Source organism: Rhizobium sp. Root1334, assembly GCF_001426665.1.
Lineage (GTDB): Bacteria > Pseudomonadota > Alphaproteobacteria > Rhizobiales > Rhizobiaceae > Pararhizobium.
Map to the genome: position 1 here is coordinate 340086 of NZ_LMEY01000001.1, position 225982 is coordinate 566067.

Genomic DNA, 225982 nt, shown 5'->3' on the forward strand with positions numbered 1-225982 from the left:
ACGTAATCCCAGTTGATCAGGCTGTCGACGAAGGCTTCGAGGTACTTCGGACGGGCGTTGCGGTAGTCGATGTAGTAGGAATGTTCCCAGACATCGACGCCGAGGATCGGCGATGCGCCGTGAACCAGCGGGTTTTCGCCGTTCGGGGTTTTCGAGATTTCCAGCTTGCCGCCCTTGACGGAGAGCCATGCCCAGCCCGAGCCGAACTGGCCGGCGCCGGCGGCGATGAAATCGGCGCGGAACTTGTCGTAGCCACCGAGATCGGACTTGATGGCCGCATCGAGCTTGGCCGGCAACTGCGTGCCGCCGCCGCCCTTTTTCATCCACTTCCAGAAATGCAGGTGGTTGTAATGCTGGCCGGCATTGTTGAACAGCGGCTGGTTGGTGCCGTAGGACTTCTTGACGATTTCTTCCAGCGACAGAGCGGAAAGACCGGCTTCTTCAGCCAGCTTGTTGCCGTTGGTCACGTAAGCCAGATGATGCTTGTCGTGGTGATACTCCAGCGTCTCGCGCGACATGTAAGGGGCGAGCGCGTCGTAGTCGTAAGGCAGGTTCGGCAATTCGAAAGCCATGATGGTATCTCCTCTTCTTGGCGGGATCCATGAAAGCCGGGTTGGAATTCATGAAAGAAATCTGTGAGGCGGAACATAGGGACCACTGCTGCAACAGGCAACCGCCGCCATGCCAAATTTCGCACCAGCAATGGAAAATACTTTCATCGCCAGAATGTTCCACAGCGAGGAAACGGGCACAGAATGGACATGATCCTTCGACAGGGTGGCCGCGAACCAGCCGATCCATAAGCCAAGGAAATCAGATGTCTTTTCACCGCCGCTCTGCCCTGATCGCCGCTTTCGCCAGCCTGCTGCCATCAATCGCTGCCGCATCCTCGGATGACGCATGGGCCGCGATGCGGACAGACGTCTCGGCGAAATGCCTGAAGGCGGCGGCGGGATCGATCGAAAAGCCGAAGGCGGTCGTTGATCCCTTCGGTTCCGAGAGCTTCGGCCTTGCGCTGGTCAGCGGCAAGCCAAAGGGCGCCAAGGGCAAGATCACCCAGATCTGCGTCTACAACAAACAGACCAAGACCGTCGAACTGGGCGGTGAACTGACCGAACAGATGCTGAAGACGCCTGCAAAATGACACCGGGACAATCCCGCCATTGACCTCTCACGGCAGGACGGTCACAGCTTGCGGGACTGCTTTCTCCAGCACAGAGACCCTATATGCTGTTTCATGGCCTGTCTGCCTTTCCGATCACCCCTTGCGACGCGGCTGGCCGCGTCGATACCGGTGCGTTGAGCAACCTTCTCAAGCGCATCGATGCGGCGGGGGCTGATTCCATCGGCCTGTTGGGAAGCACCGGGTCCTACATGTACCTCAGCCGGGCGGAAAAACGCCGCGCCATCGACACTGCCACGGAATGCCTTGGCGGCCGCACGCCCGTTATCGTCGGCGTCGGGGCATTGAGGACCGATGAGGCGGTGGCACTGGCCCACGATGCGCAGGATGCCGGCGCACAGGGGCTGCTTCTGGCGCCGGCCTCCTATACGCCGCTTGGCGATGATGAAGTATTCGAGCATTTTTCGGCGGTCGCGACAGCCACGTCCTTGCCGCTCTGCATCTACAACAATCCCGGCACGACGCATTTTTCGATCAGCCAGACGCTGCTGTCGCGTCTCTCGGCCATTCCCAACATCGCTGCCGTCAAAAATCCGGCGCTTGCCGCTGCCGACATTACGGCAGCCCATCAGGCAACAGTGTCTGCCGTTCCCGCCGGCTTCGCCGTTGGCTACAGCGGCGACTGGCTGGTGGCCGATGCCATCCTTGCGGGCGGTGCCGCCTGGTACAGCGTGGTCGCCGGGACACTGCCGGAACCCGCCGTCAAGCTGATGCGGGCAGCGCAAGCCGGCAATCGTCCCGAGGTCGCGCGCATCAATGGGCTGTTTGAACCGCTCTGGGCGCTGTTTCGAGAACTCAGCAGCTACCGCGTGGTCCATGCGATCGCCAACGTCCTGGAACTCAGCAAGTTTGATCCGCCACGGCCAATCCTGTCGCTGTCGCAGCAAGACCGGCTGAGGGTGAAGGCTGCGCTCGAGGTTTTGGCGGCGGTATAACCAGCCGCTGCGGCCGGCCCGCCTGCCATTCAAGCCCTATTGGGCAAATGTAAGGACGGCAGCGGTGGCGCTGATCGCCAGGAGCGCCACGACGCACAACCGCAAAAGCATGGCGACGTCTTGCCGCCCCGTTGTTTCCGCCGTGACAAGGTGATCGGCGGCGGTGGTTTCGCGCGACCGTTGATACTGATGTGAAAGAACCGCGCCACGACCATAGAGCATTGAAAACTTCCTTCTGGTTGACCGTTTGCGTCGCCGCTTCGCATCAGAGGCAAAAGCTGCGGGCGCAGCACCGTTTTAGGTCGAAGCAGCATAGGATTTCGATTGCGCCCGCCCGGCGAACATATCAAAATCCCATAGGACCGCGGCCACCCGGTGCACTCAGCCCGGCGGCACCTGACGGCAGGCCGGCTGATTTTTCTGCGCATCGATCATTATCATTCAGGGGGATTTCCATGGCCAATCCATTGTCCACGCTCGGCATCGTTCACACCGTCATCAGCGTCGTGCCGATCATCGCGGGGCTCTATTCCTTTTCGAAATATGCCGCCATCCTGCCGAAATCGAATTCCGGGCGGATATACATCATTACGCTGTTCCTGTCGGCGATCACCTCGTTCGGCCTGTCGAGCACCGGCGGGTTCAATGCCGGCCATGCGATCGGCATCATCGCCATGCTGGCAGTGATCTTTTCCATCGTCATCGCGCAACTCGGCTGGTTCGGCCGCCTCAACCGCTACCTGCAGGCGCTGTCGATGTCGTTCACCTTCTTCCTCTTGATGATCCCCGGCATCAACGAGACCCTGTCGCGCCTGCCGCCCTCAAGCCCGATCGGCAACGGTCCGGATTCGCCGCCGGTCCAGACGATCACCGCCATCTGGGCCGTGATCTTCCTGCTCGGCATCTGTCTTCAGGCCTTTATCATGCACCGCCGCTCAGGCTCCGGCGCCCTGCCCGCCTGACGGCAGCGAGAGGCGCTGCCGACGGGTCTTCCCGCGTCATCGAGACTGATGACGCTGGCAGTGTCTCTTACTCAGCCGCCTGCACTTGAGAAGGGCCGGTGGCGATCGCCTCCTTGACCGCAAGCTCCGCCATGGCCAGCGCTGCCTCGCGGGTCTTGGCTGCGGCAACGAAGCGGCCGTTGTGGCAGAAGCTTGCACCTTTCACCCCGGAAGCAGCTTCCAGGTCGCCATTGGTGAGGCCAGCCCAGGCGGCCGGCAGGTCGGCGCGGACTTCAAAACCTTCGTCGGCCCGGCGGATGGTGGTCAGGCACCAGTCCTTGTCGCGCGGGTGGACGACGAACAGCAGGTGATCGGCGCCCGCCTTGATGATGGCCGGACGGAACGGCATGCCCATCGGCAGTTCCAGAATACGCCCCTCGCCGGCATCGACGATCGCCTGATGCACCAGCGCCTCGGCCCGCAATTTGGCAGCGCTCTTCCCGATCCGGGCCTCGACGAACGCGCGGGCGATAACAAGAGCGCCATCAAAGGCCTGATCGTCGGCGTCCGGATCGGTCTCGTCGAAAACGGGCTTGAGGGTTTCCAGCAGCACGGGCAGGCTCAGCCCACCCAGCAACCCGGCAACCGACGGGCTGAGCGCGCCATTGTCGACCAGATCGATTGGGAGCACGAAGCCGGCATCGAACGAGGCATGCACGGTTTCGACATGGGCTTCTGGAACACCGAAGGCTGCGAGATAATCGCGGCCAAAATGCTTCCAGATTAGGCCGAATGAACTATAGGGCTGGCCATCCTCGCGCATCGGCGCGCCGCGCTGATGGTGATCAAAGATGCGCGTCCCGGCATCATAGGCGCCACCGACATCATAGATGACCCGGTCTGCAGCCGGTGTGATCCATTCCGGCGCCCGGCTGCGCACGATGCGCGCCTGCGGGAAAAGCCGGGTGAGGATGACACTCGACAAAAGCTCATCAGCATGGAAGCCACCGGAATGGGTGACGAGGAATTCTGGGGTCATGCCGGGATACGCCTTGTTGTTTGCGGAAATTTGCTTGGGAGTTTGCACCAGATAGCCATTGCCGCGTGTCATCTCAACCCGTCACTTATGTGTTTGACGTGCGGATCGCAGGCACTTCAGGCAAGCAGATGCGTGTTGGCAGCGATTGAGGGCCTTAGCCAGCAGAGCCGGTTTGTTGCTGTAGCTCTGGAGGGCGCCGGACGGGAACAGGGACATCCGCCGGGTTCTCGCTGGCCTTCGTGCTGATGGCGTGGACCTGGCCGGGTATTTCGTCGCGCAAATAGCTCGGATTGCCCGGCAATCCCATCGGGTACAGTGCGTTCCGGCTCGCCTCGTAGGCCGCACTCTTGTCGGTGCAGAGGCGGACACGCATATCCTGAGGCGCCACATCGGTCCGGTTTTGCAGATTGCCGACTAGCCCCGCATTGGCCGGCAGGCCGCCTTCAAAAGCTTGTGTCAGATATTGCGCCGAACGCTCGTTGCGTTCCCGCTCCGTCGTTGCGCCCAAAATCACCACCGCCACGCGTTTTCCATTGCGCGTGGCCAGCCCGACGAAATTCCGCCCGGATGCGCAGAGAAAACCGGTCTTCATGCCGATCGTGCCGTCAAAGCGGGTGAGCAGCAGATTGTTGGATTTGATCTCCTTGCCGTCGATCGTGACGGCCGACGCCAGGAAGAAACGCCGGTATTGCGGAAACAGCCGGTCCACTTCCATGCCAAGGATCGCGAGATCGCGGGCGGTGGTATAGTTGGTCTTGTCAAACAGGCCGTTTGGATTGGAAAAATGGGTGCCGGTCAGCCCGAGGCGGGCCGCCGCTTCGTTCATTTTCCGGACAAAGGCCGTTTCGTCGGGAGCCACTGCTTCAGCCAGGGCCGTCGCGACATCATTTGCCGACGCGGTGATGGTGGCAAACAGCGCATCTTCCAGCGTCATCGTCCGCCCGAAAGTGAGGCCGGATTCGAGAAAGGCCTGTTTCGTTGCATTGCGGGTCATTGTGACAGGTGTGGACAGGCTCACCTCGCCGGAGCGCAAGGCTTCAAACACGACAAATGCCGTCATCAGCTTGGTCGTCGAGGCCGGATACCAGGGCACGCCTGCATCCTCCTGATACAGCACCTGCTGACTGTCGGCATCGACAACGAGCACAGGCGTCGCATGTGCCGGCGCGCACAGGAAAAGCGACGCCATAAACGCCAATTTTTTCCAGGGCCGTCTGGCCAATATGTTTTCGGTCATGTGCCGGTCTCCGGAGAAAGGCATCGTAATGACATGATGCACCACGAAAGGACAAGCGTTTGCTGCGGTAGTATGGCGAAAGGGTGGCTGGGAAGAACCGGCTTTGCCCAATCGCTGGGAAAGAGCCATCCGCTTGCCGCGGATGGCCGGTTTATAACGTTCTTACAAATCCGACGCCGATGAATGCGCCCAGTCCATATACAGGTCCTTGGCCTTGGCGGCGATTGGGCCTGGCTGGAGGTCGCGGTCTTCGAGTTTGGTGACAGGGACGACCTTGGAGTAATTGCCGGAGGTGAAGATCTCGTCGGCGGTCTCGAAATCGGCGAGCGTCAGCGTCGTTTCGACGACGTCGAAACCGGCGTCACGCAGAAGGCCGATGACGCGGAAGCGGGTGATGCCGGCGAGGAAGGTCTTGTTGGAGGCGGGCGTGAAGACGACGCCGTCTTTCACCATGAAGACGTTGGACGAGCCGGTCTCGGCGATATTGCCAAGCATGTCGCGCACCAGCGCATTGGAGAAGCCGCGCTTGCGGGCCTCGATCAGGATACGGCCATTATTGGGATAGAGGCAACCTGCCTTGGCGTCGGTCGGCATGCATTCGATCGTCGGGCGACGGAAGGGGGAAACAGTCAGCGACTGGCCGCCCGGGCCTTCGCCCATCGGCGCTTCAAACAGGCAGAGTGCAAACCGGGTCGAATCGGGATCAACGGCCACGACGCTGCCGGGCATGCCATGTTCGCCCCAATACATCGGCTTGATATAGATGGCGGTCTGGCCGTCGAATTTCTTCACACCTTCCCAGGCCAATGCCTCGATATCCTCTGCGGTCACCACCGGCTTCAGGCCGAGCGCCAAGGCCGAACGGTTGACGCGCTGGCAATGCAGGTCGAGATCCGGCGCGATGCCGTCGAACCAGCGGGCGCCGTCAAACACGGTCGAGCCCAGCCACATGGCATGCGAGGTCGGACCGATCAGCGGCGGATTGCCGGAAAGCCATTCGCCATCGACATAGGTCCAGGTGGCGCTGCGCGGGGATGTATCGACGGCCATAGTGATCTCCTTTTGGTCTCTTGATTTTGCCCGGCATAGCCGGAAAATCGACAAGTGGGGTAAATAGGTACATCAAAAAAAGTCATGCCGTCCAATCTGGATCGCAAAGTTCCGCTCGCCTAGTCTGTTGCCAGAAGCAAAAGGACCCATCCGATGAAAGCCATGTATTACGACGCCTTCGGCAAGACGCCGGATATTCGCGTGCTGCCGGACCCGACACCGAGCGCCGATGGCGTCGTCATCAAGGTCGAGGCGACCGGGCTCTGCCGCAGCGACTGGCACGGCTGGATGGGGCATGATCCGGATATCAACCTGCCGCATGTGCCCGGCCATGAACTGGCAGGCACCGTTGCTGCCACCGGCAAGGGCGTGCTGCGCTACAAAGTGGGCGACCGCGTAACAGTTCCCTTTGTCTCCGGCTGTGGCCGCTGCGGCGAGTGTCATTCGGGCAATCAACAGGTCTGCGCCAACCAGTTCCAGCCGGGCTTTACCCATTGGGGCTCGTTTGCCGAATATGTCGCCATCGATTTTGCCGACCAGAACCTCGTGCATCTGCCCGACAATCTCGACTATGCGACTGCCGCCAGCCTCGGCTGCCGGTTTGCCACCTCGTTCCGCGCCATTGTCGACCAGGGCCGGGTGCGTGGCGGCGAATGGGTGGCGGTACATGGCTGCGGCGGCGTTGGCCTGTCGGCGATCATGATCGCGACCGCGCTTGGCGCCAACGTCATCGCGATTGATATTTCCGAGACGAAACTCTCCTTCGCCCGCGAGATCGGCGCCGTCGCCACCATCGACGGCAGCGTCACCGGCGATGTGGCCGAAGCCGTGCGCGACATCACCAAGGGCGGCGCGCATGTGTCGATCGATGCGCTCGGCTCGCCCGTCACCTGTTTCAATTCAATCAAGAACCTGCGCCGCCGCGGCCGCCATGTGCAGGTCGGCCTGATGCTCGGCGACCATGCGACTCCACAGATCCCGATGTCACAGGTGATCGGTCACGAACTGGAAATCTACGGCAGCCACGGCATGCAGGCGTGGCGCTATCAGGAGATGATAGCGATGCTGGAGACCGGCAAGCTCAACCCGCAAAAGTTGATCGGCCGCCATATCAGCCTGGAGGAAGCTGTGCCGGCGTTGATGACGATGGACACGGCCCAGGACCTCGGCATCAGCGTCATCACGCGGTTTTAGCAGCCAATCCCGGGGTCTTCCGCAGACCCGGCCAAAGCCCGGCACGGCATTGGCCGGGGACACCCGGCCGTTTCTGCCTGCGGTCTAAAACCACCCTTTGCCAGCATATTCTGTAAAACACAGCTTCCCTTCAGACGAGAACGCCCTAATTCAACCACAGGCGCACGCTGCGCCCGTTTTTTTAGGAGTGGGATAAATGGCATCATCCGTGCTGATCAGTATTCTGATTACATTTCTCGTTATCGTACTTGTTCTCTATCTGGTCGCGCGCCTGCCGATCGATGGCCGCGCCAAGCAGATTGTTCAGATCATCGTGCTGATCATCGGTATTATTTCACTTCTGAAATATCTCGCTGTCTTCTAGCGCTGCGAGAGAGAATACTCTCTCGTCACCCGCCCTTCGGATAGCCCGTTTCGACATGCCCAGTTTCGGCCAGCAAAGTGAGTGCACAGATTGACCAGCAAAAACGCCACCAAGACCGCCGCCAAACCAACCGCACGGCGAAGCCCGGACGAAACCTCGGCGGCCGCCCAGCACATCATCAACGCGGAACTGGTGGCGCGCAACAAGAAGACGGCCATGCTGAAAGCCTTGCGGCTTGCCCAGGAACAGGCGGAAGAAAAACCTGTGAAGGTTGCGGCCAAGAAGAAGAAATAGCGGCCAAGCCGCGGCAGTTTCCCGTCGCAACGCCTGAAAATCCTTTCATTTTTCCGGCTTCACAGCAACCAAGTGGGCGTGTGAAATGGGGCGATAGCCGCACAGCGTTGCAGCGCTCAATCCGTCCCTTTCAAAAACCCTCTTCCCCCGCCCCCATTCCAACTGGTATTTTCCCGTCTCACGGCAACGGAATCACGAGGCGATCCATGGCACTGGCAGCGGAAAGGCAGGACAAGCAGACGGATATGCTCTATGCGCCCTTGCTGGCGGCCAATGCAGGCCATCCGAATGGCTGGCCTGCCTGCCTGATCGTCGCGTCTCAAACGGAGGCACGGCACAACAAGGCGGTCTGGGCGCCGAGCCACCTGATCTCGATCCGGGCGCCGGGAACGAAACTTCTGTCGATGATCGACCTGCCGGCGGAACGGCATCTGGAATTACTGTTCGGCGATGTCACCGATCCCGACGAAACGGATGCGGCCAAGTCCGCCCATATCGAGCAGGCCTTCGCCTTTATCGACGGCCTGCCTGAGGATGCGCATCTCCTTGTTCACTGCCTGCGCGGCATCGGCCGTTCGACGGCACTGACGCTCGGAATCCTCGCCCGTTACATGGATCCGGAAGATGCGGCGGCGGCACTGCATGGATTGAGACCGGAGGCCAAACCGAACCGGCACGTGACCGGGCTTTGCGACACCGTTCTCGGCCTCAAGGGGCGGCTGGCCAAGCAGGCGCTGCGGTTTCCGGCCAAAGTCTGGAAACCCGCGAAGAGTTGATGCGGATTGCGCCGAGAAACATTGTGCGGCGCACAAATCTTTGACATGATCCCGGTAGAGAACCGTATCCAAGCGGCAATCGCAGGATGCTCTCGCCTTGACATTGGCGAGTGGCGGAATAATGCGATCAATCAAGGCGCTGCCATCTCTGTTTGATGTATTGACAGAGAGCAGCGTCCGGGAAATGACGGGAGAGTGTGATGTCTCATGCGGCCTATGTGTTCGATGCCTACGGCACGCTGTTCGACGTGCATGCGGCCGTGCGCAGGCATTCAGCCGCGATGGGGCCGGACGGCCAGGCCTTTTCCGACCTCTGGCGAGCCAAGCAGCTGGAATATTCCTGGATCCGCACCCTTATGGGCACCTACACCGATTTCTGGACGCTGACCGAGCAATCGCTGGATTATGCCTTTGCGCGGTTTCCCTCCGCCGACAAGAAACTCAAGGCAGCGTTGCTGGACGCCTATTGGCATCTCGACTGCTATCCGGAAGTTCCAAGTGTCCTCAAGCACCTGAAGGACCGTGGCGCCCGCATCGCCATCCTGTCGAACGGCACACCGCAGATGCTGCAATCGGCGGTGAAGAAGGCCGGGCTTGATCTGATCATCGACGATATTTTCTCGGTCGAGACGGTCAAGGCCTTCAAGACCGCGCCTGCGGTCTACGACATGGTGACGACGACCTACCGGCTCTATCCCGATGCCGTTTCCTTCCAGTCGTCGAACCGCTGGGACATTGCCGGCGCCACCAAGTTCGGTTTCCGTACCGTCTGGATCAACCGCGCCAACATGCCCGACGAATATGCAGATTTCGGCCCGAAGCTGATCCTGCCGTCGCTGGAAAGTCTCTAGGGTATTTTTGCTTTTCCTCGAAATCGCGAAATACCCTCTCTTTCTGTTCTTACGCATTTCCGGACGCAAAATCGCTCCCATTTTTGCCGGAACTGCTCCAACACCTGAAGGACATCCAATGTCTTGGTCTGCCGAACAATATATGAAATTCGAGGACGAGCGTACGCGGCCGGCCCGCGACCTGCTCGACCAGATTCCCAACCTGCCGGATGGTGCGCTCTACGATCTCGGCTGCGGTCCCGGCAATTCGACCGAACTGATCCACGACCGCTTCCCGGCCTATATGCTCACCGGCATCGACAGCGATGAAAACATGCTGGTGGCGGCGCGCAAGCGCATGACCCATACGCGCTTCGAAAAGGGCGACCTGACGCAATGGGCGCCGCCAAAGCCGGCCGTGCTGTTCTTCGCCAACGCCGTGTTCCAATGGCTGCCGGATCATCTGAGCACGATAGAGCGCTTGATGGGCGAACTGATCCCCGGCGGCACGATCGCCGTGCAGATGCCTGATAATCTCGACGAACCGTCGCATGCCTCGATGCGGGAACTGGCGGAAGACCCGCGCTTCTCGCAATATTATCCAAATGGCGGCCAGCGCCGCGCCGCCCTGCCCGCTCCGTCCGCCTATCTCGACCGGCTGGAGGCGAAATGCATCAAGATCGATGTCTGGCACACGATCTATTATCATCGTCTGGCAAATGCCGAAGCGATCGTTGAATGGGTCAAGGGCACCGGCCTTCGCCCCTATCTCGACGCACTTCCGGCTGATGTGCGCGAAGCCTATCTGGCTGCCTATCTCCGGCGCATCCGCGAAGCCTATCCGCCGCTAGCGGACGGGCGCGTTATGCTTAAGTTTCCGCGCCTTTTCGTGGTGGCGGTCAAGCGGTAATGTCCGGGCAACCGTCGAGGCCTGCGCTTTTCCCATAAAAGACTGACGGCCTTGTCTTCGGCGGTGTACTGTAGCGTGCAATCTGTGACGAAGCCCGCTATTGTCTGCGGCGGATTTAAATTCAGGCGTCGCGCAACCAAAATACCGAACGGGAAGTGCGTTGGAAAAAGCCGTTCTAACCGTGTTTCAGGGACGCGCGGGCGACCATAATGATCTCGCAATACCGGGAGCCGCTATCCTGGCGGCTGCCCTTTCCGGTTTGCTTGGCCAAAACCTTCAGGCGATCGGCACACCTGAGCCAGCACTGAATATTCAATGGCAGCCGGAGTTGGAGGCGGCAATGCCTGCATTGCAGGCCATGTCGAGACACTATCAGACCATTTTCGAAGACAGGGTACGCCCTCTTACTGTGCTGACCCGATGCGCGGTCGCCTTGGCGACATTACCAATTATCGCCAGATATCGACCCGATGCCTGCATCATATGGCTCGATGCCCATGCAGACCTGAACACTCCAGAAACCTCGACGTCCGGCTATCTTGGCGGAATGGCAATTTCCGGTGCGGCCAGCCTGTGGGATTCAGGACTGGGCGGCGGTCTTGAGCTGAACAATCTGATCCTGGTCGGAACGCGCGACATCGACCCCGCCGAGCGCGACTTGATCGACGCGGCAGGCGTTCAGATCCTGCAACCACAAGCGGGACTTGGCACAGCAATGATCGATGCGATTGCCGGGCGACCGGTCTACGTGCACCTCGATTGCGACGTACTCAACCCCGGCATCGTGCCGACGGATTATCAAGTCGACGGTGGCCTCTCGCTCTTCGACCTAAGGGAAATCGCCGAGGTACTTGCAAGAACCGAGATCATCGGCGTCGAGATCGCAGAATTTCAAGGCGCATGGGAGATCGGCGGCCCTCCGGCCTCGCCTGAAGCATTTCTAAACGCGATCGAACCACTTCTCGGGAGCTTTAGAGCGGCTAAGATCATCTAACGCCTCACACCGTATTGTCACTGTGGCCTTGTGGGAAAAATCACCCTCTGGCGCACGGCCCCGGTTCAGGGCATCCTGTGAGCACAGAGAATTGAGCTTATGGCTGTTGGAGGACCGCCCATGCGCTGCTTTACTGTACTTGGACCGTCGCAGACCGGAAAATCGACGATCGTGGAAAAGCTTGGATCGCTGGAGAGGCCTCCGAGAAAATCCATCTCTCCCTACGGACTGAACCTTACGGAATTCACCTTCGGCAACGAAGCTTGGTGTGCGCTCGACACGCCAGGATTGAATGAGGCGCTCGCCCATGCGCAGCACGCCCTGCTCGCCAGCGATGCCTGCATTCTCTGCGTTTCGCCCGCGCCGGAAGAAGCCGTGCTGGCGGCACCCTATCTCAAGATGATCGAGGCGTCGGGCACGCCCTGCATCCTTTTCGTCAACCGGATGGACGAGCCAAAGGGAAGGCTGCGCGACATCATCGCCGCCCTTCAGGATTATGCCAGCCACACGCTGCTGCTGCGCCAGATCCCGATCCGCGAGGGCGACAAGATCATCGGCAGCTGCGACCTGATTTCCGAACGGGCCTGGCGTTACCGCGAAGGCCAGACCTCGTCGCTGATCGCCATCCCCGAAAGTGCTTCCCAGCGGGAACATGAGGCGCGCACCGAACTGCTGGAACATCTGTCCGAATTCGACGACTGGCTACTGGAAGAACTGATCGAAGACCGCGAGCCGCCCAGCGATGCGCTCTATGCGGTCTCCACCCGTGTACTGCGCGAAAACAAGATCATTCCGGTGCTGATCGGGGCTGCCAGCCATGGCAACGGCATGATGCGGCTGATGAAGGCTTTGCGTCACGAGGCGCCGCCGGTGGATGCGCTGCGTGAGCGTCTTGCCGCGGCCGCCAAGGCCGACAAGAGCAAGCTGAAGGCCGTCAGCTTTCACGCCTATCACCGCCAGAATATCGGCAAAACAATTTTGGCACGCGCACTGAATGACGGGCTGAAACAGGGAACGCCTCTTGCTGGCTCAGGGCTGGGTGCCGTGCAGGATCCCGCCAACGGCAAGGGCAATGTGGCGTTTGCCCCCGTCGCCGGTGACCTCTTCGCGACGGTGAAATCCGATCACCTGACCGTGCCGGCGCTTTTGACCGCAGATGCCGCCCTTGCTGCACCTGAATGGGCCAAGGTTCCGACGCCGATGATGGAGAGAATTCTTGTTCCCGGCAGTGAGCGCGACGAGAACAAGCTTTCAGAAACACTGGCCAAATTGGCCGAGACCGATCGCGGCCTGATCATCCTGCAGGAAGAAGGGACCGGCGCACAGATGGTTTGCGCTCAGGGGCCGGTGCATCTGCGCGATCTCCTGCGCACTCTGTCCGATGTCTTTCATGTGACGGCGACCGAGCGTGCACCAACGCCGGTCTACCGCGAGACGATCTCGAAACCGGCCGATGTCCACTATCGCCACCGAAAGCAGACAGGCGGCGCCGGGCAGTTTGCCGATGTGAAGATGACCATCCATCCCAATGGCCGCGGCCAGGGATTTTCCTTCGGCGAGACCGTCAAGGGTGGCGTCGTTCCGCGCAACTACATTCCGGCCGTGGAAGCGGGAGCGCGCGAGGCGATGGAGAAAGGGCCGCTCGGTTTTGCGGTGATCGATGTCGGCGTGACATTGACCGATGGCCAGCACCACGCGGTCGACAGTTCCGAACATGCGTTCCGCTCCGCCTCGAAAATGGGCGTACGGCAAGCGCTGTCGGAAGGAGCAGCCGTACTGATGCAGCCGGTATTCCGCAGTGAAATCCACATTCCCTCGGTCTATTCGGGCAATCTGGTGCAGATCGTCTCGTCATTGAAAGGACAGGTACTCGGCTTCGACCGGGACGAGACCGCCAAGGGCTGGGATATTTTTCGTGCCCTTGTTCCAGGCGGGGCGCTTGACGAACTGGCCCGCGCATTGCGGTCGGCCACGCAGGGGATCGGCTATTTCTCCAAGACATTCGATCACTTCGAGGAATTATATGGCAAGGAGGCGGACGCGATCGTGCGGGCACATGGGAGCGAGCGCGCCGAGCATTGACGCCGGGATGATGGACATCGGCCCCGCGCTTTCCTAGAACTGGATCGGCAGCGGCACAGGCGGGCAATCGATGGTTCGGGAAAACGAAATACGCGAGAACGAGGTTGCCGTTGATGCACCGCAGGACGCGGATGCGTCGCTTGTGTTCATCGGCCGGATTTCGACGCCCTGGACATCGCGGATGGAATGCCCGCGGCAGGGACGCCATGACGGCCCGCTTTGCCGGATCGAGATTTTTGAACCTTGGGTGCAGGCGCTTCAGGGTGTCGAGGCCTATGAGCGGCTGGAAATTCTCTACTGGCTCGACCGGTCGCGCCGCGATCTGGTGTTGCAGAGCCCGGCCAACAGCGGCAAGGTGCACGGCACGTTTTCGCTGCGCTCTTCCGTGCGGCCCAATCCGATCGGCACATCGATCGTCAAACTGGAAGCGGTCGAGGGTAATATCCTGCTTGTCCGCGGCCTCGACTGCCTCGATGGAACGCCGCTGATCGATCTCAAGCCGGACCGCACGCTGTTCAAGCCAATCGCCCCACCACAGCGGGGCGATTTCGAGACGGGCGATGCCACGGAGGCCCGCCATTGCGAAAAGCTGTAGGGCTGGTCAGTCGACCGCGACCATCACGTCGGATGCCTTGACGACGGCATAGGCCGATCCCCCGACCGTCAGCTCAAGTTCATCGACCGCCTGATTGGTGATCGACGCCGTAACGATGGCGCCATTGCCGATATCGATGCGGACATGGGCCGTGGTCGCGCCCTTGGTGATCTCGACGACTTTGCCCTTCAGGCGGTTGCGCGCGCTGATTTTCATGTGATTTCTCCCTTTTCTCGCTGCGCCCCTATCGCACAGGGACGCTGTTTCGCACGATATATCGCGGCAACAGCAGGATGCAACCGAGCGGGCGCGGACACTGCGCCGGACATGAAAGCTGGGATTCAGGACGTGCTGCGGCGCGGATGGATGGTTTCGCCGCGGGCCAGCATGGCGACCAGCTTTTCGATCATGCGGGCGCGGGTCTCCGGTTTCTTGGCGGTGTGAACGCTATAGAGAACCGCATAGCGGTTGGCGCTGTCGAGCACCTCGAACAGGGTTTTGGCGGCTTCGTTTTCGCCGAGCGCCTGCTGAAAGTCTGACGGCACGGTGATCGTGCTTTGCGACTGATAGGCAAGATCCCAGCGCCCGTCTGCCTTTGCCCGTTCGATTTCAGCAAGACCGGCCGGGCGCATGCGACCCGTCGCAATAAGGGCCTCTGCCCGCCTGCAATTGATCGCCGACCATTTGCTTTTGGGCCGCCGCGGCGTGAACCGGATCAGCCAGTGATTATCGTCGAACGGTTTCAGCTGACCATCAATCCAGCCATGACACAGGGCTGCATCGATCGCCTCAGGCTTTGACACCGTCGGCACACCCGCCGCCTTCCTGGCGAATTTTATCCAGAGACCGTTTGCCGGCAACGGCTGGCTGGCGAGCCAGTTTTCCCATTCAGCCGCATCTGCAAAGGCCAGGACAGGCAGTGGGGTTTGATCCTTGGCCATCATCCTCTCCCTGCCCCGTCAGAGGCTCTGCGGTTCTGTAACCTGGGAATGGATCGACCTGATCTCATCGGCAACCAGCTGCTGCAGCCGCCAAAGGTTGCGGTCGTGAATGCCGAAATCCTCCAGATGCGAGACCGTGTTGTAGAGATATTCGGCGCCTGATCCGAAATGTCCGCACGCCCGGGCGAGGACACCTGCGACCTCATCCAGCGGCAGGCGGGAACGGATGCGCTCGCCGGTCGCCCCCACCCAGAACCCCAAGGCCCGGCATGGGCCGCTTTCGGATTTGACCGATATCCAACGGACGGCATCGATGTTTTCGACGGCGCTGACCTCGCGGCGCAGCATGCGTTCGATCTGCACCGCCCGGTCATGATCCGGCAGCCGGTAAATGACGCCATCGCAGCGGCCGCCGCGCTCCAGCGCCATCATTAATCCGGGCTGATCATGCGAGCCGCGCCAGCGGTTGATGTGCAGGCAGAAGGAGCGGTGCCAGCCGAAGGCCGTTGCCCGCTGCCGGTCGATCGCCTCGAATTCCGGCTTCCAGATCAGCGATCCATAGGCAAACACCCAGAGCGGTTCGCCATGGCTTTCGCGCTCCAGCGCCACGGCGAGATCGCGATATTGCGCGTCGCTGATCGCGGTCCAGCGTCCATCCGGGCCGGGATCGGTGATGTCGCGATGGCAGAGCGCCACCATATCCGGTGTCAGGGACATTTTTCGCGGTTGGGGCATCGATATCTCGTCTCGGCAGGCAGTGTCGGAAGAAGCATGTGGGGCCTGCTTGCCCAAACTGCCAGAGCCAACTCATCAGTCAAGCGATTCGACCGCCACCCGATATCTGCCTTTTCCCGGGACGCCGTCGCCGTTAGAGCCTCCAGAGTTCGTATGCCGGCTTGACCGCTTGCGAGACGCGCGCATTTCCGGACGTGGTTACGCCGGCCGGTAAATCTGCGCCACCGAGCCTCCCGGAAAGGCTGTTGAACTGATCAGCTTGAGGCGCCTTGACGGAGAGACTCCGGAGAAGATCGGCATGCCGTTGCCCAGCACGACCGGATGCACCAGCAAGACGTATTGATCGATCAGATCCTCGGCGATGAGGCTGCGCGCAAAGCTGGCGCCACCATGGGCGATAATCGGCAGGCCATCTCCCGCCTTCAGACCGGCGATTTCGCCGGCCAGATCGCCGCTGGCGACATAGGTCTCACTCCAGCTTTCAGCGCCGGGCTGAAGCGCTCCGGATGGCGCGTGTCCGGCATTGCTTTCGTCTAGAATTGCGAGCCTTCGTTTCGAAAACACGGCTTTGGGGATCTGGTTCATCGGCGACGCAAACACGCCGGTGGCGGTCGGCCAATAGGCGGCCATATCGTGAAAAGTACGGCTGCCCATGATGTGCAGGCTGGCTTTCGACACAGCCGCCACACTCCAAGCAACGGCCTCCGGGTCGCCGCTGAACATCCATTCGACTTCGCCCGCAGGCCCGGCGACAAATCCATCAAGCGACATGGACATTTTCAGGATCAATTCTCTCATTGCTTCGTCCTCGCATTCGCCAGCAAGGCAGTTCCCTTAATCCATCTTTGCGGCAAGAAAATCGATGAAGGCGCGGATACGGGCGGCCAGATGCTCGTGGCCTGCAAAAACCGCATGGACCTGCTCCGGTTCATGCGGATTGTAGTCCGTCAGCACCTCGACCAGCCTGCCGCCGTCGATATCCGGGTCGACATCGAATTTGCCGATGCGGGCGATACCAAGGCCGGTCAGGCACAGATTGCGGGCGATCGAACCGCTCGACGCCTGGACATTGCCGGGCGCCGGCCGGGTGTAAAGCGTTTTACTTTCGGGATCGCGAAACAGCCATTCGCCCGGATTGCGGCCAAAGGTGAAGGTGATGCAATTGTGGGTGACGAGATCATCCGGCCGTTGCGGCGTGCCATGCCGGGCCAGATAATCCGGCGTCGCCACCGTAATCCGGCGACTGTCGAGGAGTTTTCGCGCTTTCAGGCTGGAGTCGCGCATCGGCCCGACCCGGATGGCAATATCGGTGCGCTCCTCGATCAGGTCGATGACGCCATCCGTGAAGGACAATTCGAGACGGACTTCCGGATAGAGCGCCAGGAACTCACCGGCCAAGGGGATGATGTAGCGCTCGCCAAAACCGACCGTGGCGTTGACGCGCAAAAGTCCGCGCGGCGTTGCCAATCCGCCGCCCGCGACGATCTGTTCCGTCTCGGCAATATCAGCGAGGATACGCTGCGCCCGGGCGAGATAAATCTCGCCCTCCGGTGTCAAAAGCAGCGATCGGGTGGTCCGCACCAGAAGGCGGGTGCCAAGCCGGTCCTCGATGCGGGTCACCAGCTTGCTGACGGCCGAGGGGGACAGCTTCAGCCGCCGTCCGGCTGCCGAAAAACTCTTCAGCTCCGCCGCCGTAACGAACACTTCCATTTCGCCTGCCCGGTTGTCCATGGCCGTATCCTGTGAATTAAATTCACAGGCATTTATCTATTCCCCTGGATTATCGCGCAAGTGGCTTTGGCCCATATTCCGCCCAACGAAACCCATGACGGCCCGGATATCCGGTGCGCCGCCACCAACACGTCCGGTCTCCCACCGGCAATAAAGGTGTTCCCATGCCTCTTGCCCTGTTTGCGCTGACGATCGCGGCCTATGCGATCGGAACCACGGAATTCGTCATTGTCGGCCTGTTGCCGACGGTTGCCACCGACCTCGGCATCACTCTGCCGCTGGCTGGCCTGATCGTCTCGATCTACGCGCTCGGCGTCACGTTTGGCGCCCCGATCCTCACTGCGTTGACCGGCCGCATCGAACGCAAGCCGCTGCTGCTCGGCCTGATGGCGCTGTTCGTTGCCGGCAATGCCATGGCGGCGCTCAGCCCGTCTTACGAAACACTGCTCGTCGCCCGCGTTCTCTCGGCCTTTGCGCATGGCGTGTTCTTCTCCGTCGGCGCCACTATTGCCGCCGATCTCGTACCGGAAAACCGCCGCGCCTCGGCCATTGCGCTGATGTTCATGGGGCTCACCGTCGCCATCGTCACCGGCGTACCGCTCGGCACCCTCATCGGCCAGACATTCGGCTGGCGCGCCACCTTCTGGGCCGTGGCCGGTCTCGGTGTCATTGCGTTTGCGGCCATCGCCGTACTTCTGCCCTCCACCCTGTCGAAGGCGGCGCCCGCCAGCCTCCTCGATCAGGTCCGCGTACTCGGATCGGGCCGCCTGCTGCTGGTGTTCGGCATGACGGCGCTCGGTTATGGCGGTACGTTCGTCACCTTCACCTTCCTGGCGCCGATGCTGCAGGACGTCACTGGTTTTGCCGCCTCCTCCGTCAGCCTTGTGCTGGTGCTCTATGGCCTGGCAATTGCCGCCGGCAACATCATCGGCGGCCGTGTCGCCGACCGCAATCCGGTGAAGGCGCTGGTCTGGCTGTTTGCCGCCCAGACGGCGGTGCTGGTGATCTTCACCTTCACCTCCATCTCGACCGTGCCTGCCCTGATCACGCTGGCCGCGCTCGGCTTCCTGTCGTTCGCCAATGTACCCGGCCTGCAGCTCTATGTCGTGCAACTGGCCAAGCAGCACCGTCCCGGCGCCGTCGATGTCGCCTCGGCGCTGAACATCGCCGCCTTCAACCTCGGCATCGCGGCCGGTGCCTGGATCGGCGGACTGGTGGTCGCCTCACCGCTCGGGCTTCAGGCAACGCCATGGGTCGGCGCGATCCTGGTCGCCGGCGCCCTGGTGCTGACCATCATCAGCGGCATGCTCGACCGCAAGCCGGAGCCGATTGCCCAGGCTGCTTGACGCAGGCAGCTTGACCAACACGGCGCACGCCACATCTATTAAGACATCATTCCAGACCCGGCCGTTCGCCGGGTCTCCTCCCTGAAAGGACATTCCCCATGCAGATAGTCAGCGCCAACGGTGCCAATATTCCCGCTCTCGGCTTCGGCACCTTCCGCATGCCCGGCCCCGATGTGCTGCGCATCGTGCCGCAGGCGATCAAGCTCGGCTTCCGCCATATCGATACGGCGCAGATCTATCGCAACGAAGCCGAAGTCGGCGAAGCAATCGAGGCATCCGGCGTTTCCCGCAGCGATATCTTCCTCACCACCAAGGTCTGGGTCGATCATTACAAGCACGCCGATTTTCTCGCCTCGGTCGATGAAAGCCTGAAGAAGCTGCGCACCGATTATGTTGATCTCCTGCTCCTGCATTGGCCCAGCAGCGGAGTGCCGCTGGCCGAACAGATCGGCGCGCTGAATGCCGTGAAGAAGGCCGGCAAGGTGAAGAATATCGGCGTCAGCAATTTCAATACCACGCTGATGGCAAAATCGGTGGAATTGAGTGAAGCGCCGCTCGCCACCAACCAGATCGAATATCATCCCTACCTCGACCAGACCAAAGTTCTGGAGGCTGCCCGCTCCACCGGCATGTCGATCACCGCCTATTATGCGATGGCCGATGGCAAGGTGCCGAACGAACCGCTTTTGAAAGACATCGGCGCAAGGCACGGCAAGACGGCGGCCCAGGTGGTGCTGCGCTGGCTTACCCAGCAGAAGGATGTAATCACGCTTTCGAAAACGGCAACGGAAAGCCGCCTGAAGGAAAATTTCGCTATTTTCGACTTCGACCTTTCCAGCGACGAGATGGCCGCGATCCACAAACTCGCCCGCCCGAACGGCCGCATCGTCAGCCCCGGTGGCCTCGCACCCGACTGGGACCGGGCGGACTGATCCAGGACGACAGCCTCCACGCACTGCGCCGGCAGCCTTGAAAAGCTGGCGCAGTGACAATCGGCTCCTCGGGCAGGCCATCTATTTCAACCCCGCTCATGTTCCGATAAGAGAGGCCAGGCCACAGCTGAGATGGCCGCGAGGGTTTCATGCAGTCATCACACGCCACCGCCGATTTCATGCCCGATTGGGCGGCCATCGTTGCCGTCATTCTTGGTGCATCGGCGTTTTCGGTGGCGCAGGGCATTACCTACCCACTGATTTCGCTGACGCTCGAAAGCCGCGGCGTGACCCCGGCGATGATCGGCTTCAATGCCGTCGGTTTTGCACTCGGCCTTGCCACATCGACGCTGATGATCGGCCAGTTGACGGCACGGCTCCGGACCGACAAGCTGATCATCATCAGCCTTGCGGGATGCTCGATGTGCCTTGCGACCTTTGCCGCGACTACCGCGCTGCCTGTCTGGTTTCTCGCCCGCTTTCTCCTCGGTTTCTTTGCCAGCCTGATCTTCATGCTGAGCGAGGCGTGGATGAACTCGGCCTGCCCCGACCGGCTGCGTGGCCGGGTTTCGGGCCTTTACGGCGCGGGTATCTGCGGCGGGTTCGCCGCCGGTCCGCTCGTCATTCCACTGATGGGAACGGAAGGTGGTTTCGGCTTCGCGTTGACGGCGGTCTATGTGGCGCTCGTCGCTTTTGCCACCGCCCTGTTGACGCTCTCTACCCGCACGACGCCGGAGGCCTCATCCACCCGTGACGTCTTCGTCTTCTTCCGCAGGGCGCCAGTGCTAATCGCCATGGTGCTTGCCTTTGGATTTTCAGACATCGCCGCGATCTCGGTGATGCCGGTCTATTTCGTCAAGACCGGCCATTCGCAGGCTTTTGCCGCACTCAGCGTCACGGTGCTGGCCTTGCCGACCGCCTTGGCCCAGCCGTTCATCGGCGTGCTGCTTGACCGGCTGCCGCGCCAGCGCGTGGCGATCGCCATGGGCGGGATCGGCGCCTTCGCCTTCCTGATCATCCCCTTCCTGACATCGCCGATTGCCATTCTGGCCGATTTTGCCTTGATCGGTGCTGCGAGCTTCTCGCTTTATACCTGCGCGCTGACGATGCTCGGCGAACAGTATCGCGGTAGCATGCTGGTGGCCGGAAGTGCTGCGTTTGCGCTTGCCTATGCGGTCGGCAGCGGCATGGGATCGGGCGCAACGGGATCGATCATGGATCTGTTCGGTGCTCACGCAGCCCCGGTCAGCGTTGGCTTGATCCTGGTGGTTTTCACGCTGTTCATGGTTTTCACGATACGGCAGAAAGCGGCATGAGCAACATCGGCTACACCTTCTTCAGTGTCCCCTGATGGAAGACCATGCGCCAATGACCATTCGTTCGGCGCCAGATCGATGATCGCAGCACATGCCGGCCCTCACCTGCCGTTTCACAGGTGAGCAGCGCGACAGTCTCAGAGAGGCGTTTCAGCTGGTAGTTTTCCGATCGTACGGATGGCCCGGCAGGCTTTGCTTCGGCGGCCAGCGCGGCAATCGTATCGGCGCGGCCATAGGCCTGACCGGAGCTGCCGATTTCGGTGAAATCCGCATCGAGCAATTCACTGGTCAAAAAAACAGAACCGCGCACCTGCGGGTCGTGGAGACGTTGCTCCAGTTGCCTCAGATGCGCGGCGAGATCGTTTTCGGACATATCGTCCATATGACTTCAGGCGATCAGACGAACTGGCTGAGGCCAGGAACCGAGGCAACGACTTCGTCGACCACGTCGGCGCCGGCTTGTTCCTTGGCATAACCGATGGTTTCCTTGGCAAGCGCGGTGATTTCGCCCATGCCGAGGCCTTGGCTCATCAGCTGCTGGCCGAGCGCCATGACGCCGCCGCCGGCGCCGACTGCGCTGAGCAAGCCACCGAGCAGACCACCACCGCCACCCGTGCCTTCGCCGTTATACTGCGCAATCAGTGCATCGGCGCCCGGAATGGCTTCGATCATCTTGGCAACCGGGCCGTCTGCCGCTTCGCGCTGCAGAAAGCCGAGCATCATGCCGATGGCCTTTTCAGCTGTTGCCGGGTCGATGCCGACATTTTCCGCAACGCGGGTGATCAGTTCGTTCATGGTGATTCTCCTCAAATATTTGACGTTAACGTCAAGGTAAATTATCTGGAATTGAAACTCAAGCGCCCTTCGGTACGGGTATCCACAGCGCGAGAACGGCAATATCGTTTCATGCCTCGGTGGCAAATACAATGCGGCCATCCAGCGCGCAAATCCCGTCTTTTGCATGGCAATCCTTCTGTTGCCGCTGACCGGTACTCCTCCTATAACAGTGTTGAGAAAACAATGTGATGAAGGCTGGCGTGCTGCCGGCTTTCATTGGCGAAACGGAGACAAGGCCCACATGCTTGAGGACGGGAAGCTCTATATCGGCACCAGCCGGAAACCGGACGACACGATCAACAAGGGCGAATATCTGGATTTCAAATTCGGCAACCGTCACGGCCTCGTGACCGGGGCCACCGGCACCGGCAAGACCGTGACGCTGCAGATTCTGGCGGAGAGCTTTTCCAATGCCGGCGTGCCTGTTTTCTGTGCTGACGTGAAAGGCGACCTGTCCGGCATCGGCGCCATCGGCGAACCGAAGGACTGGGTGACCAAGCGGGCCGAACAGATCGGCTTCACCGATTTTGCCTTCCAGGAATTCCCGGTGATCTTCTGGGATCTCTATGGTGAAAAAGGCCACCGCGTGCGCACCACCATGTCGGAGATGGGGCCTTTGCTGCTCTCCCGGCTGATGAACGCCACCGATGCCCAGGAGGGCGTTATCAACATCGCCTTCAAGATCGCCGACGAAGGCGGGCTGCCGCTCTTGGATCTCAAGGATTTCCAGGCGATGCTCAACTACATGGCCGAAAATGCCTCGGCACTTTCGGGCAAATACGGGCTGATCTCCAAGGCCTCGGTCGGCTCCATCCAGCGCGAACTGCTGATCCTCGAGCAGCAGGGCGCCAAGAATTTTTTCGGCGAACCGGCGCTCAAGGTGTCCGATATCATGCGCACCACCCGCGACGGCCGCGGCGCCATCTCGGTTCTGGCTGCCGACAAGCTGATGATGAACCCGCGCCTCTACGGCACATTCCTGCTCTGGCTGATGTCGGAACTGTTCGAGGAACTGCCCGAGATCGGCGATCCCGACAAGCCGAGACTGGTTTTCTTCTTCGACGAAGCGCATCTGCTGTTCAACGATGCACCGAAGGTTCTGCTGGAGCGCATCGAGCAGGTCGTGCGCCTGATCCGTTCCAAGGGCGTCGGCATCTATTTCGTCACCCAGAACCCGCTCGACGTGCCGGAAACCGTGCTGGCGCAGCTCGGTAACCGCATCCAGCATGCGCTGCGCGCCTATACTCCGCGCGAACAGAAGGCCGTGAAGACGGCGGCTGACACCTTCCGTCCCAACCCGGATTTCGACTGCGCCACGGTCATCACCAACCTTGGCACCGGCGAGGCTTTGGTCTCGACGCTCGAAGGCAAAGGCTCGCCATCAATGGTCGAGCGCACGCTGATCCGCCCGCCGTCGAGCCGAGCCGGCCCGCTGACCGAGGCCGAACGCGCCAACATCATGAGCATCAGTCCCGTCGCGGGCCAGTATGACAAGGATGTCGACCGGGAATCGGCCTATGAGCTTTTGGCCCAGCGCGCCGCCAAGGCAACACAGCAGGCGGAGGATACTCGGGAGACTTCGGAAGCTCCGCCGCCAGCCGCCCCCGGCGGCAGCCGCTGGACCCTGCCCGGCTTCGGCGATGACGATGCGCAGGCGCCGTCACAACCCAAGCCGAAGCCCCGCGCCGGTTATCAGCGCGAAACCGTCGCGGAAGCGGCAATGAAATCGGTTGCCCGCACCGTCGCCTCCTCACTCGGAAGGGCTTTGGTGCGCGGCATTTTGGGAAGCTTGAGGCGATAAACGCCGCATCGGCTTGGAACGCAAAACGGCGGCCCCGATGTGGCCGCCGTTTTTTATTTGTCCGATCCTGCCTCGCGTTAGGCGAGCTTGGCCGAGATTTCGGTCGAGGTGCGGAGCGCATGGCTGTAGGGGCAAACGATATGGGCTGCAGCGACGAGCTTTTCGCCGACTTCGCGATCGACGCCCGGCAGGCTGACGGAGATCGACGGGCTGATGTAGAAGCCGGTGCCGTCTTCGCGCGGACCGATGCCGACCGTTGCGGTGACCGTTGCGTCTTCCGGAATCTTGACCTTTTCCTTGCCGGCGACAAATTTCAGCGCGCCGAGGAAGCAGGCGGAATAGCCGGCTGCAAACAGCTGTTCAGGATTGGTGCCGGTCGCGCCATCGCCGCCGAGTTCCTTCGGAACGGTGAGCGTCACATCGAGAACACCGTCTTCACTGACGGCATGGCCGGCGCGGCCACCGGTTGCGGAAGCTTTGGTTGTGTAGAGAATAGGCATGTCTGTCTCCTTACTGTCTCAGCGGGTTGATGGCGGGGCAAAGTGTTGCCTGATTTTTAAATAGCGCATAATTTAATTGTACGCAATATAATTTTGCAAATTGCAAAATGGTGCACGAACTGCGAAAATGGCATTATGACCAATGATCAAGACATGCGTAAGGACGATCTGAAAGAGGGCGATGCTCTGGCGCTTGGCCAGCAGCTCTGTTTTGCCGTCTACTCGGTGGCCCATGCCTTCAACCGGACCTACAAGCCTCTGCTTGAAAAGTTCGGCCTGACCTACCCGCAATATCTGGTGCTTCTGGCGCTCTGGCAGCAGGATCGGATGACGGTAAAGGGGATAGGCGAGGAACTGGGGCTGGATTCAGGCACGCTCTCGCCGTTGCTGAAGCGGCTGGAAACCGCCGGATTCGTCAGCCGTATTCGCGATAAAGGCGACGAGCGTCAGGTGATCGTGACGCTGACCCCAAAGGGCCAGGCGCTGAAGACCGATGCTTTCGGCATCCTGACGGAAATCGGCAAGGCGACGGGATGCAGCATGGCGGAAGCCGCAGCCCTGCGGTCAGCGCTGCATGGCCTCAGCAATCATCTTGGTGAAAACCAGCAATCCTGAGACGGCAATCCGCCACCGTGCAGGATTTTCAGATCACCAGGATCGGTGCCTTGTCGCGCACGCGATCATAGAGATCGATGACATCCTGGTTGATCAGACGGACGCAGCCGGACGATACGGCCTTGCCGATCGACTGCCATTCCGGCGACCCGTGCAGGCGGTAAAGCGTGTCTTCGCCGTTCTGGAAGATATACATCGCCCGCGCGCCGAGCGGGTTGTCGAGCCCCGGCGCCATGCCACCGTTGGCAATCGAGTATTTTTCCAGATGCGGCTGACGCGCCACCATCTCGTTCGGCGGCTTCCAGCGCGGCCATTTCTGCTTCCACTGGAGGACGCCCCTGCCCGACCAGGCAAAGCCCTCGCGACCGATACCGACGCCGTAGCGCATCGCCGAGCCGTTGGAGAGGATGAGGTAAAGAAAACGCTCGCCGGTATCGACGATGATTGTGCCGGGCTTCTCGCCGAACGTGTTGTCGACCTGCTGACGGTAGAAGCGGGCATCGATCTGTTCGTAAGGCACCGCCGGGATATTGAAGCCACCATCGAATTTGGGGCCGTACATTTCGGCATAATAGGCCGATTGCAGAGGCAGGCCCGTCGGGGTCATGCCATTGCCAACCGGACCTTCCAGCTCGGCGCCGTAGCGCGGATCGGCAAAACGGCCCTCCTGGGACGGGTCGCGAAAATAGGGCGCTGTTTCGGCGCGGAAACGGTCGGTGTTCATCGAAGATGCACAGCCCGCAAGGCCAGCGGACGCGACCGCAAGCCCGGACATATTGAGGAACTGCCGGCGGGAGAGAGCTTTTGAAAGGGTCATTGAACTCTGTAATTCCGTTGACGCATATGGCGAAGACGCGGCCGGTGGCCACGCAGGCATTCTATCCCGGCAGCAAATACCGATCTCTTGCCACAAGTATGGCAATTGCGGCTGGATCGGGGCTTGCGGCCGCTCGATGCCATCACGACTGCGAGAGGAAACGCCTGCGATGCAAAAACGCCACAGGAACCCCCGCCGGGTCTACTTCGCCAACAGGGAAACAAAGGCCGCCGGAGCGACCGGGCGGCTGAAGAAATAGCCCTGAATATCGTCGCAGCCGCTGGCCGCCAGGAAATCCACCTGGTCCTGCGTTTCCACACCTTCGGCAATGACCTGCATCTGCAGCTTCTGCGCCAGCGAGATAATCGCGCCGGTAATCGCCCGGTCGTCGGCGTCACCCGGAATATCCTGGACGAAGGAGCGGTCTATCTTCAGGCGGCGGACGGGAAAGCGCTTCAGCGCACTGAGGCTGGAATATCCGGTGCCGAAATCATCGATGGCCAGATGGACGCCAAGCGCTTCCAGCTCGTGCATGGTGGCAACCGCAGAGGCGACATCCTGCATGATCAGGCTCTCGGTCAATTCCAGCTCAAGATAACAAGCCTCCAGTCCGCTCTCCTCCAGCGCTTCGGCGACCTTCGACACCCAGTTGCGCTCCTTGAACTGACGCGCGGACACATTGACGCTGACGACAATTGGCGGAAGGCCGGCATCCTGCCAGGCCTTGTTCTGCCGGCAGGCTTCGTTCAGCACCCATTCGCCGATCGGCACGATCAGGCCGGTTTCCTCGGCCAGCGGAATGAAGTCGCCCGGCGAAATCAGGCCGCGCTCGGGGTGCTGCCAGCGCAGCAGCGATTCCGCGGCAAAAACGCTGCCGGTCTTCAGGTTCATCTGCGGCTGATAGTGCAGCACGAATTCGGCGCGGACGACCGCGTCGCGCAGCTCTTCGTGACGCCGCAGGCTCTCATGCGCCTTGGCCGCCATCTGGGCGTCGAACACCTGCAAATTGTTACGGCCGACCTCCTTGGCCCGGTACATGGCGGAATCGGCATTGGCGAGCAATTCGGCCGCGATCGCACCATGTTCGGGATAACAGACGACGCCCATCGAACAACTGACCTGCAGGCTGCGCCCGGCGAGCACGACCGGCGCACCGATCGCTGCGCGGATCGCCTCCAGACGGGATAGGACCACCGCGTTTTCCGGTGGGAGACCATTGAGTAGAATGATGAACTCGTCGCCACCCACCCGCACGATCATGTCCGACTTGCGCACGCAGGACAGCATCCGCCGCGCGACCACCTGCAAAAGTTCATCCCCGGCGTGGTGGCCGAGCGTATCATTGATCAGCTTGAAATTATCCAGGTCGAGAAAGGCCAGCGCCACCCACTGGCCCGTCATGCGGGCCTGCTCCAGGGCTCTGGCGACGCGCTCATCGAACATCGCCCGGTTCGGCAAGCCGGTCAGGGCGTCGTGATGCGCCATGAACTGGATGCGCTCTTCCGATTGCTGCCGTTCAATGGCAATGCCGGCAAGATGCGCCGCCATCGAAATGAGGTCAGTCTGCTCTGCCGAAGGCGTTCCGGGTTGATGCGAATAGAGGGCGAACGTGCCGAGCACCTTCCCCTGGTAGGAGAGGATCGGCATCGACCAGCAGGACCGATATGCGAATGGCCGGACCATGTCTGCATAATCTTCCCAGAGCGGATCCGACTGGATGTCGGAGACGAACACCGCCTCGCCACGAAAAGCTGCCGTGCCGCAGGAGCCGACTTTCGGACCAATGGCGATGCCATGGATCGCGGCGCAGTAGGCATTGTCAAGCCCCGGCGCTGCGCCGGTCAAAAGATGCCGCTGGTCTGGAGACAAAAGCAGGATCGAGCCGATAATGCCGGGCAAATGCGCTTCGATCATCAGGATCAGTTCGTTGAAGAACTCGGAGAGCGGCGTGCTGGTGGCAATCAGCTCCAGAAGACGCGCCTGGCCGAGGAGAAGACGTTCTGCCCGCTTGCGATCGGTGATATCGCGCGAAATACCGACAATGCCGATGGTTTTCCCCTGCTTGTCGCGCAGCGGTACCTTCGATGTCATCAGCCAGCGCTCATCCTTGCTGACCGCATTCAGCTCCTCGATGCCGAACATCGGTTCGCCGGTTTCGATCACCCGCCGCTCGGCCTGCTCAAAATGGCGGGCATTGTCCAAAGTATGGATATCGTAGTCGGTCTTGCCGACGATCTCATGGGCTTCGCGAAACCCGTTTTCGGTAACGGTTGCCCGATTGGCTACAAGAAAGCGGCCGTCGAGATCCTTGGCATAGATGTAGTCAGGGATGTGATTCATCATCGTTTCGAGCCAGTAATGGCGATCGGCGATGTCAGGTTCGGGGCCGAACATGCGCGAGACCTCTGCCGCAAGCCGCTGGCTTGCCGCGATCAATCGCTGGGTGTCATCATTACTGGCAATTCGTGCTCCGCCGTCCCTTCGATAGCGGTCCAAACCCTTCGTCACGCAAGCCTCCAAGGACGGATGCACCGTTCCAGCCGTCTCTTCCCTGTTCCCCAACCCGATTTCTACCAGCCATAAGTTATTCTTCCCTAAACACAACTTTCTAAAATAAACGCATCACGCCCCAAACTCCTCCGGCGCTCAACCAGAAAGAGTGAGAATACGGCAGCAGCCGTGCCATTTCGACACACTCCGCGCTGGCATGCTCTATGCATGGAGCGTGGAAAGGATTCGCCATGCTCACCAGACGCCTGCTCCTGTCTTCGATCGCCTCCCTGGCCTGCCTGGAGGCCATCGCCGCCGCCCTCAAGCCGGCTCAGACTGGCCTGCGAGGCACCATCGATATTTCCGGATATGGGGTCAGGCCGGGCAAAACCGGAGATCAAAGCAAGGCGCTCGACCGGCTCTTCAAAGAGGCTGCCGAAAAGGGATTGCCGGTTTTTTTGCCCGCTGGTGATTACCATCTGTCGGGGGTCTCCCTGCCCGACAACCTGTGGCTCAGCGGTGTCCCGGGCCAGACCCGGCTGATCCATGCCGGCGGCGGCAGCTTCATCTCCGGTGAAGCTCTCACGAGGATTACCCTGTCGGACCTTGCTTTCGACGGTGGCGGTAAATCCCTTGGGGACGACGTGCAGGGGCTTCTCAATTTGCGCGGCGTCACCGATCTCAAAATCGAGAACTGCACGATCACCGGCTCCGCCAGACACGGCATCAACGCCGAGCGCTGCGGTGGCCGCATCACCGGCAACAGCATTTCACAGGCGGCCTTTTCCGGCCTCTACGCGGTGGAAAGCGAACGGCTGGCGATCACCGCCAACACGGTATCGGACTGCGGCAATGGCGGCATTCTCGTGCATCGCTGGGAGCTGGGCGAAGACAACACGATCGTCAGCGGCAACCGCGTGTTCAAGATTGGTGCAAAGGATGGCGGCACCGGCGAAAATGGCAATGGGATCAGTGTTTTTCGCGCCGGCAATGTGATGATCATGGACAATCACATCTCTGACTGTGCCTTCTCCGCCATACGCGCCAACGCCGCCACCAATGTGCAGATTTCCAACAACAAGTGCCTGCGTTCCGGTGAGACAGCGATCTATTCCGAGTTCGGTTTTCAGGGCGCCATCGTCTCCGGCAATCTGGTCGATGGCGCCGCCAACGGCATCCTGATCGTCAATTTCGACGAGGGTGGCAGGCTTGCGACTGTCAGCGACAATATCATCCGCAACCTGCATCCCGATGGGCCCTACATTCACGATGGTGCCGGTTTCGGTTTCGGCATTGCGGCGGAGGCGGACACGGTGATTTCGGGTAACGTCATCGAAAACGCACCGAAATGGGGCCTGATGCTCGGTTGGGGGCCCTATATGCGCGGCATCGTCGCGACCGGCAATCTGGTGCGCGACGCCGGTGGCGGCTGCGCGGTTACGGTGGTCGAAGGGGCCGGCACCGCGCTCATCGCCAACAACCTGTTCCTGGACGTCAAGGACGGCGCGGTGTTCGGCTACCGCTGGAACGAGAAATCCACCGGTGATCTTCTGGTGGGGGGAAGCGAGGCCTTCGCGCACCTGACCCTCACCGGTAACCGCATGGCCTAAAACCGCTCACATCAAAAGATTTCATGTCAGATATCACCGCTCTGCGCTTCAAGCCCCGATCCGCTTGGAATAGTTTGCTACGAAAATCAAACGGAGGGACAGACATGCTGACAATCTACGGCGTTTACTGCTCGCGGGCCTCGCGCAACTACTGGATGGCGGAGGAACTCGGCATTCCCTTTCAGTCCGTGCCGGTGATCCAGGCACGCAGGCTGGCCGATCCGCTGGCCGCAGACGCGCAGATGAATACGAAGTCGCCCTCCTTCCTCGCCGTCAACCCGATGGGGCTGATCCCGGCGATCGAGGATGAGGGACTGGTCCTGGCTGAATCGCTTGCCAACAATCTCTATCTCGCCCGCAAGCACGGCGGCCCGCTGGCCGGAGCAACCGTGCGCGAAGAGGGCGAAATGACCGCCTGGACCCTGTGGGCGGCAACCGAGGTCGAACCGCATACGGTGAAGATCGTGCTGACCTACGACAACAATCAGGAAAACACCCCGGCCGGCAAGGCACTGATCGAATCCTGCGTGAAGGGGCTGGAGCGTCCACTTGCACGGCTCGAACAGCACCTGCTGACAGCGAACTATGTCGTCGGCAACCGTTTCACCGTCGCCGATCTCAATCTGGCAGAAGTGCTGCGTTATGCGATGAGCGAGACCTACCTGTTCGATAGATACCCCGCCGTCAGGGCCTGGCTTACCCGCTGCCATGCACGGCCGGCATTCGAGGCAATGATGGCCGGACGGCGCAGAGAAACGCAGGCCGCCTGACACCTATTCGAAACCCAGACGCCGCATGCTTCCGGCAATTTCGTCACGTACCCATTGCTTGAAGGCCAAAACCGTCTTGGTTTCGCGGCGCGAGGGCGGCGTGACAAAATAATGCGCGAACCCTGTTGCCGCCCGCAGGGGAAAAGGCATGACCAGCCGCTTTTCGATCAGGGAATAGGCGGCCAGCGTCTGCCAGGCAAGCATTACCCCCTGCCCGGCAATCGCCGCATCAAGGCAGAGAGACGCATCGTTGAAGACATGCCGCGTCACCATCTGCTCTCCCGAGAGCCCCACCTCGCGCAGCCACATCTCCCAACTGAGGGTGGAATGACCATCGATGATGGCCGGAATTTTCAGAATATCCGCCGGCTCCTTCAGTTTTTCTGCAATGGCGGGAGAGCAGACGGGAAAGACCTCCTGTGCCAACAGAAGCTCAGCCTTGACGCCCGGCCAATCGCCGGCGCCGACGCGGATGCCGATATCAACGCCGGCGCTTTCCAGATTGACCAGCGCTGTCGTCGCATCGATGCGCAGCCGGATATCCGGGTGCTTTTCGGTAAACCGGTCCAGACGGTGGACCAGCCACCGAGCGGCGAAAACCGGAGCGACCGAGATCGTCAGGATCGTCTCGTCCCGCCGCCTTGCCGAGGCGACGGCCTGATCCAGCACTTCGAAGCCGCTGGTCAGGCTGGGCAGAAAACTTTCCCCAAACGGGGTGGCTACCAGGCCGCGCGGGCTGCGCTCGAAAAGGATGCGGCCAAGCTGTTTCTCGGTCTTGATGATCTGCTGGCTAACGGCACCGATGGTGACGCCAAGTTCGTCCGCGGCCGCCTGCAGCGAGCCGAGGCGGCCGGTCGCCTCAACCGCCCGCAATCCATTCAGGTGAATGCTGTTGAGGTCCTTCATATAGTTTTCCTATAACCACTGCGGCACAATCTCAATTGAAATTGCTGAGAACAAGGAGGATCATTGCACCATTGAACAAGGATGGTGATGCCATGTTGAAGATTTTCTCGATACTTGAGCACCTGCTTCCGGCACCGGCAGACGATGACGCACAGGCAAGCTGGGGTCGCGACCTGCTGCGTCATCCGGACATTGCCCGGATGGATACGCGTGAACTGGGCGACCTGCCCTTTCCGGGCAATCCCGTGCGGTTATCACCGAAGCTGCCCTGCGAGGCATGCCGGGCCTGAGCCACATCTGGAGGCTTGAACCGTGTGCGGTTTCAGCAGACAGTGATCTGTCCCGGCGGGCAGGATCATGACCGGCAATCAGGACACGGATTTCGAACGCGTAACGCGGCTCGCCACGGCGGCGGGCCTGCCAGAGATTGCGCCGGGGACCTCCTATGGAACGCCAGCACTTCTGGTGCGGGGCAAGATGTTCGTGCGCATCAAGGAAGCAGGCATCCTGGTCGTCATGTGCGCGACTGAGGAAAAGGCCATGCTGATGGAGTTGGCGCCGGAATTCTACTTCGAAACCGATCACTACAAGGGCTGGCCGGCCATGCTGGTCCGGCTTGACGTCATCGGCGACCGGGATTTGACGCAGCGACTGATCAGCGCCTGGCGGCAGAAGGCGCCGAAGCCCTTGCCGCCAGTTTTACTGCGCCTGCGGCGCCTTGGCCTAACCGCCAGTGACGGATAGAACCTTTTTCACGGCAGGACGTTCAGCCATGCGCAGGCTGTGTTCGTAGACTTTCGGGAAGCGCCTGGGATCGACACCGTCGCCTTCCAGCCAGCTCGTAAAGGTAAACAGGTATGGGTCAGCGATCGAAAAGGTTTCCCCCATCACCCAAGGCCCGGAAAACATGGTGGTTTCGATCAGATCGAAGCACTCACTCATATTGCTGGCCACCTTCAACGTCATAGCCTCTATGACCGCCGGATCATCGGCCCAGCGGCTGCCACGGCGCTTGTGAGCGTGCGCGACATGCACAGTCGAGCACAGATAGGCATTGAAGGACTGAATGCGCGCAAACTCGAATGGATCCTGCGGGACACCGATCGGCGTACCTGCAAAGCTTTGGCCTATATAGGCAAGGATGGCGGGAGATTCAGTAATGACACCGCGATCCGTCACAAGGGCCGGAACGCGGCCCTTCGGATTGAGGCGCAGGAATTCGGGTGCGCGCTGCTGCTGCTTGCCGAAATCGATCCTTTCGGCCTCATAAACCGCGCCGGCTTCTTCCAGGGCAATATGCGATGCCTGCGAGCAGCTTCCGGGCGAAAAATACAGCTTCAACATGCAGGCTCTCCATTCATCCACCGGCGGCAGGCCGGTATGCTCCAGCGGGAAACATACCAACCACGCCGAATGTTCGCCAGTCATTTGCCAGTGATCATGCCCGTATGGTCACGGCACAGCCCGGAACATCCTCGAGCCGGAAATAGACCGGAATGCCGCGCTCGCGGGCAATCCGCACGTCATTGTCGGCACCCTTGCTTTCGCCCGGCAGGCGCAGGACAGCCTCGCACAGCTGCAGAAGCCGTCCGGCGACGGGATGGAATATCTCCTCGTAGAGTTCGTCGCCAACTTCACGTCCGCCCGCCGCATGCCAGATCGGCAACGCCACCCATTCACCGATCATCGGCACGTGGCCCGCCTGAAACAGCGCATGCGACGGCGCTTCCAGACGCCTGAGGTTTGCCGCCATCTTTTCCGGATCGTCGCCGGTGCCGGACCGGTAGGGACCCGCAATCAAGATCAGCATGATCATCTCCATAAATTGCACGATATTTCCATATTATTCTGGATATTTCACGATAAATCATGCAATATCGTGCATAGTCAAGATATGATTTGGAGACAAAAATGCTGACGTCCCAACGGCGGGCACTGATCTCGGCACGGCTGGCCAGCGACGGGCAGATCGTAGCCGGCGAACTGGCGCAAGAACTCGAGCTGTCGGAAGACACGATCCGGCGCGACTTGCGTGACATGGCGGCGGCCGGTCTGTTGAAGCGGGTGCATGGTGGCGCTTTACCGGTGACGCCGCCGCTGCCGGATATCGAAACCCGCCAGACGATGTCTCCCGACATCAAGAAACGGCTGGGGCGCAAGGCAGCGGAACTGGTGCGGGCGGGGCAACTGGTCTTCATCGATGGCGGCACGACCAATGCCGAACTGGTGCGCGCCCTGCCGCGTGAAATGCCGCTGACAATCGCGACGCACAGCCCGGCAATCGCAGCGCTTTTGGAAAAGAACCGGGCCGAGGTGATCCTGATCGGCGGCCGGCTCTACAAGCACTCGATGGTCTCGACGGGCGCGACGGCCCTTGCGGCAATCGGCATGATGCGCCCCGACATCTTCTTCCTCGGCGCGACGGCCATCCATCCGGCGCGCGGCCTTTCGACCGGCGATTACGAGGAAGCCGCCGTCAAACGCGCCATTGCGGCACGCTCGGCAGAAACGGTGGCATTGCTGACGGAGGAAAAACTCGGCACCGTCTCACCGCACCACATCACCGGCATCGAGGACATGTCGGCCCTCATCATACCCGCCGGCATGGCACCCGAGACCAGCGCGCCCTACCGGCAGACGGCGATGCGGATCATTGAGGCGTGAGGTTCAGGCAAAAGCGCCGGTGACCCTGACATCGCCGACATGGATGCCGTTCCAGTTTTTCATCGAATGGTTGGCCTGCGCCATCAGGCTTTGGTGCAATTCCGGTTCATCGTTGAAGAAGCGCGCGAGCGTGGCGGCGACCATCGCTTCGGCGGCGCGGGTGGTGCCATCCTCGCATTTCAGCGCGATCGCGATGCCCTTTTCCGGGATGGCGGCGCAGAACACGCCTTCGGCACCGGTCTTGGCGAAGATGCGACCGGGTGCCGTCTGCATCAGTCTTGTGCAGGCGCGCTTGCTGCCCGCGACATAGAAGGGCTCAGCCATGCAGGCTTCGATCAGGCGCTTTGAGGCTTTGGCGCGCAGCGGTTCAAGGCCAGTGCCCGTTGCCATTTTGGCAAAGCCATGGGCAAGGCCCTTCAAAGGCACGGCGTAGGTCGGGATCGAGCAGCCATCGGTGCCGCAATTGTCATGGGCAAGGACCGCGCCCGTCAGGCTTTCCATGACACCGCGGATTTCGCGCTGCAGGGGATGATCATAGGTGACGTAGCCGGTGGGCTCCTCGCCGCTATGGCAGCAGGCACAGATGAAGCCGGCATGTTTGCCGGAGCAATTGTTGTGCAGCGCCGAAGGATGTTCCAGCGCCCGCGCCTGGCTGATGATGGTGTCCTGATTGAACGACCAGTGGGCGCCGCATTCGAGCGTCGAGACGTCCCTGCCCGCTGCCGACAGCATTTCTGCGGCGAGCGCCACGTGTTCCGGCTCGCCATTGTGCGAGGAGCAGGAGAGCGCCAAGGCCCGCTTGTCGAAACCGTAGGCATCGGCTGCCCCCGTTTCCATCAGCGGCAGCGCCTGCATGGCCTTGCAGGCCGAGCGCGGGAAGACGCCAACGTCGGTATCGCCGAGCGAAAACACGGTCTTGCCATCCCCATCGACGACGATGACCATGCCGCGATGGCGGCTTTCGACCAGATTACCACGCGTGACTTCAACAAGAACCGGGTTCGACATGGTTGTGCCCTCAAAAATCCAACATCTGCCCTGTCTTTAGACCAAGACAGAGCAACGCAAAACCCGGACGGACCCATGAAATTTTTCCGCAAGCTGTTTCTTGCCATCCTGTTCGTCTATCTGCTGCCGGCGCTCGCCTCCGCAGGCTGGTGGTATGTCAAGGAAAGGCCGGAAAACTGGCGCGAGGCGGACTGGACCTCCGCCCATATCCTGCCGAAACCGCAGGACGATCCGGATGCGGCGATCTATATCTTTTCCGCCACGACAGGCGGCATGAAGGGGGCAGTTGCCAGCCATTCCTGGATCGTCACCAAGGGACGCGACGATACGGCCTATAATCGTTACGACAAGGTCGGCTGGGGCTCGCCGATCCGCCGCAACGGCTATCCGGCCGATGCGCGTTGGTACTCCAACACGCCGAACCTGGTGACCAGCGTCAGAGGCGACGAGGCCACCCGCCTGATTTCGAAGGTCGAGCAGGCAATCCAGTCCTACCCCTATGCGACATCAGGCGCCTACCGGATCTGGCCGGGACCGAACTCCAACACGTTCGTCGCCCATGTGCTGCGCTCTGTGCCTGAACTCGGCGCGGTTCTACCGCCGGATGCAGTCGGCCGCGACTACCTGCCGGAGGGCAAGCTATTTTCGATCGATGCCGACGGAATGGACATGCATGCGACGCTGTACGGACTGCTCGGCGTTTCAGCCGGCGTTCGGAGCGGGCTTGAGGTCCATTTCATGGGATTGGTGGCGGGGATTGATGTAATGCGCCCGGCCGTGAAGATACCGGCACTGGGGCGGTTCGGGGTTTAGAAGACAAACAAAAAGGGCCGCTTCACAGCGGCCCTCCATGAGTTTTGGCCAGGTAAAAGGCCCGGACCGTATCTTCTCAGAGACACGACCCGCAGGAAGGCGGGTTCAGATCGAGGGCTGCCTCGTTCCGATCACTACAACTCCCATGCCCTTTACGAGGTTTAAAATCTCATTAGACACTGGATCACCTTCCTTTCGTTCAATTGAAGATAAGTTAAAGGTAGTCCGATTCTTGCCGATTGCAAGAGCAGTCCGGATAAGACTTTAGAAGGTCATGACGATCTTGCCGATATGATCGCCGGCCTCCATCAAACGATGTGCTTCCGCGACCTTGGTGAACGGCACGATCGCGTGCATCACCGGCGCAATGTCGCCGTCTTCCAGAAGCGGCCAGACATTGTCTTCAAGATCGTCGCGGATCGATTCCTTCTCGGAGGCCGTGCGTGGACGCATGGCCGAGCCCATGATGTGCAGGCGCTTGCCAAGAATGGCGGCGATGTTGGCTTTTTCGACGGTGGCACCTCCAAGAAAAGCGATGATCGACAGGCGGCCATCCTTGGCGAGTGAGCCGATGTTACGATCAAAATAGGGACCACCGACCATGTCGAGAATGACATCGACGCCCATGCCGCCGGTTTCCTCAAGAATGACCGCCTTGAAATCCTGCTCGCGGTAATTGATCGCCCGCTTGGCACCCAGCGAAACGCAGGCATCGCATTTGTCCTTGCTGCCGGCCGTCACGAAGACTTCGGCGCCGAAGGCGCGGGCAAGCTGGATGGCGGTGGTGCCGATGCCACTCGAGCCGCCGTGAATGAGAATCTTTTCGCCTTCGACCAGATCGGCCATCTGGAAGACGTTGGCCCAGACGGTGAAGAAGGTTTCCGGCAGGGCCGCCGCGCGCGCCGCATCGTAGCCTTTCGGCCAGGGCATCGCCTGCGTTGCCGGAAGGGCGCAGAATTCGGCATAACCGCCGCCATTGGCAAGGCCACAGACCTTATCACCGACGATGAACCCTTCGGCGCCCTCGCCCATGGCCACGACTTCACCGGCCACTTCCAGCCCAAGGATCGGGCTTGCGCCCGGCGGCGGCGGATAATTTCCGAGCCGCTGCAGCACATCCGGCCGATTGACCCCTGCCGCCTCGACACGGATCAGGATGTCGCCGGGCTTCAGATCCGGCAATGGACCGCGGGCCAGAACCATCTTTTCCGGTCCACCGGGGGACGGAAGGTCGACATAGGTCATTTCGCTCGGCAGGGTCACGGTGTTCTCCTTGATAGATGCTGACCGGTTATCTAGCGCGCCGGTTAAAAACGGCAAAGCAATTCAAACTGCTGACAAACGCATTTTCTACGGCAAAGCCGCTGTCTTGGCATCCGCTATCCACATCGCTCCGACTTGAGGGGCATTGAGCGTCAAACGCTGCGCTGCATCGTGGCAAAATTAAGCCTGCCACTCCCCTGCAAACATTAAGTTTCTTTAATTTGAAACCACCCAAAACCCGGCTTAGCCTCGCAGCCGAACCGGGAGCCACCGGCGGTCCCCACCGCGACGCGACGGACTTCTGACGGTTTGCGATGACCGGTCCCGATGCAGGGACCAAATAAGGACGACACCATGCGTGCCCTTCTGACCTCGTTGACGATCCTTTCCGCCATCTCCCTGTCTTCTACCGCCTTTGCGGCAAGCACCACGACCGGCACCATCCGCGCCTATGACATGAAGGCGATGACCGTGACCTTGAAGAACGGCACCCAATACATGCTACCTGCGTCATTCAAGAATCCGGGGCTCAAGGTCGGTGAAAAGGTGACAATCGCCTATGAGACGATGGGCAAGAAGCATCAGGCAACATCAGTGACGCCTGTCATGAAGTGACGCCTACACCGTCCGCATGAGCGTACCCGATCGCGGCTAGACGCTTCGGGATCATGCAGAAGCGGGCTGGAACCCATGATGGGTTTCAGCCCGTTTTTTCGTTTTCAGATGATGAAGGAAAGAGGATCAGGCCGCCTCGCCGAACAGATCGAAAACCAGGCCGTCATCGCTTTCCTTGGCCCGGCTCTTGATTTCGGCAATACGGGCGCTGACGGCCTGGGCGTCGGAAAAGACAAAGCCTTCCGGCAGGATCAGCACGGCGACCGAGCAGCGCATCAACGGAAAGATGGTGGGCTCGCCGCTGCGTCCATGGCCGGTCATGTAACCCGCCTGCTGGTGCTCTGCCGAATAGAGTTGGCGCACGTCGCTGCGGAATTCCGCAAGAACACGAGAGAGAACGGTCGCAACCTCCTCGCGCGTCCAGCCGCTGACGCCGATGAAGAAATCGTCGCCGCCGACATGGCCGAGAAATTTTTCCTCGCCAATGAAGTGGCGGCGCATCAGGGCGGCAAACAGCGAGATCGCCAGATCGCCCTTCTGGAAGCCGTAGTGATCGTTGAACGGTTTGAAGCTGTCGAAATCGCAGTAACAGAAATAGCGCGCCTCGTCGGCGTCAAGCACGGCGCCCTGGACATAATCGCGAATGGCGCGATTTCCCGGCAGGCCGGTCAAGGGGTTTTGTTCCTGCGCTGTCTTCAGCTGCTTTTCGCTGATGATCTTCAACAGCGACGCCGCCGACAGGATGCCGGCATAGCGCATGTTCTCGGTCAGGATCACGCAATCGCTGCCATCCATGCCGGCAAAGATCTTCAGCATCTCATCGGCCGGCGTCTCGAGATCGGCGATCGGCGCCGGGCTGACGAAATGCGAGATATGACGCTGATAGAGATGGTTCTTCAGCAGATCGCGTCCGAAGGGGTGATAGATCATCTCCTTGACGTGATATTCATGCAGCACACCGCGCGGCTCGCCATTGGCATTCAGCACCGGAAAGAAGCTGCGCTGTGGCGAGCGGCGGAACAGCTCGAACACAGAATCCAGATCGTCGTTTTCGCGCAAAGCCGGCACCTGCTCCACCTGCTTGCGGATGAGGATGCTATCGAGCGAGCTCGACTGACGCCGGGTGCCGGCGGTCTGTTCCAGATGCGGATAGGCCGGCTGCAGATCGGCAAAATGTACGGTTGGGCGGGCAACGAAATAGCCCTGGACGAGATCGCAACCCAGATCGCGGCAGGTGGCGAACTCGGCCTCGGTCTCCACGCCTTCGGCGATCACCCGTGTGCCGAGCACATGGGCAGTGTTGACCGTGTGGCGGACCATGTGGCGCTTGCGGGGACTGGATTCGATGCCCGAAATGAAATGCCGGTCGATCTTCAGATAGTCGACCGGCTGATCGCAGAGCAGTTTCAGGCCGTTGAAGCCAACGCCGAAATCATCGATCGCCAGTTTGAAACCCGCCAGCCGCAGGCGTTTCACCAAGCCGGAATAATCCGGCATCTTGCCGCTGTCGAACCGCTCCGACAGTTCGAAGCAGATCGACGATGGCGGAATGTTCGATCGCTTCAGGTGCTTGCCGAGCCGCTCGACAAGATCGCCTTCGTGGCCGATCAACCGGCTATCGAAATTGACGAACAAGGTTCGTGCAGAAAAATCCGGCAGGCTGGCAAAGCCGGCAAAGGCGCGGGTATTGACCATGTGCTCCAGCGCCAGAAGCTGCCCCGCCTCTTCTGCCTTGTCGAGCAGCTCGATCGGCGACTTGAAACCCAGCCGCTCGAAACCGCGCATCAGCGTTTCGTAGCCGAACACGGCCCCGGTGGCGATCTCGGCGATCGGCTGGAAGGCATTTTCGATCGCAAGCTTGGCCAGCGTGACGATCTGGTCGTCACCGAAACGGCGCAGGGACAGCATTTCGGCGGGGGCAGCGGACATGGGGACTCCGGAGGCGATATCAGATCGCGCGGAGGATCGTCCCGGAAGCCTGAATTTTCCGTTTCCCCAACATGACAGTTTCATGAAAGTTCAATGACTGCCGGGAGTTAGCAGCATCTCACAACCGCCTTCCTGCCAACAGAAAACCAGTCGCTACCCTTTGGCAAGCACGCCGAAGGCGATCAGGGCGAGGCCCTGCATGACCAGATCGATCGCCAGGAACAAGCCGAGGATCCAGAGGCTATTGACCGGCCAGCCGGCGGCGATGATCAGGCCCGCGAGCAACGTGACAAGACCGCCAAGAGCGATCCATCCCCAGCCTGCCAGCGGCCGCAGCTTGAACGCCGTCCATATCCGAAGAACACCGGCAACGATCAGGGCAACGGCCATCATCAATGTCAAGGCGGCAGAGGCAAGCATTGGATTGAGAAAGGCAAAGACGCCGGCGATGGTGTAGCAGGCACCACTGAGGATCCAGTAGAACACACTTTCCCATTTCTTGACCCGGAAGGCCTGCGCCAGATGCAGTATGCCACCGATCAACATGAGCATGCCGACAAAATAGACCGAGGCCGCAGTCGCTGCCATGACATTGCCGAAGGCGATACCGCCAACCATGATCAGCGCCACGCCAAGCGCAACAAACCAGCCCCATTTTTCGCCGAGCGGCGGCCTGAGAGCAATGCCGGAATTCTGAACCATGATACAACCCTCAATTCAACAATGTGAACATTATGTAATCCAAGATAGAATAACAACATTTTAACATGTGAGATCCCGGTTGCGAACCTGCTCTAGATTTTCAGCGCCAGCAGCACCGCACCGCCACCGACCATGCAGACACCAAGCCAATGGGCTGGAGAAAGCCGCTCGCCGAGAAAAAACACGGCGAAAAGGGCGACCAGCACGACGCTCAGCTTATCGACCGGCGCAACCTGGGCCGCATTTCCCATTTTCAGCGCCCGGAAGTAGCACAGCCAGGACGCGCCGGTCGCCAGCCCCGAAAGCACGAGAAACAGCCAGCTCTTGCCCGACACCGACGCCGGCGCCTGCCAGTTGCCCGTCAGGAACAGCATCAGGCCGATCGCAAGCAGGATGACGATCGTACGGACGAAGGTCGCAAAATCCGAATTGACGTTCTCGATGCCGATCTTGGCGAAGATGGCCGTGAGTGCCGCAAACGCAGCGGACAGAAGTGCCCATGCCTGCCAGGAGGAAAACAGATATTTCATAGGCATGGTCCTCTTGCTCTGCCGCGTTCAGCAGCCACTGCCAGTTGAAGCCGAGGCTCGTTTCGATGGCAAGAAAATCCTTTGGCCACAGCCTTCGTTTTTTATTGATTGATGGATCAATCAAAAATACACTGCCGACAACAGGGGAGGAATGATGCCAAAAGTCGGAATGGAACCGGTGCGCCGCAAAGCGCTTGTGGACGCGGCGCTGCATGTGATCGGCGATCAGGGCACGCTGTCGGTCACCATGTCCGACATCGCGCGGCAGGCCGGGGTTTCGGCGGCGCTGGCGCATCATTATTTCGGCAGCAAGGAACAGTTGCTGGTCGAGACCGTACGTTCCCTTCTGAAACAGTTGCGTGACGATACGGTGAAGGCCCTCATGGCCGCTGCAACGCCCCGCGAAAAACTGTCGGCGCTCGTGCGGGTCAGCTTCCAGGCGGATCAATTCGCGCCGGAAACCATCGCGGCCTGGCTGGCCTTCTACTCCGAGGCGCAGCGCTCGGAGGAGACGCGCCGCTTCCTGGTGATCTATGCACGCCGGCTGCATTCCAATCTCGTCGCCAACCTGAAGCAGCTCTGTGTCGCAGATGATGCGCAGCGTATCGCAGAGGGCACCGCAGCAATGATCGACGGGCTTTATATTCGCCGGGCGCTCGGCTCCTCGCCGGTGACGGCGGGCGCCTCGATCGCGCTGACCGACGACTACATCACGCTCAATCTCCATGCCCGCCAGCCACAGGAACATGCCGCATGACCCGGCCGAACATCCTCATCATCATGGTCGACCAGCTGAACGGAAAGTTCTTTCCGGATGGCCCGGCAGAGTTTCTGCACGCGCCGCATATGAAGGCGCTGGCCAAGCGTTCGGCGCGCTTCCGCAACAATTACACCTCCTCGCCGCTCTGCGCCCCTGCCCGCGCCTCGCTGATGGCCGGACAATTGCCGAGCCGGACGCAGGTCTATGACAATGCCGCCGAATATGTCTCGTCGATCCCGACCTATGCCCACCACCTGCGCCGCGCCGGTTATTACACGGCCCTGTCGGGCAAAATGCACTTCGTCGGCCCGGACCAGTTGCATGGTTTCGAGGAGCGGCTGACGACGGATATCTATCCGGCCGATTTCGGCTGGACACCGGATTACCGCAAGCCGGGTGAGCGGATCGACTGGTGGTATCACAATCTCGGCTCCGTCACCGGTGCCGGCGTGGCTGAAATCACCAACCAGATGGAATATGACGACGAGGTGGCGTTTCTGGCCAACCAGAAGCTCTATCACCTCAGCCGCGAACACGGCGATGAGGCCCGCCGTCCTTGGGCGCTCACCGTCTCGTTCACCCATCCGCACGACCCCTATGTCGCACGCCGCAAGTTCTGGGATCTCTACAACGATTGCGATCAGCTTCTGCCGGAAGTCGGCGATATCCCGCTTGCGGAGCAGGACCCGCATTCGCAGCGGCTGATCCATGCCTGCGACTACCAGAATTTCTCCGTCACCGAGGAGAACGTCCGCCGATCGCGGCAGGCCTATTTCGCCAATATTTCCTATCTCGACGAAAAAGTCGGCGAACTCGTCGATACGCTGACCCGCACCCGCATGCTGGACGACACGCTGATCCTGTTCTGCTCGGATCATGGCGACATGCTTGGCGAGCGCGGCCTCTGGTTCAAGATGAACTTCTTCGAGGGCTCGGCCCGCGTGCCGCTGATGGTGGCCGGCCCAGGCATCCCCGCCGGCCTGCATCTGGCACCGACCTCCAATCTCGACCTCACCCCGACGCTCTGCGATCTCGCCGGGATCTCGATGGACGAGATCATGCCCTGGACCGACGGCGAAAGCCTGGTACCGGTGATCAACGGCACTGAGCGCATCGCGCCGGTGCTGATGGAATATGCCGCAGAAGGCTCCTATGCGCCGCTGGTCGGCATCCGCGAAGGCAAGTGGAAGTACGTTCACTGCGCGCTCGATCCGGACCAGCTCTACGATCTCGACGCCGACCCTCTGGAACTCAATAATCTTGCAACGGTTGCCGCCCATGCGCCGACGCTGCGCGCTTTCCAGGCGATGCGCGACAGCCGTTGGGACATGGACGCCTTTGATTCCGCCGTGCGCGAAAGCCAGGCGCGCCGCTGGGTGGTCTACGAGGCGCTCAGGAACGGCGCCTATTATCCGTGGGATCATCAGCCGCTGCAAAAGGCATCCGAGCGCTACATGCGCAACCACATGAATCTCGACAATCTCGAAGAATCCAAACGCTTTCCGCGAGGGGAATGACATGAAAGCCCAACCGCCAGCCTCCCATTTCATCGACGGCGAATATGTCGAGGATATCAACGGCGCTGCCTTCGACAGCATTTACCCGGCGACCGGCGAAGTCATCGCCCGGCTGCATGCCGCCACCCCGGCCATCGTCGACAAGGCGATCGCCAGCGCCAAGCGCGCGCAGGGCGAATGGGCGGCGATGAGCCCGACGGCCCGCGGCCGTATCCTCAAGCGCGCCGCCGATATCATGCGGACACGCAACCGCGAACTGTCGGAGCTTGAAACGCTCGATACCGGCAAGCCGATTCAGGAAACCATCGTCGCCGATCCGACCTCGGGTGCCGATGCGTTCGAATTCTTCGGCGGGGTTGCCGCAGCCGCGCTGAACGGCGACTATATTCCGCTCGGTGGCGATTTTGCCTTTACCAAGCGCGTGCCGCTCGGCGTCTGCGTCGGCATCGGCGCCTGGAACTATCCGCAGCAGATCGCCTGCTGGAAGGGCGCTCCGGCGCTGATTGCCGGCAATGCCATGGTCTTTAAGCCGTCCGAGAACACCCCGCTCGGCGCGCTGAAGATCGCCGAGATCCTGTTTGAGGCCGGCCTGCCGAAGGGGCTTTACAACGTCATCCAGGGCGACCGCACGACCGGGCCGCTGCTGGTCAATCACAAGGACGTCGCCAAGGTTTCGCTGACCGGCTCGGTCGAGACCGGCCGCAAGGTGGCGGGGGCTGCAGCCTCGAGCCTGAAGCACGTGACGATGGAGCTTGGCGGCAAGTCGCCGCTGATCGTCTTTGACGACGCCGATCTGGAAAGCGCCATCGGCGGCGCCATGCTCGGCAATTTCTATTCGACTGGCCAGGTCTGTTCGAACGGCACCCGCGTCTTCGTGCAGAAGGGCATCAAGGACAAGTTCCTTGCCCGTCTCAAGGAGCGCACCGAAAAGATCATCATCGGCGACCCAATGGCCGAGGAAACCCAACTTGGGCCGATGGTCTCGCGCGCCCAACTCGACAAGGTGTTTGCCTATATCGAAAAAGGCAAGGCTGAGGGGGCGACGCTTCTGACCGGCGGCGGCATTCCCAATTCAGTGTCTGCCGAGGGCACCTACATCCAGCCGACCGTGTTTGCCGATGTCACCGACACCATGACCATCGCCCGCGAAGAAATCTTCGGGCCGGTCATGTGCGTACTTGATTTCGACCACGAGGACGACGTGATCGCCCGAGCCAATGGCACCGAGTTCGGGCTTTCGGCCGGTGTCTTCACGGCGGACCTTACTCGTGCGCACCGTGTGGTGGACCGGCTGGAGGCAGGCACGCTGTGGATCAACACCTACAATCTCGCCCCGGTGGAAGTGCCGTTCGGCGGATCGAAGCAATCCGGCTTCGGGCGGGAGAACTCGCTGGCGGCGCTCAATCACTACACGGAACTGAAGAGCGTCTATGTGGCGATGGGACCGGTGCAGTCGCCGTATTAATTTAAGAGGTGTTTCGTGTCAGTCGTAGTGTCGAGGTATCGGGCGTTTATTCGCCGCCCTGCGCAGGCGTTCATTGTAGCGCGCAAGGAAGATGCCGATGGGGACGCATACGGCACACCAGAGTGTCAGAGACCAGCCTGTTTGGAAGTGCAGGAATATCGCAGAAAAGAGAGCAGCCCCAAAAAAGAGCTTCTTCCTGTTTTGTCGTTTGAAAGGCTCGAGAATTTTCCCGTTTTCGTTGTCCCGCATATCGCGGTAGACATTGACGGTACTGGCAAACTTCTCTTCCCGACTGTTTTCCGCCTGCTGGCGACTATTCCTCGCGCGCTCAAGACGCTTGAACATTCTACGACTAAAAGTCTCGGAAGCCACGTTTCGTAAACCTCTAATATCCCTCACCAACGATGTGTCACTTATTGTGGCGTTGCTCAAGACGATACAACCATTCCGGTTAATAAACCCAACTATAACTGTCGGATCGCCCCATGCAGAACGCAGCAGACTTCGTCATCATCGGCTCGGGCTCCGCAGGCTCCGCACTCGCCTACCGCCTGTCGGAGGACGGCAAGAATACAGTGCTGGTGCTGGAATTCGGCGGCAGCGATTTCGGGCCGTTTATCCAGATGCCGGCGGCGCTGGCATGGCCGATGAGCATGAGCCGTTACAACTGGGGTTATCTCTCCGAGCCCGAGCCGAACCTCAACAACCGGCGGATCACCGCGCCGCGCGGCAAGGTGATCGGCGGGTCGTCGTCGATCAACGGCATGGTCTATGTGCGCGGCTCGGCTGAGGATTATACCCGCTGGGAAGACGACGGCGCCAAGGGATGGGGTTATGCCGATGTGCTGCCCTACTTCAAGCGGATGGAACATTCGCATGGCGGCGAAGAGGGCTGGCGCGGCACCGACGGGCCGCTGCATGTGCGGCGCGGGCCAAACAAGAACCCGCTGTTCCATGCCTTTGTCGAGGCCGGAAAACAGGCAGGCTTCGAGCTGACCGACGACTATAACGGCTCCAAGCAGGAAGGTTTCGGCCTGATGGAGCAAACGGTGCACAACGGCAAGCGCTGGTCGGCGGCATCCGCCTACCTGAAGCCTGCGCTGAAGCGCCCGAATGTCGACCTGATCCGCTGCTATGCGCGAAAAATCGTCATCGAGAATGGCCGGGCTGTTGGCGTCGAGATCGAGCGCGGCGGCAAGATCGAGGTGGTGAAGGCCAACCGCGAGGTGATCGTCTCGGCCTCGTCGTTCAACTCGCCGAAGCTTTTGATGCTGTCGGGCATCGGTCCGGGCGCGCATCTGAAGGAGATGGGCATCGAGGTGAAGGCCGACCGGCCGGGCGTCGGCGCCAATCTACAGGACCATATGGAATTCTATTTCCAGCAGGTCTCGACCAAGCCGGTGTCGCTCTATTCCTGGCTGCCCTGGTTCTGGCAGGGGGTTGCCGGCGCGCAGTGGATGTTCACCAAATCCGGGCTTGGCACCTCCAACCAGTTCGAGGCCTGCGCATTCCTGCGATCGGCGCCGGGCGTCAAGCAGCCGGATATTCAATATCACTTCCTGCCGGTGGCGATTTCCTATGATGGCAAGGCGGCGGCAAAGAGCCACGGCTTCCAGGTGCATGTCGGCTACAATCACTCGAAATCACGTGGCGCGGTGACGCTGCGCTCGCCGGACGTGAAAGCCGATCCGGTCATCCAGTTCAACTATATGAGCCATCCGGAAGACTGGGAGAAATTCCGCCACTGCGTCCGCCTCACCCGCGAGATCTTTGGCCAGCAGGCATTCGATCAGTATCGCGGCCCAGAGATCCAGCCCGGCGAGAACGTCCAGACCGACGACCAGATCGACGCCTTCCTGCGAGAACATCTGGAAAGCGCCTATCACCCCTGCGGCACCTGCCGGATGGGCGATGCCCGCGATCCGACGGCGGTGGTCGATCCCGAAACCCGCGTGATCGGCGTCGACGGATTGCGCGTTGCGGATTCATCGATCTTCCCGCATGTCACCTACGGCAATCTCAACGGCCCCTCGATCATGACCGGCGAAAAGGCTGCCGACCACATTCTCGGCAAGCAGCCCCTGCCCCGCTCGAACCAGGAGCCGTGGATCAATCCACGCTGGGCGGTCAGCGACCGGTAAACCCTGGCAGCAAGCTGCACCCCGCGGCAAAACGGCTTGGCCTTCAAACCTCCGGCGCGGCTTTCCTGCGCCGGACGAGATTGCACAAATCGGGGCTTTCTGGCTACGAAACGTGCATAATCCTAAAGTACAACTTATAATTTAAGCATTTTTAATCTTCGATTGTTAATTTTGTTGACAGAGCGGACACTTGGCGGCGGCCCATGATGGGACATCGCCCTCTGTTTCCGGTGTCGCGCCCGATCGTCATACCCACCTTGCCAAGGCCAGTCGTTGACGAATGCCGTCGCTTTCTTGCGCCGTCATCGCATGCGGACGCGTGCCTTGCCGGCAACCGAGAAGTAGATTCATGACAATCAAATCACGCCTGCTCACCTGCCTGTTTCTGGTCGCTCTTTCCATGGTCGTCTTGATCGCGACGGCTTTCAGCGCGATGAACTCCATTTCCAAGCGCACCGAATCGATCGTCGCCGACCGGCTGGTACCGGTGGCGCAGCTGAAGACCGTTGCCGACATGTATGCCGTCAATATCGTCGATACCGCCCACAAGGTGCGCAGCGGCGCACTCGACTGGAATACCGGCGCCAAGGCCGTTACGGATGCCCTTTTGACCATCGAGGTGAAATGGTTTGCCTATGAGGCAACCAAGCTGACGGAAGCGGAAAAATTGCTGGCCGATGCGTTCGATACCGCACGCGCCGCCAGTGCCGCTGCAATACAGAACCTGCTTGATATCATGCAGCGGCGCGACGGCCCGGCGTTCGAACATTTCATCGACAAGGAACTCTACACCGTTATCGACCCGCTTAGCCTGCGGATCGGCGAACTGATCGAACTGCAGCTAACAGAGGCCAACCGCGAACTGCTGGCTGCCAAGGCGGAGAAGGACAGTCTCGTCCTGTCGAAAGCGGCCATTGCCGCCTTCGCGATGGCGGTGCTGGCGGCGACCGTCTGGTTCGTTATTGCCGGGGTCTTCAAACCGTTGACGCGGTTGCGCGAAGCCATGCGCCAGCTGGCAGGCGGCAATCTTGGCGTGGCGATCTTCGGCGAAGGCCGCCGTGACGAGATTGGCCAGATGGCTGGCGCCATCGCGGTCTTCCGCGACAATGCCCTTGATCGCCAGCGCCTTGAAGAAGAAGCCGAGAGCAACCGGTCGCTGTCCGAGCGTGACCGGCAGGAGCGCGAAGCCCAGAAGGCGGCCGAAGCGGCAGAGGTGCAATCGGCCGTCTCCGCGCTTGCCTTCGGCCTCGACAAGCTGGCGGAAGGCGACCTCACCTACCGGATCGATACGGCCCTTGCCGCCCATCTCGATGCGCTGCGCAGCAACTTCAACAGTTCGGTCGGCAATCTCGAGGATGCGCTGCGATCGGTCGGCGAGACCGCCCGCGGCATCAGCGCCGGGGCAACGGAAATCCGCTCGGCTGCTGCCGATCTGTCCAAGCGCACCGAACAGCAAGCAGCTTCCGTCGAGGAGACAGCGGCAGCGCTCGACCAGATCTCGGTCACCGTGTCGGATGCCAGCAAGCGGGCGGAGGAAGCAGGCTCACTGGTGGGCCGCACCCGCAACGCTGCGGAACGGTCCGGCGAGATCGTCGGCAATGCCATTGATGCGATGAGCGGCATCGAAGCCTCGTCGCGGGAAATCTCCAACATTATCGGCGTCATTGATGACATCGCCTTCCAGACTAACCTTCTTGCCTTGAATGCCGGCGTCGAGGCCGCGCGGGCGGGTGAAGCCGGAAAGGGCTTTGCCGTCGTCGCCCAGGAGGTGCGCGAGCTTGCCCAGCGCTCCGCCCAGGCGGCCCGGGAGATCAAGACCCTGATCGCCGCCTCCAGCAACCAGGTCCGCTCCGGCGTCTCGCTGGTGCGCGAGACCGGAACGGCGCTGGAAGGCATCATCGCCGAAGTCCAGGAGATCAGCATCCATGTAACGGCGATCGTTGAAAGTGCGCGCGAACAATCCTCCGGCATCAAGCAGATCAACACCGCCGTCAACACGATCGACCAGGGCACGCAGCAGAATGCCGCCATGGTTGAAGAATCGACAGCCGCCAGCCACAGCCTTGCCAGTGAGGCTGGCGCACTGACGCAACTGTTGACCCGCTTCAAAACGGGCAGAGGAAACCAAGCCGGCCGCGAGATGAAAGCGTCGATGCCAGATCGCAGTTATACCAATGGCTTACGCCAGTTTGGTGTAGCATCCTGACCGCTTGCCCGGTGATGGACGACTAAAGGGAGCCGGGCTTATCGTCCGGCTTCCTTTCCGCTTCACGCCCCTTAACAACATGTCCGGCAATCCCGCCGCCCCATCGTGCAATTGTTGAATCCGGCGAACGTCTTAGGCGCATATCCTTGGAAACAGATTCAGCCGTCCATTCGATCAGCCCGGCAGACGGTTCAGCTGCTCGCCATGCGCATGCGCGTTCACAGCCGCAGTGTCAGGAATTTGACCAAGCCTGACCCGGCGCACGCGTGCATTCATCCAGTGGCGCACGGCATTCCGATAGAGAAACCGGCGAAACCACCCCACCCCCTGCCGGTGCAGCGCATAGAAATCGTCCGGGCTATCGAATAGCCCAAGGTCGGCATTGATGCCGGTTTTCTGAATGTAAGTATCCTGGCCGGTCCAATCGACCGGTGGCGCATTCAAGCAATCGGTCCCGGCGCCAAAACCGCAGAGATCATTGCCCGCCCCGCCAAATTTCTCCTGAAGAGCGGACAGGAACGGCCGGTCGAGAATGAAGCCTTCGAGATTGATCCAGCGGCCGTCATGATAGATTTCGACCCAGCTGTGAAGGACGTTATCGGGAACAAGACCGTAGACCAGTTCCGGCACCACGCCGCGCTGCAATGCCTTGTGGATCGTGAAACCGTGAAGGCGGCACGGTATTCCGAGCGCCCTCAGCAGAGCCATCAGCAGCGTTGCCTTGGTGTTGCACTGGCCATATCCATCGCCAAGGACGGCCGATGCCGGGATATTATCGTCGCGATTGTATCCGAATGCGATCTGATCGCGCACGAAGGTGTAGGCGGCACCGATCCGCTCGAACGCATCAAGCCGTTGCCAGCCTTTCGTGACGATCAAGGCGGGAATCACGCCTGCGCCAAAATCCAGTAGCGGTGTCTGCGTCAGGTATGTGTCGCTCATTTTCCGTTTCCCCCTCTCTATGGAAACGCCTTGTAATTCCTCTAGCGGCTAGAGGGTCAACAGCTATACCGCAGTCTTTTCCGCCATCGGCTGTTGTGCCGGTATCGTCCAGATGCCGATGACAGTCTTCGTCAGCGACTGACAATAACGGGAAACAGGACCTTGAACCGAGGTTCGCTCAACCGCAATAAGCTATAAAAATCATAGATTTTATGCTTAAAATCACGGATTTTGACGCTATTCTGCGTTTTTTGCCGATCGGAGAGATATTTGCTCTGATCCGCCAACATTAGAAATCCGTTTTTCTGTCTTTTGTCACCCACGGCTGCGATATTCCCTGCCAACAGAACAGGATATCCTCCCATGACATCCGCATCGCTTGAAAACCGCGCCACAGCGCTCAACAGCCAACTGGAAAAACTCGATCTTTCCGGCCGGCTGGCGCTGATTGCTTCGCTTGACGGGAAGTCAGTTTTCACCACCAGCCTCGGCATCGAAGACCAGGTCATCACTGCCGCCATCGGCACCGGCAAGCACGGCATCGAGGTTTCGACGCTTGAAACCGGCCGCCTCTTCAACGAGACCGTGGCGCTGATCGACAAAACCGAAGAGACCTACGGCATCCTGATCAGGCGCTTCTATCCCGAACAGGACGATATCGACGCCTATGCCGCCAAGTATGGTGCGAACGGATTTTACGACAGCGTTGAAGCCAGGCATGCCTGTTGTGGCGCGCGCAAGCTGAAGCCTCTTGCGCGTGCACTCGAAGGGGCATCCTTCTGGATCACCGGCCTGCGCCGCGGCCAATCCGGCAACCGCGCGGAAACGCCGTTTGCCGAAGCCGACTCCGAACGGGGCCTGATCAAGATCAACGTACTGGCCGACTGGGACATCGAGACGATCCGTGCGCATGTTGCGGCAGAGGCGATCCCGGTCAATCCGCTGCACACCCGTGGTTACCCGTCGATCGGCTGCGAGCCCTGCACGCGCGCGATCAAGCCGGGCGAACCCGAGCGCGCCGGCCGCTGGTGGTGGGAGAATGACGAGAAGCGCGAATGCGGCCTCCATGTCGCAGACGCCGCCTCGGCGATCCCGCAAGCATCCTCGATCTCAAACAGCCCCGTTTCCAGCAGCATTGCGCGATAACCCGCGCAGGCTCGCACCACAGACACTCCCGGAGACTTGAAATGCCCAGTACTCTTCCGGAAACGGAACTGCACAATCCGCAGACAGCAAAGACCCCGCTCGACCCGCATTTGAAGGCGCTCGAGAACGAAGCGATCCACATCTTCCGTGAAGTGGCAGCCGAGTTCGACAAGCCGGTGATGCTCTATTCGATCGGCAAGGATAGTTCCGTCCTTCTTCATCTGGCGCGAAAAGCCTTTTATCCCGGCCGCGTGCCCTTCCCGCTGCTGCACGTCAATACGGGCTGGAAGTTCCCGGAAATGATCGATTTCCGTGACGCCGTTGCCAAGGAATATGATCTCGACCTGATCGAGCACAAGAACCCGCGCGGCGCGACAGAAAACATCACGCCGTTCAGCCACGGTTCGGCGCTCTATACCGACATCATGAAAACGGAAGCGCTGCGTCAGGCACTGGATGCCGGTGGATATGATGCAGCCTTTGGCGGCGCCCGCCGTGACGAGGAAGCCAGCCGCGCCAAGGAACGCATCTATTCCTTCCGCACGCCGGACCACCGCTGGGATCCGCGCAACCAGCGCCCGGAACTCTGGAACGTCTATAACGGCATGATCCGCAAGGGCGAAAGTGTGCGCGCCTTCCCGCTCTCCAACTGGACCGAAGTGGATATCTGGCGCTACATCCAGGCAGAAAACATTCCGCTTGTACCGCTCTACTACGCCAAGCCGCGCAAATACGTAGACCGCGACGGTATGCTGGTCTGGGCCGAGGATCCGCGCTTCGAGGCGCTGCCGGGCGAACAGATACAGGAAGGCATGCTGCGCTTCCGCACGCTCGGCTGCTGGCCGCTGACCGGCGGTATCCGCTCCACGGCCACCACCCTTGAAGAGGTCATTGCCGAACTGGAAATCGCCACGGTTTCCGAACGGCAGGGACGCGCCATCGACCGCGATCAGTCCGGCTCGATGGAAAAGAAGAAGCGTGAAGGATATTTTTGATGACCGTTTCCGCAATCGCACAAGCCGCCAGCGCTGACGTAACGACCGGCACGGTAACCGCCTTTCCGGCCACGGAGGCTACGCGCGCCGTCCGCGATACACGCCCGCTGCGGCTGATCACCTGCGGATCGGTCGATGATGGCAAGTCGACGCTGATCGGCCGCCTGCTCTGGGACACAAAGGCTGTCAAGGAAGACCAGGCGGCAACGCTGCGCCGTGACAGTGGCAAGCAGAACGATCTCGGCCTGCCCGATTTCGCGCTGCTGCTTGACGGTCTGCAGGCGGAGCGCGAACAGGGCATCACCATCGATGTCGCCTATCGCTATTTCGCCACCGACAAGCGCTCCTTCATCGTCGCCGATACGCCCGGCCATGAGCAATATACCCGCAACATGGCAACCGGCGCCTCGACTGCCGATCTCGCCGTGCTGCTCGTTGATGCCCGCACCGGCCTGCTCGAACAGACCCGCCGCCATGCGACGATTGCCTCGCTGATGGGCATCAAGCAGTTCGTGCTGGCCGTCAACAAGTTCGACCTCGTCGGTTATGACCGCGCCCGTTTCGAGCAGATCACCCACGAATTCCGCGAGCTTGCCTTGTCGCTCGGCGTGCGCCAGATCACCGCCATCCCGATGTCGGCGCTGAAGGGCGAAAACGTCGTCTATGACGGCAAGGCGTCGATGCCCTGGTATGACGGCCAGACGCTGGTCGAGGTGCTGGAGCTGGCAACGGTCCGCTCCGCCCAGACCGTCGGCTTCCGCCTGCCGGTGCAGCGCGTTTCGCGTCCTGGCGAGAGTTTCCGCGGCTATCAGGGCACCGTTGCCGGTGGCTCGGTCAAGCCCGGCGATTCCGTCATCATTCTGCCGTCCGGCATGGTTGCCAACGTCACCAAGATCATCACCTTCGATCTCGTGCGCAACGCAGCCGTTGCCGGTGATGCGATCACGCTGGTGCTCGATCGCCAGGTCGATGTCGCCCGCGGCGACATGATCGTCTCGATCGACAGCCAGCCGCAGGTCGGCCTCGACTTCGATGCCCAGATCGTTGCCCTGCAGGCCGAAGGCATTCAGCCGGGCCGGCGTTATTGGTTGAAGAGCGGCTCGCGGCGCCAGCGCGTTACTGCAAACCCCTACAGCCAGCTGGACCTCCAGACCGGCAGCTGGAACCAGCGGACGGGCGTACTGCCGATGAACGGCATCGGTAAGGTCCACCTCTCCTTCGATGAGAACGCCGTTTTTGACGCCTATGAACAGAACCGCACAACAGGCGCCTTCATCCTGATCGATCCGGATACCAACAACACGGTTGCCGGCGGCATGATCACCGCCAAGCGCTCGTCGCTGACCGATCTGCGTTCGGACGAGGCCCGCGTGATCCTCTCTCTGCCGGCTGACCTTGCCGAGCAACTGATGGCGACGGAACTGTTTTCGCGCCGCCGCGACGAAACCGACCTGCGCCGCATGACTGCCGGCGAAGCATCGCAAATCTTCAAGGATGCCGCCGTCGACATCTGACATGGCTTAGCCCGGCAAGCGCCACCTCCGAAAGACCGGAGGTGGCGCTTGTTGTCATGTCATTGAAAATGTCCGGCATACTCATGCGCCTGGCGGCGCGTGAACCGATCCCGGTCCGCCGCAATCAGGCCGCGTTGGCGGTAACGATGGCCTTCAACCGCTCCAGATCCACCACTTTCAGCGCATCCGGTTCCATGTCCCGCAAGGGCTTGAACCATGCGGCCGCCTCGCTCAACGCTCCCGCATAGGGAGGCGGATAACCACCGAGACCCAGCACCCATTCGCGCACAGTTTCACGCTCCATGCGGCCTGCCTTGTAGCGGTCGTGGATGCTGGCCGCGGAAGCGATCAGGTCGTCAATCTTTTTCAAATCAAGCCCTTAGCGTAGGAGCAATGCGGTCCCGTACATGCCGGCCGCAAAGACCGTGTGCGAGACGAAATTGAGGAAACGCACCTTATTGGCGTTTGGCAGCTTGGAGGCGGCCCAGCCGATGCCCAGGCCCGGCTGCAGCAGGAACCAGCCGGCACCGATGGTGACGATACCAACGATCCAGGCAGGCAGGAATGTCGGTGCAGCAAGCCATGCAGAGCCGGTGACGGCGACGAGCAGGATGCCGTAGGCAATGCCGACAGCATAATGGCTGATCCAGCCAAGCGCCTGCTCGTGGGCATAGGGCTCCGCCTTGCCGATATCGTCATGAAAAACCTTACCGGTGCGCAAATGCCAGAACCATCGCCCGACCGGCGCCCAGTTCGGCTTGCTCTGGCCAGCCAGCAACCACAACAGGACCGCCCAGAGATCCATCAGCACGGTTCCGCCCACGCCGATTGCCACGCTGCGCCAGAAAATATCGAACATGAAGTGAAAATCCTGTTGACCGGAGTGCGGCGCGACGCAGCCGTTTTCTTATAGTTCAGGCCGGTTTTTGTGGTCAAGCACCACCGCCGGTGAAGTCAGCGGCGGTTTCAGCGCTTGGCTTCCAGCTCGAGAAAGCTAGCGGGTTTCTTCTGACGCACGATCACCTCGTAATCGCCGGCGGGATAATCATCGATGACGACATCTTCAATGGTAATCGTCATCTCGCTGTACTCGCCGGTCTCGAGGTGGATGCCCGCCACATGTTCGGCGAGCCTGTTGGCATAGGCCTCGATATCGCTGGGGATGAGATGTGCCGGTGTGAAGTGAGGTATATTCATTCCAGTATCCCGAAAGGGGCCGCCGGGCTGGCCGGTTTTCAAGGCAATGATAGACCGGAGAATCACTGTGTTGCAAATGGGATTTGAGCAGCAGGCAGCCTCAAATCAGCCTTCCCGGGTCAATCGGCCGGGCCGCCACGGCTCCGGCTGACGGTTAGGTTCCGGCGGGTAGCTGCAGGTTTGCCATCGCCCGCTCTCCAGCGGCATTTTTGCAAACAGCAGGTCCAGCACCGCTATATAGAGATGGCAGTTTCAAAAAATTCAGCGCTTCAGGGAAATAGAGCTGGTCGGAGTGAGAGGATTCGAACCTCCGACCCCGTCGTCCCGAACGCTGGGTAGGCGCTCAAACCCATGGTTTACGGGGACACCGTACACTTTCCGGACTTGCTGTGTTCCACGCCTGTTCTTTCAAACTGTGCGGAAGCTGTGCGGGTAAGAGCATCCATTCTAATTTGCTGTTTCCCAATCGGTTAAAGCAACGAGGTTGCCGCAACCCTTACATCAGCAGTCTGAATATCTTCAGACCACAACCCCAATTCTTTCAGATGGTCAACGATCCAACGGTAGTCTGGATTTGCACATATGGCTGTCGCAGCTGTCGCGCTGTATTCAGCAGGTGGTGCGCCCTCTTCTAACACTTTCACTAATCCGCGAACGATCCGGTTCCTTCGCATCGGCGATTGGGCGCCGTCGATAAATTCCTGCAAGAGAACTCTGAGATCACTCAGTGCCTGATTGACGCTATCACCGACTTCGAACCGGGCCCTCACGACTCGAGAAGAATCATTCAAATAAATCGTTTCGATCGTACGCCGACCGAGATCATCGCGTCCATGGAGGCGATATTGCAGCATAGTGAGATGCTGTCGAGGATCATCGACAGCTGGATTAATTACCATTCCGTCAACATCGACGTTGTGGTCCGCCTTCGCTATATTACATCGTTTGCAGGAGGGAAGCAGGTTGCTCCATTCCACAACGAGATCTTCATGGTCAGTCTTGCATCTAAAATGCTCAACCTCCATGTAGCTCGAATCTCGAACGACGTCTGTTTCGCAGTAGGCGCATTTCGAATGCGACATACGAAGCAAAGCGTCTTTAATATAGGGCTTGTTCCAAACTCGCCTCGACTTGTCGACTTTGAATTCGGCGGTTAATTCCGTGCTAACTTGGACAGTAAGTTCTAAAGGCACTGCGACCGGTTCAAGCTTGATCAACGGTCGCCTCCGAGAAACGGGGCGGCCTGGAGACGAAGAATCTTCCGAAGCTGGTTAGAAGGATGAAGCATGTCCTGGAGAACATCGAGCGCCTCCTTAACAGCAGCCGCTTCTTCACGGTCGATTGCGTCGTCAAAGTTTCGAACCGCGTCGCGGTACTCACTGGTAACGACATCGTCCAGACCCATCACATCGCGCAGGATTTCCTCGATTGTCCAACCTTGAAACCCGTAGGCGTTCAGTTGCAATTGGTTGATGCGCGGACCCTCAGGTCCATCGACTAGCGCGATAACCTCGCCGGTGCGGGTGGACTGGATAACGTGAGGGCTGTGGGTAGTAGCTATAATTTGAGCTGCAGGAAACACGCCGCTGAGGGCGGGGGCGATTCGCTGTTGCCAAGAAGGATGTAAATGTAAATCGATCTCGTCGATCAGTATCACTCCGTCGAAGCAGCGAGCGACTCCTAGTTTACGAAATTCAATTTCCTTAATCAGCCCCAAGACAATCGCGTACGACGCTCTAAATCCGGACGATAACATTTCAAAGGGCAGAGTACCGTCAGGCGTTTCTACAAAAACATCGAATGTGGATGTATCCACATGGGAAAGCTTAACTCGACTATCCAACAGGGAGAACGCGGAAACGGCTAGCTCCAAGTTCTCCACTTGGTGCAACGGCCATGATCCACTGTGGCCTTGGAAAAGCCAGCGATTCGCAAACCACTGTTTAATTTCGTTTGGAGAGATACCCTGACTTGCTTGCGTTTGCGTACTGTTATCAGGGCGCTCGAGATCACCCCCAATTGAAGTGAACCTTTGATACGAAAAGTCCCGGCTTGCCTTGATGTGGATGAGAAACCTCGAGAGCTTCTGAAAGCCGAACGGGAAAGTCTCAGCTTCAATTTCGAATTTACCAACGCGTCCGCTCCGCGCTTCAGTTTGCCCCTCATTTGAGATTTCAACAAAAATTTCTCCAGGTGATTGGGCGCTCGCGCGTCCTCGCAGCCCGACATAAGTATTCAAGATAAACGATGCTGCCACCGCGTCCAAGATCGTGGTTTTTCCAACCCCGTTAGTGCCGCAGATTATATTCAACCCATCAGAGAACGTGATATCGAATTTCTCAAACCGTCCTACATCTCGAAGCGTTAGTCGTCTTACTTCTAGAGTTTTCATCGTCGATCCTAAAAATCGTCTCGGGCGGCCTCTACCACGATGACGGCGTAGGAGGTAGTACATATCCGAAGTTAACGTTCAAGTAGCAGGACACTAATATACTTAGACGCCTCTTGTGTGGTGCCCCGTGCCGGACTGCGGAAAGTGAACATTTCCAGTAGGTCGGGAGTTTTCTGGACACACAGGGATAGTCAGCAACCATTATGCTTTTCGAAAATGTGTCCAGACGTTATCTCTTCGCGATGACCGACTACCAGCCCAAATATCAATGGCACCGCACCGAGCTAGATGAGAACGATCCGCCCAGGGACACCGACTGGTGCGGGAGGGATGGGACGGCGTACATCGGCCGCATCAGGAAAGAGACACACGGGCCGACGAAGGGAAAGTGGCACTGGGCTGGATCATGGCCCAAGACCCACAAGGGAACCCCGCCATCCCCAAACGCTGGCTATGCGACCACAGCCAGACTTGCAACGCAGAAGGTCGAGGAATACTGGGAGCTGTCTATGCGGGTGATGACGCCGCGCAACCCCAAAGGCACACAATCATGAGCGACGACAGAATGGTGCACCCAAACTCACCGGTGCATTTCGAACACTGGTGCGGGCATCCGGGATGCAAGCGCTGGGGATCGTTTGGTAAGGATCGCCGAGGCGTCATCGAGTGGCGGTGCAGCGAGCACTTGGCGGCGGACTATTGGGACAGCCGATCGCTGAATTAATGTGCAACGCCGCTTTGGCGGCTCGCCTGTTCTTGGATGGCTTCTGCGAGTGCCGCCCGGCGCCCATCTGGAAGCTTCAAGATGAAGGTATCCATGTCTCGCCCAAAATTCGACCACGCCTTGTCACCCGCTTGACCGCGATCTATCACGCCTGCCGTTTCCAGATCGGTACGATCCATGTTCACCCGGGCAAGCGAAATATGTAGGAGATCCGTTCCAGTGATCATTGCCCTACCCCTTGCTGGCTGAGATTCAGCGTTCCATGGCTCGACTGCCGGGGCGTCATGTCTGGCTCAGCGGCCTCTTCGTCCATGACTGCCTTGTGGTAGCAATCGCCGATATCCTGGGCGATGCCGTCCGCGTCATAAAGATACCCGTCCGTCCCGCCATCTGTCTCGATGATTTCGGCAATGGAGTTCATCATGACGCGACCAAGCTGTTGCAGGGCATCCCTGTGACGATCGGTGCCCCCGTTGGCGAATTCACGATTGGCCTCGTCCAACGCCTGGCGCATGGCGTGAAACGATCCGTCGATATGGAGTTGCGCATTCATTGCATCCCTCCTGCTTGGGACTACTGAAACAGAATCCCCTAACGCAAAACTCGTGGATAGGTTCACCTTACTATAGACAAGGCGCTAAATGCCACAATTGATTCGCGCATTAGCCGGAACAAACGTATCCTCTCTTCGTTGGATCCGCGCTCATCGGGAGAAACAATATGGCCGGACGTGCACTCTGGAAGGGCTTTCTCAAGTTTGCCGAGATCAGTTGCCCAGTAGCGCTCCATAGCGCCGCCTCGACATCAGAGCGCGTCTCCTTCAACACTCTCAACCGAAAAACCGGCAACCGTGTCAAGCGTGAGTATGTCGACATCAACACCTGGAAGGTGGTTGAGAAAGAGGATCAGATCAAAGGCTATGAGGTCGATGACAACCGCTACGTTCTATTCGAACCCGACGAGCTGGCTGCGGCGGTCCCGCAGAGCGACAAGACGCTTCGAATTCAATCTTATGTGCCGTTCGGCGAGATCGACGACCTCTACTTCGACAAGCCCTATTACCTCCTGCCCGATGGGATCGGCGAGGAAACGTTTGTTTTGATCCGGGATGCAATGAGGGAATCCAACGTTGGGGCGCTCGCCCAGGCGGTGCTGTTCCGCCGGCTCCGCACAGTCTTGATCCGCGCCCACGGCGATGGCCTAATCGCGACCACTTTGAACTTCGATTATCAGGTCCGATCCGCCAAGGAAGCCTTCGCCGATATCCCGGAACTTAAGATCGAGGGCGAGATGCTAGACTTGGCAAAGCACATCATCAAAACCAAGGTGGGCTTGTTCGATCCTCGAACCTTCGACGATCGATATGACGCTGCACTGGCCGAGTTGGTAAAGGCGAAGATCGAAGGCAGGTCCGTTGCGGTGAAGAAACAGGCCAAGGTCGAGCCTTCGACAAACCTCATGGAAGCGCTGCGCATGAGTGCCGGCTTTGGATCGGCGCGGGCATCGAAACCCAGAACAGCGACAGCAAAGCGGGCCGCCCCGGCGTCACGACCGGCTGCTCGCAAGAAGGCAGGCTAAGCCATGGCCGCCGTCAAACCATACTGGAAAGGCTACCTGAAGCTTTCGCTTGTCACCTGCCCCGTGGCCCTCTCCCCCGCCACCAGTGACACCGAGAAGGTGCGCTTTCACACGATGAACCGTGCCACCGGCAACCGTGTTGCCTCGCGGTATGTCGACAGTCTCACCGGCAAGGAGGTCGATCCTGATGATCAGGTGAAGGGATACGAGCGCGGCGAAGGCGACTACATCATTCTGGAAGAAGAGGAACTCGATGCGGTCGCGCTTGAGAGCGTCCGGACGATTGAGATCGAGCTGTTTACGCCGCGCGACTCCGTCGAGTGGATTTGGCTCGAAAAGCCACATTACCTTGTCCCGAACGATAAGGTCGGAGAGGACGCTTTCGCGGTCATCCGTGACGCTATGCGCGCGGAGAACGTCGTCGGGATTTCCCGCCTGGTGTTCGGCCAGCGGGAGCGCGCAGTGATGCTGGAGCCTCGGGATGAGGGCATCGTCCTATGGACATTGCGCTATGGCGACGAGGTGAGACCGGAGGAAGAGTACTTTTCGGGCATCAGGGCAAAGCCCGAAGGTGGCCTTGCGCCGCTGATGAAACAGCTGATCAAGCGGCAGACAAAGAAATGGGCTCCGATCACAGATCCGATCCAAGATCAGTATCTCGAACTCATCGCGGCCAAAAAGAAGGCGATAAAGAAACCCACGAAATCGACGGCAAAAGGATCGCCAGTGGGGGGCAAGGACAACGTCATCGACATCATGGTAGCGCTGAAGAAAAGTCTTGAAGAGAGCAAGCAGCGTAGCCGTTGATGGAACCAACGAGATCGGCACCAGTTCTCCAGCGAAATGGAGGAGCCACGATGATCAACCAGCCCAAGTTCCCAGCATCTCACGAGGACCGCCATCTTCTATGCCAGGAGGAGGTAGACGGGCCGCTCCAAGACATACTCGACCAAGCCACCACGCATGGTTGGGGCACCATCGAGACGATCAGCGCAATGGAAGAAGTCCTGAAAAATATGCGGATCGCCTATGCCGAAGACCCCGATCCGGCCGAAGACCCACCGACCAGGGACAGCGGCGATGCCAATGACTTCGGCGCCTTCCCATCGGCCGATCGGCTCGTAAATGCCTATGTCAGAGAGCGAGGGAAATCATGACGATCTATGCTTGGACGATCGCAAAACCTGGCCGACAGGATATCAAACACGTCTCCGATTTGGCCGAGTTACATGAATATCTCCGCGTCCTTGACCTGCCAGGCGCTGCCCCTCCCGATTGGGTCACTATGGACACAGGTATCGCCGACCACGGCACATACACTTACAACGAAGGCAGCATGGACGAATGGTCGTTGACGTGGACGAAGGTCGATGAGGACACCGAGATTATAGACTGAATTCGCTAGCTCAGCGTGGCCTTAGCGTTCGCGGCAGGTTCAACGTGTGCCGCAACCCATCGACTAAATTGCCAATTGCCGCAGAGTCAGACAATAGTACCGACTCTAGGTAGAGTCCGCGCTCGTGAAGGATCCAAATATTGGCCAACCAGATAACAATCAGTCTTTTGTTTCCCCAGGGTGTTCCCGAGCGAATTGCGGTAGGCACAGCGATAGCAGAAATATCCGCTCCTGAGGGCTCGAACCTCACGTTAAGCCAGAACGCCTGGGTCGACTATAGGGGTATAACTGGTGAGTGGGAGGTGGGTACTTCGGTTTTCCGCATTGACGGCAATCGGATCGTTATTGATGCGGACCTCGACTACGACAGTTATCAGGGCAAGCCCTTCCGTTACGAGCTCTACATCTCAGGTCCCGATGGCGACAGCGCGTCAGTTTCGTTTGGGGTGCAAGACCTCGAGGATATTATCAGGGGCACCGCCAGTAGCGACATTCTGAAAGGCGACCGAGGCCAAGATAAGATTATCGCCAGCAATGGGGATGATCGATTGTATGGCGATGCCGGGAACGACGTCCTTTATGGAGGTTTAGGCCGCGATGTGCTCTCTGGTGGCAAGGGTGAAGATACCTTCATGTTCAAGTATCGAGCAGAGAGCACCGTTAAGAATCCCGATGTCATTACCGCTTGGGACAAACACACGGCGTACTCAAAAGGGGACACCATTGATGTCTCCGGGATCGATGCAAATGTAAAAGTGAGGGGTGACGAGGCGTTTTCCTGGGTTAGTTCCAAGGCTTTCACTGGGAAACCGGGACAGTTGCGTTATGAAAAAGCCAATGGAGACACATTCGTATATGGCGATGTGGACGGTGACAGGAAAGCCGATTTCGCCATAAAGATCGACGCCTCTGTCACTCTTTACAAAGACGATTTTCTGCTTTGAGAATATGGCCCCGCGGCTTGTAATTGCGGCCTGTACGAATAAGTCAGAAGCCGTCATTCTGGAGTGGTGGTGCCGCAGTTAGTTGCATATTCCCTGCCGGCTGTCGTCGCCTCAATCTCATCGGCGAGAGGCCCGAGGACTGATATTCGCCCACCGACGGTTACAGCAAGCGTTCGCGTGTTGGGATGTTCCGTCCCAAACGGCGTTTCAAGGATATCCGACCCTTCCACATTCGCCTCCCATACCCATTTTTTCGGCGGTTGATGAAGGTAAGTTGGTCGCCTGGGAGGGCTGAGCACGTTCAACGAAGCTGTTTTGATAGGCTTTAAGCACGCAAAACAGCCCCCGCTGCTACCAGCGGGAGCTTAAATGCTTTCGTGCTCAAATGCACCGAGCGCCCTCCCTCACCCGACGCAACCAAATTGGCACATCTTCACCTCCGCTGCTCGTTTACCTCTTGTTAAGGTTATGCCGTAAGGTAAACAGCGAAGCCGCGCGGACTGGCCGCTGACCTGGACGAAGGTTGACGGCGAGACCAAAGTTATCGACCGAGGACATCCCTACTCCCAATAGCCAAATTGTCCCGTACATGCGTTCATGATGAGATACGCCATTCGAGAGGGAGTAGCGTTATGAAACAGATCACAATTGCATCTGCGGCTATGCTCATGCTTGCTGCAGGCGCTATCGACGCGGACGCCGCTGGGAAGGTGATGAAAGGCCCGCAATTGGAGGCCCTTCTGGCTAATGGCAAGGCAATCACCCTCGGCGGCAAAGGTGAAGGCTACGTTGGGACGCTGGTCCTGGCGAAGGACGGAACCGGCAGTGGATCGGCAAAGACGGACGATGGAAAAACAATAACACTGCGAGGGACGTGGAAGATAAAAGGCGACAAGTTTTGCCGAGCTTGGGAAGCGTTGGATTCCGGGAAAGAGGTTTGCGAAACTTGGCGAGTGAAATCGCCCTCGCAGGCTGAAGTCTTTGTGGGAAAGAAGCGTTCCGGCCTGAATTCCTGGTAGCAGGTGACGGTACGCGATCACGGGATTTTCAGCCAATGCCGGATACCGGAAACGGCCGTCTCGCTCATATAGGCAACGATCCCACCGATTGTCAGCCCAGCGAGAGCGATTAGCCCGCTGATGCCGACACCAAGTGTTTTCATCCGCTTCCATTCTTCCAGCGCCGGGGCGACGATGCCCTGATTCTTCTCCACCGTCTCTTTGAGGGCTTGGATTTCACCCCTCACTTGAGCGTCTATCTGCCCCCTGACTGCAATCGTCGTCTCCATGTGGGCGATCTGTTGCGCCTGGTTGTCGAGCCGCTGGTGGATAACCGAGCGACTTTCATGGGCCATTTGCTTTTCATCTTGGAAATCGGCCCGCAGGCGATCAACGCCTTCCTGAACCTTCCCCAGCGCGAGCATGATGTCATCGTTTGAAGCCATATCTATTTCCGACATCCTGGCTGCGCAGTGCAAGTTCGGTTATGCCCCGCCACCTGCCGGCCGAACGGTTGGTCATTTGCGACGATGAATGCGCGGGTCTCTGGCGATGGTGTCAGCAGTTCGAAGCCACTGCCATCACTCACAGATGTTTTGCTCTGGCACCCAGCGGCCACCCAACTCACGGCACAAAGCACCAGTATCAAGAACACGTATTTCAGCATTGGTCTTTCCCCGCTGCTCGATGTTTCTCATGGCCTGCTTGAGGATGGCGGATCGTTCGATCTCCCTGCCCTCGTTCACCGCCGCAGGACGCCACACAGCGATGTTGATGAGGTGGAACAGCAGCATGCCGAAGATCAGGCCGACGACGCCACCGGCCGCGAGTGAGAGGCGGGAGATCATGTTGCCTTGCCCCGGTTGATCGACCAGCGCCCAGAGAGGAACATGAAGGCCGCGAGGCTTGAGACTGCAAGCAGCGCCACAGCAAAGATAAGCGCGTAGACATTGTTGATGCCAGTGACGATCGGCACAGCCAAGCCGGTAGCGGCAGGAACCAGCACGGTGGTGATTGCCGTGCCGCTCTGGCCCGCTGGCTTATCGTCGGCCTTGGCATCCGCGCTAGTGACATCCACAGGCGGGAGAACTTCCCTCGCCGCTTCGATGGCATCCATGAAGCTCTTGAAATAGTCTGCGATCAGCTTCGCTTTGTCCAACCGGTTGACGATGCGGCGAGCGGCTACCGGATCGTTTGCGATCTGTCCGAAATGGTCGGAAAGCTTTTCGCCGGTGAACAGGCCCTTGATCATACCGTCGAACATGACGCGCACCGCCGTCGCCAGGTTCATCCCGGGCTGGACATTGAATTTCTGGAAGTTCTCCTTGCCGGTCAGCTGCGGGAGGCCGTCACCACGATAGACCCATCCGTCGTCGGCCCCGGTGTTTCCCATGCGTCCGCCGTAGACCTTGTTGGCCAAGGCGCGTCCGTTGCGAACAAATGGCTGGGCGCTGGCGATGGAGGGAAACCGCGTGGGCCAGGTCTTTTTGATCTGGGCAGCACTCGTGTAGTTCATGTTTTCACGAAGCGCCTGCATCCTGCCGCCGGTCTCATGGAAAGCCGTAGCCAGCATGTATGCCAGCCAGCGGTTGTCCAACAACTTCCGCTTGTCCCATTCATCCAAGATGGCGGTCATGCCGTCAATCTGGGCCTGCGTCAGGCGGCCACCGAAGGGAGCGCGCCTCGCGTATGCGAAGAACGTTGTCAGGTTCATGATTATGTCCTTTGATTAGGCACGGATCCGCCATTGAACCGAGATGATCTCGCCCATTGGGCCCTACCGCTTTCCCGAAAGTTAAGCCGTAATCCCAAAAGCCGCCGCATGCGTTCGCGCCCAATCAGCCATCGCCGTCATTTCACTGCCGCTAAGTGCCCGATTGAAGGACACGGCTAGGCGACGTGCTTCTCGTCTATCTCGACGAGAAGTCGAAGGGGACGGTTAAACCACGGGAGACCGAGGCCCGTATCGCCAGGCTGAATGAATTCTTCGGAAGTTACCGTGTCGCGGACATCAGAGGGAAACTCTGCCGCGACTACGCTGACGTTCGTGGAACAGAAGCTGGAGCCCGCCGCGATCTCGAAGTGATGCGCGCGGCGATCAACTACTACCACGGCGAATACACCCTCGACATGGTGCCGAAGGTGACATTGCCGGACAAGAGTATGCCCCGCGAACGCTGGCTGACACGCGAGGAAGTGGCCAGCCTCATCAGAGCGGCGCGCAAAGTTGGCCGGTGCCAGCACATTGTTCGCCTGCTTCTGGTCGGCGTCTACAGTGGCACGCGCCTGTCAGCCATGCTCGGCTTACAGTGGATGCCGAACACGACAGGTGGATGGGTCGATCTCGAAGCTGGCGTGATGTACCGCAAGGCGATCGGCGAACGTGTTGCGCACAACAAGCGTAAAACGCCGGTCAAGATCCCGCCTCGCCTTCTGCGTCTGCTGAAATATTGGCGCAAGAAAGACATGGCGGCCGACGTCAAGGAAAAGCGTGACCGCCCTACCCTTCACGTCATCCACTACTTTGGTGACAAGGTCATCAAACCGCACAAAGCCTTTCGCGCCGTCCGCGCGGAAGCAAACCTCGGTGAAGACGTCACCCCGCATATCCTACGTCACACCCGCGCAACTTGGCTTGCCAGCGCTGGCATCGACGTCCAGGAAGCCGCCGCTTCGCTCGGAATTACTACCGACGAATTCGAGCGGACATACCTGCACAACGACCCGAAGTTTCAGCAGAACGCCGCAAACGCCTACTGAAACTGTGCGGAAACTGTGCAGTGCTTGAAATGACTTAGTGCCTACCCAGCGAGCCCATCAGGGCGAAACCCTTATACTGTCGGGGGTTCAAGCTGGTCGGAGTGAGAGGATTCGAACCTCCGACCCCGTCGTCCCGAACGACGTGCGCTACCAGGCTGCGCTACACTCCGTGACCAGCGGCGCCTCTATAGAACAGCATTTTCCTTTCCACAAGGCGCAAATTTGAAAAATCCGCATGTAGCTTGAAAACAATAGGATAAGTCCCGCCACACCACCGGAAAAGCCTGCAGCCAAGCTGCTCAGCCAGGCCAGAAACGGCGCTAAAAATTGCAGCCGACAGCGGGTTTTTCCCACCAAACTGTTCCCTTGCTGGGGCCTTTCGGCAACGCTTGCAAATTTATGCGTACAGCCGCGTTTATAAGCCGTTGCGGAGATTTTCTTTCAATCGGTTTAGCGCTAGAGGCTGGGGCGACAAGCCTTGGCTGCCAGCGCTTTGCGCCGCCGGGGCGGGCGATCTTTCAGAACGAAAACCAAAGGGACGTGACCAGATGAATTTCCGCTTGATGACCGTGGCCGGCCTTGCGCTGGCGCTTGCCGGCTGCACCACCGTGGGCCCGGCCCGCAATGCCGTCGAGGCCCGCTGGAAGGGACAGCCCGCTGGCGTCTTCTTCGCCGCGTTTGGCCCGCCACAGTCGGACGTTTCCAGCGGTGACATGACCGTCTATTCCTGGAAGGGCGGCTACAAGAAGCGGACGATCCCGGCGCAGTACGCCGAAGGTGAAAACGGCAAGAAGGGCAAGAAGATCGCCTCCGCCCGCACCGAATTCCTGTCCTGCTCTGTCCAGCTCAACGTCTCGTCCGACTACGTCATCCGCTCGATCACGGTGCTCGGCGATGTCAAAAAGTCTTCCGGTCCGAGCTGGTGCGAGGAGTTTCTGGCTGGCGATCAGGCGAAGTAAGGTTTTTGGGCACAGATGTGCTGATGTGAATGGACCCGCCGGTTTTCACCGGCGGGTCTTGTTTATGGCGTTTGCTCAGGTGGTGCTGTTGTCTTCGACGGGCGCACCGGCGCCATTTTTCTTGATGGAATCGATGGCATTCTGAGCGCTCGACTTGCTGGAATAGCCTTCCGTCGAGAACATCACTTCGTTGTTGTATTTGAAGCGAACCCGGAATTCGCCAGCCTTGTCTTTGTAGATTTCAAACTTGTGAGCCATCAGCTCCCCCTCTTGTCAGCGTGAATCAAGCCTCTTCAACGTGGCAGTTGCTGCCGGCGTTGGCAAGTTTGCCCCTGATGTAAAGCGACTAGCCAGCTGGTGAAAATCGGTGGGGAGTTCTTTTTGGGCCGCCAGACCGACGCGCAATCTTCTGCAACGTTTCGGAGGATCGGATCATAAGCCGCCCAATGTCATGCAGACGACCCACAAAGCCGCCTACCGAGGGACTTTTGAGGTGATCAACTGAACATGACGAGAAATGAAGTGGCTGGGGCGCCTGGATTCGAACCAGGGGTGCCGGTACCAAAAACCAGTGCCTTACCGCTTGGCTACGCCCCACCATTTGGCGCGAACAGATTGCCCTGCCAAATCGAGTGCCGGTTTAGCAAAGCCGAACGCATGCGACAATGTCTAAGTTTGGGTTTTGCGCGGATTTTTCAAGGGGGCGATTTTGAGAAGGCTGCGGGCGGGCGCGGCATGCGTAACGGCCCTTCATCCGGCCTGTCGGCCACCTTCTCCCCGCAGGCGGGGCGAAGGGAGATGCGGCAACCTCTGTTGTCCCCTCTCCCCGCGTGCGGGGAGAAGGTTAGGGTGAGGGGCAATGGCGCGGGGACAATCGCTTGTAGCGCCAGCACTCAAAAGACATCAGCCAGTATTGGAAATACATTTCTGTCATCGGCATTCTAGGCTAGGGTCTCCACCCAAACCCGGAGACTTCCATGAGCATTTTTCGTGCCCGCCCGCCCGCCAAACCCACTGTTCTTCTCGATGATGATGTAGTGAGAATCACCCGCTGGGATTTTGAGCCGGGGGCCGATACCGGGCATCATGTGCATGGCATGGGCTATGTGGTCATCCCGATGACCGATTGCCAGTTTCTGCTGGAAGAGCCCGGCGGTGAGCGGCGGGTGGATATTGCCAAGGGGCAGGCCTACCGGCGCGAGGCCGGCGTCGAGCACAATGTCGTCAATGCCGGCAAGGAATTCATGTCGTTCATCGAAGTCGAGTACAAGTGAAGAGACGGCGCGTGGACGGTCCAGATTTCGACCTTGACTTCAAGCCAGCCCATGGCGAAGCGGTGACAGTGGCGGACGGGGTGCAGCGCATCACCGTCAACAATCCCGGTCCCTTCACCTTCCATGGCACCAACAGCTATATCGTCGGCGATAAATCGGTTGCGGTGATCGATCCCGGGCCGGAGGACGAAGCGCATTTCCAGGCGCTGATGGCGGCGCTGAAAGGCCGCGAGGTCACGCATATTGCCGTCAGCCACACGCATCGCGACCACTCGCCGCTTGCCCGGCGGCTGAAGGTTGAGACCGGCGCGCTTGTTGTTGCCGAGGGGCCCCACCGGGCGGCACGGCTGCTGCATGCCGGCGAGATCAACCCGTTTGCCGAAAGCTCGGACAAGGATTTTTCGCCCGATATCGCGCTTGCCGATGGCGACCGGGTCGAGGGCGATGGCTGGTCGCTGACCACGCTTTTAACGCCCGGCCATACCGCCAACCACGCGGCATTTGCGCTTGGCAGTCCGAACGAGACCGGCATCGTCTTTTCCGCCGATCATGTGATGGCCTGGGCAACCTCGATCGTCGCGCCGCCGGATGGGTCGATGACCGATTACATGGCCTCGCTGGAAAAGCTGCTTTCCCGCGACGATCGGCTCTACCTGCCCGGCCATGGCGGCCCGGTCAACGCGCCTGCTGCGTTCCTGCGCGGCCTGCGCGCCCACCGGCGGATGCGCGAGCGCGCCGTACTGGAGCGGGTGCGGGCCGGTGACACGTTCATCCCCGACATGGTGAAGGTGATCTATGCGACTACCGATCCGCGCTTGCATGGCGCCGCGGCGCTGTCGGTGTTTGCTCATCTGGAGGACCTTTTGGAGCGCGGCCAGGTCGAGACCGATGGAGCCCCCTCGCTCACCGGCGCCTTTCGCCTGGCGCCCGGCGGGGCAAGCTGATGCAGTTGAGATCAGCCTATAGTTACCGCAGCGATCCGGCGGTGCCTGCCTTTGCCGACGACCATCCCATCATCGTCTTTGATGGCGCATGCATCTTCTGCTCCGGCTGGGTGAATTTCGTCCTGCGCCACGACAAGCAGGGCCGCTACCATTTCATCACGGCGCAATCGCCCCTTGGCGAAGCGCTCTACCGTCACTATAGCCTCGACAGCCGCGACTATGAGACCAATATCCTGATCGAGAATGGCATCGCCTATCTGAGATCGGAGGGGTCGCTGCGCATGGCGGCCGGGCTCGGCCTTCCCTGGAACCTTGCAAACGTCTTCCGCGCGCTGCCGAGACGCGTCCGCGATCCACTCTATGAACTTGTGGCGCGCAATCGCTACCGGATCGCCGGCCGCCGCAACAGCTGCTTCGTCCCGGCGCCAGAACATCGCGCCCGGTTCCTTGCATGAGCGTCGAACGGCTACGCATCCTGATCCTTGGCGGTTATGGCACGTTTGGTGGCAGGCTGGTGCGGCTCCTGGCCGACGAACCGCGCCTGACGCTGCTGGTGGCCGGACGATCACATGACAAGGCGCGGGCCTTTGTTGACGGCATCTCGGCCAAGGCCGTGCTTGAGCCTGTCGCGATGGACCGCAACGGCGATGTGGACGCCGTGCTCACTGGATTGAAACCGGATCTGGTGGTCGATGCCTCCGGGCCATTTCAGGATACTGGACCTGATCCCTACCGGCTGGTCAAGGCCTGCATCGCGCATGGCATCTGCTATCTCGATCTAGCCGATGCGACCGCGTTCGTGGCGGGCCTGTCCAGCCTCAACGGCATGGCTGTGGATCGCGATGTGTTTGCCCTTTCCGGCTGCAGCAGTTTTCCCGCGCTTTCCTTTGCGGCGCTCAATGCGTTGAAACCGGAATTTGCCGGCATCACCACGGTGACATCCGGTATCGCTCCCTCGCCCAAAGTCCGCATGGGCCTCAACGTCGTCAAGGCCGTGTCGAGCTATGCCGGCAAGCCGGTGGCGCGTCTGCACAACGGCAAGCAGACAGTTGGTTACGGTTTGATGGATTGCGTCCGCCGTACGATCGCGCCACCGGGTGGCATTTCGTTGAACAGCCGAAGGTTCGCGCTTGCCGATGCGCCGGATCTGGCGCTGCTACCAGGCACTCTACCCGGCCTCCAATCCACCTTCACGGGCGCTGGAACCGAACCGCAAATCCTGCAACGCCTGCTGGGCGTTGGCGGCTGGCTGGTGCGGCTGCGGCTGCTTGCGTCCCTTTCACCGTTTGCTGCGCTGTTTCACTGGGCGTCGCATCGCTTCGCCTTCGGCGAACATCGCGGCGGCATGTTCGTCGCCGTCACCGGCTGGACCGGAGATGGCAAGCCGCATGCGAAATCCTGGCATCTGGTGGCTGAGGGAGACGACGGCCCCTTCATCCCGGCAATGGCAGCAGAGGCAATCGTTCGCGGCTGGCTTGCGGGACGCAAACCAAGGCTTGGCGCTCGTCCGGCTGCGGGCGAACTGACACTTGCCGATTTCGAGCCGCTGTTTGACCGTTTCGCCATCCGCACCGGCATCCGTGACGACAGTCTTTGTGCACCAAACACACCGCTCTATCGGCACATGCTGGCAAGCGCGTGGGAGAGCCTATCGCCCGCCGTTGCCACCATGCATGACAGTACCATCTCGCGGACCGTTGAAGGACGGGCCAAAATCGAGCGAGGCACCGGCCTTCTGGCCCGGATGACGGCCGCCATCATCGGCTTTCCCGCGGACAGTCCCGACGTGCCGGTCACGGTCCGTTTCGCATGCGGCGATGGCCGCGAGACCTGGGTCCGCACCTTCGGCACACAATCCTTCCACAGCGTGCAATCCGCCATCGCCGGTCCCGATGCCGGCCTGCTGGCCGAGGATTTCGGGCCGTTTCGCGTGCTGATCGCTCTGCTGCCGGATCAGGGACGCTTGCGGCTGGTGATCCGCGGCTGGCGTTTTTTCGGTCTGCCTCTGCCCTTGTTTCTGGCGCCCCGCGGCGAGACATTCGAGGAAGAAGTAAACGGCATCTTCCGGTTTCATGTCGAGATCACCAGTCCGCTGACCGGGCTGATCGTCCGTTATACCGGCTGGCTTCGTCCAAGGGCCGGTTGAACCGTTCGGCGCTGCCGTCGCCACGGAACGGCTTGCGGCCAATGTCGTATTGCAGGGTGAGGAGCAGAATGACGTCCATCCAGAGTTTGAGGATCGCGCCCATCGCATCGTCCTTCCAAAACTATCGATGCGCCAAGGATGCGCCCCTTGCCCATGGCTGACAAACGAGCTTATTGTCGTCTTCGGATGACTTGAGGTTATGCGATGAAACGCGGACGTTTACCCTTGACCGCCCTGCGCAGTTTTGAAGCGGCTGGAAGGCTCGAGAGTTTTACACTGGCCGCCGAAGAACTGTTCGTCTCGCAAGCCGCGATCAGCCGGCAGGTACGCGAGCTGGAAGCGCTCCTGGGGACAGCGCTGTTTACGCGGCATCACCGCAAGGTGCGTCTGAGCGCAGCAGGGTCGAGACTGCTTGAAACACTGGCCACCGCCTTCGATACGATCGATGCCCGGCTTGAGGAAGTGCGGGCGGCCAAACCCGCGACGCTTTTGACGGTCAATGCCGAACCCGGCTTTGCCGGTTGCTGGCTCGTGCCGCATCTGCAACGTTTTCGCGAAGAGCACCCGCAAATCGACGTATCCGTGGAATCCGAAGCTAGACTTGTCGATTTTCGCGGCGATGTGGCGGAGCTTGCCATCCGCCATAGCGCAAAGGCAAGCAGCTGGCCTCGCACCCAGGCCCTCCATCTCTGCGACGTCGCCATGGTTCCGGCCCTGTCGCCGGCGATCATCAGGGATGAGGCTCCCCTTGAGATGCCGGAAGACCTGCTCTCCTACACTCTGCTGCATGAAGAAAATCGCGACGTCTGGGCGCGCTGGTTTGCAGCAGCCGGGCTCGCGCCGGGTGCCGAGATTATGCGCGGGCCGATCTTCACCGATGGCGCACTGGCATTGCAGGCCCTGCTGCGCGGCCATGGCGTCGCACTTGTCGATGCAGTCCTTTCTCGTGACGACCTCGACGCCGGGCGTTTTATCCAGCCATTCGACCTGAAAGTCCCGCATGGCGCCTATTTCCTGGTGGCACGCGACTTCAATCAGTTATCACCGCAAGCCTTGGCCTTTGTTACCTGGATCACCGGTTGCTTTGCAGGCTTATCCGGCTGAAGGCTCAGGATCAATCGCCCGCGATCCCCAGCAATTCGGCATCGAGCGCATGCAGGAACTGGTCGGCAAAGGCGGCACCGAGGCCAAGATCATGGCCGCCATAACGCGAGGCGACCCGCATATCGACGAAGGTGGTTTCAGCCTCTTCGCGCAGCCTGATCAGCACGTCGAAGCGCAGGCCAACGATCAAAGTGCGCCATTCGCCCTGCAGCAAAATATCGGAGGAGCGCCGTCCCGGCGGCATCTCACCCGTGGCGATCTCGGGGCGCGACAGCGGGATCGGCACGTCATCAGGATCGCTATCGGCCGGGGCAGCGTCGGCCGGCTTGACGGCCATGTCTTCCAGATCGGCTTCGGCATTTTCGACGCCCGCCTGCGCAACGATGGTAATGCCGGTCTGTTCCGCAACGGTCTTTACCCCCTGAAACACGCGGTCAAGCGCACCGTCGTAACGGCGGCCGGTCAGCGCCGGATAGGCAAGAACCTGCGCTTCGCGATCCGCCGGCGTCACCTCGGCCGCGCGCTTCAGCCAGCCCCGTTGTGCATTCGGGGTCTTGATCCAGGGCGGCGGCGTGACCGTATCGGTGCTGACATCGTAGATCGCAGGCTTGGAAAAATATTCGCCGATCACAAAGCCTGCGGCCGCGATCGGAACGGCCGCATAGACCAGCGCCACGAACGAGGCGACGCCGCCCATGGCTGCGACCTGCCAGAACCGGACGAAACCGGCAATTGCAAGCACCACTGCAAGCGCCGCCAGACCTGCCGACAGAACCACCAGCACCACGAAATGCGGGGTGACCAGCGGGCCGAAGCGATGCGCCAGCAAGGCCCCGATAAAGAGACCGAAGGCAAAGCGGGCGATCCGGCGCGCCCAACGGGCTGCAACGGATGTAGGGCGCTCATACTTGATCATCATCTGGCAGAATCAATCCCTTGGCCTGACACGGCAACACATCTCCTGTTTAGAGCATGATGACGAAAGCTGTGAAGTGGTTTTCGCCGGGACGAGGATGGAGGCGCGGATGGCGGGCGAACATCTACACTTCCTAACATGCCGCAAATTTGCCATTCTCCTTGATCATGTCTTAATGATGGGGATCAGCCGTGTTTCCCGGTTCATGCGGCGTAGGACCGGTTTGCACACACATCGGAATTTCCAGGTGCACGGGAAGAGATGTCTTTCTTGTGGCTTGAAAGGAGAGTGAGCATGCTATCATCCGAGATGGCCACATCGGCCACCCAGACCTTAATTCCGGCGCCCGACGCCAACCTGACCATCGAACTGCTTGAACTCGAACTCTCGCTGGACGGTTTCACCGCCGGCCCGGACGGCTTTTCCGCCCATGTCCGCGCCGCCGCTGCAGCCATCGACGGCGCCCTGCTGTTCGAATTGCCCGCCTCCGGGCTGGTGGCCGATTGTGATCGCATCGCGGTCCTGCGCATTCCCAAGGATGGCAGCGCTGTCATGGCAACGATCTTCGCCTGCCTGGAAACCGGTGGCAACACGATCCGCCTCGAAGCACCCGACGAAAGCACCGCGGACCTCAAGAATTTTGCCGAAGCCTTTGTGGATGTGCTGCAACGTATCTGATAGACAGAGTGAGATCTGCAATCGTTTCAAGGTCTCAGCATGTCCATCGGGAAGATTCTGTCGCTTGTCGCGCTCGGCGCAATCCTTGGCGGTTGCACCACACTGACGCCGCAAGAACGCCGCGCCGCAGACGAAAAAACCTGCTTGTCCTACGGCTTCCGCCGCGGCACTGATGCGCTCGCCACCTGCCTGCAACGCATCGACCTCGACCGCCGTGCCGAGTCGCGCTCATTGCGCTATGGCAACGACCCGATGATGTGGGGCTGGAACCGCCCGGTTATCGTCCGGTAATCGCGTAGCACCTTCACTTTCCGCAAGGAAATTTCCGATTCGGCGCGAAATGGCGCTGACTTTTGCTTTGGCAACGGCAATTGCCGCCTATGATGGCGCGTCAACGATCGGGAGATTTCTCATGAAAGCCGTGCTGAAAGTACTCTGCGCCCTCTTCCTCTTCGCCGCCGCGCCGGCAGTGGCCGCTGAACGGTGGCAGCAACTGCCTGCCCCCGCCCCGATGTCGAAGGCGGATAAAACCGGCACGGCGCCGGTCAACGGCATCGACATGTACTACGCCGTCTACGGCTCCGGCCCGCCGGTGCTGCTCATCCACGGCGGCCTCGGCTATGCCGACATCTGGGGCGCACAGATTGCCGATCTTTCCAAGGATCATACCGTCATCGTTGCCGAAAGCCGCGGGCATGGGCGCTCGACCCGCAATGCCGATCCCTATAGCTACGACCTGATGTCTTCGGATTATCTGGCGCTGCTTGATTACCTGAAGATCGGCAAGACGGCGATTGTCGGCTGGAGCGATGGCGGCATTATCGGCCTCGATATCGCCATCCATCACCCGGAACGGCTGACCAAACTGTTTGCTCAGGCCGCCAATTCCAAGATCGACGGCGTCATCCCGACCGTGATGGAAAACAAGACCTTCGCCACCTACATCGAAAAGGCCGGCGAGGTCTACAAGAAGATTTCGCCGACACCGGCCGAATATGACGCTTTCGTCACCCAGATCAGCAACATGTGGGCAAGCCAGCCCAACTGGAGCGACGACGACCTGAAGAAGATCACGACGCCGACCACCATCGTTCTCGGCGACCACGACGAGGCGATCAGCCGGGAGCATACGGATTACCTGGCAAAAACCATCCCCGGCGCCGAACTGATCATCCTCAAGGACGCCAGCCATTTCGCCATGCTGCAGGACCCGGAAGGGTACAACAAGGCGGTGCGGGATTTCATCGACCGGTAGGAAACGAACTGTCCGGCGAGCCCCCGCTTGCCGGACAGTTTAAACCGTAGCACTCACCCCTTGCCATTGATCGCCGCCTGGGCGGCTGCCAGTCTTGCGATCGGCACGCGGAAGGGCGAACAGGAGACATAGTCGAGGCCAGCGTCCTCGCAGAAACGGATAGAGGCCGGGTCGCCGCCGTGCTCGCCGCAGATACCGAGTTTCAAGCCGTTCTTGGTGCGGCGGCCGCGTTCAGCGGCAATCTGGATCAGTTCACCGACCCCATCGAAATCGAGCGAGACGAACGGATCTTTCTCGACAATGCCCTTCTGGATGTAGGTATTGAGGAATTGGGCCGCATCGTCACGCGAAATGCCGAATGTGGTCTGCGTCAAGTCGTTGGTCCCGAAGGAAAAGAAGTCGGCGCTTTCGGCGATGACATGGGCGCGAAGGGCTGCACGCGGCAACTCGATCATCGTACCGACAAGATATTCGATCTCGATACCGGACTCGCCAATAACCTCCCTGGCCACCGCATCGATGCAGGCCTTGACGTAGTCCAACTCGGATTTCAGCCCGACCAGCGGTACCATGATTTCCGGCACGACGGGCGCGCCGGTTTCGCGGGCAGCCTCAACCGCCGCCTCGAAAATCGCACGGGCCTGCATCTCCGCGATCTCCGGATGGGAAATCGCCAGACGGCAGCCGCGATGGCCGAGCATCGGGTTGAACTCGTGCAGCGCATCGACGCGCTGGCGCAGTTCGGCCGGGTCCATGCCGAGAACGGCCGAAACATCGGCGATCTCCTCGTCGGTCTTCGGCAGGAACTCGTGCAGCGGCGGATCGAGCAGGCGGATGGTGACCGGCAGGCCGTGCATGATCGAGAACAGTTCGGTGAAGTCGGAGCGCTGCATCGGCAAAAGCTTGGCGAGCGACACCCGCCGCCCCGCCTCGTCTGCAGCCAGGATCATTTCGCGCATGACATTGATGCGCTCACCCTCGAAGAACATATGCTCGGTACGGCAGAGCCCGATCCCCTCGGCACCGAAGGAGCGGGCAGCGCGGGCATCGGCCGGGGTTTCGGCATTGGTGCGCACCGTCATGCGGCGGCTGGCATCGGCCCAGGCCATGATCTTGCCGAAGTCGCCGGACAGTTCCGGCTGCAGCATAGGGATTTCGCCCTTCAATACCTGGCCGGAGGAGCCGTCAATGGTGATCACCTCACCCTTGGCGAGCGTCATGCCAGCGGCGATCAAAAGTTCGTTGCGGGTATCGACGCGCAGGTTCCCGGCACCGGAGACGCAAGGAATGCCCATGCCGCGCGCGACCACCGCCGCATGGCTGGTCATGCCGCCGCGGCAGGTCAGAATGCCTTCAGCCGCATGCATGCCGTGAATGTCTTCCGGGCTGGTTTCGACGCGGACCAGAATGACCTTGCGGCCTTCCTTGTTGGCCAGCACCGCCTCTTCGGAGGTGAAGACGATCTCACCCGTCGCGGCACCCGGCGAAGCCGGCAGACCGGAACCGATGATATCGCGGCGGGCGCGCGGGTCGATGGTCGGATGCAGCAATTGATCGAGCGAGGCGGGATCGATGCGGGCAACCGCCTGGTCCTGCGTGATCGTGCGGGCTTCGGCCATATCGACTGCGATCCTCAGCGCCGCCTTGGCGGTGCGTTTGCCGGAGCGGGTCTGCAGCATCCAGAGTTTGCCGCGCTCGATGGTGAATTCGAGGTCCTGCATGTCGCGGTAATGGCCTTCCAGCCGGTTGCAGATCGCCTGGAATTCCTCGAACGCTTCCGGCATCAGCTTTTCCAGCGACGGCTTGTCGGAACCCGAAGCGATGCGGGCGGCCTCCGTGATGTTTTGCGGCGTGCGGATGCCGGCGACGACATCCTCGCCTTGCGCATTGACGAGGAATTCGCCGTAAAGTTCGTTTTCGCCGGTCGAGGGATTGCGGGTGAAGGCAACGCCGGTCGCGGACGTATTGCCGAGATTGCCGAACACCATCGCCTGGACATTGACGGCGGTACCCCAGGCGGCGGGTATGTTGTGCAGATGCCGGTAGGTGATGGCGCGTGGGTTCATCCAGCTGGAAAAGACAGCACCGATCGCCCCCCAGAGCTGAACCTCGGGATCCTGCGGAAAGGCCTCGCCGAGTTCCTCCTCGATCACCCGCTTGTAGTGCGCGATGATGTGCTGCCATTCGACGGCGGAAATCTCGGTATCCTGCTCATGCCCGAGACGGCCTTTTTCGTCTTCAAGGATTTCCTCGAAGACCTCGTGGTCGAGCCCCATGACAACATCGGCATACATCTGGATGAAACGGCGATAACTGTCCCAGGCAAACCGGGCATCGCCCGCATCATGGCCGAGCGCCTGTACCGTTGCGTCATTGAGACCGAGATTGAGCACGGTATCCATCATGCCCGGCATCGAGGCGCGGGCGCCGGAGCGGACCGACAGCAGCAGAGGACGCTCGATATCGCCGAACACGCGCCCGGTGATCGCCTGCATCCTCTCAAGACCGGCCGAGACCTGTGTCTTCAACTCTTCGGGAATAATGCGGCCATCGGCATAATATTTGCCGCAGGCCTCGGTGATGATCGTCAGGCCGGGTGGCACCGGCAGGCCGAGATTGCACATCTCTGCCAGATTGGCGCCCTTGCCCCCTAACAGATCACGATCGCCCACATTTCCTTCGGCTTCTCCCCCACCGAAGGTATAAACCCACTTTGTCATGCCATTTCTCCACCCATACGGCTCCCACCGGAGGCTACAGTATCCTTTTCAGCTTTAAAATGCACCGGTGGTGGAATTATGCTGCATCGCAGCAAAAACACGAAAAAACTGTCACAAAAGCGGAAGGAAGGGTCAGGCCGCGGCGGCGCTACGGCGCCACGTGCTTTTGCCGGAGGCTTTCGCCTGATAAAGCGCGCTATCGGCGGCGCTCATCAATTCGTCGGGATCAAAGCCGTTTTCGGGCGCCACCGCGATGCCGATGCTGACGCTGATGCCGATCTGACTGTTGGCAATGCCGAAGGGTTTTCCCAGAGCCAGGATGCAGCGGTCGGCGATATCGGCGCCATCAGCGGCAGAGGCATGTTGCAGAATGGCAAACTCATCACCCCCGAGCCTGGCCACCAGATCACCGCTCAGCAGCACCGACTTCAATCGCTCGGCAACCTGCTTCAGCAGCATATCGCCAGTCGCATGGCCGAAGGTGTCATTGACCGGCTTGAAGCCATCGAGATCAAGATAGTGAACCGCCAGTTCCCTCCCGTCCCGGGCTGCTCTTTCCAGCGCGAATTCAAGCTTCTGGCGAAACTGCATGCGGTTCGGCAGGCCCGTCAGCGGATCGTGGTGGGCAAGATGGGTGGCATGCGCCTCGGCGCGGATGCGGTCGCTGACATCGGCGATCGTCAAAAGCAGCCGCCGCGACGGCCCCTCGTTGATGATGCGCACATAGATCAGCACATGGTGCTCGGTGCCATCTGCCGCCTTCTGATGCCAGACAGTGCGCGCCTCGCAATCGCCCTCCAGGCTGCGCAGCATGGTGCCCAACCGCTCGCCCTCACCGCCGGTATGAAAATCAATGACACGCTTTTGCCGCATCGCTTCGGCCGGAAAACCGTAAAGCCTGACTGCTGCGTTGTTGACAGCCAGAATATCAAGGTTCGCGGCATCGCAGACCATCATCGGCATCGGGTTGGCATCAAACAGCAGCCGGAAGGATTCCTCGCGGCGCTTGAGTTCGGTGATATCGATGCGCATGCCGATGGCGCCCCCATCCGGCGTGCGCCTGTCGTCGTGGCGCAGCCAACGCCCGTCCCGCAGCATCTGCTCCTCCTGCGAGACCGGCAGCCTGTGCTTCTTCATCCGCTCCTCGATCCAGTCTTCCGGATCCGCGACTATTTCCGGCATATCGCCACTGGCCAGGCTGATCTCGAGAATCTCCCTGAACGGCACTCCCGGGCGCAGGTGGCCAGCGATTTCCGGATACAGTGCCGCATATTTCTCGTTCCAGAGAATGTAGCGGTCCTCTGCATCAAAAACGCAAGCCGCCTGCGGCAGCATGTCGATGAAGAAGCCGAGACGCCGGTGGGCAGCCCTTGCCTCAAGCAGCGCCTCATCGTTTTGCCGCTCCAGCTCAAGACGCATCGATTCCATCGACCGCTCATCGATGAGATCGCGGATGACGATGCCCGTCAAAACATCACTGAACCGCACGACCGAAAGCTCGACGGGTATGACACTTCCATCGCCGCGCAAAAGCAGCGTTTCGCGGCGAAAGGATTTGGCAGTGGCGTTCGAGACGGCGTGCCATTCCGGCAGAAGCCGAGATACCGGCGTGCGCGCAAGAACAAAGCTGGCTCCGGACATGGCCGCCGCGGCCTCATTGGCAAAGACAATCAGGCCGCCAGCATTCACGCACACGGACGCCACGGGAACGGCCCTCAAAAGCATCAACGCATCTGCGCCCGTGAAATCCGTCAAGCTTCATACCCTCCGGCAATCCGGCATAGCTCTTTACAGGCTTGCCGGTGAAATTGTGCGCCCAGATATGAAAGATTTTCTTACCAGCCAGCTTGCCAACGGATTAGGCAACGCGACCCGACTACCATCTTTGCGCACGACTTAGGTAATGCTAATATTAATGCGTTAACGGGGATATACCGGATTGAGAGCCGCTCCGAGCAGGCCGCGAATTTTTCCATCACATCATGCGTTCCAGTTTGTAACAGCCGGGAGTGATCACGATGAGAATTTGCCTGGTATGCCTGTCCGTTCTGGTTCTTGCTTTCACTGCACCGCTTGATGCGACCGCCACGGAAACGGGGAAGCGGCTCGCGCTTGTCATCGGAAACGGACAATACGAAGCTGCCGGAACGTTGCCTAACGCAGTACGGGACGCGCGCGAATTCGGAGCCTTTCTTTCCACCCGTGGGTTTGATGCCGATATGGTGATCGACGCCGATCGCAGCCACCTGGCGGAGGCGGTGTCGCGGTTTGTCCGCAAGATCAACAATGACGACGTGGCGCTTTTCTATTTCGCCGGTCATGGCATGCAACTGCGTGGCGAGAACTATCTCGTTGGAACAGATGCGCGGCTGGCGAGCGAATTCGATGTTGCTGCCGAGACGCTGGCACTTGCCGATGTCATTGCGGCAATTGAGAAAAAGTCGAAGATCGCCCTCTTCTTTCTCGATGCGTGCCGCAACAACCCGCTCGCCAACCGTCTCAACCAGGAGATCGAAGGTACCACCAGAAGCATCGCGACACGCGGACTGGCGCCGGTCGAAACGGAAAGCGCAGGCACCATGGTGGCGTTCGCTGCAGCACCTGGACAGGTGGCCTCTGACGGGAGTGGCAAGAACTCGCCGTTCACTACTGCCCTGATCAGCCACCTAGCAGGGCCGGGCCTTGAAATCGGCACCGCCTTCAAGCGGGTCATCCGTGACGTTCGAAAGGCAACCGATGGCAAGCAGTCGCCGCAGATCCTGTCGTCGCTGTCGTTGGAATTCTATTTCGACCCCTCTTTGCCAAAGGAAGAACGGGCGGTATCCACACCGGCGATCGATCCTGAAGCAATCGAGATCGAGGCCGATTTCCGCAAGGCATTGCGGATCAACACACCGCGTATCTGGGGGCTGTTTCTGAAAAAACACCCGACAGGCGAACAGGCAATTCTTGCGCGGCAATTGCTGTCTCAGTTTTTACCGGTTCCGGCGCCGGGGAGCGGCACGAACGCTGAAATACGGGAATCCGGGCTGGGTTTGAGCCGGACCCAAAGGCACGATATCCAGGTGGCGCTGACCGGGCGAGGTTTTGCCGCCGGCACACCCGATGGTGCTTTTGGCCAGCAGACTCGGCGGGCCCTTACCGATTACCAGGCGTCTATCGGCGTCGCCAGATCAGGCTACGTCGACGAGGACACAGCCAAAAGCCTCGGAATGTCCGTCCAAGCCTATGGGAACGGTCTGTATTCCTCGCCGCTAGCACGCGTTTACAATCCGAAGGATTTTGAAGGGCTCGAAACCGATCCGCGCGTTCTGAAGGCAATTGCCTGCAATCCTTATTACGAAAGGACCTACGGGTCATTCAACGGACATCTTTACGTCCTGATGCGGGCCGGCTTGATCACACGGAAATCGGCTGCGTCGGTTTCAAAACAGTGTGGCGGCTATCTCGCGACGATTACGTCCGATGCCGAAAACAGCTTCATCGCTTCGCTTCTGAACAAGGATCAGAGACTATTTCTGACGGGCTACGATCCCCGCGGCCACGTTTCCTACAAGATGGGCGCCTGGGTCGGTCTTATCCAGGATCCATCGGGCAAGGAACCACGCGGCGGCTGGAAGTGGGAGAATGGCGAACCGATGACCTATTCGAAATGGTTCAGGGATATGCCGAACGAAGACAAACCCGGCGACGATTATGGCATGTATTATGCTCACAGGCAGGGAAAGGCGGATACAAAGACGCAATATGTCGACACTTGGGACGACATGGGTGAAAGCGACGGCGGCTATTCCTTCGTCTTGGAACTGGAATAAAGAATTTAGACCGCTTCCCGCATTTGCTCGGCCGTCTGCAGATCGACGGAGACGAGTTGCGAAACACCCTGCTCGGCCATGGTGACGCCGAACAGGCGGTTCATGCGGGCCATGGTGATCGGATTGTGGGTAATGATGACGAAACGGGTCTCGGTCGAGGCGGCCATTTCGTCCATCAGGTTGCAATAGCGCTCGACATTATGGTCGTCGAGCGGCGCATCGACTTCGTCGAGCACGCAGATCGGCGCGGGATTGGTGAGGAACACCGCAAAGATCAGCGCCATGGCCGTCAACGCCTGTTCGCCACCCGACAATAGCGTCATCGTCTGCGGCTTTTTACCCGGCGGCCGGGCGAGGATTTCAAGACCAGCGTCGAGCGGATCGTCACTCTCGATCAACTGCAGTTCCGCCGTGCCGCCACCGAACAGATGGGTAAACAGCCGCTGGAACTGGACGTTGACCACGTCGAATGCGGCCAGCAGGCGTTCGCGGCCTTCGCGGTTGAGATTCTGGATCGCCGAACGCAGCTTGCGGATCGCGTCGATGACGTCCTCGCGTTCCTTCAGCATGGCATCGAGCTTGTCGGACAGTTCCTTCTGCTCTTCTTCGGCTCTGAGGTTGACGGCGCCAAGACGCTCACGCTCGATTTTCAGGCGGTCCAGTTCACGCTCGATCTGGCGGACATCCGGCAGCTCGGCATCGACAGCAAGGCCGGTCAGCCGCATCACCTCGTGCGGGGCGCAATTGAGCACTTCACGGATGCGGGCTTCACCCTCGAGCCGCTTTTCGCGGGCGGACACCAGCCGTTCTTCGGCGCGGCCGCGCTTTTCCCGCGTCTCGGCCAGTTCCGAGAGCGCGGTGACAGCGATCCGGTCGGCATCGCGCTGGCGTGTTTCGGCAACGGCCAAAACATCCGCGGCTTCACGGCGCGCCTCTTCGGCCTTCGACAGCTCGCTCGTCAGCGCCCGGCGCTTCTCGTCGAATTCGTCGGGCGCCTCGAGCAGTTCCTCGACCTCCTCGCGCGTCTCGCTTTCGCGCTCGCGCAAAGTCTCGATGTGCTCCTGCGCACTCGCAGCCCGGGTGTTCCAGGTCTGCCGCTCGGCCGCGATGGCGCGGATGCGGCGTTCGCGGCCTTCGTTTTCGCGCGCCAGGCCATCGTTGATGGCGCGCGCTTCGGCCACCAGCGCCCGGTCTGTCGCGACGGTCGTCATCTGGCTGTTGAGCTTCTGCTCCAGCCCGGCAACGTCGGGGGCATCTTCCAGCGCCTCGCGGGCAGATTCCATCTGCTCGCCGATCTCTTCGACCTGCAGCGAAAGCTGGCTTGCGGTTTCGGCCAGAACCGCCCGGCGGCGGACGAGATCACCGGATGCGCGCTCTGCCGCGGCCAACGCTTCGCGGGCTTCGGCAAGCTTGCGCACCACCATGCGCTGGGTTTCGCGCGACAAGCGCAGGCGCTCGTCTTCGGCACGGATGCGCGCGGCAGCAGCAGCAAGTTCGGCTTCGCGCGCGGCCAATTGGTCGCGGGCGTCGATGAGTTCGCCTTCGAGTTCGGCAAGCCGGTTCTTTTGCGCCAGCCGCAAAGCTGCGGCACTCGGCGCATCGGCACCGATGACATGGCCGTCCCAGCGCCAGACAGCACCGTCGCGCGTCACCAGCCTTTGCCCTGCCTTCAACAGCGGCTGCAGACGCTCCGCCGTCGCGTCGTCGGCAACGATACCAATCTGGCGCAGGCCGCGATCCAGCGCTTTTGGCGCGCGCACATACTGCATCAGCGGAGTTGCGTCATCGGGCAATTGCGGATCGCCGGACGCATCGCCCGGTGCGCGCCAATGGGCGGGCGCATTCGGGTCGAGCGGCGATTCCAGATCTTCGCCAAGTGCTGCACCCAAGGCCGTCTCGAAACCACGATCGACCTTCATGTCATCGACCACAGCCGGGGCGGCGCCTTGAACGGCGGAGGCTTCCAGCATCCGCCGGATAGTGCGGGCTTCAGTCTCGATGCCGTTCACCTGCGATCGCGCAGCGTCGACGGACGGGCGGGCGGCAACTTCGGCTTGCCGGGCAGCGGCCAGCGCCTCTTCGATATCGGCAACGGCATTTTCCGCCTGCTCCAGCCCGGATTCGGCGGCTTCGACTTCCTCCTGCTTCTCCGCAGGGTCCGGCAGCGTCGAAATCTGCCGGTCGAGTTCGTCGAGATCGCGGTTCTGGTCGGACAGCTGTCGGGCAAGACGCGCCTGCCGCTCAGTCAGATCGCGAATGGTCTTTTCGAGCTGGTTGCGCGAGGCCTGCGCCTCGGCCTTTTCGGCAGTCAACAAACCGAGCTGGCGTTCGCTTTCGGACAGTTTCTCGCTTGCATCCGCCAGCCGCTCGCGGGCTTCTTCGGCGCGCTCGCCCGCCTCGGCGAGCATATCGGCAAGCTCGCTCTCTTCCTCGTCCAGCCGCGCCAGAATACCGGCATTGTCGGCAACCATCCGCTCTTCGCGAATAATATCCTCGCGCAACTGCGACAGGCGGCGCTGCAATTCATCACGGCGGCGCAGGATGCGGCCAGCGTCTTCTTCAAGCTGCGACTTGGCGATCTGCAGGCGCTGCAGGGCGGCCGCAGCCCTTGCTTCGGATTCGCGCAATTCCGGCAGTTTCAGGCTGGCGATGGCCTGTGCCTTGGCCGCTTCCATCTGGGCTTGCGCCTTTTCGGCGACCAGCGATGTTGCCTGGTTCAGATGGCTATCGGCTTCAGCTTCTGCCTCCTTGGCTTGCACCCAGCGGATATGCAAAAGCATCGCTTCGTGGCGGCGGATATCGGCCGACAGCATCTTGAAGCGATTGGCCTGGCGCGACTGGCGCTTCAGGCTCTCGATCTGGCTTTCGAGCTGCGAGGTGACGTCCTCCAGCCGCTCGAGATTGGTCTCGGCGCCCTTCAGGCGAAGTTCTGCCTCATGGCGGCGCGAATGCAGCCCGGAAATCCCGGCGGCCTCTTCGAGCAACTGGCGCCGTGCCTGGGGCTTGGCCGCAATCAGCTCGCCGATCCGGCCCTGGCCGACCATCGACGGCGAACGCGCGCCGGTCGAGGCATCGGCAAACAGAAGCTGCACATCCTTGGCGCGGGCTTCCTTGCCGTTGATGCGGTAGACGGAACCATTTTCCCGCTCGATCCGCCGCGTCACCTGGATTTCGTCGCTATCGTTGAAGGCGGCAGGCGCGGTGCGGTCGGTATTGTCGAGGTAAAGGCCGACCTCGGCCGTGTTGCGGGCGGGACGGTTGCCGGACCCGGAAAAAATCACGTCGTCCATGCCCGACGCGCGCATGTTCTTGTAGGAATTTTCCCCCATCACCCAGCGCAGCGCCTCGACCAGGTTCGACTTGCCACAGCCGTTCGGCCCGACAACACCGGTCAGCCCGCGTTCGATAACGAATTCGGAGGGTTCGACGAAGGACTTGAAGCCGAGAAGTCGGAGCTTGGTGAATTTCATGCGGTTTGCCCCCTCTTCTCCCCAGCGGGGAGAAGGTGGCCCGAAGGGCCGGATGAGGGGGTGGTTCCGCGCCCGGGGTTCCCCCTCATCGCCTCGCTATGCTCGGCACTTCTCCCCGCAGGGGAGAAGAAAAAAAGAAAAACGGGCGCACGAATGCGCCCGCGGGCCGTTTGGTCAAAACGCTGGGAATCAGAGCATCGAGTCGATAAGGGCCGACATGGTGTCAACCGACATTTCTCCAGAATACTTCTTGCCATTGACGAAGAAGGTCGGGGTGGCCTTGACGCCGAACTCCTTGTCGCCCCTCTGCATCGTTGCCTGCACATCATCCAGAAGTTTCTGGTTCGTCAAGCAGGCCTCGAAGCTCTCCTGTGTAAAACCGGCGAGTTTCGACATCTGCAGCAGCGCATCGCGGCCGTTTGGTGCAGCAGCCCAGGTTTCCTGCTGCTTGAACAGCATCGAAATCATCGGGAAATACTGGTCCGCCGGGGCGCAGCGCGCCAGCATGAAGGCGGCAGCCGCACGCGGGTCAAACGGGAATTCGCGCAGGACGAAACGGACCTGGCCGCTATCGACATACTTGGTCTTGATGGCGTCATAGGTTTCGTTGTGGAAACGGGCGCAATGCGGGCAGGTCATCGACATGTATTCGATGATCGTCACCTTGGCATCGGCCTTGCCGACCGACATTTCCGGCAGCGGACCAGGCGCCATCAGCTTGGCGATATCGACCTCGCCTTCCGACTGCGGAACCTCGACCTTGGCTGCGGGGGCAGCGGCCTGCGCCACCTGCGTCTGGGCAGCGTCAGCGGTTGCCGGCGTTGCAGCCGACGACATGGTGGAGGCTGTCGTCGTGCCATCCACCGGCTTCATCGCCGTGGCCGAGGACATCATCGAACCGCCGTCGGCGGGCTTGACCTCGGTCTTGGCGGCCGTGTCAGTGCTTTCCGTCGCAGGCGCGTTTGCGGCCGCGTCCTTCTTCTCGTCGCTGCAGGCGGCGAGCGTCACAGCGATGGCGGCCACGGCGACGCCGCTCAGGAGGCGCTTGAAAGGGCTCAGTTCAGAAAGGGACATGGTTTCACCTGTGTAAGGGGATGAACGAAATCGGTCGAAAATTCGATAACTTGCCTTGTTCGGGGCGACAAGGGGCTGTCGCTCACCAACGTTCAAACAATTGTGACCAGTTGATGGTGTCCGTCACTTTTTTCGCGGCGCCAGCACTGCGGTGCCGAGCCGTGTCAAAGCCGCCTTCAGGGCCTCACTCTCGATACCATCGACCAATGTCTCCAGATGCCTGGCACGTTCTCCGGTCAACGGCCTCGGTTTGCGATAGGGTTTTGGTGGCGGAGACACCGGCTTCTGGACGATGCGCATCTGGCTGATGGCCGGAAACCCGAAAAAACCGTTGATCCGCTGGATCAATTCGCCCTGCGCATGGGTGAGGAACAGGGCGCGCGCACCTTCGCAGGCGATCGTCAGCACGCCCGGTTGATAGCCGCCCTCGCCCGTCATCTCCGAAGCGCGGCGCGGCCAGGCAATCTTTTCCGGCCGGGTGCAATCTGCAAAATCCTCGCCGGCGATCTCATCCCACGACCCGAGCAACAGCGTATTGATACCGGCGCGCTTGGCAAGCACCGGATCGATCATGCCATTGGCGATCTCGCTGATCTGACGGCCGCCCTTGCGGGTATAAGGTTGTTTCAACAGATATCTTTCCGATTTCCGAATCCGCCTTGAAGGATGGCGAACACTCCGCCAAGTATAGGCCCCAACCAAACTTCCGGCAAATGATGCAGCAGATAATGAAAATGGCCGATGCGGCCGATGCGGCCAAACGGCTTCTTACCTGGTATGACCGCCATCACCGTGACCTGCCCTGGCGTGTCTCGCCGCCGATGGCACGCGACGGCGTCGTCGCCGACCCCTATCACGTCTGGCTGTCGGAAGTGATGCTGCAGCAGACCACCGTGCAGGCGGTCAAACCCTATTTCCACAAGTTCCTGGCACTCTGGCCGAAAGTCACCGATCTCGCATCGGCCGATACCGAAGAGGTGATGAAGGCCTGGGCCGGGCTGGGTTACTATGCCCGCGCGAGAAACCTGAAGAAATGCGCCGAGGCCGTGGCCAGCGAGCACTTTGGGGTTTTTCCCGACACAGAAGCGGGATTGAAGGCGCTGCCGGGTATCGGCGACTACACTGCCGCTGCCGTCTCCGCCATTGCCTTCAACCGGCAAAGCGCGGTGCTCGACGGCAATGTCGAGCGGGTGATTTCGCGGCTCCACGCGATCGAAACGCCGCTGCCATCCGCCAAGCCGCAGATGCGGGCATTGGTGGCCCAAATGACGCCGGCTGACCGTCCGGGGGATTTCGCGCAAGGGATGATGGACCTTGGCGCGACGATCTGCACACCGAAACGGCCGGCCTGCGCCCTCTGTCCGCTGAACGAAAACTGTCTGGCCTTGAAAACGGCAGATCCCGAAACCTTTCCACGCAAAGCGCCGAAGAAGGAGAAGCCTCTGCGCGTGGGCGCCGCCTTCGTCGCCAGCCGCACCGATGGTTCTGTCTATCTGCAGAAACGGGGCGAGACCGGCCTGCTCGGCGGCATGACGGAAGTGCCGGGCACGCCGTGGACATCGCGGGTCGATGGCGACAACACCATTTCCGCCCAGCCCTTTGCCGCAGCGTGGGAAGCCTGCGGAACAATCTCTCATGTTTTTACGCATTTTGAGTTGCGCTTGTCGGTGTATCGGGCCAAGGTCGAAAATGAGAACAAAACAGGAAACGGCTGGTGGGAACCGCTCGCTTCGCTCGAGGCCCAGGCCCTGCCGACCGTGATGAAAAAAGCAATCGCCCAGGCCTTACCGCACGCTTTCAAAAGCGGCCCGAACAGCCCGGGAAACTGAGGAATACCTGATGAGCAGCGTCGAAATCCGTCACATCGTCTTCGATATCGGCAAGGTGCTGATCCATTACGATCCGCATATCCCGTTCTCGCGAATCATTCCCGATGACGCGGAACGCAAATGGTTCTTCGCCAATGTCTGCACCCATGACTGGAACATCGAGCAGGATCGCGGCCGCGACTGGCGCGAAGCGGAAGACCTGCTGATTGCCGAACATCCTGACCATGTGGAAAGCATCCGTGCCTTCCGCAAATATTGGCACGAGATGGTGCCGCATGCCTATGTCGAATGCGTCTCGATCATGGAAAGCCTGATCGCCAAGGGCTATGACGTGACCATGCTGACCAATTTTGCCTCGGACACATTCAAGGAAGCGCAGAAAATGTTTCCCTTCCTGACACTGCCGCGCGGCGTGACGGTTTCGGGCGATATCCGGCTGATCAAGCCGGATATCGCGATCTACGAGACGCACGCCAAGTCCTTCGGGCTTGATCCGGCAGCCACCCTGTTCATCGATGACAGCGTGCCCAATGTCGAAGGCGCACGCGCAGCCGGATGGCATGCCGTTCACTTCACCGACCCGCAGACACTTCAATCAGACCTTCTGGCCTATGGGCTGGCAGCATGACGGCGGAGACCAGCAAGAACATGTCCTTTGATCCCGCTGCCGCCTCCGTGCGCTTTCATGCCGTGATCGGCGATCTCGATTTTGAAGCCATAGAGGCGTTCTTTGCCGATGACGCAACCTATTCCTCCGGCAAGGTCGGCGGGCTCAAGGGCCGCACCGATATCATGGCGGCGTTCCGGCGATATTTTACCGAATATCCCGACCAAGTGGCAGAGGACAGTCTGGTCGAACAGGTTTCCCCGCTCGCTGCCCGCGTGGTCTGGAGCCTCCGCGCAACCAGCGCTTCCACCGGTGAGCCCCTTGTTCGCCGGGGAGAAGAAACCATCACCTTCAATGATCAGGGCAAGATCATCGACGTCCATGTCACTGACTTCCAATAATATTAGGCTTTTTGAAACCTTCAAAACGCCGCAATTGGTTCAGCTGTCATTCACCTTCGCGGCGGCATGATCAGCCTCGAAATTAAGAATTGCTATTCACCGGAAAGGCGGAATTTCCATGGCACGGCTTATTATTGATGGCACCAATGGCAACAATCGCATTATCCAGGGCGATTACAGCGGCGGTCCGGTCGACATTTACGGTTATGGCGGCAACGACACCATCTATCTGAACGTGACCAGCAGGTATGGCGGCAACAACTATGTCGAAGCCGGCTCGGGCAACGACAAGGTCGTCAACTATTTCGAAGGCGGCAACGATATTTTCCTCGGTGACGGCAACGATCTCTACATCGCCGACATTCGTGCAGGTGACAGCAATGACTATGACGTCGTTTCCGGCGGCAACGGCAACGATCGCTTCGAAGTCGATACGGAAGCCAGCAAGTATTATGGCGATTCCGGCAACGACACCTTCCTGTCGTGGGGCGCCGACAACTATTTCAGCGGCGGCACCGGCACCGACACGATCAGCTACCAGTTGCAGGACGACTACAATTCCCAGCGCGGCAAGGGCGTTACCATCGACCTCGGCAAGGGATGGGCTTCGACGATGAACGGTCACCGGGAAACTGTGATCAGCATCGAGAATGCCATCGGCACCAACAGGGGCCATGACGACATCACCGGCAGTTCCGGCCGCAATATCCTGGAAGGTCTCGGTGGCAACGACATTCTTGAAGGTCTCGGCGGCAATGACGACCTTTATGGCGGCGCTGGCAACGACGATCTCTACGGCGGCACCGGCGACGACGATCTGGTTGGTGGCTCAGGCGATGACGACCTGGTCGGTGGTACCGGCAATGATTATCTCCTTGGCGGTTCTGGCTTCGATTTCCTCAGCGGCGGCGCTGGCGCAGATGTTTTCGATTTCGACTTTGCCAGCGAATCGGCCGTTGGCAGCAGACGCGATGTCATCAGTGATTTCCGTGCTTCGCAAAATGATGTCATCGATCTGAGTTCGATTGATGCCAACGCGCGCGCGGCAGGCAACCAGAGCTTCAGCTTCATCGGTGGTTCGGCGTTCAGCGGCAAGGCGGGCGAACTGCAATTCAAAGCCGGCATCATTTCAGGCGATACCAATGGCGACGGCCGTGCCGACTTCCAGATCAAGGTGAATGGCGTCACCAAGATGTATGCCGACGATTTCTTCCTTTAAGCCGGGTGAATTCCATCAGCAAAAAGGAGCTCCGCCCCGGCGGGGCTCCTTTTTTGTGGACCGCATCCGGAAAAACAGAAACGCCCAGGATCATCGCTGATCCTGGGCGTGTAAGTCATCGTCCGGGACTGAAGGTACGAAACCGGACGAAAACTATCTCTGAACCGGCTGGCTTTCGCCGCGCCGTCAAGCATTTTACGGGCTGGCCCGCGCGCCTCGCGTGGTTGATCACACGGTCGTCCTGCTTGAGGCCAAGCTACAGGCAGGATGGTTAAATTGTTCTAAAGGCGCGCACGCCCGACCCGATTTCAAAGGCTGGAAAACATCACCGAAACCGGCGCCGTCGAACGAAAACAGCGAGCAACCGAAAGGTAAGAAGCGTCCGTGGGAATTTCTGGATGCCAGTGTAACCGCCGTTCTTGCATCTCACGATCAAGCAAGGCACATAAAGCTTAAATGCCCTGTACGCGATGATTCCAGGCTGAACCATCCGCTATCCGATCTGCGCAGATGCCCGAAAAATTCGTCCGATTCAGAAACTTGTTTTTTCAGGAAATCGTTCCCGTCGACAGACAGGAGAGGCAGACCACATGAACGAGAATATAGAAATTCAAAAAAAAACGGTGGACGGGCAGCACGGCCCGGAGAACAATTTCGAAAGCCCTGCCCGCTGGATCATTCACTGTATCTGTTGCGAAGAGCCGGTCGAGCCTTGGCAGACCAGCGGCTATCAGTTCGGCTACTGCGCCCACTGTTTCGATATCCTGATGGAACCGGCAGGAAAATCCTAGGGGCGCTCTTGACCAGCGCCAAAGCGCAATGACTTTACATGAAAACGCCGCGCATCTGTTGAGACGCGCGGCGTTCGGCATTCAGGGCGTGCGGCAGATCAGTTGATCTTGGCCATGTCGCTGCGGATGACGGCGCGCAGATCGTCGATCGGACGCAGCGACGTACCGTCGTCATAGTGCCAGAAGGTCCAGCCATTGCAGGCGTCGAGGTTCTGCACCTTGGCGCCGAGGCGATGGATTGAGCCGGCGTCGCCACCGCTGGCAATCGTGCCGTCGGCGCGTACGATGGCGCTGTAGCGGCGTCTTGCATCGGTCAGAACCGTGCCGGGCTTGATCATGCCACTTTCGATCAGCGTATTGAAGGCAACCCGCGGCTCGGCCTTCTTGCCGGTCATGACCGACAAAGTTGCCTTGCCGAGCGGTTCGACCGCAGCAATTCGTTCGGCGGCGGCATCGATATAGCTCTGCTCGCGCTCGATACCGACGAAATGGCGGCCGAGGCGCTTGGCGACTGCACCGGTCGTGCCGGAACCGAAGAAGGGATCGAGCACCACGTCGCCCGGCTTGGTGGAGGCCATCAGGATGCGGGCCAGCAGCGCTTCCGGCTTCTGGGTCGGATGCACCTTCTTGCCGTCGTCGCCCTTCAGGCGCTCGCCGCCCGAGCAGATCGGAAACAGCCAGTCGGAGCGCATCTGCACATCGTCGTTCGAGGCCTTCAGGGCATCGTAATTAAACGTATAGCCCTTGCCCTTGGCGCTGGGGCTTGCCCAGATCAGCGTCTCGTGGGCGTTCTGGAACCGGCGGCCCTTGAAATTCGGCATCGGGTTGGTCTTGCGCCAAATGATGTCGTTGAGGATCCAGAAATTCAGGTCCTGCAGCGTCGCACCAACGCGAAAAATGTTGTGGTAGGAGCCGATGACCCAGAGCGTGCCGGTCGGCTTCAACACACGGCGGCAGGCGAGCAGCCAGGCGCGGGTAAAGGCGTCATAGGCCTCGAAAGACACGAACTGGTCCCACTCGTCATCGACAGCATCGACGAGCGACTGGTCCGGACGGTGCAGCGAACCGCCGAGCTGGAGGTTATACGGCGGGTCCGCGAAAACGACGTCGACGGAATTGTCGGGAAGCGCTTCGAGCGCTGCAACACAATCGCCCTTGATGATGGAATCGAGCCAGCCGGCAGGGCTGACGCCGCGGGAGATTTCGGCCAACGAAACAACTGATGACATGGACACTCGCACCTACGCTTACTCGGACTGATTGCCCTTATGGTTACCGAACTTGGTTACCAAATGCTGAAGGGCGAGCAAAATTTGCGAAATGATACAGGAGGATGGAAACTCCGGTGCCGATGCGGTATTCTATTTTTATGGACAGAAGCCACGCCATAACGAGACTAAGGGAGCAGGCCGAAACCGTTCGCGGCATGGGTGCCACAGCGCTTTTTATGTTCGGCTCGACGGCGCGAAACGCCGCATCCGCTGCCAGCGATCTCGACCTGTTCATCGACTACGATCAGGCCAGCCGATTTAACGCCTTTGATCTGATCGGCATTAAACTTTTCCTGGAAACGCAGTTGTCCATCCCCGTCGACATCACAACACGTGACGGACTGCATCCGGTGCTGAAATCAGGGATCGAACAATCCGCCGTACAGGTATTTTGATGGCGCGGGAGTTTCGTCACGCACTTGGCGACACGCTGGAAGCGATCGCTGGTATCGAACGAGCGACCACCGGTAAAAGCTTCGAGGACTATCAAAGCGATTGGCTTCTGAAGCATGCGGTGCAGCGCGCTATCGAAATCATATCGGAGGCGAGCCGCGCTCTCCCCGAAGACGTTAAGGCAATCCGGCCGGAAGTTCCCTGGCCGCAGGTTCGCACCATCGGCAACGTTCTTCGACACGAGTATCACGGATTGTCGGACAGGATTATCTGGGGCGTCGTAATCGACGAACTGCCTGCTCTGAAAATGGCGATCCTCGTGTTGAACGAAAAATTCGGCTCGCCGTAGTATCCCCCATCGGCACTACACCAGAAAAGGGCAATGTGATCGCCCTCTTCTGGTCATTCCCGACTGGCATGCCTACCGCTCCTTCGGCACTGCGTGAAACGCCCGGCTATCGGCCGGTGCTTCGTCGCGTTCGGTCATGCCGTAGTCGCGGATGACGCTGGCGATGCGCAGGCGGTAGTCTGCGAACGTGCCATTGCGGCCGGCGTGCTGGGCGGCGCGATGTTCCGGGCCGTTGCGCCAGGTGGTGATCGCCGCCTCATCGCGCCAGAACGACAAGGACAAGATCTTGCCCGGCACCTTCAGGCTTTCGAACCGCTCGATCGACAGGAAGCCATCGATCTCGTTGAGCTTGCTGTGCAACTGCGCCGCCAGATCGAGATAGGTGCTGCGACGGTCATCGGCTGGCATGACCTCGAAGATGACGGCGATCAAAACGACACGCCTTTCGCATGTGGGGATGACACATTCTTCAGGAAGATCCGGTCTTCCTTGAGAATGAACCGCTCCTTCCGAGCGAATTGATAATTTTCGATGCCGAGCGGATCGGCGGTAAGCCGGGCGCGGTAGGCCTCGTAGGCTGCAAGGCTCTCGATATGATAGGCGGCATAGGCCGTGGTGGCCGAGCCCTCGTGAGGGGCAAAATAGCCGATCAGGTCGGCGCCGTTGCGGGGGATCACTTGCCCCCAATTACGCGCATAGGTGGCGAATTCCTCGCGCTTGAACGGATCGATTTCGTAGCGGATGAAACAGGTGATCACGGGTCTCTCCTTCGTTGTGGATGACCTCTTGTGCCAGTTTGCGGCCCTGAGATGCTTCGATCACGATCGAAGTATGAAGCCTTGCCGGGGGCCGGTGGCGCGGTTAAAATCCGGGCATGAAAGAAGGTCCAGATATTGCTCTCATCGGCTCGCTGATCGGTGACCCCGCCCGCGCCAACATGCTGACCGCCCTGACAGGCGGCAAAGCGCTGACGGCGACGGAGCTTGCGGGAACCGCGGGGATCACGCTGCAGACCGCCAGTTCGCACCTTTCGAAGCTCGAAGCCGGAGGCCTGATTGCTCAGCGAAAGCAGGGACGCCACCGCTATTTCACCCTCGCCGATGACGATGTCGGGCTGATGATCGAGGGACTGATGGGCTTTGCCGCCTATCGCGGTTTTACCCGCCATCGCACCGGCCCCAAGGACCCGGCGCTACGCAAGGCTCGCGTCTGCTATAACCATCTGGCGGGCGATTATGGCGTCCGCATGCTCGATAGCCTCATTGCAGAAGAGGTGGTTTCCGGCGCTGGCGACACGCTGCATCTGACGGCATCAGGCGCGGACAAGATGACGGCGCTCGGCATCGACCTTGCCGCCCTGACACGATCACGCCGTCCGGTCTGTCGCGCCTGCCTCGACTGGAGCGAGCGCCGTTCGCATCTCGCCGGTTCGCTGGGACAGGCGTTGCTGACGCTGTTTGTCGACAAGGGCTGGGCCAGGCGTGAGCCCGACAGCCGCGCCATCCGCTTTACCAGCACCGGCGAAAAAGAATTCGCAAAGCTCTTCCCCCCGCCCGCGCCGCCACCGGTCGCGCTTCGCCACGAGCACGCTATCCACGCGTGAAGCGAAAGAGCCATCGCAGGCATGGGATTTTGCTGGAAGGCTGCTATAGGTCGGACCCGATATTTCCCCTGAATGCGGCCCATGACATCCCCAGCCAGTTTCCGCGAGCGCATCGTCCTCTATGCCTGCCTGACCTCACTGACCTCCATCAGCATCGATGCTCTATTGCCGGGGTTGCGTCAGATCGGGGCGGATGTCGGCGCTGCACCGCCGCTCTCCACCCAGCACGTCATATCGCTTTTCATCCTCGGCATGGCATTTGGCGAGCTGCTGCTGGGGCCACTGTCCGACGCGATGGGACGGAAGAAAGCGCTGGTTCTCGGCCTTTGCGTCTATGCGCTTGGAACGGTGATCGCCATGCTGGCCGGATCGCTCGAAATGGTCGTGCTTGGCCGGATCATTCAGGGGATCGGCGTCTCCGGCCCGAAGATCGCAACCCGGGCAATGATCCGCGACCAGTTCGAGGGCGATGCCATGGCCCGTGTCATGTCGCTGATGTTCACGCTGTTCATTCTCGTACCGATGCTGGCGCCGGCCTTGGCACAGGGTATCATCACGGTGGGCGGCTGGCGCAGCGTCTTTGCGGTTTATCTCGGCGTGGCAGGCCTGCTCGGCCTCTGGCTGGTGATGCGGCAACCGGAAACCTTGCTTCCCGAAAGGCGCATTCCCTTTCGGCTGAGGTTTCTCGTGTTGAACGGATGGCGTATCCTGTCGAACCGGCGCGTGACGCTGCTGATCGTCGCGACCGGCCTCGTGTTCGGAGCACAGCTCGTCTATCTCAGCACTGCTGCCGACCTGTTTTTTGATGCCTATGGCATTGCAGACACGTTTCCGTTTTATTTTGCGGCTCTGGCTACGGGGATCGGACTGGCCTCATTCTTCAATGCCAAGCTCGTACAACGTTTTGGTTCTGACAACATGGCACGCTGCGGATTTGCCGGACTGGCAGCGGCGGGCCTGGCGATGCTGGCCGCATCCGGATTGTGGGGCGGACGGCTGCCCCTGCCCGTCCTGATGGGGCTCGCCTTCTCGGCGTTCTTTGCGATCGGCGTGCTGTTCGGCAATCTCAACGCCATGGCCATGCGTTCGCTTGGACAGGTTGCGGGCCTTGGTGCGTCCCTGATCGCCTCCGGATCAAGCCTCATCGCTACCTTGTTTGCCGTCACTCTGGGCGCGTTTTATGATGGCACGGCGCTTTCGCTCTCGGCCGGCTTCCTCGTGGCGGGCGTCGGTGCGCTGGCGCTGGCCGAGCTTGCGGCGCGAGCTGATGCCTCACCCATCGAGGCCATCCGATAGACGCAGCCCACAAACACCCGCGGCGCTCACGTCGCGTTTCCGTTGCTCATGCAAGAGTTCATTACCGTTCGCCTCACACAGAGCCATGTGGTGGCTGGCTATCCGGCGCCACCACCAGCACACCGTCGAAGCCTGCACTGGCAATACCGGTGCAGAGCGGCGACCATTCGCAGCGGGCGCAGCCCTCCCGGATGGAACCCGTGCTGAAAGCATCACGCATCCGCTGCAGGAAATCTGCACTGGGACAGAGCGAGGCGCCCGGCGCGGCAGGGTGCTTGAGCAAGGCCTCGACCGCATCGCTCGCCTTCCGGTCACGATCGGTCACACTTCTGTCAAGACAGTGCATGCCCGGCTCGCCCAGCATCGGCGCACAGACATCGTCCGGCCCTTCGACCACGAGAATATCCTCGCCCGCTGAAAGGCGGGCGGCGATGCGGATGTAATTTTCGGTGAAAGCAGCCGTATAGCCCTTGCCGACGAAGGTCAGCATGCAGAGGAGATGATGTGGGCGCAGGCGAACGGTCATGGGGGCCTTGCTGGATCAAAATCAGATTTTACCCGGCAATGCGGCGAGCGGCAACCGATGGCCAGCAGCCTTCCTGTCCCGCGCTCCGCTGCGCCCCTGTGAACAGAGAAGCAGCGGATGCTCCCGATGGCCAAATGTCGTCAGGCGGCGATGCCGGCAACCTTGTCCAATTCGCTGACAGTCTCATCCGGCAGCACCAGTTCCGCTGCGGCAAGGTTTTCACGAAGATGGCCGAGGGACGAAGTCCCGGGGATGAGCAGGATGTTCGGCGCGCGGCGCAACAGCCAGGCCAGTGCCACCTGCATCGGGGTGGCGTTCAGGCGGGTTGCAACGTCCGACAGCGTCGATGACTGCAGCGGGCTGAAACCGCCGAGCGGGAAGAACGGGACGTAGGCGATACCATCGCGGGCAAGATCATCGATCAGGGCATCATCGTCCCGGTGGGCCAGATTATACTGGTTCTGGACACAAACGATCTCGGCGATGCCACGCCCTTCAGCGATCTGCGCGGCGGTTACGTTGCTGAGCCCGATGTGACGGATCAAGCCCTGCCGTTGGAGATCCGCCAGCACTGTCAATGGAGCTTCCAACGACCCTTCCGCCGGACCATAAACGCTGAACATCAGGCGAAGATTGACGATCTCGATGACATCCAGGCCCAGATTGCGAAGATTGTCGTGTACTGCCTTTGTTAGTTCCTCACGCGAGAAAGCCGGGATCCACGACTTGTCCTCGCCGCGCCGGGCGCCGACCTTGGTGACGATGACCAGATCGTCGCGATACGGATGCAGCGCTTCGCGGATGAGCTTGTTGGTGACATGCGGGCCATAGAAATCGCTGGTATCGATATGATCGACCCCGCTTTCGACAGCCGCGCGCAGCACGGCGAGCGCCGCATCGTGATCCTTCGGCGGACCGAAAACACCCGGGCCTGCGAGCTGCATGGCACCGTAGCCGAGCCGTTTGACGCCGCGGTTACCAAGAGTGAATGTACCCGACTGATCGATAATTGACATGATCTCATTCCTTTCAAGAGCCGATACCAAGATAGGCGTTGTCGGCATGCATGAAAACGGGCCATAATCTGCACAGCATGTGCGGAATGGCGAACAATGAAGACTGATCTGGGCGATCTGAATGCGTTTGTCGCGGTGGCGCGTGCCGGTGGTTTTCGCGAGGGTGCGCGAACCAGTGGCAGCAGCGCCTCCTTTCTCAGCGAAGCGGTGCGCCGCCTGGAAGCCCAACTGGGCGTCAGGCTGCTGAACCGGACGACACGAAGCGTGGTTCCGACCGAAGCCGGCAAGGGCTTGCTGGAACGGCTGGGGCCAGCATTGACCGAAGTGGAAGCAGCACTTGACGTGGTCAACGGCTTTCGCGACCGGCCAGCTGGCACCCTTCGCCTCAACGTTCCAGTCAGCGCGGCGCGGCTGGTGCTGCCGGAGATCATACCGCCGTTCCTGGCTGCCTATCCGGATATAAGACTGGAGATTGTCACCGACGACAGCTTTGTCGATGTGCTTGCGGCAGGCTGCGACGCCGGCATCCGCTATGACGAACGGCTGGAGCAGGACATGATCGCTGTGCCGATCGGCCCGCGTGTCCAGCGCTTTGCCACCGCGGCGTCCCCCGCCTATCTCGACCGCCGGGGCCGGCCCCTTCATCCGCGTGAACTGCTTGGTCATGCCTGCCTGCTCGGCCGCTTTGCAAGCGGCAGGACGACGGCACCTTGGGAGTTCGAGCATGATGGCGAGGTGGTGCGGGTTGATCCCGTGGGGCCGCTGATCGTCAGCGTCGGCGGATCGATCGATCTCGCCGTCGATGCCGCGATTGCTGGAACAGGGATCATTTCGCTGTTTGAGGACTGGCTGCGGCCGCATCTGGACACCGGCGCACTGGAGCCCGTTCTTGAACCCTGGTGGCAGTCCTTCCCAGGGCCGTTCCTCTACTATCCAGGACGGCGGCTGGTACCCGCCCCGCTCCGGGCTTTCATCGACTTCGTCAAGGCACCCGCCGCCAGACCCGGCCCTTGCCTGTAAAAAGCAGGTCCTTCATTGAAGCGCGTAATTCAACCAGTCCGCTTCGCGTGCATGGCAGGTTTCCGCTTGCCGCGGTTGAGCTTTCAGGCGGCATCGTGTACACGGCCAGCATCTCCCCGAAGGACACTCCCGACATGACCAGCATTGATCTCATCATCTTCGACTGCGACGGCGTTCTCGTCGATTCCGAAATCATCGCCAGCGAAGTCGAAGCAGAACTTCTGACGGAATCCGGTTATCCGATCAGCACCGAGGAAATGGCCGAGCGCTTTGCCGGCATGACCTGGCACAACACGCTGCTTGCCATCGAGAAGGAAGCCGATATCCCGTTTTCGGCCTCGATGCTGACCAAGGTCGAAGCCATCCTCGACAAGCGCCTGGCCGAAGACCTCAACATTATCGACGGCGTCAAGCCGATGCTGGCGCAGCTGACGCTGCCACATTGCATCTGCTCGAACTCGACATCGGCGCGGCTCGCCTCGATGCTGGCCAAGGTCGGCATCAAGGATCATTTCGGCAAGCACATCTATTCGGCCCGCGATCTCGGCGAAGACAAGGTCAAGCCGAAGCCGGACATCTTCCTGCATGGCGCAAGACAGTTCGGCGTCCATCCGTCGCGCGTTCTGGTGATCGAGGATTCCGTCCACGGCATCCATGGCGCAATTGCCGCCGGCATGCGCGTCGTCGGCTTCACCGGTGCATCGCACAGCTATCCCTCGCATGCCGACAAGCTGACTGAAGCCGGCGCCGAAACCGTGATTTCACGCATGAGCGCGCTTCCGGGCGTCATTGCGGCGCTGTCGCAATGGTCGGAAACGCTGACGGCTTGATCAAAACCTGAACAAAAAAGCCGGCGCGATTTTCTCGCGCCGGCTTTTTTTGTTTCGAAGCAGAAACTGCTTACTTCTTCTTTTTCTTGCCCGCGGCCGGACCTTCGTCGAAGCCGACATAGATCTTGGCGAAATCGCCGGCGCCGCCGGGCAGCGCGATGTTGGTCTTGGTGAAGATGAACTGGGCGGAGCCGGTACCGGCCGGGACTTCGACCGGGTATTGCGTCAGTTCCGAATAGAGCGTGTTCTTGCCGTCGGTCGCAGCGACCCGGATCGGCAGGTTTACCGTACCGGCGCCACCGGCTGGGCCTGAAACGACGCGGCCCTGGACGACAACGGTCATCACCAGCTGGCTCTCGTTCTGGACGCACTGGCGGGTCGTATCGGCCAACGACGCCTGATAAACGATCTTGGTCGGATCATCCTTGGCGCCCTTGGCATAGGTACGGTAGTTGGCAGTGCCATCAAGCAGGTAGACCTGCGGGCAAGAGCCCTGGATGACGGCGGGCGTCGGCGCCGCAGCGCTGCCACCGGCGTCGATGGCACCGCCGGTATCCGTTTTGTTGCAGCCTGCGATGACCACGAGAAGTGAAATTCCGAGAAGACGGATGGAAACTTTACCAAACACCTGACTTGACCCCCTGCCTTGCGCAAATTGATGCCGCAGGCGTGACTGACCGTAAAATAAGGTATTTTTCGGTTTTCAGCCCTGCAACTTGAGCCTTTCAAGACCCTTGGCGATGGTCTATAGCAGCGACGCATTGAAAAATCGAATGGAGTCTGACGCCGGAACGCCAATTTTTCAGGACGCACTGAATTGGCCGGCTACAGGTAAAATACCGATATTTCCGTCAGCTTTGCCAAGGGTTGACGCAAAAAGGACCGTGGTTCCCACCCCGTTCCATTAGGGTGCCGTTCAATTCCCGCCGCAACGTCTGCGGCAGCAAACAGACGACGAAGGATGGTCACGGTGAAGTATATCTCGACGCGGGGCGAAGCCCGTTCGCTGGGTTTTTGCGATGCGCTCCTGGCAGGCCTTGGCCGCGACGGCGGCCTGTATGTTCCTGCCGAATGGCCGAGCTTCACCAAAAAGGAAATCCGCGCCATGCGCGGCAAATCCTATCAGGACATCGCCTTCACGGTCCTGAAGCCCTTTATCGACGGTGAAATTCCGGACGACAAGTTCCGTTCGATGATCGATGAGGCCTATGCGACGTTCCGCCATCCGGCGATCGCTCCCCTCGTCCAGACCGGTCCGAACGCCTTCATCATGGAGCTGTTCCATGGCTCGACGCTCGCTTTCAAGGACGTGGCGATGCAGCTGCTCGGGCGGCTGATGGACTACGTGCTGACCGAACGCAACGAGCGCGCCACCATTGTCGGCGCCACCTCGGGCGATACCGGTGGCGCAGCGATCGATGCCTTTGCCGGGCGCGACCGCACCGACATCTTCATCCTCTTCCCGCATGGCAAGGTCTCGCCAGTGCAGCAGCGCCAGATGACCACCTCGACCGCAGGCAACGTCCATGCGCTGGCGATCAACGGCAATTTCGACGATTGCCAGAGCCTCGTCAAAGAGATGTTCAACGACGTTGCCTTCCGCGACGGCGTGGCTTTGTCCGGCGTCAACTCGATCAACTGGGCCCGCATCATGGCTCAGATCGTCTATTATTTCACCACGGCACTGGCGCTCGGCGGCCCCGACCGAATGGTTTCGTTCACGGTTCCGACCGGCAATTTCGGCGATATCTTCGCCGGTTACGTCGCCCGCCAGATGGGCCTGCCCATCGACAAGCTGGTGGTTGCAACCAACGAGAACGACATTCTCGCTCGCACGCTTGATACCGGCCGTTACGAGATGCGCGACGTCAAGGCGACCACCTCGCCGTCCATGGACATTCAGATTTCGTCCAATTTCGAACGGCTGCTGTTCGAAGCCTATGGCCGCGACGCCTCCAAGGTGCGGGGTGCCATGGCCAACCTGAAGCAATCCGGCTCCTTCGAGATCGAAGAAGACGCGCTGAAATCGATCCGCAAGGTGTTCCGGGCCGGGCGGGCGTCGGAAAAGGATGTGGCGAAAACCATCGCCAAGACGCTGGACGCGACCGGCTATCTGCTCGACCCGCACACGGCGATCGGCGTTTTCGTTGCCAACAAGCATGAAACATCGAGCGTGCCGATGGTGACACTGGCCACCGCGCACCCGGCAAAATTCCCCGCCGCAGTAAAATCGGCCAGTGGTATTGACCCGGCGCTTCCAACGTGGCTTGCTAATCTGATGGTCAGGGAGGAGCGTTTCGACGTTCTCGACGCCGAGCTAAAAGCTGTTGAAACCTTTATCAACGAGCGGGCCCGCATCCGGAAATAAGGACGCAGAAAGACGTATGATGAAAGTTGAGTGCACCCGGCTCCAATCCGGGTTGACGGTCGTCACCGAGAACATGCCGCATCTTGAAAGCGTCGCACTCGGGGTCTGGATCAAATCCGGTTCACGCGATGAAACCACGGACGAGCACGGAATTGCCCATCTGCTGGAACATATGGCGTTCAAGGGCACCGCACGGCGATCCGCCCGCGATATTGCCGAACAGATCGAAAATGTCGGCGGCGAAGTCAACGCCGCGACTTCAACGGAAACCACCTCCTACTACGCCCGCATTCTTCAGGACGACGTTCCGCTTGCGGTCGATATCCTCGCCGATATCCTGACGGAATCCTCCTTCGACGAGGACGAACTGCAGCGCGAAAAGCAGGTCATCCTGCAGGAAATCGGCGCCGCCAACGACACGCCGGACGATGTCGTCTTCGACAAATTCGCTGAAACCGCGTTTGCCAACCAGACCATCGGCCGTCCGATCCTCGGCACGCCGGACACGGTTTTGTCTTTCACGCCCGAACAGATCCGCACCTATCTCGACCGCAATTACACCACCGACCGCATGTTCGTCGTCGGTGCCGGCGCGCTCGATCATGATAGCTTTGTGCGACAGGTTGAAGACCGCTTTTCCAGCCTGCCGCAAAAGCCGGTGGCTCCCCCCGTCTCCGAGACCGCCCATTACACCGGTGGCGACGTGCGCGAAAGCCGTGACCTGATGGACGCGCAGGTGCTGCTCGGTTTCGAGGGCAAGGCTTATCACGCCCGCGATTTCTACTGTTCGCAGATTCTGGCCAACATCCTTGGTGGCGGCATGTCGTCCCGCCTGTTCCAGGAAGTGCGCGAGCATCGTGGTCTTTGCTATTCGGTCTATGCCTTCCATTGGGGCTTTTCCGATACCGGCATCTTCGGCGTGCACGCGGCAACCGGTGGCGAAAACCTGCCGGAACTGATGCCCGTCATCATCGACGAGCTGCGCAAGTCGTCGATGAAGATCGAGCAGCAGGAAATCGATCGCGCCCGCGCCCAGATTCGCGCCCAGCTTCTGATGGGACAGGAAAGCCCCGCGGCCCGCGCCGGCCAGATTGCCCGCCAGATGATGCTCTACGGCCGCCCGATCCCGAATGAAGAGCTGATGGAGCGCCTGTCCGGCATCACCATCGAACGCCTGACGGATCTTGCCGGCCGCCTGTTCTTCGATACGGTTCCGACGCTGTCGGCAATCGGCCCGGTCGAAAAACTGGCGCCGATGGACGACATCCTCGGTGCACTTTCCAACAAGGCCGTCCGGGTTCGGGCTGCCAACGGCTAGCTTTTTTCTGATGAGCGACCTCCGGGCGTTCGTCGAGCGCCCGGCACTCTCGCATATGGCATCAACCCATCCGTTGCGGAGGCTTCTATGACACGATCGGTCTTTCGGTTTCTGTCACGGCAGCCGGGTCCGATCGAGATTGGCAATGCGACACATGTGCTGCGCCTGCCGAAATCTGCCGACTATCGCCAATGGTATCAGCTGCGCAGCGAAAGCCGCGCCTTTCTCGAGCCCTGGGAGCCGACATGGCGGGCCGACGAGATGACGGAGAGCGCCTTTCGTACCCGCGTCATCCGCAACGAACAGGAATTCTCTTCCGGCCAGGCGGTGCCGTTGTTCATCGTTTCGCGCCAGGAAGACCAGCTGATCGGCGGCCTGACCATCGGCTATATCCGCCGGGGTGCTGCCCAATGCTGCATGATCGGCTACTGGATGGGCGAGAGATTTGCCGGCAAGGGGCACATGGCACAGGCCGTTAAACTGGCTATCCCCTATATCTTTTCGAGCCTTCAGTTGCACCGTATTGAAGCAGCCTGTATTCCCGAGAACCACAGAAGCATCCGGCTCCTTGAAAAGGCCGGGTTTCAGCGCGAAGGCTATTTGCGGGAATACCTGAAAATCAACGGGCAATGGCGGGATCACCTGATGTTCTCCCTCCTCTCGCAGGACAGCATGCAACATAAGAATTCGAGTGATTGATGTTTTTGACACGCCTGCCACTTCACCCGTCAGCACGAAGGCTCTTGGCGCTTCTCACCGCCATGATGATCACGTTCTGCCTGATCGGTAGCGGCGCGGCCTTTGCCACCGAGCCCGTCAAGATTTCGCGCGAGGACACGGCACTTGATCTCACCGCGACGACGGAAATCTATACCGGCCGCGGCGAAGCCTTCCAAGTCTCGACGGCGCCCGGCACCGACGGCATCGTCCGGCGCATCGAGGTCCGCTCGAGCGCCGATAATCATCAAGGCGACTGGGCGGTGTTTGCGCTTGCAAACGTTTCGGAAGAACAGCTGGAGCGCGTCATCGTCGCTCCGCATTTCCGTCTGGTGAATTCAAAGCTGTTCTGGCCGGACCTCGGATCGCAGCGAATCCTGTCGATCACGCCCTCGGAAGGTTTTGCGCTGGACCGCCAGCCGAGCGACGAGGCCGATGTCTTCCGCATCACGCTCAACCCCGGCTCGGTCATCACCTTCGTTGCCGAACTCGCCGGTCCCGACCTGCCGCAAATCTATCTCTGGCAGCCTGACGCCTACAAGGACACGGTTAACGCTTTCACACTCTATCGCGGCATCGTACTTGGCATTGCCGGCCTGCTGGCCGTGTTCCTGACGATCCTGTTCGTCGTCAAGGGAACCTCGATGCTGCCGGCAACGGCGGCACTCGCCTGGGCGGTGCTTGCCTATATCTGCGTCGACTTCGGTTTCCTGTCGAAACTGATCTCGATCACCGCGGGCGACGAGCGCATATGGCGCGCGGGCAGCGAGGTGTTTCTTGCCGCCGGCCTTGTGGTCTTCCTGTTCACCTATCTCAACCTCAACCGCTGGCATCAGCATCTGAGCTATGCGACGCTCGCCTGGATCCTTGGCCTTGGCCTTCTGTTCGGTGTGGCGATCTATGACCCGGCCATCGCGTCTGGCATCGCCCGCCTTTCCTTCGCACTGACCGGCACGGCCGGCATCGTGCTGATCGCCTATCTCGGATTCAATCGCTACGACCGCGCCATCCTTTTGGTGCCCGCATGGCTTCTGATCCTCGTCTGGCTGTTCGGTGCGTGGCTGACGGTGACGGGCCAGCTCGCCAATGACATTGTCCAGCCGGCGCTCGGCGGCGGCCTTGTCCTGATCGTATTGCTGATCGGCTTTACGGTGATGCAGCACGCCTTTGCCGGTGGCGCCTATAGCCAGGGTCTGTTTTCCGATCTGGAACGTCAATCGCTGGCGTTGACGGGGTCTGGCGATACGGTCTGGGATTGGGACGTGGCGCGTGACCGGGTCGTGACCATTCCAGACATTTCCGCCCAGCTTGGCCTGTCGCCCGGTACCATGCACGGGGCTGCCCGCAACTGGCTGCCGCGCCTGCACCCGGATGACCGCGACCGGTTCCGGGCAACGCTGGACGTCCTTCTGGAGCACCGCAAAGGGCGGCTGAACCACGAGTTCCGCGTTCGCGCCGAGGACGGTCATTACCACTGGCTGTCGATCCGTGCCCGGCCGGTGCTTGGCGCCAATGGCGAGATCATTCGCTGCGTCGGCACTATCGTCGATATCACCGAGCAGAAGAACTCGGTCGATCGTCTGCTGCACAACGCACTCAACGACAATCTGACCGGATTACCGAACCGACAGATTTTCCTCGACCGGCTGCAATCGCTTCTCTCGCTGGCGCCCGGTTCGAGTGCGGTACGTCCCACCGTCATCACCATCGACATCGACCGCTACAAGCAGGTCAACGACATGCTGGGCATCGCGGCCGGCGACAACATTCTGATCGCGCTGACCCGCCGCCTGCGGCGGCTGGTGAAACCGCAGGATACGCTGGCACGTCTCGGCAGCGATGAATTCGGGCTGATCCTGATGTCCGAACGCGATACGGCCAAGATTGCCGATTTCGCCGACGCGATCTCCAAGGCGATCATGGTGCCGCTCAATTTCGGTAATCGCGAAATCAACCTGACGGCGTCGATCGGTCTCGTTTCCTGGGTCGATCAGCAGGAAAATGCCGCAGGCCTGCTCGATGATGCCGAGTTGGCGATGTTCCGCGCCAAGAAGGCCGGAGGCAACCGTGTCGAACCTTTCCGCCCCGCCTTCCGCGCTTCCGGCACCGATCGCCTGCAGCTTGAAACCGATCTGCGCCGCGCCATCGAACGCAAGGAACTGAGCCTCGTCTACCAGCCGATCGTGCGCCTGGTGGATGCCGAGATCGCCGGCTTCGAGGCACTGATGCGCTGGGAGCACCCCAAGCGCGGCAGCATCTCGCCCTCGGAATTCATCCCGATTGCCGAAAGCTGCGATCTGATCAACGAGCTGGGCATGTTTGCCTTTGAGCGGGCAACGAGCGACCTGACGGAATGGCAGATCCAGACCGGAGAACTGCCGGTCTTCGTCTCCGTCAACCTGTCGAGTGCGCAGCTGCTCAACAACGACCTCTATGATGATATCCGCGGGGTCTTGAACAAGAACCATTGCGATCCGCATAAGGTGAAGGTGGAACTGACCGAATCCGTCGTGATGGAAAACCCGGAACAGGCGCGTCTGGTTCTGGAAAAACTGAAGGACGCGGGCCTCAGACTGGCGCTCGACGATTTCGGCACCGGCCATTCGTCGCTGGCCTACCTTACCCGCTTTCCGTTCGACACGATCAAGATCGACAAATCACTGGTCCGCGACCCCAGCGACAAGCGCTCTATCCTCCTGCGCTCGGTCATCACCATGGCGCGTGAACTGGAGATGCAGGTCGTCGCCGAAGGCATCGAATCCGAGGAAGACGCCGTCCAGCTCTCGCAGATGGGCTGCGATTTCGGCCAGAGCTTCCTGTTCGGACCGCCAATCGGATCGGAATCGATCCAGCGGCTGTTGAAAGAACGATTTCCGCTGATGAAACGGGCCTAACCTATTCGTAAAGTTTTCGGATCGTGTCGCTAAATCGATAGCACCCGCAACCAGCTCGGGACGGGCATAACCGAATGCCCGCGCAGATTTAACGGTGGTGCACCTGGGGCCGCCGGGTATGTTACATCCCAATGTTACCGTAACGTACGGGGATGCGGATAAAAACTTGGACTGATTTATACGGTTAGGCCAAGGCTTTCTCGATATTCGACCGGACTGCGTGAGCCCAGTGATAATTTGATGCGCTTTTCATTGTACCATCGGATGTACGCATCAACCTCGCGGACAAACTGCTCGATTGTGATGCTCTTCCAGTCCCGAGGGTAGAAGAGTTCCGTTTTCAGTCGTCCAAAGAAGCCTTCGCACGCGGCGTTATCTTGGGAACAGCCTTTGCGGGACATTGAACGAACCAGCTTCGCATCGCTGATCCGCGTAAGCCAGCCGGGCCAGCGATAATGGGCGCCGCGATCCGAATGAACGATCGTCTTGCCTTCGGCGTCGGTAACTGTCTCGATGGCGGCGTCGAGCATCGTGTTGACCAAGCTGGCGTCTGGCTGCGTTCCAATCGACCAACTGATCACCATGCCATCGAAGCAATCTATGATGGGCGAGAGATACACTTTGCCGGCTGGGATCTGGAACTCGGTGATGTCCGTCAGCCACTTCTCGTTCGGTGTTTTCGCATGGAAGTCGCGGTTGATCAGGTTTTCAGGCGCAGGACTGATTTCTCCCAGATACGAGCCAAAACGCCGTCGCCGTGGTCTGGCGGCGACCAGGCGCTCTTGTTTCATCAATCGCTGCACAACCTTTTCCGAGATTGTCACACTCTGTCTGGCCAGAGACGCCTGCAGTCTACGATAGCCGTAGCAGCGATGGTTGCTTTCGAAGATTTCCGCCAGGTTGCGACGGATGGTGACATACTTGTCGTCCAGGCTCACTCGGGCGCGGTGGTAGAAGTAGGAACTTCGCGCAATTCCCAACTGCACAAGCAGCTCTGGCAATCGATAGATATCTTTGAGGGCGTCAACCAGCTGTGTCTTCTCCCGATTACTCAGGAGTTGCAGATCGACGCCCAGGCCTTTTTTTAGCAGTTCATTGGCCTTCTTCAGCAGATCATGCTCGAGCTGCAATTGGCGGGCATCGCGTTGGAGGGCCTCAAGCTGTCGCTCAAGTTCCTCGCGCTCGGGTGCCGGCGCAGAGGTTTTGCGGCGTTTCATGGATGAGGCAACCTCATGTCCGAGTAACTCATTCCTCCAACTGTACAATGTTGGCCGGCATACGCCCAGCCGGTCGGCGACTTCCTGGGCGCTCTCTTCCCCATTGCAAAGATCAAGGACCGCGACCTGCTTCAAGGCCTCGGGATAGGCGGGACGCCAGGACCGGCCGGCCATCGAAGTCCTCGCCTCCGGAAACGCTTCTCGGACCCATGCCGTCAAAGTTCCACGACCTGGATAGCCCAAAGCTCTCATCGTTGAAGAGATACAGCGATCGTGAGTGCGGTAGTGCTCAAGCGCGGCCTGCTTCTGGGCTTGGGAAAACTTCGGCGCGCGAGCCACAGAACGAAAGCGCAGATCTCGATGCTGCTCGTATTCGCGGTACCAGTTCCTCAGCGCATTCTTGGTCGGATAACCCAATTGGCGGATCGTCGCCTTAACCCGCTTGCCGAGCTTAATATAAAGCTCGACCGCGCGAACCCTGTCTGCATGGGAATACATGAACTACCTCCTGGTGGTCCAAGTTTTCGTCCGCATCCCCTACTTCTCAGCTTCTTTCGTTCCAATAGTCTGTTGCCGCGGGCAAGCTCAAGCGAGCTTTCTCAACCTCGAACACTGTTCACGTTCAAAGCGGCACACATGCCACTTTTGGCAATGGAGGCTCAGGCAATGAATTTAACCGGAAAATTAACAGCACTGGTGCTGACGCTGACGCTGCTCAGCACGTCGGCGCTGGCGCAGGAAGCGACGACAACGCCACCTGACGCCGGAAAGCCGAATATTCTCGTGATCTTCGGCGATGACATCGGACAGACGAACCTGTCCACATACAGCTTTGGCCTGATGGGCTACACCACGCCCAACATCGACCGGATCGCCAACGAGGGCATGAAGTTCACAGACTATTATGCGGAACAGAGTTGCACCGCGGGCCGCTCCACCTTCCTGACCGGGCAGGCAACATTGCGCACCGGCCTTTCCAAGGTCGGTCTGCCCGGTGCCGATGTCGGCCTGCAGGCGTCTGATATGACGATCGCCTCCGCCCTCAAGGATCAGGGTTACGCAACCGGCCAGTTCGGCAAGAACCATCTTGGCGACCGCGATGAATTCCTGCCGACGGCACACGGCTTCGACGAATTCTTCGGCAACCTCTATCACCTGAATGCCGAGGAAGAGCCGGAAAACTTCAACTATCCGCAGGACCCCGAGTTCCGCAAGAAGTTCGGCCCCCGTGGCGTCATCAAGTCAAAGGCCGACGGCAAGATCGAGGATACCGGCCCGCTGACGAAAAAGCGCATGGAGACCGTGGATGACGAGACATCGGCCGCCGCGATCGACTTCATCGACCGTCAGGTAAAGGCCAAGAAGCCGTTCTTCACCTGGATGAACACCACCCGCATGCACTTCCGCACCCATGTCCGTGCGGAAAATCGCAGCAAACCGGGCCTGACTGCCCTGACCGAATATGCCGACGGCATGATCGAGACCGACAAGCTCATCGGCACGATCCTCAACAAGATTGATGATCTCGGCATTTCCGATAACACCATCGTCATCTACACGACGGACAACGGCCCGCACCAGAATTCCTGGCCGGATGCCGGTACAACGGCGTTCCGCAGTGAGAAGAACACCAACTGGGAAGGTGCTTTCCGCGTTCCGGCGCTGATCCGCTGGCCCGGCCACATCAAGCCCAACTCGATTGCCACCGGCATGTTCTCGGGCCTTGACTGGCTGCCGACCCTTCTGGCCGCTGCCGGCGATACCGACATCAAGGATCGCCTTCTCAAAGGCACAACGGTTGCCGGAAAGCAGTACAAGAACCATCTCGATGGCTATAACCAGCTCGACTATCTGACCGGCAAAACCGATCAGAGCGCGCGCAAGGAGTTCTTCTATTTCAACGACGATGGCGACATGGTGGCCATGCGTTATGAAAACTGGAAAATCGTCTTTTCCGAACAGCGCGCGACCGGAACCCTGCGGATTTGGGCAGAACCGTTCACACAGCTTCGTGTTCCCAAGATATTCGATCTCCGCTCCGACCCCTATGAACGCGCCGACATAACCTCGAACGTCTACTATGATTGGGTGCTCGATCGTGCCTATCTGCTGGTCCCGGCGCAGGCATTGGCTGGCCAGTTCCTTGGTACGTTCAAGGACTATCCGCCAGCCCAACGTGCAGCAAGCTTCTCCATCGACCAGATCCAGGAAACGATGAAAAAGTCATTCGATTCCATGGCTGCACAGTAACCGTCACTAAGATTGCTTGCCGGCTCGCGATCTGAGCCGGCAACGCTCAATGGCAGAAAATATGCCCGGACCTCAGGGGGATATGAAAGGCGCAACGTCGCTCATATCCCCCTCATTGTTGTCCCCCTCCGGCGCAGCGCAGCCGAAAGGCTCGCCTCAAACGACGGCCTTCGCATCCTCCGGATAACCGCCGTCTGCCCGCCGGCAGAGTTCCTACGGCCCGTACGCCGCCCCTGCCCGCCGGATCAGCCGATTGATGAAATCGAGTTTTTGCACCACCGGCGCCGACAGCACGAAGGGGTAGCTGTCAGGCTGGCCCATGCTGCGCTGGATGCTGTTCAGGGCCACGCTGAGGGGTATCCAGGCATCCACGAGTGTTTGCGCGTCCACGGCCCCATAAGGATCGAAATCGACTTCTGCCGCCATTTCCTCGTGGCGGCGCGGTTCGGTCGTCAGGCCGAACGAGCGAGCGGTTTCCAGCGTATCGACGATGTGGAAGAAATGCGCCCAGCATTCGGCAAAATCCTCGGCCGGATGGGCGCTGGCATAGGTGCTGATGAAACTGGCCTGCCAGCCGGCTGATGGGCCTTGTTCGTAGTTTCGCTTCAGAGCCTCGGCATAGTCCTCCCGCTCGTCGCCGAACAGCGTCCTTGCTTCAGCAAGCGTCTGGTCGTCACGGACCAGCTGCGCCCAATAGAAATGGCCGATCTCATGGCGGAAATGGCCAAGCAGCGTCCGGTAGGGCTCGTTCATCGATACGCGCACGCTTTCCCGCGTCACATCATTGGCCTCGGCCGCCCGCAGGCTGATGAGGCCGTCCTCATGACCGGTCATGGCGGGGACGATATTACCGTTGGCATCCACTTCATCAGCGAGAAAATCAAAAACCAGGCCGCCTTGCGGATCGGCATCGCGGCCGGGACGCGGCAGGTTCCAGCGCAGCAGAGAATAGAACAGATGGCGTTGAGCCTGGCCAATCTTCTGCCAACGCGCGAGGCCTTCCGGATTGTCTGTGACCGGCACGATGCGGTTATAGCGGCAGGCCTGGCAATAGACGTGATCGTCATTTGTCGAGATCAGCCAGTTGCAGATATCGTCAGCCGCATTGGCGCAGAAGCGGACATCTGCCACCGAGCGAGAGGATGCCTGCCACAAGCCATCTCCCGCCGAAGTGAGCGCCTGGACCGACATGGCGTCGGGCAGGAAACCGAGTTGCGAGCCGCAATTGATGCAGACGCGATTGTCGAAATGAACGGGATTACCGCAGGTGCCGCATTCGTAAAGTCTCATGGCTCGCCCGAATTCTGCCAAGGGAAGGGATGTTCAATGACTTGTCTCACAGAGAAATGCCCGCTGGCACAAGGCACAGCGGGCATCGGCGCTGAAATCTTCCATCCAGTTGAACCCGTCAGGACAGTCGATTCGCGCACTCTGGAGCCACCGCCATCGCTTATGCCGATAGCGGTGGCAAACTGTGACTACATGCGATCAACGGCACCCTTGACGGCGTCCTTGGCCTTGCCGGTGGCCGTTTGGACCTTTCCCTTGATTTCCTGCCCCTTGCCTTCAGCCTGCAGTTTTTCGCTGCCGGTTGCCTTGCCAGCAGCCTGCTTGACCTTGCCTGCGGCCTGATTGGCGGCGCCGGAAATCTTGTCGGAAGTGCTACCCATGAACAGTCTCCTTGAGAGGTTGAGGATAGGAACAAAGAGTCCTGTCCTTGCGACTGGAAAACGGGGCGCGGCTGAAATTGTTCCGGCGCAACATCAGAAAGAGGGAAAATAGATTTGTCTATGCGTGACCGGCATCGACCGAGAGCATCGCCGGCGCAACGCCCATCAATGCCAGCGCCCGGTCGTATTTATCGCCGAGGTCGCGATCGAAGATCAGCTCTTCACTGGCCGGGCAATTCAGCCAGCCATTGTTGGCGATCTCGTTTTCGAGCTGGCCGGCGCCCCAGCCGGCATAACCGAGCATCATCATCGCCTTTTCAGGCCCCTCGCCGCGCGAAATGGCGCGCACGATATCGAGCGTTGCGGTCAGGCAGATGTCGTCATTGACGGGAATACTGGATTCGCTGAGGTAATCATCCGAATGCAGCACAAAGCCGCGTCCGGTTTCGACCGGACCACCGGTCTGGATCTGGAAGTCGCGGGTGACGCCGGGTAGCCGGATCGCCTGATCCTGATCGATGATATGCAGATGCAGAAGAACATCCGGGAATGTCAGTTGCTGCGGCCGGTTAAGCACGAATCCCATCGCACCATCCTCCGAATGGGCGCAGACAAAAATGACCGTGCGGGAAAAGTTGCTGTCGAACATGCCTGGCATGGCGATCAGGAACTGACCGTCCAATATTCCGCGTTCGCGTTTCTTCTGAAACGTTGCCATCATGGTCTTAGCCTCTCAACTCAGGTTCAAATGAAAAGCGTTTCCACCCTGGTCTGTTGTTTTGAAGATTTCTACCGGCCCTCGAAGCCGCGTGACATCAAGAGAAAATGATCGCGGGGTGAAAGCCTACATCTTTCAACCCTGCCCCAAAACCGATAAGCCTCAGCATCATGAAACATCATCGCCTCCTAGAGAATGTGCCTCATTTGGCTGCGCTGGCAACCCTTTCAGCGTATTTTTTTATCGCCCCTGCCGCCAACGCCGCGCAGAGCGAATGGGTGCAGTCGGAGGGTGGCGCTGTCCGCATCGTTGCCGACAGACCCGAGCCGGACGGAACAATCCCGGCCATTCTCGATATCCGGTTGAAACCCGGCTGGAAGACCTATTGGGTCGAGCCCGGCGCCAGTGGCATCCCACCACAGATCACCGTCGATCCACAGGACGGCATCTCTTTTTCCGGGCTACGCTTTCCCGCTCCGAAGGCCTTTCACGACGGGATTGCAAGCTATACCGGCTACGACCGTTCAGTCGCGTTTCCGTTGTCGCTAAAGCGCGAAAAGAGCGGAGACCTCAACCTGAAAGCCTCGGTTTTCCTCGGTATCTGCAAGGATATCTGCATTCCGGTTCAGGCCGATATCCATCTTTCCCTGCCGGAAGGGCTTGCGGAAAACCCGCTCGACCGGGCGCGGATCGACGACGCGGTCGCAGCCCTGCCGATGCAGCCATCCGGCGCGTTCAGAGTGACGGGCGCCTCCTTCGATGCCGCTGAAAAACGCCTGCACCTGTCGCTGCAAACGCCAGTGGCAGCAAAACCGGCGGAGTTTTTCCTGTCCGGTCCTCCCGGTTTCAGTTTTGGCAAGGCGGAGAATGTCACGGTGGAAAACGGTAAGGTCACCGCGGAGATTCCGGTACGCGTTCCGGCAAAGGGCGGCGCTTTGAAAAGTGGTACGGTCATGCTTGTTGCCCGGTCCGGCGACCAGAGCATGGAAACCCCGCTTGCCTTTGACTGAACCAAATCTATATTCCCATCCGATCCCTGCTGAGCCGCGATGCTCACGCTTTCCCCAAACGACCTCAAGGAGTTAAGACCGTGACCATTTCCGTCGGAGACAAGCTGCCAGCCGCCACCTTCAAGGAAAAGACCGCCGATGGCCCGGTCGAAATTACCACAGACCAGCTGTTTGCCGGAAAGAAGGTCGTTCTGTTCGCCGTTCCCGGCGCCTTCACGCCAACCTGCTCGCTCAACCATCTGCCGGGCTATCTTGAAAACCGCGATGCGATCCTTGCCCGCGGCGTCGACGATATCGCTGTTGTTGCGGTCAACGACCTGCACGTGATGGGCGCCTGGGCAACCCAATCGGGCGGCATGGGCAAGATCCACTTTCTCTCCGACTGGAACGCCGCCTTCACCAAGGCGCTCGGCATGGATATCGACCTCTCCGCCGGTACGCTCGGCCTGCGCTCGAAGCGTTATTCGATGCTGGTGGAAGACGGCGTGGTCAAGACGCTGAATGTTGAAGAGAGCCCTGGCCAGGCGACTGTTTCGGCCGCTGCGGCGATGCTCGAGCAGATCTGAGCGAAAGCCAGCCAAATAACAGATAGCGACCAGAAAGCCCGCCTGTTGGAACACATGCGGGCTTTTGTATACCCTCCGCTACTTCACGCGATGCTCAACGAGCCGCGCAAGTTGCCCGATAACAGTTCCCCAGCCGTCGAAGAAACCCGCCTCCTCATGCATGTTCCGGTCGGCATTGCTCTTGTGCATGACATGGGCGTGGTAATCGGTGCCTTCCGGGTGATCGGTGAGCGTGATGACCGCCGTCATGAAGGGTTGTTCGGCAGGACGCCAGCCACCGGTCAGCGCATTGGTGAAGACGATTTTCCGGCCTTCTTCGACAGCAAGAAAACAGGCATCCAGATGCGGCTGGAACGCGCCGCCATTTTCGCTGATCCGCGTCTTGAACGTGCCGCCCGGGCGCAACTCCATTTCAGCGACCTTACAGCGGGCAGGTTCCGGAACCCACCATTTTTCGAAGCGAGCCGGATCAGTCCAGGCGCTCCAGATCAGCGATCGCGGTGCCTTGATTATGCGCGAAATCGTCAGATCGAGTTCGGGATTGGGTGATGCGGTCATGATCAATCTCCTTCTGCCTGTGCCTTGGTGACGAATTGCTCGAGCCTGTCTGTGCGGCCTTCCCACAGCGAGCGCTGTTGTGACAGCCAGGCTTCCACAGCCGTGAACTGCTGCTTCTCGATAGTGCAGGTCCGGACCCGGCCCTGCTTGTGGGTTTGGATCAGGCCGCTGCCTTCGAGAAAATGGATGTGTTTCATGAACGACGGCAGGGCCATATCGAAAGGCTCGGCAAGGTCGCTGATGCTAGCTGGTCCTGTGCCCAACCGCGCTAGAACAGCACGGCGGGTGGGGTCTGCCAGAGCCTGGAAAATGCTGTCGAGTTGACTAGAATACTGATCCATAAAGCTAAGTATCACATCGAATTACTTAGCGCAATGGCTAAGTAATTCGATGTGCCGGCAGCCTTGACTTGGACAGACATCCTGTCACGTTGAGACCGCCGCTACCTGCGGCTGCACTCGGCATTTACGCCAAGAGTTCGGGAGATTACGATGAATGCGTTTTGCGGATTGCAGCCCCGGCCGCCGCGCTGTTGCTGGCGGGACAGGCCGCCGCCAAAATTCCACTGATCAACGCCACCTGCCCCGGCAAGATCGAGGTTCACGCCGATCAGGGCGGGCCGGTCTATATCAACGGCAAGGAAGGCAAGCTGAAGATCTTCAACGAAAACTATTACGAGGCCAAGGGCAGTGGCGTGACAATCTCGATCAGCATCAATCCCGATGGATCGGCCTCTGTCAGCTATACCGGCAAAGGCGGCGCCAACGGCATTTGCACGGTCAAGTGATTTCATAAAAAGGCCCCATGAAACAGAGCATCGCCCTGATCGCCCTTGTCGTTCGCGACTATGACGAAGCGATCGACTTCTATGTCACCAAGCTTGGATTTGTGCTGGTTGAGGATAGCTATCAGCCGGAGCAGGACAAGCGATGGGTGGTCGTCCGCCCGCCCGGTGAAGGCAGCACATCCCTGCTCATAGCGCGCGCCTCTTCGGAGCATCAGGAAACATTCATCGGCAACCAGGCAGGCGGCCGGGTCTCCCTGTTTCTCCAGACGGACGATTTCTGGCGGGATTACAACAAGATGATCGAGACCGGCATCCGTTTCACCCGCGAGCCGAAGGAGGCACCCTACGGCATCGTCGCCGTGTTCGAAGATCTCTACGGAACCCTGTGGGATCTGGTGCAGTTCACGGACGGCCGTTGAGCTTCAGCGCTTCTTCTTGAACGGCTCCATGCCCTTGCGGGCAAGCTCATCAGCGCGTTCGTTCTCCGGATGGCCTGCATGGCCCTTGACCCAGTGCCAGGTGACTTTGTGGGTCCGGTTTGCGGCATCGAGCGCCTGCCATAGTTCGCCGTTCTTCACCGGTTTCTTGTCGGCGGTCTTCCAGCCATTCTTCTTCCAGCCATGGATCCACTTCGAGATGCCGTCCATGACATATTTGCTGTCGGTGTAGAGATCGACCTCGCATGGGGTCTTCAGGCTGGTCAGCGCGGTGATCGCGGCCAGAAGCTCCATGCGGTTGTTGGTGGTTTCGGCTTCGCCGCCGCACAGGTCCTTCTCAGTCTCGCCATAGCGCAGCACAGCGCCCCAGCCGCCCGGTCCTGGATTTCCGGAGCAGGCACCATCGGTGAAGATATCGACATGTTTCATGCGGGCAGTGTCTCGTTGGTCAAGCCATATTCCGCAGCGGTTGCAACGGAGCGGTGGAATTGCAGTTTTTTCAGGTATTCGAGCGGGTCTTTTTTGACCACCAGGGCGCCCGCCGGTGTCATCAGCCAATCGTAGAGCCGGGTCAGGAAGAAACGCAGGGCGGAGCCGCGGGCAAGCAGCGGCAGGGCTTCGATCTCGCCCGCGGTCAGGGGCCGCACGCTCTGATAACCCGACAGCAGCGCCATACCCTTGGTGATGTTGAAGGCGCCATCCTTTTCGAAGCACCAGGCGTTCAGGCAGACGGAAACGTCATAGGCGAGCAGATCGTTGCAGGCGAAGTAGAAGTCGATCAGGCCGGAAAGCTCGTCACCAAGGAAGAAGACGTTGTCGGGGAAGAGATCGGCATGGATGACGCCTTCCGGCAGGTCCTTTGGCCAGTTGGCTTCGAGGAAATCCAGCTCGGCTGCAATCTCGGTCTGCAAGCCCGGCTGCACCTCGTCGGCGCGGGCGCTTGAATTATTCCACAGCGGCCGCCAGCCGCCGACGGAGAGCGCATTTGTGCGGCGGATCTCGAACCCCTCGCTTGCCACGTGCATGGCCGCCAGCGCCTTGCCGACTTCACGGCAGTGATTGGCGTCGGGCTTGCGCAGCCACATGCCTTCAAGGAAGGAAATGACAGCGGCTGAACGGCCGGACAGGTGGCCGAGCAGCTTGCCATCAGCGCGCGGCAGCGGCAGTGGGCAGGAAAGTCCCTTGTCTGCGAGATGGTGCATCAGGCCGAGGAAGAACGGCAGGTCGTTCTGGTCCACGCGCTTTTCATAAAGCGTCAGGATGTAGGAGCCCTTGGTCGTGTGCAGCAGGAAGTTGGTGTTTTCGACGCCTTCGGCAATGCCCTTGTAGGACGTCAGCGTGCCGACGTCATAGGCGGTCAGAAAGCGGGCGAGATCGTCTTCGGTGATGTCGGTGTAAACTGCCACGATCGTTCCACTCTTTTTCGGGATTTGTTATTCTATCGCACCCGGCTGAGCGCGGGGAAACTGGGAGGTGCAGCGCGTTTCAATCGCCGTTCACGAATGCCATGTCCTGCGTCGTCAGCGGCACATGGCGGAGTTCGCGGTTGACGAGGAAGTTTTCGGTTTCCTCGACCGTATCGGCAAGCTCCACGGCGGCATCATAACGCGCGCGAAAAGCCTCGATGATCTCGTTGACGATGACCTCCGGCGCCGACGCACCGGCCGACAGGCCAACCGTAGAGATATCGGCGAAATCATCCCAGTCGATTTCCGACGCGCGCTGGACCAGCACCGATTTTTTTGCACCGGCCCGCAGCGCCACTTCGACCAGACGCTTGGAGTTCGACGAATTGGGAGCACCGACGATGATGAAATGGTCACAGCCGGGCGCTGCCTGTTTCACGGCTTCCTGACGGTTGGTCGTCGCATAGCAGATCGAATCGGCGGCAGGCGCCGTCAGGTTCGGGAAGCGTTCGTGCAGCCGCTTGATGACACCGGCGGTATCATCGACCGACAGCGTCGTCTGGGTGACGAAGCCAAGGTTTTCCGTGTCCGGCGGCATGTAGGTTTCGGCGTCCTCGACCGTCTCGACCAGCGACACCGCGCCTTCGGGCAATTGTCCCATCGTGCCGATGACCTCCGGATGCCCGGCATGGCCGATCAGCACGACATGACGGCCGAGCTTCTGGTGGCGCATCGCCTGCTTGTGCACCTTGGAGACCAGCGGGCATGTCGCGTCGAGGTAAAACAGGTTACGCTCGGTGGCATCGGCAGGCACGGATTTCGGCACGCCATGAGCCGAGAAGACCACCGGCTGCTTGCGGTGCTCCGGCGGGATCTCATCCAATTCTTCGACGAAGATCGCGCCTTTGGCCTCGAGCCCTTCGACGACATAGCGATTGTGGACGATCTCGTGGCGGACATAGACCGGGGCGCCATATTCCTTCAGCGCCAGAACGACGATCTGGATCGCCCGGTCGACACCGGCGCAAAAGCCGCGCGGGCCGCAGAGGCGCAGGGTGATCGGGATCTTTGCTGGAAGGGAAGCCGCCATTTATCAGAATGCCAGTAGAGTAAACACGAGGGCGAGAATTGCCGGGCCGCCCTGCACCAGAAGGATGCGCGGCTTGACCGACCATGCGCCATATATAGCGGCAACGATCACGCACACAAGGAAGAACAGCTTCAACTGGAATGCAAATTCCGGTGGAGAGGCGATCAGCGACCAGACAAGTCCAGCCGCGAGGAAGCCATTATAGAGCCCCTGATTGGCCGCCAGAGCCTTGGTTGCTTCAGCCTGTTCCGGCGTCATCCGGAACACTTTCCGCCCCTGTGGTCCAGTCCAGAGAAACATTTCGAGCACCAGAAAACCGATATGCATCAGAGCCGTCAGGGCGATCAGGATGTTTGCGAGAATGGCCATTCGATGTCCCCAAGAATGCTATTGCGCCGACCCTATGGCTTTCTGCGAAAGATGAAAATCCCGCTGATGACGACCAGTGCGGCAGCCAGTCCGTACCAGGTCATCGCGTATTGCAGATGGCTGTTCGGCAGGTCGAACTGCGTCACGCCACCAATCGGCATGCCGCCCTCATGTGACGTTGCGTCGGCATCGATGAAGAAGGGCACGACCTTTGCCGGATCAAGGCCAACGCTCGAGGCCATGACATCGAGGTCCTTCCAATAGAAGATGTTCTTGGCGATATCGTTGTCTGGTACCGCCCAGGATGGCTTTTGCAGCAGCTTGGCGCGGGAAAGCCCGGTAACGGTCTGCTCATCGGTCAACTGGCCCAGCTTGCGCATTTCCGGCTCTTTGGCTTCGAAGGTGACGAAGCCGCGGTTGACAAGGACGATCTGGCCGTCGGCCAGTTGCAGGGGCGTGTAGACGTAATAGCCGGTGCGGCCGCCATAGGTGGCGAAGAAATGCCGTTCCTTGTTGTTGAGATAGATGCCGGTGACGCGCACGGTGCGATAGTCGACATCCTCCCCCGCCTTTGCCAGAGCCTCGATGGCAGCCAAATCGGCAGGCGGCGCGGCGCGGCGTTCGGCGATCGATGCCAACAGCCCTTCCTTCCAGGCCAGCCGTTCCATCTGCCATGTGCCGAGGCCCAGAAGGATCGCGAGCGCGATGAGAACCAAAACGATGCCGACGACGCGGCCAACCAGCCCGCCGCGCTTTTTATCCGATACCGTATCAGCCACGATCGATCTCGCCCTGGCGTGCATTGTTGCGGAATTGCACATTGATCAGAACGCCCTTGAGCATGCGCATGAGAACCAGGCTGAAGGCGATGGCGAGCGGTATCCACAACAGGAAATGCACCCAGAGCGGTGGATTGATATTGACCTCCATCCAGAGTGCCGCCCCAACCACGATGAAACCGACAATCAGGATGACAAAGACCACCGGACCATCGCCCGCATCGGCAAAACCATAATCAAGACCGCAGTTGGCGCAGGACGGTTTCATCGTCAAAAATCCGTCGAACAGCTTACCCTGACCGCATCGCGGGCAAAGCCCTTTAAGCCCGGCCTTGACCGGCTCGACCGGCGGGAAATGTGCGCTGTCTGCGTGCATGTCGTCGTGTTCCTTCTTGCGCTGCTTTTCCATAACCCATTCGCACCAGCAGCGATATATCGGCCACCGCGACCTTTGGGCCCATCGGCACGCCGTCGTTCCGGCAAAGAAAAAGGCGGGCGCATATGCACCCGCCTTCACAATTTTTCGGTTCAGAGCCCGATCACATATGAGCGACCGGGGCACCCCAGCCACCCCAGATGTAGATCGAGAAGAACAGGAACAGCCAGACCACGTCGACGAAGTGCCAGTACCAGGCGGCGGCTTCGAAGCCGAAATGCTGCTTCGGGGTAAAGTCGCCCTTCACTGCGCGGATGAGGCAGACCAGGAGGAAGATCGTGCCGACCAGGACGTGGAAGCCGTGGAAACCGGTCGCCATGAAGAAGGTCGCGCCGTAGATCGAATCCTTGAAGGCGAACGGAGCGTGCATGTATTCGTAGACCTGAACATAGGAGAACAGGGCGCCGAGCAGCACGGTCAGCGTCAGGCCGTTGATCAGGCCCTTGCGGTCACCGTGCAGCAGCGCGTGGTGTGCCCAGGTGACGGTGGTGCCGGACAGCAGCAGGATAACGGTGTTGTAGAGCGGCAGGTGCCACGGATCGAGAACCTCGATGCCCTTCGGCGGCCAGACACCGCCGGTGAACGCGGCGCGGGTTGCCTGGATCGCTTCGCCCGGGAACAGGCTGGCATCGAAATAGGCCCAGAACCAGGCGACGAAGAACATCACTTCCGAAGCGATGAACATGATCATGCCATAGCGCAGATGCAGCGACACGACGCGGGTATGATGGCCCTCATGCGCTTCCTTGATGGTATCCGACCACCAGCCGTACATCGTGTAGAGAACGACGGCGAGACCGATGAAGAAGAACCACGGATGCGCCCAGTCGAGACCGAACAGGTGCAGCGTGCCGCCCGACAGGTATCGCATATAGCCGACACCGCCGAAGGCCATGACGAAGGCGCCGATCGAGGCAAGCAGCGGCCATGGGCTCGGATCAATAATGTGGTAGTCGTGGTTTTTCTGGTGCGCATCGGCCATGTGGACTATCCCCGATAAGTCTTTCTCATGTCGTCATTTCCGGCTTAGCCGAAAACTGTGATCTGTCAAAGTTTGTTGTCAGTTTCATCAGGCTTTCCCGTCAGCGCCGCGACCGGCTTTGATGGTTCGCGGGCGTAGAACGTGTAGGACAAGGTCAGTGTGTTGATCCCCTTGGTCTCGACCGCCTTGACGATTTCCGGATCGACGAAGAACACCACCGGCATCTTCATGTCTTCCCCCGGCTGCAATGTCGTCTCGGTAAAGCAGAAGCACTCGACCTTGTTGAAATAGGCGCCAGCCGCCATTGGCGTCACGTTGAAGACCGCCTGACCGGTCGTCGCCGTTTTCGCCATGTTGGTTGCTTCGAACTCGATCTGCACGGTTTCGCCGATCTTCAGTTCGATCTCACGCTGCACCGGCTTGAAGCTCCAGGGCAGGTCGGATGCGATATTGGCATCGAACGTCACCTTGATCTTCTTGTCGAGGATAACATCGGAAGCCTGCTCGACCCGCTTGGTCGTGCCGTTATAGCCGGTTACCCGGCAGAACATGTCGTAGAGCGGCACGGCGGCATAGGCCATGCCGGTCATGCCGACGACGAAGGCGAGACAGGACGCCACGATGACGCCGTTTGCCCGTTCCTTCTTCTGTTCTGGCGTTTTGATCGGTGCCATGATCGCTCCTTACTGGACCATGCCGTTGCTGAACTTGATCAGCGTCACGACATAGAAAATGGCAACGAGACCGAAGAGAACGGCACAAAGCGCGATATTACGGCCGCGGCGCGACTTCTTCTGGGCGTCCGTGAGTGTCACGAGTTCCATCAGGCAACCTTTCCGGCAGTGAGCCACAGCGTGGCAATCAGATGATCGACCATCAGCGCGGAGAAGATCGCGAAGAGATAGAGGATCGAGAACGCAAACAGCTTCTTGGCAGGGATCATCTTCTCGTCACCCTCCGGCATGCGATGGACGCCGATAGAATACCAGATGAAGCCGAGGCCCAGCGCTGCGGCAAAAGCGCCGTAATAGTAGCTTGAGAAACCGAGGATCGTCGGCACGACGCCGATGATCGCGGTCAGGACGGCATAGATGACAATCTGCGTCTTGGTGGTCGCCTCGCCCGAGACATTCGGCAGCATCGGCACGCCGACCGCCTCATAATCGCGCATCTTGAACAGAGCCAGCGCCCAAAAATGGGCCGGCGTCCACAGGAAGGTAATCAGGAAAAGCACGATGCTTTCGACGGCGATGCCATTGGTGACGCAGGCCCAGCCGATCATCGGCGGGAAAGCGCCGGCCGCGCCGCCGATGACGATGTTCTGCGGCGTCGAGCGCTTCAGCCACATCGTATAGATGACGGCGTAGAAGAAAATCGTGAAGGCGAGCAGACCGGCCGACAGCCAGTTGACGACGATGCCGAGGATGCAGACCGAGAAAGCCGACAGCGTCAATCCGAACGACAGCGCTTCCTGCGCCGTGATCTTGCCAGCCGGGATCGGCCGCTTTGCCGTGCGGGTCATGATCGCGTCGATATCCGCGTCGTACCACATGTTGAGGGCACCGGAAGCTCCAGCACCCACGGCGATACAGAGTATCGCAATGAAACCGATGAAAGGGTTGATGTGCCCGGGTGCCATCACCATGCCGGCGAGGCCCGTAAACACCACCAGCGACATAACGCGCGGCTTCAGCAGCTCGAAGTAATCGCGCGCAGAGGCTTCAGAGAGACGAACGACGCCTTCCGTGCCGCTTGCTTCGTGATTGTCGATAACCCGCATGTCCAGTCCTTGGATTTATCCGGCGCATCCATGCGCCGTGTTGCCGGGCATACCCGGCGTTGAGAGAAGCCGCCTTTGCGGGCGGCTTCGGCCCGACGTTGAACGAAGCCGCCGTTTCCGGCGGCTTCGGATCGATTGCGACGCTTACTTGATGCGCGGCAGCTGTTCCCACTGGTGGAATGGCGGCGGCGATGTGAGCTGCCATTCGAGCGTGTTTGCGCCCTCGCCCCATGGGTTGTTGCCGGCAACGCGCTTCTTGGAGAAGGCTTCGAAGACGCCGAACAGGAAGATCAGCACGGCAAAGGCCGAGATGTACGAACCGTAGGACGACACGGCATTCCAGCCTGCATAGGCATCCGGATAGTCGATGTAACGGCGCGGCATACCGGCAAGGCCGAGGAAGTGCTGCGGGAAGAACACCAGGTTGACGCCGATGAACATGACCCAGAAGTGCAGCTTGCCGACGAATTCCGAATACATGTAGCCGGTCATCTTCGGGAACCAGTAGTACCAGCCGGCGAAGATCGCGAACACGGCGCCGAGCGACAGAACGTAGTGGAAGTGGGCAACCACGTAATAGGTGTCGTGCAGCGAACGGTCGAGGCCGGCATTGGCGAGCTGAACGCCGGTGACGCCGCCCACGGTGAACAGGAAGATGAAGCCGATCGCCCAGACCATCGGCGTGGTGAAGCGGATCGAACCACCCCACATCGTCGCGATCCAGGAGAAGATCTTCACGCCGGTCGGAACCGCGATAACCATCGTGGCGAAGACGAAGTAGCGCTGCGTGTCGAGCGACATGCCAACGGTGTACATGTGGTGCGCCCAGACGATGAAGCCGACGGCGCCGATCGCAACCATGGCATAGGCCATGCCGAGGTAACCGAAGATCGGCTTGCGCGAGAAGGTCGAGACGATGTGGCTGACGATGCCGAAACCGGGCAGGATCAGGATGTACACTTCCGGGTGACCGAAGAACCAGAACAGGTGCTGGAACAGGATTGGGTCGCCGCCGCCTTCAGGCGCGAAGAAGGCCGTGCCGAAGTTGCGGTCGGTGAGCAGCATGGTGATGCCGCCTGCCAGAACCGGCAGCGACAGAAGCAGCAGGAAGGCAGTGATCAGAACGGACCAGGCAAACAGCGGCATCTTGTGCAGCGTCATGCCCGGAGCGCGCATGTTGAGGATCGTGGTGATGAAGTTGATCGCACCGAGGATCGACGAGGCACCGGCAATGTGCAGGCCCAGGATCACAAGGTCCATGGCAGGCCCCGGCTGACCCGATGTCGAGAACGGTGGATAGATCGTCCAACCGCCACCCGCGCCATAACCGCCTGCAGGACCTTCGACGAACATCGAGAGCAGAACCAGCAGGAAGGCCGGGATGATCAGCCAGAAGGAGATGTTGTTCATGCGCGGGAACGCCATGTCCGGCGCGCCGATCATGATCGGAACCATCCAGTTGGCAAAGCCGCCGATCAGCGCGGGCATGACCATGAAGAAGATCATGATCAGAGCATGTGCTGTCGTGAAGACGTTGAACATCTGCTTGCCGCCATCGATGGCAGCATCGCCTTCGAAGCCGTAAACCATCTGCGCCAGACCGTGGAAGATCTGGATGCCCGGCTCCTGCAGCTCGGCGCGCATGAAGACCGACAGCGTGCCGCCGATGATGCCCGCGAAAATCGCGAAGATCAGGTAGAGCGTGCCGATATCCTTGTGGTTGGTCGAGAGGAACCAGCGCTGAAAGAAGGTCAGCGGCTTGTGTGCGTGGTCATGGTCGTGCCCGTGATCGTGGGCATGGTCATGAAGGTGATCGTGTTGCGCGGTTGTTCCGGCCATTGGGTCGAGCTCCCCTTCGAATTACTGTGCGGCGTTTTCAGCGACGTCTACGGTCTTAGCCGCGCCGTCGATGGAAGCCATGAGTGCCTTGTTCGCCTCACCAACATTGGTGGCGGCGGCAGCGAGCCAAGTGTTGTACTTGTCTTCGCTGACGACCCGGATGGCGATCGGCATATAGGCGTGATCCTTGCCGCAGAGCTCGGAACACTGGCCGTAGTAGAGACCTTCGCGCTCAGCCTTGAACCAGGTTTCGTTGAGACGGCCAGGAACAGCGTCGATCTTCACACCGAAGGCCGGCATGGCGAAGGCGTGGATGACGTCGGCAGCGGTGACCAGAACGCGAACCGTCTTGCCAACGGGAACGACGACCTCGTTGTCGACGGCGAGAAGACGCGGATATTCGTGCTTGTCTTCCTTGCCGAGCGAGGCGCGGTCTTCTTCCTTCATCATCAGGCTGTCGAAGGAGAGCGGGGTTTCGCCGACTTCGTATTCGTAGGACCAATACCACTGGTTACCGGTCGCCTTCAGGGTGATATCCGGATTTTCCGGCGGCGTCAGCTGCGCAGTCAGCAGCTGGAAGGATGGGATCGCCAGAAACAACAGAACAATCACCGGACCGAGCGTCCAGACGATTTCGATTGCCGTGTTATGGCTGGTCTTGGATGGAACCGGATTCTTGCTTTCGCGGAAACGGACCACGATCCAGATCAGCAGCGCCAGGACAAAAAGCGTGATCGGAATGATGAACCAGAGCGTGTAATGCTCGAACCATGTAATTTCTTCCATGATTCCGGTTGCTGCGGTCTGAAAGTTGGTCTGCCATGCGACCGGCTTGTCAGCCAAAGCATTCGAAGCAAAGAGCAGACAGGCAGTCGATGCCAAAACTGCAAAAGCCTTGTTTTTCACTATAGTGTCTCCCTGGGCGCTTGATCAGGATCAAACCGTAACGCAGAATCCTTAGCCATACTGAAGCGCTTCAAACCACAGTTTGATGATGGCCGCAACATCTGTCCATTCAAGCCCATGCGGCATTTTGCGCAAATGACGCTTTTCACACAAACTGTTAAGGCCTCGCAGGCCTTAGAGATGCCGGCAGCCGCAAAAGCACGCCGAGGCACCCGACATTTACTCCACTCTCCCCGCCCCCTATACCATACATAAGAGACGACCGGCACTCCGCCGGCGCGCATACACCGGAGTTTTGCGGCTGATTTGCCGTTTTGGTCCAGTTTAGAAGCCCCATTTCCGCCACACCGGGCTGGAATGTACCGCGCGGGGCTTTTCATTTGCGGCTACGCGCTTCAAGAATAGCCAGACTGATTCTTAAGTTTGAGGTTTTCATGGGCCTGTCCCTCCTTTCCCGGCTGCCGATCGCGGCGTTCGGACTAGCTGCCGCCCTTCTTTCCCATACGGCGGCGGCCCAGCAACCCGGAGCACAACAGCCAGGCACACCCGGCACGGTGAAGTCGAACCATGGCGCGTGGTCGATCGTCTGCGACCAGCCGGCAGGAGCAACGGCCGAACAGTGCGCCCTGATGCAGAACGTTATTGCCGAGGACCGGCCGGAGGTCGGCCTTTCGGTTGTCGTCCTCAAGACCGCAGACCGCAAGGCAAAAATCCTGCGCGTTCTGGCCCCGCTCGGCGTTCTCTTGCCAAACGGTCTTGGCCTGAATGTAGACGGCAAGGATATCGGCCGCGCCTATTTCGTCCGCTGCTTCTCCGACGGCTGCTATGCGGAAGTGGTTCTGGAAGACGAGCTCTTGAAAACCTTCCGGTCCGGCGCACAGGCAACCTTCATCGTCTTCCAGTCTCCGGAAGAAGGCATCGGCATTCCGGTCGACTTGAAGGGTTTTGGCGAAGGCTACGACGCGCTGCCGTAAGCGGTTTCCCTTCCACTTCTCCCCAACGGGGGAGAAGTGCCGAACGTAAGTGAGGCGATGAGGGGCCAACAGTACGGACCGCCTGTGTGGCTCCCCTCATCCGGCGCGACGCGCCACCTTCTCCCCGCCGGGGAGAAGAAAAACCGCAGACCTTTGCACACATTGGCAAACCGATGCTTCCTGGCGGGAGCGTCTTGACATCTGCGCTTGCCCCTCACCGCACCTGTCCCTACATAAAGCACCATATTCCTTCGTATCTGGAGCCCTCGCCCATGAACACCGATCTCATCAAACTGTTCGACAGCGACGAGGCTGCCATTCGCGAAGTTCTGGCGCAGACCTTGTCGGGTGCTGATGATGGCGAACTGTTCATCGAACACAGCCAGTCGGAATCGCTGTCCTTCGACAATGGCCGCCTGAAGGGCGGCAGTTTCAATACCGACCAGGGGTTTGGCCTGCGGGCGGTGGCTGGCGAAGCGGTCGGCTATGCGCATGCGGGCGATCTATCGCTCTCCGCGCTGAAACGGGCAGCCGATGCGGTCGGCGCCGTCACACGCGGCTATTCCGGCACCTATGCTGCAGCCCCGCAGCGCACCAACAAGAAACTCTATGGCGACGAAAACCCGATCGGTGAGCCGAGTTTTGAGGCCAAGGTTTCGTTGCTGCAGGAAATCGACGTCTATCTGCGGGCCAAGGATCCCAAGGTCCGGCAGGTGACCGCCTCGATCGCCGCCAGCTGGCAGGTGGTCGATATCCTGCGCGCCGATGGCGAACGCATGCATGATATCCGGCCGATGACGCGCCTCAACATTTCCGTCGTCGTCGGCGAAGGCGACCGGCAGGAGGCCGGATCCTACGGTGTCGGCGGCCGCCGCGGTTTTGGCGATTTTGTCACCGTGGACAACTGGCGGCGCGGCGCTGACGAAGCTCTTCGGCAAGCGCTTGTCAATCTCGAAGCCGTCGATGCTCCGGCCGGCACCATGGATGTCGTTCTCTCATCGGGATGGCCGGGTGTGATGCTGCATGAGGCGGTCGGTCACGGACTGGAAGGCGATTTCAATCGCAAGAAGACCTCAGCCTTTGCCGGCCTGATGGGCCAGACGGTTGCGGCCAAGGGCGTGACCGTCGTTGATGACGGTACGATCGAAAGCCGCCGCGGTTCGCTGACCATCGACGACGAAGGCACGCCATCCGGCTACAACGTCCTGATCGATGACGGCAAGTTGGTTGGTTACATGCAGGACCGCCAGAACGCCCGGCTGATGGGCATGAAGGCGACCGGCAACGGTCGGCGCGAATCCTATGCGCATGTGCCGATGCCGCGCATGACCAACACCTACATGCTCGGCGGCGACAAGAGCCCGGAAGAAATCATCGCCTCGGTCAAGAAGGGCATCTATGCCGTCTCCTTCGGTGGCGGCCAGGTGGATATCACCTCCGGCAAGTTCGTCTTCGGCTGCACCGAGGCTTATCTGATCGATAACGGCAAGATCGGCGCGCCGGTCAAGGGCGCGATGTTGATCGGTAACGGGCCCGACGCCATGCAGCGCATCACCATGATCGGTAACGACATGAAGCTCGATACCGGCATGGGCAATTGCGGCAAGGGCGGCCAGTGGGTGCCTGTCGGCGTCGGCCAGCCGCATTTGCGCATGAACGACATGACTGTGGGCGGCACGCAGGCCTGATCGTCCAAGAACGGCCCTGCGGCCGCCAGGCGCCTTCCCGCCTCAGCCGCGGGACGGCAACAGCATGCAGTCATACGAGCGCTGTTTCAGCCTGCTGCAAGCAGCGGCAGCGTCCTCCCGGCTGGAAAAACCGACGAAGCGGGCGCGATAGACCCGGCCGGCACCGTTGCCGACGGCCTCGGTATACGGCGAGGCTGACTGCAGCGTGTGGCCTGCAGCAACACTCGCCTGCGCCAGCAGGGCACGCGCTGCCTCTTGAGACGGCGCTGCTGAAATCTGGATCTGCCAGGCACCGGCCGGAAGAACATCCGCGGTGTTTTCGAGCTCATTCATCGCCGCCGGGCGCTCGGCTGGGATTGCTGAATGCGACGACGAGCTGGCGATCAGTGCGGCGACCGCATCGCTGCTCCGGCGCTCCGGCGCCGCAAAAGGCAGTGGCACATCGGACGCGCCGAGGGCGGCGACCTCCACAGGGCCGCGGGTCTTTGCGGCAGCCACCAGCGCACGGCTGCCCGTGCGCGACGCCTTGCCGATATGGCGATCGAGCAACGCAGCCATCTTGTCGTCGCGGCTTCGAGCAGTGCGGCCGCCAAGCACGACGCCGATGACCCGCCGATTGCCGTCCCGGACGGCGCTGACGAGATTGAAACCCGAGGCATTGGTATAGCCGGTCTTGATCCCGTCCATGCCGTCATAGCGGTACATCAGGTTGTTGTGGCCGCGGACCTTGCGGCCACGGAACACAAAGCTCTCGGTGGCAAACAGCCTGTACTCCTTGGGAAAGTCACGCATCAGTGCGATCGCGAGCGTCGACATGTCGCGCGCCGTCGTCACCTGGGCGCGTGCCGGCAGGCCGGACGCGTTGATGAAGACGGTCCGGCTCATACCGAGCTGGCGCGCCTTCTTCGTCATCATCTGGGCGAATTTGGCTTCCGTTCCACCGAGCTTCTCTGCCATCGCGGCTGCCGCATCATTGCCCGAGCGCACGATCATGCCGAGGACCGCCTCGCGTACCGTCAGCTTCATCCCCGCCTTGAGCCCCAGCCGCATCGGTGGTTTGGCCGCCGCCGTCTTCGACACCTTGATTTGGCTGTCCCATTTGATGGTGCCGCGGTGAAGCGCCTCGAAGGTGAGGTAGAGCGACATCATCTTGGTCAGCGAGGCTGGATGGTTGAGCGTGTCGGGATTTTCCGCCGACAGCACCTTGCCCGTGCGGGCATCGAGAATGATCGAGGCGCTGCCTGCAAAGGCCACCGCCGGTCCGAAGGCAAAAGTAAACATTGCCCAAAGCAGGCATCGAAAAGTTGTCATGCCGGTCCCCATTCGCTGGCACCCTTGAGCGGGCGCGGTTTTGCGTCATTTTGCGACAGAGCCGTGTCTTTGCTGCAACTTTGCGGCGGAATGCGCCTATCCGGCACTACTTTTATCGCAGTGGTAAACGAAGAATTAACGTTGCCGCCGGCCGGCCGGCCAAAGGCAACAGGCGCTCTAACACTGCACCTCAGTAACCGGGCATGGCCGTTACGGAACCAATCCCCCCTGCCCGCGTTTACCGGACACGCCGCATAACCGTTTGAAAAAGCGGCCGGTTCAATGCAAGGGAGTTACATCATGGGACGCGGAATTCTACTCTGGCTGCTGGGGGTTCCGATCCCCATTATCATCCTACTCGCCCTCTTCTTCCGATAGGTGGCGCGATGACAATCCCGGTTTCAACGGTACCGTCAGGCACCACCATCGAATCCTCGGATTCCGCCGTCAGCTGGGGCGCGATCATCGCAGGTGCCGTGGCGGCGGCGGCGATTACGATCGTTCTCTCGCTGCTCGGCTCCGGCATCGGGCTGAGCATGGCCTCCCCCTTTTCGTCACAGGGCGCATCCTTGACAACCTTTGCCGTCACCGCGGCGATCTGGTTCATCGTCGTGCAATGGGCCTCTGCCGCATTCGGCGGATATATTGCCGGCCGCCTGCGGACGAAATGGACCGGCGTTAACCGCGACGAGGTGTTCTTTCGCGACACAGCCCATGGTGTGCTCGCCTGGGCGCTCGCAACGTTGATCGTCGCCGGTGCATTGGGTTCAGCTGTATCATCCGCAGTCGGCACTGGTGTGCAGGCCACGGCGACGGTGACAGCAGGCGCGACAGCGGCGGGTGCCGCGGCAGCCTCGTCAGATGCGGGCAGCAATGCGACGTCCTACTTTGTCGATAACCTGCTGCGCCCGGCCACACCTGCTGCAGCACAGGCTGGCGCGGGGGCGGACGATACGGCAGGTCAGGTGTCCCGTATCCTCCTCACCAGCGCTGCCAACGGCGAAATGTCGACCGGTGACCGAACTTACCTCGATCAGCTCGTTGCTGCCAAAACGGGCTTGTCGGAACCGGATGCCAAGGCCCGCGTCGATGCCGTTTTGAAAAGCGTCGATGAAGCCAAGGTGGCTGCGACGGAAGCGGCCGAGACGGCACGCAAGGCCAGCGCATCCGTCGCGCTGTTTGGCGCGCTGTCCCTGTTGATCGGTGGCTTTGTCGCCGCAGTCGGTGCGGCACTCGGCGGCCGCCAGCGTGATGAAGTCGATGGGGTGTTGCCGCGTTAACTGCCAACAACCATTGGAATAATATTATAAGGCGGGCCGCGAAAGCGATCCGCCTTTTCGTTGCCCAATCTGCCATTCAGCCGGTGTTAACGCCAGGATGGCTAATGTCGCGGTCGATTTTGCGCTAGGGGATGCACTTGAAAAACATGCTGCGACAAGCCGTCAAACGCACGGCCATTACGGGTGGCTTGACCGTTGCCGGGTTGCTGCATGCTGGCGGGCTGATGCGGCAGGCGCGCGGTCGCGGCGCGATCTTCACGCTGCATCATGTTCGCCCGAAACGGCCTCGCACCTTTGATCCCAACGCCCATCTGGAGATCACCCCGGAATTTCTGGATACAGCGATCTCGACATTGAAACGCGATGGCTACCGGTTTATTGCCCTCGATGCGCTGGCTGCCCATCTTGCCTCGAAGGATCCCCAACCGGCTGCCGTTTTCACGCTGGATGACGGCTATCGCAACAATCTCGACCATGCCGCGCCGGTGTTTTCCAGACACAGTGTACCCTTCACGGTATTTGTTGCCGGCGGCTTCATCGATCGCACCCATACGCTCTGGTGGGAAACGCTTGCCGATCTTCTGGAACAGCAGTCAAGCCTGACCTTCGATTTCGGTGCAGGTGACGAAACCCTGCCGCTTGGCAGCCTGCCGCAGAAGCAGAGCACCTTCGACCGGTTTGCCGCCTTCCTGCATTCTATCGACGAAGCCACGGCGATCGACCGGCTGAACCGGATAGCGCAGGCATCCGGCATCGATGCCATAGGGATCACCACTGCTTTGACGCTGGACGAGGCAGGCCTCAAAACACTGATCGAAAACCCGCTCGCCAGCCTTGGCGCGCACACGATCAGCCATCGTTCGGTCACACGCCTCAGCGACGAAACGGCAAGCGCTGAAATGGACCTTTCGGCCCGCAGGGTGGAACAAATCACCGGACGCCGGCCGACATCGCTTGCCTATCCCTATGGCTTTGCCACCGCCGTCTCGGCCCGCGATCACCGTTTGGCCGCCGGTCTTGGCTTCAGCACCGCCGTGACGACGCAGCCAGGAACGCTGTCCAATGCGGTCAACACCGCCGCTCTGCCTCGCATTTCGCTGAACGGTCATTTTCAAAAGGCTGGATATGTCAGCGCGCTTGCCTCGGGCATTGCCTTCAGGTTGATGGGCGCGCGCTGAGCACCTTCGATCAGGGATACATGCGCACCTTCGACCAATCGCCTTCCGGCGCATCGCGGCGGAACTCGATCCGGTCGTGCAGGCGAAAAGCGCCATCCTTCCAGAACTCGATCGACGTCGGCTTGATGCGGAAACCCGACCAGTGATCGGGGCGCGGAATCTCGCCGATGGCATATTTCAGCGTATATTCGGCAACGGCCTTTTCCAGCGCAAACCGGCTTTCCAGCGGCCGCGACTGTTTTGACGCCCAGGCGCCGATCCGGCTGCCGCGCGCACGGGTCTTGTAATATTCGTCGGCCTCTTCATTGCTGACGATCTCCACCGGGCCGCGCACGCGCACTTGGCGGCGCAGCGTTTTCCAGTGAAAGCACATCGCAGCCTTCATGCTGCCAAGAATTTCCTGGCCCTTGTGGCTTTCGAAATTGGTGTAGAAGACGAAGCCGCGCTCGTCGAAATCCTTCAGCAGCACCATACGCACATCCGGCAGGCCATCTGCATCTACCGTCGCCAGTGCCAAGGCATTGGGATCGTTGATTTCTGCGGCCTGCGCCTCTTTCAGCCACGTGCCAAAAAGGGAAAAGGGCTCATTCTCTTGCGTGAAGTCACCAGTTGTTAACCCAGTCTCACTCATATTGCCATCCAATGCCGTAATGTGTGGCGCGAACGCAGTTTCCGCCCGCCGAACGAAAAATGTCAGAGCTTGCACGTTGCGTCTTAGGACCTTGAAGCCGCTCTTTCCAGTCTGACAGGTATGCCGTTGCAAGACATAGCAAAGTGGATCAAGGACACAAAGGGTTTATCCCGGTTGAGCGGCATTGCCGCAGTGTGCCTGGCCGCGACCATTCTTTCGGGATGCCTTGGCGGTCTCGATTTTTCCGGAACACCCGAGGTCGACCGAACCGTCTCGACAAATTCCGTGCCCTCCGTCCGGAGTGACGAAGACAATTCCGACGCACTCACCGTCAAAAATGCGGTGTCGTCAGCCGATGTGACACGGATTGCCGGAAACCCCATTCCCTGGGCGAACTCCAGTTCGGGCAGCACCGGTGTGATCAGCAGCATCTCCGAGGAACAGGTGAACGGCACCACCTGCCGCCGGTTCACCACCACCCGCCATTCCTATCAGGGCATCGCCAAGTTTGACGGCAATACCTGCCTGCTCGGCAATGGCCAATGGTATCTCACCAGCTTTGGCCCCCGCAGCTGATATCGGGATTGGCACGCTTCGCTACCGCGTATTAACCACGCCACAACAAAGACGCGGCGCGAAGCCACGAACACAACCGGCGCACGCCCACAGCTAACCGTAATTTAAGCAGCAGCTTCTCATCATCACCGGCATAGGGAGAAGACCGCCGGGACGCGGCTCCCCGATTGTTTCAACAGGCTGAAACGAACCGCGAAATGCGGCACCTCAGTCTTCAAGGGCGGTGACAGGCATGCGTGATCCCTATTCAGTGCTCGGCGTCAGACGCAATGCCGGACCGGACGAGATCAAGGCCGCCTGGCGGTCCGTGGCAAAAGCCGTGCATCCCGACCAGAACAAGGATGATCCGCTCGCCACCCAGCGCTTTGCCGAGGCTGGACGCGCCTACGAGGTGCTGAAGGACCCGAAGCTGCGCAACCGCTACGACCACGCCCGCCGTGAGGCTGAACTGCGCCGCATGGAAGAAATGAAGCGCAAGGCGCGGGGACCGGAAGAGGAAACCATCGACCCGGAAACCGCCGAAGAGATGATTTCGCGCATTTTCGAGACCAAGGACAGGGCACGGGCGCAGAACGCAAAGCCGCCAGAGAAGAAGCCGGCAACGGCTGCGCCGCAGGCAAAGGCCGAACCGGCGCCGGAAGCCCGACCGGAGCCCAAGGCAGAAGCTGTGCCGGAATCCGAAGCCAAGCCGGAACAGAAAGTCGAGGGCGACAGGACGCCCATGTTCGGCGGCTTCCCACGCGCCGCAGCACCGGCAGCAGACCTTGTTTCGGCGATCGTCCGGCGCATCCGCGGCGCGGCCAGCAAACCCGCACTGGAAAAGGTGCCCGATATCTTCTGCGACGTCACGGTCTCGATCGAGGAGATCTTCCGCCGTGAAAAGGCAACGGCAACGCTGCCCGACGGACAGACATTGAAGGTCACTCTGCCCGCCGGCACGACCGACGGCAGCGTCGTCCGTCTCAAGGAAATGGGTTACCGCTTGAACGGCATGCAGCGCGGCGATGTCGTTGTTACCGTGCGCGTGCTGGAGGACGGCCGCTTCCGCAGCGACGGGACCGACCTGCGGACCACTTTGCCAGTCAATATCCAGGATGCCATCCTCGGATGCGAGATGACGGTCGAGACCCTTACCGGGGCCATCAGGGTAACCATCCCGGCATGGTCCGGCTCCGACCATGTGATCCGGCTTGAGGGTCACGGCCTGCCGACAGCGGAGGGCAAACGCGGCGATCTACTGGTGGAACTGCGGCTGATGCTGTGGGAAAAGCCGGATGAAAAGATCACCGACCTGATGCGCAGCCTGCGCAATGGCCTGTTTCTGTAAAGATTTTGCGACAAACGCCGTGGATCGCTGCCAGCAATATGGCCACTGACCCAATATTACGGGGACTAACACTTCCTGATCTCCCCCGCGCTTGAACCACCGGGACGGCTATGTCATAGCCAATGCTCGAAAAATTCAGAGCCGACGCGACCGCAAGGGGCGCGAAGGCTCCGGCAGGTTCAACATATGCGAATTTCCAGTCGGCCAATGCCTGACTGACGAAAGCATAGGCTTTATTGGGGGCATAACATCATGTCGCAAACATCCGGTCTGATGAAGGGCAAACGCGGCCTTATCATGGGTGTCGCAAACAACCGGTCGATCGCATGGGGCATTGCCAAGGCAATTCGCGCACAGGGCGGCGAACTGGCATTCACCTATCAGGGCGACGCCTTGAAGAAGCGGGTCGAACCGCTGGCCGAAGAACTCGGTGCCGTCATGGCCGGCCATTGTGATGTCAGTGACGAATCCACGATCGACGCCGTTTTCGACAACCTGGAAAAAATCTGGGGCAAGATCGACTTCATCGTGCACGCCATCGGCTTTTCCGACAAGGACGAGTTGACCGGCCGTTATGTCGATACGTCGGCCGCAAACTTCGCCCTGACGATGAACATCTCGGTCTATTCCTTCACCGCCGTCGCGCGGCGTGCGGAAAAGCTGATGACCGATGGCGGCTCGATGCTGACCATGACCTATTACGGCGCCGAAAAGGTCATGCCGAACTATAACGTCATGGGTGTTGCCAAGGCGGCCTTGGAAGCCAGCGTCAAGTATCTTGCCGTCGATCTCGGCCCGAAGAACATCCGCGTCAACGCGATTTCGGCTGGCCCGATCAAGACGCTTGCTGCGTCCGGCATCGGCGATTTCCGCTATATCCTGAAGTGGAACGAATACAACGCGCCACTGCGCCGCACCGTCACCATCGAGGAAGTCGGTGATGTCGGCCTCTACATGCTGTCGGACCTGTCGCGTTCGGTCACCGGTGAAGTTCATCACGCCGACAGCGGCTACCATGTCATCGGCATGAAGGCCGTCGATGCGCCGGATATCGCCGTCGTCAAGGACTGATACGCCTCCGAAAGAATTCCGGGGCTCTCGTGTAGCGGGCGCCCCGGCTCCTGCCTTGGGGCCAAGCCCCCTGCCCCGGAGTTTCTCCGTGACCATTTACATGATCCGCCACGGACAGACCGACTGGAATGCGCAAATCCGCATGCAGGGCCAGAAGGACATTCCGCTCAACGATACCGGCCGCCGCCAGGCGAGCGGCAATGGCCGGTCACTTCTTGCCATTCTCGGGCAGGATGTTGAAAAATTCGACTTCGTCGCCAGCCCGCTTCACCGCACCCGCGAGACCATGGAACTCATTCGCGAAGCCATGGGGCTTGCCCGCAACGGCTACCGCATGGACGACCGGCTGAAGGAAGTCTCCTTCGGTGATTGGGAGGGTTACACGATGGCCGAACTCGAGCGGGAGATGCCCGAACGGGTGGCGGAACGTGAATTGGCGAAGTGGGATTTCATCCCGCCGGGGGCGGATGCTGAAAGTTATGAAATCCTGTCCTGGCGCATCGGCGCCTGGCTTTCCAGCGTGTCCGGGCCGACCGTCTGTGTCAGCCATGGCGGCGTCATCCGCACGCTGTTCAAGCTATGCGGCGCCATGGATGCGGAGGAAGCAGCACTCGGCGCCATTCCACAGGATCGAATCTTGAAAATTGAGAACGGCACAATCGGCTGGCTCTAGGCTGCCTTTGGCCGAAGGTGGGAAAAGCGGCGGATTGTTCAATCAGCCCGCCACCCGAATGATGCGGCACTGAGCCAGTGCCGCGACTGCAGTCTTACTGCACGATTTCCAGATCATTGATGACGCGCTTGCCATCGACTTCGGTGTAGAAAACCAGAACCTTGACGCCCTGCTTCAGGCCATCAAAGTTGAATTCTTCCGGTGCCTGGTAGTTCTTGCCGTCGTCCAGCGACAGGCTCAGCTTGTCGGTATCGACGCCGGTGATCACGGCCTCGACATCGGCACTCTCGGCGAACGCGGCAAGCGGCGAAAAGAAACCGGCTGCGGCCATCAACGTAGCAACGATGAAACGCATCTGTCTTGCCCTCTTCAGTGATTCATTCAATTTTGTTGTGCCCACTGTTTGATCTCCGATTGTGGCAAAAATCGCCCGCTGCCGTGTCATTTAAAATTTTACCGAATTTGGACCGCTCTTTAGAAAGCTCATGGTTAACCAAATCCTGATCGACAGCGTCCCTCCCGCCGAAGAGCCGATTTCATAGCAGGAACAGCCTCTAAAGCCAATCTTAAGACTCCCTCTCTACCGTGAGGCCGGGGAATATGGGGTGCATGGCCGTTGACTAAAAGCGCTACAATCCGTCATCGCGCCTGGGCGCTTGCCAGGCTGGCGAAACCGTCGCTTTTTCCCGCCTTCATCGCCGTTGCCGTCGTTTTCACCGGCGGCTACTTCTTCGAGCAGCAGAACCGCGAAAACTTCCGCAACGAGCTGAATAGCAACGTCCAGAACGAGCTCAATCTTGTTTCCCTGCGCCTGCAGAGCGAGATCAACAACAACATCACGGCGCTACGCGGTTTTGCCAACAGTTTCGCCGTCGATCCGAACATGGCCCAGCCGCTTTTCGACCAGTTGGCGACCAAGCTGCTGATCCAGAATCCGCAGATGGTGCGCGTCAGCGCTGCACCCGATGCCGTCATCCGAATGACATTTCCCCTCAAAGGAAACGAGCGGATGATCGGCACCGACTTCAAGAAATTCCGTTCCTCCCGGGTCGCCATCGACCGGGCCGAATCGAGGGCCAAGCCCATTCTGGCCGGCCCAGTCAGGCTTCCGAGCGGCCGGACCGGCTTCAATCTGTTTTCGCCGGTCTTCACCAGGACTGACAACAGCCTGGTCTTTTGGGGCTTCATGGAAGCCGTCATCGACGAACGGGATATCTACACCAATGCGGGCCTCATCGACGCAGGCAAGCATAGTGACGAAGCTGATGGCGGCCACCGGCATACCAATATCCAGCTGGCAATCCGCGATGTCTCGGTGAAAAACAGCATCCAGGATGCATTCTTCGGCGATACCGATCTCTTCGAAAAATCGCCTGTCATCCGCCAATTGCAGCTGCCCGGCGGAACATGGGAACTGGCGGCGATCCCAGCCGACGGCTGGGCGCAGGAGCCCGCCAACAGCACATGGCTGGAAACCGCGATCTTCATCGCTGCCGCGATCATCATCATCCCGATCTTTCTGACCGGCGGTTTCGTCAACGAGCGCCAGCGCAACATCGCCAAGCTTCGCGCACGCGAGCGGGAACTGCTGACCGTGTCACATCGGCTCAATCTGGCGCTTGAATCCTCCAAGATCGGCATCTGGGAAATTGACCTCGACACGCAGACACGCTCCTGGGATGAGCGCATGTACCATCTGCATGGCCTGCCACCGGGCGGCGGGGATCCAAGCTACGCGGAATGGCGCGGCTCGGTGCATCAGGACGATATCAGGGCGGCATCCCTGACCCTGTTCAGGGCGTTGGATGAAGATCTGGAATATCGGTCGCAGTATCGCGTCGTCATGGCCGACGGCAGAATCCATCACGTCCGCAATGCCGGCTCCACGCATGTGGGTGCCGATGGCAAAGCCAAGATCACCGGCATCAGCTGGGATGTCACCGACGACGTCATGATGACGGAGCAGCTGCGAACGGCAAAAGCCGTTGCCGACCAAAAGAACGCCGAACTGGAAGATGCCCTTACCGGTCTGTCGGAACGCGAACAACAGCTGGAGGCGATCACCAGACGCCTCGATCTGGCGCTCGATTCCTATCAGTGTGGCATGTGGGAAGCCGATCTCGACGCGGGCGTCACCTACTGGGACGAGCGCATGCATCAGCTTTACGGGCTGACCTATGTCGACGGCATAACGTCACATGAAACCTGGATCAACACGATCCATCCCGATGACCGCGAAGAGACACTTTCAAGCGTGGGCCACACCATTTCGACCGGCCTCCCTTATGTGCAGGCCTCCAGGGTGGTGCTGACAGACGGAACAATCCGGCATATCCGCTCCGTCGGCAAGATCCACGAGGCGCCCGGCGGTAACCGGAAGCTGATCGGCATTGCCTTCGATATCAGCGATGACGTGCTTTTGACCGATGAACTGCGCACCGCAAAGGCAATGGCCGAAGCCAAGAACGGCGAACTGGCCGATGCCAAGGACCGTATCGAACACAATGCCCTGCACGATCCGCTGACGGGCCTTGGCAATCGCCGCATGCTCGACAAGGAACTTGAAGCGCTGTCGGCCGCCCGCAAGGATGGTCTGCAGAACATCGCGATCCTCCATATCGACCTCGATCGCTTCAAGCAGATCAACGATACGCTCGGCCATGCGGCGGGTGACGCGATGCTGGTGCATGCCTCGAAGATCCTGCGCGCAAACGTGCGTGCCGGCGACATCGTGGCGCGCATCGGTGGCGACGAGTTCGTCGTGCTGGCCGCCAATCCGCCGAGCAAGATTTTCCTGTCCAGTTTGTCCGAGCGCATCATTGCCCAGATGCGCCAGCCCGTCGATTACAACGGCTTTCCCTGCCGCTTCGGTGTCAGCATCGGCATTGCCTGTGCCGGTAACATGGCGATCGACGAACGCCAGCTGCTGGTCAACGCCGATATCGCACTCTACCGGGCCAAGGAAAGCGGCCGCAACCGGCATGAATTCTTCACCGAAGCGCTGCAGGCCGAAATCATCACGACCAAGCGGATTGCCGATGAGATTCTTGAAGGCATTGAGCAGAACCAGTTCGTTGCCTGGTATCAGCCGCAGTTCGACGCCGGTACGCTGCGCCTTTCCGGCGTCGAGGCACTGGTACGCTGGAACCATCCGCGCGAGGGCGTTCTGACGCCAGACAAGTTCCTGCATATCGCCGAGGAGCTGAATGTGGTGGCAACGATCGACCGTATCGTGCTCGACCGGTCGCTGATCGACGCGATGCGCTGGGCAGCGCTGGGTATCGACGTTCCGAAGATCTCCGTCAACGTCTCGGCCAAGCGGCTTAGCGACGACCTGCTGTTGAACTCGCTGCAAGGCCTGTCGTTCAAACCGGGTCAGCTGTCGTTCGAACTGGTGGAATCGATCTTCCTCGACGAGAGCGACGATATCGTTACCGCCAATATCGAGGGCATCAAGAAGCTCGGCATCGATATCGAAATCGACGATTTCGGCACCGGCCATACCTCGATCGTCAGCCTGCTGAAGATCAAGCCGAAGCGGCTGAAGATCGACAGGCAGCTGGTTGCGCCCATTCTCAACTCCCGCAACGAACAGGCATTGATCCGTTCGATCATCGAGATCGGCCGCTCACTCGGCATCGAAACGGTCGCCGAGGGCGTCGAAACCATGGAACATGCGGAAATGCTCGGCCTGCTCGGTTGTGATCTCCTGCAGGGTTATGCTTTCGCCAAGCCCTTGAGCTTCGACAAGTTCGTGGAATTCGCCAACAAGGATGCCCTGCAACTGGCGTCCTGATTGGCTTTCGCGACAGGACACACTGTTCACGACGCAATCATGATATTTCGCCAGAAAGGTTTTCCCTTTCCGGCGTTTTCCACTATGAGTGCGCTACTGAATGGCGCAGCGGCTCGCCCGGATGCGCTTGGCCTCATATCCGGTTGCCTGATCCATGTCGCACAATACTTTCGGTCATCTTTTCCGCGTTACCACCTGGGGCGAAAGCCACGGTCCGGCGCTCGGCTGCGTCATCGACGGCTGCCCTCCCGGCATCCGTTTCACCCTGCCCGAGCTGCAGGCCTGGCTCGACAAGCGCAAGCCCGGCCAGTCGCGCTTCGTCACCCAGCGCCGCGAGGACGATCTGGTGAAGATCCTCTCCGGCGTGATGCTGGACGCGGACGGCGAGACAATGATCACCACTGGCACGCCGGTCTCGATGATGATCGAAAACACCGACCAGCGCTCCAAGGATTACTCTGAAATTTCCAAGAGCTACCGGCCGGGCCATGCCGACTATACCTATGATGTCAAATACGGCATCCGCGACTATCGCGGCGGCGGCCGCTCGTCGGCGCGTGAAACTGCCGCTCGTGTGGCAGCCGGCGGCCTTGCCCGCAAGGTGGTCCCGGGGCTTCTGGTGCGCGGCGCGCTGGTGCAGATCGGCAAGCACAAGATCAATCGCGACAACTGGGACTGGAACGAAGTCGGCAACAATCCGTTCTTCGCACCCGATCCGGCCATCGTCCCGGTCTGGGAAGAATATCTCGACAGCATCCGCAAGTCGGGTTCGTCGGTCGGCGCCGTCGTCGAGGTGATAGCAGAAGGTGTACCGGCCGGCATCGGCGCGCCGATCTATGCCAAGCTCGATCAGGACATCGCCTCCAACCTGATGTCGATCAACGCCGTCAAGGGCGTGGAGATCGGCAACGGCTTTGGCGCTGCCGAAATCACCGGCGAGGAAAATGCCGACGAGATGCGCATGGGCAATGACGGCAACCCGATCTTCCTGTCGAACCATGCCGGCGGCATCCTGGGCGGCATCTCGACCGGCCAGCCGGTGATCGCCCGCTTCGCCATCAAGCCGACCTCTTCGATCCTGACCGAGCGTCAGTCGATCGATAGCGACGGCAACAATGTCGATATCCGCACCAAGGGCCGCCATGACCCCTGCGTCGGCATCCGCGCCGTGCCGATCGGCGAAGCGATGCTTGCCTGCACCATTGCCGATCATTACCTGCGTGACCGTGGCCAGACCGGCCGGTTGAAGTAAATTCAAGGAAGAACCCCATGCCCTTTGACCAGAAGCGCGTTGCCGATGCCATCCGGGCCTTCGAGGCCGGCGAAATCGTTGTCGTCACCGATGATGACGGCCGTGAGAACGAAGGCGACCTGATCGTCGCGGCCGTGCATTGCACGCCGGAAAAGATGGCCTTCATCGTGCGCCACACCTCTGGCATCGTCTGCACTCCGATGCCAAAGGAAGAGGCCAAGCGCCTCAACCTCAACGCCATGGTGGCAGAAAACGATTCGGCCCATACGACGGCCTTCACCGTCACCGTCGATTTCAAGCACGGCACGACGACCGGCATTTCGGCCGAAGACCGGACGCTGACGGTGCGCAACCTTGCCAACCCGAATGTCGGCGCTGCCGACTTCACCCGTCCCGGCCACATCTTCCCGCTGGTTGCCCGCGAAGGCGGCGTGTTGATGCGGTCCGGCCATACGGAAGCTGCCGTCGACCTCTGCCGCCTTGCCAGCCTGCCGCCGATCGGCGTTATCTGCGAACTGGTCAACGACGACGGCACGGTCACCCGCGGCCCGCAGGTCACCGAGTTTGCCGAAAAACACGGCCTGAAGCAGGTCTCGGTCGCCGATCTCATCGCCTACCGCCAGCGCAAGGAAACGCTAATCAACCTTGAGGCAACGTTCGATGTCGATACCGCCTATGGCAAGGCCAAGGCGCATGCCTATTCCCTGCCCTGGGATCCTATGCAGCATCTCGCTGTTGTTTTCGGCGATATCCGGGATGGCATCGATATTCCGGTGCGCCTGCACCTCGAAAACGTTGCCGCAGACGTCTTCGGCAAGGCTTGCCAGCTCGATCCGATTATGCAGCGCATGTCCGAACAGGGCCGCGGCGTCATCGTTTACCTGCGTGAAGGTTCGGTCGGCGTTGGCGTCTCGACAACGGCGCGCACCGGCAAGCATGAGCGCGAAGAGCATAGCGAAGCACAGGCCCGCGAAAGCGAATGGCTGGAAATCGGCCTCGGCGCCCAGATCCTCAAAGATCTCGGCATCACCTCGATCCGGCTGCTCTCCTCACGCGAACGCCACTATGTCGGCCTGGAAGGTTTCGGCATCGAGATCGCGGCGACCGAGATTATCTGAGCGCCTGCGCCCACTGAATTTTCAAGGCCACCGGTCAGGACATGACCGGTGGCCTTTCTTGTTTTATCGATAGAATAACCGGCACAGGTTTCCGGTGTAAGACGACCGGCAAATCAGGCCATGCCTGCTTCAGTGATGGATGGATATTCGACAATGACTGTTTTGCAGACGATGCGGCTGACGCTCAGTCCATGCACCCCAAGTGACCGCGCCGATTTCATCGATCTTGAGCGTGACCCGGAGGTCATGCGCTTTCTGAACGGCGGGTATGCGGTCAATCGTGAGACGACGAGTCCGGATGCGACATTCCTCATGCCGACAGGGATGGAGCCCTATATCTGGACGGCGCGCCGTACTGCAAACGGTGCGTTCGTCGGGTGGTTCTGTCTATGGCCGGAGGGTGAGAGGCTGGCCGAACTCGGATACCGCCTGCGCCGGATGGAGTGGGGTCAGGGGCTTGCCTCGGAGGGGGCGCTGGCCCTGGTCAACTGGGGCTTTGAAAGCGGTCAGTACGACAGGATTGCTGCAACGACGATGGCAATTAACCTCGGATCGCGCCGCGTCATGGAAAAGATCGGCCTGAGCTATGCACGCACAGTCATGTACGACGGGCCGGACCCTATCGTGGGCAGCGAGCATGGCGAGGTCTGGTACGAGCTGACGCGCTCGGAATGGAGCGGTGGCTAACCGTCCCACCCCTCTAAAAACACCACCTTCTCAACACCAGCAAATTTCGCCAGCCGTGCCAGTTCCGCCTCCAGCCGCTCCATGCGGCCGGTGGATGAGCGCACACCCTTTTCCCACCAGAGCCGCTTGACGGCGAGCGTCCCTGTCTTGCGGTCCGCCTTCATGTCGATCCGGCCGACAAGTCTGTCACCCTCCAGCAGCGGGAAAACGTAATAGCCGTATTCCCGTTTCGGTTCGGGAACGAAAACCTCGATGCGGTAATAGAAGCCGAACAGGCGTTCGGTGCGATTGCGGTTGCGGATCAGCGGGTCAAAGGGGCTGAGCACACGGATGCGGGCGGGCGCCTCTGCGAGGTCGCCGAGGTTTTCGGGGAAACCGGCGAAGGCATAGGAAAGGCGCGGCTTGTCGCCATCGGCAGGCTCGATCATCACTTCGGTCAGTTCGTCGCGATGCTGCATAACCCAGGCCTTTGCCTCGTCTGGCGAGACCAGATCGAAGAAGGCGGCGATTTCGCCGTGTGTGGCAAAGCCCAGCCGGTCGAGCGCTGCGCGGCAGGCCCAGTCGAGGAAGGCATCGTGACTGACCTCCGGCTCATAGTGGTGGCCGGGAATGACGCGCTCGGTGAGATCGTAGATTTTCTGGAAATTCTGGCGGCCGGCGATAGCGAGCTTGCCGGTATGCCAGTAGTATTCGAGCGCCGTCTTGTTGGGATGCCAGTTCCACCAGCCGCCCGATTTGTGGTCGTCGGCCTTCAAGTCCCGCGACAGCTTTGCGCCGCCCTGGGCGATGCGCTGGAATGTTTCTTCGAAAGTACTGTCGAAGCCTTCGCCGCGCCATTTCAGCCAGCGCTCGCGCATAACCGCCTCGCGCCGTACAAAGCGGTGCTTCCAGTAGCGGAAAAACTCCGACGGCAGGATCGAGGCGTCATGCGTCCAGTGTTCGAACAGCGCCCCGTCCTTTTCCAAAAGCTCCGTCAGGTGCTCGCGCCTATAGGTCTGGTTGCGCGAAAACAGGATCTGGTGATGGGCGCGCTCGACGGTCGAGATGCTGTCGACCTGGACAAAGCCGATTTCGTGGATGAGATCGAGTAAGCCCTGCTTGCCGAGCGACCGGTTTGGAGCAGCGGCTAGGCCTTGCTTGTTGAGGAAGATGCGCCGGGCATCACGGTTTGAAACAGGAATCGCCATGCAACAATCTAGGCAAATGTTCACACTTTGTTCAAGCCCAAAACCGGAGCCTCTTTCCATCCGCCAAGAAATCGTCCTATAGAGCCTCGACATTCGAACGCGGGGGACGCGGATTGGACATACGCTTTTCCAGCGTGTCCGTCAGTTTTGGCGGACGCACGGTTCTTCAGCCGCTGACGCTGTCGCTGACCGAGCGCCGTATCGGCATTGTCGGGCTGAACGGCTCGGGCAAGACCACATTTGCGCGGCTGATCAACGGGTTGGTCAAGCCGGCCACCGGCACCGTGACCGTGAACGGTCTTGATACCGTCAACGATGCAAGCGCAGCGCTGGCTGAGGCCGGCTTCATCTTCCAGAACCCACAGCACCAGATCATCATGCCGATCGTGCATGAGGATATCGCGTTTGGCTTGAAGAACCGCGGATTGAAGGCGGACGAGATCGAGCGACGCACAGCCGCCGTGCTCGAACGGTTCGGCATCAGCCATCTGGCCAAGCGGCGCGTGCATGAACTCTCGGGCGGCGAAACGCAGCTTGCCGCCATCGCCAGCGTGCTCGTCACCGGCCCCGGCATCCTCATTCTCGACGAGCCAACCAACCAGTTGGACCTTAAGAACCGTGGACTGGTGGAACGTACCATTGCCGGGCTTGACGAGCACACGATCGTCATCAGCCATGACCTGCCGCTGATCGAAAAATTCGACCGCGTTCTTCTGTTCCACGACGGCAGGTTGATCGCCGATGGCCCGGCGAATGAAAGCATCCGTGCCTACCATGAGGTGGCCGGTTGCTGAACGGGCTGAACATCGAAGGCACGACGCCGCTGCACCGGATGTCGGTGCGGATGAAGCTCGCCATCCTGCTCGTCTGCGGGCTTGCGCTTTATGCCGTGTCCTCGTTCTTCGTCCTTGTCCCGGCTTTCGTCATTGCTGCCGTCATCTACTTCACCACCGGCCTCGCCTTCCGCGAGGCCGTGTCGCGGCTAAAACCCATCCTCTTCACCATTCTGATCCTGTTGATAGCCACCGCCTACCTCACGTCGATACGCGAGGCGGCCGAAAGCTTTTTCCGGTTGATGGCGATCGTGCTGTTTGCAGGTGCTGTGACCGCGACGACGGCGACCGGTGCATTCATCGACGAGATCACCCGGCTGCTGCAGCCGCTCGACAGGCTCGGCCTGGTGCGGGCCGCCGATGTCGGGCTTGCCTTCGGGCTGGTGCTGCGCTTCGTTCCGGATATTTTCAACCACTACCAGTCGATACGCGAGGCGCACCGGGCGCGCGGGCTGAAGGTGCGGCCGTTGACGATTCTGGCGCCGTTGATCATCCTGACGCTGAAGGACGCCGACACGATCGCCATGGCGATCGACGCCCGCGGTTTCCGGCGGCCGCGCGAGAGGCTTCGTTGATGGAGAACGCATTCTTCCGTCTCTGTCCCGATCCGGCGATGGCCGCACGCATGCACATATATCGATAGACAAAGGACCTGCCATGACCACCAGAGACCTCGTTCTCATTGCCCTATTCACCGCCATCATCGTCGTTCTCGGCCTCATTCCGCCGGTGACGCTGGGCTTCATTCCCGTGCCGATCACCGCTCAGTCGATGGGCGTGATGCTGGCAGGCTGCATCATCGGCGCCAAGCGCGGCGCGCTCGCCTATGTGCTTCTGGTGCTGCTGGTCGCGATCGGGCTGCCGGTTCTCTCCGGCGGCCGTGGCGGCTTGGCCATCATCCAGGGTCCGACCGGCGGCTTCGTGCTTGGCTGGATCGTTGCCACCTTCGTTACCGGCCTGATCGCCGAGCGGCTGGTCAAGGAAGGCCAGAGCGAAGTCAGGCAGTTTGCCGGCTTCTTCATTGCCTCAGTCATCGGCGGCATTGGCGTGCTCTATGCCATCGGCATGCCCTGGGTGACTGCCGTCACCGGTACGCCGCTGTCAGCCGTCGCTACGGGTTCGCTTGCCTTCATTCCGGGCGACATCGTCAAGGCCGTGATTGCAACATTGGCCGCCCGCGCGGTTCTCGCCGGTTATCCGCTGCTGCACGCACGCGCCTGAGCGCCGTGGCCGTTCATCTTGCAGCCGTTGTGGAAAATTATGGTCGGCCGGAGGATGTAATCCGGCTTGCCAGACGGCCGCGCCCGGACCTTGCACCGGGCATGGTGGAAATCGCCATCGAACGTGCGGCGGTCAATCCTTCCGATCTGATCCCCGTGACCGGCGCCTATAGCAATCGCACCGTACTGCCGTTCGTTCCCGGCTTCGAGGGCGTCGGCACCGTTAGCCGCATCGGCGCCGGTGTCAGCGGCCTGAAATCCGGCGACCGCGTGCTGCCGCTCGGGGCGAGTGGCCTGTGGCAGAGCTATGTCCAGCGCCCGGCAGAGTGGTGTTTTGCTGTTCCGGATGACCTTTCGGCCGACCAGGCCACAACCGCCTATATCAATCCGATGACCACGTTGCGGCTGATCGCGGAATTGAAGGCTCATTTTGGTGGTTCTTACGGACTTTCGGGCCGCAGGATCGGCGTCACAGCGGCCGGCTCCGCGATCGGGCGGATGCTGCTAATGACACTGTCTGCCGAGGGTGCCGAGGTGATCGCCATCGTTCGCAGTGAAGCAACCGCTGCCCGTCTGCCAGCCCTGCCGGGTCTTCAAACCTGGGTGACCGGGCAGCAACTGGCCGGCAAGGATGTGGTTTTCGACGCGCTCGTCGATGCCGTCGGAGGCGAGACCGGCGGCCACCTGCTCCGGCATCATCTCTCTCCCGGCGGAGCCTTCCTGCAATATGGCGCGCTCAGCGGCGCACCGATTGCCCAGTCAGCCATTTCGGCGCGGCCGGATGTGCGCTTCTCCTTCCTTTGGCTGCGCTCCTTCATTCACGCGGCTGGAAGACAGGCAATTTCCAATGCGCTTGCCCAGTGTTTTGACGGGATCCGCGACGGCTCGATGGTGAGCCACATCGCCGCGACCTATCCGTTGTCGCGGCTTGACGAGGCACTTGTCCACCAGAGCGCCCCAGACCGGCGCGGCAAGATCCTCCTTGACCCGCGCTGTTGAAAACACCGCAAACGCCCTACCTAAAGCATGGACCTCGACCCCCTGAAGCCATAGGTTCCCGCCATGACCACGATCCTGTTCGAAAACCCGATCTTTCTGGAACACAAGGTTCCGGAAGGCCATCCGGAGCGGCCCGACCGGCTGAAGGCGCTCAACCTTGCGCTGGAGCATGAGCGGTTTTCGCCGCTGTCGCGGCTTGAGGCGCCGCAGGGCAATGAGGATCTGGTGCTGCTTGCCCATCCGGAGCAGCATCTGCGCACCGTCATGTCCGCCATACCAGAAGAAGGCATCAACGCCGTAGAGGCCGACACCTATGCCAGTCCCGCCAGCCTGCAGGCCGCACTGAGCGGGATTGGTGGCGCTGTCGCGGCAGTCGATGCGGTGTTTTCCGGCAAGGCCGACAATGTCTTCGTCGCCTCGCGCCCGCCCGGCCATCATGCCGAGAAGAACAAGGCGATGGGCTTCTGCTTCTTCAACAACATCGCCATCGCCGCCCGCCATGCCCAGCAGAGATATGGGGCCGAGCGTATCGCGATCGTTGACTGGGACGTGCATCACGGCAACGGCACGCAGGACATCTTCTGGGATGATCCATCGGTGCTGTTCTGCTCGACGCACCAGATGCCGCTTTATCCCGGCAGCGGCGCCAAGACCGAGACGGGTGCCGGCAATATCGTCAATGCGCCACTGTCGCCCGACACCGGCAGCGAGCATTTTCGCGAGGCGTTCAAGTCGCGCGTCCTGACGGCGCTGGATGATTTCCGCCCGGATTTCATTCTGATCTCGGCCGGGTTCGACGCCCATCACCGCGACCCCTTGGCACAGATCAATCTCACCGCCGAGGATTTCGACTGGGCGACCGGGCGCCTGCTCGACGTCGCTGGAAAAACCGCAAACAACCGCATCGTCAGCTTGCTGGAAGGCGGCTACGATCTTCAAGGGCTGGCCGAATCGGCCGCGACCCACATCTACCGCCTGATGAGAGGATGACCATGACCACCGCTGCACAAACCGACGTATCCACCCTCTCCTTCGAAAAGGCCGTCGAAGAACTCGAAGCCATCGTCTCGGCACTGGAGCGCGGTGACGTGGCGCTCGACAAGTCGATCGAGATCTACGAGCGCGGCGAAGCGCTGAAGAAACATTGCGAGGCGCTACTCGGCGCCGCCGAAAACCGCATCGAAAAGATCAGGCTCGACCGGGCCGGAAAGCCGCAGGGCGTCGAGCCGCTTGACGGGGAGTAAGCGGTTCCCAAGCTATAGGGCGATTGTCGTTCTGATTTCATCATAGCCTGCATGCAGGCCTTTGGCATCGTGTTCGATCAGGCCGGCTTTCGACAAAATCTCCACATCCTCGTGAACACGCCGATAGTCCCGGCCCAGGCTGCGCGCCAGTGCGGCAATGCTGGCCTGTGGATGACGGCGCAGATGACGCAGCAGCTCAAGACGTTTTGTCGTCATTGTCTGTGACAACGCATCCCAGTTCACAAAGGTCAGGTGATCTTCCGAAACAGCCTCGCCCTTTTCCGCGCGATGCCATGCGTCCGCGACCCTCTTCTGAAGGTCATCAAAAGAGCCGCCAATATGAAGCTGTACGTCCTTGCTCATATCCGTTCTCCTCTTACTTTTTCGACATCCAGCCGGAAATCGGCCAGCAGCTGTTCAATGGAAACAAACGCATAACCCTCTTCGCGGTCATCATAGTGGCGATGATCGCCCTTGCCGCGCTCGTTGTCATATCCAACAATTCTCTCGCCTGGGCGGCCGTAAAACAGAGAATATTTGAGAAAGTGCGACGCTGGCGGAACGGATACCGGCACGTGCCAAACCTTGATCTCAAGGATCGCACCATCCTGAAAAATTAGCCGATCACGGATGATCAATGTCGCTTTCATTCTTCAAAATATGTCATGTGACGCCATATGGCGTCAAGCGCCATAAATACGTGAGAGGACACTGGTAGTTTTCCTGCTGCGGGCCTACCTTAGGGTCAATATGAACCGACGAGGACCAGCCCATGAGCTTCTTTCCCGGACCAGACCCCGAAGCTGGTGATGCACCGGCCTGTGATGCGATCGAGCATCTGATCATTCCGCGCACCAGCGACATCGGCAATCTGCAGGTACGCCGGGCGTTGCCGACGGCAAAGCGGCGGCTGGTCGGGCCGTTCATCTTCTTTGACCGGATGGGACCGGCGCTTCTCAAGGCAGGACAAGCGCTGGACGTGCGGCCGCATCCGCATATCGGGCTTTCGACGGTCACCTACCTGTTCGACGGTGAGATCAAGCATCGCGATAGCCTCGGCACCGAAATGGTTATCGCGCCCGGCGACCTCAACCTGATGACGGCGGGGCGCGGTATCGTGCACTCCGAGCGCTCGCCCGAAAACCTGCGCGGCAAACCGCAATCGATCTCCGGCCTGCAGACCTGGCTTGCCCTGCCCGACCAATACGAGGAAATCGATCCGATCTTTGCCCATACCGAAAAACGCGACCTGCCCTCCTTCAACATGGACGGGCTGGAAGGTCGGGTCGTCATCGGCCAGTTCGAAGGGATGAGGTCGCCGGTTTCGGTGTTTTCCGACACGATCTATGTCGATCTGCGGATCGAGCCTGGCCGGAGCGCGCCGTTTGCTGCCGAGTGGGAAGAGCGCGCGCTCTATATCCTTGAGGGCGAGGCGATCATTGCGGGCGATCATTTTGCCGACAATCAACTGCTGGTTTTGCGGGCGGGCGATGCGATCACGATCACGGCGGGCCTAGCGGGCTGTCATATCATGCTGTTCGGGGGTGCCGCCCTTGGCTCTGCCCGGCATATCTGGTGGAATTTCGTTTCCTCGTCCAAGGAGCGGATCGAACAGGCCAAGGAGGAATGGCGAACGGGCCGTTTCGACATCGTCCCGGGGGACGAGGAAGAGTTTATCCCTTTGCCGGAGCGGTAATATTGGTTAAACTCGCAGCGTGCCGCAAGAAAACCGGTTTTTGCAATCCATAACGATTCTGTTTAAAGACGCGGTTCCCAGCGGACACCAACACTAGACATCGCGGTTCCCTTGAAGGCGCGAGAACGAAGGCCTTAGCGTGACACAATTGCCAGTCCATCCAATGCCGGCGACCCCTCTTCTCGATCAGGTTGTTTATCCCGATGATTTGAAGAGGATCGAAGACAAGGACTTGCCGCAACTGGCAGCCGAACTGCGCTCGGAGATGATCGATGCGGTGTCGCGTACCGGCGGCCATCTGGGTGCCGGTCTTGGCGTCGTCGAACTGACCATCGCCATCCACAAGGTCTTCAACACACCGCATGACCGGCTGATCTTCGATGTCGGTCATCAATGTTATCCGCACAAGATCCTCACCGGCCGCCGTGACCGTATCCGCACGTTGCGCCAGGAGGACGGCTTGTCCGGCTTCACACGGCGCGCCGAAAGCGAATACGACCCCTTTGGCGCGGCCCATTCCTCGACCTCGATTTCCGCCGGTCTCGGCATGGCGGTGGCAGCCGATCTCTCCGGCGAGCATCGCAATGTCATTTCCGTCATCGGCGATGGCGCAATGTCGGCCGGCATGGCCTACGAGGCACTCAACAATGCCGGCGCGCTGGATGCGCGGCTGATCGTCATTCTCAATGACAACGACATGTCGATCGCCCCGCCGACAGGCGCGATGAGCGCCTATCTGGCCCGCCTTGCCTCCGGCCGCACCTACATGGGCTTTCGCGATCTCGGCAAAAAGCTGACGGCCTATCTCGGCAAGAAGGTCGACCGGGCGATTACCCGCGCCGTCGAGCACGCGCGCGGTTATGTCACGGGCGGAACACTATTCGAAGAGATGGGCTTTTACCATATCGGCCCGATTGACGGCCATTCCTTCGAGCATCTGTTGCCGGTGCTGCGCAATGTGCGCGACAATTCCAATGGTCCGGTGCTGATCCATGTGGTGACACAGAAGGGCAAGGGTTACCCGCCCGCCGAAGCTGCAGCGGACAAGTATCACGGCGTCAACACATTCGACGTCATCACCGGCGCGCAGGCGAAAGCCAAGCCGAATGCCCCGGCCTATACATCCGTCTTTGCCGAGGCGCTGACGCAGGAAGCGGGCTATGACGACAAGATCGTCGCGGTTACCGCCGCCATGCCGTCCGGCACCGGCCTCGACAAGTTTGCGCTGGCCCATCCCTCCCGCTGTTTCGATGTCGGCATTGCCGAGCAGCATGCGGTCACCTTTGCGGCGGGGCTGGCGTCTGAAGGCTACAGGCCGTTCTGTGCGCTCTATTCCACCTTCCTGCAGCGCGGGTATGACCAGGTGGTGCATGACGTGGCGATCCAGGGCCTGCCGGTCCGTTTCCCGATCGACCGTGCCGGCTTTGTCGGCGCCGATGGCCCGACCCATGCCGGTTCGTTCGATACGACCTATCTCGCCACCCTGCCCGGCTTCGTCGTGATGGCGGCCGCCGACGAAGCGGAACTCAAGCATATGGTGCGCACCGCCGCAGCCTATGACGCAGGTCCGATCTCGTTCCGTTATCCACGTGGCGAGGGCGTTGGCGTGGAAATGCCGGAGCGTGGCCAGATCCTTGAAATCGGCAAGGGCCGAGTGATGAAGCAGGGCTCGAAGGTGGCGCTGCTTTCGTTCGGTACGCGTCTCGCCGATTGCCTGCTTGCCGCCGAAGATCTCGATGCCGCCGGGCTTTCGACGACGGTCGTCGATGCCCGCTTTGCAAAACCGCTCGACCACGATCTGATCCGCCAGTTGGCCAGGCATCACGAAGTGCTGATCACTATCGAGGAAGGCGCCGTCGGCGGCTTCGGCAGCCATGTGCTGCAATTCCTCGCCCATGAAGGCCTGCTCGACAACGGCCTGAAAATCCGGCCGCTGGTTCTTCCGGATATCTGGATGGAACAGGCCAAGCCTGAAGCCATGTATGCCAGGTCGGGCCTCGACCGCGCCGGCATCGTTTCGACCGTGTTCAAGACGCTCGGGCAGAAGCAGCAGATCGGCTCAAGCGTCGCAGGCTGATTGCTGGGCATTGGCTCACACGACCGGTTTTACCGATATCAACGATACCAGCCCTGCGCGACATACGCAGGGCTGGTCTTTTTTTTGGTTCAGCGCAAAGGGTCGCACCGATCAGATATTGGCACCACCATCAATGGTAATGCTTGAGCCGGTGATGAAGCGGCTTTCCTCTCCAGCAAGAAATGTCACCAGAGCAGCGATGTCCTGGGCCTTGCCGAAGCGAGGAATGGCCATCAGGGCAAGCTGCGGTTCGGCGTGATCACCATGGGCCGGATTCATGTCGGTGTCGGTGGAGCCAGGCTGGACGATGTTGACAGTGATCTCTTGCGGCCCGAGATCGCGTGCCAAGGCCTTGGTCAGCCCGACCAGCGCGAACTTGCTGGTTGAATAGATACTGAGGCCGGAGAATGGCACCTGTTCTCCGAGATTGCTGCCGATGAAGATGATGCGGCCGCCCTGCCCCATCACCGCTGCTGCCGCCTTGGAGGCGACGAAGCTGGCGCGGACGTGAATGCTCATGACGCGGTCAAACTCTTCCAGCGTCGCGGTATCGATCGTATCGACCGAGAAGACGCCGGCGCTGTTGACGAGAATATCGAGACTGCCAAGCCTCGCGTGAGCCTCTGCCACGGCCGCCTCGACGGCTGCCGCATCGAGATTGTCGGCCTTGATGGCAAGCGCCCTGCGCCCGAGTTTCTCGATAGCGCTGACGACTTCCTCTGCCTTGCCGGGAGCGCTTGCATAGGTGATGGCGACATCGGCACCATCCCTGGCAAGTGCCAGCGCAATGGCCGCACCGATCCCCCGGCTACCACCGGTGACGAAAGCAACTTTATTGTTCAAGCGAGACACGACATTTCCTTTTGTAACGATCGATACATATATGTAGTCAGCATTGCCTGCCGTCGTCAATTGATTTATGTATCGAATGATACAGAAAGGAATTTCGATGTCTCAAAGAGGCCGCCCGCGCACCTTCGACAGCGATGCAGCACTGAGGCGGGCAATGCTGGTCTTCTGGGAAAAAGGCTATGAGGCGACATCCATGGCCGATCTGACGGCGGCGATGCAGATCGGTGCGCCGAGCCTTTATGCAGCCTTCGGCAACAAGGCCGATCTGTTCGCAGCAGCTCTCAAGACCTACAAGGCCGAGATCGGGCTGGAGATATGGAACGCCCTGTCAAAGGCTGTGACGGCACGGCAGGCCTTTGCCGATTTCCTGCAGCAGACTGCCCTGGCCTATGCCCAGCCGGATACGCCACGCGGCTGCATGATTGCGCTTGGTGTCCTGAATGGCGACACGGACGCCGTTTCCACCTGTGAATTGTTGCGGCATTGCCGGTTGGAAAACGCCACCCTGCTGCGCGCGCGGCTGGAGGAAGGCGTCCGCGACGGCGAGATTGCGCCTACGGCAGATTGCCAGAAAATCGCCGATTTTTATGCAACGGTCCAGCACGGCATGTCGATTACCGCGCGCGACGGCGCGACTCTGGCTTCGCTCCAAAGCACGGCAGATGCGGCAATGGCCGCCTGGGACGCACTGACCGCACCGCGATAAAGCAGGTCCCCACAGGCGCTGAATTCAGATGGCGCGGCGCAAGCCATAAGATGCGGCTCCAACCCGGGCAGTCCTTCGGACTTCGAGCATCCAGCCGATTGCCAGCTGCAGCGCACAACCGATGGCAAGCAACAACAGTTGCAGCGCGATCGGCATGCCGGGATCGAGTGTCATCAACACCACGGCACCGAACGACAGAAGGATACCGGCAGAAAAGACGGCCAGGCTGTGCCGCCCGGCGGCACAGACGAGCCTCATGGCCGGATGATCGGCGGTGGCTTTGACGGCGCGAATATTCCAGGCGAGATAAAGGATCGCCAGAACATTGATGATCCGCAAAGGGCCGTCATTGATCTTGGACACCAGCTGATGGTGAAGTTCACCAAACGGCGAATCCACGGCCCCGAGATGAAAAGCCAGATTGAGCGGAATGGCAGCGATAGCAAAAACTGCGGCGGCTGCGAATACCGGGCCATTGTAAGACAAGACGGACTGGCCGCATTTCATGCGTGCCCCCAAATATATGCCGATCACGAAGATGAACTGCCACGACAGAGGATCGAAAAACCAGGCCTCTCCTTCGAGGGCTGCGTTGGGGAAATTGATATGGCCAAGGCCCGCAACGAACCAGATGAGGCAGGAAAGCCCCAAAAGCGCACTTTTCGACCGGTCATGCAGCAGAAACGCGAAAGGAGCGATCAACAGCAGGACGACGTACATCGGCAGGATATCGAGATTGCCAGGCATATAACTCAGCGACAGGGCCTGAAGACCATGATGGAGCGGATCCAGCCAAAAATCCGTCATGTCGGCAGGCCACGCAGTCTGGTCAAAGGTTCCGATGACAAAAGCCGATATTGTCATCATGATCGCGAAAAGTATGAGATGCACGAAGTAGAGGCGCAAGGCCCGCTTCCATGGCCGCTCCAGCTGCAGGCTGGCATACGGACGATAATAGGCGAGCGCGCAGGACATGCCGGCCAATAGTACGAAGACTTCGGAGGCGTCGGAAAATCCGCGCGACTGCTGGAACGTTGGCGAAAACGTGAACTCTGCATGACCGATGAAAATGAGCAGAAGCGACAAGCCCCGCAGCAGGTCTATTCTGTTCTCCCGTTCGCCGTTCATCTCTGGGTTCCAGGTTGCCACCATCGCGGCAGGCGCGATCAACCCGTCCTAAAGCAAAACCGTTACTCTCCCGCCTGATATCACCGGTACAATTTTAGCGATTGATCATTTTAAATCGACCACTCCGTGGAGGCCGGTATCACTTTCCCTCATGCCCACCTTGTGACAGGCATCCAGCCCCGGCCGCCGCCGGGTCAACGTTCCTTTCGGCCCAATGACCTGCCGCTCATGATGCCTGGTCTTGCCGATGGACTGAACCCCGGCAAAGTCCCGGGGTTCTCCGTCCAGGCTTCTTCCGCAGTCTTACGCTGCGCGGCGTAGGTTGTACGCTGCCATCGCGAGCGCCCCCCTGCCGCTGTCGAGCTGGAACTCGGCGATCAGTTCGCGCAGGCGGCTGGCCTCGTTGGCAAGCGTAGCGCTTGCCGCGTTGGTTTCCTCGACCATGGCGGCGTTCTGCTGGGTCACCTGATCCATCTGGTTGACTGCGGTATTGACCTCGGCAAGACCGACCGACTGTTCGCGGGCCGATGTGGCAATTGCGTCCATATGCTGATTGATGGTCACGACATAGGTTTCGATGGTCTTGAGGGCATCGCCGGTTTCCCGCACCAGCTTGACGCCGCCTTCGACCTCGACGCTGGAATTGCGGATCAATTCCTTGATTTCCTTGGCAGCCCTTGCCGAGCGCTGTGCCAGTTCACGCACCTCCTGGGCAACAACGGCAAAACCCTTGCCGGCATCGCCGGCACGCGCAGCCTCGACGCCGGCATTCAACGCCAGCAGATTGGTCTGGAAGGCGATCTCGTCGATGACGCCGATGATATTGGAAATCTGGCTTGCAGAATCCTCGATCCGGCGCATTGCTTCGACCGCATTGGCAACGACTGCGCCGGACTGGGCGGCACTGGCATTGGCCTGTACCGCAACACTGCGGGCCTCGTCGGCGCGCTTGGAGGCGTTGGAGACATTGACCGTGATCTGATCAAGGGCTGCCGCGGTTTCCTCCAGCGACGCCGCCTGCTGTTCGGTGCGGCGGGACAGATCGTCCGAGCTCTGGCTGATCTCGCGTGTGCCGTCATCGATCGAACCGGCCGACTGGGTGACCGCGGTCAGCGTATTGCCCAATTGCTTGATGGCCGCGTTCAAATCGTGACGCAGAGCCTCAAAATCCGGGGCGAAGGCATCGTGGAGCTGGAAGGACAGGTCCCCGGCAGCAAGACGGCGCAGACCGGCAGCCAGGCCTGATGTCGCCTGCTGCAGACGCGCTTGCGCTGCTGCTTCGGCTTCCTGCGTCAGGCGAACACGGTCGGCTTCGGCCTGCCTCCGCGCTTCCTGCGCTTCTTGCTCCAGCCGGTGGTTGGCAATCGCAGCCTGGCGGAAAATCTCGACGGCACCGGCCATTTCGCCGATCTCATCCTTGCGGTCTGTAAAGGGGATGGTGCTCGTGGTATCGCCACCGGCAAGGCCGGTCATCGCCCGGGTGGTTGCGGCAATCGGCCTGGAGATGCCGCGCCCGACAAAATAGACGGTGAGTGCCAGCAGCAAGATCGCAACAATCACCGCCGCAATTCCAACGTTCTGCGTGCGTGCTATCATCTGTGCATTCTCTGCTTCGCCCGAGTGGCGCAGGCCGGTAAGGTCCTGTGCCAGTCCCGCCAGAAGCGGTTCCATATCTGCGAAGGCCTTGGAAACATTCAGCCGTGTGCTGCTCTCGATCCCGGCTGTCGTAGCATAGGCGTTGAATGCCGCCTGATACATTTGCAGAGCCTTCATGACGGAATCATAGGCTTCCTCTGACCCGAAACGTGCAGGTGTAAAGGAAGCAAAAACCTTGGCCTCCGCCGCATGGCCCGCCACATATTTGGCCTCGCGGCGCATGATGAAATCCTTCTCATGCCGCCGCATCGTCAGCATGCTCGCCTTCAATCCGGTGTCTTCAACATCGGTCAGCAGCTGTTCGATGGAATGCACGGCCCTGCGCATTTCGCCTTCGCGGCCCTTCGAAGGATCGAGCCCGAGCTCCGTATGGACTGCCACGAGCGACTTGAATTGATCAAGATACACATCGAGCCCGGCGCCAATGGCCTGCAGTTTCTGCTGGACCGAGGCATCTGGAACCGTCAGCCGCAACAGTTCCAGCTGTTCGCGGGTTTCAACGGAAAACTCCTCGTGGTGCAGGACGGCCTCCTCGCTCTGTTGCAGCAGGAAATCCTTTTCCGCAGCCCGCTCTTCAAGCATCTTGTTTTCAAGGACCAAGAGCGCCTTGTCCGATGCCTCAATCATGCGCTCCTTTTCCCGGAAGGATTGCTCGATTGCCTGTTCGACGATGAAAATGGCAACGATCGACAGAATGCCGGCAACAGCGATCGGGACGAGCAGGCCAATCTTGTGGGACAACCTAAGACGCATAGGGACTCCATATTGCCCGGCCAGACTGGCCGGGACGCAAACAGTGTGAAAAAATCTGGATATATGCCTGATCCCGTGATGCGGGATGGGCCTTGGAACATGCCGGTGAAGCGAACTCTTCAAGCAAATTCACCGGTGCTGCATGCCCGGTATCGCACATCCGAAAATGTGTGACGTAAGGCTCGCCGGATTAGGGCGCGCCAATTAAATATCGGTAAAAAACCCATACACCTTTACTGGTGAATACCGCGCAGCAGACTGGACCTTTTGTCCGCCGCATCCCTTACGGACTGGCTGGGCAGCCTCTTTCGGCACTATTTGAGCGTAGCCGGCCGCATGGCCCTTGCCATCACGGGCCTGACGCGCCATGAGAACCCATGTCAAACGAACCAAAAACCTCCGTCCGTCTCGATCAGCTGCTTTTGAACCTGGGGCTTGTCGCCAGCCGTTCGCGCGCGCGCGATGCGATCCAGCGTGGCACCGTCACCGTCAATGGCCGTGTCGTCACCAAGGCAAGCTCCACCTTTCCCGAGGATGTGACGATCGCCATCGACGATCCGGTCCAGCCCTATGTTTCGCGCGCGGCGCTGAAGCTGAAAGCGGGACTTGAACATTTCAAACTTTCGCCGGAAGGCCTGGACTGTCTGGATATCGGCGCCTCGACCGGCGGCTTTACCGAAGTCCTGCTGCACGCGGGTGCTGAGCACGTCATCTCCATCGACGTCGGCCATGGCCAGTTTCATCCACGCCTGGACGCCGATCCCCGCGTCACCAATATCGAGGGCCTGAATGCCCGCGTGCTGGATGAGGATCACCTGGAAGACCGCGAGATCGGTTTCGTCGTTTCCGACGTCTCGTTCATCTCGCTGAAACTGGCACTGCCGCCCGCGCTCGATCTCGCGGCACCCGGCGCCCATTGCATCCTGCTCGTCAAGCCGCAGTTCGAAGCCGGCCGCGAGGCGATCAGCAAGGCTGGCCTGCTCAAGGACCCTACAACCGCGCCTGCGGTTGCAGCCGAGTTGGAACGCTGGCTCGTCGAGGACATGGGCTGGACGAGCCTTGGCCTCATCCCCTCGCCGATCTCAGGCGGTGACGGCAACGAGGAATATCTGCTGGCCGGTTACAAGCCTCTGGATGACGATGCGGACGAAGACGCATGAGCACGGAAACGCTGACCATCGAGAAGCTGGGCCAGTCGGGCGACGGTATCACCAGAGGTCCATTCGGCCCTGTCTATGTATCGTTTACACTGCCGGGCGAAACCGTGGCGCTGGCGGTCAACCGCGACAAGGGCACGGTCATGTCGATGTCCGAGATCTCGCCCGAGCGTGTCGAGCCGAAATGCCGGCATTTCGGACCGGACGGCGAGAACGGCACCTGCGGCGGCTGCAGCCTGCAACATGCCAGCGACAGCCTTTACCAGCACTTCAAGCGGCAGCTGGTTCTCGACGCGTTGAAATCGAAAGCGTTGCAGGCCGAGGTCGCGCCGCTGGTGCTTGCCTATCCCGGTGAGCGGCGGCGCACGGTGTTCACCGCCCGGCGCACCGAAAAGGAACTGCTGCTTGGTTACAACCAGGCCGAAAGCCATCACATCGTGGCGATATCGGAATGTCCCATCGCAAGCCCCGGCATCGTGTCGCGGCTTGCAACCATCCGGACGATTGCCAACGCCATGGCCGTCAATGCCGAGCCGTTCCGCATCACCGTGCTTGAAACGCTCTCCGGCCTTGATCTGGCCTTCGACGGCATCAAGAAAATGGACGACCGGCAGCGGCGCATGGCGGTGGAGACTGTTCTCGGCCTGAAGAGCATTGCCCGCCTCAGCCTCAATGGCGAAATCCTCGTCGAACCCGTCAAGCCGGTGATCGATTTCGGGGGTGTTTCCGTCTCCCCGCCGCCCGGCAGTTTCACCCAGGCGACGAAACCCGCCGAAGAGGCGATGGCGGAGCTGGTGATGGCGCATCTCGGCAAATCGAAACGCGTCGTCGATCTTTTTGCAGGCTCCGGCACATTCTCGCTGCGTATCGCCCGCAAGGCGCGCGTTCACGCCGTCGAAGGTGAAGACAAGCCGCTGAAGGCGCTGGATTTTGCGGCGCGCAACACCCAAGGCCTGAAGCCCGTTACCGTCGAGAAACGCGATCTCTTCCGCCGCCCGATGATGGCTTCGGAACTGAAGGCCTATGACGCGATCGTCTTCGACCCGCCGCGCGCGGGTGCCGAAGTCCAGACGAAGGAAATGGCGCGCTCCGGCGCCAAGAAGATCGTCGCCGTTTCCTGCAATCCGGTGACGCTGGTGCGCGACCTGCGCATTTTGGTTGATGCCGGATACCGGATCACCTCGGTGACGCCGATCGACCAGTTCCTCTGGTCATCGCACGTGGAAGTCGTGGCAACGCTGGAAAAGTGAATATGGAGCGGATCCGGAGACGTCAGGTCTTCGGATTGCGCCTTGTATCCAGCACCTTGCGCAGGCTTTCAATAGCTGGAAGCGCTTCGATAATCCCCGCCATCGCGATTTCACCGGCGATGCCGGCGAGTTCCGGTCCGAGAGCCTTGATTGCCGCATCGCGGGCAGCCCTGCCCTCTTCTGTCAATGAAACCCGCTTCGAGCGGCCATCATGCGCATCCGGTGCGATAGCGATGAAACGCTTACCCTCAAGATGGCCGAGCGTATTGGTCATGGCGCCCTTGGTCACCTGCATAGCCTGCGCAATCGACAAAGGCGTGCGCCCATCCCCCAACCGGACGAGATGATTGAGCACAACGAATTGCGGCAAGGTCATGCCCGCAGGCATAACCTTCTCAAAGGCAGTGGCTGACAATTGCGCGACGATGCCGATTTCGTTGAGGAACCGGAACAGCGTTTGCAGATCGTTTTCGCTTGCCGTCATACGCTCCTGATCCGGGTATCCACGGGCCAGCGGGGTGCGCCCTCAACGGCCGGACCGTAACCGAGACGCGCAAACATTTGAAGCGTTTCATTGTCCCGCACCACAAGCGCTTCACGCATGGCAAGAAAGAGCGGACGCATTTCTGCGAATTCCTGCAGTGCCTGGCTGAGCGGGTGCATCGACACGCCCGCCGCTGTCGCAGCCAGGTTGAGGCGGATGTAATCGCGCCCGGCGGCGATCTGATCGGCGCGGCTGTTTCCGGCGGTCTTCAACCACAGGAATGCCCTCGCCGTATCGACCGGCTCCTTCAAGACCGGAATCTGCTGCTGGAACGCCGTTGACGTCTGGTCGAGCATGGCTTGGCGCGACAGGAGGCCGGCCATCGACAGTCCCTCGATCAACGGACCGGACAGATCAATACCATCCGGATTGGCTTCGATCGCGGTGCGGCCGACCCGGACGAGATCGATACTCTCTTTCAGCGTCCTCGGCGTGGTGATCTCCGTATGATAGGCGTCCCACGCAAGTCTTCGCAACGCTGCAACCCGGGCGGGATCATTGGTATAGGCAATAGATGCGGTGCGGGCGGCTGAAGCGATCTCAACCAGCTTGCCGGCAGCGACGGGCCGGGCGGTATCATAGGGCTCCTTGTTCGAACGGCGCGACAGGACCTGTGCGAACAGCGGATCTGCTTTGATCGCATCATCCTGAACAAGCCGGATGTGGGCTACCGGGCGGGCATCCAGCCGGGGTTGTGGCTCGCCCTCGGGAAACAGCGTGATCTCGGCATGATAACCTTCTTCAGCGGCCGCTTGTGCCAACAGTTCGAGGAAGCAGCCAAGGCCAATGGTGATCTGCCGGTCATACGGGTCAGTTTGCGGCAGGCGGCGATCGCTTTGGCAATAGAGCGTGATTTCGTCGCTGGTTGACAGGTTGGCAAGCCAGGGCTGCCGGTTGTGCGGGTTGGGCGCCAATATGGCGAAGGACAACAGCCTGCGCCGCAGATCGGTTTCCCCCTGACCTGCATCCTGCCACGGCCTTCTTGCCGCAAGCGGATCGCGGGTGGCTGCCCAGAGGCCACCACTCGCCGCCGCCAACACCACGCCTCCCCCGACTATGTTGATAAACCGCCGCCGTGTCACTGCCATACCAACCTCCATTTGGTTTAATGGAGAACTATATAGTTTAATATGAAACTATATTCAAGACGGATCGCGGATGCGGCTGAATACACAAACACCCGCACCGGAGGACCGGTGCGGGTGTTTTCAGATACGATCGCTTCGCTGATCAGGCGGCGCGGCGGGCGTAGTTTGCGTGCCTTACAACCGGAGCCGACGACTGCGTGTCACCCATGTTGAACTGCGCGAGCAGGTCGTTGAGCGCTGCCGCTTCCGAGGCAAGGCCATGGCTTGCTGCGGTCTGTTCCTCGACCATGGCGGCATTCTGCTGGGTGCCCTGGTCCATCGTGTTGACCGCCGTGTTGATCTCCTGCAACCCGGTCGATTGTTCGCGGGTGGAGGTGACGATGGCGCTGATATGCGTGTTGATTTCCTGAACCTCGGAGACGATGGCTTCCAACGACTGGCCGGTTTCGCCGACCAGTGTCACACCGGCACGGACCTGATCGCCCGAGGTGGTGATCAGTGCCTTGATCTCCTTGGCCGCATTGGCCGAGCGCTGGGCAAGCTCGCGCACTTCCTGAGCAACGACGGCGAAACCCTTACCGGCATCGCCTGCACGGGCGGCCTCGACGCCAGCATTCAGGGCCAACAGGTTGGTTTGGAACGCGATATCGTCGATGACGCCGATGATGTTGGAAATCTCGCCGGAGGATTTTTCGATACCCTGCATGGCGTTAACGGCATTGCGGACCACTTCACCGGACTTTTCGGCACCGGCGCGGGTGCGGGCAACCAGCTGGCCGACCTCTTCGGCGCGGCGGGCGCTGTCCTTGACCGTCGTGGTGATCTGCTCGAGAGCTGCGGCTGTCTCTTCGACGGAAGCTGCCTGCTGTTCGGTGCGGCGGGCAAGATCGTCGGCGGCCGTGCGGATTTCCATGGCACCGGCATCGATGGCGCGAGCATTGGCGCCAACGGCCTGCAGCGTCTGGTGCAGCTTGGTCACCGAATTGTTGAAGTCGGCGCGCAGACGATCGAGATGCATGACGAACGGAACCGAGATGCGGTATCCGAGATCGCCATCGGCAAGACGGCCAAGACCGGTTGCCAAGGCCTCGACGGCCTGCTGGATGTCGGCGGTTTCTTTTGCCTTCAACGCTTCGCGCTCGCGGCGCTCCTGCTCAGACAGCGAACGGCCGGTTTCGGCTTCGCCTTCGAGGCGCGCGCGCTCGATGGCGTTGGCGCGGAAGACGGCAACGGCAGCGGCCATCGAACCGATCTGGTCGCGGCGTTCCTGGCCGGGAATGTCGGCCTCCAGGTCACCGGCGGCAAGATGCTCCATGGCGCCGGTCATATCGGTGACCGGGCGGATGACGAGACGGCTGAGCAGGGTTGCGAGGAAGGCGATCATCACACCGACGGCCAGAAGCGTGGCAACGGTGGCGGCAATCCGGAACTTGCCGATGGCGGAATAGGCGACGTCGGCATCGACGACGAAACCAACATACCATTCAACCGTTGGCAGACCGGCGACGGGTACGAAGCTGACGAGCTGCGGCTTGCCGTCCAGCTCGGTCTGCATAATCGTCGAAGCGATCGAAGGTGTCTCCACCGGGAAAGCATCGGCGAGTGTCTTGGTGACCAGCTTGGCATCCGGATGAACCAGGATCTGGCCGGATTTGTTGACGAGGAAGGCAAAGCCTTCGCCGCCGACATCGATGTCCTTGACCATCGAGACCAACGTCTTCAGCGAGAAATCGCTGCCGGCAACGCCGATCAGCTTGCCATCTTTCTTGACCGGCGCTGCAGCGCTGATGATGAGATCGCCGCTCGATGCATCGATATAGGGGTCGGTCAGCACATTGCCACCAGCCTTGACAGCATCCTGATACCATGGGCGTTTGCGCGGATCGTAGCCTTCCGGCATCGGGTTAATCGGCCACGTGGTGAATTTTCCGGTTTCGTCGCCGACATAGGTGCTGATGAACTCCTTGACGAGTACATCGTTGTTGAGCGTGGCTTCGAGCCCGGCCTGATCGGCGGTGTCTCCTGCAGCATCAGCCACCATCGCAGTGAGCGTGACGCGGCCGTTCAGCCAGTTGGCAACACTCTGGGCGGCCTGCTTGCCGGAGGAAGAAATGTTCTCCTCGACGGCGCGGGTCGTCGTGTCATGCTGGAGGCTGTCGATATAGACGGAAAAGCCGGCAAAGGCGGCAACGACGACAAGGGACGCGGCGACAAGGATACGCGTCATGAGATTGGATCTTTTCAAGGCAGACTTCCCTAATGCGCACCGGCGATGACGCCGGGCGGAGGCTTGAACGTATCCGCGCGCGGGACCGGCGGCCGGCGCTATAGCGCGAGACCGTTCCAGAATGCGGGGATGGGATGACATGCCACGGGGGCGCAGACGGCGCGCCTCATGCGCCCGGCAAAGGCCGGCAGACTGGGCCCCTGATTGCCCGGACCATACGGATGGCCACTTAAAGCAGGGTTAAATTTTCATTGCAGGAAAAGTGAGGGCTTTAAGGGTTCTTCGCCGGTTTCAGCGCGGAAAGCGGCGGTGATTTCTTCAGACCCCAGGCAGTCGCCAGATGCATGGACGAGGAAATACCGGCGTCCAGCATGTAGGGGCCGGGCGTATCCGCCTTGACCCGCGATGACGGCCGCGGCTTCAGCGGCGTTCCGTGGCCCATGCCGTCGATCAGGTAGAGTTCGACGGCAAGCTTGCCGGAGGCATCCTTCCAGACGCGGTGAAGGTGGCCATCGACTTCGTTTTGCGCGTAGGCGCCGCTGTCCAGGTCATGCACATCCAGCCATTGCTGCACGAGCGCATCCGCATTGTTGAGGGATACCGTGTGATCCTTGGTTCCATGCCAGATCGATACGGTGGGAAAACCGCGCACCACCGGCGATGCGGCCCGCACGAGATCACCCCATTCCTGACCGGACCGTTCCGGTGCGGACTTCATCGCGGCCAGCGCCCGGTGCACGTCACGCGCGGCGCCATAGGGCAGCCCGGCGATAACGCCGCCACCGCGAAAGATATCCGGGTAGGTTGCAAGCATCGCCGCAGTCATCGCCCCGCCCGCGGACAGGCCGGTGACGAAGACACGCTTGTGGTCGATGCCGTGCGCCGACGCCATCTTCGCGACCATCTGGCGGATCGACATCACCTCGCCGCGGTCGCGTGTGACATTGCTCGGGCGGAACCAGTTGAAACAGAGATTGGCATTGTTGGAACGCTTCTGCTCGGCATAGACGACGGCAAAACCGCGTTCCCGAGCCAAAGTCGACCAGCCGCTGCCCTTATCATAGGCTTCGGCGCTCTGGTGACAGCCATGCAGGACGACAACGAGCGGCGACTTTTTCGGCAGGTCCGCCGGCACGTAGCGAAACATCCGCAGACGGCCGGGATTGCTGCCGAAAGCCTTGACCTCTTCCAGACGGGTGGTTGAGCGCGGCATTGCGGTTGGCCGTGCTGACGGCAGCTTGGTGGAGGCTGGGGACGCGAGCGCCTTGCGCGTGACCTTGACGGCCTTGGCAATGGTCTTCTCCCAACGCCGATGTTGCTTGAACATATCGGACAGGGAAAACATGAAACGAGACCGCATGGACGAATCCTCGGTTGGCGGCATGCCTCCGATGCCGAAATTCCTCCACGCACAGAGATTATATGGGCCTGTCCCGCGATCCGGCAAGGTTGTGAGGGATTATTCCTACGGTCGGCTTCCGGCGCGGAGTACCCCCCTCTGTCACTTCGTGACATCTCCCCCACAAGGGGGGGAGATCATTCTTTTCCCAAAAAGCCTAAAAGCCTGCGGCTAATCTCCCCCCTTGTGGGGGAGATGTCGGCGTCGCCGACAGAGGGGGATGCGGAAAGCACTAAACTTAATCTTTGAAGCCCAATCAACGCCGCATGAAAGCCTCGAAAGCAGCGCGGGCTTCGGCACTCTTCAACTGCGCGGCAAAATGTTTGGCCTCCTCGTCGATTCGCGCCAGCACATCGGAGCGGTCACCCCGAATAAGGTCGCGGGCGATGCGCAGGGCTTCCGGTGGCTTTTTCGCCAGGCTTGCGGCCAGCGCCAGCACCTCCTCCTCGATGGCATCGGCACCGGCGATCTTCCAGATCAGCCCCGCTTCCTGCGCCTCTGCGGCGGTGAAGGGTTCACCGGCGGCGAGAAGCGCAAAGGCGCGCTGATGACCGGCGATGCGCGGCACGATCAGGCTGGAGGCTGCCTCCGGCACCAGGGCCAGATCGACGAAGGGCGTCTTGAAGGTCGAGCGCTCAGAGGCGATCGTCAGATCGCAATGGAGATGGATGGTCGTGCCGATGCCGATCGCCAGGCCATCGACGCCGGAAACAACAGGTTTCGCCGCACTCGCCAGCGCCTTCAGGAACTCGATGACTTCCTGCCCCATCGATCCGCCCATGGCAAAGGCCATGAAATCAGCCATGTCGTTACCGGCCGAAAAGCAGCCTTCGGTGCCGAGAAAAGCCGTGACGCGGATGGGCTCGTCGGTTCCGGCGACAGTAAGTGCATTGGCCATCTTCGCGTACATCGCCCGGGTGATGGCGTTCTTTTTGGCCGGCCGGTTGAAGCGGATGACCTGAACGCCCGCATAGGCCTCGGGCCGCTCGATCAGCACATCATCGGTCATGGTCATCTCCTTTGATCAGGCCAGTGTTCAATTAGGCAAGAGCGATACGGGCGCTGGCAAGGCTTGCTGCACCGGTGACAATGCTGTCTTTGAGCGCGCGCGTTTCGGATAGAAGGTTTTCAGCGGCAAACCGGCAGAGCGCGATGCGGACATCGCGGCCACCGTCGTCCACCTCTGCCAATCCGCCCTTGGCGAGATAGACACCCGTCAATGTCAAGCCGAACAGCCGCTGATAGGCGGTGGCACCGGAAAGCGCTTCGGCGGATTTGCCTTCGGCAAGACGCGCCAAAAGCCATTCCGTCGTCTCTTCCAGATCGGCGATCGCATCATCGAGACGGCTGCCGGTTTCCCCGAAATCGGCAAGATTGGAGGAACCGGCCTCTTCAGCCACCGCCTTCAACTCGGCAATGAAGCCGCGCACATGGCCGCCATCCGACAGGGGCAGCTTGCGGGTGACGAGATCGATCGCCTGAATGCCGTTGGTGCCTTCATAGATCGGCGCGATCCGGGCATCGCGCAGATAGCGCGCCGCACCGGTCTCCTCGATGAAGCCCATGCCGCCATGTACCTGGATGCCCATGGAGGCAGCATCGACGCCGACATCGGTGCCGAAGGACTTGGCGATCGGCGTCAGGAGACTGGAGCGTTCCTGCCAGTGACGGGCCTCGTCGCCTTCAGAGACATGCGCCCGATCGACCGCATGGGCGCAGCTCAGCGCGATGGCGCGGGCGCCCTGTGTCAGCGCCTTCATGGTCAAAAGCGTGCGGGCGATATCCGGGTGCTCGATGATCGGGCTCATACCCGTGCCCTTCCAGCCCGGCGCCTTGCCCTGCGTGCGCTCGCGGGCATAGTTCAAAGCATGCTGGGTGGCAGCATCGGCCATCGCCACGCCCTGGATACCGACGGCAAGACGGGCATTGTTCATCATCGTGAACATGCAGTTGAGGCCCTTGTTCTCCTCGCCGATGAGATAACCGACGGCGCCCTTGTCATCACCGAAGCGGCCATCGCCATAGACCATGGTGCAGGTCGGCGAGGCATGGATGCCAAGCTTGTGCTCCAGCGAATGGCAGAACAAATCATTGCGGGCGCCGAGCGAACCATCCGCGTTAACGAGGAATTTCGGCACCAGGAACAGCGAGATGCCGCGCGTCCCTTCGGGAGCCCCGGCGATCCGCGCCAGCACCAGGTGAATGATATTGTCTGTAACCTCATGATCGCCCCAGGTGATGAAGATCTTCTGGCCGAAAATCCGGTAGGTGCCATCGTCCCGGCGCTCGGCACGGGTCTTGAGCACGCCGAGGTCGGAACCGGCATGCGGCTCGGTCAGGTTCATCGTGCCGGTCCATTCACCCGAGATCATCTTGGTGAGGAAGGTGGCCTTGAGTGCCGGTGACCCATGTTTTTCAAGCGCATCAACGGCGCCCATGGTCAGCATCGGGGCCAGAGCGAAGGCCATCGAGCCGGCATTCCAGAATTCCATGGCGGCAATATGCAGCATATGCGGCAGCGCCTGGCCGCCGAATTCTTCCGGGGCCGTCAGGCTGTTCCAGCCGCCGGCCGCCCAGTCGCGATAGAGACCGGCCCAGCCGTCCGGCACCTGCACCTTGCCATCAACGAGCTTCGAGCCCTGTCGATCGCCGACATCGGCCAGCGGTGCCACTTCTTCGGTGGCAAAGCGCCCAGCTTCACCAACGATCGCATCAACGAGATCCTCGTCGAGGTCGCCGAAAATACCTGCAGCCAGATCCTCGCCAAGCCCGGCCACATGCTTCAGCGTGAACAGAACTTCGTCAACCGGCGCCTTGTACATATTGGTCTCCTCCCGCACTTACATGATAACATTGCTGCATGGCAGTCCAGCAGCGGCGTCGTCGTTGGACCGAGAAATTATTGATTTTTACGTAAACGTCAATATTCGATCTGCTCACGCTCTCCCTGCCCTTCAGATCGCACCGTAACAAAACTGTCATGAAACCCGCATACAGCGAAGTCTGGCCCTTTGCCGGAACAATGCAGCATGAACCTGATCTCGTCCGAAATACCGGGGCTCGTCTGGGCCTATCGCTTCCTGCCGGGCGACAGCCGCTGCGTGCGGATCGCCGCTGATTCGTCCATCGACGCTCTGATGGAAGGCGACGGCTGGGTGTGGCTGCATCTGGCACTGAGCGATGCGCGCACCCCCGGCCTGATCGAACGCATCACCACCTTGCCCGCAAATGCGCTTTCAACGCTGACCAGCCATGACACGCAAGCGGCAGTGACGATATCCGACGATATCGTCTATGGCACACTGGTCGATTTCGAACGCACGTTCGATACGGAGACGAAAACCATTGGCTGGCTGCATTTTGCCGTCACCGAAAAAATCATCATTACCACGCGGCTGCACCCGCTGCGCAGTATCGACAGGGTCAAGGCCGCAATTGAAAAGAATGCCCGCTGCGGCCGGCCGATCGATCTGTTCGAGATGATGGTGGTCGAATTCCAGCGCACGCTGATCAGCCTGGTTCTGGAATTAACGGAAGACCTCAACATCATCGAGGATGATGTTTATGGCGAGGCCGGGCATAATCATCAGCCGCGGCTGGCGCCGCTGCGACGCACCGCCGTTCGGCTGCACCGGCATTTGCGCACATTGCTGGCGCTGCTACGCCGGGCTGGAACCTCTGAGGAGGACGAAGTGCCGGAAGGCTTCATTGACGTTGCCGAACGCCTGTCTGACAGGCTGGAAGCGGTCGACCGCGATGTCTTCGCGTTGCAGGAACGCGCCCGCCTGTTGCATGAAGAGATCGACAGCAAGCTGTCGTCAGAGACAAACCGCCATCTCTACATCCTGTCGCTGATGACGGCCTTCCTCCTGCCGCCGACGCTTGTCACCGGCTTTTTCGGCATGAACACCAGCGGCCTGCCTTTTGCCGAAGGCATTCACGGCACCCTTCTGGCAGGTTTCCTGATCATGATGTCGATGGGCGTGGCCTGGACGATATTGAAGCGGATCGGAATTCTCTGACAAAAAAAGCCGGAGACGAGGTCCCCGGCCGATAGTCTGTGCTGATCAACGCGTCCCGTCAGTAGGGTGAATTGCACTGCCTGCGTGGGCCGTTGTTCGGCTGATAGGTATTGTCGTAAGCACGGTAGCTGCGATAGCGATTGTAGCACCACTCGACATGGCTGCCGCCATACCGGACTGGCGGCTGGGCAATAGCCCCACCGATCACGGCACCGGCGGCAAAGGCACCCAGCGGGAACCAGAAGCCGTTATATTCGCGGTATCCGGGGCGATAATAGTTATAGCCGCGATGACCGTTGTAATAAGAATATCCGCCATGGCGATAATAGCCATGCCTGTTGTTATTGTAGTAGCGCCTGTTGTTGTTGTAGCGCGGCCGGTTGTTGTAGTGGCGCTCACCGTAGCGATTATATTGCACGGCTTCAACATTCGACCGTTCAGCGGCGACCGGAACCGGGATCTGGGTAAAGGCCTGCGATGGCGTAAACGACGTTGCCAGCAAAACGGCAGACAGCGCCAACGATGCCACCTTTAATTTGAAAACACCCATGCGGGGCTCCTCCATCAACTGCTTTCGGACAATATTGTCTTGCCGGTAGAACGCTTTGTGCCTGGTTTTGTTCCACGGCACCACAACTAAGCATGTCCGGCGCACACGCGCCAGATGTGTTATGCCCGGGTCGCGGTGAAGAGGTTTGAGGCTTAATCCTCCGTTAACCATCTTTGCGCACCCTCTTCAGATGGAAAAGCGCCGGACAGCACGCTTGGGCAAGTTTTTCCGCCTCGCCGCTTGCCTCGGCGTCGCGCTGTTTTCTGGCGGCGGCCTGATCCCCAAAACACTGGCCCGCGACGTCACCCCGTGGAAATCACCGGACCATGCCCTGGTGATCGACGCCTACGAACTCAACATTATCGACTGGGATGCAATGCTGAAGGACAAGCGCATTGCCGGTTTCATCTCCAAGGCATCCGACGGACTACCGGAAAGCTTTGCCTGTACCGGCGATCACGCGGGCGACACGGTGGCCCACTGCAAGACGATGTGGCGCAAATATGCCGTCAGCCGCGAACTTTACCAGACACGGCGGCTGATTGCCCGGGCAAGCGGCCTGCTCTGGGGGGCCTACCATCTCGCCCGTCCCGGCAATCCAGTCGACCAGGCCAATCACTTCCTCGACTATGCCCAGCCGCGCGACGACGAACTGATGGTGCTCGATATCGAGGGGATCGACCCGGAAAAATACATGTCGCTGGAGGATGCGGCCATTTTCGCCGGTCATATCAGGACCCGCACCGGCCGTTACCCGATGCTCTACACCAATCACGCCACTGCCAGATATATTGCTGCCAATCGCGACCGCTTCCCGATCCTGTCGCGTCTGCCGCTCTGGTATGCCCGTTACAAGCCAGGAATCCGCAATGTCTTTCCGATGGGAAACTGGGATAGCTACGCGCTCTGGCAGTTCTCAGCAGCATCCAACTGCGGCAAGCGGCGCTGCCCCTATCGCGTCGCGGGGACGTTGACGGATATCGACGTCAACGTCGCAGCGATGAGTGCCACGGCGCTCAAGGCGGTCTGGGCCAAGGGCGAACTGCTGCCGGAAAAACCGTTGGAAAGACCGGTCATGATCGCCTCGGGCAAAGCAGTTTCTTTTTCGGGCGCTGGCATAGGCGTCGATATGACCGTGACGGGATCGATCGCCAAAATGTCAATTCCGCTCGGCCTTCGCTAGAAATCGCCATTGCGATGCCGCCACGAATTTACCATAAGGCTGGAAATGCCGTGTCGGGGGTAGCCTGTTTACCTCTTTGCCGTATGAGAACCTGAAACCAAGGCAATGACACTGCACATGATGGGCAGATGACCGAAAAAATCGTAATCAGCAGCAACCGCACCGAACCGGTGCCGGTGCTTGAAACAGGCAGCATGTTTATCCTGAACAAGGGGATCACGCTCAGCACGGCTGCGACTGCCATTCTGGCCACCGGCACAGCGACGGCGCGTGACTTCTATATCAACGGCACGGTGCTTTCGGCATCCGGATATGCTTTCCAGTTCGGCACGACCGCGGTGGCTGATAGCAAGAGTACGTTCGTCGTCAGCAAATCAGGAAATGTTTCCGGCAAGGGATATGGCCTGAGGATCGATAGCGGCGGCCTGGAACTGATCAATGACGGCACCGTCGCTGCACGCCTGACTGCGGTCACGGCTGCTGGACAGGCCACCAAACTCGTCAATACCGGCCTGATCGAATCCACGGCCGGCATCGCCATCGCCTCTTCCGGCAGCAGCGCCGAAATCATCAACCATGGAACGGCGCGCGCAGCGTCGAATGCGGTGACCCTGAGCGGCGCCTCGGCACTTTTGACCAACAATGGTGAACTTCGCTCCGACAAGGCCTCGGCGATCGTTTCCAGCGGCAAGGCTGCGGTGTTGACCAATCACGGTACCGCGACCGGTTATGGAACAACCATCTCCTCTTCCGGTGCCAACGCGACGATCACCAATGATGGGGCAGTCATCTCGGCGAAGGCTGGCGCGATCCTCGCAACCGGCATTGCGGCCATCATCACCAATAGCGGCACGGTCACGGCACTGAAGAACGCGATCACAGTTGCTGGTGATGGCGGAACGATCACCAATAACGGCCTGATCAAGACCTCCGGATACGCCATTGCGGTCTCGGCCGACGATACGATCATTACCAACAATAAGACGATCACGGCAGGCGGCGGTATCAAGGTGGCCGGAGCCGGCGAGACGGTGACCAATTACGGCACCGTCACCGGCACGGTTGCATCGCTGGCCACGATCGATTTTTCCGGTGCGAGCAAAGCAATCCTGCAAAACAGCGGCCTGATCAAATCGGCTGGAACCGCATTTCTGGGCGGCAATAGTGCGGATACGCTGTTCAACAAAGGCACGATCACTGGCGCGATCAAGCTCGGCAACGGCAACGACTATTTCGACGGCACGGGCGGCAAGGTCAACGGCACGATCTACGGCGGCAACGGCAACGACGTCTATGTGATCAGCGATGCCAAGATCAAACTCTCGGAGGCTGCCCGCGGCGGCACCGATCTCGTCAAAACAATGGTTTCCTTTACGCTCGGCAACTACTTCGAAAACCTGACGCTGAACGGCACGGCGGCCATCAATGGCACCGGCAATGCGCTGGCAAACCAGTTGCACGGCAATAACGGCAAGAACATTATCGACGGCAAGGCAGGCAATGACATGATCTGGGGTCATGGCGGCGCCGATATCCTGACCGGCGGCGCCGGCGCCGACCAGTTCGTCTTTGCCACCGGAGACGGCAAGGACACGATCACAGACTTTGCCGCCACCGGTTCAAGCCACGACATCCTCGACCTCAGCGGCCTGGCCAGCATCACCGATTACAAGGATCTGGTGCAGCACCACATGAAGCAGGTCGGCAAGGACGTCTTCATCGATGGACTGCACGGCGATAGTATCCTCTTGAAGAATGTGAAGATGGCCGCACTGGATGCCGGTGATTTTCTGTTCTGAGGGATAAGGGCGGGGCACTGAGCAGTGCGCCGCGCCAACTGGTTTCCGCCCCCAAAACGATCCGGCCACGGCTTCCATCGCCACGTCTGCGGGTTTTTCAGGCCAGAATACACCTGTTGCAGACGTTCAGCCTCCTGTCAGCCGGCGAGCGCAAGAGAAGGGAATAGTCATCATCCCTGCCTTGATTGCCGGAGCCTGTTTTGAATTTTCGCTCTATCAAGCGGCCCACCATGGGCAGCATACCGCTCAGCCTGCTGGTCGTCCTCTTCATCCTGAGCCTCCAGAATTTGACGTTCTGGAATGAAGCCTTCTATGTGTTCGGCGGCTTCCACCTGGGCTTCTATACGTTCGTGGCGGCCATCGCCCTGCTTGTCTTCGCAGGCGTCGTGCTGTTCTCGGTCAAGTACCTGATCAAACCGTTTCTGGTCTTCCTCCTGATCGCTGGTGCGATGGCCTCCTACTACACGGATTTCTTCGGTGTGGTGATCGACAAGGAAATGATCCGCAACGCCGTGGTAACAACGCCGGCGGAAGCCGGCCCTCTGATCACGGTCACGTTCGTCCTGCATGTCTTCTTCTACGGAATTGTGCCGGCCATTTTGGTCTGCCTGACACGGATCACTCACCGTCCTTTCATCGGCAAGTTCTTTGTCAACCTCGCGGTCATTTCCATCTGCCTGTCCCTGTGCATCGGGCTGATTGTCTCGAACTATTCGGGAATTTCTTCGAATATCCGCGAACATCGCGACATGATGGCGAAGCTGACGCCGTTTGCAGCCATCACCTCCGCGATCGGCCTTGGGGTCAGCACCTATCGCGATATCGGCATCGTGCGGGCTCCGCTCGGCACAGACGCCAAACTCGGCCCCATGTACGCGCAAACGAAGAAACCTGTCGTCACCATCATCGTCGCTGGCGAAACTGCCCGGGCCATGAACTTTTCGCTCAATGGCTATGACAGGGAGACCAATCCGGAACTGAAAACGCTTGGCGTGACGAATTTTACCAAGACGACCAGCTGCGGAACCGCAACGGCCGTTTCGCTGCCTTGCATGTTTTCCGTCTATGGCAGGCAAAACTATTCCGACCGCAAGGCCCGCTCTACCGATACGCTGATGGATGTTCTGCGCCGCGCTGGTGTTGACGGCTATTGGTGGGACAACAATACCGGCAGCAAGGGCATTGCCGATCTCGTCAGCTTTGCCAGCCTGACCAAGCAGAAGAACAGCCCGCTGTGCAAGGACGATGGATGCCTGGACGATATTTTCCTCGGCAAACTCGATGAAAAACTTGCCGGCATCACCAAGAATACCGTCATCGTTCTGCACCAGCTCGGCAGCCATGGCCCGGCCTATTATCAGCGCTATCCGGAAAAATTCCGCCGCTTCACGCCCGATTGCCGCACCGCGCAGCTCTCCGACTGTTCACGCGAGGAGATCGTCAATGCCTATGACAACTCGATCCTCTACACCGATCATAACCTCGCCGAAGTGATCAAGCTTCTGAAGAAGCATCAGGGCACTGTCGATGGCGCGATGATCTACATGTCGGACCACGGCGAGTCGCTCGGCGAGAACGGCTTGTTCCTTCATGGCGCGCCTTACATGTTCGCGCCAGCGGAGCAGACGCACGTACCCTTCATCGCCTGGTTCTCAGACCAGTATGCTCAGCTGACAAACCTCGATCGGAGCTGCCTCCAAACCTATGCCGACGCCCCGACTTCGCATGACAACCTGTTTCATACCGTCCTGGGAATGATGAACGTCATCACCAAGGTCTACAATCCGGCGCTTGACGTGTTTGCAGCCTGCCGCTCGGCCGCAGTGGCAAACCCGGTCGTGCCGGAATCCTGATCCAGGGGTATTTCAGCCGATAGACGAACTCGGCCGCGTCGGCCTTTCAGGGCATGCCCCTTGTACGATTGGCTGCTCCTCACGCCCGGCCGGGCGTGAGGAGCAGCGGCCGTTCAAACTGCGTATTTACAGACCGTCATGCCTCGATTTGCACGTCCCCGATCGGGCGCGAACAGCAGGCGAGGATGTAGCCCTCATCGATTTCATCATCGAGGATGCCGCCATTGTGGTTCATCTCGACCTCGCCCGAAATCTTCATCACCCGGCAGGTGCCGCACAACCCGCCCTCGCAGGCAGCCCCGATACGCACACCTGCGGCGCGCGCCGTTTGCAGGATGGTCTGGCCGGGCTGGCACTTGGCGTCCTTGCCCGCCATCGTAAACGTGATGGTGGACACAGCGGAAGCATCCGCCTCGCCCGCACCGGCCCGGATGGCAAGCTCGGCCGGATCCGGCGCGCTGGCTGGCTGAAAGCTCTCCTCATGATAGCGGTTCATGTCGAAGCCGACGCTTTCCAGCATCGATTTGACGCCGCGCATGAACGGCTCGGGACCACAGCAGAAGACGGTGCGGTCGCGGAAATCCGGCGCCAGCAGTGCCAGCTTGGACGTCTCGATGCGGCCGCGCAGCCCGTGCCAGCTGTGACGCGGCGCATGGGTCTCGACGATGAAGCCGAGATTGAGGTTCGGCATGTTGCGCGAGATGTTTTCCAGCTCGTCGCGGAACAGCAGATCATCCGGCTGGCGGGCGCAGGACAGGAACGAGACATCCGTCTGCGGCGCGCAATCGGCCATCCAGCGGGTCATCGACATCATCGGCGTGATCCCGGAACCGGCGGAGATGAACAGATATTTTTCACCGGGATGACGCACGAAGGAAAAATCGCCGAGCGGCCCGAAAGCCTTCAGCTTCATGCCCGGCTTTAGGTGGTCGAACATCCAGCGTGTACCAATGCTGGATGCCTGGGCCTTGACGGTCACGGCCACCGAAAACGGCCGCGACGGCGTCGAGGACAGGGTGTAGGTGCGCATCACCGGATCGTCCGGCGTCACCGGCAGTTCGAGTGTGACGAACTGGCCCGGCAGATAACGGAACCAGCTGTCCTTGTCCGCCTTGAAGCCGAACGTCATCACGTCCGGCCCTTCCGCGGTAACGGAAATGCACTCCAGCAATTGCTGGCGATCGTTGAACGGCTGCAGCTCGTCGAAGTGCCGGAAGGAGGAAACAATCGTCATGTCAAGCAACCCGAACCAGAGATGGCGACGTCGCAATGCCCTTGAGCCGGCCCTGCATGAAGTTGGTGTACCATTCGACGAACTGCATCACGCCACCTTCGTGCTCCGGCGAATAGGGTCCGGGCTGATAGGCGGGCGAGCGGATGCCGAAGGCGTTTTCCTCTACGATTTGGCGGTCCTGGTCGTTGGTTTCCGTCCAGACATGGGTCAATTCTTCAAGGTTGTAATCGACTCCCTCGACGGCATCCTTGTGCACCAGCCACTTTGTGGTGACCTGGGTCAGTTCCGGACCAAGCGGCAGGACGCGGAAGGTGATGGCGTGATCGGCCAGCACATGGTTCCAGGTACTAGGGTAATGGAACAGCAGCAGCGTGCCGATATGGCTCTGACTGACATCGTCGGAAAGCTGGCGCTTGACGGCGCGCTTGCCGGACATGGTGTAGCTTTCCGCACCCTCGATTAGCGGCATGCGGGCGACGCGGAACTGGCCGCTCTGATCCATCTTGAACTCGCTTGGCAAACCCGACGCTTCGCAATGCGCCCAATGGGCGGCGATGACCGGATCGTCCTTGGCGCCCTGCACGCCGGTCGCCGTCGGCGCCTCCGGATAGGTGCGGCAGAGTTCCGGATGGTTCGCCGCACAGTGATAGCACTCGCGGTTGTTTTCCCAGACGAGCTTCCAGTTGCCCTTCTCGATGATCGTGCTTTCGAAGGCCACCTTGGTGTCCTTGAGATTGTGCGGCGTCAGATAGGACGAGACCATGTCGCGCATCGGCTGGAAGTCCATCGCCTCGTCGGCCAGGCAGATAAAAATGTAGCCGCCGATGGTTTCACAATGGATCGGTTTCAGGCCGTGCTGGTTCTTGTCGAAGTCTTCGCCCATCTGGCGCGCAAACAGGAGCTTGCCGTCCAGTTCGTAGGTCCACTGGTGATAGGGACAGACAAGCTTGGCCGATGAGCCCTTGGCGCCGGCGCAGACGCGCGAGCCGCGATGGCGGCAGGAATTGTGCAACGCGCGGACGGTGCCGGTGCGGTCGCGTACGATAACAACCGGATATTCGCCGACCTGGGCGGTGAAATAATTGCCCGCCTTCGGGATTTCACAATCGTGGCCGATGAACAGCCAGTCCTTGTACCAGATCTGCTCCATGTCGAGCTTGTACAGATCGGGATCGGTATAGAAGGCCTGCTCGAGACTATGTGTGTCACGGCGGTTCATCAATTTTCGGAGGACTTCGCTGCGGAGATCCATGGTCATTTCCTTGTGCTCGCCAACTTTTACGGTGGCAGCAGGCAGGAAAGGAACCACCGCCGCGCCGGGAGAGCGCGTGGTTAATGTGGTTCTCCTTCCGGCTGCCCGCCGCAACCCAGATATCAATTTCATCACAAGGCTGGTTTCCGGGCTCTGGAGCTGTCCTTGCGGACTGTCCCGGCGCCTTCCCGGATTTCTCCAGTGGCCTTTTGCCGAGGTTTCGCTCCACCACCGTTGCGGGGGCAGCGCCGGATTTCGACCGGCTTCCCAATTCTCCGCCCTTCCCTATAAAGGCGGCACCTTGAGTGTCTTCATCTAATCCTCAGACCTTGGAAAACAGCCGCCAGTTAACGACATCCGATTCCAGAAAGACGACACGGAAAATATTGCGTGGCGTCGCCGTCAACCTGACTATTTTATAAGCAGAAACAATGTGATCGGCTGAATTTGAAGCAAAAATCCGGTTTTCCGCCCAGCGCTTCGGCAATCGGCACGGATGCAGCCCTTTTGCGACACTTCACGGCGAAAACACTGCCATCGCCATCGCACACGGTCGAGGCAAAAGGCTGACAGCCAGCAAGACTGCATTAACCATAACGCAGTAGCTTTGGCTCATAAGCGATTCCGTCCCGGTGTGTTTTGTCGACACACCCGCAGTCTGGTACAGGCCGATGTCAAACTTGAGATATTTCGATACCGCTGTGGTCAAGAAGCCGGAACCATCGCCGAAGGCCGCGGTCTATACCGAATTCCTGCGCACAGGACGGATCAACCGGCACCAGCAGCAATGGAGCGCGGCCGAGAAGCGCTACCTGACCCACCAGGAAGTCGCTGCCCGCACCGGCAAGAAACTGGAAACGGCCGGCTCCGTCACACATGACCGGATCAACAGCTTTCACCGGTCGATCCGCTTCCCAAAACTGCTTTTTCACCGGACGCTGGCCGATAGCCCGCATCTCGGCTATTGCCATGTCACGGCCGCGCGGACGAAATTCGCCAAGTTCGAGGACGTCCGCTGGTCGTTCTATATTGCCAATTTCTTTTCCGATATCGGCGACGACCAGCACTTCTTCGAGAAGATCAAGCTTGGCTATTCACGGATGTATTTCGCGGTGGCGACGGAGATGGACGCAGAGGCCGGCAAGTTGACCGTCAACCGTGCGGTGCATGACAACGGACTGCTGTTTCGCACCCGCGACCCCAAGGAGGCATTGAAGAACGTGCTTCTGCTCGGCGCCCGCAATGCAGAGCTCCGCAAGATCATCGGTAGCCTTTGATCACTGCTTGTAGATCAGCCAGTCTCGCCCGGGCAGCGGCTCACTCTCGGCGCCATGCACGATCGTCTGATCGCCACCTTTGCCCTGCGCCCTGGCGAGCGCCTTTTCGGCCGTATTAACGAGATCGAAGGCATTGGTGGCGTCATCCGACATGCAGATGCCGACCGATAGCGTGACACAGCCGAGATCGCGCCCGGTTTTCGGATGCGTAAAATGCGTGCTGCGCAGGGCCGAGCGCAGCAGCGCCACGAGCCGCACCACTTCCCGTTCCTCACCCGTCCCCACCAGAAAACCGAAACGGGTTCCGTCGAAACGGGCGACCAGTTCGCTTGAGGGAAACGCTTGCTGGATAATGCCACCGATATGCCGGGCAAGCGGTTCGGCCAATGCGGCCGCCTGTTCTCCCGACAGCCGCCGGCTGGTATCGGGCTCGGCAACGGCAATACCACAAGCAAGCGGCAGATCGGGATCAGCGTAGACCTTGGCGAGCGCCTTGTTGAAGGCCCGGCGATTGGCGAGCCCGGTGACCGCATCGGAAAATTTCCGCGCCTCGAAATCGGCAAGGTCTTTCTGCACTCCGGCGATCACGGTGGATTGCGCGGTGACGCTCTGCTCCATTTCGGCATTGTGCGACACCTGCCGCTCGGTGGCCCGCTTCAGAGCCTGAATGGAGTTCTGCAGCGCCATCTGGCTTTCGCCGCCGGAAACGACCAGCGCCTTGGTTGCCTCGCTGATCAGCCGCCCATAATCATCGAGCTGGTCTTTTTCACGCGACAAGAGGTTCATGAAATTGCTCATCTCGTCGCGCACGATCGTCGTCGACCGCGCCAATACGCTGGCTTCATGATGATGCGGCAGATATTTGCGGCCAAGTTCGTCGAGCGCCGATTGCGACTTGTATTTGCCGAGCGCAATGAAGTCGCGCACCAGGTCCGGATTGGCGCCACCATAGGCTTCGTAGACCAGTTCGTAATTCCGGGGGATGGCATCGATGCCCATCTGATGCATGGCGGTGGCGATGCGCAGGGCAAGGTCGGTCGGCATGGATTTCTTGTTGGCCATAGGGGCTCCGGCTAGGTGCAGGATCAGACAGCTAGCATAGGCAACTTTCTCCGCCGCTAACCGGACCTGTCGCATTTTAAGAAAGCTTAATTTTGGGTGTTGCAAAGAGGGACAGTTGGCACGTGCATTTCAAATGCGCTTGGCAATGTCCGGCTTCGCCCTGTAAAGGAAACGCCGGAGCGCCCGCCTGCCTCCCGGTGAGGGCGCATTGACGTTTGGAAGCTTGATGGCGCTGATCATAGACACACGGACCGAGCCGGAGCGTGCCCTGGCGATTGCCTGCGAGACGCTTGGCGAAGGTCTGCCGGTGGCGATCCCGACCGAGACGGTCTACGGGCTGGCGGCCGATGCCACCAATCCCGATGCGATCAGCCGCATTTATGAAATGAAGGGCCGTCCTCGCTTCAATCCATTGATCTGCCACGTCGCCGATTTTGCGATGGCCGAGGCACATGTCAGCTTCGATCCGTTGTCGCGAAAGCTGGCCGAGGCCTTCTGGCCGGGACCGCTGACGCTGATCCTGCCGATCAAGCTGGAGAGCAGCGTGCATCCGCTGGCATCCGCTGGCCTCGACACGCTCGGCCTCCGCATGCCGGAAGGGTTTTCCCGCCAGGTGATCGCCCGTTTTGGCAGACCGCTGGCAGCACCGAGCGCCAATACCTCAGGCAAGATCAGCCCGACCAGCGCAGCCCATGTCGAAGCAGATCTTGGCGGCAAGCTGGCGCTCATCCTTGACGCCGGCTCAGCCGAAATTGGACTGGAATCAACCATCATCAAGGTCGATGGCGATGACATCCGGCTGTTGCGTCCAGGCGGTCTGGACGTCGCCGACATCGAGGCACTGACCGGCAAGACGGTTTTGCGTCCCGAAACTGCGGGTGCAGTGATCGAAGCGCCGGGCATGCTGGCGTCGCATTATGCACCGGGTGCTGCAGTGCGGCTGAATGCGACGGATGTCAAACCGGGAGAAGCGCTGATCCGTTTCGGCGGGAAGCCCTTGGCCGGCGAGGAAAACGCGGTTGTTATCCTCGACCTCAGCCCGTCCGCAAACCTGCGCGAAGCGGCTGCCAATCTGTTTGCCTTTATGAAACAGGCCGATGCGTCCGGCGCCAAAACCATTGCCTTCGGTACGATCCCGAACGAGGGGCTTGGCGAAGCAATCCTCGACCGGATCGAACGCGCTGCTGCTCCACGGGAATGACCCTATGACCAATGCCCTCCCCTCTGCTGACCTGATCGCCCGCTTCGCTGCCATCGTCGGTGGCGCGAATGCATTGACGGACCAGGCCGACATTGCGCCCTATCTCGTCGAATCCCGCGGCCTCTACACGGGCAATGCCCCGCTGGTGCTCCGGCCCGGCAGTGTCGAAGAGGTCTCGCAAATCCTCAGGCTTGCCAGCGAAACCGGCGTGGCGATCGTGCCGCAGGGCGGCAATACCGGCCATGTGGCAGGGCAAATCCCGCGCACCGGAGCAGCCGATATCGTCCTGTCGCTGCAACGGCTCAACCGCATTCGCGATATCGATCCCGTCGGCAATGTCATCGTCGCTGATGCCGGCTGCATTCTTGCCGATATCCAGAAGGCGGCGGAAGCGCATGACCGGCTGTTTCCGCTGTCGCTCGGCTCAGAGGGCTCCTGCCGGATCGGCGGCAATCTCTCCACCAATGCCGGCGGCACCGCGGTGCTGGCCTATGGCAACATGCGGCAGCTCTGCCTTGGCCTCGAAGTCGTTCTACCGACCGGCGAGATCTGGGACGGGCTGCGGCGGCTGAAGAAGGACAATACCGGCTACGACCTGCGCGACCTGTTCATCGGCGCCGAAGGCACGCTGGGCATCATCACCGGCGCGGTTCTCAAACTGTTTCCACAGCCGCGCGGCCACCAGGTCGCCTTTGCCGGCTTGAAAAGTGTTGGCGATGCACTTGCCTTGTTCGACAAGGCCTCAAGCCTCTGCGGCCCGGCGCTGACCGGTTTTGAACTGATGCCGCGCCTCGGCGTCGAATTCACCGCAAAGCATATTCCCGGCGTCCGCGATCCGATGGAGACGGTTCACGCGTGGTATGCGCTGATCGATATCTCGACCTCGGATTCGGCCGAAAGTGCCGAGCGGATGATGCAGTCACTGCTCGAGACGGAGATTTCCAGCGGCCTCATCGAAAATGCCGTGGTGGCGGCCAGCGAAGCCCAGCGCAAGAGCCTCTGGCATATGCGCGAAAGCATGTCACAGGCGCAGAAGCCGGAGGGTGGGTCGATCAAGCACGACGTATCGGTGCCGGTTTCCAGCATTCCGGCCTTCATGGCGGAGGCCGATGCGGCGGTGATGAAAGCCATTCCGGGGGCCCGCATCTGCTCGTTCGGTCACATGGGCGACGGCAATATCCACTACAACATCTCTCAGCCCGTCGGGGCCAACAAGGATCAGTTCATCGGCCGCTGGCGCGAGATGAACACCATCGTTCATGGCATCGTCCTGAAATACAACGGCTCGATCTCGGCCGAGCACGGTATCGGCCAATTGAAGCGCGATGAACTGGCAGAGGTCCGCTCACCGATCGAGATCGACCTGATGCAGCGGATCAAGCATGCCTTCGATCCCGCCGGGATCATGAACCCCGGCAAGGTGTTGAAGGCCTGAAAGGCCAGGGTCAGAAGCCGCCAAGGCGCAATTGTGACAGGCTGAACAACGTGTCGGCACTGATACCGCCACCGCCGCCCGACAGGATAATCTGGGCGCCGGACATATCGACATTGTTTTCCACGTCATAAAGAGCCGTAAAGCGCAGCAGCAGCTTCTCCAGCTTTTCCGGATCCTGCAGATCCTTCACGTCGAGCACGCGGTTGATATAGGCATATTGGATATCGACATCGGCCGTCGACATGGCTTCCGGGATGCTGAACGTCGTCCGGACGACCTGCATCAGCGCGCTGTCGGCCAGGAGATCGTAGGCCGTGTTGATAGTTGACGCCTGACGGCGGAAATAGAGCGCGAGACGGACGCCTGCGTTTTCCTCGCCCCTTTGCTGCTCAAGGGTCTGGTTGAGGTAGAGATCCTCGGTCTCCAGCAATCCGCGCTTGGTCTGTATGCCAAATTCCGGGCGGACGAGATCGCCCGTATTGCCGAAGTTGTAGGAAGCGACAAGCTCCTTGTAGATCGTCGTGTTCGGCTCGGTATTGATGAAGCTGTTCGGATCGTTCGGATCCGCTTCGAACATCTTGCGCAGATAGTCGGTCGTCACCGTTTCCGGGTCGAGCTTGGCGGCGACAAGAACGAAATCGACCAGCCGGCGGTTGGACAGGAGATCATCGAGCGATTTGATCTTTTCGATTTCGGCGCTGTAATATTTCGATTCCGCAGTCGCCTTGGTCTTTTCATCCTCCGTAGCGAAACGGCTCTTTTCGATGACATAGGATTTGGCAGTGTTGAGGATTTCCGATTCAGCCTGCGCCAGCATCGGCACACCGGCGGACCCGTCCGCATTGAAGTTGAACGCCTTTGCCAGCTGAAGATAACGGTCGTCCTTCAGCGTATAGACATAGCTCTTCGGATCGGTGAGATCGCTGGTCAGCACCTTTTTCATCTTGCGCACGGTGTCGCCCTCGTTTTCGAGGCCGACAGCAGTGAGCGCCAGTTTCATGATCTTGGTGTCGGAGAGCAGGTCGTCAACATTCGAGACAACGCTCATCAGGCTCTTGAAGGACTTGATCAGGCTCGCATCGGCAGCTTCATCGGCGTCGTTGTAACGCACCATGTAGTTGTCCGAGGTCCATTTGGTTTGCGCCGCCGTCTGCGGTTTATCGCCGGCCGCCAATGTACCATCGGTCTGGAAATTGAACGCCGCCCTCAACTCCTTGTAGGCAGCGTTGTATTCCCCCCCCTTTGTGTTCACGAAGCTCGCCGGGTCGTTCGGATCACTCGTGAGAATGCTTTCGAGCGTCGCCACCGTGGTGCTGGACGGCAGGCCGGCAGCCGTGAGGATGTAGGAATACAGCCGGCTGTCGCTCTTGATCTGCGCAACCGTGGTAATGGTCCCGATCGTATCCTCGTAATAGGCCTTGTGCAGCAGGGCGACCGACGTTGTGGCACGCGGCGCCTTGTAGGCGTAGACTTCCTTGGTTGCCTTCCGGCTGTCTTCAGCCTGTGCCGTTCCGCCAGCTGGCACAGAGCCATCCGCCGCGAAATCGTACATCAGGGCCAAATCCTTGAAAACGGCGAGCCGCCCGATCGTGGCAGTACTCTCCGACTGCTTGGTCTTTAAATCGGCGGCGTAGAAGTTTACGCCCTTCATGGTACTGAGCGTGGTCTGACGCTGATCGATCTGCGCCTGCAATGCGGCCCGCTCCGCCTCGGTGAGATCCGGATCGGCCATCTGCGTCCGGAGACCACTGATCTCGGCCTCGACACCGGCATATGCATCGATGTTGCTGGTCATTTCCGGGAAGGCGGCATTGATCGTGGCAATGTTGTTCTGCAGGGTCGTCTTTTCCGCCTGCAGCGTTACCTTGTCCTCGTCCGACGTCTCAGGCAGTGCCATGAGGGCGTCGATCGCCGTTATGCGCGACTGCGACTGAACACGGCTCGACAGGGCGGAAAGAGCCTGATCGGACGAGGCCTTGGTCGCCAGAGCCTCCGTGAGAGCAGGCTCAAATTTTGTATTGAAGTAGCTGTTCGGATCATTGAGATCGCTGACCAGCGCGCCGCGCACGTCTGCAAAATTGAAATACTTCTCGTCAACGCCGAACACCCGGAACGCATAGGATCGTAACCTATCGTTCTGCAGGAACTGATCCACGTTGGTGATCGTGTCCATCATTGTATCGTAGTAGCGCGTCTCCTCGGCCATTTTCGAATCGACGTTGGCGATGGTCTGGTTATACAGGCCGATCAGCGCATCTTCCTGTGCACCACTTTGGACCACCTCGGTCGACTGGGAGAAACTGAACGCCCTGGCGAAATTCTGGTAGCGCTCGTCCGTCAGCATATTGGCGTAGCTGTTGTCGTCGCTGAGGTCGCTCTCCAGCACCTTTCGCATGAAGGCCTTGGCATAAGTCATGTCTTCAAGGCCGTGTGCCTTCATGGCATAGGCATAGAGCCGGTAGTCTCCCAGAAACTCGTCGATCGAGGTGACGTTGCCGATATTGGCCTTGTAATACTCGGTTTCGCGGGCGACCAGCGTCTGCTGCGCCGTGCGCTGAAGGCTCGTCTTCATATCGCGCGTGAGGAGATTATAGTCGATATATGTGGAAACCATTGCCGCTCTGCCGATCGCCTGAAATTGCCCGACGCTAAGGCGCCCGAATGGACGCAAAGCCGCGCAGTGCGGCCATAATCCGCGATACAATCGCTGGTCTTGCTTGCGCGTGGCTTTTCCTCAACCCGGGTGCGCAGGGTCGGGGGATTGGCAAAATTCTGCCGATTTTCTTCAGATTTGAGAAACCCTGCTGCGTCGGCTTTTGCTAACCATCAGGAAATGCAAAGTTTTTTAACTGCGATTTTTAAGTGGTCTCAAACTCGCCCCGCCTATCCTTGGGCCACAGAGGACGAAAAGTCCCGACGAGAAGACCGGGAACCGGCTCTCAAGGAAAACAAGGGCGATTGAAATGCTGAAAACACTTTCACAACCGGCTTGGGTTGAAAACACACTGCGAATGGACCCGAAACGCTTTCCCCAGCAGGCAAGCTACACCTTGCACGGACAGTCCAGCAATGTCACCATAAGCTTGGACGAACGTGGAGCGGTGCTGCGCAAGGTTCTGCCATCCAGCGGCCTGCCACTGTCGATCGCGCTACCGGCACGCGCTTTCAAAGGTGTGGCGGCCCGCGCGATAGACCATGGAGACGGAGAAGTAACCGTGACGCTAGAACTGCATCATGACGACCCGGATCTCTGCATCCCGCTTCTGGTCGCCCACGATCTTGCCGACATTGCCGCCGACTGGCGCACGTGGTCGGAAGCCTACCGGATTCCCATGCTGATGGTCGAAGCAGACGGCGTCGCCCGCCCGTTGGAAGATCATCTCGGTGAAGTCCGCACCCGCGATATCAAGCCGCGCCGCCGTCACTCGCTGTTCAACGATCGCCGCCCGCGCTTCCTGATGCGCCGCGCGACTGGCAGTCTGGGTGTCAACATGAAGATCGGCGGCCGCGAAATCATCGCCCGCAACTGATTTTCGACACATTCTCCAAGCCTTCCTCCAGTGCAAAAGACCGGCTGTCCCTGCGGCCGGTTTTTTGTTTGTGTTTTCAGCCTCTTAATCGAGCCTTTGGAAAACCTTGGAAGCGCCTTTTTGATGCCACAGGCAGCTAGCACATTGCCGGCACGAGAAGGAGACAGACCATGCGCACATTCGTTCTTGCGGCCATTGCCGCCTTTTCCGCACGTTTTGCCAAGACAAAGAAGAACCGCGACGAGAAACTGAGCTGGGCTTGAGTTTTCAAAGCTCGCTGGCCTTGCGCTTCAAAGCGCGGCGCGATTGACCGTTTTACTGCGGTGGACCCCTGCCCTCCGGCCATCCGGAGGGCTTTTTTATGCCAACCGGACCAGTAGCGCCGCGCAAAGACCAACAAAGAGAATCAGTCCGACAACATTGTTGAACTTGAACAGGGCCAGGCACTGTGCGGCATCGTGAATGTCGAGCACGAGGATCTGGTAAAACAGCAGGATCGCTGCAACCAGCAGGCCGATATAGGCCAACAGCCCCGCCCCCGCGAGCGCAAACGAGACAAACAACAACAGGATCGTCAGCCCATAAAGGCCAAACAGCCATGGCCGCGGGTGATCACCGAACCGCCGCGCCGTCGAGCGAACGCCGATCAGCTCGTCATCCTCCTTGTCCTGATAGGCATAGATCGTGTCGTAGCCGACCGTCCATGCGATGGCTGCAGCATAAAGCATGATCGATGCCCATGTGATCGTCCCGAACTCCGCCGACCAGCCCATGATCGCGCCCCAGGAAAAGGCGAGCCCGAGGAAGAACTGCGGCCAGTCGGTAAACCGCTTGGCGAACGGATAGATGGCGACGAAGACCAGCGAGAAGACGCCAAGGAAAATGGAAAATCCGTTGAACTGCAACAGCACGATCAAACCGGCAAGCGCTTGCAATACCATGAAGATCTTGGCCTGAAGCCGTGTGACACGGCCCGACGGCAATGGCCGCGAGCGAGTGCGCGCCACTTCCATGTCGATGTCGTGGTCGACAATATCGTTATAGGTACAGCCGGCACCGCGCATGGCGACAGCGCCGATGAAGAACAACAGAAGATGAAGGGCGAAGCGGCCGGGCGAAAACGTGCTGAGCGCCGCGGCCGCATTGGCAGCCAGCGCTGCCGACCAGAAGCAGGGCCACATCAGCAATTGCCAGCCGATCGGCCTGTCCCAGCGGGCAAGCTGCGCATAGGGCCAGAGCGGCCTTGGCAGCACGCGATAAACCCAGTTGTTGGACGGCGCATCAAAGACGCGCCCGGAATCGGCTGGACGTGTGTTCATACCGTTTGTTTGCAGCGCAAGCGGTCCGCGGTCAAGCCGACAGACCGCCGCACGGCAAGCGAACGGCTATTCCAGCGTGAAATCGAAACGGTAGGTGGCGGACAGGCCGAACAGGAGCTGGTTGCGGCTGCCACCTTCCTTGACGAGGCTTGAATCCGCCGCCGGGCCCATCAGCCGCTTGTATTCGGCAAAGGCGCTGGTTTCGAGTTTTTCGGTCGCTTGCCACGTAATCGCCGCACCCGCTCCAATCGAATTCAGGCCACCGGATGGCGTATATTTCGAATAGCTTGACTTGGCCGCCTCCGATGAACTGACGCCATAATAAGCATCGAAATAGTCGCTTGTCGCAGCCGACAGGCGCGGACCGGCGGAGACGCGGACATTGCTGCTGACGTCAACGAAACCATCGGCGGCAACATCCGCGACCAGACCGTGATGGCTGCGGATACCCTGGCGCAACTCCGCGCGGATGCGCAGCCAGTCGGTTGGATAGACTTCGGCGAAACCGCCGAGTTCGCCGCCAAACTTCACGGGATCGAGCCCCTTGAGGTCGGACGAAGTATCCTCGTCCCGGTCAAAGATCAGCTTGCCGACGACACCGGCGCGAAACGCTCCCTTGTCGACGAAGGCGAAGGCCGGATTGTCGTTGCGCGACGAAAACCGCACCGTGCTGCCGGCCCGGCCGAGCGAAATCAGAGGCGCAGCCTGGAAAAGGCGATCGGATGAGCCGTCATATTTGGGGCCGATGAAGCCGGTGGCGCCGACTTTCAGGTACCAGTCCCCGGACCAGAAATGCTGGCGCTCCTGCGCCTGGGCGGAAACGGAAGCGGCAAGAAACAGCCCGGCGGAAAGGGCAAACAAGGATCGGTTGAACACGTTGGAACTCCAGACAAAAAACGGTTCGTTCCGGGCCTTATAGGCGCCGCCTCACTACCATCTCGTTAACCAGGAGATTTCAGCCTTTGTTTTCCATACGGGACGGTGATTTCAAGGCAATATCTATATTTTACAATACCTTATAAAAATCCAGCACTACACGCTCGACAGATTTTCCGATATTCGACCGCAGATTACGGCGAATTGGAAACGTATTTTCACTCGAAAGCGGCAGGGCGGATATCACGCCATCCGTGACTTCAGATAGGTACTGGGTGAACTGCCCAGCATCCGCCGGAACATCGTGGTGAACGCGGCGATATTTTCATAACCGGCATCGAGCGCAACATTGGTCACCGGTTCTCCCTCGGCCAGACGCGGCAGCGAGGCAAAAATGCAGGCCTGCTGGCGCCAGGTGACGAAACTGACGCCGGTTTCGGCACGAAACAACCGGGTGAAGGAGCGGCGGCTCATTCCTAGGCCACTCGCCCATTCGTCAATACCGGCATTGGCGTCGGGTGACTGCAGAAAATGCCGGCACAGGCGCCCCAGCCGCGCGTCAACCGGGAACGGCAGGCCAAGCGGCCGCTCCGGCAGTTGGCTGATTTCGTCCAGCAAAAGCTCGATGATCAGCCGTTTGCGGCGCGGGGTCAGTGGTTTTTCGTCCGATAGCACCAATTCTTCCATCAGGCTGGAGGCGAGTGGCGTCACTTCCAGAACGCGCGGCTGCTCGGCAGAAATCACCGAAGGGTCGGCGTAAATAGAGTGCATCTCGACATCGCTGATCATCTCGCTGAAATGCTCGAGGCCGGCAGGGATGAGCAAACCGTGACCGGGCGGGATCATCCAGCGCCCGCCTGCGGTATTGACCAGAACCACCCCCCGGCGGGCACACCAGAGCTGTGTCTTGGTATGGCTGTGCGGCAGCCCCCGGGAGCCGGCCGGATAATGTCGCCCAAGCGCCGTAATGGGATCGTCATTCAGGTCGATCCACAAAAGGTTCGCGCGATGCATATCATCGCCTGCAGGATCCCCCGATTTCACGTCGTTCTTCTGCATTTGGCCCACTCTCGAAAGAATGCGACCAGAGCACAAAAGCAGGCCATACTCAAGCGATGTAGAGACAACGCATATTCGTGTTTACACTATCCGTCCGGCGAGGAAGACAGCATGGCGAGCATCACATCACCTACAGGCATCAGCCCGGAAAAGACTGCGGTTTCCGTCATCGTGGCCGTCAGCTTCTGCCATATGCTGAACGATATCATGCAGTCGCTGCTCACCTCGCTCTATCCGCTGCTGAAGGAAAACTATGCGCTCGATTTCGTACAGATCGGCCTTCTGACCTTCGCATTCCAGGTCACCGCATCGCTGCTGCAACCCGCCGTCGGTGTCGTCACCGATCGCTGGCCGATGCCATTTTCGCTTCCGGCGGCGATGCTGTCGACCTGCGCCGGCCTGATCACGCTTGCCAATGCCCATCATTTCTATGTTCTGGTCCTCGGCGCTTGCCTGATCGGCATCGGCTCGGCGATCTTCCATCCGGAAGCATCGCGCGTCGCGCGGTTGGCCTCTGGCGGACGCCACGGCCTTGCCCAGTCGCTGTTCCAGGTCGGCGGCAATACCGGCACGGCAATCGGGCCGTTGCTCGCCGCCTTCATCGTCATTCCGCAGGGCCAGGGCAGCCTCAGCTGGTTCTCCGTCGTTGCATTGACCGGCTTCATGGTGCTGTCCTGGGTGAGTGTCTGGTATACCCGTCATCGCCGCAGCTCGGCCGGCCGCAAGCCGGTCAGCCGGACGCTGCCATTGCCGCGCAACCAGGTTATCTGGACCCTGATCGTTCTCGTCATCCTGACCGCGACGAAGAACGCCTATCTCTCCAGCCTGTCCAGCTACTTCACCTTCTTCACCATCGAGAAGTTCGGTGTTGGCGTTCAGGAAGCGCAGATGCTGCTGTTCCTGTTCCTTGGCGCATCGGCTGCCGGTGTGATCTTCGGCGGACCGATCGGCGACCGTTTTGGCGCTCGCTTCGTTATCTGGTTCTCTATCCTCGGCGTCATCCCCTTCGCGCTGCTTTTGCCCTATGCCAACCTGTTCTGGACGGCGGCGCTGGTGATCATCATTGGCTTCATCTTCTCCTCGGCGTTCTCGGCCATCGTGGTCTTTGCGCAGGAACTGGTGCCCGGCCGCGTCGGTCTGATCGCCGGCATGTTCTTCGGCTTTGCCTTCGGCTTCGGCGGCATCGGCGCTGCAGTCCTCGGTATCTTCGCAGATCGCAACGGCATCGAGTTCGTCTATAAGCTCTGCTCCTACATGCCGCTGCTGGGCCTCTTGACGATCTTCCTGCCGAAGCTTCCAAGCCACCGGTAACTCGACAACCCGACGAGGGGCGGCAAGTCCCTCGCCGGGTCGCAGCGACATGCCCTGCTCCGGCAAAGCATTCGGAGCGGTGGCATCCCGGCCAAACTGCAACCCAGCGCATCTCATTGTAAGTATTCGTCAAGCATTGAACGCTAAGGTTCACCCTGGGGACTATCGGGGTAAATTCAATGCGCAAAACGTTCGTTGCAGTTTCTACTGCGCTCGGCGTATCGATCGCGTCAGCGCCCGCACATGCGGAAACGCTGAACCTGTTGATCTGGGAATCCTATATCGATCAGAAGATCCTCGATCGCTGGACCGAAAAGACCGGCGTTGGGGTGCATCAGGTCTATTATGATAGCGGCGATGCGCGCGACGAGGTGCTTTCGGATCCCGGCAGCAATATCGATATTGCCGTGATCGGCGAAAACGGAGCAGAGCTGTTTGGCAAGCGTGGCGTGCTCGAGCCGTTGTCAGACAAGAACGTCGCCTCGATGAAGGATTACAAGCCCGCCTGGACGTCCCGCTGCGCCGGCTATGCCATGCCCTATCTCTGGGGCACGATGGGCATCGTCTACCGCTCGGACATGGTCAAGACCACGCCGACGTCGTGGAACGACCTGATGTCGCCGGATCCGGCCCTGACAAAACATATCGCCATGTATGACGATCACAACGAGGCCTTTGTTGCGCCGCTGTCCATGCTGGGCAAATCCATCAACGCCAATGACAACGAGACGCTGAAAGCGGCCTTTGAGGTCATGAAGAAGCAGGCGCCCTTCGTTCTCACCTACGATTATGTGATCACCTCGATCCAGAGCCCTGAAAACGGCAAGAATATCTACATGGCGCTTGCCTATAGCGGCGATCAGCACGTGCTCAACGACAAGGCAGGCACGCCCGGCGTCTGGCGCTACGCGGTGCCGAAGGAAGGCACCCTTTCCTGGCTCGATTGCATGGCCGTCACCGCTGCCTCGCCGCGCAAGGCGCTCGCGCTGCAGCTGGTCGACTTTATTGGCTCGCCGCAAAGTGCTGCTGATAACGCCGCCGCCTTGACGATGCCCACCGCCAGCGAAAAGGCGCTTGAACTCATCCCCGCCGAGATGCGGTCCAACCAGGAAATATATCCGCCGGCCGACATCCTGGCCAAGAGCCAGTACCAGAAGGAACTGTCGATCCAATCGATACAGACGCGCCGCCGCATCATCAGCTCGATGGCAAACTTCCAGTGACACTTGGCAAACGCGCGTTTTTCCTGATCTTTCCGGTCGTTCTGGCGGGTTATCTGCTGGCTGCCCTTTCGGTCTATTTTGTTCAGGGACACTCTGTTCTGGCTTTGGAGCGGACACGGCTTTCGCAACAGCTCGACCACATGGCCGCGCTGTTTCGCAACGAGGTCAGCCAGAGCCGGAGCTTTCTCTATTCGATCCTGGAAGGCAACGCCGTCCGCCTGTTCGTGTCGGAACCGGACGAGGCCTACCGCAACAATGCGCTTGGCCTGCGGCTACAGCAGAGTGTGCGCTCGCTGTCTGACGATCCGAAGAAATTCATCTCCTTCGCGATTCTCAATCCCGACCTGACGCCCGGCTATTATTTCGAGAACAGCGATGATCCGTTCGCGGAGATCGGCGCGCCGCAGTTTGCCCTGGCCAGCCGGCTTGCCGGTGGCAGCCAGTTGCGGGATTGGACTTTTCTGCACGATGCCGAGACACGCCAGCTGATCGTCTATTCGGAGTTTATCGATCCCATAACCTTCAGCCGCCCGCTGCCAAGCGCCAAGGCAGACGCGCTTCTGGTGCAAGTGGCGATCGAGCCGACACAGTTCCTCGGCATGCAGCGCGCATTGCAGAACGAGTATGAAACAGAACTCAATTTCGAGACCGCGCCACAGCTGCAACCGCCTGGCGACCTTTCCGCATCCGTCCGGATGGCGCCATCCCTGTTTGCAACGCTGACCGTGCCGCCATCCCACGGATCCGGCAATATGGGCCAATTGAAACTGCTCCTGATCTTTGGCGCACTGGTGATGAGCTTTATCTCCGTCGGGCTGATGATCGCGTTGATCCGCCGGTTCATCACCAACCCGATCTCGGCTCTTGATCGTCAGGTGACCAAGGTGATGAGCGGTGAAAACGAAGGCATCAAGGAAACCGGCGCCGAGGGCGAAATCGGCCGGTTGACCGGCAATATCAAGCAATTGCACGATCAGTCGCAGCGGGCATTGAAACTGGTGCAGCAGACGTCCTGGACCGATACGCTGACCGGCATCAGCAATCGCGCTCATTTCAACATGCTGGCTGCGGATGTCATCCAACAGGTCTCGACGCAGGGTGGCCATTGCAGTCTTCTCTTCATTGACATCGACCACTTCAAGTTCGTCAACGACAAGTATGGCCATGAGGTCGGCGACGACCTGTTGAAGACGCTAGCGCTGCGGATCGAGGCTGCTATCAGCGTGATCGCAGCGCGGCGGCAGATGACACCGGCCGTTTTTGCCCGCCTGTCCGGCGACGAATTTGCTGTTCTCATACAATCAAAGCCGGGAGACGGCACCATCCGGGAAATGTGTGCGGCGATCCTTGCCTTGTTTTCAAACGGTTTCGAAGTGCGCGGGAAATATTATCCGGTCACCGCCAGCATCGGCGTCGCCATCTGCCCGACGGATGCCACCAACCTTGCCGAATTGATCTCCAATGCCGACGCGGCGATGTATCAGGCCAAGACCAACGGCAAGAACCGTTCCTCGCGCTTCTCGCGGGCGCTTCAGGACAAGCGCGACCGCATCCGCCATATTCAGGAGGAGTTGCAACAGGTCGATCCCGACGAGCAGTTCCATCTGGTCTACATGCCGATCGTCAATACCGGCGGCAAGGTAATCGGTTGCGAGGCCCTGTTGCGCTGGGTCTCGCCAATGCTTGGCAACGTCACGCCCGACGAATTCGTCCCGATCGCCGAAAGCACCGGCCTTTTCACCAAAATCGACTGGTGGGTGATCAACCGGGCGATGTCGGAACACAACCGGCTGAAACAGCTGTTCGGACCGGAAACCATTCTTGCGATCAACATCTCGTCGGCGGAACTGCATTCCAAGTCGATCAGCGATTATTTCTGCGACTGCCTTGCCCGGCATGGGCTGGATGCGCGCACCATCGAGATCGAACTGACGGAAACCTATGCCGTCAAGCTTGGCGACCAGGTGCACCGGAACATCGAGACCCTGCGCGAACGGGGCTTCCGTATCTCCATCGATGATTTCGGCGCCGGTTATACCTCCGTGCAGCAGATCATCGAATATACCGCCGACACCATCAAACTCGACCGGGCACTGGTGCAAAACCTTGCCAACGAGGAATCCCTGCCGGCCCTGAAGGCAATGATTGCCCTCTGCCACGCGCAGAACATGGCCGTGGTTGGCGAAGGGGTGGATACGCCCGAAAAGCTCGCGATGCTGACGGCGGCCGGCTGCGATCATTTTCAGGGCTACCTGATCAGCAAGCCACTGGTACCCGCAGACCTTGCCATCTGGGCACTGAAGCAGACGGTGAAAATGGCCGCTTGTGCCAACGATGGCATCGCCTTCACTGACGCCAGCCTCCTCGCCGAAGCCTCAAGCCTCCCCTGAAACGCCGGTATCGCGATCCTTGCAGAGATTTCGCCTTGACCTTGGGGCGCCCTCGCCTTAACCGCACCTCAACACTGCGGATTGCGGGAGTAGGCGATGAAAGTTCTGTTGATCGGATCGGGCGGGCGTGAACATGCGCTGGCATGGAAGCTAAGACAATCGCCACGCCTGACGGCACTCTATGCCGCTCCCGGCAATCCGGGCATCGCCGAAGAGGCAACGCTTGTCGATATCGATACCGCGGATAACGCCGCCGTTCTGGATTTCTGCCGCACGGAAACAATCGATTTTGTCGTCGTCGGCCCGGAAGCGCCACTCGTTGCGGGTCTTGCCGATACTTTGCGCGACGCTGGCATCGCTGTCTTCGGCCCGTCTGCGGCCGCCGCGCAACTGGAAGGCTCCAAGGGTTTTACCAAGGACATCTGCGCCAAATACAACATCCCGACCGGCGCCTATCAGCGCTTCACGTCGGCGGAACCGGCCAAGGCCTATATTCGCGAGCAGGGCGCGCCCATCGTCATCAAGGCCGACGGGCTGGCTGCGGGCAAGGGCGTCACCGTTGCCATGACACTCGACGAGGCGCTTGACGCCGTCGACAGCTGCTTTTCCGGCGCCTTCGGCGCAGCTGGAGCCGAGGTGGTGGTGGAAGCTTACCTTGACGGCGAGGAAGCCAGCTTCTTCTGCCTTTGCGATGGCAAGACGGCTCTGGCTCTGGCGTCAGCGCAGGATCACAAGCGCGTCGGCGATGGCGACACCGGCCCGAACACCGGCGGCATGGGCGCCTATTCGCCAGCCCCCGTGATGACGCCTGATATGGTCGAGCGCACCATGCGCGAGATCATCGAACCGACGATTTCAGGCATGGCCGATAGCGGCCACCCTTTCACCGGCGTGCTGTTTGCCGGCCTGATGATCACCGCCAAAGGCCCGGAACTGATCGAATACAATGTCCGCTTCGGCGATCCGGAATGCCAGGTTCTGATGATGCGGCTGAAAAGCGATCTCCTGCCGCTGCTCCATGCTGCCGCCACCGGCACGCTCGCCACCGTCAGCGCCGAATGGCGCGACGAGGCGGCGCTGACCGTGGTCATGGCCTCGAAGGGATATCCGGCTGCCTACGAGAAGAACACGCCCATAGCCGCAATCCCGCAGGCGGACGCCGGAACCAAGGTGTTCCATGCCGGAACAGCGCTGAAGGACGGGCAACTGGTTGCCACTGGCGGCCGTGTGCTCAACGTTACAGCGATGGGCGGCAGCGTCAGCGCGGCAAAAGACAAGGCCTATGCGGCGCTTGATAAGGTGGAGTGGGACAACGGCTTTTGCCGCCGCGACATCGGCTGGCAGGCGGTCGAGCGCGAAAAGGTCTGAGCGGCCACGGCGCTCCAATCGCGGGAGTCATTCAATTTTTACCAATTCTCCTGACGGGAACGTAACGGAGAACGGCTATTTTCCCTGACTGAATAAGTGCTACTGCGACCCTTGCGCGTCATGATTGACCCGCGGCGCCGTAGCGATTTCAGAGGAGAAAGCCGATGCGCGCCCTTTTGTTCACGCTCACCAGCCTGGTAGCAGCCAGCACAGCCGGCGCATCTTCGCTCGAAAACATCATCTCCGGCAAAAATATCGACAAGAGTATTTCGCAGCTTTCCTGTGATCAGTGCCCGCCATTGGTGGTCAAGAAGAAAACCAGCTACGTCGTTCCGGACATGGTGCCGGGGACTGACCGGGTCGAGTTGAAGGAAATCAACGGTGAAATGAAACTGGTTCGTACTGAAGCCTGGCTTGGCGGCTCGCCGGTCGTCTTCATCAGCAAGGCGACGGATGCAGACATCAAGCAGGCTCAAGCTCAAAAGCCCGCTGCAGGCGATCTGGCGAAGGCCGCAACGGTGGACGCGCCGCCTGTGGAAGCCCAGGCAACGGCCACTCTTGAGATCGTCGATATGGCTGCGAAAACTGCCTCTCTCGACATGGGATCGCCGGCTGCAATGACAGCAGTCACGCCGCAAGACAGTCGATCACAAGAAGTTGATCTGGAAAATTTCCAACTTCGGCTAAAATAACCGTGAAGTTCCTGTCCCTGCCCTAACCAGCCGCACGCAAGAAGGTTGACCGGGTATTCGCCCTCCAGGCGAAAGATTGCGTCCCTGAGAGAAGCAGGGGCGCAATTTTTTGTGGGGTACCCTTCTACCTGCTGCACTTGACATTCCCGGGCTTGATCCGGTCTGCTGGCACTGCGGCCACGTCCTGTAACATGGTCCAGCGGGGATAGTATGGACGTCTTCAACATCGCCAAATCCATCGAGAAGTTCATCTTCGAGCTTCTGATGTGGCTGATCTTTTATCCCTACACGCTGTTTAGGGTCATCTTCCAGCCCGGCTACATGCTCGAATATGCACGGCAGGAAACCGTCAGGGACGAGGATGTGTCGTTCGACAGCGGCATGAAGCCGTCGATCTTCCTATTTCTGTCGATCGTCATTGCCGCCTTTTTCGCTCCGCTCGCGCCGGCGGATCTTGCAACGATCAAGGGCAGCCAGACAGGACAATACATCACCCAGTCCTGGATCAATCTCCTGTTCTTCCGGATGGCGGTTTTTTCGATCTTCCCGATCACCTTCGCCCTGATCTACGATCTGATCACACCCGGGCAGGTGACCCGCAATAGCCTGAAAATACCATTCAACCAGCAATGCTATATCTGCGCGCCATTTACGCTGGTCACATCGCTGAGCTTCATTCTCTACCCGCATACCGGCAACATCGCCTATCTGGTGGCATTGATTGCCGCCCAGATCTGGCTACTCGTATCAAACTTCTTTTTCTTCAGGGGGCAAGTCGGGAAATCGAGCGGGACCTCGGCGGCGCTAACGGTCTTAGCCTTTATCGTCTCCTGGATCGCCTTCCTTGGCATCACCACTCTCACCCTCGACTATAAGGGTTGAGCAGGCCAGGCAATTTTCGGGATCGCGTTCACGCGCCGGCGGCGGCCACCAGTTCATCGACCTGCCGGTCGGAAAACACCTGGATACCGTTCTGCCGCAGCAGCGCAGCCGTAACACCCTCGCCCTTCAGGCGGCGGCCGGTAAAACTGCCGTCATAGATGAAGCCCGAGCCGCAGGACGGGCTACCGTCGATCAACAGAGCATAAGAGCAGCCGGCCTCACGAGCCAGTGCAAGCGCGTTTTCAGCGGCTTGACGAAATGCATCCGTGACATCACCGCCATGGCTTTCCAGCACGCGCGCCGCCCCGGACAGGACGTCGGCACCTACTCTTCCCGCCGCAATCTCCGCCGGCAGACGCGGCACGGGCATGCCCGCCGACATCTCCGGACAGATCGTCACCAGCCGCCCCTCCTCGCGCCAACGGTCGAGCGCCGGATGCACAAGCGGCTTGGCCTGCCCGTCATAGCGGACGGCATGGCCCATGAGACAGGCACTGACGAGGATTTTTGCCCTCATCGCCCCCCTCTCAGCCCGAAATCTTCGAGAAATCCGCAACTGTTCCGGTCGCCGCGCGGATCAAGCCGAGCAGGGCAAGACGATTGGCGCGGATGGCCGGGTCGTCATCATTGACGAGGACGTCGGCGAAGAATTCGTCGACCGGGCCGCGCAGCTTCGACAAGGCCTCCATGGCCGAGCGGAAGTCTTCGCTGGCGATGGCAGCGCTTGCCTCGGCGGAGGCTTGCGTTACGGCGGCATAGAGCGCCTTTTCGGCATCAAGCTTCAAGAGAGCCGGATCGACGGTTGCAGCGACCTGCGTGCCCTTCTTTTCTTCCGCTGCCAGGAGCTGCGTGGCGCGCTTGGCGCCGGCGAGCAGGTTGAGCCCCTCTTCCGAGGTGACGAAGGCCGTCAGCGCTTCGACGCGGCGGGCGACCATCAGCAGGTCGTCGGCATCCGGGGTCAGAACGGCATCGATCAGGTCATGGCGGGCGCCGAGATCGCGAAGGTAGACTTTCAGGCGGTCGTGGAAGAAGGAGACGAGGTCGCCATCCTTCACAACCGCGGAAAGCGGCAGGCGCGCCTTCCGCTCCAGCAATACCCGCACGACACCCAATGCCGCGCGGCGCAGCGCATAGGGATCCTTCGAGCCTGTCGGCTTCTCGTCGATGGCCCAGAAGCCGATCAGGGTGTCGAGCTTGTCCGCAAGCGCGACCGTCAGGCCAACGGCATCGGCGGGAAGACGATCGGACGGGCCTTGCGGCTTCCAGTGGTCTTCAATCGCGGCAGCGACGGAGGCGTCTTCGCCCTGCAGGACGGCATATTTGCGGCCCATGATGCCCTGAAGCTCGGGGAATTCGCCGACGGCTTCGGTGCGCAGGTCGGCTTTCGCCAGCACCACGGCGCGGTCGACGAGAGCTGCGTCTGCACCAGTGACCTTGGCCAGTTCGGCGGCCAGTGTGCGGATGCGCTGGACGCGTTCGCCCTGCGAGCCGAGCTTGGCATGGAAGGTGACGTTTAGTGCGTCGAGCTTGGCCATGCGCTGGTCGAGCGGCTTCTTCAGGTCCAGATCGAATTTTGCCGCCGACGCTTCCAGCGTTTCGAGGTCCGGCAGGTTGCCCTGGTCGCGGGTCCAGAAGTGCTTGGCGTCCGAAAGACGCGCGCGAACAACCTTGCCGTTGCCGTGGATGATTTCCTTGCCGCCGTCCTTGGCCTCGATATTGGCGACGAGGATGAACTTGTTCGACAGGGTTTCCTCGCCCGGCCGGCGGGTGACGAAACACTTCTGGTTGGTCTTGATGGTGAGCCGGATGATTTCCGACGGGATCGCTAGATAATCCTCCTCGAAGGCGCCCATCAGCACCTGCGGCCATTCGACGAGACCGGAGACTTCCTCCAGCAGCGCCTCGTCCTCGACGAGTTCGAGGCCGCTGGCAAAGGCGATATTGGCGGCGTCGGCAGCGATGATCTGCTTGCGGCGCTCGGCATCGAGGATGACCTTGGCCTTTTCCAGCTTCTCGATGTAATCGGCAAAGCGGCGCACGGTGATGGCTTCCGGCGCGTGGAAACGGTGTCCATAGGTGACGTTGGAGGCAACGATGCCATCGACCTCGAACGGGATGACATGGGTTTCCTCATGTTCGGGGCCGAACAGGCAGACGATCGTCTGCAGCGGCCGCACCCAGCGCAACGAACCAGGCTTGGCTGAAGCTGCACCCCAACGCATCGGGTTGCCCCAGGGGAACGTGCGGATGATGCCGGGCATCACCTCGGCAATGATCTCTTCTGCCGGACGGCCAGGCTTGACGATGTGGGCAACATAGAAATCGCCCTTCTTCGGGTCGCTATGGACATGCGCCTGATCGATTGATGTGAGACCGGCACCGCGCAAAAAGCCTTCGATGGCCTTTTCATTGGCATCGGTGCGCGGGCCCTTTCGGTCTTCGCGCACATCGGCGGAGCGGGTGTTCAAACCACGGATATCGAGCGTCAGCCGGCGCGGCGTCCAGTATTCCCTGGCGCCCTCATAGGTCAGCCCCGCCTCGACCAGCGCATCGGTCAAGAGCTTCTTCAGATCACCGGCAGCCTTGCGCTGCATACGGGCCGGGATTTCCTCGGAGCGGAGTTCAAGCAGAAGATCGGGCATCAGATTTCTTCCTCACCCTCTCCTCGATGGAGAGGGGCGGCACGACGTGCCGGGGTGGGGTGAAAATGGTTGGCTTCTGCTAGCAAAATTTGACGTTGCTGCACAATGGCAAAAATCGTGTCGAGCACCGCATTGAGGTCCTCAAAGACATCGGAATTCCAGAAGCGAAGCACATGATAACCTTCGTTCTCCAGAAAAGCGGTTCTTCTTTCGTCTCGCTGGAGCCCAGCATCAGATGCGTGCTGGCTTCCGTCGAGCTCAATGATCAAGCCGATCTGATGGCATGCGAAATCAGCAAAAATACGGACCGATGGGGACCTGACGGCGGAAATGGGTTCCTTCGAGCGGAATGCGTTCGAGATGGCGCCAGAGTTTTATCTCGGCACCCGTCGCGCCATTGCGCAGGCGACGGCTGTTGGCAATTCTGAAGCGATCCAGTTTTGACGGTGGCTTTGTCATGCGCTTCTCCTCCCGCCTAGATTGAAGAGAAGCATGCCGGATGGCAACACCCTCCCCTTGAGGGGGAGGGTCGGCGCGAAGCGACGGGGTGGGGTGACTTGCGGCATATGCAATTGACCGTAGTATTCGCGGTAATCACCCCCACCCGCGACTGCGTCGCGACCTCCCCCCTCAAGGGGGAGGTGAAAGGGTTACCATCCCCCTCCGCCACCGCCGCCGCCGCCGCCGCCCGAAAAGCCGCCGCCGGAGGAAAAGCCGGAGGATGAGGAGCTGGGTGGCGGGGGTAGCGAAGAGGACATAGTGCTGGCCATCGAGCCTGCAAATCCGCCCATACGGTCACCGAAGGAGCCGGCGGCGAAATTGTTGCCGGTATACCAGGCCGGCTGGTAGGCGGCAGCACCAGCGGCAGCGGCCAGAAGCCAGCGGTCGAAGGTTTCCGACCAGGGTTTTTCGACGCCCAGCGCCACGGCATAGGGCAGAAGCTTTTCGAAATGCTGCGGCGACATCTCCGGTGCGTCGGCCATGTTCATGCGTTCTTTTTCCGCAAGCGTCAGATATTGCCGCAGGCCATCGATGCCATCCATCATCTTCGAGCCAATCGGCGTCGGAGCACCCATCAGATGGAAGAACAGCATGTTGACGAGCACGATGCCGCCGACGCCGATCAAAAGCGGCACCTGATGCGCCTCCAGCGCCATACTGACAAGGACAGCCAGAACGCTGAGCGCGACGGCGATAACGAAGAACGTCAGAAAGGCGGCCGCAATCAGCGAGCCGATGCGGACAAACAGGCTGCCCTTCTTGTTGAACACCTTGCCGATGGCAAGCGCAAACACCGAGATGACGATCGAAGCGAAAACCGGCACGATGACCAGCGCGACGGTCGCGCCGTCGGCAACGCCTGCGATGCAAATGGCCAGCAGAAACAGCATCGAGATCGCGATGCCGCCAACCACATAGGCGGTGTTGGCATGATAGTATTTGTTGCGATGTTCCTTTTCCATGGCCGTGCGGAAATCGGCTCCGGCCTTCTGTACCGCCGGGCCATTCGTCCTGTCGATCGTCAATTCACCGCCATTGCGCTGCACCGCCGCCAGCACCGTGGCCTCGCCGGTCGGCAAGGACGGCGGCTTTGGCTTGTCGGTGCGGGTGATCACCAGCGAATTCTTGAAATCCTTCAGGACGACATAGCCGCCGACGGCGAGATTGAGCGCAGCAGCGGATAGCGCCGTCCAGCCCTGGCCGGAAAACCCCTTGTTGTCGATATAGTTGACCAGCGCCGGGGAGATCCCGTCCGGCGCGTCCCAGCGCGGCACGATGACACCACGAGCCGGATCGCGGCCGACCTTCAGCCACATGCGCGAATAGTAAAGCGCGGCGACGACGAAGCCGGTCATGGCGAGGATCGGCGGCAGATGATCGAAAAACCACCAGGTCCTTTGCTGCGATATCGATGGCGGATCGATGCTGCCCTTCGGCATCTTGACGGCGATGGTCAGCCCTTCATTGGCCTCGAGCCGGCGCGTCGTGGTGAAGACCAGCCGGTCGCCATCTTCAAGTGAGCGGGCATTCTTGCCGGTCGCCCCCTGGCCACCGGTGAAGACATTGAGCGCTTCGGCCTTCACGCCTGAAGGCAAGGCAACCGTGGCGGAGGCCTCCTCGATCGGAAGCGCCCATTGGTTGCCTGTCACATTCCAGTAGAGCTCATCATGATCGGGAAAGAACCGGATCTGGCGGGCAGTCTCATAGGTGAACTGGAATGTATGTTGACCATCGGCCAGAAACACGTCCTTGTCGCCGGTATAGATGCGGATACCGCCGCTGATGTTTTCGGTACGGTATGGTTCTGCGGCACCGTCCCGCTCGACGGAAACCAGCTTGAAATCGACCCGGACAGCACGGCCGCCTGCGTCGGTCACGGTCAGCGGAAAATCGCGGTAGATGCCACGCTTGATGCGGTCTCCCTCGACATTGGCAGTGATCGTCTCGGTGACGCTCAGCACGCCGCTTTTGGCAACATCGATCTCGGAGCGGTAGGCGGTAAACACCTCTTCGGCCCGCGCAACCCCACCCGTGACGAGCAGGAGGGTGAGGAAGAGAGAGAGCCATCCCAGCGCCGCAAACACACGTTTCATGCGATCGATCCCTCCTCGGCGCTGCGCCGTATGTTCCGTCCGGTTAAGGCCGGTCGCCCTCAAGACCGACGCCGAGCGAGGCAAGCTCGTCCCAATAGCGCGGATAGGTTTTTGCAACACAGCCGGGGTCGAGAATGGTTATGCCGTTGATCTTCAACCCCGCCAGCGCAAAGCTCATGGCGATGCGGTGATCGGCGAATGTGTCGATGTCGGCAGGCAGTGTCTGGCCGACCAGCGCCGGATCCGACGCAACCAGCAGATCGTCGCCCTCCTCGATGCCGAGACCGGGGCGAATATTGGTGAGGCCGGTGGACAGCGCACGGATGCGGTCGCATTCCTTGACGCGCAGGTTCTCTATGCCGACGAACCGCACCGGCGTCTCGTTGAAGGCCGCAAGCACGGCAAGCGTCGGGATCGCATCCTGCATCTGCGAGCCATCGATGACGGCCGGCATATGCGGGAACGTAGCGATTACCTCATAGGCCTTCGCATCCGGCTGCGAGAACGATGTTGCCGCGACGCCGAGATCGATCCGGCCGCCGGTCAGCACTTCCGCCGCCCAGAGATAGGTCGCAGCGGATGCATCCGGCTCGATCAGATAGTCGATGGCGTGATAACCGGTCGGGGCCACTTGCCAGATCGACGGGCTGATTTGCGTCACCTGCGCACCGAAAGCCTTCATGGCGGCAACTGTCAGATCGATATAGCCGCGCGCACCGATCTCTTCGCCGGCCAGCTCGATATTGATAGGGTGGGACGAGCCGGCAGCCGCCATCAGCAGGGCCGATACATACTGGCTGGAAAGGCCAGCATCGATGGTGACGTGGTCCCTGGCAAAATCGCCAGTCCCGGAGACGGTGACCGGCGGACAACCGGTTTCGGCTTCCACCGTGACGCCGAGCGAGCGCAGCGCAGTCACAAGCGGCGCGATCGGCCGCTTGCGCATATGCTGGTCGCCATCGACGATCACCATGCCATCGACGAGAGCCGCAGCCGCGGTCAGAAAGCGGGTCGCAGTCCCGGCATTGCCGAGGAAAAGCGGCTTTTCGGGTGGCAGGAGTTTGCCGGATCCGGTGACGATGAACGTGGTATCGTCCGGCTCGGAAATCTCCACGCCCATGGCGCGCAGGGCGTCGGCCATATAGCGGGTATCATCGCTTTTCAGCGCGCCCGTCAGGCGGCTGGTGCCTTTGGCAAGACCCGCCAGCAGCAGCGCCCGGTTGGTGATCGACTTCGAGCCGGGCGGACTGACGCGCCCTTCAAGCGGATGGCCGGGCGGAAGAATGGTCAGTTTCTGGTCTGCGGCGTTCATGCTCTTGTCTCTTCATGCCTTCAGCACCGCCTGTCCACGGCCGTGCACACTTGTCGATAGTGGATAGCCGTCTACGACGGAATGGCTTTTCCGGCTAGATTAAAACTTCACCACCGGCACGGCGCGATCAGTCTCGTTGGTGATCTCGAAGAAGGCCGCCTTGGTAAAACCGAAGGGGCCGGCGATGAAATTCGACGGGAAACTCTCGACCTTGACGTTCAAGTCGCGGGCCGCACCATTGTAGTAGCGGCGGGCCATCTGCACTTCCCCCTCGATGCTTTCCAGCGATTGCTGCAACTCGGAAAAGTTCTGGTTGGCCTTGAGGTCTGGATAGGCTTCCGCCAGCGCGAACAGCTTGCCGAGCGCCTGACTCAGCATGCCTTCGGTTGCAGCGCGTCCGGCAACATCGCCTGCCGGCAGCGCCTGCGCCTTGTTTCGAAGGGCGATAACCTCTTCCAGCGTGCCTTTTTCGTGGGCGGCATAGCCTTTGACGGTCTCGATCAGATTGGGGATCAGGTCTGCCCGCCGCTTCAACTGCACGTCGATGCCGGACCATGCCTCCTCCTTCACCTGCCGCGCCTTGACCAGGCCGTTATAGATGAAAATCAGGTACAGGATCACCACCGCACCAATGGCCAGACCAATCATCAGTTTTCCCTCCGCCGCTTGATTTTGCCGCAGCTTAGGGATCGAACGCCGCCGTTGAAAGACAAATTTCAGCCACCCGCTTCACCCTGCCGGTTTTCCCGTTCCGGCTGCACCAGCCTGTTCCTGGGGGAACCGCGCAATGGCTGCGCCTGATCGATAGTGGGGCATCAAATCAACGCTGAACCCGAAAAGTACCGGCCCCATGAAAACGCTCGCAGCCCTCATCAACGTCATCGCCTTTTCGGCTTTGTTTTTTGCCTATGCGAGCGTAGGCACCGTCGAGAAACCTGCCGGTGTTCGCCGTGCCTTGCAGACCTATGCCGGCCAGCTTTCAACCGGCGCGTTTCCAACCGCCAAGCCGATCTGGCAGATTGGCGCTGAGGCGGGCGACTTGATTTAAGCCGCGGCACCATTCCTGACACGGCACTGGATGAACTCTCCTCGCCAGCCGTCAGATATCCAGATTGTGATAGAGCCCCATGTCGGTCTTGATGTTGAGTGCAGTCATTATCTGCTGACGATCGATGCCGGTCTCCCGGTCATACGCAGCCACGCCGGAGACCACAGAATCGATCACAGCAGGCCCGGTAAAGGCGATGATCGCGACGAAATTGAACACGCCCGGTCCGGAGTGCTGCTCCAGAATCTGATCCGTCACCACGCCTTCCTGCCGCCGCAAGACCGCATGCGTCTTTGCCATCAGTTCAAGGAAGGCATCACGGTTTTCTGCCGGAACCGAAAATTTGTTAATGCGATAAAGCGCCTTGCCGCTTGCGTGGTGAATATCCATCTGCATCTCTCTTCAATAGAGGACGCCCAGCGCGACCCCGCAGATGCAGTTCTAGGACCTCAAGTAAAGTTCAGGTCAAGAGCACTTTGCGATTTTGCAAAATGAGGATATCCGCTCATCGGCGCCTCAAACCTCGAAGGTTACCTTTCAAGACCGGCCTAATCTAGCCCATTCGACCGTATCTTCCGCCGAAGGGACCGTCTCCAGGATCTGCCCGAAACAGACAACCGCCACCCGTTGTTCGCTGGTCTTGGCGATATACATATACTCGTCGGCCCGGCGCACAAAGGATGCGACTGTATCGTCCGGTTGCAGGAACGTGACGCCGACGGCCGCGCCGGTATAGGTCACCTTGCCCTCTATCGCGATCGGTTTGAAAACCCGCTCCATGGCATCCTGGACATTCTGCTGAACATCGGCCGCCAGCTTCAGGTCAATATCGAGCAGCACCACGAATTCGTCGCCGCCAATTCTGGCGATGAAATCCGTGGCGCGAAAGCTTTCACGAAGGCGGCTGGCGATGGTTCTCAAAACCTCATCGCCGGCGGCATGTCCCAGCTTGTCATTGACCGTCTTGAAGCCGTTAAGGTCGATGAAGGCCAGCGCGAGCTTACGGTCATTCTGCATGCTGCGTTCGACGGCATCAACGACCACTTCATCGAAACAGGCCCGGTTCGGAAGGCCGGACAGGGCGTCGGTGCGCGCCGATGCGCGCAAAGCGTTCTCGATTTCCCGCTGCTGCCGGACACGCGCCGAGACGTCGACGATAACTTCGACATCAAAGGAAACGCCATCGACCCAGGTTCTCTGCGCCGAAATCAGTGTCGGGATGATCGTACCGTCGGCGTAGACGAGATCGACTTCCTCCAGTTCATAGGAGCCCACTTCTGCAAGCAGACGGTGGCGGCGATCACGCGCCGGATTATCGATCGCGGCGCCATCCGATGTCAGTTTTTTGCCGCGGATGTTTTCCCATTTCAGGCCCGTCAGCTTCAGATAGGCATCGTTGACCTTGGCATAGCTCGAGGTCTTGGTATCACTGGTGGTAATCGCCATCGCAATCGGCGCGAACTCGAACATTCGCATCAACATCGAAGCCAACACTTCCGGGGGCAGAATATCCTCGTCGTCCATCATGCGTCCTGAACTTAGTCACTTGGACAAAGCCTAGAACAAACTCCTTAAACGCTTACTGAACAACCAAGCGGGATCAAGCAATTGATTTTACGCCTTGAAGGAGAGGCATATGACACTTCACTCAAAAGCTGCAATTTCGCGGCAGATCACTGCGTTCAGACGGCACGCCGGTCATACGCCAGCCATACGGCATCTGATGACGAGACCGGGCGTGCTAGTCCGGAACTGACAGCAGAGTGGCCCGGCGGCCGATCACGGCCGTTTCATACAACGGATCGGGTCCGCCCGCTGCTGGGTTTAGGCGGCGTCTTTCGCCAGATTGATGCCACCGGCATCGGTCAGCAGGAAGGCTTCGCCACAGGCTGTCGCCAGCGTGCGCACGCGCAGAATGTAGCTCTGGCGCTCGGTCACGGAAATCACGCCGCGCGCATCGAGCAGGTTGAAGACATGGCTGGCCTTGATGCACTGGTCATAGGCCGGAAAGACGCATTTGTGCAGGACCGCATTGGCGCTGGTATCAGGCGCACCGGCGGCCAGAAGCGCCATGCATTCCTTTTCGGCATCGACGAAATGCTGCTGCAGCATGGCCGTATTGGCAAATTCGAAATTGTGCCGCGAATATTCCTGCTCGGCCTGCAGGAAGACATCGCCATAGCTGATCTTCTCGTCACCTTCGCGGCCGTTGAAGTTCAGGTCATAGACGTTATCGACGCCCTGGACATACATGGCGAGGCGCTCGAGGCCGTAAGTCAACTCGCCGGAGACAGGCGAGCACTCAATGCCGCAGACCTGCTGGAAATAGGTGAACTGCGAGACTTCCATGCCGTCACACCAGCATTCCCAGCCAAGACCCCAGGCGCCCAGCGTCGGGCTTGCCCAGTCGTCCTCGACAAAGCGGATATCATGCAGCAGCGGATCGAGACCGATGGCGGCGAGCGAACCGAGATAGAGTTCCTGCAGGTTCGGCGGATTGGGCTTCAGGATGACCTGATACTGATAATAGTGCTGCAGCCGGTTGGGGTTTTCGCCATAGCGGCCATCGGACGGCCGGCGCGACGGCTGTACATAGGCAGCCCGCCACGGCTTGGGACCAAGCGCGCGCAATGTCGTTGCCGGATGAAAGGTGCCGGCGCCGACCTCCATATCATAAGGCTGCAGAACCGCGCATCCCTTGTCCGCCCAGTAAGCGTGCAGCGTCAGGATCAGCGCCTGAAAGGAGCGCTGGGGGTTCATATGGTCCGGGAGAGCGGCGGCGGTCATGGCATCAGTCCAGATTGAAGATATCTGGCTGTCTGGTGCCATGATGGGCGAAGAGGGTCAAGGGCAGAAGACCCCGGTGGCGTAAGGATTACCTTTGCAAAAATTATCCGCTCATACCCGTGAAAGGGTTGAGGATCGTCATCCGTCCGTCAACAATCAGCTCATGCTGCATATCTTCGGAAAAAACGTGCTTCGAACCCGCCAGAAGGGCAGCGGCAATCATTAAAGCATCGTAGAAAGAAAAATTGAACCGCTCGACCAAATTGAGCGCCTGTAAATTACATTCGCGATCAATAGGTTGGATGGCAACGGCAAGTCCGCTTACGTCCTCTATGGCGCTTCGCACTTCCGGCCAACTCATCCTGAGTTTGCGAGGAGCGACATTGGCAAACTCATTGAGAGCCTGAACGCTCAAAATAAAAGGTTCAGAAAGAAGTTTCTGCGCCTTGGCAGCCCGGGCATCGTTGGTGAAAGCATAGAAGAGAATGTTGGTATCAAGCAGGGGCGCAGTCACCGCGCATTTGCCTCGTCGCGGTCGAATTTCCAATCAGCAGGCAAAGGCCTCGCAAACGCCTTGATACGCTCAAGCGCGTCCTCACGTGCGGTATTGCGCTCCAGCTCGAAGGTACGTTCGCCGGCGATGCGCACGGCCACCTCGTCGCCCTCCTTCAGCTGCAAAACCTCCACAACCGAGGAAGGAATGCGAATTGCCAGACTGTTACCCCATTTAGAGACCTGCATCGCCGACTCCATGATCTACGGAAAATAATGTATATCATAGACAGGATGAACGCTCAATAAATTGAAGCCATCACTCCGGTTTCTTCAGCCGGTATTCGCCTGTTACCGGATCCTTGACCAGCGTGCCTTGCGTGCCGGTTTCCTCGCGGCGGCGGGCTTCCTGCTGGCGGCGGCTCAGCTTTTCCGCGTCGGCCACGAATTTGCGGTAGCCGAACCAGGCGATGGCTGCAAACAGCAGCAGTAAAATCAATTGCGGCATGCGCTCTCCCCCGTTTCCGCTAGATTATCAAAGACCGAAGCGACCCCATAATGCTCTTTCCTCGGCCACCTCGGCAAGTCCGGAAACGGCTGATACAGCAAAGCGTTCGGCCATGCCGCTGGCCACAGACGCGCCCGGCTGGCGGCGGCCGAACAGGCCGCGCGAAGCGGAGATCAGTTGCAGTTGGGCCTTTGCACCAAACCGCTTCTTCAACTCACCACGCATGTCGCCAAGGCTGTCGACCAGACCCAGCTCCTGACCGCGCTTACCGGTCCAGAACAGGCCGGAGAAAATGTCAGGCGTATCGGCCAAAAGATGGCCGCGCCGCGCCTTGACCATGCTGATGAAAATGTCGTGGATTTCGAGCTGCAACCCTTTCAGGAACTCGATGTCCCTCTCCTTTTCCGGCTGGAAGGGATCGAGCATCACCTTGTTGGAACCGGCCGTATAGACCCGCCGCTCGACGCCGATCTTCTTCAGGAGTTCCGGAAAGCCAAAGCCGCCGGACACGACGCCGATGGATCCGACGATCGAGGTGGGGTCGGCAATGATCTCGTCGCCGGCAAGCGCGATCATGTAGCCGCCGGACGCCGCCACATCCTCAACAAAGATGATGACGCGCTTCTTCTTTTCCTCGGCCAGGTCTCGGATGCGCTGGTAGATCAGCCGTGACTGAACGGGCGAGCCGCCGGGAGAATTGATCGAAATGGCAACCGCTGGGGCGCCTTTCACCGAAAAGGCTTTTTCAAGCACGGGTGCCACCGCCGCCAGATTGAGCGCCGGGCGGAACTGGCTGCCGCCTGCCATGATCGCACCATGCAGCCGGACAACCGGGATCGTCACGCCTTCTTTGCGAAAACGTTTCGGCAACAGCTTCCTGAACAGTCCGGCCATCTGAACTCCCTGCATTCATTGTACGTATTGGCAATCATTATGCGTGTTGGCATGTATGCACTGGCGCGGCAAACGCAATGGCGATGCCATGAAAATCATCGATTGCGGTGATAGGCGGCGCGGCCATTGTTCATATCGTCGACGACGGTGGCGAACCTGTGCGTCTCCGCCTCATGCACGATCAGCGGCGCCCGCAGCGTCAACCGCGCGCGGCTCTGTTTGATCGCCGTCACAAGAATACGCACCGCATTTTCACCAGCGCGCGGATGCAGGGGCGTAATTTCCATACCGCCAAAACGGCCGCCGCAGGCCGAAATGATCTCGGCAATCGATTCGGGCCGGGCGATCAGCGACAATTGCCCACCCGGCCTTGAAATCGCGCCTGCCGTCCGGATCCAGGTATCGAACAGGCCTTCGGTCATCGCATGCGCCTCGGCCTTCAAGGCATCCGGCGTCTTGCGGTCCGAGGCATCGTTGAAGGGCGGGTTCATGATGACGTGATCGAAACTGTAGTCGGCGAGACCCGCCGCAACCCTGGCCCGGCCGGTCAGCGACACGTCGGCTTCGAGAACGGATATCCGGCCGCCAAACCGGGCATTGTCCGCAAGCTCCAGGCTTCGCCTGGCAAACTGCGCCATCAGTGGCGACCGCTCGACCAGAACCACTTCGGCCTTTTCCAGCCGCGAGGCAACGGCCATGCCGGCTGCTCCGGCGCCACCGCCGAGGTCGGCGACACGGCAGGGCTTTTCCGAGACGACCAGCGAGGCAAGCAACATCGCATCCATGCCGGATCGATGCCCCTGCCCTAACGGCTGGATCACCTGAAATTGACCGCGGTGAAAGCTATCGATGGTTTCGGTGGCCGTCGTCGTCATGCGTCGCGCAATTCCGCCTCTAGTCCGGCATCGATCAGGACCTGCCTTGCCTCTTGTTCATCGTCCTCATCGACCAGAAGTCGGCGGGGTAACAGGCCGAGAGACCCTTCAAGAATGCTCATGCCCTGATCGGCGATGAAGCAGCCGATACCGGCATCCTTCATGAGACTTTGAGCAAACGAGAGTACGACGGCGTCATTGGTACGGATCAATTCCTTCATTCCGGGTCGTTTTCCTGCCTTATTTGAGCAAGCGGGACAATTCGCCTCTTGCCGCCACAAGCCCCCCTTTCTATTGTCCGAACTGGAATTTGAACAGGAGTCCCTTGTGTTGGGCGTAGTGATACCGCTGGAAGACAGCAAAAACAAACAAGCATCGGTCAAGCCGCTCGTCGACCTGACGAAGGCGGACATGGAGCGCGTCAACCAGCTGATCCTGTCCAAGGCCGGCTCCGACGTCCAGATGATTCCGGAAGTGGCCAACCACCTGATCTCCTCCGGCGGGAAGCGCCTGCGCCCGATGCTGACGCTGGCCTCCGCCGCCATGTTCGGCTTTACCGGCGATGCGCATATCAAGCTTGCGACCGCAGTCGAGTTCATGCACACGGCCACCCTGCTGCATGACGATGTGGTCGACGAGAGCGATCTGCGCCGCGGCAAATCAACGGCACGGATGATCTGGGGCAACCAGGCCAGCGTGCTTGTCGGCGATTTCCTGCTTGGCCAGGCTTTCCGCATGATGGTCGATGTCGGTTCGCTCGATGCGCTCGACGTGCTTTCCACCGCCGCGTCCGTCATTGCCGAAGGCGAAGTGCTGCAGCTTTCCGTCGCCAAGAACATGGAAACGACGGAAGACGATTACCTTTCCGTCATTCGCGCCAAGACGGCCGCCCTGTTTGCAGCGGCCTCCGAAGTCGGCCCGATCGTCGCCAAGACAGACAAGGCCAGCCGCAACGCGCTGAAATCCTACGGCATGAATCTTGGCCTTGCCTTCCAGCTGGTCGATGACGTGCTCGATTATGGTGGCAAGGCCGCCGATCTCGGCAAGAACACCGGCGACGATTTCCGCGAAGGCAAGATCACCCTGCCCGTCATTCTGTCCTACCGCCGCGGCACGGCCGATGAGCGCAGCTTCTGGCGGCAGGCGATCGAAGGCGGTGAGAGCAACGACCAGAACCTGGAAAAGGCACTGGGGTTGATCACCCGCTATGGCGGCTTGACCGACACTATCGCCCGGGCCCAGCATTACGGCACGATTGCCCGAGATGCGCTTGCACCGTTGCCGGAATCCCCCTGGAAGGACGCGCTTCTCGAGGTCATCGATTTCTGCATCGACCGGGTCAGCTGACCGGTCTTTGCAAGGACCAGCTGTAGGCTTGAGGAATTTCTTGCCGCACTGCGCCAAAAAAGCCATTCTATCCATTCATGCTCCGGCTGCCGTCGAAAGCGCTCACGATCGAGTGAGCGGAAATTGACGGCGGGATGTCGAATTGCGTTTTGCCTTGCGTTCAAACCGATTCCGGTTTGCCGGGTTATGCGTTATTGATTTAGGATTGATTCCGCGCGAATCCGGCGCCGGCGCCAAGGGGCGTCGCCCGTAACGAAAGGCTTGTCATGCGGCAAAAACACCTTCTTCGCCTGCTCAGCGGTGCTGCCTTCCTCGCCTTGGCGTCCTTTTCCGGCGCAGCCCCAAGCTTTGCCGAGGAAAAGCCTGCGGTCGAAGAAAGCAAGCCATTCGATCTGAATTCGGTCAACAGCTTTTCCGGCGCGTTTCTCGCTGCCCGCACTGCGGATGTCGATCACGATCTCGATACCGCGACCAAGCTCTACCGCACGGCGCTTGAATTCGAACCTGACAATGTCGACGTCAAGCAGCGACTGATGATCACGTCGCTGATGAACGGCGATTTCGAGGGCGGCGCCAAGATTGCCGAAGAATTGAAGTCTGACAGCTCCGTCGAGCGGATCACCACGATCACCCGCGCCGTCGAGGCCATCCGCAAGCGGGAATATCGCCACGCGCAGAAAATCCTCAATTACGAAGGCCCGAACGATCTCGACCGGCTGATGAACGGCCTCCTTCTCGGATGGGCGAAAGCCGGCGAAGGCAAGCCCAAGGACGCGATCGCTGAAATCCAGGCGATGGAAGGGCCGGAGTGGTTCCGCATCTTCAAATCCTACCATCAGGGCGCCATTGCGCTGGCCGCCGGCGACAAGTCGACGGCCCGCTCGAAGTTGAACGACGCCGTTCTAGACCGTGAAGGCGGCAGTGCTGCCCCCGATACCTTCATGCGTGCCGTCGTCGCGCTGGCAAAGCTTGAGGCCCGCGACGGCAACAAGCAGAAGGCGCTTGATGCGGTTTCGGTCGGCGAAGGCTTCATCAGCAATTATGCGCCGCTGAAGGCGCTGCGCACCAGCATTGAAGAAGGCAAGCCGCAGGAGCAGCAGGTTCGCAGCGCCACCCAAGGAGCCGCCGCCGTGCTGTTTTCGATCGGCGCGGCACTGAACCGCGATGGCGCGGAAGACATTGTTTCGCTCTATCTGCAGACCGCGCGGGCGCTGGATCCGGAAAGCGCCGATATCCTCGTCATGCTCGGCGGTATCGCGGAAAACCTGAAAAAGCCCGAGCGGGCCATCGCGCTCTACAAGAGCGTGCCGGAAAATTCGCCGATGCGGCGCCTGTCGGAAATGCAGCTGGGTCTCAGCCTTGCCTCGATCGGCAAGGTCGATGAAGCCAAGCAGCATCTGAAGGAACTGATCGACCTCGACCCGAAGGACGTGCGCAGCTACCTCGCCTATGGCAGCGTGCTGTCGGACGCCAAGGACTACAAGGAGATGGGCCTGGTCTATGACCGTGCCGTCGCGGCGATCGGCCCGGTGCCGCAGCGCAGCGACTGGACGATCTTCTTCCAGCGCGGCATCGCCTATGAGCGCCAGAAAATGTGGGACAAGGCCGAGCCGAGCTTCAAGAAGGCGCTCGACCTCAATCCTGACCAGCCGCAGGTGCTGAACTATCTCGGCTATTCCTGGGTCGATATGAACATCAATCTCGAGGAAGGCCTCGGCATGATCCGCAAGGCCGTCGATCTGAAGCCGGACGACGGCTACATCGTCGATTCGCTCGGCTGGGCCTATTTCCGGATGGGCCGTTTTGACGACGCTGCGGTCGAGCTGGAGCGCGCGGTCGAGCTGATGGCGGGTGATGCGACCATCAACGACCATCTGGGCGATGCCTATTGGCGCGTCGGCCGCAAGCTCGAAGCCGTGTTCCAGTGGAACCAGGCCCTGGCGCTGAAGCCCGAGGAAGCGGAAATCCCGAAGATCAAGGCGAAGATCGAAAGCGGCTTGCCGCCGGTTGAGGTCAAGGTGCCGGCCGCCGCCGAGGCAGGCGATACCCAGCCGAAGAAAGTGGCTCCGGACGTCGCTGCCGGCAAGAAATCCTGATTTCGCCTTTCAATGGCAAGTGAGGATGGAATTTTAGGATTTTCGCTGACGCGGACCGCGCCGGCGAAAATCAATCTGGCTTTGCACGTCGTTGGCCAGCGGGCCGACGGTTATCATCTGCTGGAAAGCCTCGTGGCCTTTGCCGATGCGGGAGACCGCATCGGCTTTTCCCTTTCAGATGAAGACCGGTTTACCATCTCCGGCCGCTTTTCCGCCGATCTGCCGCTTGCCGGCGAGGCTGCGGCGGGGAACCTGGTGCTTAAGGCGCGTGACCTGTTGCGGGGCCATCTCAGCGAAAAGGGCATCAAGGCGGGCCCAGTTCACCTGCATCTCGAAAAGAACCTGCCGGTCGCTTCTGGTATCGGCGGCGGCTCGGCCGATGCGGCTGCCACGCTTCTTGGGTTGCTTGAATTGTGGCAGGCGTCCATCAATCCAGGGAGCCTGCAGGAGATCGCGCTAAAGCTTGGCGCCGATGTGCCGATGTGTCTTCATGGCCGACCGCTGGTTGCGCGCCGCATCGGGGAAGACATCGATGCGATTGCCGAATTTCCGGCCTTCCCGATGCTGATCGTCAACCCGCTGAAGGCGGTCTCGACGCCGGTGATTTTCAAGCTCTTGAAGGACAAGACCAAGCCGCCGCTTTTGATGCCGCCGGGCAGGCGATCGCGTGACGGCTGGATCGATGCGCTGACAGGCCTGCGCAACGATCTGGAGCCGCCCGCCCGCGAACTCGAGCCGGACATCACTTCAGTCTCTGAGGCGCTTGGTCTGACGGAGGCCTGTCTTGTCCGGATGTCCGGATCGGGTGCCTCCTGCTTCGGCCTTTACGCAAGCACTGAAGCCCGGGACGAAGCGGCAGCTGTTCTTTCCAGGCAACACCCTAACTGGTACGTTCTGGCCTGCAACAGCGTTGATGGAGACCACGATGACCGAGGCTAAATCGCCAAGACCTTTCGTTCCGGTCGGGATCGCGGTGCTCACCGTCTCCGATACCCGCACGCTGGCTGACGACCGTTCCGGCGATACGCTGGCCGCCCGCATCACCGATGCCGGACACCGGCTCGAGGCCCGCGCCATCGTTCCGGACGACAAGCAGAGGATCGCGGCACAGGTGAAGGCCTGGACGTTGACCGACACGATCGACGTGGTGATCACCACCGGCGGCACGGGTTTTACCGGACGCGACGTGACGCCTGAGGCGCTGGAGCCTCTGTTTGAAAAGCGCATGGACGGCTTTTCCGAGGTCTTCCACCGGATTTCCTATGACAAGATCGGCACCTCGACGATCCAGTCACGCGCCACCGGCGGCGTTGCCAATGCCACCTTCATCTTCGTGCTGCCGGGCTCGCCCGGCGCCTGCAAGGACGCCTGGGACGGCATCCTCAAGCAGCAGCTCGACTACCGGCACATGCCGTGCAACTTCGTCGAGATCATGCCCCGGCTGGACGAGCACCTGAAACGCGGCTGACCGCCACTTTTCAAACGGCCCAATCCTTCCTGTTCCATTCGTAACAGCGCGCCACGATGCAGCATCGTAGAACTGTCCTCATCGGGAGACGGAATGAGGAGGACAGAATGGCAGGCTCACCCACCGGTGATGCGACCTCCCTCCCCATCCAGATCTCGGCAGACAGCATGAAGGCGGCGGATTTCACGTTTCGAAAGCCGTCCCGCAAAGCGATACGACGCGGCGGCTGGGTTTGACGCGGCAAGCCATTTTAACGGTTCATTTTTTCATGACGGCAGGGCAGGTCCGAAAGGGCCTGCTCTTTTTGCGGTGGGCCGCGCCTACAGGTTTTCCGCACCCGGGCGGTTGGCGATGGCCACCCATGCCGGCACCAGTTCGCTGCCAAGCTTGCGTGCCGCCCGGCCATTGGCAAAATCAGCAAGCTGCATCGATGTTTTGGCGATCGCTGCCGCCTGCTGTTTCGATAGCAGCAATCCCTGTTCCAGCGGTGCCGGACGGGTGACGATGCGCTGCAGGAATGGCCGGCGATACTGCCTCGAAGGTGAGAAACGCGCCGGCATCTTGTTCAGCGACATATATTCCGCCACGTCGTCGATCCAGCGCCCCGCCGGCCTGGCGCCTGCTTCAAGCAAAAGCAGCCAATTGCCACGCGCGGAACGGACGATGTCGGTCATGTCCCAGCTCGTACAGAAACGGGCGCCCGCAGCATCTGCCACACGGCTCGAACCATCCTGTGAGGCATGATCGAGAATAATCACGTCGCTCACCAGCCCTTCCACGGCACCCGCCACCAGCGCCGAAAGTGTCTGCGCCAGTTCAGCTTCATTATCGCGGGTTTCGGTGATGATCGTCAGCATTGCCGTCCATACCGCATTGCACACAAATTTTCCACACGCCCTTCTTCCCCGGGCGATTAACTTTTGATTCATGATGAATGCACCGGCATTCGCACCCAGGAACGATTACCCGTATCCGAGCCATGCATCGGATTTTTGTTCTTGCATTGTTCTCATTTTCGCGATAGGAAAATAATCAGAGGACATCGGAGAGTCTGTACCGACTGTCTCCCGGAGAAACCCATGAACGAGCTGTCTCAGATCAGGCAGGGCGCTTTGGCGCCTGCCAATACGGCAGATATGGCCGAAGCGATGATTGCCAGCTCCGGGCTGCGCATCGAGATCGACCGGCGGCGTGGACGTGGCGCGGCGATCAATTCGTCCGGCCGGTTCGAACAGGTGTCGCGGCAGCTCGAAGATGACGGCTGGGATTCACTGGAGGACCTGCCGGTCTTCAAGACCGAAGTCCAAGTGGAGAAACCGCGTTCGATCATCAGCCGCAACGATTCACCCGACATTCCTTTCGACCGCTCCGTCAACCCCTATCGGGGATGCGAGCATGGCTGCATCTATTGCTTCGCCCGCCCGACCCACGCCTATATGGGCCTGTCGCCGGGGCTCGATTTCGAGGCAAAGCTGTTTGCCAAGCCGGACGCTGCAAAGCTGCTGGAGCGGGAACTGGCCAAGCCCGGCTACAAGGTCCGTCCGATCGCCATCGGCACGAATACCGATCCCTACCAGCCGGTCGAGAAGGAATGGCGGATCATGCGCCAGATTCTCGAAGTTTTGAAAGCCGCTGATCATCCGGTGATGATCGTCACCAAATCGGCGATGGTGATGCGTGACATCGATATCCTGGCCCCGATGGCTGAGAAAGGCCTGGCGAAAGTCGGTCTGTCGGTGACGACGCTCGACCGCAAGCTTGCCCGCCTGATGGAGCCACGGGCCTCGACGCCATCCAAGCGGCTGGAAGCCATCAAGGCGCTGTCCGAAGCCGGCATTCCCTCAACGGTGATGATGGCGCCGGTCATTCCGGCCCTCAACGACCATGAGATCGAACGGGTGCTGGATGCGGGCAAGACCGCTGGAGCAACGAGTGCGAGCTACGTGCTGTTGCGCCTACCGATCGAAGTCAGCCCGCTGTTTCGCGATTGGCTGCTGCGCAATTATCCGGATCGCTACCGCCACGTCATGTCGCTGGTCCGCTCGATGCGCGGCGGCAAGGATTACGACGCGGAATTTGGCAAGCGCATGAAGGGTGCCGGTCCCTATGCCTGGCAGATCGGCCGCCGTTTCGAGCTGGCCGCCAAGCGGCTGGAACTGAATTTCACCCGGCGCCCGCTGAACTGCGATCTGTTTGTGCCGCCGTTGGGGACCGGTGTTCAACTGTCACTTCTCTGACGGGCAACAGGATTGATCCGGGCGCAATCCCGAAGATCGAATACCGATGCTGCTTCTTGCCCCGAGGCAGCATGGGTCATCCTCCGGCAACCGCCTCATTGCCGAAGGACTTGCAGGGAATCGGGCTTGTATGCGAGTTTCGCCGCATGTCACGACGCACACCGCCCGATTCCCCCTTTCTTTTCGACACCATTGAAGGCCCCGATTTCAGCTTCGAGCTGGCTGGACGCCGCGATGGATTGTGGCCAGTCGCAGGAACCGATGAAGCCGGACGCGGTCCCCTCGCAGGCCCGGTCGTTGCCGCCGCCGTCATCCTCGACCCCGACAACATTCCCGAAGGCCTGAACGACAGCAAGCAGCTGTCGATCGCCCGCCGCGAGGAATTGTTCGAGATCATCCTGTGCACTTCCATCGTCTCGATCGCCTCGTCCGGAGCAGGCAGGATTGACGACACGGATATCCGCAAGGCAAGCCTCGACGCGATGCGCCGGGCTGTAGCGGGCCTGTCACAGGCACCGGCGCTGGTGCTGGCCGACGGCCGCGACATACCACCTGGCCTTGCTTGCATGGGCAAGGCTGTCGTCAAGGGCGATGCCCGGTCGCTGTCGATTGCGGCCGCATCGATCATTGCCAAGGTAGCACGCGACCGCATGATGACCCGTGCCGACCTGGTTTTCCCCGCCTACGGTTTTGCCACCCATGCCGGTTACGCCACGCAGCGCCATCGCAATGCCATCGGCGATCATGGCCCCTGCCCGCTCCACCGGATGAGTTTCAGGCCATTGCGGCAAGACGGCGCTGAAATACCGAATGAAGAGTTGCCCGCCTGAAAACGTGACTGCACCGGCTTGGAACAACACCGCGTGTCCAGCGTTTAATACACCGGTCATTGACATAAAAAGACACAGCCGCGGTTTTTCTTGTGTGCGGCGTGCCGCGGGTAACAAACAACCGGGCGGACGGGTTATAGAACCAAGAACAATATCTACCCGCGATTCCCGTGAAAGGTTCGAACCGTGTTTTTTGGACTGATTTTCATCGCTGCGACAGCAGGGGCCAGCATTCCAGCAACGCCGGAACCAACCGCGGACGCCCTCCAATTGGATCTGCAGACCGCCTATAGCTGCAAGGATATCGACGGCCGCAAGGTCTGGAAGGGTGGGCTTGCCTATTACATCCAGTCATTCGTCTATGATGACGCGACGCCGGATGATGCAGGCAATATGGCTACCGACGCAGTCCTGGCTGAGGACAACAGCCCTGAGACGATGCAGGAGTTCGCGCAGGCCTGCCTGACGATGGCACCGACTGCGAGCATGGATAACTAAAAGGTTTATCCCGCAACGTTTCACTTTTTGACCGGCAAGCATCCGCCCCGAAGAAACTTCGCTGGCGGCGGCACGCCTGCGGGGTCGCTTACCCGGATCAATATCCGCAGACGATCCCGTCAGCAGACACAAAAAAGGCCGGCGCGAGCCAGCCTTTTCAAATCTCTATTGTGCAGACAATCAGTTCAGGCGGGTCTTGACGTCGCTGAGCGCCTTGGCGAACAGCGCTGCCTGTGTTGCCGCGTCCGACTTTGCCGTGATGACGCTTTCGGCGGCAGCAATGGCGATGTCGACGGCAGTGGCGCGAACCGAATTGATCGCGTCGGTTTCGGCCTGCTTGATCTTCTGTTCCGACAGGGCCGTGCGGCGAGCGACGAATTCGTCGGTCTTCTGCTTGGCTTCGGCAGTCAGCATTTCGGCTTCGCGTTCAGCAGCGGCAACGATGTTGGCGGCTTCAGCTTCAGCGTCCTTGCGCTTCTTCTGGTATTCGACCAGCAGAGCCTGGGCTTCGGCGCGCAGGCGCTTGGCTTCGGCCAGTTCGTTGGTGATACGGCCAGCGCGCTCGTCGAGCGACTTTGCCAGCATGCCCGGAACCTTGAGGTAGACGACGAGAGCGAGGAAAAGCACCAAGCCGACGGTGGCCCAGAATGTGGCCAGTGAGGTCAAATCCATGATGCTCTCCTTACTTCGCCGTTGCCTTGACCGCAGAAGCGATCTCGGCCTTCGATGCCTTGCCGCCGATCAACTGCTCGACAACGGCTGCCGCAGTTTCTTCAGCGATTGCGCCGACGTCGGCCAGAGCCTTCGTCTTGATATCGGCGATGCGGGCTTCCGCAGCGGAAATCTTGTTGTTCAGGCTGGCTTCGACCGCAGTACGATCGGCAGCAGCCTTTGTCTTTGCAGCTTCGCGCGCCTCGGAGGCGATCGCGTTGCCCTTGGCCTTGGCAGCGGCCAGTTCCTGCTCGTAGGCAGCAATGGCGGCGTCCGCCTCTGCCTTCGAACGGGATGCATCATCGAGGTCGCGTGCGATCGTATCGTTACGCGTTTCGAGGATACCACCGATGCGCGGCATGACGACCTTCGACATCAGAAGGTAGAAAAGACCGAAAGTAATCGCCAGCCAAAGCAGCTGCGACGCAAATGTCGAAGAATCGAAGGGCGGGAACACTCCCGAGCCATGTCCGCCTTCTTGGGCAACACCGGTTTCGGTGTGGACCTCGCCGGCAGCGGCGTCGTGGGTCTCTGCGCCTTCGGTGGTGGTTGACTGGGCGTATGCCGCGGTCACAAACATGCTCACCTCCAGGTGCATTCAGAAAAGATGCGGGCCGCGACCGAAACCGCGGCCCTGCCTTCAAGCCGGTCTTAGACCGCGAAAAGGAGAAGCAGAGCTACGAGCAGCGAGAAGATGCCCAGAGCTTCCGTAACGGCGAAGCCGAATACGAGACGGCCGAACTGGCTGTCTGCTGCCGACGGGTTGCGCAGGGCGCCCGACAGGTAGCTACCGAAAATGTTGCCGAGGCCGAGAGCCGTGCCGGCCATACCGAGGCAAGCGAGACCTGCGCCGATGTACTTTGCTGCTTCCGCGTCCATGATTTTCTCCTTGAAATGGTTGTTGCGGCTAACTTTGGTACTTTCACCGATCAGGACCGAAGAACGATCCGGAGCGAGAAAGCCCCACGACTTTATTCCTTAGTGGCCACCCGGATGCACTGCGTCGTTGAGGTACATGCAAGTCAGCACCGCAAAGACATAGGCCTGGAGGAAGGATACGAGGAATTCGAGACCCGTGAGGGCAACGGTCATGATGAGCGGAAGGATCGCACCACCGATACCCAGCGCGCCGAGGGTTCCAAGCGAGGCAACGAAGCCTGCGAACACTTTCAGCGTGATGTGGCCGGCCAGCATGTTCGCGAAGAGACGAACGGAAAGGCTGATCGGACGGGACAGGAAGGAGATCACTTCGATTGCAATAACCAAAGGCAGAAGGATACCAGGTACGCCAGAGGGCACGAACACATTGAGGAAGCCAAGGCCGTGCTTATAGAAACCGTAGAACACCACAGTACCGATGACGAAGAGCGCAAGCGCAAAGGTCACGATGATCTGGCTGGTGACGGTGAAGAAGTAGGGAACCATGCCGAGCATGTTTGCTGTCAGGATGAACATGAACAGCGAGAACACCATCGGGAAGAATTTCATGCCGTGGGAGCCTGCGCCTTCGCGCAGCATCGAGGCGATGAATTCATAGGAAATCTCGGAGACGGACTGCATGCGGCCCGGAACCAGGCTGCGCGTCGACGTCGTGAAGTAGAGGAAGCAGGTCGCAACCGCGAGCGTTGCCACCATGAACAGCGATGCATTGGTGAAAGAGAAATCAATACCGCCAATTTCGATCGGAACGATCTTGTTGACCACAAACTGGTGTACCGGATCTACCTTATCGCCTGCCACAGCCGCTCTCTCTCGTTACTTACCGCCCATGAGGCGAACATTTAAACCTGCGACAACAGCGCGCTTACGCGTCGTCACTCTTGTTCCTGATGCCCTTGCCCAGCTGATCTGCGGGATGAGGCGCTGCCACCATGCCCGCCGAACGCAGGACGTTCAGCACACCGGCACAAAAACCAAGCAGGAGAAGCACAATCATCCCCCACGGCCCTGTACCCGCAAAATGGTCCAAAAGATAGCCCAGAAGTGCACCGACAATGATCGCCGCCACAAATTCGCTCGAAAGCTTTATTGCGACCTGATAACCCTTGCGGTTCTGCGCAGCGCGCGCCTCATCCGCAGCGTATTTCGGATCTTCCTTGCGCTTTTCAGACAGCTCGGACCCGAGGCGTTTTAGCCGGTCTTCCAGACCCTCTTTCCGGTTATCCGTCATGTGGCATCCTCCCTTTTGCTGCCCGTCACGGTGATAAACCATGAGCTTGGTCATACAAAGGCCGGATTTGAAGCCACCCGCACGGCCCGTTCTGAAGTCGGCCGCAACATAGTTTTAGGGGCCTGTATAGTCAAGGCACCTGCAGGCCTTGTTAGGCCACAATATTAATGAATTAAAACAATATCTTACTGTATAAAAGCGAACGCTTGGCCGGATTCTGAGGGAATCACCGCGGGGCTTTACTCGGTGATCGCGGGAATGAGTCCGGCCCACTGCTGCCGCTTGGCAGGCTATCAGCTCCATCCGCCGCCATAGGTGCGGTAGAAGATGTGCTTGCCGATCTTGGAGACCCGCTTCATCGTCGGACCCCAGTCGGGCTTCACATACGTCGCGTGATAATGTGTCGCCGAACCGACTTCGGGAAACCAGATCTTGCCGGCGGTAACGGCCAAGGCAATCTCCTTGGCCGTCGCCCACGCGGAACGCGACCAGACGATATCAGGAATGCGGTCGCAGGCAAACGAGAACTGGCAACGGTTATACCAATCCTTGTTCTGATAGACGACACCGCAGACAGTCGACGGATAGGCGGGATTGCGGACGCGGTTGAGAATGACCTGGGCGACGGCTGCCTGTCCCTTCAACGTTTCACCGCGCGATTCGAAATAGATGCCCGATGTCAGGCATTTTTGTTCGGCTTCGGAAAAGACCGTGGCGGGCAGCGGATTGGCGGCCCAGGCATGGTCCTCTGGCGCTATATCGGGAATGAAGCGGCCGGCAGACTTGTTTTCCCGCAGGATCGAATCAAACGGCGACTGGCGGGCATAATCCGGCTCGGCCGGTGCATAGGCAGTCGCAAGGACATCGGCGGACGGGTTGGTCACCAGGCTTGCCAGCATGGGCGACACGCCGGGATCGGCTTTCGGGGCCTTCTTCTTGTAGAAGGCCGTGGCGATCTTGATTTCCTTGCCCTTGATCTTGGACTTGGAAAAGACCATCCGCTCCTCGGTATCGAACAGCGGGTCAGTGAGCGAACTGGTGCGCTGCAGGATTGAGCCTGCGGTAAAATCCTTAGGCGGCGTCACCGGCGCCACGGCGATGATGCGGCCTTTCTTGTCCTTGCGGTTGACGCGGTCTTCATCCGGGCGCGGATCGGCCCGCTTCTGCTCGGCCGTCAGGGACACCTTGCCGCCGCCGGGCAATTCGATCCCTGCTCCATCACCGATCGCACCGGTAATGACCGGATCATTGAAGGTCATCTCCACCTGATGCAGCGAGCCCGCCGGCGAGCGGGTCATGTGCATGCGCCAGCGCTCGCCGCCGCGGTTGATACCGGAGAGGAAGGTTGCGAGGTCGGAATGAGCGGCCACCGAGGGAAAACCGGCGAAGAGGCCGATGCCAAGCATCAAGGGGGCAGCCCAGCGCGCGGACGGCAAACCGGACGGGAAACGCAACACTTTACTCTTACGCACCAACCGTACTCCACGCACTGATAGACGCGGGTCTCCATCCGGCAAAAATACCCGGACCGTCTTTTCCCGCGGAAGTGAATCGGACAAGCAGTGATGTCGCACTCAATCGCGCGTTTACCGCTTCAACTGCCCTGACAATGAAGCATTAACCTTGATGGTTGGTTAATGGCATCTGCCGGGAATGTGGGACCAGAACGCAAAAAGCCTCCCGGCCGTCAGGCGCGGGAGGCTTTTTGAGACAAGGGCCTCGTCAGATGATGACGTGCGAGCCCAGTTCCACCACGCGGTTGGTCGGCAGGCGGAAATAGTCGGACGGGTCGATGGCAGCGTTGGCAAGGCCGATGAAAAGCCTGTCTTGCCAGTGCGGCATCCCCGATTGCGCATCCGGCACGAGTTTGCGCCGTCCGAGATAGAACGAGGTCGACATGATATCGAATTTCAGACCGGTCTTGCGGAACAGGCCGAGCGCCTGGGAGACATTCTGGGTCTCCATGTAACCGAACCGCATTTCGAGCAGGCTGAAGCGCTCGGACAGGCTGCTGGCCGTGACGCGCTGATCCTTGGACACAACAGGCGTGTTGAGCGTGCGGATCGTCAGGATGAAGTTCTGCGAATGAAGCACATGGTTGTGTTTGATATTATGCAGCAGCGCCGCCGGCGTCGATTCAGGATCGCTGGTCAGGAAGATCGCCGTTCCCGGCACTGAAACCGGCGCGTGCTCGCTCTTGCGCTCGATCGACTTGACGAAGGAGGCAAGCGGGATATCGGTATGGCGCGTCTTGTCGTGCAGGATCTTGGTGCCGCGCCGCCATGTCCACATGATGACGATGATCGCAGCCGCAATCAGCACCGGCACATAACCACCATCATGGATCTTCAGCATATTGGCGCCGAAGAAGATCATTTCCAGAGCAAGCAGCGGCAGCAATGTCGCGATCGCCAGATAGAGCGGCCAGCGCCAGCGCACCCGGACGAACTCGTAGGCCAAGAACGTATCGACGACCATCGCACCAGTGACCGAGATGCCATAGGCGGTGGCCAGCGATTCGGACGAGCCGAAGACGAAGACCAGCAACATGACGCCGAACATCAACAGCATGTTGACGTTGGGAAGATAGATCTGGCCGGTCTGGGTTTCCGACGTGTGGAAAATAGCCATGCGCGGCAGGAAGCCGAGGTGGATCGCCTGACGGGTCAGCGAGAACGCACCGGTGATGACCGCCTGGGCGGCGATGATCGTCGCGCAGGTGGCGAGGATAACGACCGGCAGCAGAGCCCATTCCGGAAACATCAGATAGAATGGATCGGACATCGCTTCCGGATGTTTCAGAACCAGAGCCCCCTGCCCCAGATAGTTCAGAGCCAGCGCCGGAAAGACGAGGCCGATCCACGCCCATTGGATGGGCTTGCGGCCGAAATGGCCAAGGTCAGCATAAAGCGCCTCGGCACCGGTGACCGTCAGGAACACCGCACCGAGCACGACAATGCCGACATAACCGGCATGAATGAGGAAATGAACGGCATAATAGGGGTTAAACGCGGCTAGAATGCCGTAGTCATCGGTAATGTGGCTGAGGCCGGCAACGGCGAGAACGATGAACCACAGAGCCATGATCGGGCCGAAGAATTTTGACACCGCCGCCGTACCGCGCGACTGGACGGCAAACAGCAGCAGCAGAATGACCACCGAGATCGGCACCACATAGGGCGAGAGCGTTGGGGTGACGAGTTTCAGGCCTTCGACAGCGGACAGAACCGACAGCGCTGGTGCAATGATCGCATCGCCGATGAACAGGGCTGCGCCGGCAATACCGAGGAAGAACAGTCGGTTTGCACGCTTGCTGGAATATTTCATCAACAGCGCCAGGAGCGACAGCGTCCCGCCTTCGCCATTGTTGTCGGCGCGCAGCAGGAACAGCACGTATTTCAAGGTGACGATAATCGTCAGCGTCCAGATCATCAGCGAGATCAACCCGATGATCTCCAGGCGCGTTACCCCGTCGGCGGCGACCGGACGCAAGGCTTCGCGAAAGGCGTAAAGCGGGCTGGTGCCGATATCACCATAGACGACGCCGATCGACCCCAGGGACAGAGCCAGAAGCTTCCGTATCTCCTTGTCGCGCGTCTCTGGTTTAGCTGCAGAATGAGACATCTGAATATTTTCGGGCTCTCAGAGCCAGCCTTTCCAGCGAAAGAAGTAGTAGGGGACGATGGCCGAAATCACCATGCCGATCACGGCCATGGGATAACCAAATGCCCATTTCAGTTCAGGCATGAAATCGAAGTTCATGCCGTAGAGCGAAGCGACCAGGGTCGGCGGAAGAAACACGACGGCCGCAATCGAGAAAATCTTGATAATGGCGTTCTGCTCGACATTGATCAGCCCGAGCGAAGCATCGAGCAGGAAGGTGATGTTTCCAGAGATGAACGAAGCATGTTCCGACAGCGACTGGATATCGCGCGAAATCGTCCGGCAAAGTTCCTTGGTCTCGCGGTTTTCCTGCACCGACGGGACGGTATAGAGGAATGTCAGGACGCGGGAGAGCGACGCAAGGCTGTCTCGGGTCTTGGCCACCAGCCGGTGATGCGACGCCACATCCATCAGCTTGGCTTCCAGATAATGCGGCGGCCGGCGTTTGCCGACGGGGCGGTCACCAAAAACCTGCAACGACAGGCCGTCGATCCGGGCAACAGCGATCTCAAGGATTTCCGCGGTGCGATCGACGATCGTTTCAAACAATCGCGTCACCAGAACCGTTCCAGTGGCGCAACCGCCGGGAATGCGGTGCATCGCTGCCGTGAACAGATCAAAGGCCTTGGGCTCATCATAGCGGATCGTGATCAGCATGCCGCGCGCCAGAACGAAGGCCACATCCGTCAGTTCCGGATGACCGCTTTCAGCCTTGCAGACGAGCGAGGCGGTCATGAACACTGCGTCCTTCGCCGTGTAAAGGCGGCTGGAGGGCTCAATATCCTTCAGGTCGTCGCGGGTGGGTACTTCGATGCCGAGAAAACCTTCGACAAGCAGATCCTCCGCCTTGTCCGGGCGCAGCATGTCGATCCAGACCACACCGGACGGCAGGGATGCAGGCGGCGTCGCCGCGCTGATGACCACGGCTTCACCATTCTCACGATAGGCAGTGATCATGCTGCGGCCCTTGCATGGGCGCCATCGGCCCAGGCACGGCCCATGACCGCAGCGCTGTGGAGACAGTCGGTAGAAAGAGCCGGATTGTGGCGAACCAGAATCAACCGGCCGTATGACATCAAAGCTGCGCGCGGCAGATCCATATGGAAACTCTCGTCGTTAACGACAAACCCTCAAACGGTCA

The 225982-nt window shown here is 60.0% G+C and carries 229 protein-coding genes, 2 tRNA genes and 1 riboswitch (1 of these 232 running past the window's edge); of the genes, 116 read left to right on the forward strand and 115 right to left on the reverse strand.

Annotated elements, in window-relative coordinates:
- Positions 1-572 carry the 5' portion of a superoxide dismutase gene (locus ASD36_RS01630; RefSeq protein ID WP_060503725.1) on the reverse strand. 28 nt of this gene lie to the left of the window's left edge, so the window shows 572 of its 600 coding nt (coding positions 1-572); its start codon is at positions 570-572; its stop codon lies beyond the left edge, outside the window.
- A 245-nt stretch (positions 573-817) separates the two neighbouring features.
- Between ASD36_RS01630 and ASD36_RS01635 the strand changes: the two genes are divergently transcribed.
- A complete protein-coding gene (locus ASD36_RS01635) occupies positions 818-1144 on the forward strand; it encodes a hypothetical protein (RefSeq protein ID WP_060503726.1) in 327 nt (108 codons plus the stop codon).
- Between the two features lie 83 nt (positions 1145-1227).
- A complete protein-coding gene (locus ASD36_RS01640) occupies positions 1228-2118 on the forward strand; it encodes a dihydrodipicolinate synthase family protein (RefSeq protein ID WP_060503727.1) in 891 nt (296 codons plus the stop codon).
- Between the two features lie 36 nt (positions 2119-2154).
- Here ASD36_RS01640 and ASD36_RS01645 read toward each other — a convergent pair whose 3' ends face one another.
- Positions 2155-2340 carry a hypothetical protein gene (locus ASD36_RS01645; RefSeq protein WP_060503728.1) on the reverse strand — a complete coding sequence of 62 codons (186 nt, stop codon included), beginning with the start codon at positions 2338-2340 and terminating at the stop codon, positions 2155-2157.
- A gap of 233 nt (positions 2341-2573) precedes the next feature.
- Here ASD36_RS01645 and ASD36_RS01650 point away from each other — a divergent pair, with 233 nt between their 5' ends.
- Positions 2574-3080 carry a hypothetical protein gene (locus ASD36_RS01650; RefSeq protein WP_060503729.1) on the forward strand — a complete coding sequence of 169 codons (507 nt, stop codon included), beginning with the start codon at positions 2574-2576 and terminating at the stop codon, positions 3078-3080.
- A gap of 67 nt (positions 3081-3147) precedes the next feature.
- Here the strand turns inward: ASD36_RS01650 and ASD36_RS01655 are convergent, their stop codons facing one another.
- The 3 genes from ASD36_RS01655 to ASD36_RS01665 form a co-directional block, all read right to left on the reverse strand.
- Positions 3148-4098 carry an MYG1 family protein gene (locus tag ASD36_RS01655; protein ID WP_060503829.1) on the reverse strand — a complete coding sequence of 317 codons (951 nt, stop codon included), beginning with the start codon at positions 4096-4098 and terminating at the stop codon, positions 3148-3150.
- Positions 4099-4252: 154 nt separating this feature from the next.
- The gene (locus ASD36_RS01660; RefSeq protein WP_060503730.1) at positions 4253-5335 is read right to left on the reverse strand and encodes a D-alanyl-D-alanine carboxypeptidase family protein; all 1083 of its coding nucleotides are present in this window, start codon (positions 5333-5335) and stop codon (positions 4253-4255) included.
- Positions 5336-5497: 162 nt separating this feature from the next.
- Positions 5498-6385 carry a branched-chain amino acid aminotransferase gene (locus tag ASD36_RS01665; protein ID WP_060503731.1) on the reverse strand — a complete coding sequence of 296 codons (888 nt, stop codon included), beginning with the start codon at positions 6383-6385 and terminating at the stop codon, positions 5498-5500.
- 153 nt (positions 6386-6538) lie between these two features.
- Between ASD36_RS01665 and ASD36_RS01670 the strand changes: the two genes are divergently transcribed.
- The 9 genes from ASD36_RS01670 to tsaA all read left to right on the forward strand — a co-directional run bounded on the left by ASD36_RS01670 (position 6539) and on the right by tsaA (position 14424).
- Positions 6539-7579, forward strand: coding sequence for a zinc-dependent alcohol dehydrogenase family protein (locus tag ASD36_RS01670; protein WP_060503732.1), 1041 nt, complete (start codon positions 6539-6541; stop codon positions 7577-7579).
- 196 nt (positions 7580-7775) lie between these two features.
- Positions 7776-7943: a Thivi_2564 family membrane protein gene (locus ASD36_RS30975; RefSeq protein WP_112834547.1), complete on the forward strand. Its 168-nt coding sequence runs from the start codon at positions 7776-7778 to the stop codon at positions 7941-7943.
- Between the two features lie 90 nt (positions 7944-8033).
- Complete coding sequence (locus ASD36_RS01675; RefSeq protein WP_060503733.1) at positions 8034-8237, forward strand: hypothetical protein; 204 nt, start codon at positions 8034-8036, stop codon at positions 8235-8237.
- Positions 8238-8443: 206 nt separating this feature from the next.
- Positions 8444-9013: a dual specificity protein phosphatase family protein gene (locus ASD36_RS01680; RefSeq protein ID WP_060503734.1), complete on the forward strand. Its 570-nt coding sequence runs from the start codon at positions 8444-8446 to the stop codon at positions 9011-9013.
- Between the two features lie 200 nt (positions 9014-9213).
- Complete coding sequence (locus tag ASD36_RS01685) at positions 9214-9864, forward strand: haloacid dehalogenase type II (RefSeq protein WP_060503735.1); 651 nt, start codon at positions 9214-9216, stop codon at positions 9862-9864.
- Between the two features lie 118 nt (positions 9865-9982).
- Positions 9983-10753 (forward strand): trans-aconitate 2-methyltransferase, encoded by a 771-nt coding sequence (gene tam / locus ASD36_RS01690; protein ID WP_060503736.1) that lies wholly within the window; start codon positions 9983-9985, stop codon positions 10751-10753.
- Between the two features lie 160 nt (positions 10754-10913).
- Positions 10914-11747, forward strand: coding sequence for an arginase family protein (locus ASD36_RS01695; RefSeq protein ID WP_082562684.1), 834 nt, complete (start codon positions 10914-10916; stop codon positions 11745-11747).
- A gap of 120 nt (positions 11748-11867) precedes the next feature.
- Positions 11868-13829 carry an elongation factor G gene (locus ASD36_RS01700; RefSeq protein WP_060503738.1) on the forward strand — a complete coding sequence of 654 codons (1962 nt, stop codon included), beginning with the start codon at positions 11868-11870 and terminating at the stop codon, positions 13827-13829.
- 70 nt (positions 13830-13899) lie between these two features.
- Positions 13900-14424, forward strand: a complete 525-nt coding sequence (gene tsaA, locus ASD36_RS01705) for a tRNA (N6-threonylcarbamoyladenosine(37)-N6)-methyltransferase TrmO (RefSeq protein WP_060503739.1) — start codon at positions 13900-13902, stop codon at positions 14422-14424.
- A gap of 6 nt (positions 14425-14430) precedes the next feature.
- Here tsaA and ASD36_RS01710 read toward each other — a convergent pair whose 3' ends face one another.
- The 5 genes from ASD36_RS01710 to ASD36_RS01730 all read right to left on the reverse strand — a co-directional run bounded on the left by ASD36_RS01710 (position 14431) and on the right by ASD36_RS01730 (position 17831).
- A complete protein-coding gene (locus ASD36_RS01710) occupies positions 14431-14640 on the reverse strand; it encodes a molybdopterin-binding protein (protein WP_060503740.1) in 210 nt (69 codons plus the stop codon).
- A gap of 125 nt (positions 14641-14765) precedes the next feature.
- Entirely contained in the window at positions 14766-15365 is a 600-nt protein-coding gene (locus ASD36_RS01715; RefSeq protein ID WP_060503741.1) for a YdeI/OmpD-associated family protein, read from the reverse strand.
- 18 nt (positions 15366-15383) lie between these two features.
- On the reverse strand, positions 15384-16100 hold the full coding sequence (locus ASD36_RS01720) for a gamma-glutamylcyclotransferase (protein ID WP_244482036.1): 717 nt from the start codon (positions 16098-16100) through the stop codon (positions 15384-15386).
- A gap of 198 nt (positions 16101-16298) precedes the next feature.
- Positions 16299-16898: a dihydrofolate reductase family protein gene (locus ASD36_RS01725; protein ID WP_060503743.1), complete on the reverse strand. Its 600-nt coding sequence runs from the start codon at positions 16896-16898 to the stop codon at positions 16299-16301.
- Between the two features lie 36 nt (positions 16899-16934).
- On the reverse strand, positions 16935-17831 hold the full coding sequence (locus ASD36_RS01730; protein WP_060503744.1) for a LysR family transcriptional regulator: 897 nt from the start codon (positions 17829-17831) through the stop codon (positions 16935-16937).
- A 164-nt stretch (positions 17832-17995) separates the two neighbouring features.
- Here ASD36_RS01730 and ASD36_RS01735 point away from each other — a divergent pair, with 164 nt between their 5' ends.
- From ASD36_RS01735 to ASD36_RS01745, 3 genes are all read left to right on the forward strand, one after another.
- Complete coding sequence (locus ASD36_RS01735; RefSeq protein ID WP_060503745.1) at positions 17996-19177, forward strand: MFS transporter; 1182 nt, start codon at positions 17996-17998, stop codon at positions 19175-19177.
- 98 nt (positions 19178-19275) lie between these two features.
- Positions 19276-20109 (forward strand): aldo/keto reductase, encoded by an 834-nt coding sequence (locus tag ASD36_RS01740; RefSeq protein ID WP_060503746.1) that lies wholly within the window; start codon positions 19276-19278, stop codon positions 20107-20109.
- A 149-nt stretch (positions 20110-20258) separates the two neighbouring features.
- A complete protein-coding gene (locus ASD36_RS01745) occupies positions 20259-21425 on the forward strand; it encodes an MFS transporter (RefSeq protein ID WP_060503747.1) in 1167 nt (388 codons plus the stop codon).
- A 10-nt stretch (positions 21426-21435) separates the two neighbouring features.
- Here ASD36_RS01745 and ASD36_RS01750 read toward each other — a convergent pair whose 3' ends face one another.
- Both ASD36_RS01750 and ASD36_RS01755 read right to left on the reverse strand, forming a co-directional pair.
- Positions 21436-21807 (reverse strand): DUF4440 domain-containing protein, encoded by a 372-nt coding sequence (locus ASD36_RS01750; protein WP_060503748.1) that lies wholly within the window; start codon positions 21805-21807, stop codon positions 21436-21438.
- Positions 21808-21821: 14 nt separating this feature from the next.
- Positions 21822-22220 carry a DUF2780 domain-containing protein gene (locus ASD36_RS01755; RefSeq protein ID WP_060503749.1) on the reverse strand — a complete coding sequence of 133 codons (399 nt, stop codon included), beginning with the start codon at positions 22218-22220 and terminating at the stop codon, positions 21822-21824.
- 283 nt (positions 22221-22503) lie between these two features.
- Between ASD36_RS01755 and ASD36_RS01760 the strand changes: the two genes are divergently transcribed.
- Positions 22504-24063: a helicase HerA-like C-terminal domain-containing protein gene (locus ASD36_RS01760; RefSeq protein WP_060503750.1), complete on the forward strand. Its 1560-nt coding sequence runs from the start codon at positions 22504-22506 to the stop codon at positions 24061-24063.
- Positions 24064-24140: 77 nt separating this feature from the next.
- Here ASD36_RS01760 and ASD36_RS01765 read toward each other — a convergent pair whose 3' ends face one another.
- On the reverse strand, positions 24141-24563 hold the full coding sequence (locus ASD36_RS01765; protein WP_060503751.1) for an organic hydroperoxide resistance protein: 423 nt from the start codon (positions 24561-24563) through the stop codon (positions 24141-24143).
- Positions 24564-24698: 135 nt separating this feature from the next.
- On the opposite strand from ASD36_RS01765, the gene ASD36_RS01770 reads away from it, so the two are divergent.
- Positions 24699-25178, forward strand: a complete 480-nt coding sequence (locus ASD36_RS01770) for a MarR family transcriptional regulator (RefSeq protein ID WP_060508692.1) — start codon at positions 24699-24701, stop codon at positions 25176-25178.
- Positions 25179-25206: 28 nt separating this feature from the next.
- Here ASD36_RS01770 and ASD36_RS01775 read toward each other — a convergent pair whose 3' ends face one another.
- Positions 25207-25995: a L,D-transpeptidase family protein gene (locus ASD36_RS01775; protein WP_060503753.1), complete on the reverse strand. Its 789-nt coding sequence runs from the start codon at positions 25993-25995 to the stop codon at positions 25207-25209.
- A gap of 201 nt (positions 25996-26196) precedes the next feature.
- The gene (locus ASD36_RS01780) at positions 26197-28389 is read right to left on the reverse strand and encodes an EAL domain-containing protein (protein ID WP_082512074.1); all 2193 of its coding nucleotides are present in this window, start codon (positions 28387-28389) and stop codon (positions 26197-26199) included.
- A 347-nt stretch (positions 28390-28736) separates the two neighbouring features.
- Here ASD36_RS01780 and ASD36_RS01785 point away from each other — a divergent pair, with 347 nt between their 5' ends.
- A complete protein-coding gene (locus tag ASD36_RS01785; protein ID WP_060503755.1) occupies positions 28737-30095 on the forward strand; it encodes a TIGR03808 family TAT-translocated repetitive protein in 1359 nt (452 codons plus the stop codon).
- A 104-nt stretch (positions 30096-30199) separates the two neighbouring features.
- Entirely contained in the window at positions 30200-30865 is a 666-nt protein-coding gene (locus ASD36_RS01790) for a glutathione S-transferase family protein (protein WP_060503756.1), read from the forward strand.
- 3 nt (positions 30866-30868) lie between these two features.
- On the opposite strand, the gene ASD36_RS01795 is transcribed toward ASD36_RS01790, so the two are convergent.
- A complete protein-coding gene (locus ASD36_RS01795; protein ID WP_060503757.1) occupies positions 30869-31771 on the reverse strand; it encodes a LysR substrate-binding domain-containing protein in 903 nt (300 codons plus the stop codon).
- Positions 31772-31863: 92 nt separating this feature from the next.
- Between ASD36_RS01795 and ASD36_RS01800 the strand changes: the two genes are divergently transcribed.
- The gene (locus ASD36_RS01800) at positions 31864-32061 is read left to right on the forward strand and encodes a hypothetical protein (RefSeq protein ID WP_060503830.1); all 198 of its coding nucleotides are present in this window, start codon (positions 31864-31866) and stop codon (positions 32059-32061) included.
- Positions 32062-32128: 67 nt separating this feature from the next.
- Positions 32129-32515 carry an MmcQ/YjbR family DNA-binding protein gene (locus ASD36_RS01805; protein WP_060503758.1) on the forward strand — a complete coding sequence of 129 codons (387 nt, stop codon included), beginning with the start codon at positions 32129-32131 and terminating at the stop codon, positions 32513-32515.
- On the opposite strand, the gene ASD36_RS01810 is transcribed toward ASD36_RS01805, so the two are convergent.
- Both ASD36_RS01810 and ASD36_RS01815 read right to left on the reverse strand, forming a co-directional pair.
- Complete coding sequence (locus tag ASD36_RS01810) at positions 32495-33115, reverse strand: glutathione S-transferase family protein (protein WP_060503759.1); 621 nt, start codon at positions 33113-33115, stop codon at positions 32495-32497. The two genes, ASD36_RS01805 and ASD36_RS01810, sit on opposite strands and share 21 nt — an antisense overlap.
- A gap of 94 nt (positions 33116-33209) precedes the next feature.
- The gene (locus ASD36_RS01815) at positions 33210-33581 is read right to left on the reverse strand and encodes a hypothetical protein (RefSeq protein WP_060503831.1); all 372 of its coding nucleotides are present in this window, start codon (positions 33579-33581) and stop codon (positions 33210-33212) included.
- Between the two features lie 101 nt (positions 33582-33682).
- Between ASD36_RS01815 and ASD36_RS01820 the strand changes: the two genes are divergently transcribed.
- On the forward strand, positions 33683-34435 hold the full coding sequence (locus ASD36_RS01820) for a DeoR/GlpR family DNA-binding transcription regulator (RefSeq protein ID WP_060503760.1): 753 nt from the start codon (positions 33683-33685) through the stop codon (positions 34433-34435).
- Positions 34436-34438: 3 nt separating this feature from the next.
- Here ASD36_RS01820 and ASD36_RS01825 read toward each other — a convergent pair whose 3' ends face one another.
- Positions 34439-35443 carry an asparaginase gene (locus tag ASD36_RS01825; RefSeq protein ID WP_060503761.1) on the reverse strand — a complete coding sequence of 335 codons (1005 nt, stop codon included), beginning with the start codon at positions 35441-35443 and terminating at the stop codon, positions 34439-34441.
- Between the two features lie 75 nt (positions 35444-35518).
- Between ASD36_RS01825 and ASD36_RS01830 the strand changes: the two genes are divergently transcribed.
- Positions 35519-36256 carry a DUF3750 domain-containing protein gene (locus tag ASD36_RS01830; RefSeq protein ID WP_060503762.1) on the forward strand — a complete coding sequence of 246 codons (738 nt, stop codon included), beginning with the start codon at positions 35519-35521 and terminating at the stop codon, positions 36254-36256.
- A 264-nt stretch (positions 36257-36520) separates the two neighbouring features.
- On the opposite strand, the gene ASD36_RS01835 is transcribed toward ASD36_RS01830, so the two are convergent.
- Complete coding sequence (locus ASD36_RS01835; protein ID WP_060503763.1) at positions 36521-37519, reverse strand: NAD(P)H-quinone oxidoreductase; 999 nt, start codon at positions 37517-37519, stop codon at positions 36521-36523.
- A 354-nt stretch (positions 37520-37873) separates the two neighbouring features.
- On the opposite strand from ASD36_RS01835, the gene ASD36_RS01840 reads away from it, so the two are divergent.
- Positions 37874-38134: a DUF1344 domain-containing protein gene (locus ASD36_RS01840; protein ID WP_060508694.1), complete on the forward strand. Its 261-nt coding sequence runs from the start codon at positions 37874-37876 to the stop codon at positions 38132-38134.
- A 126-nt stretch (positions 38135-38260) separates the two neighbouring features.
- Here the strand turns inward: ASD36_RS01840 and ASD36_RS01845 are convergent, their stop codons facing one another.
- The 3 genes from ASD36_RS01845 to ASD36_RS01855 all read right to left on the reverse strand — a co-directional run bounded on the left by ASD36_RS01845 (position 38261) and on the right by ASD36_RS01855 (position 41295).
- On the reverse strand, positions 38261-40063 hold the full coding sequence (locus tag ASD36_RS01845) for an EAL domain-containing protein (RefSeq protein ID WP_060503765.1): 1803 nt from the start codon (positions 40061-40063) through the stop codon (positions 38261-38263).
- 153 nt (positions 40064-40216) lie between these two features.
- Positions 40217-40765, reverse strand: a complete 549-nt coding sequence (locus ASD36_RS01850) for an HdeD family acid-resistance protein (RefSeq protein ID WP_060503766.1) — start codon at positions 40763-40765, stop codon at positions 40217-40219.
- A 92-nt stretch (positions 40766-40857) separates the two neighbouring features.
- Positions 40858-41295: an EamA family transporter gene (locus tag ASD36_RS01855; RefSeq protein ID WP_060503832.1), complete on the reverse strand. Its 438-nt coding sequence runs from the start codon at positions 41293-41295 to the stop codon at positions 40858-40860.
- Positions 41296-41449: 154 nt separating this feature from the next.
- On the opposite strand from ASD36_RS01855, the gene betI reads away from it, so the two are divergent.
- The 6 genes from betI (at position 41450) to ASD36_RS29740 (ending at position 49384) form a co-directional block, all read left to right on the forward strand.
- A complete protein-coding gene (betI, locus tag ASD36_RS01860) occupies positions 41450-42052 on the forward strand; it encodes a transcriptional regulator BetI (protein ID WP_060503833.1) in 603 nt (200 codons plus the stop codon).
- The gene (gene betC / locus ASD36_RS01865; protein WP_060503767.1) at positions 42049-43572 is read left to right on the forward strand and encodes a choline-sulfatase; all 1524 of its coding nucleotides are present in this window, start codon (positions 42049-42051) and stop codon (positions 43570-43572) included. Before betI ends, betC begins: the two co-directional genes overlap by 4 nt.
- Before the next feature lies 1 nt (position 43573).
- On the forward strand, positions 43574-45037 hold the full coding sequence (gene betB, locus ASD36_RS01870) for a betaine-aldehyde dehydrogenase (protein ID WP_060503768.1): 1464 nt from the start codon (positions 43574-43576) through the stop codon (positions 45035-45037).
- A 15-nt stretch (positions 45038-45052) separates the two neighbouring features.
- On the forward strand, positions 45053-45418 hold the full coding sequence (locus ASD36_RS30440) for a hypothetical protein (protein ID WP_156393794.1): 366 nt from the start codon (positions 45053-45055) through the stop codon (positions 45416-45418).
- Between the two features lie 104 nt (positions 45419-45522).
- The gene (gene betA, locus ASD36_RS01880) at positions 45523-47178 is read left to right on the forward strand and encodes a choline dehydrogenase (RefSeq protein ID WP_060503770.1); all 1656 of its coding nucleotides are present in this window, start codon (positions 45523-45525) and stop codon (positions 47176-47178) included.
- A gap of 349 nt (positions 47179-47527) precedes the next feature.
- Positions 47528-49384 carry a methyl-accepting chemotaxis protein gene (locus ASD36_RS29740; protein WP_082512071.1) on the forward strand — a complete coding sequence of 619 codons (1857 nt, stop codon included), beginning with the start codon at positions 47528-47530 and terminating at the stop codon, positions 49382-49384.
- 174 nt (positions 49385-49558) lie between these two features.
- On the opposite strand, the gene ASD36_RS01890 is transcribed toward ASD36_RS29740, so the two are convergent.
- Positions 49559-50326: a transglutaminase family protein gene (locus ASD36_RS01890; protein WP_060503771.1), complete on the reverse strand. Its 768-nt coding sequence runs from the start codon at positions 50324-50326 to the stop codon at positions 49559-49561.
- Between the two features lie 363 nt (positions 50327-50689).
- On the opposite strand from ASD36_RS01890, the gene ASD36_RS01900 reads away from it, so the two are divergent.
- Genes ASD36_RS01900 through cysN form a run of 3 tightly spaced genes read left to right on the forward strand, consistent with a single transcriptional unit; the run spans position 50690 to position 53981 of the window.
- Positions 50690-51472, forward strand: a complete 783-nt coding sequence (locus ASD36_RS01900; protein ID WP_060503773.1) for a phosphoadenylyl-sulfate reductase — start codon at positions 50690-50692, stop codon at positions 51470-51472.
- Positions 51473-51513: 41 nt separating this feature from the next.
- Positions 51514-52467 (forward strand): sulfate adenylyltransferase subunit CysD, encoded by a 954-nt coding sequence (gene cysD / locus ASD36_RS01905; RefSeq protein ID WP_060503774.1) that lies wholly within the window; start codon positions 51514-51516, stop codon positions 52465-52467.
- A 14-nt stretch (positions 52468-52481) separates the two neighbouring features.
- A complete protein-coding gene (gene cysN, locus ASD36_RS01910) occupies positions 52482-53981 on the forward strand; it encodes a sulfate adenylyltransferase subunit CysN (RefSeq protein ID WP_200954876.1) in 1500 nt (499 codons plus the stop codon).
- 124 nt (positions 53982-54105) lie between these two features.
- Here cysN and ASD36_RS01915 read toward each other — a convergent pair whose 3' ends face one another.
- The 7 genes from ASD36_RS01915 to ASD36_RS01950 all read right to left on the reverse strand — a co-directional run bounded on the left by ASD36_RS01915 (position 54106) and on the right by ASD36_RS01950 (position 58847).
- Positions 54106-54351, reverse strand: a complete 246-nt coding sequence (locus ASD36_RS01915) for a hypothetical protein (protein WP_060503776.1) — start codon at positions 54349-54351, stop codon at positions 54106-54108.
- 9 nt (positions 54352-54360) lie between these two features.
- Positions 54361-54840 carry a DUF2938 domain-containing protein gene (locus tag ASD36_RS01920; protein WP_060503777.1) on the reverse strand — a complete coding sequence of 160 codons (480 nt, stop codon included), beginning with the start codon at positions 54838-54840 and terminating at the stop codon, positions 54361-54363.
- A 107-nt stretch (positions 54841-54947) separates the two neighbouring features.
- Positions 54948-55178, reverse strand: a complete 231-nt coding sequence (locus tag ASD36_RS01925) for a hypothetical protein (RefSeq protein ID WP_060503778.1) — start codon at positions 55176-55178, stop codon at positions 54948-54950.
- A gap of 470 nt (positions 55179-55648) precedes the next feature.
- On the reverse strand, positions 55649-56395 hold the full coding sequence (locus ASD36_RS30445; RefSeq protein WP_156393795.1) for an HNH endonuclease: 747 nt from the start codon (positions 56393-56395) through the stop codon (positions 55649-55651).
- The gene (locus ASD36_RS01935; RefSeq protein WP_162252438.1) at positions 56392-57570 is read right to left on the reverse strand and encodes an AAA family ATPase; all 1179 of its coding nucleotides are present in this window, start codon (positions 57568-57570) and stop codon (positions 56392-56394) included. The genes ASD36_RS30445 and ASD36_RS01935 overlap by 4 nt, the downstream gene beginning before the upstream one ends.
- 720 nt (positions 57571-58290) lie before the next feature.
- Positions 58291-58521 (reverse strand): hypothetical protein, encoded by a 231-nt coding sequence (locus ASD36_RS01945; protein WP_060505348.1) that lies wholly within the window; start codon positions 58519-58521, stop codon positions 58291-58293.
- Positions 58518-58847: a hypothetical protein gene (locus tag ASD36_RS01950; protein ID WP_060508701.1), complete on the reverse strand. Its 330-nt coding sequence runs from the start codon at positions 58845-58847 to the stop codon at positions 58518-58520. The genes ASD36_RS01945 and ASD36_RS01950 overlap by 4 nt, the downstream gene beginning before the upstream one ends.
- Positions 58848-59014: 167 nt before the next feature.
- On the opposite strand from ASD36_RS01950, the gene ASD36_RS01955 reads away from it, so the two are divergent.
- The 6 genes from ASD36_RS01955 to ASD36_RS01980 all read left to right on the forward strand — a co-directional run bounded on the left by ASD36_RS01955 (position 59015) and on the right by ASD36_RS01980 (position 63231).
- The gene (locus ASD36_RS01955; protein ID WP_060508703.1) at positions 59015-59872 is read left to right on the forward strand and encodes a Ku protein; all 858 of its coding nucleotides are present in this window, start codon (positions 59015-59017) and stop codon (positions 59870-59872) included.
- Positions 59873-59875: 3 nt separating this feature from the next.
- The gene (locus ASD36_RS01960; RefSeq protein WP_060508705.1) at positions 59876-60679 is read left to right on the forward strand and encodes a Ku protein; all 804 of its coding nucleotides are present in this window, start codon (positions 59876-59878) and stop codon (positions 60677-60679) included.
- A gap of 50 nt (positions 60680-60729) precedes the next feature.
- Positions 60730-61029 carry a hypothetical protein gene (locus tag ASD36_RS01965; protein WP_060505344.1) on the forward strand — a complete coding sequence of 100 codons (300 nt, stop codon included), beginning with the start codon at positions 60730-60732 and terminating at the stop codon, positions 61027-61029.
- Positions 61026-61268, forward strand: a complete 243-nt coding sequence (locus ASD36_RS01970) for a hypothetical protein (RefSeq protein WP_060505343.1) — start codon at positions 61026-61028, stop codon at positions 61266-61268. The genes ASD36_RS01965 and ASD36_RS01970 overlap by 4 nt, the downstream gene beginning before the upstream one ends.
- A 140-nt stretch (positions 61269-61408) precedes the next feature.
- The gene (locus ASD36_RS31650) at positions 61409-62212 is read left to right on the forward strand and encodes a hypothetical protein (protein WP_060508708.1); all 804 of its coding nucleotides are present in this window, start codon (positions 61409-61411) and stop codon (positions 62210-62212) included.
- 632 nt (positions 62213-62844) lie between these two features.
- On the forward strand, positions 62845-63231 hold the full coding sequence (locus ASD36_RS01980; protein ID WP_060505341.1) for a hypothetical protein: 387 nt from the start codon (positions 62845-62847) through the stop codon (positions 63229-63231).
- Positions 63232-63248: 17 nt separating this feature from the next.
- Here the strand turns inward: ASD36_RS01980 and ASD36_RS01985 are convergent, their stop codons facing one another.
- The 3 genes from ASD36_RS01985 to ASD36_RS01995 all read right to left on the reverse strand — a co-directional run bounded on the left by ASD36_RS01985 (position 63249) and on the right by ASD36_RS01995 (position 64924).
- Positions 63249-63656, reverse strand: a complete 408-nt coding sequence (locus ASD36_RS01985; protein WP_060505340.1) for a hypothetical protein — start codon at positions 63654-63656, stop codon at positions 63249-63251.
- A gap of 135 nt (positions 63657-63791) precedes the next feature.
- Positions 63792-64058, reverse strand: coding sequence for a hypothetical protein (locus ASD36_RS01990; protein WP_060508710.1), 267 nt, complete (start codon positions 64056-64058; stop codon positions 63792-63794).
- Positions 64055-64924, reverse strand: a complete 870-nt coding sequence (locus ASD36_RS01995; RefSeq protein WP_060508712.1) for a hypothetical protein — start codon at positions 64922-64924, stop codon at positions 64055-64057. Before ASD36_RS01995 ends, ASD36_RS01990 begins: the two co-directional genes overlap by 4 nt.
- Positions 64925-65109: 185 nt before the next feature.
- Between ASD36_RS01995 and ASD36_RS02000 the strand changes: the two genes are divergently transcribed.
- The gene (locus ASD36_RS02000) at positions 65110-65970 is read left to right on the forward strand and encodes a tyrosine-type recombinase/integrase (protein WP_082562687.1); all 861 of its coding nucleotides are present in this window, start codon (positions 65110-65112) and stop codon (positions 65968-65970) included.
- Positions 65971-66063: 93 nt separating this feature from the next.
- Here ASD36_RS02000 and ASD36_RS02005 read toward each other — a convergent pair.
- Positions 66064-66140 (reverse strand) — tRNA-Pro (locus ASD36_RS02005).
- Between the two features lie 378 nt (positions 66141-66518).
- On the opposite strand from ASD36_RS02005, the gene ASD36_RS02010 reads away from it, so the two are divergent.
- Positions 66519-66929 carry a hypothetical protein gene (locus tag ASD36_RS02010; RefSeq protein WP_060503779.1) on the forward strand — a complete coding sequence of 137 codons (411 nt, stop codon included), beginning with the start codon at positions 66519-66521 and terminating at the stop codon, positions 66927-66929.
- Between the two features lie 75 nt (positions 66930-67004).
- Here ASD36_RS02010 and ASD36_RS02015 read toward each other — a convergent pair whose 3' ends face one another.
- Positions 67005-67187 (reverse strand): YegP family protein, encoded by a 183-nt coding sequence (locus tag ASD36_RS02015; protein ID WP_060508713.1) that lies wholly within the window; start codon positions 67185-67187, stop codon positions 67005-67007.
- 265 nt (positions 67188-67452) lie between these two features.
- Positions 67453-67526 (reverse strand) — tRNA-Gln (locus ASD36_RS02020).
- A 380-nt stretch (positions 67527-67906) separates the two neighbouring features.
- Between ASD36_RS02020 and ASD36_RS02025 the strand changes: the two genes are divergently transcribed.
- The 5 genes from ASD36_RS02025 to ASD36_RS02045 all read left to right on the forward strand — a co-directional run bounded on the left by ASD36_RS02025 (position 67907) and on the right by ASD36_RS02045 (position 72397).
- Complete coding sequence (locus ASD36_RS02025; RefSeq protein ID WP_060503781.1) at positions 67907-68203, forward strand: cupin domain-containing protein; 297 nt, start codon at positions 67907-67909, stop codon at positions 68201-68203.
- 11 nt (positions 68204-68214) lie between these two features.
- Positions 68215-69147, forward strand: a complete 933-nt coding sequence (locus tag ASD36_RS02030; protein ID WP_060503782.1) for an MBL fold metallo-hydrolase — start codon at positions 68215-68217, stop codon at positions 69145-69147.
- Entirely contained in the window at positions 69147-69602 is a 456-nt protein-coding gene (locus tag ASD36_RS02035) for a thiol-disulfide oxidoreductase DCC family protein (protein WP_060503783.1), read from the forward strand. The genes ASD36_RS02030 and ASD36_RS02035 overlap by 1 nt, the downstream gene beginning before the upstream one ends.
- A complete protein-coding gene (locus tag ASD36_RS02040; RefSeq protein WP_060503784.1) occupies positions 69599-71293 on the forward strand; it encodes a DUF4166 domain-containing protein in 1695 nt (564 codons plus the stop codon). The genes ASD36_RS02035 and ASD36_RS02040 overlap by 4 nt, the downstream gene beginning before the upstream one ends.
- Positions 71294-71497: 204 nt before the next feature.
- On the forward strand, positions 71498-72397 hold the full coding sequence (locus tag ASD36_RS02045; RefSeq protein ID WP_060503785.1) for a LysR substrate-binding domain-containing protein: 900 nt from the start codon (positions 71498-71500) through the stop codon (positions 72395-72397).
- A gap of 10 nt (positions 72398-72407) precedes the next feature.
- On the opposite strand, the gene ASD36_RS02050 is transcribed toward ASD36_RS02045, so the two are convergent.
- Entirely contained in the window at positions 72408-73316 is a 909-nt protein-coding gene (locus tag ASD36_RS02050; protein ID WP_060503786.1) for a DUF1499 domain-containing protein, read from the reverse strand.
- Between the two features lie 291 nt (positions 73317-73607).
- Here ASD36_RS02050 and ASD36_RS02055 point away from each other — a divergent pair, with 291 nt between their 5' ends.
- The 3 genes from ASD36_RS02055 to ASD36_RS02065 all read left to right on the forward strand — a co-directional run bounded on the left by ASD36_RS02055 (position 73608) and on the right by ASD36_RS02065 (position 75246).
- Entirely contained in the window at positions 73608-73991 is a 384-nt protein-coding gene (locus tag ASD36_RS02055; RefSeq protein WP_060503787.1) for a hypothetical protein, read from the forward strand.
- Positions 73992-74030: 39 nt separating this feature from the next.
- A complete protein-coding gene (locus tag ASD36_RS02060; protein WP_060503788.1) occupies positions 74031-74282 on the forward strand; it encodes a hypothetical protein in 252 nt (83 codons plus the stop codon).
- A gap of 121 nt (positions 74283-74403) precedes the next feature.
- Positions 74404-75246: an alpha/beta hydrolase gene (locus ASD36_RS02065; RefSeq protein WP_060503834.1), complete on the forward strand. Its 843-nt coding sequence runs from the start codon at positions 74404-74406 to the stop codon at positions 75244-75246.
- A gap of 53 nt (positions 75247-75299) precedes the next feature.
- Here ASD36_RS02065 and ppdK read toward each other — a convergent pair whose 3' ends face one another.
- Positions 75300-77966, reverse strand: a complete 2667-nt coding sequence (ppdK, locus tag ASD36_RS02070; protein ID WP_060503789.1) for a pyruvate, phosphate dikinase — start codon at positions 77964-77966, stop codon at positions 75300-75302.
- A gap of 132 nt (positions 77967-78098) precedes the next feature.
- Positions 78099-79721, reverse strand: coding sequence for a diguanylate cyclase (locus ASD36_RS02075; protein ID WP_244482045.1), 1623 nt, complete (start codon positions 79719-79721; stop codon positions 78099-78101).
- Between the two features lie 263 nt (positions 79722-79984).
- On the opposite strand from ASD36_RS02075, the gene ASD36_RS02080 reads away from it, so the two are divergent.
- Positions 79985-81781 (forward strand): caspase family protein, encoded by a 1797-nt coding sequence (locus ASD36_RS02080; protein ID WP_060508715.1) that lies wholly within the window; start codon positions 79985-79987, stop codon positions 81779-81781.
- Between the two features lie 5 nt (positions 81782-81786).
- Here the strand turns inward: ASD36_RS02080 and ASD36_RS02085 are convergent, their stop codons facing one another.
- From ASD36_RS02085 to ASD36_RS02095, 3 genes are all read right to left on the reverse strand, one after another.
- Positions 81787-85251 (reverse strand): chromosome segregation SMC family protein, encoded by a 3465-nt coding sequence (locus tag ASD36_RS02085; protein ID WP_060503791.1) that lies wholly within the window; start codon positions 85249-85251, stop codon positions 81787-81789.
- 189 nt (positions 85252-85440) lie between these two features.
- Entirely contained in the window at positions 85441-86325 is an 885-nt protein-coding gene (locus ASD36_RS02090) for a DsbA family protein (RefSeq protein WP_112834549.1), read from the reverse strand.
- Positions 86326-86448: 123 nt separating this feature from the next.
- Positions 86449-86955 carry a DUF721 domain-containing protein gene (locus ASD36_RS02095; RefSeq protein WP_060503792.1) on the reverse strand — a complete coding sequence of 169 codons (507 nt, stop codon included), beginning with the start codon at positions 86953-86955 and terminating at the stop codon, positions 86449-86451.
- Positions 86956-87038: 83 nt separating this feature from the next.
- Between ASD36_RS02095 and mutY the strand changes: the two genes are divergently transcribed.
- From mutY to ASD36_RS02120, 5 genes are all read left to right on the forward strand, one after another.
- Positions 87039-88154, forward strand: coding sequence for an A/G-specific adenine glycosylase (gene mutY, locus ASD36_RS02100; RefSeq protein WP_060503793.1), 1116 nt, complete (start codon positions 87039-87041; stop codon positions 88152-88154).
- Between the two features lie 10 nt (positions 88155-88164).
- Positions 88165-88782 (forward strand): HAD family phosphatase, encoded by a 618-nt coding sequence (locus ASD36_RS02105; RefSeq protein ID WP_060503794.1) that lies wholly within the window; start codon positions 88165-88167, stop codon positions 88780-88782.
- A 20-nt stretch (positions 88783-88802) separates the two neighbouring features.
- Positions 88803-89162 (forward strand): nuclear transport factor 2 family protein, encoded by a 360-nt coding sequence (locus ASD36_RS02110; RefSeq protein ID WP_060503837.1) that lies wholly within the window; start codon positions 88803-88805, stop codon positions 89160-89162.
- 118 nt (positions 89163-89280) lie between these two features.
- Positions 89281-90381, forward strand: a complete 1101-nt coding sequence (locus tag ASD36_RS02115; protein WP_060503795.1) for a calcium-binding protein — start codon at positions 89281-89283, stop codon at positions 90379-90381.
- A gap of 590 nt (positions 90382-90971) precedes the next feature.
- Entirely contained in the window at positions 90972-91172 is a 201-nt protein-coding gene (locus ASD36_RS02120; protein ID WP_060508717.1) for a hypothetical protein, read from the forward strand.
- A gap of 98 nt (positions 91173-91270) precedes the next feature.
- On the opposite strand, the gene ASD36_RS02125 is transcribed toward ASD36_RS02120, so the two are convergent.
- Positions 91271-92401 (reverse strand): site-specific DNA-methyltransferase, encoded by a 1131-nt coding sequence (locus tag ASD36_RS02125; protein WP_060503797.1) that lies wholly within the window; start codon positions 92399-92401, stop codon positions 91271-91273.
- 140 nt (positions 92402-92541) lie between these two features.
- Between ASD36_RS02125 and ASD36_RS02130 the strand changes: the two genes are divergently transcribed.
- The gene (locus ASD36_RS02130; protein ID WP_060503838.1) at positions 92542-92838 is read left to right on the forward strand and encodes a nucleotidyltransferase domain-containing protein; all 297 of its coding nucleotides are present in this window, start codon (positions 92542-92544) and stop codon (positions 92836-92838) included.
- Positions 92838-93185: a HepT-like ribonuclease domain-containing protein gene (locus ASD36_RS02135; protein ID WP_060503798.1), complete on the forward strand. Its 348-nt coding sequence runs from the start codon at positions 92838-92840 to the stop codon at positions 93183-93185. Before ASD36_RS02130 ends, ASD36_RS02135 begins: the two co-directional genes overlap by 1 nt.
- 72 nt (positions 93186-93257) lie before the next feature.
- On the opposite strand, the gene ASD36_RS02140 is transcribed toward ASD36_RS02135, so the two are convergent.
- Both ASD36_RS02140 and ASD36_RS02145 read right to left on the reverse strand, forming a co-directional pair.
- The gene (locus tag ASD36_RS02140; RefSeq protein WP_060508720.1) at positions 93258-93617 is read right to left on the reverse strand and encodes an antibiotic biosynthesis monooxygenase; all 360 of its coding nucleotides are present in this window, start codon (positions 93615-93617) and stop codon (positions 93258-93260) included.
- Complete coding sequence (locus ASD36_RS02145) at positions 93614-93943, reverse strand: NIPSNAP family protein (protein ID WP_060503800.1); 330 nt, start codon at positions 93941-93943, stop codon at positions 93614-93616. The genes ASD36_RS02140 and ASD36_RS02145 overlap by 4 nt, the downstream gene beginning before the upstream one ends.
- A gap of 116 nt (positions 93944-94059) precedes the next feature.
- On the opposite strand from ASD36_RS02145, the gene ASD36_RS02150 reads away from it, so the two are divergent.
- Both ASD36_RS02150 and ASD36_RS02155 read left to right on the forward strand, forming a co-directional pair.
- Positions 94060-94788, forward strand: a complete 729-nt coding sequence (locus tag ASD36_RS02150) for a winged helix-turn-helix domain-containing protein (protein ID WP_060503801.1) — start codon at positions 94060-94062, stop codon at positions 94786-94788.
- A gap of 81 nt (positions 94789-94869) precedes the next feature.
- Positions 94870-96084: a multidrug effflux MFS transporter gene (locus ASD36_RS02155; RefSeq protein WP_060503839.1), complete on the forward strand. Its 1215-nt coding sequence runs from the start codon at positions 94870-94872 to the stop codon at positions 96082-96084.
- Between the two features lie 73 nt (positions 96085-96157).
- Here ASD36_RS02155 and ASD36_RS02160 read toward each other — a convergent pair whose 3' ends face one another.
- Together ASD36_RS02160 and ASD36_RS02165 are read right to left on the reverse strand one after the other, a co-directional pair.
- Complete coding sequence (locus ASD36_RS02160) at positions 96158-96610, reverse strand: DUF1284 domain-containing protein (protein WP_060503802.1); 453 nt, start codon at positions 96608-96610, stop codon at positions 96158-96160.
- A 140-nt stretch (positions 96611-96750) separates the two neighbouring features.
- Positions 96751-97626: an aldo/keto reductase family oxidoreductase gene (locus ASD36_RS02165; protein WP_060503803.1), complete on the reverse strand. Its 876-nt coding sequence runs from the start codon at positions 97624-97626 to the stop codon at positions 96751-96753.
- Positions 97627-97722: 96 nt separating this feature from the next.
- Here ASD36_RS02165 and ASD36_RS02170 point away from each other — a divergent pair, with 96 nt between their 5' ends.
- Positions 97723-98646 (forward strand): LysR family transcriptional regulator, encoded by a 924-nt coding sequence (locus ASD36_RS02170; RefSeq protein WP_060503804.1) that lies wholly within the window; start codon positions 97723-97725, stop codon positions 98644-98646.
- 134 nt (positions 98647-98780) lie between these two features.
- Positions 98781-99476, forward strand: coding sequence for an HAD family hydrolase (locus ASD36_RS02175; protein WP_060503840.1), 696 nt, complete (start codon positions 98781-98783; stop codon positions 99474-99476).
- 70 nt (positions 99477-99546) lie between these two features.
- Here the strand turns inward: ASD36_RS02175 and ASD36_RS02180 are convergent, their stop codons facing one another.
- Positions 99547-100104 carry a hypothetical protein gene (locus ASD36_RS02180; RefSeq protein ID WP_060503805.1) on the reverse strand — a complete coding sequence of 186 codons (558 nt, stop codon included), beginning with the start codon at positions 100102-100104 and terminating at the stop codon, positions 99547-99549.
- A 333-nt stretch (positions 100105-100437) separates the two neighbouring features.
- On the opposite strand from ASD36_RS02180, the gene thrC reads away from it, so the two are divergent.
- The 4 genes from thrC to ASD36_RS02200 all read left to right on the forward strand — a co-directional run bounded on the left by thrC (position 100438) and on the right by ASD36_RS02200 (position 106773).
- A complete protein-coding gene (gene thrC, locus ASD36_RS02185; protein WP_200954862.1) occupies positions 100438-101844 on the forward strand; it encodes a threonine synthase in 1407 nt (468 codons plus the stop codon).
- A gap of 16 nt (positions 101845-101860) precedes the next feature.
- Positions 101861-103162, forward strand: coding sequence for a pitrilysin family protein (locus ASD36_RS02190; protein WP_112834551.1), 1302 nt, complete (start codon positions 101861-101863; stop codon positions 103160-103162).
- A gap of 87 nt (positions 103163-103249) precedes the next feature.
- On the forward strand, positions 103250-103861 hold the full coding sequence (locus tag ASD36_RS02195) for a GNAT family protein (RefSeq protein ID WP_060503806.1): 612 nt from the start codon (positions 103250-103252) through the stop codon (positions 103859-103861).
- Positions 103861-106773: an EAL domain-containing protein gene (locus ASD36_RS02200; protein WP_060503807.1), complete on the forward strand. Its 2913-nt coding sequence runs from the start codon at positions 103861-103863 to the stop codon at positions 106771-106773. Before ASD36_RS02195 ends, ASD36_RS02200 begins: the two co-directional genes overlap by 1 nt.
- A gap of 176 nt (positions 106774-106949) precedes the next feature.
- Here the strand turns inward: ASD36_RS02200 and ASD36_RS02205 are convergent, their stop codons facing one another.
- The gene (locus ASD36_RS02205; protein ID WP_060508722.1) at positions 106950-108488 is read right to left on the reverse strand and encodes an IS3 family transposase; all 1539 of its coding nucleotides are present in this window, start codon (positions 108486-108488) and stop codon (positions 106950-106952) included.
- Positions 108489-108656: 168 nt separating this feature from the next.
- Between ASD36_RS02205 and ASD36_RS02210 the strand changes: the two genes are divergently transcribed.
- Positions 108657-110240 (forward strand): arylsulfatase, encoded by a 1584-nt coding sequence (locus ASD36_RS02210; protein ID WP_082512174.1) that lies wholly within the window; start codon positions 108657-108659, stop codon positions 110238-110240.
- 213 nt (positions 110241-110453) lie between these two features.
- On the opposite strand, the gene ASD36_RS02215 is transcribed toward ASD36_RS02210, so the two are convergent.
- The 3 genes from ASD36_RS02215 to ASD36_RS02225 form a co-directional block, all read right to left on the reverse strand.
- Positions 110454-111530: a putative zinc-binding peptidase gene (locus ASD36_RS02215; RefSeq protein WP_060504869.1), complete on the reverse strand. Its 1077-nt coding sequence runs from the start codon at positions 111528-111530 to the stop codon at positions 110454-110456.
- Between the two features lie 188 nt (positions 111531-111718).
- Positions 111719-111910: a CsbD family protein gene (locus tag ASD36_RS02220; protein WP_060504868.1), complete on the reverse strand. Its 192-nt coding sequence runs from the start codon at positions 111908-111910 to the stop codon at positions 111719-111721.
- A 118-nt stretch (positions 111911-112028) separates the two neighbouring features.
- Positions 112029-112628, reverse strand: a complete 600-nt coding sequence (locus tag ASD36_RS02225) for a YqgE/AlgH family protein (RefSeq protein ID WP_060504900.1) — start codon at positions 112626-112628, stop codon at positions 112029-112031.
- Positions 112629-112825: 197 nt separating this feature from the next.
- Here ASD36_RS02225 and ASD36_RS02230 point away from each other — a divergent pair, with 197 nt between their 5' ends.
- Positions 112826-113638, forward strand: coding sequence for a protein-disulfide reductase DsbD domain-containing protein (locus ASD36_RS02230; RefSeq protein ID WP_244489753.1), 813 nt, complete (start codon positions 112826-112828; stop codon positions 113636-113638).
- An 80-nt stretch (positions 113639-113718) separates the two neighbouring features.
- Positions 113719-114204, forward strand: coding sequence for a peroxiredoxin (locus ASD36_RS02235; RefSeq protein ID WP_060504866.1), 486 nt, complete (start codon positions 113719-113721; stop codon positions 114202-114204).
- A gap of 78 nt (positions 114205-114282) precedes the next feature.
- Here the strand turns inward: ASD36_RS02235 and ASD36_RS02240 are convergent, their stop codons facing one another.
- Positions 114283-114762: an SRPBCC family protein gene (locus ASD36_RS02240; RefSeq protein WP_060504865.1), complete on the reverse strand. Its 480-nt coding sequence runs from the start codon at positions 114760-114762 to the stop codon at positions 114283-114285.
- Between the two features lie 2 nt (positions 114763-114764).
- Positions 114765-115103 (reverse strand): metalloregulator ArsR/SmtB family transcription factor, encoded by a 339-nt coding sequence (locus tag ASD36_RS02245; RefSeq protein WP_060504864.1) that lies wholly within the window; start codon positions 115101-115103, stop codon positions 114765-114767.
- A gap of 68 nt (positions 115104-115171) precedes the next feature.
- On the opposite strand from ASD36_RS02245, the gene ASD36_RS02250 reads away from it, so the two are divergent.
- Together ASD36_RS02250 and ASD36_RS02255 are read left to right on the forward strand one after the other, a co-directional pair.
- Positions 115172-115549, forward strand: coding sequence for a hypothetical protein (locus ASD36_RS02250; RefSeq protein ID WP_244489754.1), 378 nt, complete (start codon positions 115172-115174; stop codon positions 115547-115549).
- 17 nt (positions 115550-115566) lie between these two features.
- Positions 115567-115968, forward strand: coding sequence for a VOC family protein (locus tag ASD36_RS02255; RefSeq protein ID WP_060504862.1), 402 nt, complete (start codon positions 115567-115569; stop codon positions 115966-115968).
- 3 nt (positions 115969-115971) lie between these two features.
- Here the strand turns inward: ASD36_RS02255 and rnhA are convergent, their stop codons facing one another.
- The 12 genes from rnhA to coxB form a co-directional block, all read right to left on the reverse strand.
- A complete protein-coding gene (rnhA, locus tag ASD36_RS02260; protein ID WP_060504861.1) occupies positions 115972-116415 on the reverse strand; it encodes a ribonuclease HI in 444 nt (147 codons plus the stop codon).
- A complete protein-coding gene (locus ASD36_RS02265; RefSeq protein ID WP_060504860.1) occupies positions 116412-117392 on the reverse strand; it encodes a homoserine kinase in 981 nt (326 codons plus the stop codon). Before ASD36_RS02265 ends, rnhA begins: the two co-directional genes overlap by 4 nt.
- Positions 117393-117471: 79 nt before the next feature.
- Positions 117472-118482 carry a 4-hydroxy-3-methylbut-2-enyl diphosphate reductase gene (gene ispH / locus ASD36_RS02270; protein WP_060504859.1) on the reverse strand — a complete coding sequence of 337 codons (1011 nt, stop codon included), beginning with the start codon at positions 118480-118482 and terminating at the stop codon, positions 117472-117474.
- 3 nt (positions 118483-118485) lie between these two features.
- Entirely contained in the window at positions 118486-118851 is a 366-nt protein-coding gene (locus tag ASD36_RS02275; RefSeq protein WP_060504858.1) for a DUF1304 domain-containing protein, read from the reverse strand.
- Positions 118852-118883: 32 nt separating this feature from the next.
- Complete coding sequence (locus ASD36_RS02280) at positions 118884-119654, reverse strand: SURF1 family protein (protein WP_082512173.1); 771 nt, start codon at positions 119652-119654, stop codon at positions 118884-118886.
- Positions 119623-120006, reverse strand: a complete 384-nt coding sequence (locus ASD36_RS02285) for a DUF983 domain-containing protein (protein ID WP_060504898.1) — start codon at positions 120004-120006, stop codon at positions 119623-119625. The genes ASD36_RS02280 and ASD36_RS02285 overlap by 32 nt, the downstream gene beginning before the upstream one ends.
- 163 nt (positions 120007-120169) lie before the next feature.
- Positions 120170-121048, reverse strand: coding sequence for a cytochrome c oxidase subunit 3 (locus tag ASD36_RS02290; protein WP_060504857.1), 879 nt, complete (start codon positions 121046-121048; stop codon positions 120170-120172).
- A gap of 65 nt (positions 121049-121113) precedes the next feature.
- A complete protein-coding gene (locus ASD36_RS02295) occupies positions 121114-121722 on the reverse strand; it encodes a cytochrome c oxidase assembly protein (RefSeq protein WP_060508727.1) in 609 nt (202 codons plus the stop codon).
- 9 nt (positions 121723-121731) lie between these two features.
- A complete protein-coding gene (locus tag ASD36_RS30980) occupies positions 121732-121872 on the reverse strand; it encodes a hypothetical protein (protein WP_060504855.1) in 141 nt (46 codons plus the stop codon).
- A complete protein-coding gene (locus ASD36_RS02305) occupies positions 121872-122828 on the reverse strand; it encodes a heme o synthase (RefSeq protein WP_060504854.1) in 957 nt (318 codons plus the stop codon). The genes ASD36_RS30980 and ASD36_RS02305 overlap by 1 nt, the downstream gene beginning before the upstream one ends.
- 144 nt (positions 122829-122972) lie before the next feature.
- The gene (ctaD, locus tag ASD36_RS02310; protein WP_060504853.1) at positions 122973-124667 is read right to left on the reverse strand and encodes a cytochrome c oxidase subunit I; all 1695 of its coding nucleotides are present in this window, start codon (positions 124665-124667) and stop codon (positions 122973-122975) included.
- 21 nt (positions 124668-124688) lie between these two features.
- Positions 124689-125573, reverse strand: a complete 885-nt coding sequence (gene coxB / locus ASD36_RS02315; protein ID WP_060504852.1) for a cytochrome c oxidase subunit II — start codon at positions 125571-125573, stop codon at positions 124689-124691.
- Between the two features lie 434 nt (positions 125574-126007).
- On the opposite strand from coxB, the gene ASD36_RS02320 reads away from it, so the two are divergent.
- Positions 126008-126547 (forward strand): invasion associated locus B family protein, encoded by a 540-nt coding sequence (locus tag ASD36_RS02320; RefSeq protein WP_037106408.1) that lies wholly within the window; start codon positions 126008-126010, stop codon positions 126545-126547.
- Positions 126548-126819: 272 nt separating this feature from the next.
- Positions 126820-128235, forward strand: a complete 1416-nt coding sequence (tldD, locus tag ASD36_RS02325; RefSeq protein WP_060504851.1) for a metalloprotease TldD — start codon at positions 126820-126822, stop codon at positions 128233-128235.
- Positions 128236-128277: 42 nt separating this feature from the next.
- On the opposite strand, the gene ASD36_RS02330 is transcribed toward tldD, so the two are convergent.
- A complete protein-coding gene (locus tag ASD36_RS02330; RefSeq protein ID WP_244482202.1) occupies positions 128278-129516 on the reverse strand; it encodes a D-alanyl-D-alanine carboxypeptidase in 1239 nt (412 codons plus the stop codon).
- Positions 129517-129932: 416 nt separating this feature from the next.
- Between ASD36_RS02330 and ASD36_RS02335 the strand changes: the two genes are divergently transcribed.
- On the forward strand, positions 129933-130826 hold the full coding sequence (locus ASD36_RS02335; RefSeq protein ID WP_060504850.1) for a hypothetical protein: 894 nt from the start codon (positions 129933-129935) through the stop codon (positions 130824-130826).
- 146 nt (positions 130827-130972) lie between these two features.
- Positions 130973-132004 (forward strand): polysaccharide deacetylase family protein, encoded by a 1032-nt coding sequence (locus tag ASD36_RS02340; protein WP_112834553.1) that lies wholly within the window; start codon positions 130973-130975, stop codon positions 132002-132004.
- A gap of 10 nt (positions 132005-132014) precedes the next feature.
- Here ASD36_RS02340 and pdxH read toward each other — a convergent pair whose 3' ends face one another.
- Positions 132015-132635: a pyridoxamine 5'-phosphate oxidase gene (gene pdxH, locus ASD36_RS02345; protein WP_060504895.1), complete on the reverse strand. Its 621-nt coding sequence runs from the start codon at positions 132633-132635 to the stop codon at positions 132015-132017.
- A 126-nt stretch (positions 132636-132761) separates the two neighbouring features.
- On the opposite strand from pdxH, the gene ASD36_RS02350 reads away from it, so the two are divergent.
- The 4 genes from ASD36_RS02350 to ASD36_RS02365 all read left to right on the forward strand — a co-directional run bounded on the left by ASD36_RS02350 (position 132762) and on the right by ASD36_RS02365 (position 136282).
- Entirely contained in the window at positions 132762-133211 is a 450-nt protein-coding gene (locus ASD36_RS02350) for an RT0821/Lpp0805 family surface protein (RefSeq protein WP_060504894.1), read from the forward strand.
- Between the two features lie 232 nt (positions 133212-133443).
- Positions 133444-134538: a DnaJ C-terminal domain-containing protein gene (locus ASD36_RS02355; RefSeq protein WP_060504849.1), complete on the forward strand. Its 1095-nt coding sequence runs from the start codon at positions 133444-133446 to the stop codon at positions 134536-134538.
- 252 nt (positions 134539-134790) lie between these two features.
- Positions 134791-135609, forward strand: coding sequence for an enoyl-ACP reductase FabI (gene fabI / locus ASD36_RS02360; protein WP_060504848.1), 819 nt, complete (start codon positions 134791-134793; stop codon positions 135607-135609).
- 88 nt (positions 135610-135697) lie between these two features.
- Complete coding sequence (locus ASD36_RS02365; RefSeq protein ID WP_060504847.1) at positions 135698-136282, forward strand: histidine phosphatase family protein; 585 nt, start codon at positions 135698-135700, stop codon at positions 136280-136282.
- 94 nt (positions 136283-136376) lie between these two features.
- Here the strand turns inward: ASD36_RS02365 and ASD36_RS02370 are convergent, their stop codons facing one another.
- The gene (locus ASD36_RS02370; protein WP_037106378.1) at positions 136377-136637 is read right to left on the reverse strand and encodes a DUF1344 domain-containing protein; all 261 of its coding nucleotides are present in this window, start codon (positions 136635-136637) and stop codon (positions 136377-136379) included.
- 261 nt (positions 136638-136898) lie between these two features.
- On the opposite strand from ASD36_RS02370, the gene ASD36_RS02375 reads away from it, so the two are divergent.
- The 4 genes from ASD36_RS02375 to ASD36_RS02390 all read left to right on the forward strand — a co-directional run bounded on the left by ASD36_RS02375 (position 136899) and on the right by ASD36_RS02390 (position 143135).
- Entirely contained in the window at positions 136899-140078 is a 3180-nt protein-coding gene (locus tag ASD36_RS02375) for an EAL domain-containing protein (RefSeq protein WP_112834555.1), read from the forward strand.
- Between the two features lie 154 nt (positions 140079-140232).
- On the forward strand, positions 140233-141330 hold the full coding sequence (aroC, locus tag ASD36_RS02380; RefSeq protein ID WP_060504846.1) for a chorismate synthase: 1098 nt from the start codon (positions 140233-140235) through the stop codon (positions 141328-141330).
- 17 nt (positions 141331-141347) lie between these two features.
- Positions 141348-142448, forward strand: a complete 1101-nt coding sequence (gene ribB / locus ASD36_RS02385; protein ID WP_060504845.1) for a 3,4-dihydroxy-2-butanone-4-phosphate synthase — start codon at positions 141348-141350, stop codon at positions 142446-142448.
- A gap of 153 nt (positions 142449-142601) precedes the next feature.
- A complete protein-coding gene (locus ASD36_RS02390; protein ID WP_060504892.1) occupies positions 142602-143135 on the forward strand; it encodes a GNAT family N-acetyltransferase in 534 nt (177 codons plus the stop codon).
- Here the strand turns inward: ASD36_RS02390 and ASD36_RS02395 are convergent.
- On the reverse strand, positions 143132-144322 hold the full coding sequence (locus tag ASD36_RS02395; protein WP_060504844.1) for a winged helix-turn-helix domain-containing protein: 1191 nt from the start codon (positions 144320-144322) through the stop codon (positions 143132-143134). The genes ASD36_RS02390 and ASD36_RS02395 overlap by 4 nt on opposite strands.
- 113 nt (positions 144323-144435) lie before the next feature.
- Between ASD36_RS02395 and ASD36_RS02400 the strand changes: the two genes are divergently transcribed.
- The 6 genes from ASD36_RS02400 to ASD36_RS02425 all read left to right on the forward strand — a co-directional run bounded on the left by ASD36_RS02400 (position 144436) and on the right by ASD36_RS02425 (position 148618).
- Positions 144436-145116: an ABC transporter ATP-binding protein gene (locus ASD36_RS02400; protein ID WP_060504843.1), complete on the forward strand. Its 681-nt coding sequence runs from the start codon at positions 144436-144438 to the stop codon at positions 145114-145116.
- Positions 145110-145730, forward strand: a complete 621-nt coding sequence (locus tag ASD36_RS02405) for an energy-coupling factor transporter transmembrane protein EcfT (RefSeq protein WP_082562688.1) — start codon at positions 145110-145112, stop codon at positions 145728-145730. Before ASD36_RS02400 ends, ASD36_RS02405 begins: the two co-directional genes overlap by 7 nt.
- Positions 145731-145812: 82 nt before the next feature.
- Positions 145813-146376: a biotin transporter BioY gene (locus ASD36_RS02410; protein WP_060504842.1), complete on the forward strand. Its 564-nt coding sequence runs from the start codon at positions 145813-145815 to the stop codon at positions 146374-146376.
- Between the two features lie 29 nt (positions 146377-146405).
- Positions 146406-147374, forward strand: a complete 969-nt coding sequence (locus ASD36_RS02415; protein WP_244482197.1) for a zinc-dependent alcohol dehydrogenase family protein — start codon at positions 146406-146408, stop codon at positions 147372-147374.
- Positions 147375-147437: 63 nt separating this feature from the next.
- Complete coding sequence (locus ASD36_RS02420; RefSeq protein ID WP_060504840.1) at positions 147438-148364, forward strand: histone deacetylase family protein; 927 nt, start codon at positions 147438-147440, stop codon at positions 148362-148364.
- Between the two features lie 2 nt (positions 148365-148366).
- Positions 148367-148618 (forward strand): exodeoxyribonuclease VII small subunit, encoded by a 252-nt coding sequence (locus tag ASD36_RS02425; RefSeq protein WP_037106350.1) that lies wholly within the window; start codon positions 148367-148369, stop codon positions 148616-148618.
- 12 nt (positions 148619-148630) lie between these two features.
- Here ASD36_RS02425 and ASD36_RS02430 read toward each other — a convergent pair whose 3' ends face one another.
- Together ASD36_RS02430 and ASD36_RS02435 are read right to left on the reverse strand one after the other, a co-directional pair.
- A complete protein-coding gene (locus ASD36_RS02430; protein ID WP_060504839.1) occupies positions 148631-148981 on the reverse strand; it encodes a hypothetical protein in 351 nt (116 codons plus the stop codon).
- On the reverse strand, positions 148978-149268 hold the full coding sequence (locus ASD36_RS02435) for a DUF6516 family protein (protein WP_060504838.1): 291 nt from the start codon (positions 149266-149268) through the stop codon (positions 148978-148980). The genes ASD36_RS02430 and ASD36_RS02435 overlap by 4 nt, the downstream gene beginning before the upstream one ends.
- A gap of 122 nt (positions 149269-149390) precedes the next feature.
- Between ASD36_RS02435 and ASD36_RS02440 the strand changes: the two genes are divergently transcribed.
- Positions 149391-150314, forward strand: a complete 924-nt coding sequence (locus tag ASD36_RS02440; protein WP_060504837.1) for a pirin family protein — start codon at positions 149391-149393, stop codon at positions 150312-150314.
- A 163-nt stretch (positions 150315-150477) separates the two neighbouring features.
- Entirely contained in the window at positions 150478-152391 is a 1914-nt protein-coding gene (gene dxs, locus ASD36_RS02445; protein WP_060504836.1) for a 1-deoxy-D-xylulose-5-phosphate synthase, read from the forward strand.
- A gap of 111 nt (positions 152392-152502) precedes the next feature.
- Here dxs and ASD36_RS02450 read toward each other — a convergent pair whose 3' ends face one another.
- The gene (locus ASD36_RS02450) at positions 152503-153243 is read right to left on the reverse strand and encodes an SDR family oxidoreductase (RefSeq protein WP_060504835.1); all 741 of its coding nucleotides are present in this window, start codon (positions 153241-153243) and stop codon (positions 152503-152505) included.
- Between the two features lie 97 nt (positions 153244-153340).
- On the opposite strand from ASD36_RS02450, the gene ASD36_RS02455 reads away from it, so the two are divergent.
- Positions 153341-153949 carry a TetR/AcrR family transcriptional regulator gene (locus tag ASD36_RS02455; protein WP_060504834.1) on the forward strand — a complete coding sequence of 203 codons (609 nt, stop codon included), beginning with the start codon at positions 153341-153343 and terminating at the stop codon, positions 153947-153949.
- Between the two features lie 24 nt (positions 153950-153973).
- Here the strand turns inward: ASD36_RS02455 and opgC are convergent, their stop codons facing one another.
- Positions 153974-155077 carry an OpgC domain-containing protein gene (gene opgC / locus ASD36_RS02460; RefSeq protein WP_162246374.1) on the reverse strand — a complete coding sequence of 368 codons (1104 nt, stop codon included), beginning with the start codon at positions 155075-155077 and terminating at the stop codon, positions 153974-153976.
- Positions 155078-155380: 303 nt separating this feature from the next.
- The gene (locus ASD36_RS02465) at positions 155381-157486 is read right to left on the reverse strand and encodes a HAMP domain-containing methyl-accepting chemotaxis protein (protein ID WP_244482196.1); all 2106 of its coding nucleotides are present in this window, start codon (positions 157484-157486) and stop codon (positions 155381-155383) included.
- A gap of 377 nt (positions 157487-157863) precedes the next feature.
- Between ASD36_RS02465 and ASD36_RS02470 the strand changes: the two genes are divergently transcribed.
- Complete coding sequence (locus ASD36_RS02470; protein WP_060504832.1) at positions 157864-158646, forward strand: TlyA family RNA methyltransferase; 783 nt, start codon at positions 157864-157866, stop codon at positions 158644-158646.
- Entirely contained in the window at positions 158643-159893 is a 1251-nt protein-coding gene (locus tag ASD36_RS02475; protein WP_060504831.1) for a class I SAM-dependent RNA methyltransferase, read from the forward strand. Before ASD36_RS02470 ends, ASD36_RS02475 begins: the two co-directional genes overlap by 4 nt.
- Before the next feature lie 22 nt (positions 159894-159915).
- Here ASD36_RS02475 and ASD36_RS02480 read toward each other — a convergent pair whose 3' ends face one another.
- From ASD36_RS02480 to ASD36_RS02505, 6 genes are all read right to left on the reverse strand, one after another.
- Entirely contained in the window at positions 159916-160377 is a 462-nt protein-coding gene (locus ASD36_RS02480; RefSeq protein ID WP_060504830.1) for a MarR family transcriptional regulator, read from the reverse strand.
- Entirely contained in the window at positions 160374-161525 is a 1152-nt protein-coding gene (locus tag ASD36_RS02485; RefSeq protein ID WP_244482194.1) for a twin-arginine translocation pathway signal protein, read from the reverse strand. Before ASD36_RS02485 ends, ASD36_RS02480 begins: the two co-directional genes overlap by 4 nt.
- 142 nt (positions 161526-161667) lie before the next feature.
- On the reverse strand, positions 161668-163752 hold the full coding sequence (mcpU, locus tag ASD36_RS02490; RefSeq protein ID WP_060504829.1) for a methyl-accepting chemotaxis protein McpU: 2085 nt from the start codon (positions 163750-163752) through the stop codon (positions 161668-161670).
- 271 nt (positions 163753-164023) lie between these two features.
- Entirely contained in the window at positions 164024-165112 is a 1089-nt protein-coding gene (locus tag ASD36_RS02495) for a PHB depolymerase family esterase (RefSeq protein WP_060504889.1), read from the reverse strand.
- A gap of 295 nt (positions 165113-165407) precedes the next feature.
- Positions 165408-166160, reverse strand: a complete 753-nt coding sequence (locus ASD36_RS02500) for a crotonase/enoyl-CoA hydratase family protein (protein ID WP_060508729.1) — start codon at positions 166158-166160, stop codon at positions 165408-165410.
- A gap of 31 nt (positions 166161-166191) precedes the next feature.
- Positions 166192-167973 (reverse strand): acyl-CoA dehydrogenase, encoded by a 1782-nt coding sequence (locus ASD36_RS02505; RefSeq protein ID WP_060504827.1) that lies wholly within the window; start codon positions 167971-167973, stop codon positions 166192-166194.
- Positions 167974-168180: 207 nt separating this feature from the next.
- Here ASD36_RS02505 and ASD36_RS02510 point away from each other — a divergent pair, with 207 nt between their 5' ends.
- A complete protein-coding gene (locus tag ASD36_RS02510; RefSeq protein ID WP_060504826.1) occupies positions 168181-169173 on the forward strand; it encodes a transporter in 993 nt (330 codons plus the stop codon).
- Between the two features lie 58 nt (positions 169174-169231).
- Here the strand turns inward: ASD36_RS02510 and ASD36_RS02515 are convergent, their stop codons facing one another.
- On the reverse strand, positions 169232-169723 hold the full coding sequence (locus tag ASD36_RS02515; RefSeq protein WP_060504825.1) for a BA14K family protein: 492 nt from the start codon (positions 169721-169723) through the stop codon (positions 169232-169234).
- Between the two features lie 190 nt (positions 169724-169913).
- Between ASD36_RS02515 and ASD36_RS02520 the strand changes: the two genes are divergently transcribed.
- The 3 genes from ASD36_RS02520 (at position 169914) to ASD36_RS02530 (ending at position 174558) form a co-directional block, all read left to right on the forward strand.
- Positions 169914-170906, forward strand: coding sequence for a GH25 family lysozyme (locus ASD36_RS02520; RefSeq protein WP_060504824.1), 993 nt, complete (start codon positions 169914-169916; stop codon positions 170904-170906).
- A 128-nt stretch (positions 170907-171034) separates the two neighbouring features.
- Complete coding sequence (locus tag ASD36_RS02525) at positions 171035-172705, forward strand: calcium-binding protein (protein WP_060504823.1); 1671 nt, start codon at positions 171035-171037, stop codon at positions 172703-172705.
- A gap of 200 nt (positions 172706-172905) precedes the next feature.
- Complete coding sequence (locus ASD36_RS02530; protein WP_244482192.1) at positions 172906-174558, forward strand: phosphoethanolamine--lipid A transferase; 1653 nt, start codon at positions 172906-172908, stop codon at positions 174556-174558.
- Positions 174559-174694: 136 nt separating this feature from the next.
- Here the strand turns inward: ASD36_RS02530 and ASD36_RS02535 are convergent, their stop codons facing one another.
- Positions 174695-175792 carry a hybrid-cluster NAD(P)-dependent oxidoreductase gene (locus ASD36_RS02535; RefSeq protein ID WP_060504821.1) on the reverse strand — a complete coding sequence of 366 codons (1098 nt, stop codon included), beginning with the start codon at positions 175790-175792 and terminating at the stop codon, positions 174695-174697.
- Between the two features lies 1 nt (position 175793).
- The gene (locus ASD36_RS02540; protein WP_060504888.1) at positions 175794-177044 is read right to left on the reverse strand and encodes an aromatic ring-hydroxylating dioxygenase subunit alpha; all 1251 of its coding nucleotides are present in this window, start codon (positions 177042-177044) and stop codon (positions 175794-175796) included.
- A gap of 119 nt (positions 177045-177163) precedes the next feature.
- Positions 177164-177363, reverse strand: a riboswitch (cobalamin riboswitch).
- A 352-nt stretch (positions 177364-177715) separates the two neighbouring features.
- On the opposite strand from ASD36_RS02540, the gene ASD36_RS02545 reads away from it, so the two are divergent.
- Positions 177716-178321 carry a DUF6656 family protein gene (locus tag ASD36_RS02545; RefSeq protein ID WP_060504820.1) on the forward strand — a complete coding sequence of 202 codons (606 nt, stop codon included), beginning with the start codon at positions 177716-177718 and terminating at the stop codon, positions 178319-178321.
- On the opposite strand, the gene ASD36_RS02550 is transcribed toward ASD36_RS02545, so the two are convergent.
- Entirely contained in the window at positions 178322-179383 is a 1062-nt protein-coding gene (locus ASD36_RS02550) for a diguanylate cyclase (RefSeq protein ID WP_060504819.1), read from the reverse strand.
- A 226-nt stretch (positions 179384-179609) separates the two neighbouring features.
- On the opposite strand from ASD36_RS02550, the gene ASD36_RS02555 reads away from it, so the two are divergent.
- Together ASD36_RS02555 and ASD36_RS02560 are read left to right on the forward strand one after the other, a co-directional pair.
- Complete coding sequence (locus tag ASD36_RS02555) at positions 179610-180584, forward strand: L-threonylcarbamoyladenylate synthase (protein WP_060504818.1); 975 nt, start codon at positions 179610-179612, stop codon at positions 180582-180584.
- 4 nt (positions 180585-180588) lie between these two features.
- Positions 180589-182019, forward strand: a complete 1431-nt coding sequence (locus ASD36_RS02560) for an FAD-binding oxidoreductase (RefSeq protein ID WP_060504817.1) — start codon at positions 180589-180591, stop codon at positions 182017-182019.
- 10 nt (positions 182020-182029) lie between these two features.
- Here the strand turns inward: ASD36_RS02560 and ASD36_RS02565 are convergent, their stop codons facing one another.
- Entirely contained in the window at positions 182030-184633 is a 2604-nt protein-coding gene (locus tag ASD36_RS02565; protein WP_060504816.1) for a DUF1217 domain-containing protein, read from the reverse strand.
- A gap of 349 nt (positions 184634-184982) precedes the next feature.
- On the opposite strand from ASD36_RS02565, the gene ASD36_RS02570 reads away from it, so the two are divergent.
- On the forward strand, positions 184983-185549 hold the full coding sequence (locus tag ASD36_RS02570; protein ID WP_060504815.1) for a DUF6101 family protein: 567 nt from the start codon (positions 184983-184985) through the stop codon (positions 185547-185549).
- 359 nt (positions 185550-185908) lie between these two features.
- Here ASD36_RS02570 and ubiA read toward each other — a convergent pair whose 3' ends face one another.
- The 3 genes from ubiA to ASD36_RS02585 all read right to left on the reverse strand — a co-directional run bounded on the left by ubiA (position 185909) and on the right by ASD36_RS02585 (position 188803).
- On the reverse strand, positions 185909-186868 hold the full coding sequence (gene ubiA / locus ASD36_RS02575; protein ID WP_060504814.1) for a 4-hydroxybenzoate octaprenyltransferase: 960 nt from the start codon (positions 186866-186868) through the stop codon (positions 185909-185911).
- Positions 186869-186934: 66 nt separating this feature from the next.
- On the reverse strand, positions 186935-187744 hold the full coding sequence (locus ASD36_RS02580; RefSeq protein WP_060504813.1) for a MipA/OmpV family protein: 810 nt from the start codon (positions 187742-187744) through the stop codon (positions 186935-186937).
- Between the two features lie 243 nt (positions 187745-187987).
- Entirely contained in the window at positions 187988-188803 is an 816-nt protein-coding gene (locus ASD36_RS02585; protein WP_060504812.1) for a helix-turn-helix transcriptional regulator, read from the reverse strand.
- A 111-nt stretch (positions 188804-188914) separates the two neighbouring features.
- Here ASD36_RS02585 and ASD36_RS02590 point away from each other — a divergent pair, with 111 nt between their 5' ends.
- The 6 genes from ASD36_RS02590 to ASD36_RS02615 all read left to right on the forward strand — a co-directional run bounded on the left by ASD36_RS02590 (position 188915) and on the right by ASD36_RS02615 (position 196669).
- Positions 188915-190114, forward strand: a complete 1200-nt coding sequence (locus ASD36_RS02590; RefSeq protein WP_060504811.1) for an MFS transporter — start codon at positions 188915-188917, stop codon at positions 190112-190114.
- 179 nt (positions 190115-190293) lie between these two features.
- A complete protein-coding gene (locus ASD36_RS02595; RefSeq protein WP_060504810.1) occupies positions 190294-191337 on the forward strand; it encodes a spermidine/putrescine ABC transporter substrate-binding protein in 1044 nt (347 codons plus the stop codon).
- Entirely contained in the window at positions 191334-193727 is a 2394-nt protein-coding gene (locus tag ASD36_RS02600) for a bifunctional diguanylate cyclase/phosphodiesterase (protein ID WP_082512170.1), read from the forward strand. The genes ASD36_RS02595 and ASD36_RS02600 overlap by 4 nt, the downstream gene beginning before the upstream one ends.
- 96 nt (positions 193728-193823) lie before the next feature.
- Positions 193824-195095 carry a phosphoribosylamine--glycine ligase gene (gene purD / locus ASD36_RS02605; protein ID WP_060504809.1) on the forward strand — a complete coding sequence of 424 codons (1272 nt, stop codon included), beginning with the start codon at positions 193824-193826 and terminating at the stop codon, positions 195093-195095.
- A gap of 176 nt (positions 195096-195271) precedes the next feature.
- Positions 195272-195787: a plant virulence effector HPE1-like domain-containing protein gene (locus ASD36_RS02610; protein WP_244482190.1), complete on the forward strand. Its 516-nt coding sequence runs from the start codon at positions 195272-195274 to the stop codon at positions 195785-195787.
- 210 nt (positions 195788-195997) lie between these two features.
- On the forward strand, positions 195998-196669 hold the full coding sequence (locus ASD36_RS02615; RefSeq protein ID WP_060504807.1) for a hypothetical protein: 672 nt from the start codon (positions 195998-196000) through the stop codon (positions 196667-196669).
- 28 nt (positions 196670-196697) lie between these two features.
- On the opposite strand, the gene ASD36_RS02620 is transcribed toward ASD36_RS02615, so the two are convergent.
- From ASD36_RS02620 to ASD36_RS02645, 7 genes are all read right to left on the reverse strand, one after another.
- On the reverse strand, positions 196698-197186 hold the full coding sequence (locus ASD36_RS02620; RefSeq protein ID WP_060504806.1) for a DUF523 domain-containing protein: 489 nt from the start codon (positions 197184-197186) through the stop codon (positions 196698-196700).
- Between the two features lie 10 nt (positions 197187-197196).
- Positions 197197-199311: a glycine--tRNA ligase subunit beta gene (glyS, locus tag ASD36_RS02625; protein WP_060504805.1), complete on the reverse strand. Its 2115-nt coding sequence runs from the start codon at positions 199309-199311 to the stop codon at positions 197197-197199.
- Positions 199311-199580, reverse strand: coding sequence for a DUF559 domain-containing protein (locus ASD36_RS31230; RefSeq protein WP_244489755.1), 270 nt, complete (start codon positions 199578-199580; stop codon positions 199311-199313). Before ASD36_RS31230 ends, glyS begins: the two co-directional genes overlap by 1 nt.
- Positions 199581-199602: 22 nt before the next feature.
- The gene (locus ASD36_RS31235; protein WP_244489756.1) at positions 199603-199770 is read right to left on the reverse strand and encodes a DUF559 domain-containing protein; all 168 of its coding nucleotides are present in this window, start codon (positions 199768-199770) and stop codon (positions 199603-199605) included.
- Between the two features lie 191 nt (positions 199771-199961).
- Positions 199962-201905, reverse strand: a complete 1944-nt coding sequence (locus ASD36_RS02635) for a DUF2207 domain-containing protein (protein WP_060504804.1) — start codon at positions 201903-201905, stop codon at positions 199962-199964.
- A 43-nt stretch (positions 201906-201948) separates the two neighbouring features.
- A complete protein-coding gene (locus ASD36_RS02640) occupies positions 201949-203217 on the reverse strand; it encodes a 3-phosphoshikimate 1-carboxyvinyltransferase (protein WP_060504803.1) in 1269 nt (422 codons plus the stop codon).
- 99 nt (positions 203218-203316) lie between these two features.
- Entirely contained in the window at positions 203317-203865 is a 549-nt protein-coding gene (locus ASD36_RS02645; RefSeq protein ID WP_112834557.1) for a LemA family protein, read from the reverse strand.
- Positions 203866-204067: 202 nt separating this feature from the next.
- Here ASD36_RS02645 and ASD36_RS02650 point away from each other — a divergent pair, with 202 nt between their 5' ends.
- On the forward strand, positions 204068-204265 hold the full coding sequence (locus ASD36_RS02650; RefSeq protein ID WP_060504801.1) for a hypothetical protein: 198 nt from the start codon (positions 204068-204070) through the stop codon (positions 204263-204265).
- Positions 204266-204316: 51 nt separating this feature from the next.
- On the opposite strand, the gene ASD36_RS02655 is transcribed toward ASD36_RS02650, so the two are convergent.
- From ASD36_RS02655 to ASD36_RS02695, 9 genes are all read right to left on the reverse strand, one after another.
- Positions 204317-204655: an antibiotic biosynthesis monooxygenase gene (locus ASD36_RS02655; RefSeq protein WP_156393796.1), complete on the reverse strand. Its 339-nt coding sequence runs from the start codon at positions 204653-204655 to the stop codon at positions 204317-204319.
- A gap of 147 nt (positions 204656-204802) precedes the next feature.
- On the reverse strand, positions 204803-205792 hold the full coding sequence (locus ASD36_RS02660) for a sensor domain-containing diguanylate cyclase (RefSeq protein WP_244489757.1): 990 nt from the start codon (positions 205790-205792) through the stop codon (positions 204803-204805).
- Between the two features lie 297 nt (positions 205793-206089).
- Positions 206090-207052 (reverse strand): glycine--tRNA ligase subunit alpha, encoded by a 963-nt coding sequence (locus ASD36_RS02665; RefSeq protein WP_060504799.1) that lies wholly within the window; start codon positions 207050-207052, stop codon positions 206090-206092.
- Between the two features lie 103 nt (positions 207053-207155).
- On the reverse strand, positions 207156-207566 hold the full coding sequence (locus ASD36_RS02670; RefSeq protein ID WP_060504798.1) for a PIN domain-containing protein: 411 nt from the start codon (positions 207564-207566) through the stop codon (positions 207156-207158).
- Positions 207563-207793 (reverse strand): AbrB/MazE/SpoVT family DNA-binding domain-containing protein, encoded by a 231-nt coding sequence (locus tag ASD36_RS02675; protein WP_060504887.1) that lies wholly within the window; start codon positions 207791-207793, stop codon positions 207563-207565. The genes ASD36_RS02670 and ASD36_RS02675 overlap by 4 nt, the downstream gene beginning before the upstream one ends.
- Before the next feature lie 70 nt (positions 207794-207863).
- Positions 207864-208052 (reverse strand): hypothetical protein, encoded by a 189-nt coding sequence (locus ASD36_RS02680; RefSeq protein ID WP_060504797.1) that lies wholly within the window; start codon positions 208050-208052, stop codon positions 207864-207866.
- A 27-nt stretch (positions 208053-208079) separates the two neighbouring features.
- Positions 208080-208946: a S49 family peptidase gene (locus ASD36_RS02685; RefSeq protein WP_060504796.1), complete on the reverse strand. Its 867-nt coding sequence runs from the start codon at positions 208944-208946 to the stop codon at positions 208080-208082.
- 95 nt (positions 208947-209041) lie between these two features.
- A complete protein-coding gene (locus ASD36_RS02690) occupies positions 209042-209821 on the reverse strand; it encodes a tRNA1(Val) (adenine(37)-N6)-methyltransferase (protein WP_060508730.1) in 780 nt (259 codons plus the stop codon).
- On the reverse strand, positions 209818-210042 hold the full coding sequence (locus ASD36_RS02695) for a DUF2007 domain-containing protein (protein ID WP_060504794.1): 225 nt from the start codon (positions 210040-210042) through the stop codon (positions 209818-209820). Before ASD36_RS02695 ends, ASD36_RS02690 begins: the two co-directional genes overlap by 4 nt.
- 109 nt (positions 210043-210151) lie before the next feature.
- Here ASD36_RS02695 and ASD36_RS02700 point away from each other — a divergent pair, with 109 nt between their 5' ends.
- The 5 genes from ASD36_RS02700 (at position 210152) to ASD36_RS31655 (ending at position 214968) form a co-directional block, all read left to right on the forward strand.
- Positions 210152-211168, forward strand: coding sequence for a polyprenyl synthetase family protein (locus ASD36_RS02700; RefSeq protein WP_060504886.1), 1017 nt, complete (start codon positions 210152-210154; stop codon positions 211166-211168).
- 266 nt (positions 211169-211434) lie between these two features.
- A complete protein-coding gene (locus ASD36_RS02705; RefSeq protein ID WP_060504793.1) occupies positions 211435-213264 on the forward strand; it encodes a tetratricopeptide repeat protein in 1830 nt (609 codons plus the stop codon).
- Positions 213265-213276: 12 nt separating this feature from the next.
- Positions 213277-214203 carry a 4-(cytidine 5'-diphospho)-2-C-methyl-D-erythritol kinase gene (locus ASD36_RS02710; protein WP_060508733.1) on the forward strand — a complete coding sequence of 309 codons (927 nt, stop codon included), beginning with the start codon at positions 213277-213279 and terminating at the stop codon, positions 214201-214203.
- Positions 214190-214732, forward strand: a complete 543-nt coding sequence (gene moaB / locus ASD36_RS02715; protein WP_060504791.1) for a molybdenum cofactor biosynthesis protein B — start codon at positions 214190-214192, stop codon at positions 214730-214732. Before ASD36_RS02710 ends, moaB begins: the two co-directional genes overlap by 14 nt.
- A gap of 107 nt (positions 214733-214839) precedes the next feature.
- Positions 214840-214968, forward strand: coding sequence for a hypothetical protein (locus ASD36_RS31655; protein ID WP_277995986.1), 129 nt, complete (start codon positions 214840-214842; stop codon positions 214966-214968).
- Between the two features lie 84 nt (positions 214969-215052).
- Here the strand turns inward: ASD36_RS31655 and ASD36_RS02720 are convergent, their stop codons facing one another.
- Positions 215053-215589: a hypothetical protein gene (locus tag ASD36_RS02720; protein ID WP_060504790.1), complete on the reverse strand. Its 537-nt coding sequence runs from the start codon at positions 215587-215589 to the stop codon at positions 215053-215055.
- Between the two features lie 222 nt (positions 215590-215811).
- On the opposite strand from ASD36_RS02720, the gene ASD36_RS02725 reads away from it, so the two are divergent.
- The 3 genes from ASD36_RS02725 to ASD36_RS02735 all read left to right on the forward strand — a co-directional run bounded on the left by ASD36_RS02725 (position 215812) and on the right by ASD36_RS02735 (position 218297).
- Positions 215812-216969 (forward strand): PA0069 family radical SAM protein, encoded by a 1158-nt coding sequence (locus ASD36_RS02725; RefSeq protein ID WP_060504789.1) that lies wholly within the window; start codon positions 215812-215814, stop codon positions 216967-216969.
- Between the two features lie 146 nt (positions 216970-217115).
- On the forward strand, positions 217116-217799 hold the full coding sequence (locus ASD36_RS02730; protein ID WP_060504788.1) for a ribonuclease HII: 684 nt from the start codon (positions 217116-217118) through the stop codon (positions 217797-217799).
- Between the two features lie 270 nt (positions 217800-218069).
- Positions 218070-218297, forward strand: a complete 228-nt coding sequence (locus ASD36_RS02735) for a hypothetical protein (protein ID WP_156393797.1) — start codon at positions 218070-218072, stop codon at positions 218295-218297.
- A gap of 180 nt (positions 218298-218477) precedes the next feature.
- Here ASD36_RS02735 and ASD36_RS02740 read toward each other — a convergent pair whose 3' ends face one another.
- From ASD36_RS02740 to ASD36_RS02775, 8 genes are all read right to left on the reverse strand, one after another.
- Positions 218478-218963: a F0F1 ATP synthase subunit B gene (locus ASD36_RS02740; protein ID WP_200954877.1), complete on the reverse strand. Its 486-nt coding sequence runs from the start codon at positions 218961-218963 to the stop codon at positions 218478-218480.
- Between the two features lie 16 nt (positions 218964-218979).
- On the reverse strand, positions 218980-219588 hold the full coding sequence (locus tag ASD36_RS02745) for a F0F1 ATP synthase subunit B (RefSeq protein WP_060504785.1): 609 nt from the start codon (positions 219586-219588) through the stop codon (positions 218980-218982).
- Between the two features lie 71 nt (positions 219589-219659).
- Positions 219660-219887 (reverse strand): F0F1 ATP synthase subunit C, encoded by a 228-nt coding sequence (locus ASD36_RS02750; RefSeq protein WP_037106138.1) that lies wholly within the window; start codon positions 219885-219887, stop codon positions 219660-219662.
- A 99-nt stretch (positions 219888-219986) separates the two neighbouring features.
- Positions 219987-220748 (reverse strand): F0F1 ATP synthase subunit A, encoded by a 762-nt coding sequence (locus tag ASD36_RS02755; protein ID WP_037106135.1) that lies wholly within the window; start codon positions 220746-220748, stop codon positions 219987-219989.
- Between the two features lie 64 nt (positions 220749-220812).
- Complete coding sequence (locus ASD36_RS02760; RefSeq protein ID WP_060504784.1) at positions 220813-221178, reverse strand: AtpZ/AtpI family protein; 366 nt, start codon at positions 221176-221178, stop codon at positions 220813-220815.
- A 293-nt stretch (positions 221179-221471) separates the two neighbouring features.
- On the reverse strand, positions 221472-222584 hold the full coding sequence (locus ASD36_RS02765) for a cell wall hydrolase (RefSeq protein WP_060504885.1): 1113 nt from the start codon (positions 222582-222584) through the stop codon (positions 221472-221474).
- A 316-nt stretch (positions 222585-222900) separates the two neighbouring features.
- Positions 222901-224802: a potassium transporter Kup gene (locus ASD36_RS02770; RefSeq protein ID WP_060504783.1), complete on the reverse strand. Its 1902-nt coding sequence runs from the start codon at positions 224800-224802 to the stop codon at positions 222901-222903.
- An 18-nt stretch (positions 224803-224820) separates the two neighbouring features.
- Positions 224821-225798, reverse strand: coding sequence for a magnesium transporter CorA family protein (locus ASD36_RS02775; protein ID WP_060504782.1), 978 nt, complete (start codon positions 225796-225798; stop codon positions 224821-224823).
- Between the last annotated feature and the right edge of the window lie 184 nt (positions 225799-225982).

What these genes read in the sequence shown, in the direction of transcription:
- ASD36_RS01635 (WP_060503726.1), top strand. Translation starts at nt 818, where the DNA reads ATGTCTTTTCACCGCCGCTCTGCCCTGATCGCCGCTTTCGCCAGCCTG.
- ASD36_RS01640 (WP_060503727.1), top strand. Translation starts at nt 1,228, where the DNA reads ATGCTGTTTCATGGCCTGTCTGCCTTTCCGATCACCCCTTGCGACGCG.
- ASD36_RS01645 (WP_060503728.1), bottom strand. Translation starts at nt 2,340, where the DNA reads ATGCTCTATGGTCGTGGCGCGGTTCTTTCACATCAGTATCAACGGTCG.
- ASD36_RS01650 (WP_060503729.1), top strand. Translation starts at nt 2,574, where the DNA reads ATGGCCAATCCATTGTCCACGCTCGGCATCGTTCACACCGTCATCAGC.
- ASD36_RS01655 (WP_060503829.1), bottom strand. Translation starts at nt 4,098, where the DNA reads ATGACCCCAGAATTCCTCGTCACCCATTCCGGTGGCTTCCATGCTGAT.
- ASD36_RS01660 (WP_060503730.1), bottom strand. Translation starts at nt 5,335, where the DNA reads ATGACCGAAAACATATTGGCCAGACGGCCCTGGAAAAAATTGGCGTTT.
- ASD36_RS01665 (WP_060503731.1), bottom strand. Translation starts at nt 6,385, where the DNA reads ATGGCCGTCGATACATCCCCGCGCAGCGCCACCTGGACCTATGTCGAT.
- ASD36_RS01670 (WP_060503732.1), top strand. Translation starts at nt 6,539, where the DNA reads ATGAAAGCCATGTATTACGACGCCTTCGGCAAGACGCCGGATATTCGC.
- ASD36_RS30975 (WP_112834547.1), top strand. Translation starts at nt 7,776, where the DNA reads ATGGCATCATCCGTGCTGATCAGTATTCTGATTACATTTCTCGTTATC.
- ASD36_RS01680 (WP_060503734.1), top strand. Translation starts at nt 8,444, where the DNA reads ATGGCACTGGCAGCGGAAAGGCAGGACAAGCAGACGGATATGCTCTAT.
- ASD36_RS01685 (WP_060503735.1), top strand. Translation starts at nt 9,214, where the DNA reads ATGTCTCATGCGGCCTATGTGTTCGATGCCTACGGCACGCTGTTCGAC.
- tam (WP_060503736.1), top strand. Translation starts at nt 9,983, where the DNA reads ATGTCTTGGTCTGCCGAACAATATATGAAATTCGAGGACGAGCGTACG.
- ASD36_RS01700 (WP_060503738.1), top strand. Translation starts at nt 11,868, where the DNA reads ATGCGCTGCTTTACTGTACTTGGACCGTCGCAGACCGGAAAATCGACG.
- tsaA (WP_060503739.1), top strand. Translation starts at nt 13,900, where the DNA reads ATGGTTCGGGAAAACGAAATACGCGAGAACGAGGTTGCCGTTGATGCA.
- ASD36_RS01710 (WP_060503740.1), bottom strand. Translation starts at nt 14,640, where the DNA reads ATGAAAATCAGCGCGCGCAACCGCCTGAAGGGCAAAGTCGTCGAGATC.
- ASD36_RS01715 (WP_060503741.1), bottom strand. Translation starts at nt 15,365, where the DNA reads ATGGCCAAGGATCAAACCCCACTGCCTGTCCTGGCCTTTGCAGATGCG.
- ASD36_RS01720 (WP_244482036.1), bottom strand. Translation starts at nt 16,100, where the DNA reads ATGCCCCAACCGCGAAAAATGTCCCTGACACCGGATATGGTGGCGCTC.
- ASD36_RS01725 (WP_060503743.1), bottom strand. Translation starts at nt 16,898, where the DNA reads ATGAGAGAATTGATCCTGAAAATGTCCATGTCGCTTGATGGATTTGTC.
- ASD36_RS01730 (WP_060503744.1), bottom strand. Translation starts at nt 17,831, where the DNA reads ATGGACAACCGGGCAGGCGAAATGGAAGTGTTCGTTACGGCGGCGGAG.
- ASD36_RS01735 (WP_060503745.1), top strand. Translation starts at nt 17,996, where the DNA reads ATGCCTCTTGCCCTGTTTGCGCTGACGATCGCGGCCTATGCGATCGGA.
- ASD36_RS01740 (WP_060503746.1), top strand. Translation starts at nt 19,276, where the DNA reads ATGCAGATAGTCAGCGCCAACGGTGCCAATATTCCCGCTCTCGGCTTC.
- ASD36_RS01745 (WP_060503747.1), top strand. Translation starts at nt 20,259, where the DNA reads ATGCAGTCATCACACGCCACCGCCGATTTCATGCCCGATTGGGCGGCC.
- ASD36_RS01750 (WP_060503748.1), bottom strand. Translation starts at nt 21,807, where the DNA reads ATGGACGATATGTCCGAAAACGATCTCGCCGCGCATCTGAGGCAACTG.
- ASD36_RS01755 (WP_060503749.1), bottom strand. Translation starts at nt 22,220, where the DNA reads ATGAACGAACTGATCACCCGCGTTGCGGAAAATGTCGGCATCGACCCG.
- ASD36_RS01760 (WP_060503750.1), top strand. Translation starts at nt 22,504, where the DNA reads ATGCTTGAGGACGGGAAGCTCTATATCGGCACCAGCCGGAAACCGGAC.
- ASD36_RS01765 (WP_060503751.1), bottom strand. Translation starts at nt 24,563, where the DNA reads ATGCCTATTCTCTACACAACCAAAGCTTCCGCAACCGGTGGCCGCGCC.
- ASD36_RS01770 (WP_060508692.1), top strand. Translation starts at nt 24,699, where the DNA reads ATGACCAATGATCAAGACATGCGTAAGGACGATCTGAAAGAGGGCGAT.
- ASD36_RS01775 (WP_060503753.1), bottom strand. Translation starts at nt 25,995, where the DNA reads ATGACCCTTTCAAAAGCTCTCTCCCGCCGGCAGTTCCTCAATATGTCC.
- ASD36_RS01780 (WP_082512074.1), bottom strand. Translation starts at nt 28,389, where the DNA reads ATGTTCGGCCCCGAACCTGACATCGCCGATCGCCATTACTGGCTCGAA.
- ASD36_RS01785 (WP_060503755.1), top strand. Translation starts at nt 28,737, where the DNA reads ATGCTCACCAGACGCCTGCTCCTGTCTTCGATCGCCTCCCTGGCCTGC.
- ASD36_RS01790 (WP_060503756.1), top strand. Translation starts at nt 30,200, where the DNA reads ATGCTGACAATCTACGGCGTTTACTGCTCGCGGGCCTCGCGCAACTAC.
- ASD36_RS01795 (WP_060503757.1), bottom strand. Translation starts at nt 31,771, where the DNA reads ATGAAGGACCTCAACAGCATTCACCTGAATGGATTGCGGGCGGTTGAG.
- ASD36_RS01800 (WP_060503830.1), top strand. Translation starts at nt 31,864, where the DNA reads ATGTTGAAGATTTTCTCGATACTTGAGCACCTGCTTCCGGCACCGGCA.
- ASD36_RS01805 (WP_060503758.1), top strand. Translation starts at nt 32,129, where the DNA reads ATGACCGGCAATCAGGACACGGATTTCGAACGCGTAACGCGGCTCGCC.
- ASD36_RS01810 (WP_060503759.1), bottom strand. Translation starts at nt 33,115, where the DNA reads ATGTTGAAGCTGTATTTTTCGCCCGGAAGCTGCTCGCAGGCATCGCAT.
- ASD36_RS01815 (WP_060503831.1), bottom strand. Translation starts at nt 33,581, where the DNA reads ATGCTGATCTTGATTGCGGGTCCCTACCGGTCCGGCACCGGCGACGAT.
- ASD36_RS01820 (WP_060503760.1), top strand. Translation starts at nt 33,683, where the DNA reads ATGCTGACGTCCCAACGGCGGGCACTGATCTCGGCACGGCTGGCCAGC.
- ASD36_RS01825 (WP_060503761.1), bottom strand. Translation starts at nt 35,443, where the DNA reads ATGTCGAACCCGGTTCTTGTTGAAGTCACGCGTGGTAATCTGGTCGAA.
- ASD36_RS01830 (WP_060503762.1), top strand. Translation starts at nt 35,519, where the DNA reads ATGAAATTTTTCCGCAAGCTGTTTCTTGCCATCCTGTTCGTCTATCTG.
- ASD36_RS01840 (WP_060508694.1), top strand. Translation starts at nt 37,874, where the DNA reads ATGCGTGCCCTTCTGACCTCGTTGACGATCCTTTCCGCCATCTCCCTG.
- ASD36_RS01845 (WP_060503765.1), bottom strand. Translation starts at nt 40,063, where the DNA reads ATGTCCGCTGCCCCCGCCGAAATGCTGTCCCTGCGCCGTTTCGGTGAC.
- ASD36_RS01850 (WP_060503766.1), bottom strand. Translation starts at nt 40,765, where the DNA reads ATGGTTCAGAATTCCGGCATTGCTCTCAGGCCGCCGCTCGGCGAAAAA.
- ASD36_RS01855 (WP_060503832.1), bottom strand. Translation starts at nt 41,295, where the DNA reads ATGAAATATCTGTTTTCCTCCTGGCAGGCATGGGCACTTCTGTCCGCT.
- betI (WP_060503833.1), top strand. Translation starts at nt 41,450, where the DNA reads ATGCCAAAAGTCGGAATGGAACCGGTGCGCCGCAAAGCGCTTGTGGAC.
- betC (WP_060503767.1), top strand. Translation starts at nt 42,049, where the DNA reads ATGACCCGGCCGAACATCCTCATCATCATGGTCGACCAGCTGAACGGA.
- betB (WP_060503768.1), top strand. Translation starts at nt 43,574, where the DNA reads ATGAAAGCCCAACCGCCAGCCTCCCATTTCATCGACGGCGAATATGTC.
- betA (WP_060503770.1), top strand. Translation starts at nt 45,523, where the DNA reads ATGCAGAACGCAGCAGACTTCGTCATCATCGGCTCGGGCTCCGCAGGC.
- ASD36_RS29740 (WP_082512071.1), top strand. Translation starts at nt 47,528, where the DNA reads ATGACAATCAAATCACGCCTGCTCACCTGCCTGTTTCTGGTCGCTCTT.
- ASD36_RS01890 (WP_060503771.1), bottom strand. Translation starts at nt 50,326, where the DNA reads ATGAGCGACACATACCTGACGCAGACACCGCTACTGGATTTTGGCGCA.
- ASD36_RS01900 (WP_060503773.1), top strand. Translation starts at nt 50,690, where the DNA reads ATGACATCCGCATCGCTTGAAAACCGCGCCACAGCGCTCAACAGCCAA.
- cysD (WP_060503774.1), top strand. Translation starts at nt 51,514, where the DNA reads ATGCCCAGTACTCTTCCGGAAACGGAACTGCACAATCCGCAGACAGCA.
- ASD36_RS01920 (WP_060503777.1), bottom strand. Translation starts at nt 54,840, where the DNA reads ATGTTCGATATTTTCTGGCGCAGCGTGGCAATCGGCGTGGGCGGAACC.
- ASD36_RS01925 (WP_060503778.1), bottom strand. Translation starts at nt 55,178, where the DNA reads ATGAATATACCTCACTTCACACCGGCACATCTCATCCCCAGCGATATC.
- ASD36_RS01935 (WP_162252438.1), bottom strand. Translation starts at nt 57,570, where the DNA reads ATGAAAACTCTAGAAGTAAGACGACTAACGCTTCGAGATGTAGGACGG.
- ASD36_RS01945 (WP_060505348.1), bottom strand. Translation starts at nt 58,521, where the DNA reads ATGATCACTGGAACGGATCTCCTACATATTTCGCTTGCCCGGGTGAAC.
- ASD36_RS01950 (WP_060508701.1), bottom strand. Translation starts at nt 58,847, where the DNA reads ATGAATGCGCAACTCCATATCGACGGATCGTTTCACGCCATGCGCCAG.
- ASD36_RS01955 (WP_060508703.1), top strand. Translation starts at nt 59,015, where the DNA reads ATGGCCGGACGTGCACTCTGGAAGGGCTTTCTCAAGTTTGCCGAGATC.
- ASD36_RS01960 (WP_060508705.1), top strand. Translation starts at nt 59,876, where the DNA reads ATGGCCGCCGTCAAACCATACTGGAAAGGCTACCTGAAGCTTTCGCTT.
- ASD36_RS01965 (WP_060505344.1), top strand. Translation starts at nt 60,730, where the DNA reads ATGATCAACCAGCCCAAGTTCCCAGCATCTCACGAGGACCGCCATCTT.
- ASD36_RS01970 (WP_060505343.1), top strand. Translation starts at nt 61,026, where the DNA reads ATGACGATCTATGCTTGGACGATCGCAAAACCTGGCCGACAGGATATC.
- ASD36_RS01980 (WP_060505341.1), top strand. Translation starts at nt 62,845, where the DNA reads ATGAAACAGATCACAATTGCATCTGCGGCTATGCTCATGCTTGCTGCA.
- ASD36_RS01985 (WP_060505340.1), bottom strand. Translation starts at nt 63,656, where the DNA reads ATGGCTTCAAACGATGACATCATGCTCGCGCTGGGGAAGGTTCAGGAA.
- ASD36_RS01990 (WP_060508710.1), bottom strand. Translation starts at nt 64,058, where the DNA reads ATGATCTCCCGCCTCTCACTCGCGGCCGGTGGCGTCGTCGGCCTGATC.
- ASD36_RS01995 (WP_060508712.1), bottom strand. Translation starts at nt 64,924, where the DNA reads ATGAACCTGACAACGTTCTTCGCATACGCGAGGCGCGCTCCCTTCGGT.
- ASD36_RS02010 (WP_060503779.1), top strand. Translation starts at nt 66,519, where the DNA reads ATGAATTTCCGCTTGATGACCGTGGCCGGCCTTGCGCTGGCGCTTGCC.
- ASD36_RS02015 (WP_060508713.1), bottom strand. Translation starts at nt 67,187, where the DNA reads ATGGCTCACAAGTTTGAAATCTACAAAGACAAGGCTGGCGAATTCCGG.
- ASD36_RS02025 (WP_060503781.1), top strand. Translation starts at nt 67,907, where the DNA reads ATGAGCATTTTTCGTGCCCGCCCGCCCGCCAAACCCACTGTTCTTCTC.
- ASD36_RS02035 (WP_060503783.1), top strand. Translation starts at nt 69,147, where the DNA reads ATGCAGTTGAGATCAGCCTATAGTTACCGCAGCGATCCGGCGGTGCCT.
- ASD36_RS02040 (WP_060503784.1), top strand. Translation starts at nt 69,599, where the DNA reads ATGAGCGTCGAACGGCTACGCATCCTGATCCTTGGCGGTTATGGCACG.
- ASD36_RS02045 (WP_060503785.1), top strand. Translation starts at nt 71,498, where the DNA reads ATGAAACGCGGACGTTTACCCTTGACCGCCCTGCGCAGTTTTGAAGCG.
- ASD36_RS02050 (WP_060503786.1), bottom strand. Translation starts at nt 73,316, where the DNA reads ATGATGATCAAGTATGAGCGCCCTACATCCGTTGCAGCCCGTTGGGCG.
- ASD36_RS02055 (WP_060503787.1), top strand. Translation starts at nt 73,608, where the DNA reads ATGCTATCATCCGAGATGGCCACATCGGCCACCCAGACCTTAATTCCG.
- ASD36_RS02060 (WP_060503788.1), top strand. Translation starts at nt 74,031, where the DNA reads ATGTCCATCGGGAAGATTCTGTCGCTTGTCGCGCTCGGCGCAATCCTT.
- ASD36_RS02065 (WP_060503834.1), top strand. Translation starts at nt 74,404, where the DNA reads ATGAAAGCCGTGCTGAAAGTACTCTGCGCCCTCTTCCTCTTCGCCGCC.
- ppdK (WP_060503789.1), bottom strand. Translation starts at nt 77,966, where the DNA reads ATGACAAAGTGGGTTTATACCTTCGGTGGGGGAGAAGCCGAAGGAAAT.
- ASD36_RS02080 (WP_060508715.1), top strand. Translation starts at nt 79,985, where the DNA reads ATGAGAATTTGCCTGGTATGCCTGTCCGTTCTGGTTCTTGCTTTCACT.
- ASD36_RS02085 (WP_060503791.1), bottom strand. Translation starts at nt 85,251, where the DNA reads ATGAAATTCACCAAGCTCCGACTTCTCGGCTTCAAGTCCTTCGTCGAA.
- ASD36_RS02090 (WP_112834549.1), bottom strand. Translation starts at nt 86,325, where the DNA reads ATGTCCCTTTCTGAACTGAGCCCTTTCAAGCGCCTCCTGAGCGGCGTC.
- mutY (WP_060503793.1), top strand. Translation starts at nt 87,039, where the DNA reads ATGATGCAGCAGATAATGAAAATGGCCGATGCGGCCGATGCGGCCAAA.
- ASD36_RS02105 (WP_060503794.1), top strand. Translation starts at nt 88,165, where the DNA reads ATGAGCAGCGTCGAAATCCGTCACATCGTCTTCGATATCGGCAAGGTG.
- ASD36_RS02110 (WP_060503837.1), top strand. Translation starts at nt 88,803, where the DNA reads ATGTCCTTTGATCCCGCTGCCGCCTCCGTGCGCTTTCATGCCGTGATC.
- ASD36_RS02115 (WP_060503795.1), top strand. Translation starts at nt 89,281, where the DNA reads ATGGCACGGCTTATTATTGATGGCACCAATGGCAACAATCGCATTATC.
- ASD36_RS02120 (WP_060508717.1), top strand. Translation starts at nt 90,972, where the DNA reads ATGAACGAGAATATAGAAATTCAAAAAAAAACGGTGGACGGGCAGCAC.
- ASD36_RS02125 (WP_060503797.1), bottom strand. Translation starts at nt 92,401, where the DNA reads ATGTCATCAGTTGTTTCGTTGGCCGAAATCTCCCGCGGCGTCAGCCCT.
- ASD36_RS02130 (WP_060503838.1), top strand. Translation starts at nt 92,542, where the DNA reads ATGGACAGAAGCCACGCCATAACGAGACTAAGGGAGCAGGCCGAAACC.
- ASD36_RS02135 (WP_060503798.1), top strand. Translation starts at nt 92,838, where the DNA reads ATGGCGCGGGAGTTTCGTCACGCACTTGGCGACACGCTGGAAGCGATC.
- ASD36_RS02150 (WP_060503801.1), top strand. Translation starts at nt 94,060, where the DNA reads ATGAAAGAAGGTCCAGATATTGCTCTCATCGGCTCGCTGATCGGTGAC.
- ASD36_RS02155 (WP_060503839.1), top strand. Translation starts at nt 94,870, where the DNA reads ATGACATCCCCAGCCAGTTTCCGCGAGCGCATCGTCCTCTATGCCTGC.
- ASD36_RS02160 (WP_060503802.1), bottom strand. Translation starts at nt 96,610, where the DNA reads ATGACCGTTCGCCTGCGCCCACATCATCTCCTCTGCATGCTGACCTTC.
- ASD36_RS02165 (WP_060503803.1), bottom strand. Translation starts at nt 97,626, where the DNA reads ATGTCAATTATCGATCAGTCGGGTACATTCACTCTTGGTAACCGCGGC.
- ASD36_RS02170 (WP_060503804.1), top strand. Translation starts at nt 97,723, where the DNA reads ATGAAGACTGATCTGGGCGATCTGAATGCGTTTGTCGCGGTGGCGCGT.
- ASD36_RS02175 (WP_060503840.1), top strand. Translation starts at nt 98,781, where the DNA reads ATGACCAGCATTGATCTCATCATCTTCGACTGCGACGGCGTTCTCGTC.
- thrC (WP_200954862.1), top strand. Translation starts at nt 100,438, where the DNA reads ATGGTCACGGTGAAGTATATCTCGACGCGGGGCGAAGCCCGTTCGCTG.
- ASD36_RS02190 (WP_112834551.1), top strand. Translation starts at nt 101,861, where the DNA reads ATGATGAAAGTTGAGTGCACCCGGCTCCAATCCGGGTTGACGGTCGTC.
- ASD36_RS02195 (WP_060503806.1), top strand. Translation starts at nt 103,250, where the DNA reads ATGACACGATCGGTCTTTCGGTTTCTGTCACGGCAGCCGGGTCCGATC.
- ASD36_RS02200 (WP_060503807.1), top strand. Translation starts at nt 103,861, where the DNA reads ATGTTTTTGACACGCCTGCCACTTCACCCGTCAGCACGAAGGCTCTTG.
- ASD36_RS02205 (WP_060508722.1), bottom strand. Translation starts at nt 108,488, where the DNA reads ATGTATTCCCATGCAGACAGGGTTCGCGCGGTCGAGCTTTATATTAAG.
- ASD36_RS02210 (WP_082512174.1), top strand. Translation starts at nt 108,657, where the DNA reads ATGAATTTAACCGGAAAATTAACAGCACTGGTGCTGACGCTGACGCTG.
- ASD36_RS02215 (WP_060504869.1), bottom strand. Translation starts at nt 111,530, where the DNA reads ATGAGACTTTACGAATGCGGCACCTGCGGTAATCCCGTTCATTTCGAC.
- ASD36_RS02220 (WP_060504868.1), bottom strand. Translation starts at nt 111,910, where the DNA reads ATGGGTAGCACTTCCGACAAGATTTCCGGCGCCGCCAATCAGGCCGCA.
- ASD36_RS02225 (WP_060504900.1), bottom strand. Translation starts at nt 112,628, where the DNA reads ATGGCAACGTTTCAGAAGAAACGCGAACGCGGAATATTGGACGGTCAG.
- ASD36_RS02240 (WP_060504865.1), bottom strand. Translation starts at nt 114,762, where the DNA reads ATGACCGCATCACCCAATCCCGAACTCGATCTGACGATTTCGCGCATA.
- ASD36_RS02245 (WP_060504864.1), bottom strand. Translation starts at nt 115,103, where the DNA reads ATGGATCAGTATTCTAGTCAACTCGACAGCATTTTCCAGGCTCTGGCA.
- ASD36_RS02255 (WP_060504862.1), top strand. Translation starts at nt 115,567, where the DNA reads ATGAAACAGAGCATCGCCCTGATCGCCCTTGTCGTTCGCGACTATGAC.
- rnhA (WP_060504861.1), bottom strand. Translation starts at nt 116,415, where the DNA reads ATGAAACATGTCGATATCTTCACCGATGGTGCCTGCTCCGGAAATCCA.
- ispH (WP_060504859.1), bottom strand. Translation starts at nt 118,482, where the DNA reads ATGGCGGCTTCCCTTCCAGCAAAGATCCCGATCACCCTGCGCCTCTGC.
- ASD36_RS02275 (WP_060504858.1), bottom strand. Translation starts at nt 118,851, where the DNA reads ATGGCCATTCTCGCAAACATCCTGATCGCCCTGACGGCTCTGATGCAT.
- ASD36_RS02280 (WP_082512173.1), bottom strand. Translation starts at nt 119,654, where the DNA reads ATGCACGCCAGGGCGAGATCGATCGTGGCTGATACGGTATCGGATAAA.
- ASD36_RS02285 (WP_060504898.1), bottom strand. Translation starts at nt 120,006, where the DNA reads ATGCACGCAGACAGCGCACATTTCCCGCCGGTCGAGCCGGTCAAGGCC.
- ASD36_RS02290 (WP_060504857.1), bottom strand. Translation starts at nt 121,048, where the DNA reads ATGGCCGATGCGCACCAGAAAAACCACGACTACCACATTATTGATCCG.
- ASD36_RS02295 (WP_060508727.1), bottom strand. Translation starts at nt 121,722, where the DNA reads ATGGCACCGATCAAAACGCCAGAACAGAAGAAGGAACGGGCAAACGGC.
- ASD36_RS30980 (WP_060504855.1), bottom strand. Translation starts at nt 121,872, where the DNA reads ATGGAACTCGTGACACTCACGGACGCCCAGAAGAAGTCGCGCCGCGGC.
- ASD36_RS02305 (WP_060504854.1), bottom strand. Translation starts at nt 122,828, where the DNA reads ATGCGGGTTATCGACAATCACGAAGCAAGCGGCACGGAAGGCGTCGTT.
- ctaD (WP_060504853.1), bottom strand. Translation starts at nt 124,667, where the DNA reads ATGGCCGGAACAACCGCGCAACACGATCACCTTCATGACCATGCCCAC.
- ASD36_RS02320 (WP_037106408.1), top strand. Translation starts at nt 126,008, where the DNA reads ATGGGCCTGTCCCTCCTTTCCCGGCTGCCGATCGCGGCGTTCGGACTA.
- tldD (WP_060504851.1), top strand. Translation starts at nt 126,820, where the DNA reads ATGAACACCGATCTCATCAAACTGTTCGACAGCGACGAGGCTGCCATT.
- ASD36_RS02330 (WP_244482202.1), bottom strand. Translation starts at nt 129,516, where the DNA reads ATGTTTACTTTTGCCTTCGGACCGGCGGTGGCCTTTGCAGGCAGCGCC.
- ASD36_RS02335 (WP_060504850.1), top strand. Translation starts at nt 129,933, where the DNA reads ATGACAATCCCGGTTTCAACGGTACCGTCAGGCACCACCATCGAATCC.
- ASD36_RS02340 (WP_112834553.1), top strand. Translation starts at nt 130,973, where the DNA reads ATGCTGCGACAAGCCGTCAAACGCACGGCCATTACGGGTGGCTTGACC.
- pdxH (WP_060504895.1), bottom strand. Translation starts at nt 132,635, where the DNA reads ATGAGTGAGACTGGGTTAACAACTGGTGACTTCACGCAAGAGAATGAG.
- ASD36_RS02355 (WP_060504849.1), top strand. Translation starts at nt 133,444, where the DNA reads ATGCGTGATCCCTATTCAGTGCTCGGCGTCAGACGCAATGCCGGACCG.
- fabI (WP_060504848.1), top strand. Translation starts at nt 134,791, where the DNA reads ATGTCGCAAACATCCGGTCTGATGAAGGGCAAACGCGGCCTTATCATG.
- ASD36_RS02370 (WP_037106378.1), bottom strand. Translation starts at nt 136,637, where the DNA reads ATGCGTTTCATCGTTGCTACGTTGATGGCCGCAGCCGGTTTCTTTTCG.
- aroC (WP_060504846.1), top strand. Translation starts at nt 140,233, where the DNA reads ATGTCGCACAATACTTTCGGTCATCTTTTCCGCGTTACCACCTGGGGC.
- ribB (WP_060504845.1), top strand. Translation starts at nt 141,348, where the DNA reads ATGCCCTTTGACCAGAAGCGCGTTGCCGATGCCATCCGGGCCTTCGAG.
- ASD36_RS02390 (WP_060504892.1), top strand. Translation starts at nt 142,602, where the DNA reads ATGACTGTTTTGCAGACGATGCGGCTGACGCTCAGTCCATGCACCCCA.
- ASD36_RS02395 (WP_060504844.1), bottom strand. Translation starts at nt 144,322, where the DNA reads ATGGCGATTCCTGTTTCAAACCGTGATGCCCGGCGCATCTTCCTCAAC.
- ASD36_RS02410 (WP_060504842.1), top strand. Translation starts at nt 145,813, where the DNA reads ATGACCACCAGAGACCTCGTTCTCATTGCCCTATTCACCGCCATCATC.
- ASD36_RS02420 (WP_060504840.1), top strand. Translation starts at nt 147,438, where the DNA reads ATGACCACGATCCTGTTCGAAAACCCGATCTTTCTGGAACACAAGGTT.
- ASD36_RS02425 (WP_037106350.1), top strand. Translation starts at nt 148,367, where the DNA reads ATGACCACCGCTGCACAAACCGACGTATCCACCCTCTCCTTCGAAAAG.
- ASD36_RS02430 (WP_060504839.1), bottom strand. Translation starts at nt 148,981, where the DNA reads ATGAGCAAGGACGTACAGCTTCATATTGGCGGCTCTTTTGATGACCTT.
- ASD36_RS02435 (WP_060504838.1), bottom strand. Translation starts at nt 149,268, where the DNA reads ATGAAAGCGACATTGATCATCCGTGATCGGCTAATTTTTCAGGATGGT.
- ASD36_RS02440 (WP_060504837.1), top strand. Translation starts at nt 149,391, where the DNA reads ATGAGCTTCTTTCCCGGACCAGACCCCGAAGCTGGTGATGCACCGGCC.
- dxs (WP_060504836.1), top strand. Translation starts at nt 150,478, where the DNA reads ATGCCGGCGACCCCTCTTCTCGATCAGGTTGTTTATCCCGATGATTTG.
- ASD36_RS02455 (WP_060504834.1), top strand. Translation starts at nt 153,341, where the DNA reads ATGTCTCAAAGAGGCCGCCCGCGCACCTTCGACAGCGATGCAGCACTG.
- opgC (WP_162246374.1), bottom strand. Translation starts at nt 155,077, where the DNA reads ATGAACGGCGAACGGGAGAACAGAATAGACCTGCTGCGGGGCTTGTCG.
- ASD36_RS02465 (WP_244482196.1), bottom strand. Translation starts at nt 157,486, where the DNA reads ATGCGTCTTAGGTTGTCCCACAAGATTGGCCTGCTCGTCCCGATCGCT.
- ASD36_RS02470 (WP_060504832.1), top strand. Translation starts at nt 157,864, where the DNA reads ATGTCAAACGAACCAAAAACCTCCGTCCGTCTCGATCAGCTGCTTTTG.
- ASD36_RS02475 (WP_060504831.1), top strand. Translation starts at nt 158,643, where the DNA reads ATGAGCACGGAAACGCTGACCATCGAGAAGCTGGGCCAGTCGGGCGAC.
- ASD36_RS02480 (WP_060504830.1), bottom strand. Translation starts at nt 160,377, where the DNA reads ATGACGGCAAGCGAAAACGATCTGCAAACGCTGTTCCGGTTCCTCAAC.
- ASD36_RS02485 (WP_244482194.1), bottom strand. Translation starts at nt 161,525, where the DNA reads ATGGCAGTGACACGGCGGCGGTTTATCAACATAGTCGGGGGAGGCGTG.
- mcpU (WP_060504829.1), bottom strand. Translation starts at nt 163,752, where the DNA reads ATGACGCGTATCCTTGTCGCCGCGTCCCTTGTCGTCGTTGCCGCCTTT.
- ASD36_RS02495 (WP_060504889.1), bottom strand. Translation starts at nt 165,112, where the DNA reads ATGCGGTCTCGTTTCATGTTTTCCCTGTCCGATATGTTCAAGCAACAT.
- ASD36_RS02500 (WP_060508729.1), bottom strand. Translation starts at nt 166,160, where the DNA reads ATGACCGATGATGTGCTGATCGAGCGGCCCGAGGCCTATGCGGGCGTT.
- ASD36_RS02505 (WP_060504827.1), bottom strand. Translation starts at nt 167,973, where the DNA reads ATGTACAAGGCGCCGGTTGACGAAGTTCTGTTCACGCTGAAGCATGTG.
- ASD36_RS02510 (WP_060504826.1), top strand. Translation starts at nt 168,181, where the DNA reads ATGAACCTGATCTCGTCCGAAATACCGGGGCTCGTCTGGGCCTATCGC.
- ASD36_RS02515 (WP_060504825.1), bottom strand. Translation starts at nt 169,723, where the DNA reads ATGGGTGTTTTCAAATTAAAGGTGGCATCGTTGGCGCTGTCTGCCGTT.
- ASD36_RS02520 (WP_060504824.1), top strand. Translation starts at nt 169,914, where the DNA reads ATGGAAAAGCGCCGGACAGCACGCTTGGGCAAGTTTTTCCGCCTCGCC.
- ASD36_RS02525 (WP_060504823.1), top strand. Translation starts at nt 171,035, where the DNA reads ATGACCGAAAAAATCGTAATCAGCAGCAACCGCACCGAACCGGTGCCG.
- ASD36_RS02535 (WP_060504821.1), bottom strand. Translation starts at nt 175,792, where the DNA reads ATGACGATTGTTTCCTCCTTCCGGCACTTCGACGAGCTGCAGCCGTTC.
- ASD36_RS02540 (WP_060504888.1), bottom strand. Translation starts at nt 177,044, where the DNA reads ATGGATCTCCGCAGCGAAGTCCTCCGAAAATTGATGAACCGCCGTGAC.
- ASD36_RS02545 (WP_060504820.1), top strand. Translation starts at nt 177,716, where the DNA reads ATGTCAAACTTGAGATATTTCGATACCGCTGTGGTCAAGAAGCCGGAA.
- ASD36_RS02550 (WP_060504819.1), bottom strand. Translation starts at nt 179,383, where the DNA reads ATGGCCAACAAGAAATCCATGCCGACCGACCTTGCCCTGCGCATCGCC.
- ASD36_RS02555 (WP_060504818.1), top strand. Translation starts at nt 179,610, where the DNA reads ATGGCGCTGATCATAGACACACGGACCGAGCCGGAGCGTGCCCTGGCG.
- ASD36_RS02560 (WP_060504817.1), top strand. Translation starts at nt 180,589, where the DNA reads ATGACCAATGCCCTCCCCTCTGCTGACCTGATCGCCCGCTTCGCTGCC.
- ASD36_RS02565 (WP_060504816.1), bottom strand. Translation starts at nt 184,633, where the DNA reads ATGGTTTCCACATATATCGACTATAATCTCCTCACGCGCGATATGAAG.
- ASD36_RS02570 (WP_060504815.1), top strand. Translation starts at nt 184,983, where the DNA reads ATGCTGAAAACACTTTCACAACCGGCTTGGGTTGAAAACACACTGCGA.
- ubiA (WP_060504814.1), bottom strand. Translation starts at nt 186,868, where the DNA reads ATGAACACACGTCCAGCCGATTCCGGGCGCGTCTTTGATGCGCCGTCC.
- ASD36_RS02585 (WP_060504812.1), bottom strand. Translation starts at nt 188,803, where the DNA reads ATGCAGAAGAACGACGTGAAATCGGGGGATCCTGCAGGCGATGATATG.
- ASD36_RS02590 (WP_060504811.1), top strand. Translation starts at nt 188,915, where the DNA reads ATGGCGAGCATCACATCACCTACAGGCATCAGCCCGGAAAAGACTGCG.
- ASD36_RS02595 (WP_060504810.1), top strand. Translation starts at nt 190,294, where the DNA reads ATGCGCAAAACGTTCGTTGCAGTTTCTACTGCGCTCGGCGTATCGATC.
- purD (WP_060504809.1), top strand. Translation starts at nt 193,824, where the DNA reads ATGAAAGTTCTGTTGATCGGATCGGGCGGGCGTGAACATGCGCTGGCA.
- ASD36_RS02615 (WP_060504807.1), top strand. Translation starts at nt 195,998, where the DNA reads ATGGACGTCTTCAACATCGCCAAATCCATCGAGAAGTTCATCTTCGAG.
- ASD36_RS02620 (WP_060504806.1), bottom strand. Translation starts at nt 197,186, where the DNA reads ATGAGGGCAAAAATCCTCGTCAGTGCCTGTCTCATGGGCCATGCCGTC.
- glyS (WP_060504805.1), bottom strand. Translation starts at nt 199,311, where the DNA reads ATGCCCGATCTTCTGCTTGAACTCCGCTCCGAGGAAATCCCGGCCCGT.
- ASD36_RS31235 (WP_244489756.1), bottom strand. Translation starts at nt 199,770, where the DNA reads ATGACAAAGCCACCGTCAAAACTGGATCGCTTCAGAATTGCCAACAGC.
- ASD36_RS02635 (WP_060504804.1), bottom strand. Translation starts at nt 201,905, where the DNA reads ATGAAACGTGTGTTTGCGGCGCTGGGATGGCTCTCTCTCTTCCTCACC.
- ASD36_RS02640 (WP_060504803.1), bottom strand. Translation starts at nt 203,217, where the DNA reads ATGAACGCCGCAGACCAGAAACTGACCATTCTTCCGCCCGGCCATCCG.
- ASD36_RS02645 (WP_112834557.1), bottom strand. Translation starts at nt 203,865, where the DNA reads ATGATTGGTCTGGCCATTGGTGCGGTGGTGATCCTGTACCTGATTTTC.
- ASD36_RS02650 (WP_060504801.1), top strand. Translation starts at nt 204,068, where the DNA reads ATGAAAACGCTCGCAGCCCTCATCAACGTCATCGCCTTTTCGGCTTTG.
- ASD36_RS02655 (WP_156393796.1), bottom strand. Translation starts at nt 204,655, where the DNA reads ATGGATATTCACCACGCAAGCGGCAAGGCGCTTTATCGCATTAACAAA.
- ASD36_RS02660 (WP_244489757.1), bottom strand. Translation starts at nt 205,792, where the DNA reads ATGATGGACGACGAGGATATTCTGCCCCCGGAAGTGTTGGCTTCGATG.
- ASD36_RS02665 (WP_060504799.1), bottom strand. Translation starts at nt 207,052, where the DNA reads ATGACCGCCGCCGCTCTCCCGGACCATATGAACCCCCAGCGCTCCTTT.
- ASD36_RS02675 (WP_060504887.1), bottom strand. Translation starts at nt 207,793, where the DNA reads ATGCAGGTCTCTAAATGGGGTAACAGTCTGGCAATTCGCATTCCTTCC.
- ASD36_RS02680 (WP_060504797.1), bottom strand. Translation starts at nt 208,052, where the DNA reads ATGCCGCAATTGATTTTACTGCTGCTGTTTGCAGCCATCGCCTGGTTC.
- ASD36_RS02685 (WP_060504796.1), bottom strand. Translation starts at nt 208,946, where the DNA reads ATGGCCGGACTGTTCAGGAAGCTGTTGCCGAAACGTTTTCGCAAAGAA.
- ASD36_RS02690 (WP_060508730.1), bottom strand. Translation starts at nt 209,821, where the DNA reads ATGACGACGACGGCCACCGAAACCATCGATAGCTTTCACCGCGGTCAA.
- ASD36_RS02695 (WP_060504794.1), bottom strand. Translation starts at nt 210,042, where the DNA reads ATGAAGGAATTGATCCGTACCAATGACGCCGTCGTACTCTCGTTTGCT.
- ASD36_RS02705 (WP_060504793.1), top strand. Translation starts at nt 211,435, where the DNA reads ATGCGGCAAAAACACCTTCTTCGCCTGCTCAGCGGTGCTGCCTTCCTC.
- ASD36_RS02710 (WP_060508733.1), top strand. Translation starts at nt 213,277, where the DNA reads ATGGCAAGTGAGGATGGAATTTTAGGATTTTCGCTGACGCGGACCGCG.
- moaB (WP_060504791.1), top strand. Translation starts at nt 214,190, where the DNA reads ATGACCGAGGCTAAATCGCCAAGACCTTTCGTTCCGGTCGGGATCGCG.
- ASD36_RS31655 (WP_277995986.1), top strand. Translation starts at nt 214,840, where the DNA reads ATGGCAGGCTCACCCACCGGTGATGCGACCTCCCTCCCCATCCAGATC.
- ASD36_RS02720 (WP_060504790.1), bottom strand. Translation starts at nt 215,589, where the DNA reads ATGCTGACGATCATCACCGAAACCCGCGATAATGAAGCTGAACTGGCG.
- ASD36_RS02725 (WP_060504789.1), top strand. Translation starts at nt 215,812, where the DNA reads ATGAACGAGCTGTCTCAGATCAGGCAGGGCGCTTTGGCGCCTGCCAAT.
- ASD36_RS02730 (WP_060504788.1), top strand. Translation starts at nt 217,116, where the DNA reads ATGTCACGACGCACACCGCCCGATTCCCCCTTTCTTTTCGACACCATT.
- ASD36_RS02745 (WP_060504785.1), bottom strand. Translation starts at nt 219,588, where the DNA reads ATGTTTGTGACCGCGGCATACGCCCAGTCAACCACCACCGAAGGCGCA.
- ASD36_RS02750 (WP_037106138.1), bottom strand. Translation starts at nt 219,887, where the DNA reads ATGGACGCGGAAGCAGCAAAGTACATCGGCGCAGGTCTCGCTTGCCTC.
- ASD36_RS02760 (WP_060504784.1), bottom strand. Translation starts at nt 221,178, where the DNA reads ATGACGGATAACCGGAAAGAGGGTCTGGAAGACCGGCTAAAACGCCTC.
- ASD36_RS02765 (WP_060504885.1), bottom strand. Translation starts at nt 222,584, where the DNA reads ATGCTTGGCATCGGCCTCTTCGCCGGTTTTCCCTCGGTGGCCGCTCAT.
- ASD36_RS02770 (WP_060504783.1), bottom strand. Translation starts at nt 224,802, where the DNA reads ATGTCTCATTCTGCAGCTAAACCAGAGACGCGCGACAAGGAGATACGG.
- ASD36_RS02775 (WP_060504782.1), bottom strand. Translation starts at nt 225,798, where the DNA reads ATGATCACTGCCTATCGTGAGAATGGTGAAGCCGTGGTCATCAGCGCG.